At 46.8% G+C, this 230,686-nt stretch carries 199 protein-coding genes, 3 pseudogenes, 3 riboswitches and 3 other annotated features; of the genes and pseudogenes, 147 read left to right on the plus strand and 55 right to left on the minus strand.

The window, feature by feature from the left end; genetic code table 11:
• Window positions 1–203 (plus strand): hypothetical protein (locus HQN88_RS37305; protein WP_216855680.1); only part of this gene is annotated, 203 nt, incomplete at its 5' end.
• On the opposite strand, the gene HQN88_RS09690 is transcribed toward HQN88_RS37305, so the two are convergent.
• The gene (locus tag HQN88_RS09690; protein WP_173110518.1) at window positions 195–803 is read right to left on the minus strand and encodes a DUF2087 domain-containing protein; all 609 of its coding nucleotides are present in this window, start codon (window positions 801–803) and stop codon (window positions 195–197) included. The genes HQN88_RS37305 and HQN88_RS09690 overlap by 9 nt on opposite strands.
• A gap of 161 nt (window positions 804–964) precedes the next feature.
• On the opposite strand from HQN88_RS09690, the gene HQN88_RS09695 reads away from it, so the two are divergent.
• The 8 genes from HQN88_RS09695 to HQN88_RS09730 all read left to right on the plus strand — a co-directional run bounded on the left by HQN88_RS09695 (window position 965) and on the right by HQN88_RS09730 (window position 12,356).
• Window positions 965–1,606: a futalosine hydrolase gene (locus HQN88_RS09695; RefSeq protein WP_216855681.1), complete on the plus strand. Its 642-nt coding sequence runs from the start codon at window positions 965–967 to the stop codon at window positions 1,604–1,606.
• A 2-nt stretch (window positions 1,607–1,608) separates the two neighbouring features.
• The gene (locus HQN88_RS09700) at window positions 1,609–2,451 is read left to right on the plus strand and encodes a 1,4-dihydroxy-6-naphtoate synthase (RefSeq protein WP_173110520.1); all 843 of its coding nucleotides are present in this window, start codon (window positions 1,609–1,611) and stop codon (window positions 2,449–2,451) included.
• 216 nt (window positions 2,452–2,667) lie between these two features.
• Window positions 2,668–4,425, plus strand: a complete 1,758-nt coding sequence (locus HQN88_RS09705; protein ID WP_173110522.1) for a sensor histidine kinase — start codon at window positions 2,668–2,670, stop codon at window positions 4,423–4,425.
• A gap of 3 nt (window positions 4,426–4,428) precedes the next feature.
• Window positions 4,429–5,169 carry a response regulator transcription factor gene (locus HQN88_RS09710; protein WP_173110524.1) on the plus strand — a complete coding sequence of 247 codons (741 nt, stop codon included), beginning with the start codon at window positions 4,429–4,431 and terminating at the stop codon, window positions 5,167–5,169.
• 160 nt (window positions 5,170–5,329) lie between these two features.
• Entirely contained in the window at window positions 5,330–6,649 is a 1,320-nt protein-coding gene (locus HQN88_RS09715) for an ABC transporter substrate-binding protein (protein WP_173110526.1), read from the plus strand.
• A gap of 180 nt (window positions 6,650–6,829) precedes the next feature.
• The gene (locus tag HQN88_RS09720) at window positions 6,830–7,786 is read left to right on the plus strand and encodes a carbohydrate ABC transporter permease (RefSeq protein WP_173110528.1); all 957 of its coding nucleotides are present in this window, start codon (window positions 6,830–6,832) and stop codon (window positions 7,784–7,786) included.
• Window positions 7,776–8,618, plus strand: a complete 843-nt coding sequence (locus tag HQN88_RS09725) for a carbohydrate ABC transporter permease (protein ID WP_173110530.1) — start codon at window positions 7,776–7,778, stop codon at window positions 8,616–8,618. Before HQN88_RS09720 ends, HQN88_RS09725 begins: the two co-directional genes overlap by 11 nt.
• A 39-nt stretch (window positions 8,619–8,657) precedes the next feature.
• Window positions 8,658–12,356 carry an Ig-like domain-containing protein gene (locus HQN88_RS09730; protein WP_173110532.1) on the plus strand — a complete coding sequence of 1,233 codons (3,699 nt, stop codon included), beginning with the start codon at window positions 8,658–8,660 and terminating at the stop codon, window positions 12,354–12,356.
• Between the two features lie 74 nt (window positions 12,357–12,430).
• Here the strand turns inward: HQN88_RS09730 and HQN88_RS09735 are convergent, their stop codons facing one another.
• The 3 genes from HQN88_RS09735 to HQN88_RS09745 form a co-directional block, all read right to left on the minus strand.
• A complete protein-coding gene (locus HQN88_RS09735) occupies window positions 12,431–13,387 on the minus strand; it encodes a D-2-hydroxyacid dehydrogenase (protein WP_173110535.1) in 957 nt (318 codons plus the stop codon).
• 42 nt (window positions 13,388–13,429) lie between these two features.
• A complete protein-coding gene (locus tag HQN88_RS09740; protein WP_173110537.1) occupies window positions 13,430–14,440 on the minus strand; it encodes an RluA family pseudouridine synthase in 1,011 nt (336 codons plus the stop codon).
• Between the two features lie 90 nt (window positions 14,441–14,530).
• Window positions 14,531–15,556, minus strand: coding sequence for a LacI family DNA-binding transcriptional regulator (locus tag HQN88_RS09745; protein ID WP_173110539.1), 1,026 nt, complete (start codon window positions 15,554–15,556; stop codon window positions 14,531–14,533).
• Window positions 15,557–15,714: 158 nt separating this feature from the next.
• Here HQN88_RS09745 and HQN88_RS09750 point away from each other — a divergent pair, with 158 nt between their 5' ends.
• From HQN88_RS09750 to HQN88_RS09770, 5 genes are all read left to right on the plus strand, one after another.
• Window positions 15,715–17,058, plus strand: a complete 1,344-nt coding sequence (locus tag HQN88_RS09750; RefSeq protein ID WP_173110541.1) for an FAD-dependent oxidoreductase — start codon at window positions 15,715–15,717, stop codon at window positions 17,056–17,058.
• A gap of 323 nt (window positions 17,059–17,381) precedes the next feature.
• On the plus strand, window positions 17,382–17,606 hold the full coding sequence (locus HQN88_RS09755) for a hypothetical protein (RefSeq protein ID WP_173110543.1): 225 nt from the start codon (window positions 17,382–17,384) through the stop codon (window positions 17,604–17,606).
• 166 nt (window positions 17,607–17,772) lie between these two features.
• The gene (locus HQN88_RS09760; RefSeq protein WP_173110545.1) at window positions 17,773–19,536 is read left to right on the plus strand and encodes a B12-binding domain-containing radical SAM protein; all 1,764 of its coding nucleotides are present in this window, start codon (window positions 17,773–17,775) and stop codon (window positions 19,534–19,536) included.
• Window positions 19,537–19,656: 120 nt separating this feature from the next.
• Complete coding sequence (locus HQN88_RS09765) at window positions 19,657–20,082, plus strand: pyridoxamine 5'-phosphate oxidase family protein (protein WP_173110547.1); 426 nt, start codon at window positions 19,657–19,659, stop codon at window positions 20,080–20,082.
• A gap of 153 nt (window positions 20,083–20,235) precedes the next feature.
• On the plus strand, window positions 20,236–21,738 hold the full coding sequence (locus HQN88_RS09770; protein WP_173110549.1) for an IMP dehydrogenase: 1,503 nt from the start codon (window positions 20,236–20,238) through the stop codon (window positions 21,736–21,738).
• An 84-nt stretch (window positions 21,739–21,822) separates the two neighbouring features.
• Here the strand turns inward: HQN88_RS09770 and HQN88_RS09775 are convergent, their stop codons facing one another.
• From HQN88_RS09775 to mnmL, 3 genes are all read right to left on the minus strand, one after another.
• The gene (locus tag HQN88_RS09775; protein ID WP_246320152.1) at window positions 21,823–22,788 is read right to left on the minus strand and encodes a type I phosphomannose isomerase catalytic subunit; all 966 of its coding nucleotides are present in this window, start codon (window positions 22,786–22,788) and stop codon (window positions 21,823–21,825) included.
• A gap of 72 nt (window positions 22,789–22,860) precedes the next feature.
• A complete protein-coding gene (gene mnmM / locus HQN88_RS09780) occupies window positions 22,861–23,433 on the minus strand; it encodes a tRNA 5-(aminomethyl)-2-thiouridylate-methyltransferase MnmM (RefSeq protein ID WP_173110551.1) in 573 nt (190 codons plus the stop codon).
• Window positions 23,434–23,620: 187 nt separating this feature from the next.
• Entirely contained in the window at window positions 23,621–24,580 is a 960-nt protein-coding gene (gene mnmL, locus HQN88_RS09785; RefSeq protein ID WP_173110553.1) for a tRNA modification radical SAM protein MnmL/YtqA, read from the minus strand.
• A 216-nt stretch (window positions 24,581–24,796) separates the two neighbouring features.
• On the opposite strand from mnmL, the gene HQN88_RS09790 reads away from it, so the two are divergent.
• The gene (locus HQN88_RS09790; protein ID WP_173110555.1) at window positions 24,797–25,429 is read left to right on the plus strand and encodes a WGxxGxxG family protein; all 633 of its coding nucleotides are present in this window, start codon (window positions 24,797–24,799) and stop codon (window positions 25,427–25,429) included.
• Window positions 25,430–25,577: 148 nt separating this feature from the next.
• Window positions 25,578–26,342: a tRNA (guanosine(46)-N7)-methyltransferase TrmB gene (trmB, locus tag HQN88_RS09795; protein WP_173110557.1), complete on the plus strand. Its 765-nt coding sequence runs from the start codon at window positions 25,578–25,580 to the stop codon at window positions 26,340–26,342.
• 62 nt (window positions 26,343–26,404) lie between these two features.
• Here the strand turns inward: trmB and HQN88_RS09800 are convergent, their stop codons facing one another.
• On the minus strand, window positions 26,405–27,520 hold the full coding sequence (locus HQN88_RS09800) for an MGDG synthase family glycosyltransferase (protein ID WP_420794135.1): 1,116 nt from the start codon (window positions 27,518–27,520) through the stop codon (window positions 26,405–26,407).
• A gap of 15 nt (window positions 27,521–27,535) precedes the next feature.
• Complete coding sequence (locus HQN88_RS09805) at window positions 27,536–28,069, minus strand: phosphatase PAP2 family protein (protein ID WP_173110561.1); 534 nt, start codon at window positions 28,067–28,069, stop codon at window positions 27,536–27,538.
• A gap of 688 nt (window positions 28,070–28,757) precedes the next feature.
• Here HQN88_RS09805 and HQN88_RS09810 point away from each other — a divergent pair.
• The 4 genes from HQN88_RS09810 to rplT all read left to right on the plus strand — a co-directional run bounded on the left by HQN88_RS09810 (window position 28,758) and on the right by rplT (window position 31,370).
• Window positions 28,758–29,993, plus strand: a complete 1,236-nt coding sequence (locus tag HQN88_RS09810; protein WP_173110563.1) for a glycosyltransferase family 2 protein — start codon at window positions 28,758–28,760, stop codon at window positions 29,991–29,993.
• Between the two features lie 29 nt (window positions 29,994–30,022).
• Window positions 30,023–30,166, plus strand: a sequence feature (ribosomal protein L20 leader region).
• 52 nt (window positions 30,167–30,218) lie between these two features.
• Window positions 30,219–30,719 (plus strand): translation initiation factor IF-3, encoded by a 501-nt coding sequence (gene infC / locus HQN88_RS09815; protein ID WP_056609101.1) that lies wholly within the window; start codon window positions 30,219–30,221, stop codon window positions 30,717–30,719.
• A 31-nt stretch (window positions 30,720–30,750) separates the two neighbouring features.
• Entirely contained in the window at window positions 30,751–30,954 is a 204-nt protein-coding gene (gene rpmI, locus HQN88_RS09820) for a 50S ribosomal protein L35 (RefSeq protein WP_028553997.1), read from the plus strand.
• Between the two features lie 56 nt (window positions 30,955–31,010).
• Window positions 31,011–31,370: a 50S ribosomal protein L20 gene (gene rplT, locus HQN88_RS09825; protein WP_028553998.1), complete on the plus strand. Its 360-nt coding sequence runs from the start codon at window positions 31,011–31,013 to the stop codon at window positions 31,368–31,370.
• 73 nt (window positions 31,371–31,443) lie between these two features.
• Here rplT and HQN88_RS09830 read toward each other — a convergent pair whose 3' ends face one another.
• From HQN88_RS09830 to HQN88_RS09840, 3 genes are read right to left on the minus strand one after another with little or no spacing between them, the layout of a single operon-like run.
• Window positions 31,444–32,547: a GerAB/ArcD/ProY family transporter gene (locus tag HQN88_RS09830; RefSeq protein ID WP_173110565.1), complete on the minus strand. Its 1,104-nt coding sequence runs from the start codon at window positions 32,545–32,547 to the stop codon at window positions 31,444–31,446.
• Window positions 32,548–32,577: 30 nt separating this feature from the next.
• A complete protein-coding gene (locus HQN88_RS09835; protein WP_173110567.1) occupies window positions 32,578–33,810 on the minus strand; it encodes a Ger(x)C family spore germination protein in 1,233 nt (410 codons plus the stop codon).
• A gap of 24 nt (window positions 33,811–33,834) precedes the next feature.
• Window positions 33,835–35,364: a spore germination protein gene (locus HQN88_RS09840; protein ID WP_173110569.1), complete on the minus strand. Its 1,530-nt coding sequence runs from the start codon at window positions 35,362–35,364 to the stop codon at window positions 33,835–33,837.
• Between the two features lie 521 nt (window positions 35,365–35,885).
• Here HQN88_RS09840 and ilvB point away from each other — a divergent pair.
• The 5 genes from ilvB (at window position 35,886) to HQN88_RS09865 (ending at window position 42,245) form a co-directional block, all read left to right on the plus strand.
• The gene (gene ilvB, locus HQN88_RS09845; protein WP_173110571.1) at window positions 35,886–37,631 is read left to right on the plus strand and encodes a biosynthetic-type acetolactate synthase large subunit; all 1,746 of its coding nucleotides are present in this window, start codon (window positions 35,886–35,888) and stop codon (window positions 37,629–37,631) included.
• Window positions 37,628–38,116 (plus strand): acetolactate synthase small subunit, encoded by a 489-nt coding sequence (ilvN, locus tag HQN88_RS09850; protein ID WP_173110574.1) that lies wholly within the window; start codon window positions 37,628–37,630, stop codon window positions 38,114–38,116. The genes ilvB and ilvN overlap by 4 nt, the downstream gene beginning before the upstream one ends.
• A gap of 137 nt (window positions 38,117–38,253) precedes the next feature.
• Window positions 38,254–39,246, plus strand: coding sequence for a ketol-acid reductoisomerase (gene ilvC, locus HQN88_RS09855; protein ID WP_173110576.1), 993 nt, complete (start codon window positions 38,254–38,256; stop codon window positions 39,244–39,246).
• 162 nt (window positions 39,247–39,408) lie between these two features.
• On the plus strand, window positions 39,409–40,956 hold the full coding sequence (locus tag HQN88_RS09860) for a 2-isopropylmalate synthase (protein WP_173111546.1): 1,548 nt from the start codon (window positions 39,409–39,411) through the stop codon (window positions 40,954–40,956).
• A 92-nt stretch (window positions 40,957–41,048) separates the two neighbouring features.
• The gene (locus HQN88_RS09865) at window positions 41,049–42,245 is read left to right on the plus strand and encodes an aminotransferase-like domain-containing protein (protein ID WP_173110578.1); all 1,197 of its coding nucleotides are present in this window, start codon (window positions 41,049–41,051) and stop codon (window positions 42,243–42,245) included.
• 476 nt (window positions 42,246–42,721) lie between these two features.
• Here the strand turns inward: HQN88_RS09865 and HQN88_RS09870 are convergent, their stop codons facing one another.
• The gene (locus HQN88_RS09870; RefSeq protein ID WP_246320153.1) at window positions 42,722–43,339 is read right to left on the minus strand and encodes a DUF559 domain-containing protein; all 618 of its coding nucleotides are present in this window, start codon (window positions 43,337–43,339) and stop codon (window positions 42,722–42,724) included.
• Window positions 43,340–43,624: 285 nt separating this feature from the next.
• On the opposite strand from HQN88_RS09870, the gene HQN88_RS09875 reads away from it, so the two are divergent.
• Both HQN88_RS09875 and leuB read left to right on the plus strand, forming a co-directional pair.
• Window positions 43,625–44,455, plus strand: coding sequence for a VanW family protein (locus HQN88_RS09875; protein ID WP_246320154.1), 831 nt, complete (start codon window positions 43,625–43,627; stop codon window positions 44,453–44,455).
• Window positions 44,456–44,721: 266 nt separating this feature from the next.
• Window positions 44,722–45,801 carry a 3-isopropylmalate dehydrogenase gene (leuB, locus tag HQN88_RS09880; RefSeq protein ID WP_028554011.1) on the plus strand — a complete coding sequence of 360 codons (1,080 nt, stop codon included), beginning with the start codon at window positions 44,722–44,724 and terminating at the stop codon, window positions 45,799–45,801.
• A gap of 85 nt (window positions 45,802–45,886) precedes the next feature.
• Here the strand turns inward: leuB and HQN88_RS09885 are convergent, their stop codons facing one another.
• Window positions 45,887–46,621, minus strand: a complete 735-nt coding sequence (locus HQN88_RS09885; protein ID WP_173110582.1) for an SDR family oxidoreductase — start codon at window positions 46,619–46,621, stop codon at window positions 45,887–45,889.
• A 62-nt stretch (window positions 46,622–46,683) separates the two neighbouring features.
• Complete coding sequence (locus HQN88_RS09890; RefSeq protein ID WP_173110584.1) at window positions 46,684–47,298, minus strand: Crp/Fnr family transcriptional regulator; 615 nt, start codon at window positions 47,296–47,298, stop codon at window positions 46,684–46,686.
• Between the two features lie 135 nt (window positions 47,299–47,433).
• Between HQN88_RS09890 and HQN88_RS09895 the strand changes: the two genes are divergently transcribed.
• Complete coding sequence (locus HQN88_RS09895; RefSeq protein ID WP_173110586.1) at window positions 47,434–47,982, plus strand: peroxiredoxin; 549 nt, start codon at window positions 47,434–47,436, stop codon at window positions 47,980–47,982.
• 79 nt (window positions 47,983–48,061) lie between these two features.
• Window positions 48,062–48,370 (plus strand): glycine cleavage system protein H, encoded by a 309-nt coding sequence (locus HQN88_RS09900; RefSeq protein ID WP_173110588.1) that lies wholly within the window; start codon window positions 48,062–48,064, stop codon window positions 48,368–48,370.
• Here the strand turns inward: HQN88_RS09900 and HQN88_RS09905 are convergent, their stop codons facing one another.
• The 6 genes and pseudogenes from HQN88_RS09905 to HQN88_RS09925 all read right to left on the minus strand — a co-directional run bounded on the left by HQN88_RS09905 (window position 48,371) and on the right by HQN88_RS09925 (window position 54,918).
• Entirely contained in the window at window positions 48,371–48,673 is a 303-nt protein-coding gene (locus HQN88_RS09905) for a hypothetical protein (protein WP_173110516.1), read from the minus strand.
• Between the two features lie 132 nt (window positions 48,674–48,805).
• The gene (locus HQN88_RS09910; protein WP_173110590.1) at window positions 48,806–50,767 is read right to left on the minus strand and encodes a glycoside hydrolase family 15 protein; all 1,962 of its coding nucleotides are present in this window, start codon (window positions 50,765–50,767) and stop codon (window positions 48,806–48,808) included.
• Between the two features lie 179 nt (window positions 50,768–50,946).
• Window positions 50,947–53,103 (minus strand): 1,4-alpha-glucan branching protein domain-containing protein, encoded by a 2,157-nt coding sequence (locus HQN88_RS09915; protein ID WP_337995157.1) that lies wholly within the window; start codon window positions 53,101–53,103, stop codon window positions 50,947–50,949.
• A gap of 75 nt (window positions 53,104–53,178) precedes the next feature.
• Window positions 53,179–53,967 (minus strand): annotated as a pseudogene (locus tag HQN88_RS38605) (1,4-alpha-glucan branching protein domain-containing protein); the annotation flags it as partial.
• On the minus strand, window positions 53,964–54,530 hold the full coding sequence (locus HQN88_RS09920; RefSeq protein WP_173110594.1) for a DUF4912 domain-containing protein: 567 nt from the start codon (window positions 54,528–54,530) through the stop codon (window positions 53,964–53,966). The gene HQN88_RS09920 and the pseudogene HQN88_RS38605, both read right to left, overlap by 4 nt.
• A 175-nt stretch (window positions 54,531–54,705) precedes the next feature.
• On the minus strand, window positions 54,706–54,918 hold the full coding sequence (locus HQN88_RS09925) for a KTSC domain-containing protein (protein ID WP_056609144.1): 213 nt from the start codon (window positions 54,916–54,918) through the stop codon (window positions 54,706–54,708).
• Between the two features lie 193 nt (window positions 54,919–55,111).
• Here HQN88_RS09925 and HQN88_RS09930 point away from each other — a divergent pair, with 193 nt between their 5' ends.
• Complete coding sequence (locus tag HQN88_RS09930; protein WP_068666390.1) at window positions 55,112–55,534, plus strand: hypothetical protein; 423 nt, start codon at window positions 55,112–55,114, stop codon at window positions 55,532–55,534.
• Window positions 55,535–55,615: 81 nt separating this feature from the next.
• Here the strand turns inward: HQN88_RS09930 and HQN88_RS09935 are convergent, their stop codons facing one another.
• Window positions 55,616–56,389, minus strand: coding sequence for a LytR/AlgR family response regulator transcription factor (locus HQN88_RS09935; protein ID WP_173110596.1), 774 nt, complete (start codon window positions 56,387–56,389; stop codon window positions 55,616–55,618).
• A gap of 578 nt (window positions 56,390–56,967) precedes the next feature.
• Between HQN88_RS09935 and HQN88_RS09940 the strand changes: the two genes are divergently transcribed.
• Window positions 56,968–57,207 (plus strand): hypothetical protein, encoded by a 240-nt coding sequence (locus HQN88_RS09940; protein ID WP_173110598.1) that lies wholly within the window; start codon window positions 56,968–56,970, stop codon window positions 57,205–57,207.
• Here the strand turns inward: HQN88_RS09940 and HQN88_RS09945 are convergent.
• Complete coding sequence (locus HQN88_RS09945) at window positions 57,178–57,819, minus strand: helix-turn-helix domain-containing protein (protein ID WP_173110600.1); 642 nt, start codon at window positions 57,817–57,819, stop codon at window positions 57,178–57,180. The two genes, HQN88_RS09940 and HQN88_RS09945, sit on opposite strands and share 30 nt — an antisense overlap.
• 253 nt (window positions 57,820–58,072) lie before the next feature.
• Between HQN88_RS09945 and sigI the strand changes: the two genes are divergently transcribed.
• From sigI to HQN88_RS09965, 4 genes are all read left to right on the plus strand, one after another.
• On the plus strand, window positions 58,073–58,861 hold the full coding sequence (sigI, locus tag HQN88_RS09950) for an RNA polymerase sigma factor SigI (RefSeq protein WP_173110603.1): 789 nt from the start codon (window positions 58,073–58,075) through the stop codon (window positions 58,859–58,861).
• 19 nt (window positions 58,862–58,880) lie between these two features.
• Complete coding sequence (locus tag HQN88_RS09955; protein WP_173110605.1) at window positions 58,881–60,278, plus strand: anti-sigma-I factor RsgI family protein; 1,398 nt, start codon at window positions 58,881–58,883, stop codon at window positions 60,276–60,278.
• Between the two features lie 187 nt (window positions 60,279–60,465).
• Window positions 60,466–61,479, plus strand: coding sequence for an aldo/keto reductase (locus HQN88_RS09960; protein WP_173110607.1), 1,014 nt, complete (start codon window positions 60,466–60,468; stop codon window positions 61,477–61,479).
• A gap of 407 nt (window positions 61,480–61,886) precedes the next feature.
• Window positions 61,887–63,395 (plus strand): leucyl aminopeptidase, encoded by a 1,509-nt coding sequence (locus HQN88_RS09965; protein WP_173110610.1) that lies wholly within the window; start codon window positions 61,887–61,889, stop codon window positions 63,393–63,395.
• Between the two features lie 101 nt (window positions 63,396–63,496).
• On the opposite strand, the gene HQN88_RS09970 is transcribed toward HQN88_RS09965, so the two are convergent.
• Window positions 63,497–64,051 carry a hypothetical protein gene (locus HQN88_RS09970; protein WP_173110612.1) on the minus strand — a complete coding sequence of 185 codons (555 nt, stop codon included), beginning with the start codon at window positions 64,049–64,051 and terminating at the stop codon, window positions 63,497–63,499.
• 128 nt (window positions 64,052–64,179) lie between these two features.
• Here HQN88_RS09970 and HQN88_RS09975 point away from each other — a divergent pair, with 128 nt between their 5' ends.
• On the plus strand, window positions 64,180–65,457 hold the full coding sequence (locus tag HQN88_RS09975) for an MFS transporter (RefSeq protein ID WP_173110614.1): 1,278 nt from the start codon (window positions 64,180–64,182) through the stop codon (window positions 65,455–65,457).
• Between the two features lies 1 nt (window position 65,458).
• On the plus strand, window positions 65,459–66,382 hold the full coding sequence (locus tag HQN88_RS09980; protein WP_173110616.1) for a Gfo/Idh/MocA family protein: 924 nt from the start codon (window positions 65,459–65,461) through the stop codon (window positions 66,380–66,382).
• A gap of 392 nt (window positions 66,383–66,774) precedes the next feature.
• On the opposite strand, the gene gcvPB is transcribed toward HQN88_RS09980, so the two are convergent.
• The 3 genes from gcvPB to gcvT are packed head-to-tail and all read right to left on the minus strand — an operon-like array spanning window position 66,775 to window position 70,714.
• Complete coding sequence (gene gcvPB / locus HQN88_RS09985) at window positions 66,775–68,232, minus strand: aminomethyl-transferring glycine dehydrogenase subunit GcvPB (protein ID WP_173110618.1); 1,458 nt, start codon at window positions 68,230–68,232, stop codon at window positions 66,775–66,777.
• Window positions 68,229–69,584 (minus strand): aminomethyl-transferring glycine dehydrogenase subunit GcvPA, encoded by a 1,356-nt coding sequence (gcvPA, locus tag HQN88_RS09990; RefSeq protein WP_173110621.1) that lies wholly within the window; start codon window positions 69,582–69,584, stop codon window positions 68,229–68,231. Before gcvPA ends, gcvPB begins: the two co-directional genes overlap by 4 nt.
• 35 nt (window positions 69,585–69,619) lie before the next feature.
• Window positions 69,620–70,714: a glycine cleavage system aminomethyltransferase GcvT gene (gene gcvT, locus HQN88_RS09995; RefSeq protein ID WP_173111552.1), complete on the minus strand. Its 1,095-nt coding sequence runs from the start codon at window positions 70,712–70,714 to the stop codon at window positions 69,620–69,622.
• Between the two features lie 211 nt (window positions 70,715–70,925).
• Window positions 70,926–71,021, minus strand: a riboswitch (glycine riboswitch).
• Between the two features lie 198 nt (window positions 71,022–71,219).
• Between gcvT and gcvH the strand changes: the two genes are divergently transcribed.
• Together gcvH and HQN88_RS10005 are read left to right on the plus strand one after the other, a co-directional pair.
• A complete protein-coding gene (gene gcvH / locus HQN88_RS10000) occupies window positions 71,220–71,609 on the plus strand; it encodes a glycine cleavage system protein GcvH (RefSeq protein WP_173110623.1) in 390 nt (129 codons plus the stop codon).
• A gap of 44 nt (window positions 71,610–71,653) precedes the next feature.
• Window positions 71,654–72,250 (plus strand): sulfite oxidase-like oxidoreductase, encoded by a 597-nt coding sequence (locus HQN88_RS10005; protein ID WP_173110625.1) that lies wholly within the window; start codon window positions 71,654–71,656, stop codon window positions 72,248–72,250.
• 490 nt (window positions 72,251–72,740) lie between these two features.
• Here HQN88_RS10005 and HQN88_RS10010 read toward each other — a convergent pair whose 3' ends face one another.
• Window positions 72,741–73,571 (minus strand): helix-turn-helix domain-containing protein, encoded by an 831-nt coding sequence (locus tag HQN88_RS10010; protein WP_173110627.1) that lies wholly within the window; start codon window positions 73,569–73,571, stop codon window positions 72,741–72,743.
• A 113-nt stretch (window positions 73,572–73,684) separates the two neighbouring features.
• Here HQN88_RS10010 and HQN88_RS10015 point away from each other — a divergent pair, with 113 nt between their 5' ends.
• From HQN88_RS10015 to HQN88_RS10030, 4 genes are read left to right on the plus strand one after another with little or no spacing between them, the layout of a single operon-like run.
• On the plus strand, window positions 73,685–74,608 hold the full coding sequence (locus HQN88_RS10015) for an aldo/keto reductase (RefSeq protein WP_173110630.1): 924 nt from the start codon (window positions 73,685–73,687) through the stop codon (window positions 74,606–74,608).
• A complete protein-coding gene (locus tag HQN88_RS10020; protein WP_173110632.1) occupies window positions 74,605–76,557 on the plus strand; it encodes a DUF8034 domain-containing protein in 1,953 nt (650 codons plus the stop codon). The genes HQN88_RS10015 and HQN88_RS10020 overlap by 4 nt, the downstream gene beginning before the upstream one ends.
• The gene (locus HQN88_RS10025) at window positions 76,548–77,381 is read left to right on the plus strand and encodes an amidohydrolase family protein (protein ID WP_173110634.1); all 834 of its coding nucleotides are present in this window, start codon (window positions 76,548–76,550) and stop codon (window positions 77,379–77,381) included. Before HQN88_RS10020 ends, HQN88_RS10025 begins: the two co-directional genes overlap by 10 nt.
• 41 nt (window positions 77,382–77,422) lie before the next feature.
• Window positions 77,423–78,022: a hypothetical protein gene (locus tag HQN88_RS10030; protein ID WP_173110636.1), complete on the plus strand. Its 600-nt coding sequence runs from the start codon at window positions 77,423–77,425 to the stop codon at window positions 78,020–78,022.
• A 428-nt stretch (window positions 78,023–78,450) separates the two neighbouring features.
• Here the strand turns inward: HQN88_RS10030 and HQN88_RS10035 are convergent, their stop codons facing one another.
• Window positions 78,451–80,778, minus strand: coding sequence for a helix-turn-helix domain-containing protein (locus tag HQN88_RS10035; RefSeq protein ID WP_173110639.1), 2,328 nt, complete (start codon window positions 80,776–80,778; stop codon window positions 78,451–78,453).
• 303 nt (window positions 80,779–81,081) lie between these two features.
• Here HQN88_RS10035 and HQN88_RS10040 point away from each other — a divergent pair, with 303 nt between their 5' ends.
• The 14 genes from HQN88_RS10040 (at window position 81,082) to HQN88_RS10105 (ending at window position 101,349) form a co-directional block, all read left to right on the plus strand.
• The gene (locus tag HQN88_RS10040; RefSeq protein WP_173110641.1) at window positions 81,082–82,641 is read left to right on the plus strand and encodes an extracellular solute-binding protein; all 1,560 of its coding nucleotides are present in this window, start codon (window positions 81,082–81,084) and stop codon (window positions 82,639–82,641) included.
• A 92-nt stretch (window positions 82,642–82,733) separates the two neighbouring features.
• The gene (locus tag HQN88_RS10045) at window positions 82,734–83,633 is read left to right on the plus strand and encodes an ABC transporter permease (RefSeq protein WP_173110643.1); all 900 of its coding nucleotides are present in this window, start codon (window positions 82,734–82,736) and stop codon (window positions 83,631–83,633) included.
• Window positions 83,634–83,646: 13 nt separating this feature from the next.
• Entirely contained in the window at window positions 83,647–84,516 is an 870-nt protein-coding gene (locus tag HQN88_RS10050) for a carbohydrate ABC transporter permease (RefSeq protein WP_173110645.1), read from the plus strand.
• A gap of 63 nt (window positions 84,517–84,579) precedes the next feature.
• Complete coding sequence (locus HQN88_RS10055) at window positions 84,580–89,217, plus strand: Ig-like domain-containing protein (protein WP_173110647.1); 4,638 nt, start codon at window positions 84,580–84,582, stop codon at window positions 89,215–89,217.
• Window positions 89,111–90,958, plus strand: coding sequence for a heparinase II/III family protein (locus HQN88_RS10060; protein ID WP_173110649.1), 1,848 nt, complete (start codon window positions 89,111–89,113; stop codon window positions 90,956–90,958). The genes HQN88_RS10055 and HQN88_RS10060 overlap by 107 nt, the downstream gene beginning before the upstream one ends.
• 186 nt (window positions 90,959–91,144) lie before the next feature.
• Entirely contained in the window at window positions 91,145–91,372 is a 228-nt protein-coding gene (locus HQN88_RS10065) for a spore germination protein (protein ID WP_173110651.1), read from the plus strand.
• A gap of 119 nt (window positions 91,373–91,491) precedes the next feature.
• Window positions 91,492–91,737 carry a hypothetical protein gene (locus tag HQN88_RS10070; protein WP_173110653.1) on the plus strand — a complete coding sequence of 82 codons (246 nt, stop codon included), beginning with the start codon at window positions 91,492–91,494 and terminating at the stop codon, window positions 91,735–91,737.
• A 168-nt stretch (window positions 91,738–91,905) separates the two neighbouring features.
• The gene (locus HQN88_RS10075) at window positions 91,906–93,744 is read left to right on the plus strand and encodes a sensor histidine kinase (RefSeq protein ID WP_173110655.1); all 1,839 of its coding nucleotides are present in this window, start codon (window positions 91,906–91,908) and stop codon (window positions 93,742–93,744) included.
• Window positions 93,722–95,290 (plus strand): response regulator transcription factor, encoded by a 1,569-nt coding sequence (locus HQN88_RS10080; protein WP_173110657.1) that lies wholly within the window; start codon window positions 93,722–93,724, stop codon window positions 95,288–95,290. Before HQN88_RS10075 ends, HQN88_RS10080 begins: the two co-directional genes overlap by 23 nt.
• Before the next feature lie 198 nt (window positions 95,291–95,488).
• On the plus strand, window positions 95,489–97,183 hold the full coding sequence (locus HQN88_RS10085; RefSeq protein WP_173110660.1) for an extracellular solute-binding protein: 1,695 nt from the start codon (window positions 95,489–95,491) through the stop codon (window positions 97,181–97,183).
• 40 nt (window positions 97,184–97,223) lie between these two features.
• Entirely contained in the window at window positions 97,224–98,156 is a 933-nt protein-coding gene (locus tag HQN88_RS10090; protein ID WP_173110662.1) for an ABC transporter permease, read from the plus strand.
• Between the two features lie 15 nt (window positions 98,157–98,171).
• Complete coding sequence (locus HQN88_RS37570) at window positions 98,172–99,044, plus strand: carbohydrate ABC transporter permease (RefSeq protein WP_216855684.1); 873 nt, start codon at window positions 98,172–98,174, stop codon at window positions 99,042–99,044.
• Between the two features lie 84 nt (window positions 99,045–99,128).
• Entirely contained in the window at window positions 99,129–100,724 is a 1,596-nt protein-coding gene (locus tag HQN88_RS10100; protein ID WP_173110664.1) for an extracellular solute-binding protein, read from the plus strand.
• A gap of 106 nt (window positions 100,725–100,830) precedes the next feature.
• Window positions 100,831–101,349 (plus strand): DinB family protein, encoded by a 519-nt coding sequence (locus tag HQN88_RS10105; protein ID WP_173110666.1) that lies wholly within the window; start codon window positions 100,831–100,833, stop codon window positions 101,347–101,349.
• A 589-nt stretch (window positions 101,350–101,938) separates the two neighbouring features.
• Here the strand turns inward: HQN88_RS10105 and HQN88_RS10110 are convergent.
• Complete coding sequence (locus HQN88_RS10110) at window positions 101,939–102,370, minus strand: VOC family protein (RefSeq protein ID WP_173110668.1); 432 nt, start codon at window positions 102,368–102,370, stop codon at window positions 101,939–101,941.
• 230 nt (window positions 102,371–102,600) lie between these two features.
• On the opposite strand from HQN88_RS10110, the gene HQN88_RS10115 reads away from it, so the two are divergent.
• The 7 genes from HQN88_RS10115 (at window position 102,601) to HQN88_RS10145 (ending at window position 114,637) form a co-directional block, all read left to right on the plus strand.
• Window positions 102,601–104,424, plus strand: a complete 1,824-nt coding sequence (locus tag HQN88_RS10115; RefSeq protein WP_246320155.1) for a cache domain-containing sensor histidine kinase — start codon at window positions 102,601–102,603, stop codon at window positions 104,422–104,424.
• Complete coding sequence (locus tag HQN88_RS10120) at window positions 104,408–106,030, plus strand: response regulator (RefSeq protein WP_173110672.1); 1,623 nt, start codon at window positions 104,408–104,410, stop codon at window positions 106,028–106,030. Before HQN88_RS10115 ends, HQN88_RS10120 begins: the two co-directional genes overlap by 17 nt.
• Before the next feature lie 139 nt (window positions 106,031–106,169).
• Window positions 106,170–107,564, plus strand: a complete 1,395-nt coding sequence (locus HQN88_RS10125) for an ABC transporter substrate-binding protein (protein WP_173110674.1) — start codon at window positions 106,170–106,172, stop codon at window positions 107,562–107,564.
• An 82-nt stretch (window positions 107,565–107,646) separates the two neighbouring features.
• Window positions 107,647–108,543, plus strand: coding sequence for a carbohydrate ABC transporter permease (locus HQN88_RS10130; RefSeq protein ID WP_173110676.1), 897 nt, complete (start codon window positions 107,647–107,649; stop codon window positions 108,541–108,543).
• Between the two features lie 18 nt (window positions 108,544–108,561).
• Window positions 108,562–109,452 (plus strand): carbohydrate ABC transporter permease, encoded by an 891-nt coding sequence (locus tag HQN88_RS10135; RefSeq protein WP_173110678.1) that lies wholly within the window; start codon window positions 108,562–108,564, stop codon window positions 109,450–109,452.
• 14 nt (window positions 109,453–109,466) lie between these two features.
• Complete coding sequence (locus HQN88_RS10140; RefSeq protein WP_173110680.1) at window positions 109,467–111,572, plus strand: heparinase II/III domain-containing protein; 2,106 nt, start codon at window positions 109,467–109,469, stop codon at window positions 111,570–111,572.
• A gap of 155 nt (window positions 111,573–111,727) precedes the next feature.
• Window positions 111,728–114,637: a discoidin domain-containing protein gene (locus tag HQN88_RS10145; RefSeq protein ID WP_246320181.1), complete on the plus strand. Its 2,910-nt coding sequence runs from the start codon at window positions 111,728–111,730 to the stop codon at window positions 114,635–114,637.
• Window positions 114,638–114,687: 50 nt separating this feature from the next.
• On the opposite strand, the gene HQN88_RS10150 is transcribed toward HQN88_RS10145, so the two are convergent.
• Window positions 114,688–115,536: an AraC family transcriptional regulator gene (locus tag HQN88_RS10150; RefSeq protein WP_173110684.1), complete on the minus strand. Its 849-nt coding sequence runs from the start codon at window positions 115,534–115,536 to the stop codon at window positions 114,688–114,690.
• Window positions 115,537–115,950: 414 nt separating this feature from the next.
• Between HQN88_RS10150 and HQN88_RS10155 the strand changes: the two genes are divergently transcribed.
• The 6 genes from HQN88_RS10155 to sdaAA all read left to right on the plus strand — a co-directional run bounded on the left by HQN88_RS10155 (window position 115,951) and on the right by sdaAA (window position 121,210).
• Window positions 115,951–116,934, plus strand: a complete 984-nt coding sequence (locus tag HQN88_RS10155) for an aldo/keto reductase (RefSeq protein ID WP_173110686.1) — start codon at window positions 115,951–115,953, stop codon at window positions 116,932–116,934.
• A gap of 43 nt (window positions 116,935–116,977) precedes the next feature.
• Complete coding sequence (locus HQN88_RS10160) at window positions 116,978–117,709, plus strand: SDR family NAD(P)-dependent oxidoreductase (RefSeq protein WP_173110688.1); 732 nt, start codon at window positions 116,978–116,980, stop codon at window positions 117,707–117,709.
• A 36-nt stretch (window positions 117,710–117,745) separates the two neighbouring features.
• Complete coding sequence (locus HQN88_RS10165) at window positions 117,746–118,387, plus strand: ThuA domain-containing protein (protein WP_173110690.1); 642 nt, start codon at window positions 117,746–117,748, stop codon at window positions 118,385–118,387.
• Between the two features lie 902 nt (window positions 118,388–119,289).
• Window positions 119,290–119,430: a hypothetical protein gene (locus tag HQN88_RS10170; protein WP_173110693.1), complete on the plus strand. Its 141-nt coding sequence runs from the start codon at window positions 119,290–119,292 to the stop codon at window positions 119,428–119,430.
• Between the two features lie 218 nt (window positions 119,431–119,648).
• Window positions 119,649–120,329, plus strand: a complete 681-nt coding sequence (gene sdaAB, locus HQN88_RS10175) for an L-serine ammonia-lyase, iron-sulfur-dependent subunit beta (RefSeq protein WP_173110695.1) — start codon at window positions 119,649–119,651, stop codon at window positions 120,327–120,329.
• Window positions 120,326–121,210, plus strand: a complete 885-nt coding sequence (sdaAA, locus tag HQN88_RS10180; RefSeq protein WP_173110697.1) for an L-serine ammonia-lyase, iron-sulfur-dependent, subunit alpha — start codon at window positions 120,326–120,328, stop codon at window positions 121,208–121,210. The genes sdaAB and sdaAA overlap by 4 nt, the downstream gene beginning before the upstream one ends.
• A 59-nt stretch (window positions 121,211–121,269) precedes the next feature.
• Here the strand turns inward: sdaAA and HQN88_RS10185 are convergent, their stop codons facing one another.
• The 5 genes and pseudogenes from HQN88_RS10185 to HQN88_RS38610 all read right to left on the minus strand — a co-directional run bounded on the left by HQN88_RS10185 (window position 121,270) and on the right by HQN88_RS38610 (window position 126,364).
• Complete coding sequence (locus HQN88_RS10185; RefSeq protein ID WP_173110699.1) at window positions 121,270–122,184, minus strand: TauD/TfdA dioxygenase family protein; 915 nt, start codon at window positions 122,182–122,184, stop codon at window positions 121,270–121,272.
• Window positions 122,185–122,209: 25 nt separating this feature from the next.
• Window positions 122,210–123,553 carry an LLM class flavin-dependent oxidoreductase gene (locus HQN88_RS10190; protein ID WP_173110701.1) on the minus strand — a complete coding sequence of 448 codons (1,344 nt, stop codon included), beginning with the start codon at window positions 123,551–123,553 and terminating at the stop codon, window positions 122,210–122,212.
• Window positions 123,554–123,577: 24 nt separating this feature from the next.
• Window positions 123,578–124,414, minus strand: a complete 837-nt coding sequence (locus HQN88_RS10195; RefSeq protein ID WP_173110703.1) for an ABC transporter permease — start codon at window positions 124,412–124,414, stop codon at window positions 123,578–123,580.
• Window positions 124,407–125,285 (minus strand): ABC transporter ATP-binding protein, encoded by an 879-nt coding sequence (locus HQN88_RS10200; RefSeq protein ID WP_056609282.1) that lies wholly within the window; start codon window positions 125,283–125,285, stop codon window positions 124,407–124,409. Before HQN88_RS10200 ends, HQN88_RS10195 begins: the two co-directional genes overlap by 8 nt.
• A 35-nt stretch (window positions 125,286–125,320) precedes the next feature.
• Window positions 125,321–126,364: pseudogene (locus HQN88_RS38610) on the minus strand (ABC transporter substrate-binding protein).
• Between the two features lie 140 nt (window positions 126,365–126,504).
• Between HQN88_RS38610 and HQN88_RS10210 the strand changes: the two are divergent.
• From HQN88_RS10210 to HQN88_RS10230, 5 genes are all read left to right on the plus strand, one after another.
• Window positions 126,505–127,758 (plus strand): helix-turn-helix domain-containing protein, encoded by a 1,254-nt coding sequence (locus HQN88_RS10210; protein ID WP_173110705.1) that lies wholly within the window; start codon window positions 126,505–126,507, stop codon window positions 127,756–127,758.
• An 80-nt stretch (window positions 127,759–127,838) separates the two neighbouring features.
• Entirely contained in the window at window positions 127,839–129,902 is a 2,064-nt protein-coding gene (locus HQN88_RS10215; protein ID WP_246320156.1) for a molybdopterin oxidoreductase family protein, read from the plus strand.
• Window positions 129,903–129,949: 47 nt separating this feature from the next.
• Window positions 129,950–130,183 (plus strand): hypothetical protein, encoded by a 234-nt coding sequence (locus HQN88_RS10220; protein ID WP_173110707.1) that lies wholly within the window; start codon window positions 129,950–129,952, stop codon window positions 130,181–130,183.
• 264 nt (window positions 130,184–130,447) lie between these two features.
• A complete protein-coding gene (locus tag HQN88_RS10225) occupies window positions 130,448–130,846 on the plus strand; it encodes a hypothetical protein (protein WP_173110709.1) in 399 nt (132 codons plus the stop codon).
• A 130-nt stretch (window positions 130,847–130,976) separates the two neighbouring features.
• On the plus strand, window positions 130,977–135,590 hold the full coding sequence (locus HQN88_RS10230; RefSeq protein WP_173110711.1) for an S-layer homology domain-containing protein: 4,614 nt from the start codon (window positions 130,977–130,979) through the stop codon (window positions 135,588–135,590).
• Between the two features lie 78 nt (window positions 135,591–135,668).
• On the opposite strand, the gene queF is transcribed toward HQN88_RS10230, so the two are convergent.
• The 3 genes from queF to HQN88_RS10245 form a co-directional block, all read right to left on the minus strand.
• A complete protein-coding gene (gene queF, locus HQN88_RS10235) occupies window positions 135,669–136,166 on the minus strand; it encodes a preQ(1) synthase (RefSeq protein ID WP_173110713.1) in 498 nt (165 codons plus the stop codon).
• Between the two features lie 11 nt (window positions 136,167–136,177).
• A riboswitch (PreQ1 riboswitch) is annotated at window positions 136,178–136,221 on the minus strand.
• 133 nt (window positions 136,222–136,354) lie between these two features.
• Window positions 136,355–137,341, minus strand: coding sequence for a Gfo/Idh/MocA family protein (locus HQN88_RS10240; protein WP_173110715.1), 987 nt, complete (start codon window positions 137,339–137,341; stop codon window positions 136,355–136,357).
• Window positions 137,338–138,348, minus strand: coding sequence for a Gfo/Idh/MocA family protein (locus HQN88_RS10245; protein ID WP_173110718.1), 1,011 nt, complete (start codon window positions 138,346–138,348; stop codon window positions 137,338–137,340). Before HQN88_RS10245 ends, HQN88_RS10240 begins: the two co-directional genes overlap by 4 nt.
• A 140-nt stretch (window positions 138,349–138,488) precedes the next feature.
• Here HQN88_RS10245 and HQN88_RS10250 point away from each other — a divergent pair, with 140 nt between their 5' ends.
• The 15 genes from HQN88_RS10250 to HQN88_RS10320 all read left to right on the plus strand — a co-directional run bounded on the left by HQN88_RS10250 (window position 138,489) and on the right by HQN88_RS10320 (window position 158,008).
• Window positions 138,489–139,376 (plus strand): helix-turn-helix domain-containing protein, encoded by an 888-nt coding sequence (locus tag HQN88_RS10250; protein WP_173110720.1) that lies wholly within the window; start codon window positions 138,489–138,491, stop codon window positions 139,374–139,376.
• 179 nt (window positions 139,377–139,555) lie between these two features.
• A complete protein-coding gene (locus tag HQN88_RS10255) occupies window positions 139,556–140,701 on the plus strand; it encodes a GNAT family N-acetyltransferase (RefSeq protein ID WP_173110722.1) in 1,146 nt (381 codons plus the stop codon).
• 48 nt (window positions 140,702–140,749) lie between these two features.
• On the plus strand, window positions 140,750–142,867 hold the full coding sequence (locus tag HQN88_RS10260; protein WP_216855685.1) for a hypothetical protein: 2,118 nt from the start codon (window positions 140,750–140,752) through the stop codon (window positions 142,865–142,867).
• Between the two features lie 248 nt (window positions 142,868–143,115).
• Window positions 143,116–144,141 carry a zinc-dependent alcohol dehydrogenase gene (locus HQN88_RS10265; protein ID WP_173110724.1) on the plus strand — a complete coding sequence of 342 codons (1,026 nt, stop codon included), beginning with the start codon at window positions 143,116–143,118 and terminating at the stop codon, window positions 144,139–144,141.
• An 18-nt stretch (window positions 144,142–144,159) separates the two neighbouring features.
• Entirely contained in the window at window positions 144,160–145,119 is a 960-nt protein-coding gene (locus tag HQN88_RS10270) for an ABC transporter permease (protein ID WP_173110726.1), read from the plus strand.
• A gap of 13 nt (window positions 145,120–145,132) precedes the next feature.
• The gene (locus HQN88_RS10275) at window positions 145,133–146,020 is read left to right on the plus strand and encodes a carbohydrate ABC transporter permease (protein ID WP_173110729.1); all 888 of its coding nucleotides are present in this window, start codon (window positions 145,133–145,135) and stop codon (window positions 146,018–146,020) included.
• A 193-nt stretch (window positions 146,021–146,213) separates the two neighbouring features.
• A complete protein-coding gene (locus tag HQN88_RS10280) occupies window positions 146,214–147,818 on the plus strand; it encodes a type 2 periplasmic-binding domain-containing protein (protein WP_173110731.1) in 1,605 nt (534 codons plus the stop codon).
• 108 nt (window positions 147,819–147,926) lie between these two features.
• Complete coding sequence (locus tag HQN88_RS10285; RefSeq protein WP_173110734.1) at window positions 147,927–148,709, plus strand: SDR family NAD(P)-dependent oxidoreductase; 783 nt, start codon at window positions 147,927–147,929, stop codon at window positions 148,707–148,709.
• A 48-nt stretch (window positions 148,710–148,757) separates the two neighbouring features.
• On the plus strand, window positions 148,758–150,485 hold the full coding sequence (locus tag HQN88_RS10290) for an IlvD/Edd family dehydratase (RefSeq protein ID WP_173110736.1): 1,728 nt from the start codon (window positions 148,758–148,760) through the stop codon (window positions 150,483–150,485).
• 56 nt (window positions 150,486–150,541) lie between these two features.
• The gene (locus HQN88_RS10295; RefSeq protein WP_173110738.1) at window positions 150,542–152,983 is read left to right on the plus strand and encodes a peptidase C14; all 2,442 of its coding nucleotides are present in this window, start codon (window positions 150,542–150,544) and stop codon (window positions 152,981–152,983) included.
• 139 nt (window positions 152,984–153,122) lie between these two features.
• Entirely contained in the window at window positions 153,123–154,502 is a 1,380-nt protein-coding gene (locus HQN88_RS10300) for an extracellular solute-binding protein (RefSeq protein ID WP_173110740.1), read from the plus strand.
• 84 nt (window positions 154,503–154,586) lie between these two features.
• On the plus strand, window positions 154,587–154,772 hold the full coding sequence (locus HQN88_RS10305; protein WP_173111564.1) for a twin-arginine translocase TatA/TatE family subunit: 186 nt from the start codon (window positions 154,587–154,589) through the stop codon (window positions 154,770–154,772).
• Between the two features lie 144 nt (window positions 154,773–154,916).
• Window positions 154,917–155,768 (plus strand): amidohydrolase family protein, encoded by an 852-nt coding sequence (locus HQN88_RS10310; RefSeq protein ID WP_173110742.1) that lies wholly within the window; start codon window positions 154,917–154,919, stop codon window positions 155,766–155,768.
• A 23-nt stretch (window positions 155,769–155,791) separates the two neighbouring features.
• Window positions 155,792–157,081 (plus strand): aspartate aminotransferase family protein, encoded by a 1,290-nt coding sequence (locus HQN88_RS10315; RefSeq protein WP_173110744.1) that lies wholly within the window; start codon window positions 155,792–155,794, stop codon window positions 157,079–157,081.
• A gap of 24 nt (window positions 157,082–157,105) precedes the next feature.
• Complete coding sequence (locus HQN88_RS10320) at window positions 157,106–158,008, plus strand: fumarylacetoacetate hydrolase family protein (protein WP_173110747.1); 903 nt, start codon at window positions 157,106–157,108, stop codon at window positions 158,006–158,008.
• Window positions 158,009–158,094: 86 nt separating this feature from the next.
• Here the strand turns inward: HQN88_RS10320 and HQN88_RS10325 are convergent, their stop codons facing one another.
• Entirely contained in the window at window positions 158,095–158,652 is a 558-nt protein-coding gene (locus HQN88_RS10325) for a DJ-1/PfpI family protein (RefSeq protein WP_173110749.1), read from the minus strand.
• Window positions 158,653–158,845: 193 nt separating this feature from the next.
• On the opposite strand from HQN88_RS10325, the gene thyA reads away from it, so the two are divergent.
• The 4 genes from thyA (at window position 158,846) to HQN88_RS10345 (ending at window position 162,197) form a co-directional block, all read left to right on the plus strand.
• A complete protein-coding gene (gene thyA, locus HQN88_RS10330; protein ID WP_173110751.1) occupies window positions 158,846–159,640 on the plus strand; it encodes a thymidylate synthase in 795 nt (264 codons plus the stop codon).
• Window positions 159,641–159,673: 33 nt separating this feature from the next.
• Window positions 159,674–160,153: a dihydrofolate reductase gene (locus HQN88_RS10335; RefSeq protein ID WP_173110753.1), complete on the plus strand. Its 480-nt coding sequence runs from the start codon at window positions 159,674–159,676 to the stop codon at window positions 160,151–160,153.
• Window positions 160,154–160,564: 411 nt separating this feature from the next.
• Entirely contained in the window at window positions 160,565–161,491 is a 927-nt protein-coding gene (locus HQN88_RS10340; protein WP_173110755.1) for an S-layer homology domain-containing protein, read from the plus strand.
• Window positions 161,492–161,633: 142 nt separating this feature from the next.
• The gene (locus tag HQN88_RS10345) at window positions 161,634–162,197 is read left to right on the plus strand and encodes a guanylate kinase (protein WP_173110757.1); all 564 of its coding nucleotides are present in this window, start codon (window positions 161,634–161,636) and stop codon (window positions 162,195–162,197) included.
• A gap of 23 nt (window positions 162,198–162,220) precedes the next feature.
• Here HQN88_RS10345 and HQN88_RS38615 read toward each other — a convergent pair whose 3' ends face one another.
• The 4 genes from HQN88_RS38615 to HQN88_RS10365 all read right to left on the minus strand — a co-directional run bounded on the left by HQN88_RS38615 (window position 162,221) and on the right by HQN88_RS10365 (window position 165,372).
• The gene (locus HQN88_RS38615; RefSeq protein ID WP_173111567.1) at window positions 162,221–162,631 is read right to left on the minus strand and encodes a transposase; all 411 of its coding nucleotides are present in this window, start codon (window positions 162,629–162,631) and stop codon (window positions 162,221–162,223) included.
• A gap of 56 nt (window positions 162,632–162,687) precedes the next feature.
• Entirely contained in the window at window positions 162,688–163,317 is a 630-nt protein-coding gene (locus HQN88_RS10355; RefSeq protein ID WP_173110759.1) for a YcnI family copper-binding membrane protein, read from the minus strand.
• Window positions 163,318–163,897: 580 nt separating this feature from the next.
• Window positions 163,898–164,560 (minus strand): response regulator, encoded by a 663-nt coding sequence (locus tag HQN88_RS10360; protein WP_246320157.1) that lies wholly within the window; start codon window positions 164,558–164,560, stop codon window positions 163,898–163,900.
• Window positions 164,560–165,372 (minus strand): sensor histidine kinase, encoded by an 813-nt coding sequence (locus tag HQN88_RS10365; protein WP_173110761.1) that lies wholly within the window; start codon window positions 165,370–165,372, stop codon window positions 164,560–164,562. The genes HQN88_RS10360 and HQN88_RS10365 overlap by 1 nt, the downstream gene beginning before the upstream one ends.
• Window positions 165,373–165,577: 205 nt before the next feature.
• Here HQN88_RS10365 and HQN88_RS10370 point away from each other — a divergent pair, with 205 nt between their 5' ends.
• From HQN88_RS10370 to phnE (HQN88_RS38745), 4 genes and pseudogenes are all read left to right on the plus strand, one after another.
• Window positions 165,578–166,609 carry a HoxN/HupN/NixA family nickel/cobalt transporter gene (locus tag HQN88_RS10370; RefSeq protein WP_173110763.1) on the plus strand — a complete coding sequence of 344 codons (1,032 nt, stop codon included), beginning with the start codon at window positions 165,578–165,580 and terminating at the stop codon, window positions 166,607–166,609.
• Window positions 166,610–166,773: 164 nt separating this feature from the next.
• Window positions 166,774–167,547, plus strand: a complete 774-nt coding sequence (phnC, locus tag HQN88_RS10375; RefSeq protein ID WP_173110765.1) for a phosphonate ABC transporter ATP-binding protein — start codon at window positions 166,774–166,776, stop codon at window positions 167,545–167,547.
• Window positions 167,544–168,305 (plus strand): annotated as a pseudogene (phnE, locus tag HQN88_RS38740) (phosphonate ABC transporter, permease protein PhnE); the annotation flags it as partial. The gene phnC and the pseudogene phnE (HQN88_RS38740), both read left to right, overlap by 4 nt.
• A 9-nt stretch (window positions 168,306–168,314) precedes the next feature.
• Window positions 168,315–169,118, plus strand: coding sequence for a phosphonate ABC transporter, permease protein PhnE (gene phnE / locus HQN88_RS38745; RefSeq protein ID WP_173111574.1), 804 nt, complete (start codon window positions 168,315–168,317; stop codon window positions 169,116–169,118).
• Window positions 169,119–169,192: 74 nt separating this feature from the next.
• Here phnE (HQN88_RS38745) and HQN88_RS10385 read toward each other — a convergent pair whose 3' ends face one another.
• A complete protein-coding gene (locus HQN88_RS10385) occupies window positions 169,193–169,444 on the minus strand; it encodes a hypothetical protein (protein ID WP_173110766.1) in 252 nt (83 codons plus the stop codon).
• A gap of 227 nt (window positions 169,445–169,671) precedes the next feature.
• Window positions 169,672–170,655: a phosphate/phosphite/phosphonate ABC transporter substrate-binding protein gene (locus HQN88_RS10390; protein ID WP_173110768.1), complete on the minus strand. Its 984-nt coding sequence runs from the start codon at window positions 170,653–170,655 to the stop codon at window positions 169,672–169,674.
• Between the two features lie 140 nt (window positions 170,656–170,795).
• Here HQN88_RS10390 and HQN88_RS10395 point away from each other — a divergent pair, with 140 nt between their 5' ends.
• A complete protein-coding gene (locus tag HQN88_RS10395; protein ID WP_420794131.1) occupies window positions 170,796–172,400 on the plus strand; it encodes a bifunctional metallophosphatase/5'-nucleotidase in 1,605 nt (534 codons plus the stop codon).
• An 83-nt stretch (window positions 172,401–172,483) separates the two neighbouring features.
• Here HQN88_RS10395 and HQN88_RS10400 read toward each other — a convergent pair whose 3' ends face one another.
• Together HQN88_RS10400 and HQN88_RS10405 are read right to left on the minus strand one after the other, a co-directional pair.
• Window positions 172,484–172,729 carry an HD family phosphohydrolase gene (locus HQN88_RS10400; protein WP_173110772.1) on the minus strand — a complete coding sequence of 82 codons (246 nt, stop codon included), beginning with the start codon at window positions 172,727–172,729 and terminating at the stop codon, window positions 172,484–172,486.
• Window positions 172,726–173,046: a YbjQ family protein gene (locus HQN88_RS10405; protein WP_173110774.1), complete on the minus strand. Its 321-nt coding sequence runs from the start codon at window positions 173,044–173,046 to the stop codon at window positions 172,726–172,728. The genes HQN88_RS10400 and HQN88_RS10405 overlap by 4 nt, the downstream gene beginning before the upstream one ends.
• Window positions 173,047–173,144: 98 nt before the next feature.
• Between HQN88_RS10405 and HQN88_RS10410 the strand changes: the two genes are divergently transcribed.
• From HQN88_RS10410 to HQN88_RS10420, 3 genes are read left to right on the plus strand one after another with little or no spacing between them, the layout of a single operon-like run.
• Entirely contained in the window at window positions 173,145–173,948 is an 804-nt protein-coding gene (locus HQN88_RS10410) for an alpha/beta hydrolase (protein ID WP_216855686.1), read from the plus strand.
• A complete protein-coding gene (gene pxpB, locus HQN88_RS10415; protein WP_173110776.1) occupies window positions 173,945–174,724 on the plus strand; it encodes a 5-oxoprolinase subunit PxpB in 780 nt (259 codons plus the stop codon). The genes HQN88_RS10410 and pxpB overlap by 4 nt, the downstream gene beginning before the upstream one ends.
• On the plus strand, window positions 174,721–175,713 hold the full coding sequence (locus HQN88_RS10420) for a 5-oxoprolinase subunit C family protein (protein WP_173110778.1): 993 nt from the start codon (window positions 174,721–174,723) through the stop codon (window positions 175,711–175,713). Before pxpB ends, HQN88_RS10420 begins: the two co-directional genes overlap by 4 nt.
• 264 nt (window positions 175,714–175,977) lie before the next feature.
• Here the strand turns inward: HQN88_RS10420 and HQN88_RS10425 are convergent, their stop codons facing one another.
• On the minus strand, window positions 175,978–176,259 hold the full coding sequence (locus HQN88_RS10425; RefSeq protein WP_173110780.1) for a hypothetical protein: 282 nt from the start codon (window positions 176,257–176,259) through the stop codon (window positions 175,978–175,980).
• 520 nt (window positions 176,260–176,779) lie between these two features.
• Here HQN88_RS10425 and HQN88_RS10430 point away from each other — a divergent pair.
• The 9 genes from HQN88_RS10430 (at window position 176,780) to HQN88_RS10470 (ending at window position 184,788) form a co-directional block, all read left to right on the plus strand.
• Complete coding sequence (locus HQN88_RS10430) at window positions 176,780–177,541, plus strand: LamB/YcsF family protein (protein ID WP_173110782.1); 762 nt, start codon at window positions 176,780–176,782, stop codon at window positions 177,539–177,541.
• 1,156 nt (window positions 177,542–178,697) lie between these two features.
• On the plus strand, window positions 178,698–178,985 hold the full coding sequence (locus HQN88_RS10435; protein WP_028556449.1) for a CD3324 family protein: 288 nt from the start codon (window positions 178,698–178,700) through the stop codon (window positions 178,983–178,985).
• A gap of 103 nt (window positions 178,986–179,088) precedes the next feature.
• Window positions 179,089–179,472, plus strand: coding sequence for a gamma-glutamylcyclotransferase family protein (locus HQN88_RS10440; protein WP_173110784.1), 384 nt, complete (start codon window positions 179,089–179,091; stop codon window positions 179,470–179,472).
• A gap of 90 nt (window positions 179,473–179,562) precedes the next feature.
• Window positions 179,563–179,946: a response regulator gene (locus HQN88_RS10445; RefSeq protein ID WP_173110786.1), complete on the plus strand. Its 384-nt coding sequence runs from the start codon at window positions 179,563–179,565 to the stop codon at window positions 179,944–179,946.
• Between the two features lie 48 nt (window positions 179,947–179,994).
• Entirely contained in the window at window positions 179,995–181,758 is a 1,764-nt protein-coding gene (locus tag HQN88_RS10450) for a response regulator (protein WP_173110788.1), read from the plus strand.
• Between the two features lie 192 nt (window positions 181,759–181,950).
• A complete protein-coding gene (gene nikR / locus HQN88_RS10455; protein ID WP_173110790.1) occupies window positions 181,951–182,439 on the plus strand; it encodes a nickel-responsive transcriptional regulator NikR in 489 nt (162 codons plus the stop codon).
• Window positions 182,440–182,494: 55 nt separating this feature from the next.
• Entirely contained in the window at window positions 182,495–182,899 is a 405-nt protein-coding gene (locus HQN88_RS10460) for a DUF2203 domain-containing protein (RefSeq protein ID WP_173110792.1), read from the plus strand.
• 10 nt (window positions 182,900–182,909) lie between these two features.
• Window positions 182,910–184,565 (plus strand): copper resistance CopC/CopD family protein, encoded by a 1,656-nt coding sequence (locus tag HQN88_RS10465; RefSeq protein ID WP_173110794.1) that lies wholly within the window; start codon window positions 182,910–182,912, stop codon window positions 184,563–184,565.
• 37 nt (window positions 184,566–184,602) lie between these two features.
• On the plus strand, window positions 184,603–184,788 hold the full coding sequence (locus tag HQN88_RS10470; protein WP_173110796.1) for a hypothetical protein: 186 nt from the start codon (window positions 184,603–184,605) through the stop codon (window positions 184,786–184,788).
• Between the two features lie 86 nt (window positions 184,789–184,874).
• Here HQN88_RS10470 and glsA read toward each other — a convergent pair whose 3' ends face one another.
• Window positions 184,875–185,828: a glutaminase A gene (glsA, locus tag HQN88_RS10475; RefSeq protein ID WP_173110798.1), complete on the minus strand. Its 954-nt coding sequence runs from the start codon at window positions 185,826–185,828 to the stop codon at window positions 184,875–184,877.
• A 24-nt stretch (window positions 185,829–185,852) separates the two neighbouring features.
• Window positions 185,853–186,773 (minus strand): aldo/keto reductase, encoded by a 921-nt coding sequence (locus HQN88_RS10480; protein ID WP_173110800.1) that lies wholly within the window; start codon window positions 186,771–186,773, stop codon window positions 185,853–185,855.
• A 296-nt stretch (window positions 186,774–187,069) separates the two neighbouring features.
• On the opposite strand from HQN88_RS10480, the gene lepB reads away from it, so the two are divergent.
• The gene (gene lepB, locus HQN88_RS10485) at window positions 187,070–187,600 is read left to right on the plus strand and encodes a signal peptidase I (protein ID WP_246320158.1); all 531 of its coding nucleotides are present in this window, start codon (window positions 187,070–187,072) and stop codon (window positions 187,598–187,600) included.
• Between the two features lie 45 nt (window positions 187,601–187,645).
• Here lepB and HQN88_RS10490 read toward each other — a convergent pair whose 3' ends face one another.
• Both HQN88_RS10490 and HQN88_RS10495 read right to left on the minus strand, forming a co-directional pair.
• Window positions 187,646–189,292 (minus strand): MDR family MFS transporter, encoded by a 1,647-nt coding sequence (locus tag HQN88_RS10490; RefSeq protein WP_173110804.1) that lies wholly within the window; start codon window positions 189,290–189,292, stop codon window positions 187,646–187,648.
• A gap of 27 nt (window positions 189,293–189,319) precedes the next feature.
• Window positions 189,320–189,748 carry a MarR family winged helix-turn-helix transcriptional regulator gene (locus tag HQN88_RS10495; protein WP_173110806.1) on the minus strand — a complete coding sequence of 143 codons (429 nt, stop codon included), beginning with the start codon at window positions 189,746–189,748 and terminating at the stop codon, window positions 189,320–189,322.
• Between the two features lie 206 nt (window positions 189,749–189,954).
• Window positions 189,955–190,209 (plus strand) — a binding site (T-box leader).
• A 70-nt stretch (window positions 190,210–190,279) separates the two neighbouring features.
• On the opposite strand from HQN88_RS10495, the gene pheS reads away from it, so the two are divergent.
• The 5 genes from pheS to HQN88_RS10520 all read left to right on the plus strand — a co-directional run bounded on the left by pheS (window position 190,280) and on the right by HQN88_RS10520 (window position 198,130).
• Complete coding sequence (gene pheS / locus HQN88_RS10500) at window positions 190,280–191,314, plus strand: phenylalanine--tRNA ligase subunit alpha (protein WP_068666178.1); 1,035 nt, start codon at window positions 190,280–190,282, stop codon at window positions 191,312–191,314.
• Window positions 191,315–191,340: 26 nt separating this feature from the next.
• On the plus strand, window positions 191,341–193,833 hold the full coding sequence (gene pheT, locus HQN88_RS10505; RefSeq protein ID WP_173110808.1) for a phenylalanine--tRNA ligase subunit beta: 2,493 nt from the start codon (window positions 191,341–191,343) through the stop codon (window positions 193,831–193,833).
• 94 nt (window positions 193,834–193,927) lie between these two features.
• Window positions 193,928–196,222 (plus strand): cell division protein ZapA, encoded by a 2,295-nt coding sequence (zapA, locus tag HQN88_RS10510; protein ID WP_173110810.1) that lies wholly within the window; start codon window positions 193,928–193,930, stop codon window positions 196,220–196,222.
• A gap of 6 nt (window positions 196,223–196,228) precedes the next feature.
• Entirely contained in the window at window positions 196,229–196,783 is a 555-nt protein-coding gene (locus HQN88_RS10515) for a CvpA family protein (RefSeq protein ID WP_274318752.1), read from the plus strand.
• 239 nt (window positions 196,784–197,022) lie between these two features.
• Window positions 197,023–197,265: a sequence feature (16S ribosomal RNA rRNA prediction is too short), on the plus strand.
• 250 nt (window positions 197,266–197,515) lie between these two features.
• Window positions 197,516–198,130 carry a transposase gene (locus HQN88_RS10520; protein WP_173110812.1) on the plus strand — a complete coding sequence of 205 codons (615 nt, stop codon included), beginning with the start codon at window positions 197,516–197,518 and terminating at the stop codon, window positions 198,128–198,130.
• Window positions 198,131–198,192: 62 nt separating this feature from the next.
• On the opposite strand, the gene HQN88_RS10525 is transcribed toward HQN88_RS10520, so the two are convergent.
• Both HQN88_RS10525 and HQN88_RS10530 read right to left on the minus strand, forming a co-directional pair.
• On the minus strand, window positions 198,193–198,618 hold the full coding sequence (locus HQN88_RS10525) for a cupredoxin domain-containing protein (protein WP_173110814.1): 426 nt from the start codon (window positions 198,616–198,618) through the stop codon (window positions 198,193–198,195).
• Between the two features lie 176 nt (window positions 198,619–198,794).
• Entirely contained in the window at window positions 198,795–199,163 is a 369-nt protein-coding gene (locus HQN88_RS10530) for a phage holin family protein (RefSeq protein WP_173110816.1), read from the minus strand.
• Window positions 199,164–199,403: 240 nt separating this feature from the next.
• On the opposite strand from HQN88_RS10530, the gene HQN88_RS10535 reads away from it, so the two are divergent.
• From HQN88_RS10535 to ssuE, 30 genes are all read left to right on the plus strand, one after another.
• Window positions 199,404–201,764 (plus strand): endonuclease MutS2, encoded by a 2,361-nt coding sequence (locus HQN88_RS10535; protein WP_173110818.1) that lies wholly within the window; start codon window positions 199,404–199,406, stop codon window positions 201,762–201,764.
• Between the two features lie 92 nt (window positions 201,765–201,856).
• Window positions 201,857–202,537 carry a PspA/IM30 family protein gene (locus HQN88_RS10540; protein ID WP_173110820.1) on the plus strand — a complete coding sequence of 227 codons (681 nt, stop codon included), beginning with the start codon at window positions 201,857–201,859 and terminating at the stop codon, window positions 202,535–202,537.
• A gap of 119 nt (window positions 202,538–202,656) precedes the next feature.
• Window positions 202,657–203,076 carry a DUF350 domain-containing protein gene (locus HQN88_RS10545; protein WP_173110822.1) on the plus strand — a complete coding sequence of 140 codons (420 nt, stop codon included), beginning with the start codon at window positions 202,657–202,659 and terminating at the stop codon, window positions 203,074–203,076.
• 138 nt (window positions 203,077–203,214) lie between these two features.
• The gene (locus tag HQN88_RS10550; RefSeq protein ID WP_173110824.1) at window positions 203,215–203,715 is read left to right on the plus strand and encodes a hypothetical protein; all 501 of its coding nucleotides are present in this window, start codon (window positions 203,215–203,217) and stop codon (window positions 203,713–203,715) included.
• A gap of 124 nt (window positions 203,716–203,839) precedes the next feature.
• Window positions 203,840–205,066 (plus strand): MFS transporter, encoded by a 1,227-nt coding sequence (locus HQN88_RS10555; RefSeq protein WP_173110826.1) that lies wholly within the window; start codon window positions 203,840–203,842, stop codon window positions 205,064–205,066.
• A 62-nt stretch (window positions 205,067–205,128) separates the two neighbouring features.
• The gene (cysK, locus tag HQN88_RS10560; RefSeq protein ID WP_173110828.1) at window positions 205,129–206,049 is read left to right on the plus strand and encodes a cysteine synthase A; all 921 of its coding nucleotides are present in this window, start codon (window positions 205,129–205,131) and stop codon (window positions 206,047–206,049) included.
• 199 nt (window positions 206,050–206,248) lie between these two features.
• Window positions 206,249–206,740, plus strand: a complete 492-nt coding sequence (locus HQN88_RS10565; RefSeq protein WP_056609404.1) for an Lrp/AsnC family transcriptional regulator — start codon at window positions 206,249–206,251, stop codon at window positions 206,738–206,740.
• A 15-nt stretch (window positions 206,741–206,755) separates the two neighbouring features.
• Entirely contained in the window at window positions 206,756–207,958 is a 1,203-nt protein-coding gene (locus HQN88_RS10570; protein ID WP_173110830.1) for an aminotransferase class I/II-fold pyridoxal phosphate-dependent enzyme, read from the plus strand.
• A 68-nt stretch (window positions 207,959–208,026) separates the two neighbouring features.
• Window positions 208,027–208,293: an aspartyl-phosphate phosphatase Spo0E family protein gene (locus HQN88_RS10575; protein WP_173110832.1), complete on the plus strand. Its 267-nt coding sequence runs from the start codon at window positions 208,027–208,029 to the stop codon at window positions 208,291–208,293.
• A 63-nt stretch (window positions 208,294–208,356) separates the two neighbouring features.
• Window positions 208,357–208,884: a hypothetical protein gene (locus HQN88_RS10580; protein WP_173110834.1), complete on the plus strand. Its 528-nt coding sequence runs from the start codon at window positions 208,357–208,359 to the stop codon at window positions 208,882–208,884.
• Between the two features lie 24 nt (window positions 208,885–208,908).
• Window positions 208,909–209,061: riboswitch (cobalamin riboswitch) on the plus strand.
• Between the two features lie 155 nt (window positions 209,062–209,216).
• Window positions 209,217–210,227 (plus strand): ABC transporter substrate-binding protein, encoded by a 1,011-nt coding sequence (locus tag HQN88_RS10585; RefSeq protein ID WP_173110836.1) that lies wholly within the window; start codon window positions 209,217–209,219, stop codon window positions 210,225–210,227.
• Window positions 210,227–211,264 carry a FecCD family ABC transporter permease gene (locus tag HQN88_RS10590; RefSeq protein WP_173110838.1) on the plus strand — a complete coding sequence of 346 codons (1,038 nt, stop codon included), beginning with the start codon at window positions 210,227–210,229 and terminating at the stop codon, window positions 211,262–211,264. Before HQN88_RS10585 ends, HQN88_RS10590 begins: the two co-directional genes overlap by 1 nt.
• A 5-nt stretch (window positions 211,265–211,269) precedes the next feature.
• A complete protein-coding gene (locus tag HQN88_RS10595) occupies window positions 211,270–212,046 on the plus strand; it encodes a heme ABC transporter ATP-binding protein (RefSeq protein ID WP_173110840.1) in 777 nt (258 codons plus the stop codon).
• A gap of 23 nt (window positions 212,047–212,069) precedes the next feature.
• The gene (locus HQN88_RS10600) at window positions 212,070–213,248 is read left to right on the plus strand and encodes a nicotinate-nucleotide--dimethylbenzimidazole phosphoribosyltransferase (RefSeq protein WP_173110842.1); all 1,179 of its coding nucleotides are present in this window, start codon (window positions 212,070–212,072) and stop codon (window positions 213,246–213,248) included.
• Between the two features lie 26 nt (window positions 213,249–213,274).
• Window positions 213,275–213,829: a bifunctional adenosylcobinamide kinase/adenosylcobinamide-phosphate guanylyltransferase gene (cobU, locus tag HQN88_RS10605; RefSeq protein ID WP_173110844.1), complete on the plus strand. Its 555-nt coding sequence runs from the start codon at window positions 213,275–213,277 to the stop codon at window positions 213,827–213,829.
• A gap of 617 nt (window positions 213,830–214,446) precedes the next feature.
• Window positions 214,447–215,445 carry an adenosylcobinamide-phosphate synthase CbiB gene (gene cbiB / locus HQN88_RS10610; protein WP_173110846.1) on the plus strand — a complete coding sequence of 333 codons (999 nt, stop codon included), beginning with the start codon at window positions 214,447–214,449 and terminating at the stop codon, window positions 215,443–215,445.
• On the plus strand, window positions 215,424–216,245 hold the full coding sequence (gene cobS / locus HQN88_RS10615) for an adenosylcobinamide-GDP ribazoletransferase (protein WP_337995159.1): 822 nt from the start codon (window positions 215,424–215,426) through the stop codon (window positions 216,243–216,245). The genes cbiB and cobS overlap by 22 nt, the downstream gene beginning before the upstream one ends.
• A 32-nt stretch (window positions 216,246–216,277) precedes the next feature.
• Window positions 216,278–217,384 (plus strand): threonine-phosphate decarboxylase CobD, encoded by a 1,107-nt coding sequence (cobD, locus tag HQN88_RS10620; RefSeq protein ID WP_173110848.1) that lies wholly within the window; start codon window positions 216,278–216,280, stop codon window positions 217,382–217,384.
• Window positions 217,377–218,969 (plus strand): cobyric acid synthase, encoded by a 1,593-nt coding sequence (locus HQN88_RS10625; protein ID WP_173110850.1) that lies wholly within the window; start codon window positions 217,377–217,379, stop codon window positions 218,967–218,969. The genes cobD and HQN88_RS10625 overlap by 8 nt, the downstream gene beginning before the upstream one ends.
• Window position 218,970: 1 nt before the next feature.
• Window positions 218,971–219,540: a cob(I)yrinic acid a,c-diamide adenosyltransferase gene (locus HQN88_RS10630; RefSeq protein ID WP_173110852.1), complete on the plus strand. Its 570-nt coding sequence runs from the start codon at window positions 218,971–218,973 to the stop codon at window positions 219,538–219,540.
• Entirely contained in the window at window positions 219,537–220,478 is a 942-nt protein-coding gene (locus tag HQN88_RS10635) for an RluA family pseudouridine synthase (protein WP_173110854.1), read from the plus strand. Before HQN88_RS10630 ends, HQN88_RS10635 begins: the two co-directional genes overlap by 4 nt.
• 127 nt (window positions 220,479–220,605) lie before the next feature.
• Window positions 220,606–220,971 (plus strand): arsenate reductase family protein, encoded by a 366-nt coding sequence (locus HQN88_RS10640; RefSeq protein WP_173110856.1) that lies wholly within the window; start codon window positions 220,606–220,608, stop codon window positions 220,969–220,971.
• A gap of 7 nt (window positions 220,972–220,978) precedes the next feature.
• A complete protein-coding gene (locus HQN88_RS10645; protein WP_173110858.1) occupies window positions 220,979–222,079 on the plus strand; it encodes a site-2 protease family protein in 1,101 nt (366 codons plus the stop codon).
• A 31-nt stretch (window positions 222,080–222,110) separates the two neighbouring features.
• Window positions 222,111–223,286 carry an aminotransferase class I/II-fold pyridoxal phosphate-dependent enzyme gene (locus tag HQN88_RS10650; protein WP_173110860.1) on the plus strand — a complete coding sequence of 392 codons (1,176 nt, stop codon included), beginning with the start codon at window positions 222,111–222,113 and terminating at the stop codon, window positions 223,284–223,286.
• Window positions 223,287–223,374: 88 nt separating this feature from the next.
• Complete coding sequence (locus HQN88_RS10655; protein ID WP_056609438.1) at window positions 223,375–224,541, plus strand: DNA sulfur modification protein DndB; 1,167 nt, start codon at window positions 223,375–223,377, stop codon at window positions 224,539–224,541.
• Complete coding sequence (locus tag HQN88_RS10660) at window positions 224,541–225,716, plus strand: DNA sulfur modification protein DndB (RefSeq protein ID WP_173110862.1); 1,176 nt, start codon at window positions 224,541–224,543, stop codon at window positions 225,714–225,716. The genes HQN88_RS10655 and HQN88_RS10660 overlap by 1 nt, the downstream gene beginning before the upstream one ends.
• Window positions 225,717–225,900: 184 nt before the next feature.
• A complete protein-coding gene (locus HQN88_RS10665; RefSeq protein ID WP_173110864.1) occupies window positions 225,901–226,092 on the plus strand; it encodes a hypothetical protein in 192 nt (63 codons plus the stop codon).
• Window positions 226,093–226,267: 175 nt separating this feature from the next.
• On the plus strand, window positions 226,268–226,495 hold the full coding sequence (locus tag HQN88_RS10670) for a DUF7667 family protein (RefSeq protein WP_057315431.1): 228 nt from the start codon (window positions 226,268–226,270) through the stop codon (window positions 226,493–226,495).
• Between the two features lie 81 nt (window positions 226,496–226,576).
• Entirely contained in the window at window positions 226,577–229,819 is a 3,243-nt protein-coding gene (locus HQN88_RS10675; protein ID WP_246320159.1) for a glycosyltransferase family 39 protein, read from the plus strand.
• A 165-nt stretch (window positions 229,820–229,984) separates the two neighbouring features.
• Window positions 229,985–230,527 (plus strand): NADPH-dependent FMN reductase, encoded by a 543-nt coding sequence (gene ssuE / locus HQN88_RS10680; RefSeq protein WP_173110866.1) that lies wholly within the window; start codon window positions 229,985–229,987, stop codon window positions 230,525–230,527.
• Window positions 230,528–230,686 lie beyond the last annotated feature (159 nt).

A 230,686-nucleotide genomic window follows, 5' to 3' on the forward strand; every position in this document is an offset into this window, starting at 1 on the left:
TGACAAGAGTGACAAGAGTGACAAGAGTGACAAGAGTGACAAGAGTGACAAGAGTGACAAGAGTGACAAGAGTGACAAGAGTGACAAGAGTGACAAGAGTGACAAGAGTGACAAGAGTGACGAGACCGGCAAGACTGACAAGAGTGACAAGACCGGCAAGACTGACAAAAGTGACAAGACTGAAGTACCACGTATTACGATAAGGTTTCCCACTTCGCCCACATTTCCCTAGGGTTCAACTCGTAAACCTCACTCTCCCGAAACATGAACTGGTGCATAATCAACTCACGGCGCAAGGTTGCGAAATCCGGATGGTAGTTTTTGAGGTAGAGGTTAAGCTCTTTTTCGGCGTAGGAGCGGCCCTTTTCAAGTTCAACAACTAGATGCTCTAGGACAATTAGTTTTTTCTTGAGCTGGGCGGGGATATGTTTGAGCTTACCATCGAGCGTAAAAAAGTTCCGTAAAACAGACTTCTGAAGATTTGAATTTTTGTTGTCTTCCGTTTCCATGGATGAGGGTGCCTCCTTTTTGTTTTTGAAAATCAGGTCAGCGGTCGTCTGACCGTAGCTGCGAATGGAAGCGTCATTCAAGGTGAAATAAATCGTGTTTTTGTCACGACGCTCATGAATCAAGTTGGCTTCGCGAAGTTTTGAGGCATGGTGGGTAACGGTCGCGGGAGTTACGCTCAGCTTCTCAGCGAGTGTTTGGCCATTGGATTCGCCGTCCGCTAACAAAATAAGCATGCGAATACGCGTAGCATCGGACATCGCTTTGTGATAGGTGAGGATTTTATCCAATTGCATATAAGAACAACTCCTAAGAATCTAATTTAATGATAATCAAATTTTATTTATGTCTAATTAGATGATAATTAAATTAGATGATCGTGTCAAGCGCGAAAGTTTCCTTCTGGACAGGTGTCATGTAAAATACGAGTATAGAAGTCAAAGCTTAAAGGGGAAGAATGATGCGAATACTTGTCATGACAGCAGTCGCTCCCGAACGAGATGCTATACAGCGCGGTCTTGGTCAGGATAGCAGATTTGAATATGCTTTAGCTGGTGTAGGGCTTGCTGCTGCAGCAGTGAACGGTGCCCTTGTGCTTGCCAAGGTCGATTATGACTTACTGATTATCGCCGGTATTGCAGGCGGTTTCGTAGGTCAAGCGGACGTTGGGTCGCTTGTTGTTGCGAGCGAAATCATCGCCGCCGATCTTGGCGTTGAGCTGCTGGACGGCTTCAGCAGCTTGGACGAGCTGGGCTTCGGCACAACGCGCATCAGCGCGAACGCCGAACTGGCCCAGCGCGTGACGGCGGCGTTGCAAGCCGCCGGCCTGCAGGCGCAATCGGCGCCGGTGCTGACGGTGGCCACGGCCACCGGAACAGCGGCAACCGCCGCTGCGTTGGCAGCGCGCGTGCCTGGCGCTGCCGCCGAAGCCATGGAAGGCTTCGGCATAGCGACAGCTGCGCAGCAGCGCGGGGTACCCGTGCTGGAGATCCGCGCGATCTCCAACGCGGTCGGCCCGCGAGACCGAGACGCCTGGCGGATCGGCGATGCCTTGAAAGCTTTAGAAGCAGCAGGTTCAGTCTTAGCGGAGGTGCTTTAATAATGAAAATAGCGTTCTCACCTTGTCCAAACGATACTTTTGTTTTCCATGCCTGGGCGCATGGCTTAATCCCGGGCGCACCAGAGCTCGATGTCCTCTACGCGGACATCGATATTACGAACCGTCTGGCCGCCGAAGGCACCGGCCCCGACGTGCTCAAAATCTCCTACGCAGCACTCCCTTGGGTGCTGCAGGATTACGCCCTGCTGCCCTGCGGCGGCGCCTTGGGCAGAGGCTGCGGCCCGCTTGTGCTGACGCAGCCAAGCGGCAATGCCACCCCGGACCCGGCTGCCCTTAGCGGCCGCCGAGTTGCCGTGCCAAGCGAACGCTCGACGGCGTACTTACTGTTCCGCCTCTGGGCCGAACAGAACGTGCCTGGCGGCGTTGGCGAAATCGTGGTCATGCCGTTTCACGAGATCATGCCCGCTGTGCGGGACGGCCTCATCGATGCCGGCCTCGTCATTCATGAAGCGCGGTTCACGTACCCGTCGTACGGGTTAGCGCTTCTAACAGATTTGGGCAGCTGGTGGGAGCAAGACACCGGGCTGCCAATCCCACTGGGCGCCATCATTGCTCGGCGCACCATGGATGTGAAGGCGCTCGCGGGCTGGGCTCGCGCCTCCGTCGAATACGCGTGGGCGCATCCGGAAGCTTCGCGTGACTATGTCATGCAGCACGCGCAGGAGATGGACCCGCAGGTCGCACAGCAGCACATCGACCTGTACGTCAACGAGTTCACCGCCGATCTAGGCGATAGCGGATATGGCGCTGTATTAACCTTGCTCCAGCGTGCAGCGGAGACAGGTCTTGTGCCGCAGATGGATTATGCGGCTTTACTGAAATAGCACGGGTATAGAACAAGGCTGTCTTCCTCGTAGTTGAATCTACTTGGAAAGACAGCCTTTTTGTGTTTTTACCATCGCGTAGCCCCACACAACACTCCTAATCACCCTTCATTTACACACTCAAATATAAAGTAAAGTTAAAGTAGATTTGTCCCCATGGAGCAATCATAATTGGCGTAAGCAAGAATACTTGGGTTATGAGGTGGATGATTCAGAATGCCAACGAAGCTATTTCTATCCTTACGGGGCAAGTTCATTATTTTATTTGCTTTGCTCATTACGGTTCCCTTCTTTATCAGCGGATGGATTACCTACTATCAATATATCTCGAATGTTGAAGAGGATTCCCGCAAATATACGCGCCAAATTATTGAACAGGTCCAGATTAATCTGGATCGATATATGAAGGACATGGATCGCATTACGATGGCGCCCTATTATAACCAAAACGTAATGAATATTCTGAGAAAACACCCAAGGCAAAGTAACCCCGTATTTGTGACTTCCGATGAATACAGCAAGATGAATTTAATGATTTCTTCACTCACCTTTGATCGAAGTGAGATAAGGAGTATTTTAATTTTTGCGCTTGATGGGAACTTGTTTAGCAACCTGGAGACTACCGTTGATCGATACTGGGAAGCTTTAAGCAATCCGTGGATGGCAGATGTTCAGAAGGGGGACGGTTCAATTGTCATATTGCCGCCTCACGACGCAGGCTACTATTTGGATGGCACAGAAAAGGTTATTTCCATTGCACGTGTTGTTAGAGAAATTTCCACTAATGAATATTTGGGGATCGTGAAGGTTGATCTAACTGAGATGGGTTTCAAAAGCTTGTTAGATTCCACGAATTATAACGGCAAAAGTCAAATCTATATTTCAGATCGTAATGGTGATGTGATCTACCCGATTGATGGGGGGGATATGGATAGTTCATTGAGCTGGAAGGAAATTAACAACAGCAAAGAACAAATTTCAGCAAAGGTAAGCTCTGAATTTTCGGGTATGCAAGTGACGGGCTTTATTCCAAAGAGTGAGGTAACCGCGGGAGCTCGCAAGCTAGTGAGGTCTACGATGATCGTTTCGGTTATTTCGATGCTAGTTGCTTATCTCCTAGCCGTTGTAGCATCAAGCCGTTTAGTGAAGCCGATTCGACATCTTCAGAAGAAAATGAAAAAGGTGCAGATGGGTGATTTTGGGGAACGAGCTGAAGTTGCTTCTCACGATGAAATTGGCCATTTGACAGGCGGCTTTAACATGATGGTAACAGAAATCGAGCGCCTGATTAAAGAAGTGTATGAAAGCAAGCTTCGTGAGAAGGATGCCCAGCTATCGACGCTCGAGAGTCAAATTAATCCCCATTTCATCTACAATACGCTGGAATCGATCAACCTGATGGCTCTGGAATCGAATCATCCTAAGCTATCCAGTGTTGTCGTCAGTTTAGGCAGGCTGCTGCGATTTACGGTAGATAAGGATGAGCGCCTTGTCTATCTGAAGGACGAGCTGTTATTCGTGGAATCCTATATTCAGATTCAGTCGTATCGATTAGGTGGACAGCTTCAGATGGAGCTTGATGTTGACATGGGGCACGAGGAGTATCTCGTTCCCAAATTAATACTGCAGCCTTTGATCGAAAATGTCATTGAGCATGCGATGGAAGAGGACCCTGTCATCGTTCGAATCGCAACATATCTAGAAGAGGATCACTTTGTCATCACCGTTTCAGACGATGGTAAGGGAATTAGCGAGGAAAGAATGAGGGAGGTAGAAGCTCATATCTACAAGGAAAGCAATGAGCACGGCGCAAGGGATGGCTTCGGTTTCAAGAAGAAAGGCTTCGCACTGCGAAATGTTCACTGGCGAATCCGACTCTTGTTCGGACCGGAATATGGGCTGTTTTTGGATAAAACCGATAGGCAAGGTACTCATTTTATTGTGAAAATTCCATTGCAATGGGAAGGGGAATGACCAATGCTTCGCATTTTGTTAGTTGAGGATGAGATTAATCTTCGGAATGGTTTTCGTCATTTACTTGAGCATATCATAGGCGGCGTTCAGGTGGTGGGGGGAATGTCCAATGGTGTGGAAGCGATTGAATGGCTGAAAACAAATACGACAGATGCCGTCATTACGGATATTCGGATGAAGGAAATGAACGGGATTGAGATGATGCGGAGGCTTAGTGACCAATACCCTGATCTGCCAGTTGTCATCGTTAGCGGGTACAGCGATTTTGAATATGCACGGGATGCATTAAGGTATCATGCTGCGGATTATTTATTGAAGCCTGTAGACAAGGCTGAACTAGCCATAGTTATAGATCGATTAAAGAAGGAACTCCTCAAAAATAATCCTTTGCAAGCCGAAATGGCCTTTTCTGCCAAGGAAGGGCAAGAGGAGCGGCAAATCATAAGGAAGGTTAAGGAGCTTATCGACAGTCATCTAGATCAGAACATCTCACTGCAATACTTGGCGGATCAGGTTTTCTTAAACCATAGATATTTGTCCGCATTGTTCAAGTCGGAAACGGGACAGAACTTATCGGAATACTTGACTCAGCGCCGTATAGAGAAGGCCAAGCAGCTATTAAAAACGACACATATGAAGGTTCAAGACATTGGCAGAATGTCGGGATATCCCAATGGCAAGTATTTCATGTCTTTATTTAAGCAAGTTGTTGGGTTGACGCCATCCGAGTTTCGAGACCAATAGGAGTACGAATATGCATGCAGATTTTAAAACCAATATCGATACAATTCGAACCTATTCTGAACTTTAGGCCATAAAAGAGCGGGATTGTTTTCTTTATAATAAAGTTTGTAAACGTTTCACTGAAGCGGTTACATAATACAAATTAAAGGGGAACCCGAATATGAATAAAAAGTTTAGCTTACTTATGGGCACGCTGCTAGTCACAACGTCAGTCGTAACTGCCTGCGGTACCAAAACAGATGCGCCGGCAGCGACCGGAGCTGCAACAGCGCCAAGTTCATCAACAGAGGTGAAAGCTCAGAAGCCTGTCACCCTGAAATTCAGCATATGGGGCAACGACACCCACAAGAAAATGTATGAGGATATGATTGCCAAATATAAAGAGAGTAACCCGAACATCAGCGTGGAGATTACGATCATTCCTTTTGCTGACTACCAGCAGAAGCTATCCATCATGCAAGCATCGAATTCAGCTCCAGACGTCGCATGGCTCGCAGAACGTATGATTCCTCAATTCATTCAGGGCGGACAGCTTCTTGATGTTACTTCTTTGAAAGCGGATACGGCGTATAAATTTGATGAGGTGTATCCAACCACACTCGACTTGTTAACCAAAGACAGTAAAATCTACGGCATTCCATTCTCTACACCTACATCGATGATCTACTACAACAAAACGATGTTCAAAGCAAAAGGACTGGCAACGCCAACTGAGCTGTATAAACAAGGAAAATGGAACTATGAGGAGTTCCTCAAAGCGGCTAAGACATTAGCTGACCCTGGAAAGGGTGTGTATGGAACTAATTTTGTACGCAATGGTTGGACCAACTGGCCGGATGCCCTGCAAACGGTATTTAATTCATACGGCGCCGAACTGTTAAGTAAAGATGGTGCGAAGTTTACTTTGAACTCCAAAGAGGGCGAGCAGGCGCTTCAGTTGTATTCGGACATGATCTTCAAAGATAAAGTGCATCCGAAACCAGGGGATCAAACGACGTTCGACACGGGTAAAATTGCCATGCAAAAGGAATTGTTCAGCTATATGGGCAAAGCTAAGGCGATCAAAGACTTCGAATGGGATATCGCTCCATTGCCTCAAGGGCCTAAAGGTGCAGGCACTACAATGGGATATGCTGGCGTTGTCGTTATGAAGGACAGTAAATTCCCGAAAGAAGCAACGGACTTCTTAAAATATATTACGAATAATGAGAATATGAACATTACGAGCCAATATTTCGTGCCAAGCCGCAAGTCGATTTTGGAATCGGAGTCATTCCTGAAGCAAGGGCCATCACCTGAGAGTGTGAAGCTTGCCGTCATCGATCAAATGGTAGGCGCTACAACGTTGCCAGCTCACAAAAATTGGCAGCAAATTGATACGAAGATGCAAACGATTCTTGATTTGCTCTATGCGCAGTCGGGCACGGTGAAGGATGTATTGACCAAAGCCGAAAGTGAAGTAAGCCCGCTGCTTAAATAAAGAAACGCCACGGTAGTGGAGAAGTTTAGAGGAGAAGAAGGGTCTGACCGCGAGTGATGACCGGATTCTGACTAGATGCCTGAGCATGAGTCAGATCCCTTTTACTCGAAGCTTCTTGCACTGCTATGGATTTCGTGTGCTTTTTGATCGAATAACTTACAGAGAACGGAGAGAAACAACATGAATTCCGCAGGTGCGAAATTGACCCCATCCCTGCAGACAGGGCAACCCGTTTCCGTTCGGAAACGTGCCAAGAGCCGCCTTGCTTCAAGTGGGGCATGGTATGCATACTTATTTATTTCTCCGATGGTACTCGGATATATCATCTTCTTATTAGTTCCAATCGTGGCTGCATTCGGCATGAGCTTCACCAACTACTCTCTCCTTCACGATACAGCGTATGTAGGGTTGGATAACTACGAGAAAGCATTTCTGAACGACCCTTTATTTTGGAAGACGGTATGGAATACATTGTACTTTTCGGCGGGGCTCATTCCCTTAAATTTGATGCTCGCGCTTGGTTTAGCACTTCTGTTAAATAGAAAAATACCAGGAATCTCCCTGTTTCGAACTGCTATATTCACGCCGGTTGTGACTTCGATTGTCGTATGGGCGATTGTGTGGAAATACATTTTTGCGACGGATGCTGGCTTGGTCAATCAAATCCTGCAATTGTTTAACATTCAGGGACCCGCGTGGCTTTACAATTTTGGCTTGGCGATGCCAGTCGTTATCGTAGTCAGCGTATTGAAGAATGTAGGTCTGAATATGGTGATTTTCCTTGCTGCATTGCAGGAGGTTCCCAAAATGTACTACGAAGCTGCCAAGATTGACGGAGCCTCGCGCATGAGAACTTTCTGGAGCATCACTTTCCCGATGATCTCGCCAGCGTTTTTCCTGGCGCTTATCCTAACCTTAATCGGTTCATTGAAGGTATTCTCCCAAATCCAAGTCATGACGGATGGTGGTCCGGGGACTAGCACCTATGTGCTTGTGTACTATATTTATCAGCAGGCATTTAAGCAATTTGAATTCGGTTATGCATCTTCAATCGCTTTCATCTTGTTTTTCCTAGTACTGGTCTTGACCATCGTGCAATGGAATATGAGAAAAAGGTGGGTGCATCATGAACAATAACCAACGGGGCATACTTCGAAACCTGCCTATTTATACAGCGCTTTCCCTTATATCACTCGTTATCTTGTTTCCATTCCTGTGGATGATCACGACTTCACTTAAGGATCCGACTAAAATATTTCTGTTTCCGCCGCAATGGATTCCTGATCCTATTTCTTGGTCCAATTTTAAACAGGTTTTCGTTAAACAGCCTGAGTTTCCTCTTTACTTCTTCAATAGCGCTTATATAGCCATCGTGGTTACCATAGCGACTTGCTTGTTTGCGGCACTGGCTGGGTATGCGTTTGGCAAGATGAATTTTCGTTTCAAGAATATCATCTTCCTCATCCTGTTGACCGGCATGATGATTCCGACGGAAGTAACGGCAATTCCGATGTTCGTGTGGATGTCTAAGCTGCATCTGACCGACACACACTTCCCGTTAATTGTTCCTTCCGTATTAGGTGCAGGCGGCATATTCGGCGTATTTTTACTTCGCCAATTTTTCATCATGGTACCTGATGAGCTGGAGGAAGCGGCGAAAATTGATGGCTGCACACCATGGACAACATTCTGGCGTATCATGCTGCCGCTTTCTACGCCGGCGTTATCCACGCTCGCTATTTTTACATTTCTTCACAGCTGGGATAACTATTTCGATCCATTGATCTACATTAGCGATAATAAATTATTTACTTTACCTGTTGGACTCAAGTTATTTACGGATACGGCAGGGACAGATTGGCACTTATTGATGGCAGCCTCCGTAATGGCGACTGTTCCCCTATTGCTTGTGTTCTTTATCGCCCAGAAGCGATTTATCGAAGGTGTAGCTTTGACTGGTTTGAAATAAGTAGAGAAGACAATCTACCATTAAAAAGGAGCAAGACTGATGCTAAAAAAAGCGATAGCCAGTTTGATATGTTTTATCATGGTGCTGAGCATTGTAGTCGTTGTTAAACCTAAACCTGCGTCCGCTTTAGCGGGTTTTCCAATTTTCAAATATCAGGGGCAGGTCTTGGATCCACTGAAATTAAAGTATAATCCTACAGACGAGATTATATTTCCACAGGTTATTAACGCGAGGGAACATATCGCGAATCCGTTAGGCAATTATTATTTGTACTATGCTCCTCACGATGCGCCAGGAGGAATTAATCTGGCTTATTCCGATTCTTTGGACGGTCCCTGGACGGAATACGAGGCTAACCCGTTAATCGCCAATGTTTGGTCTCCTCATTACAGTGTGTCACATGTGTCCTCACCGTATATGATATGGAACGATGCAGCTCAGAAATTTTACATGTACTACCATGGGGAAAATACGACGACAAGGGTTGCCTCAACCTTAGACGGCATCAACTTTACGTATGAACAAAAAGCACTTGGCACTAGTGATTTTGTTGGCTTAATGGAAACCTCCTATGCCAAAGTGTTCAAGTATACGATTCCCTCCAAAAATAATACTTACATCATGCTGCTGATGGGGAATACCACAGCGAATAAAAGAAATATATATCTAGCATGGTCAAATGATGGTCTCAGCTGGACAACCCAAAAGAATCCATTGATTACCTCCAATGCATCTGAAGGAACAAACCTGTCCGGTCCTACTTATTTTCCATGGAATGGAAAGCATTATGTAGCTTACCATGCGTCTTCGGGCAATGTGCATATCACCGAGGTTGGTGCTAATTTTGACCTGGAGAACCATCTGGGCATACTGCATGACTCTGATGATGTGATTGACCGGGGACGAACGGCCTCGGCTAACTTTGTATATGACGGTGAAGATTTATACATGTTCTATGAGCAGGGCGACCGATTAGGCGGTGTGCTGGCCTATGCCAAGATGGATCCGAATGCAGTTGAGCCTATTGACGAGATACCCCCACTGCCGCCAGGCCCATTCAAATCTTTTAACGACGATATGAATAAGTATTCACGAGGCTGGTCCAAATTGGTCAATGGGCCTGGTTCCGTAACGCAAGATAGCGGGAATGTGAAAATTATAGACTCGAGCACCGCTTTTTCAACCTTTTTACTAAAAACCGATTTCACGCCTTTGGTGGGAGCCTTCACCGTAGAGTATAGAGCTAAGGTAAATACGGCAAACACCTTAAATGAATTTACAATCCGAAGCGGTAATTATCAGATCGGACTTTATTTAAAGTATGGCACACAAGGTACGGCGCAGAATAAAGCTAGCAGCCCAGTCAAGACTGCTACTTTGGATACAACCGTGTATCACGATTACAGAGTCGTTGTTCACGCTAATTATACGTATGACTTATACATTGACGGTCAACTGGCCTGGGCTGGAGCAGCTAGTTTAGGTACCGGCGGAAATGTGATGAAAATTGGTGGAGACACGTCTCCTATCGCTGATATTACATTGGACCATGTCAAAATGGGCAGTGGTGAAATCATTCCAGGAACAGCGGTTATTAATACGGTATCACCAGTTGACGTGAATACGTATGTCAACGTTGCTCCAACATTGCCTTCAACTGTGTCTGTTACGTATAGTGACGAGTCGGTTGAAACGCTGCCGGTTACGTGGGACAGCCTATCACCTGTTCAATATGCGGCAGAAGGTACCTTTACTATACAAGGAACTGTAGCGGGGACAGCCATACGAGCGGAGGCGCATATCACTGTAGGAGCTAGTCCGGCTGCTATCGTCAGCTTCGAGCCCAAGTTGGTTACGACCGCTGTAGGAGCAGCGCCAGTATTGCCTTCACATGTGACTGCTGTGTACGACGATCAGTCGCAAAAATCACACCCTGTCATCTGGGATACTGTGGCACCATCGCAATATGCGCAGGCAGGAAGCTTTGTTGTGTATGGTTCAGTAGAGGGGACAGATGTGAGAGCGGAGGCTCAAGTCACTGTCAATCCTAACCCGGCGATTGTTAGTATCAATCCGATTGGCGTGTTAACAAGTAAAGGTATAGCGCCAGTGCTTCCTACCGTAGTAACAGCCGTGTATGATGATCAATCGACTTCATCGCAGTCCGTTACATGGGATCTCGTGGATGCTTCTCAGTATGCTGCGGCAGGTTCGTTTGTGGTCCAAGGAGATGTTGCAGGCACAAGCATTCGCGCAGTAGCGAATATTACGGTAACGGAAATTCCAGCTGTTATTCTATCGATTGAGCCTGTAGCCGTAAGCACGACAACAGGGGTAGCGCCGATATTACCGACGGTTGTAACAGCCGTATATGATAATCAGCTAACCTCCCAGCTTCAGGTTGTTTGGGACAACATCGCTCCAACGCTTTATGCCCAAGCAGGTACCTTTGCCGTTCATGGATCAGTAGCCGGAACTGCGCTGCAAGCGACTGCGAATGTAACAGTGACAGCTAGTCCTAACCATGGAGAGGACCCGGATGATACGACGGACGATACGTCTAACGGATCGGGCAGCGGCGGCGGTGTCATCACTGTACCTGTTAAAGAAGAGCCCAAGGATCCGAATACATCCACAGTAATAATTCAAGATCTAGACATGGTTAAAGCCATTGAGGGAGCTGTTAACGGAACGATAAGCTTAAGTGTTTCAGCAGAGTCGACAACGAAGAAGCTTGTCATACAAGTTCCTGTTGCGTTGCTGAACAAAGCGGATGCGAACCAAGTGAAACAGATTGCATTCCATGCAGGCGACTCTAAGGTCATCCTACCTCTTCAAGCATTGAAGCAACAGGTGGGGACTGATGCGAAGAATATTCAGGTTGTCGTAACGAACGTTGAACAAGGAGCACTTTCCGAGCAGGTAAGACAATCCATTGGGAGCGGCAGTGTATTCCAATTTGACTTGCAAGTGGATGGAAAGTCGACGAAGAACTTGAGTACCGAGGGTGTCCGCATAGCCGTCAACTATACGCTGAAACCAGGAGAATCTCCAGAGAAAGTCATCGTAAGCTATGTGAACGCATCAGGGAAGTTAGAGGTAGTTGTGAACGGGGCTTACAATACAGCTACAGGACAAGTGGAGTTCACTACTGCAGAGCTTGGCAACTATGCTGTATTCTACAAGGATGTTACCTTCCAAGACATCAGTGATGTATCTTGGGCGCAAGCAAGTATTGACGCTTTGGCAGCGAGAGAAATAATCCGTGGCGTGAGTGAAGCGAGTTTTGCACCGAATAGCCCGGTTACAAGAGCAGAATTCGTGACACTGCTGATGAGAGCCTTCGGCTTCGATCAAGAACAAGCTACGTCAAACACCTTCTCAGACATTGATCAGAAAGATTGGTACTATAGCTCAACTGCGATAGCTAGGCAGCTTGGTATCATAAGTGGCCGAGAAGACGGAAGCTTTGGTGCAGGGGATGAGATATCTAGACAAGATATGGCGGTTATGGCTTATCGCACTTTACTGGCGCTAAAAGCAAGCATCCAGACGAATGCTGGCTCCAAGGAATTTAACGATGCGGCTGACATCTCGGATTATGCGGCAGAAGCAGTCAGCACCATGCAAAAAGCAGGTATCCTTGAAGGAAGCGACGGCAGCTTTATGCCAAGCGACAGCACGACAAGAGCGCAAGCGGCTGTAATCATATACCGTTTATTGAATAAGTTAAAATAATAGAACGATCGACAACTAAAAAGGACTGCCGCCAAAGCTTCGAATTCACGAACCTTGGCGGCAGTCCTTTATTGCTATCCGATCACATTCACCGGCAGACCCTCTACAAAACTCCGCGCATTACTGCTCGCAACGGCCATCAACCTAGCTCTCGCTTCTTTCGTTGCCCATGCGATATGCGGGGTAATAATCACGTTCTGCGCATGCAGCAAGGGATTATCCGTCTTTGGCGGTTCAACCGTCAGCACGTCAAGCCCCGCACCAGCGAGGCGGCCTTCGTTCAAAGCTTGCGCCACATCCGCTTCGTTAAGCAATCCACCTCTGGCTGTATTAATCAGAATGGCCGACGGTTTCATCCTAGCAATCCGTTCTGCATTGATCAGCTCATTCGTAGCTGGGGTCAGCGGACAATGCAAGCTTACAACATCAGCACGCTGCAGCAACTCCTCCAGCGATACCCATTCTATGCCTTCCACCGGTTGTGGCACACTTCGTCCGCTATTTGTCGCAATGACCTTCATGCCCATCGCCCCAGCAATGAGCGCCGTTTGTTTGCCAATTTGGCCAAGACCGATCAGTCCCATCGTTTGGCCACTTAGCTCAACAAGAGGGGAGACACTGTAGCTGAAATTAATCGATCCAGCCCAATCTCCTTGAAGCACACTGTCACTATGGCGCTGCACCCGATGGCAGAATTCTAATAGGAGTGCAAAAACCAACTGAGCAACCGAATGCGTACTATATGCGGGCACATTAGTAACAATAACCCCCTGAGCCTTCGCGGCTTGGATATCCACAATATTGTAGCCAGTCGCCAAAACACCGACATATCTTAGTTTAGGCAGTTGTCTCAGAGTGCCAGCGGAGAGAGGCGTTTTGTTCGTTAACACGATGTCAGCATGTACGGCGCGTTCTACAATCTCGGACTCAGATGTACGTTCATAGACCGTCAACTCGCCTAACGCTTGGAAACCACTCCAGTCCAGATCGCCTGGATTTAACGTATAGCCATCAAGTACAACAATGTTCATCACTTTGCTCCTTTTGTTGGTTTACCCAATCCTTTACAAACTTTACTTCTTAACACCAGGCTCTTTAAAAGGGTTCAAAAACACCTTCGGAATATGCGTCTCAAAACGCATTAACGTGCCTGTCGTCGGGTGCAAAAAGGCGAGCACACGCGCATGCAGACCCAGTCGATTGATCTCTTTTGATTTGGATCCGTACTTTTTATCCCCAGCAACGGGGTGCCCGATATCCTGCATATGAACGCGGATCTGGTTTTTGCGGCCGGTCTCCAAATTCACCTCAAGCAGAGAGAAGCTCTTGTTCGCTTGCAGCGTTTTGTAATGCGTGACCGCATGCTGTCCGTCGTTCGGATACGGTGTGGAGAACATTTTGAGCGATTTGGCGTGCTCCTTGAGCCAGGAAGAAATCGTTCCTTCAGGCTTACGCACCATGCCTTCCACTAGAGCAACATATGTCCGCTCCTTGACACTCTCTTGCCATGTGTTCTGTAGGTGCTGCTGTGCCTGTTCGTTTTTGGCAAACATCATCACACCTGATGTGTCCCGATCTAGGCGATGAACGACAAAAATCCGTGCCTTCGGGTCATGATTCCGCACATGCGCCGTAAGTTGGCGATAGGCCGTAATTTGATTTTCCTGCGTATCCGTTGCAATGGATAGAAGGCCAGCATCCTTTTGAATGACAATAACATCGTGATCTTCATGTAAAATCGTCATCCCGGCTAGCGGGATATCTTCCACAACTTTGTCTTTGTTGATCGTGACTATCATTTCCGGTTGCAAAGGGTGATTATAAGCCGTTACTGCTTTGCCATTCACGGCGACTTGTCCACGAGCGAGGATAGCTTTAACCGCATTTCGCCCTAGACTTGATAGCTTTTCCAACAAAAAGGGCAGAAGCTCAGTAGGTTCCTTCACTGTATACTGGCGAGTGCTCGACTCCTGACCACCTTTAGCAGTACCTGCTTGTGTTGATTGGATTTGTGCTTTATTCGTTCCAAATTTCGGTTTATGGCTGGGGCTTCCTTTTGGACGTGAACCTTGTTTCTTTTGCATATTAAAAATTCCTCCTAGTACGATGGCTTACCTTCCGGTCAGATCATTCGACCTCCAATATACCACGTTCATAAAAGCAAATGAAATGATCTACAGCTTCTGAATCGTACTCCCCGTGAAAAAATCCCCCTGCAGCCGCACATGCTCAAAAGGTAAATGCGGATTCGCAATCCGCCATAGCATGCGATCGGCTGCGCGATAACCGGTCTCACGAATCGGCAGCTGAGGGCGAGAACAGAGCGGCAGCGTATCGCTTTGCTCATTCAACAGCGCAACCAGCGAGCACTGCTGTGGCACGTTCACGCCTAATCGACGAAGTGTATGGTACACAGGCGCAGCTTCCTCATCGATGCCGCAAATCACAGCCGTTGGCTGACGCAGCTCATATTTCTGCTGGAAATCCTGCAACCACCCCTCCGACCCATCTCGCTCTATCGCGTGTTCACTAGGATCCACCATCACACCAGCCTCTTTCATCGCTTCGGTGAAAGCCTGCCACCGGATAACGAATCCGCGTTGATCCTTCGTATCACCTACATAAAGAATGTTCCTGTGGCCCATTCGAACTAACCTTCGCACCGCCTGATAAACCGCCTCGTACACATCCCAAATTACACTATCGACCTTGGACTCCGGCGGCGGAAAATTCAACAAAATCCGCGGGAGCTGCACCTCTAACAGTTTTTGCTCCAAGAGATCCCAATTCATCCGCGGTGCGATAAACACCCCCTCCGCATATAACAAACCTTCGTCCTCAGCCCAGTCTTCAAATTGTGATGGCTTTAATTTAGGCGGAATGAGAAGTGGTTGTACCGTGTGGCCAAACTCCATGAAACGTTCATGCAAGCCTTGCAGCAGCAAGCGGTTGAAGTTCAAAGATTGTTTATTCTGGACGAGCACGAACCTGCGCTGCACGACGGGATATGGTGAAATGAGATCTTGCTGAAGTGTTTGTTTCTGATCTTTGGTCATGTAGCCAAGCTCGCGCGCGAGCTTGAAGACTTCACTTCGTGTCTGCTCTGACATACCAGGCAGTCCGCGCAGCGCCTTGGACACCGTTTGTATCGTTAAACCGAGCTGAGCGGCTAAATCGTGGAGTGTAATTCTTTTTCGCATACGTCTGAGATGCCCCTTTTCTGACTGCCTTCTGTACCTCTAATTTTAAACTAAAGTTAAACTAAAAAGAAGGTTAATTTTAAACTACACTAAGAGAGAAGCAAGCAACTGAGAGACAAGTAAACTTACCAACAATGAAGCTAAGGGAGCGAAATCAGATGATCAAACAGATAGAAGCAGATGTGGTAGTAGTAGGTGGAGGTCCAGCGGGTGTCAATGCGGCGATTGCAGCAGGGAGAAGTGGGGCCAAAACCGTTTTGATCGAGAAATACGGCTTTATTGGCGGCATGTCGACGGCAGCGCTTGTGTATCCTTGGATGACGTTTCATACAACAGATGGCAAACAAGTCATTGCGGGGCTCGCGCAAGAAATTATTGACCGCCTTATGGCGATGAACGCATCCCCGGGACATCTTCGGGATACCGTTGGGTTCGTGAATACGATCACACCTTATCACCCTGAAATATACAAAGTTCTTGCTGTCGATATGCTCAAAGAAGCGGGTGTTAAGCTGCTTTTCCATAGTTTTGTCGATCATGTGGAGACCGTGGACAATCGCATTCAATCCGTTCAGTTGACATCCAAATCCGGCCGAATTGATGTAAGAGGCAAAGTATTCATCGACACAACAGGTGATGCTGATCTCGCGTATCTGTCTGGTGCGCCATGCCTCAAAGGGCGTGATGGGGATAAAGCCACACAGCCAATGACGATGAAATTCAGAATGCGCGGTGTGAATTTGCCTGCAGTGAAACAATACATGATTGACCATCCAGACGAGTTTTATAAAAAGACGCCTTTCTCCGAGCTCGCTGATCTCCCTCTTTCTGGAGTACTCGGCTATTTTAAACACTGGAAGGAAGCGAACCTTCCGATTAATCGTGATCAAGTACTGTTCTTCACAGGTCCTGAGGATGACGAAGTACTGGTCAATACTACGCGTGTGCAGGGGCTGGATGGCACCAATGTGGAGGATTTGACAGAGGCCGAGGAGCTTGGGCGCAAACAGGTGTTGATGGTTGCTGAATTTATGCGCAATAACTTGCCAGGCTTCGAAAAAGCCTCCATCTCCAACGTTGGCGCGCAAATTGGTATCCGTGAAACGCGCCGGATCGATGGCCAGTATGCGCTGCAAGTGGAGGATGTCGTGCAGGGGCGTCATTTTGATGACGTTATCGCACGCAGCGGCTATCCGATCGACATCCACGATCCGTCTGGCAAAGGCGTAACGGCAGCTTGGGTCGAAGGGGACGGTGCCTACGACATCCCGTACCGCTGCCTGCTGCCGCAAAAAATCGAAAACCTGCTCACCGCAGGTCGCTGCATCTCGACTACGCATGAAGCGCTCGCAACGACGCGCCTCACGCCTAGCTGCATGGCTACGGGCCAAGCTGCAGGCTCCGCTGCTGGACTCGCTGTGAAGCACGGCGTGCTGCCAGCTGAGATTAACGTCGCCGAGCTGCAAGCCGTCCTCGAGAAGGACGGAGCTTTGTTGAAGTAAGCATTGCTTGCGTGCTTTGACGCTCTAGCCCGTTCAAATTAGCATGAAAACATACAGTTAAACTCCTGCATTTTTGCCACATAATCATATTATATGGAAAACCTCCAGCTATTTTTCGGGTTCCTAGCGCTTTTGCGTAAAATCCCCGAAATTAACGGGAGTTTTTCCATTTATTTTCCATTCTCAAGCGAGAAATGTGAATTTAGCTGTAGATTTTCCAGTTAATCCAGTGTCAGGACGGTACGGAGGTTGGGCACTCGCATACACCCACGCAAATCAGGGAACACTAGCACGTACATATCCAACGTGAGAGGTGGTTTCCTATGCTTTTATACCAATTAACGCAATGGTTCGAAGAACGTACCACTCTACAACAAGCGCTGCAACGTGAACCGGCAGAATCCGCTGGCGAAATCAGCCAGAGAATCCAAGAAGTCGAGCAGCAACTTTATTCCCACGCCGAACGCTGGAAAAATGCCATTGAAGAAGCATCCTACCTGCAATTCCCGTATGAAGTCCCGCATTTGGACGACGACATGGTTCTTTAACAGTCTGTTATTTGTATAAATGCCACTAAAGTCGTCCCGCATGGGAGGGCTTTCCTTTGTATTTCAACCGTTTTCGTGTAGAATTAGTGGAGGTAGTTCAAAAAGTCCATTTTTGAACACGAATTAGAAGGCACGATAACCCAGAATAGAACGAGGTTTTTTTCATATGAACGTACTTTTATCCACACTGAACGCCAAATTCATTCATACCTCCTTGGCCTTACGCTATCTCAAAGCGTTCTGCGAGAAGGATTTTGATGTTGAAATAACCGAATATACAATTAAAGATCCCGTTATGAATGTGGTCTCTGACATTTATCAGAAGGCGCCAGACGTGCTGGGCTTTTCCTGCTACATATGGAACATCGAAGAGACGATCAACATTATCAAAATGATCAAAAAAATCCGTCCCGAGCTCATCATCGTCCTTGGTGGACCTGAGGTTTCTTACGACACGGACTACTGGATGGAGCGCATCCCTGAGGTTGATTTCATCGTCATGGGCGAAGGGGAAGAGACCTTCCACCAATTGCTGACAGAGATCTCGACAACACGCAAATACCACTTCGTCTACGGCGTTGCCTACCGCAAAGAGCAAGAAGTGATTCTGATGCCGGGCAGGCCGAAGCTGAAGCTGGATGATATCCCGTCACCGCATCGCTTCAAGGAAGATCTTCCGAGCCTAGCGAACCGTGTGGTCTACTTCGAGACGAGCCGCGGCTGTCCGTTCTCTTGCCAATTCTGCCTGTCGAGCATCGAGGTGGGTGTGCGGTATTTTGACATGGAGCGAACTAAGTCAGACCTGCTTTACCTTATCGACTCAGGAGCAAAGCTGATCAAATTCGTAGATCGTACGTTTAATATTAAACGGGATTATGCGATGGAAATCTTTGAATTCCTTATTCAAAATCACCGTGGCACCGTGTTCCAGTTCGAGATTACGGCGGACATTATGCGTCCTGAAGTGCTTGATTATTTGGCTGAAAATGCTCCTCCGGGTACGTTCCGTTTCGAGATCGGCGTGCAATCGACGAATGATACGACGAATGACCTCGTGCAGCGGAGACAGAACTTCTTCAAGCTGAGCCGCACCGTGTCTAAGGTGAAAAACAGTCTCAAAATCGATCAGCATCTCGATCTGATTGCCGGGTTGCCGGAAGAGGATTATAACTCGTTCCGTAAGACGTTTAATGACGTTTTCGAGCTAGGGCCGGAAGAGCTGCAACTTGGCTTCCTCAAAATGCTGCGCGGAACAGGCATGCGAAAAGATGCCGATAAATTCGGCTATATTTATATGGATCACGCCCCTTACGAGATTCTCGGCAACGACATCCTGCCGTTCACTGACTTGATTCGCATCAAGCGCGTGGAGGATGTGCTCGAGAAATATTGGAACGCTCACCGGATGGATCATACGGTGAAGCACTTGATCGCCAATGAATTCGCGTCGGCGTTCGACTTCTTCCAAGAGTTCGGCGACTTCTGGGAAGGCCGCGGCTGGCAGAAGATCGGGCATCAGCTCGAGGATTTGTTCACTCGCTTACGCGAGTTCCTGCTGCATCGCGGAACTACGAACATGCACATCATCGAAGGCTTGATGAAGCTAGACTACTTCCTCGGCCATAAATATAAGCCGCGCAAAATCTGGTGGGACTTCACCTTGGAGAAGTCCGAACAGAATGCGTACCTCAAGCTGGTTGCGGAGCAGCCTGAGCTCGTCAGCGGAGACTTCCAGAGCCTCCGTATCAATGAGAAAGACCTGCACAAGCATGCTATGCTTGAGGTCTTGCCGTTCGCTTTGCAGACGTACCTGCAAAGCGGCCACATCGACGAAAGCAGCAAGGAGCTGCTTGTCGTGCACTTCCCGCCGGACGCGCAGAAGCCGGCGTCCTACTATACGATGCCGCTGCAGCAGCTGGCAACGATCTAACCCCAAATCCCTTTCACGCCTAGCGTGAAGGGGATTTTTTCGCATGTACCGATTGAACACGCGCCCATATGGGTAATCTAGGGTAGGTCAAGCAGTTTGATACTGAGAGGAGAGCTAACTATGATCGAAACCCAAAAGACACAACTCGAAGAACAAATCATTGGCGTGCTGAACGCTAACCAGGTGTGCTCCTTTGCAACGATTGACGGTAACAAGCCTAAGGTGCGCTACATGGCCTTGTTTCACGAAGGGTTGGAAATCTATTTAACGACGAGTAAGAAAACAGATAAGGTTGAGGAACTCCAAGAAAATCCCCATGTGCACATTCTTGTGGGGTATGACGGCAAGTCTACGCCGAACATTTTGCAAATCCAAGCTACGGCTAAGATCTCTTCGGATAATGCCCTTCGCGAGAAGTTATGGAATGATGATATGAAAGAGTGGTTTGACGGGCCGCACGATCCTAACTATGTGGTTATGGACATTTCTCCGTCCTATATTGAATATTCGAGTAAGGGTTCTGAACCCCAAATTTGGAAGAAATAACGCCGTATCGTAGTCGACTGAACATTTCCCTAAAAAATCCATTGACCACAGGTAAGGTTCAGTGATAAGATTATAAAAATTTACCTATGGATCAATTAAAGGAGAGGCTTTGAGCTACACTCAAAGATCCCTATATTAGGAGGAAAATGTAAAGTGGCTACGTATTATATGGAACCATCGCGTACGTTTAGTGAGTTTCTGTTGATTCCTAATCTAACGACGAAGGATTGTACACCGGCAAATGTTAAGCTGAAGACCCCGCTAGTCAAGTTTAATAAGGGTGAGGAGCCAGCAATCTCCCTGAATATCCCGTTTTCTTCTGCTGTCATGCAAGCCGTATCCGATGATGGAATGGCTATTGCACTGGCGCGTAGTGGCGGGATTTCCTTTATTTTCGGCTCTCAGTCGATCGAAGAGCAAGCACAGATGGTGCGCAAGGTAAAAGGGTACAAGGCTGGTTTCGTCGTAAGCCGCTCCAACCTGAAACCTGAGCAGTCCCTTAGTGATGTGCTAGCTTTGAAAGAAGAAACAGGGCACTCTACTGTTGCGATCACCGATGATGGCACAGCGAACGGAAAATTGCTAGGGATCGTGACAGGCCGTGACTATCGCAGAAGCCGCGATCCGTTAGAGCGTACAATTTCGGAGTTCATGACACCTTTCGAGAAATTAATTTATGGTAAATCGGGTATTTCGCTTTCGGAAGCTAACAACCTAATCTGGGATCATAAGCTGAACTGCTTGCCAATTGTGGATGACAATGGGAATTTGGATACGCTCGTTTTCCGCAAAGATTACGATGAGCACAAAGAGAACCCGATGGAACTGCTTGATAAGAATAAGAGTTACATTGTCGGCGCTGGGATCAACACGAAGGATTATACGGAGAGAGTTCCTGCGCTTGTTGAGGCCGGCGTTGACATTCTCGTGATCGATTCCTCTGACGGTTACAGTGAATGGCAGCATGAGACAGTACAGTATGTGAAACAGAATTTTGATGTGAAAATTGGTGCAGGTAACGTTGTTGATCGCGAAGGTTTCCGCTACCTTGTTGAGTCGGGTGCTGACTTTATTAAAGTAGGGATCGGCGGCGGTTCCATCTGTATCACACGGGAACAAAAGGGTATTGGCCGCGGTCAAGCTTCCTCCGTGATGGAGGTTGTTGAAGCGAGAGATGAGTACTTCAGAGAAACGGGTACGTATATTCCGATCTGTTCCGATGGTGGTATCGTACACGACTACCATGTGACCCTTGCTTTGGCGATGGGTGCTGACTTCGTGATGTTGGGCAGATATTTTGCTCGTTTCGATGAGAGCCCAACTAGAAAGCTTAAAGTCGGTAACAATTTCGTGAAAGAATATTGGGGCGAAGGCTCGAACCGTGCCCGCAACTGGCAGCGTTATGACACTGGCGGCAAAAGCAAGCTTCTATTCGAAGAAGGCGTTGATTCCTACGTTCCTTATGCGGGAAGTTTGCAAGAAAACTTGGACAAGACGCTGGGTAAAATCAAATCCACGATGTGTAATTGTGGTTCATTGACCCTCGACGAGTTGAAACAGAATGCAAGAATTGCACTCGTATCCGCAACAAGCTTGGTCGAAGGCGGAGCGCATGACGTAATTCTTAAAGAAAGCAGCCTTTCGGAAGAAGGATAGCAGCGATAAATAAAAAGCTCTCTGACAGTGCCCATCAACCGCGGCTGCTATCAGAGAGCTTTTTTTATTATAATTAGTTTCTTCCTATGGCAAATAACTGCGAATCACTGTCATATTGCCCTCGAGTGAGTAGCTGCCCAAATCAGCTGGAAGCAAGAAACAGTCCCCTGGCTTCGTCGCGATTTGACCGTCAGCCCATTGCAGCGTCCCGTTGCCGTCTGCGATCACAAGGATCACGAAGCTATCCGGGGTAGTCGTAAGCTCCCATTGCGGCCCTACAAGACCCTTTTCAACGGTGAAAAAAGGAGAGGATGCGAGCGTCAGCCATGTGCCTGCTTCTGCTAAGTCTGTTTTCATGCGCGTGGATCCTGAACCTTCGTACGCAATCACATTGAGGGAATCCTCGATGTGCAATTCACGCAGTTTTCCGTCCAAACCTGGGCGGTTGTAATCATATAAACGATACGTTGTATCTGAGTTTTGTTGAATTTCTGCTACAAGTACACCCGCGCCAAGCGCGTGAACCGTACCTGCAGGTATGTAGAAAGAATCTCCGGCTTCGACAGGAACTTCTTGTAAGCAATCCATAATGCGGTTATCCGCAATCGCTTCTGCAAGGCTTTCCCGTGTTACGCCTTCTTTCATGCCGTATATAATTTTGGCGCCAGGCTTCGCATCAAGAATGTACCACATTTCTGTTTTGCCAAGTTCACCAGCCGCGAGGTTTTCATAGTGATCGTTAGGATGAACCTGAACAGATAGATCGTCTTCGCAATCTAGCAATTTTATTAAGAGTGGAAAACGGCCGTTTTTCTCGGAAAATCCTTTGGTACCGAACAATGTTTTGCCGTATTTCTCACGAATTTCGTCTAGTCCTAAGCCAGCTAATTCGCCGTTAATGACTTTCGTTGTTCCGTTCGGGTGATCGCCGATCATCCAGCCTTCACCGATTGCACCTTCCGGCAGCTCAAAGCCGAAACGTTCGAGGGTTCTGCCTCCCCAAACGCGTTCTTTCATTTCAGGTTGAAATTGTAACGGGTATGATTTCAAAACAATCCCTACTTTCCCCTAGTCTATTCTATCATTCTGTCTTTTATACCACTCTAGCATTATATCATGCGGCTATCTTTTTTCTAGAGCCAAGAGATACGGCGCGGAGGCGCTCCGATTGGCAAATTGATACCGCAGCACTTGAAACGCTGCGAGTGGCAAGCTCTCCGCCCAGCGTTCCACCGCTGCGGCTTCTTCGGAGCCACCATCGTGGCCGCTGTACAGCACGATGGTCACGATTCCGCCTTTGCGCAGCAGGCGGAGGGCGGCTTCAAGAGCAGGAATCGTCGATGCCTGCTCGGTAATTATGGTTGTATCGGCTCCTGGCAGGTAGCCGAGATTGAAAGTGACCGCTGCGACCTTGCCGTGGCGGTCTTGCGGCACAGCCGCTTCCATGAGCGCATGGCTGCATAAGCTCATGTGAACTTGGGCGTCTGGCAGCTCTTTCGCCAGACGCAGGCCGGTTTGATCCAGCGCCGCCTGCTGGATATCGAAGCCGTAGACGCAGCCGCGAGCGCCTACGAGCTTCGCCATGAACAAGGCGTCCACGCCTGTGCCGAGCGTAGCATCGATAACGGTATCGCCAGGCCCGACGCGTTGTCCGATGAGCTGGTGTACATAACTCAGAACTGAAACAAATCCCATGTGTAGAGTGCCTCCCATGATTGCTTGCTAATCCATTTCTCGACAATTTCCCAGGAAATATGGAATGAAACATGGAACGAGAGGACGTCATTTGTATAGAATCTTGGCTGATGCGAAAGGATTATTTAGCAGCAAGTAGCGGATCCATGTTCCATATCACTCGCTCTAGCCCCCGCCATAGCGTTTATTAGCTTTCTTTCCCCGCCCAATACTTCCCTTGCCATGTATTTCGCTCCGTCAGCAATTTATCAAAAGCGTTCAACACTTCCCATTTCTTGAGGCTCCACATTGGTCCGATTAGTAGATCCCGCGGGGCATCTCCAGTGAGTCGGTGAACGATCATCTCAGGTGGCAGTATCTCCAAAGTATCCACGATCAACTTGACGTACTCATCTTTCTCCAAGAACTGCAACAAACCAGCTTCATACTGTTTCACCATCGGCGTTTTGCGCATGAGATGAAGCAAATGAATTTTGATGCCTTGCACATCCATCTGTGCGACAGCTTTCCCTGTATCTAGCATCATCTCGTGCGTTTCTCCAGGTAAGCCATAAATAATGTGCGCACACACGCGAATATTATGTTTGCGCAACTTTGCTACTGCATCCAAATAACATTGCGTATCATGAGCACGATTGATCAGCACGGAAGTGGATTCATGCACGGTTTGCAGACCCATTTCCACCCATAAATAGGTACGCTGATTTAATTCAGCTAGATATTCAATGACATCATCTGGCAAGCAGTCTGGCCGCGTAGCGATAGATAAGCCGACCACGCCAGGCTGTTTTAAAATCTCTTCATAATACTCTCGCAGTTCTTCTACTGGCGCATAGGTGTTCGTGTATGCCTGAAAATAGCCAATGTAATTGGCTTCGGGCCATTTTTGATGCTGAAGATCGCGGATCTTATTAAATTGTGTGACAAGATCGTCGCGGCGACTTCCAGCGAAATCTCCTGATCCACGTGCACTGCAGAAGGTACATCCGCCTGTTGCAATCTTGCCGTCGCGATTAGGACATGTGAAACCAGCATCCAGCATGACTTTGAATACTTTACCGCCTAGATTCTCGCGCATTTCATAATTCCATGTATGGAAACGTTTATCTCCCCAAAGCTGAGGTGATTCCTGAATCATTGTAGACATAGGACATGTATCCTTTCTTTCTGTTGCTTCTCCATAAACACTGTGAGAAGTCCTTGGAAACCGTGTTGTCGATTATTTTGTTTCAACCTATATTGTAGCGAAATTTACTCATGAAAGCGACCCCTGCCTTTCCAACAAGTCCCCCAATAAAACCTCTCCTAAGCGAGCATGATAACCTTGCACCACAATTACGAGCTGAGAGGGGAAATGGACTACATGAAAAAGTTTCGTACGATAACTTTGGCGGTAGCACTGACAACAGCTTTAAGTATGGGGGCAGCAGGGGTTCAGGCAACGCATATGGATACAGGAAATGCGGGCGGAACGGGATCGGGATCACCAATTGGGACATTGGGGACTACGACATCAACGGGCTATACGGGAAGCAACTATGATGCTACTTCACCAGGAATGGGGCTTGGGACAGGCATCAGCTCACAAAATTTTAGTGGAAATGGAACGAACGGTATTTATAATGGGAATTTAACCACTCCCAATACGTATTCTGGTTATGGGACACCTGGGAGAGGCACTGGCGTAATGGACCATATGAACGGTTATGGGACGACGCCGGTTGAAAAAGGGGCTAACGCGCTTGAGAGAGGCGTAGAACGCGGAGCTAATGCGGTTGAACGAGGTGTCGATCGCAGTGCAAACATGGTGGATAGAATGAGTACGAAAAGCCTATCTACTACTTCACCAAGCACTAATGGTAATTCATATCGCGCTTATGCAACAACGGATACTAATAATAATGGCAGTAATTGGGGCTGGTTGGGTCTAGTAGGATTATTGGGCTTAGCGGGACTACGAAGCAATAATAGTAAAAGAGACGAAAGCTACAAATAAATATCTTCTAAGAGCGAAGCACCTTCCATTATGGAGGGTGTTTTCTTTCATTCTTCCATTCATCTACTAGAGGAAAGTTTTGATTTTTTTTATAGAATCGTCTATGATTTGTATTCGAAAGCATGTACGTGTAGGAGGCAAATGAATAATGCGTTTACGGGGCAGAAAAGGTATTAGAGAAGATATAGAACGTCAAAAAGAACTCGTTGTATTAAATGCCAAGGATTATAAGGGCAAATGGTCCGAGTTGTTCGGAAACAATAACCCGATTCATGCCGAGTTAGGGATGGGCAAAGGGCGCTTTATTAGTGAAATGAGCAAGAAATATCCGAACATCAACTTTATCGGTGTGGATATGTATGATGAATTGATTCGTAAGGCAAGTGAGAAAGCTAAGGTTGCACACGAAATTACCGTGGAGAATGAAGAAGATGCGGTGCTTAGTATTTCGAACTTAAGGTTGATGTTGTTCAATATCGAGCATATTGAAGAGGCGTTTGCTGAAGGTGAGCTAGAGCGCGTGTATTTGAATTTTAGTGATCCATGGCCGAAGAAGAAACATGCGCGTAGACGTCTAACGCATCCAGGTTTTGTTGCCAAATATCAACAAATTCTGAACGCCAAGGGTGAAATCCATTTAAAAACCGATTCGCAATCTTTATTCGAATTTTCATTGAATTCCTTTGCAGATATGGGTCTAAGAATGCGTAATATTTCGCTGAACCTTCACGTGGACGGCATTCATCCAGATCATGTGATGACAGAATACGAAACAAAATTCGCAGGACAAGGGATGAATATTCACCGTCTTGAAGTTGTAATTGGACAAGAAGCGCTGTCCACACATCAAGAGCAGTTGAAGCAAGCTGCTGCAACCGCATTAGCCGCTGAATCAAAAGAATCAGCCGAATAAGCTTCTAACAAAAACAGACTAATCCATGTTGCCAAATGAGCAGCAAGGATAGTCTGTTTTTTTTATCCTAACAGTTGGAGAATGACTTCTGAACCATCACCCGCAGGTAGGTGAGTTTTCTTATGCTGATTAGAAGCACGCTTGGCCTGCACATCTGCATAGCGGCTAGCCAGCATGGACAACCAATGAGAGATCGTGTCCGCGGACTGGATCGACTCTCCGAAACCATGTCTAGTAAAATAATGCACGTTTTCTTCCTCTTGGCCTGGAATGGGATCATAGAATAACATGGGAATCGATTTGGCCAGTCCTTCTGAACACGTCATTCCCCCAGGCTTCGTAACGAGCAGGTCGGAGACTTCCATCAACTTCCCAATCTCTTGTGTAAATCCGAGCAGGTGAATATGGGGATGCTGATATCGCGGATCTGCCGCCAGCTTCGAAATCGCCTTGTGGTTATGCCCTAAACAGAAAATAAACTGAATGCGGTCTCTCCACGTCAGTAAATGCTCGCTCAATGAATCGCCGCCGATGAGCCCCCAACCTCCCCCCATAACCAATACAGTAGGCCGCGAAGAGAGATTGAATTGCTGTCGAATCAAGGTCCGATCATGGACTTCTCTGAAGCTCGGATGTACGGGGATTCCCGTGATTTCGACATGCGCGGCCGCGATGCCATGTACGATGAGTTTATGTTTCACATCCTCGGAAGACACCATGTATTTATTCACCTCATGGCTGACCCATGTCCCATGAACATCGTAGTCAGTGATGACGGTGCATAGGGGAATATGCAGACCTGCCCTTTTCAGTCGAGAAACAACGACGCTGGGAAAAGGATGCGTACATACGATGGCTTGTGGTGCCCAATGGCTGATCATAGCTGCCGTTTGTGCATAGAAAATGCGATGAAGGGCCAGCTGCGTCAACGGATTCAGCGATTTCTGATATTGAGCACGGTACAAGCGGCCATACAATTTAGGCTGAACAGCAATGGTTTTCTTGTAAGCGCCGAGAATCCAGGGGGCTAACGTGGGGTGAAGGAAGGAACCGAGCTCCACAACACGGGTTTCAATTGTAGAGCAGCGCTGTTCTAAGCTGCTGGCCAGTGCAAATGCAGCTTGCGTATGGCCAGCGCCGAAGCCCTCCGATAGGATGAGCACTCTTCTTTTTCGCAATACATGTTCCATGATTTACCCCCAGAATGCGATTGTCACTACCGATACCGTCGTTCCAATCAAGCAACCAACGATACAATCCGATGGATAATGAAGTCCCAAGTAAATCCGCGACATACCGACAACAAAGGCAAGAGGGAGTAGTAGGAGTCCTAGCATGGGTAAAGCATACACGCAAGGAACGATAACCGAGAAAATAGCCGTAGTATGTCCAGAGGGGAAGGAGTGATCCGTCAGAGGGTTTTTATGTGTAATCGTTTGAGGATGAACAAGATAAGGACGAAGTCTAGGGTATCTCTTTTTCATAATGGCAACAGGAATATGGCTGATGGTTAAAGCCAGCAGTGCTTGAAGTCCAGCTACACGCAGCGAGCCTTGCCCAAAACAGGCCAAACATAATGAGACCATAATAGATGCTGTGGCACCGCCTAAATGGGTGATCTTCGTAAAAAATTGATCAAGGAAATGATGTTGGATCCGTTGATTGACGAAGTGGAATAGACGTGTTTCATGATCTTGAAGCCAATGGACAACTTTGCTGTTGCTCATGAGTAACCGCCTCCTTCTAACTTGGAAATGCTCTTTATCTTTATTGTACGGAAGGTTTATTAGTGGAGGATTAACTGGATGATAAATATTCATAAATTCCTTTTAATGTTGCACTAATCTGGCGTTAACATTTGTATGGTAGGATGGCAATTATCTGCGATCTGACTCAGGCTGGTTCATCGTATGTCTTGCTAGTGTTTCCGAATTTTGGAGCGGGTAACCTGCCGCAGCTATGGTTGATGATATGTCCTAATTGTGAACGACGGACTTTTACGGACTTTGTTATGCGAATGTTGTTATGGTGGTTAAAGCTATCCATTAACAGGGGATTTAAGCAAAAGTTGTCAGCGAATAGCTGGGTCCTTTATAATAAGGACGTCACCACATAGAAAAGGTAGTGTTCGTCTAAATGGTGAACTTTTGGTACACAATATATGAAAAACGATGAAAACAAGACATTTTCGACCCGATTTCAAGCGCATGCTCTATTCGGTGTGTGCGAACCTCCCAAATATCAAAGAACTGACGCTTTTTCGAAGTTTGCAGACTTTGACAAACAGGGGGAAAGAGAGGAAAATCAGAAACGATTGTTTCACCGTTAGTCTGTTAACATGAATGACCTGTACATAAAAGCACTAGGCATACAAAAAGATAGCTGACGTGCACACAAAAAGGGGGACTTTGCTTCATGCTAGACAAGATTATGCTTTCCGTTCAGGTCTTTTTGGCTTTGATCGGTGCGTATCAGTTGTTTTTAACGTTTTTTGGTTGGTATCGTCCCAAAAACAAAAAGATGTTTGCTCCACAGAAATCGTTTGCTGTATTGGTTGCTGCTCATAATGAGGAACAAGTTGTTGGGGCTTTGATCGAGAATCTAAAGACGTTAGATTATCCGAAAGAGCTCTATGATATCTTCGTAATTTGTGACAACTGTACAGATAATACGGCTGACATTGCCCGTCACCACGGGGTGTATGCGATGGAACGCCACAACCCGAACCTTAGAGGAAAAGGGTATGCGATCGAATGGATGCTCAAAGAGTTATGGAAGCGCGAGCGTCAGTACGATGGTATCGTGATGTTTGATGCGGATAACCTGGTTAGCCCAGATTATTTGATTCACATGAATAATGATCTGTGTTCAGGTTCCCGCGTGATCCAAGCTTATCTAGATACGAAAAATCCGAATGATTCATGGATCACAGGTTCGTTTGCGATCTCGTTCTTCTATGCGAACCGTTTTGTCCAAACGCCGCGTTCCAATTTAGGGCTTGCCAATTACCTTGGTGGGACGGGCATGTGCTTCGACTCCGCTTTGTTAAAGCAAGTAGGCTGGCGGGCAACAAGCTTGGTTGAGGATCTTGAGTTCTCCATGATGTGTGTGCAAATGGGGATTAAACCTACGTATAACTACGATACGCGTGTCTATGATGAAAAACCGTTAACGTTCAGTGCTTCTGCTAAGCAGCGTCTGCGTTGGATGCAAGGTCACTTTGAAGTGGCGAAGCGTTTCTTCTTCCCATTACTATGGCAAGGTATTAAGACAGGTAGCTGGGTGAAAATTGACGCGGCCATCTATTCGGCGAATGTATACAATTTCTTCTTCGGTGCCATTCTAACGGTTATGCTGTGGATTCAATCCATGACTTCTCACGGCACAGCTGATTCAGCACTGGTTCATGTCAACCCTGTGCTTATCAATTCAATCAGCTTGGCGATCTATGTGCTTCTTCCGATGGCGATGTTAGTTGAAAAGGCAAACAAGAAGACTTATAAGTACTTGCTGCTTTACCCGATTTTCATGCTGTCATGGTGGCCAATTACGTTCTATGCGTTCTTCACGCAAAACAACAAACAATGGAGTCACACAGAGCATACGCGTGTTATTCGGTTGGACGAAATGAAAAGTAAACAAGTGAGTTGACTTTTCTAGAATGAGATGATAATATGTTTCAAGTAAAGCAGAAGCGCCCGCTTCTCACCTGACTAACAAACGTTGGCTGGTTTGAATGAATCATCATGTATATTCAATAGGTTTGTCTTAAACCTGTTATTGATGAAGATGTGGGCCCACTGTGCCCGCATCTTTTTTATATTTGGAAGAGAGTTACATACTTTATGGAGGTGGAACACGATTAGCAAAGACCATATGATTAATGACGAGATTCGTGTGAAGGAAGTACGCCTTATTGGGGCGGATGGAGAACAACTTGGCATAACGCCAATTCGCGAAGCTCTTCAAATTGCACTTGACGCGAACCTTGATTTAGTAAACGTTGCACCGACGGCGAAGCCGCCTGTCTGCCGCATTATGGATTACGGCAAGTTCCGTTATGAAACGCAGAAGAAAGAAAAAGAAGCACGTAAGAATCAGAAGATTGTGGATATCAAAGAAATTCGCCTGAGTGCGACGATCGATGAACATGACTTCCAAACGAAGCTTCGTAATGCAGTTAAGTTTCTTGGTGAAGGCGATAAAGTCAAAGCTAGCGTTCGTTTCCGTGGTCGTGAAATTGCGCACTCGGAGATTGGTCGCAAAGTGCTTGAGCGCCTTGCTACAGAAACTGCTGAAATCTCCTCACAGGAGCGTGCTCCAAAGCTTGAGGGAAGAAGCATGATCATGATCTTAACGCCAAAAGCGACAACTTAGGCGAGTATACTAAATTAGGAGGAACAACAACATGCCGAAAATGAAAACACACAGCAGCCTGAAAGGCCGTTTCAAAATCACTGGCACAGGCAAAGTGATGAGATACAAACAAGGTAAGAACCACTTGCTTTCTGGTAAATCATCTAAGCAAAAACGCGTATTGTCCACGAACCCAACAATGGCTCCTGGCGATGTACGTCGTTTGCAACAACAACTGTCCCTTATCAAAGGTTAATTGTAACGTAGCATAATATTCGAACATCATTTATATATCCCAGGAGGTAGTTCACAATGGCAAGAGTCAAGGGCGGATTTATTCGCGCTCACCGTCGTAAGAAAATTTTGAAATTAGCAAAAGGTTATTTCGGTTCCAAACACCGTTTATTTAAAACAGCTAAAGAGCAAGTAATGAAGTCATTGGTATATGCATACCGTGACCGTCGTCAAACAAAACGTAACTTCCGTAGACTTTGGATTACTCGTATCAATGCAGGCGCTCGCCAAAACGGCTTGAGCTACAGCAAATTGATGCACGGCCTTAAATTGGCTGGTATCGAAGTTAACCGTAAAATCTTGGCTGACCTAGCTGTGAATGATTCCAAAGCGTTTAACGATTTGGCAACAGCTGCAAAAGCGAAAGTAAACGCGTAAGCGATGCACTTAAGAGCTTGTCCCCATCAGGGGGCAGGCTCTTTTTTCATCTTATGGAGAGTTTCGGCAGAACTCAGATTTCTGATGTTGTCTGTGGAGCTGGAAGCTTCCGAAAGCGAATTACGATAAACATAAGTAGAGGAATGATCACTTGAAAAAGCGGGTAAAGTTTCACACTAAACTTAAGCCCTAGCCAAACGTGTACCGTATAGTTGGGTTCAAAGAATGAAGAAATGAAGATAAGGCTGCCGACGATAACAAGCCAAGTAGCTTTTCGCAACGAGGGAAAGATGTGGGCGAAGGCATAAACAGCTCCCCAGAAGAAGGTTGTCATTTTGACAAACAGGCCAAGAAAGAGCAGTAGCGTGACGAGAACATCAAGGCGTTCAAATATATCGCCAACCTCAATGAGCTGGACAGTTTGCAGGAAGGGTAAGGTGCTGTTGGTAGCTAGTGTAGTGCCAAGTACGGCAATGTTGATGCTATTCATCACAATTAAGAAGAGGGAGACGATGGTGTAAGCCGTAAGACTTAGCTTTTTTACCTTCTTCTGTTCGGGCAGCATATGCCAAATCATAAAGAAAATAATGGTTTGCCCGAAAGGGAAAGAGACCATGTCTGGAAAGGCTGCAAGAAGAACGGGTTTAAAGCCATTTTCTAGGATGGGCAGCAAATTATCGAAATGAATTAAATGAGCGATGCTAATGAGGAAAATAAGCAGGCCGTAACTGATAGCGATGATAGGAAGCAGCGCTTCTGTCACCCGAAATAGGGTATCTACCCCCATCATGATAGCGTACGAGGCTAACAAGAGAATGATGAACATGGTGATGTATTTAGGCGTCGTGTTCAGTAACGTTAAATTCGAGATTTCTCCGAAGTCACGGACGTTTCTCATGGACTCATAAGCAAAATAGATCGCAAAGAAAACCCCAAGGACGCTTCCGGTGACTTTGCCGAAACAGATCCGAAGGAGTCCGATAATATCCTGTTCAGGAGCTCGTCGTTGAATGGATACAAACATGAGCAATAAGAAGAATCCGGCTGCTGCTGCAGCCAACATGGCAAGCCAAGAGTCCTGTTTCGCACTCCCTCCTAGCGCAAATAGCGGGGTGCTCCCGATTTCGAATAGAATGATCATAACAACGAGTTGAAAGTTCGTAATGCGATCTTCCATGTGTCCCTCGGACCCTCCTCCTATAACGGATTACTCCGCTGAATCTTTGGTCATTTCCGTGAAGGATTTGCCGCTCATGCCGATTCTTGCGATTTTCACCTTGACGTGAGATTCGAATTGAAGGTTTGCAAAGTGCTCATCCCAATCAGGTTTCACCTGTTTCCAGTACTTGGGATTATGCTTATGAACCGCGTCTGCGAAATGAAATACGTCTAGATTTTTCTTCACAGCTGCCTGAAAGGATTCGGTCATAAGGCGTGTGATTTCTGCGCTTGCGACTTGCTCGAAAGCCTGCAAATCCTTCGGTTGTGTGAGGTCATTCTGACAGGCATTTTCGTTGATGGTACCAACAGTTTCTACGTCGATATGCATAATCAAGTGCCCATCGCTAGTTAGAATAGGCTTCATTTTGCTTGTGTTATGATCGACCCTCAGGGCTGCTTTGACGTCTAAACTGCCTGGTGTACAGCCAAAATACAAAGTTGTTCGTTTGATTGTATTCCGAATCCAGCTGATCCCATATTCTTCATGGGGGGTAAACCATCCGGCTAGTTTATCTTTTTTGAAGACAGCACTTCTGCCCAGTCTAAGCTTATTGCTAAAGGAAGTTTTTTTGAGGTTGGTAATGGTATTGTTTTCGCCTTCGCCTGAGATGACAATTTCGGGCACTAACGTGTAGGGTGCATCACTAGCGATCCCCGTCATCAGTTGATAAATGGGAACTTGCTTGAAATTCGATCCATTCTTATCCTCGTTCTGGATCATGTTTTTAATGGCAGCACCTGGCACTTTCTCTAAAGGAACAATTTGCTCTAGAATTTTGCGTCCTTCACCGCTCGTAATCAATAAACCAACAGTCTCCCGGGAATCTGAATTGCGCAGATAGACATCTAAGAGCTGGGATATGCCTTCTTTAGCGGCGTTTTCTCCGATTACAATCACACGATTGTGGGCAAAAAAAAGAGATCTTGGCATCTCTAAGCTCGATTGCTGGACAGCTCCTCTGATCGAACCTCCGCTTGTAGAGAAAACCATGACGGGCGCTTGCGCCCCAGGGCTTCCACCTGTATTCGGATTGGCGATGGATTGGGGGATAACAACCTGATAAGACACAGTCCACACTTTCCCGTCCCAATCGATGGCTGTCGCAGAGGTAATCGCAAGTTGGTTCAGTTCTTTCCGATCCCAACAGCCTGTTAGCAGCAAACAGCATAAACTGAGGATCATCAGACATTGTGCGTAACGGTTGAATTTCTGATTCACGTCGATATCCTCCGAAAGCATGTCTTAGAAGCGATCTCTTCTAGGCGGAGATGGCTTATCGTAAGGTTTATTTCTGGTTGTGTTCGAGCGCGTAAACGGACGCAAGCCTACTAACCAACGCGGAACCCGGAACAAAGTATCCTTGAATGAACTAACTGCGAGTGGTGCGACGGGCGTTAAATACGGAACACCGAAGGAACGCAGCGAAGCCAGATGAATTAAGATGGCCATACACCCGGTCAAGATGCCGAATAAGCCAAAGGTGCCCGCCAGCAGCATCAGCCCGAAGCGAATTAATCTGGCGGCAACAGCCATATTCAGTGCGGGTGTCACGAAGTTGGAAATAGCCGTAAAGGAAACGATAATGACCATGGCGGCAGAAACTAATCCAGCTTGAACCGACGCCTGCCCAAGGACAAGCGCTCCAACGATCGAAATGGCGGATCCTATGACGCGTGGCATGCGTACACCAGCCTCGCGGAGTACCTCGAAGGTGACTTCCATGAGAAGCGCTTCAAGCAAGGCTGGGAAGGGGACGCCTTCACGTTGCGCGGCCAAAGAGATGAGCAAGGTCGTCGGCAGCATTTCTTGATGAAACGTCGTGATCGCGATATAGAAGGACGGAAGCAGCATCGAGATGAAAAAGGAAATATAGCGAATTGCTCGTATGAACGTTGCAATGTCAAAACGCTGATAGTAATCCTCACTCGATTTTAAAAAGCTAAAAAACGTGACAGGCGCTTGCAAAACGAAAGGCGTGCCGTCGACAAGGATCGCAATCTGGCCTTCGAGGATACCTGCGGCTATCGCATCAGGTCGTTCAGAATTCATGATCGTAGGAAACGGGGAGTAGGTGACATCCTCGATATATTCCTCAATAAATCCACTTTCTAGAATACTGTCGGTATCAATTCGCTCTAATCGCGATGTGGCTTCTGTGACGACCCGCTCATCGGCAATGCCCTCCAAGTAACAAATAATGACCTCTGTTTGGGTATACCGGCCAATGCGCAAGGAGATAAAACGAAGATCAGGGGATCTAATTTTTCTCCGTATTAAAGAGGTGTTCGTGCGAATATCCTCCGTAAAGCTTTCCTTTGGGCCACGGACTACGGTTTGTGTTTGAGGTTCTTCAATTGCTCTCTTGTCCCAGCCTGAGGTACCAGCGATGATCACTTCATCGTAGCCATCCGCAATAAGAATGGTGTTTCCACCTAGAAGGGCTGCGAGGACAGCGGTTCCTTCCTTACTCAAGTTTAGTTCACTGATCGTGATCGACTGGCACAACAAATCGTGGAAGCAAATATCCTGCTGCCAATAGGAGGCATTCTCATGAGCGGTGAGGAGAGGCTTTGTAACATGTTCATTTAAAATATCATTTTGGACAAGTCCATCGATGTAAAATAAAGCAACGCTATTCGTTTCGGGATATGCGCCGATTTCTAATTGCCGATAGTAGACATCGGAGCTTTTGCCTAATTGATCTTGAAGCCATTTGACATTGTCCTGTAGCGATGTTGTCATAGGGAAAGGGACTTGCAGAGACGTTTTCATTGTAAGCCTCCTCAGAACTTTCCAATAGAATTGGTATTATCTTCTCTCACTTCCCATTGTTTTATTCGATCTACCTATTGACTATTGGCTTTCAGATGCATATAATAATCTTTAATCATATTTGATATGGTGAAGCATACGAATGAATCGCTATGAAGAGGAAGAAGTAATAAGGGCACTTATGCGCAGAGAGCGTTGGACTTGCTGAAACCATCGCCTTAATCCCTTAGGTACGAAGTCACCTCGGAGCTGTTTTCCTGAAACATGTGGATCATCCGCACGTAGTAGGGAGAACCGGAAGAGCACACGTTATCGTGCTGAAGGCAATGTTCGTTCATGAACATTCCTGCTAAGGTTATGTGCTGTGAGGCATATAGCAAATTTGGGTGGTACCACGGAAGCTTAAACCCCTTTCGTCCCGTTGAACACGTTTTGTGCGTGTCCGGGATGATAGGGGTTTTTCTTATTTTCATGGCATGGAAGACGATAACACGAATTGACTTTTCGAGAGGAGGATCACAATGAATGTTCAAACTGAACCAAAACGCTCTAAAGAAGAACTAATTGAGAAGCTGACGCAGCCAGACCTGATTACAGGCTCCGAGATTTTGCTAAGAAGCTTATTGCTGGAGGGTGTGGACTGCGTCTTTGGATACCCAGGCGGCGCTGTATTGTACATCTATGATGCGATGCATGATTTTGATGATTTCAATCACTTATTGACTAGACATGAGCAAGGCGCTATTCACGCAGCTGACGGCTACGCTCGTTCAACTGGCAAAGTTGGCGTATGTATCGCAACTTCCGGACCGGGGGCTACGAATCTAGTCACAGGTATTGCTACAGCATATATGGATTCTGTTCCTCTAGTTGTTATTACAGGTAACGTTGCGACGAATTTCATCGGTACGGATGCTTTCCAAGAGGCTGACATTACAGGTATTACAATGCCGATTACGAAGCACAGCTACTTAGTAAGAGACGTAAATGACCTACCGCGTATCATTCACGAAGCATTCCATATTGCGAACTCAGGACGTAAGGGCCCGGTTCTCATTGACATACCAAAGGATGTCTCCGCTCATAAAACGATATTTAAACCTGCAAAGGATGTAAGCATTCGTGGTTACAACCCTACGGTACAACCGAATAAGCTGCAAGTTGATAAGCTGATCAAAGCCATCGAAGAGGCTGAACGTCCAGTAATCATTGCAGGGGGCGGCGTTGTTTATGCGGATGCTTCCAATGAATTGATCGAATTTGTTAATAAAACACAGATCCCAGTAGCCACGACTTTGCTTGGCTTAAGCGGCTTCCCAAGTGCACACGAGCTATGGCTCGGTATGCCGGGGATGCACGGAACGTTTACAGCGAATACAGCGATCCAGAATGCAGATCTATTGATTTCTATCGGTTCCCGATTCGATGATCGGGTGACGATGAATTTGAATGGTTTTGCTCCAAAGGTAAAAGTAATCGCTCATATCGACGTAGATCCAGCTGAAATCGGCAAAAACGTGAAGACGGATATCCCATGCGTTGGTGATGTGAAAGCCGTTCTGGAGTATGCGAATACGAAAGCGAAGCCTGCGAATAACGCAGCATGGATCGCTGAACTGCAAGAAAGCAAAGAGAAGTTCCCGTTGAAATACGGCGAAACCGAAACTGAACTTAAACCGCAATACGTTATTGAAATGATCAGCGAAACAACCAAAGGTGAAGCTATCATTACAACTGACGTTGGTCAGCATCAAATGTGGGCTGCGCAGTTCTATAAATTCAAAAACCCTCGTTCCCTGGTAACATCAGGTGGACTTGGCACGATGGGCTTCGGATTCCCTTCGGCAATCGGTGCTCAAATGGGGAACCCGGATAAACTGGTTGTTTCCATTAATGGAGACGGCGGCGTTCAGATGTGTGCGCAAGAGCTTGCGATCTGTGCGATCAACAACATTCCGGTTAAGGTTGTTATTATCAACAACCAAGTGCTTGGCATGGTTCGCCAATGGCAAGAAATCATTTATGATAATCGTTATAGTCACATTGACTTGGCAGGAAGCCCTGATTTCGTGAAGCTTGCAGAAGCTTACGGCGTGAAAGGCTTACGCGCGACGACGAAAGAAGAAGCGAGAAGAGTATGGCAGGAAGCCCTCGATACACCGGGGCCTGTCGTTATTGATTTCGTCGTACCGAAGGGCGAGAACGTGTTCCCGATGGTTAAAGCGGGCGATACAATTAGTGACATGTTAATGGGGGATTCGGAATGACAACTAAACATACAGTTTCCGTACTCGTAAACAATCAGCCTGGTGTCCTGCAACGTGTTTCTGGTTTGTTCGGACGCCGCGGCTTTAACATTGAGAGCATCACTGTAGGAGAGTCCGAGGAAAACGGACTTTCCCGGATGGTTATCGTAACCACAGGTGACGACAATACGTTGGAGCAAATCTCCAAACAATTGTACAAGTTGATTGACGTTATCAAAGTTATTGATTTGAGCTCCAATCCTATGGTAGCTAGAGAACTCGCACTTATTAAAGTAAATGCTGAACCGATTATGCGTCCAGAAATTCTTGGTATCGTTGAAACGTTCCGCGCGGCCGTTGTCGATATCGGTCCTGCTTCATTGATCGTGCAAGTTGTTGGAGATTCAGATAAAATAGATGCTATGGTCGAATTGCTTCGTCCTTATGGCATTCGTGAGCTTTCCCGTACGGGCGTTACTGCGATGATTCGCGGTTCGGTTAAATAAAGAGAAACACCTAGTTCCAAAGAGATGTAAACTCTCTTTGAGTGGGTGTTTCAGCGAAGTACCACGGTAAATCGTTGAAACACCCACTCAAGGGGTAGACAAAACGGATTCATTATATCAAAGGAGGATTTATTCGAATGGCAGTTACTACTTACTATGAAAAAGATGCAGACTTAGCGGTACTTAAAGGTAAAACGATTGCGGTTGTTGGTTATGGTTCCCAAGGGCACGCACAAGCACAAAACTTGCGTGACAGCGGGTTGAACGTTATTATCGGACTTCGTGAAGGCCGTTCATGGAACGCAGCTAAAAACGATGGTTTTGAAGTTGTATCTGTAGAAGAAGCAGCACGTCGCGCTGATGTTATCCAAATTTTGATGCCGGATGAAACACAAGCTCGCGTATACAAAGAGTCCATTCTACCGAACATGAAACAAGGCGCAGCTATCATGTTCTCCCACGGATTTAACATCCATTTCGGACAAATCGTTGCTCCTGAAGGTACAGATGTATTCTTGGTAGCTCCTAAATCCCCTGGTCACATGGTACGTCGTACGTACGTTGAAGGCTTTGGTGTACCTGGCTTGATCGCAATCGAGAAAGATGCGACTGGCAATGCAAAAGCAATCGGTCTTGCTTATGCAAAAGGTATCGGCTGTACACGTGCAGGCGTTATCGAGACTTCTTTCCGTGAAGAAACAGAAACTGATTTGTTCGGTGAGCAAGCTGTTCTTTGTGGTGGTGCTTCTGAGCTAGTTAAAGCTGGTTTCGAAACATTGGTTGAAGCTGGTTATGCACCAGAAATGGCTTACTTCGAGTGTTTGCACGAATTGAAATTGATCGTTGATATGATGTACGAAGGTGGACTTGCTTCCATGCGTAGTTCCATCTCCAACACAGCTGAGTACGGTGACTATGTAACTGGTCCTCGTATCATCACAGCTGAAACGAAAAAAGCGATGAAAGAAGTTCTTTCCGACATCCAACAAGGTAAATTCGCTCGCGACTTCATCTTGGAAAACCAATCCAACTTCGCATTCATGAACGCAACGCGTCGTAACGAAGCTCAACACCCAATCGAGGTTGTTGGTGGACAATTGCGCGAAATGATGCACTGGATCAAAAAATAATCTGCGTAATTATTGAATCTTATAGGCTGTACATTCCACAGGGAGTGATTGAGGAGAATTTCCCAATTGCTCCCTGTGAATACTATAACGACATGGAAAAAATATCTTTAGCAAGAGCTTACGAAGTAGGTTTTCTAAAGAAAACTCTTAGGAGGTGACATGGTGCGTAAAATTTACATTTTTGATACAACCCTTCGTGATGGCGAGCAGTCACCAGGTGTGAACTTGAACACACAAGAGAAGGTTGAGATTGCCTTGCAGCTGGAGAAGCTTGGTGTAGATCGTATGGAGGCTGGTTTTCCTGCGGCATCCCCAGGGGACTTGGCTGGTGTGAATGCGGTCGCTAGAGCGATTAAGAACGCTTCTGTTATCGGCTTGTCCCGTGCGAGAGAGAATGATATCGAGGCTGTGCGTGAAGCCCTTCAAGGTGCACAAGATCCATGCATCCATCTCTTCCTTGCTACGTCTCCAATTCACCGTCAGCATAAGCTGCGGATGGAGAAGCACCAAGTGCTGGAAACGGCTGAAGCAGCGATTAAATATGCGAAGAAGTATTTCAGCAAAATTGAGTTCTCACTCGAGGATGCTGGACGTACGGAGCTGGACTTTATCGCTGAAGTAACAAGCATGGCGATTCGCGCTGGCGCTTCTGTCGTGAATATTCCAGATACGGTCGGATATATGACACCATATGACTATGGTAATATTTTCAAAATGCTGAAAGAAACTGTTCCAGGCATTGAGAAAATTCAATTGAGCGCGCACTGTCATGACGACTTAGGCATGGCAACTGCGAACGCGCTCGCTGCTGTTCTGAACGGTGCCGATCAAATCGAAGGCACGATCAATGGGATTGGCGAGCGAGCAGGGAACACCTCGATCGAGGAAGTCGTCATGGCGCTGGAAACACGCCAAGACTTCTACCAAGCGAAAACATCGCTTGTGTTGAACGAGATCTACCGCACCAGCCGACTAGTCAGCAAGCTGACGGGCATGGTGGTTCCAGGCAACAAGGCGATTGTTGGCGCTAACGCCTTCGCGCATGAGTCCGGCATCCATCAGGATGGCATGCTCAAAGAGAAAACGACCTACGAGATTATGTCTCCTGAAACTATCGGCGTGAAGGAAAGTAAGCTCGTGATGGGCAAACATTCCGGACGCCATGCGTTCCGTGAGAAGCTCATTGATCTAGGCTACGAGCTCGGCGACGAGCAAGTGAACGTGGCTTTTGCCAAGTTCAAGGATTTGGCAGATCGCAAGAAGCAGGTAGAAGATGAAGATATTCGTGCTTTGATCGAAGAAAAATTGATCGAGACGCCGGAAATTTTCGCTTTAGGCACGCTTCAAGTAGCTTACGGCAACCAAATGACACCAACCGCAACCGTTCATGTTCGCTTCCAAGATGGCAGCGAAGTGGCTGAAAGCGCGGTAGGAAACGGTTCGGTTGACGCAATTTACAACGCGATCGATAAAGCGACGAAGGAAAACGTGGAGCTTGACGACTATTCCATCAAATCCGTTTCTCACGGGAAAGATGCGCTTGGTGAAGTTCACGTGGTTCTGAAACAAGACACCATTTCCGTTCAAGGGCGCGGTATTTCGACGGATATTCTGGAAGCTAGCGCGAAGGCTTACCTAGACGCTGTGAACAGACTGATTGAGAAACGCAAAAACCCAACAAGTAACAGAAGCAACGTTACGTTAATATAATCTCTTAGCTTACATGGCAACCCGGATAAGCACCTCACCTCCACGATTCGAGGAGGGGTGCTTTCTACAAATGCGAAAGGATGCGTCCCTGTATGAAATATCGATTTTCTAAATCGTTGGAAGGCTTCTCATCGTCAGCTGTAAGAGAAATTCTTAAGCTAACTCAAGGGAGCTCGATTATTTCCTTTGCTGGCGGATTGCCTGCTGAAGAGTTTTTCCCATTAGACGCGGTTAGCGAAGCGTTCACAAGAGTTGTTGGTGGCGGGAAGTCTGCGTTGCAATACGGGTTAACAGAGGGCTACAAGCCTTTGCGAGAGTCCTTGTGTAAGCGAATGGCAGCGAAGAACATGCTGGTTACACCAGACGAGATGCTGTTGACGACAGGGTCGCAGCAAGCGATTGACCTTTTGACACGTGTATATATTGATGAAGGCGATGTCATTCTCGTTGAAAGTCCGACATATTTGGCTGCGATTCAAGTGTTCCAAGCCAAAGGCGCGAAGATCTATTCCGTTGACAGCGATAGCGATGGCATGATTCTTGATGATTTGTCGGCCAAAATTGCGAAGCATAATCCGAAAATGGTTTACGTCATTCCAACCTTCTCGAACCCTGCAGGGCGTGCATGGAGCTTGGAACGTCGTCAAGGCTTGCTGGATATTTGCCGCGGTGCCGACGTGTTGATTCTGGAAGATGACCCGTATGGGGAAATCCAGTTTGACGAGAGCGAAAGCTACCCAACTGTTTACTCGCTTGGTGGCAAAGCTGAGGGTGGTAACGTCGTTTACACGAGCACCTTCTCCAAAACCGTAGCTCCTGCATTCCGTACAGGTTGGGTGATGGGGGACGAGTCGTTGATTCGTCAAGTTGCACGCTTCAAGCAATCCGCGGATCTGCATTCCAGCACGATTGATCAGCAAACGCTGTATCATTTGCTTGAGCATTTTGATCTGGACGCGCATATTTCTTTGATCCGTGAACAGTATTTGGATCGGATGAAGTTCATGTCAGGACTGCTCAAAGAGTTGAACTGGCCTGGTCTGAAATGGGAAGAACCAAAGGGCGGTATGTTCATTTGGGTTGAGCTTCCTGAGCAAATTAACGCAGCGGATTTGTTGAAAATCGCGGTCAAAGAAGGCGTTGCCTTTGTTCCCGGTGCTACGTTCTACGCGGAGAGTCCACAGTACAACACCATGCGCCTGAACTACACGCACACCGATAAAGAAACTACTGTTCTGGGCATGAAAAAGCTCGCAAAGGCAATGGAATCATATTTGCAAAATGCATAAAAGAGGTACAGCACCCAAAGCCGTTGGCTTTGGGTGTTTTTTTGTGGCGCGCAGCACAGCGGCTGCGGCGCCGATGGGCGCGGATAAGGCCAGAATTGAGCCTTAAAGTACAGCGCTCCGGTTACGCCGGGAGGGAAAGGAGGCAATAGCGCCTTTTTTGGGCGCTATTGCAGTGACTGCGGCGCCGATGGGCGCGGATAAGGCCCGAAATGGGCCTTAAAGTACAGCGCTCCTGTTACGCCGGGAGGGAAAGGAGGCAATAGCGCCTTTTTTGGGCGCTATTGCAGCGGCTGCGGCGCCGATGGGCGCGGATAAGGCCCGAAATGGGCCTTGAAGTATAGCACGCCGGATACGCCGGGAGGTAAAGGAGGCAATAGCGCCTTTTTTGGGCGCAATTGCAGTGACTGCGGCGCCGATTGGCGCGGATAAGGCCCGAAATGGGCCTTAAATTATAGCACGCCGGGTACAGTCACTACTCACCTAACCATCTGAGTAGCAACACTCGGATGCAATCGATAGCCTCTTATCCGTTGCTGTCCTTCAACCGAGGGGATGAGAAGCTGTTTCTCTTTCATCTGGTGGAGGAGGTTCCTTGACTTTTTAATTCCGAATTTAAAATGTTCAGATACATGACGAGGAGTGATCGCTTTTCCATGTGAGAGGGCAAGTAGACAAATTGTTTGTTCAATGATACGTAGCTCTCCGTAGTGTTTTTGTTCCCCGTGTTGTTCGCTGAAATATTTTCCAATAAATTGCAGGATAATTTGCTCGCACATACGAGGGCGATTCTTCACATCATCATAGGAAAAGCGCAAAACTTTCCATCCATCGATCATTAAATGGTTTTGACGGATAAGCCCATCCGAGAATTGTGTGCGGCTGATCTCGCCGGCATGTGTGGCGTACCCATCAATTTCGATAGCAAGTTTCAGCCCTTGTCGAATGTAGGCAAAATCGATATAACGAGTGCCATCGCGGAAATCCTTGACCTCAAACTCTGGATGCAAATGTAGAAATTCGCCTAATGCTCTCCACCATACTTGTTTGAGGAATAATCGCTCGGCATGCCCATGCCCATCTAGTAATCTTCGCAAGCGTTCCCCCTTACGTTTCCTAGCATGTTCCTGCATGAATGCTTCATATGATGTATCGAAAACTGACAAAATCCAATCTCGCCCCTTTTTCAGAAAATAAACAAGCCGCTCCCTAGCATCAGCAAAGGCTGAACTAGAAAAGCGGCGTGTGCTTCACTACCATTTTTTAACACTTTAACACAGGTACATCGGAGTGATCAAGCTACAGAAGGATTTTGGGTCCGTTGACTTGGAATTATTTTGAAATTAAGATGGAAATAGGTTGTGAGAATGGAGGCTTACCGTATGAGTAAACCCTTAAAACCGATCCACCGCAGTCGCGCTAGGATTTATCTAGGGATCAAGGCGTATCGTTTGAAACGATACTGTGCCTGGTTATTTGATGGCAAAAGATATGCCTCCCATAAACAGAGTGACAGGCTCCCTCAACTGGCTTTCACGCACCGTACACCGCTTCTAAGACAGTTGAAAGATGTGGATATGTGGCTTCAGCATAACAAAGTGATTAATTTGAATATGGCTGCAAAGCAGTTGAATGGCGTGATTATCCAGCCTGGTGAGACTTTTTCCTATTGGCGTTTAATTGGCAGCACAACCCGTAGAAAAGGGTATGTTGATGGCATGGTGCTTTTTCACGGAAAGGTGAAGACGGGGGTTGGAGGCGGTTTGTGCCAGCTTTCGAATTTGATCTATTGGATGACGCTGCATACACCGCTTACGGTAACGGAAAGGTATCGTCACAGCTATGATGTATTTCCAGATGCGGGGAGATCTCAGCCATTTGGGAGCGGGGCAACGTGTTATTATAATTATTTGGATTTGCAAATTCGGAACGAGACACTAGAACCGTATCAGTTGACGATCCATGTTTCGGATACCCATTTAGTTGGTGAATGGCGTGCGAGTAGTCCCAATTTACATAGCTACGAAATTTATGAGAAGAGCCACAGAATCACACGAGAATACTGGGGTGGTTATGTGCGGCATAATGAAATTCACCGAAGGGTGAAGAATCGAGAAGGTCAGCTCATAAGGGATGAATGGGTGACGGATAACCATGCGATTATGATGTACGAACCTTTGCTGACAGCTGGAGATAACAATAGCAATGGATGAAATTACATAAGATTTATGGTATGCGGCGATCTACGGTAGGTGTCATTGTATTCATTTTCATGCTCATCAAACCAAGCTAAAACGTGAATCCTTTTTTGTCAAAAACGAGGGGGGAGATTTTTCATGCATGTTTATAGGAATAAACTATCAAAGCGATAGCTTTTATATCTAAAGTAGCGTGTTATCTTATGGTACAATGAGGTCAGGATATAACGATAGGAATGCTAACAAACTAGGTTTGCTAAAATAAGGAGTGAATGATTGTCATGGCTGATGTTAAAAAAATTGCGGTAATCGCTGGGGACGGTATTGGTCCAGAAGTCGTTGCAGAAGCAGAAAAAGTATTGAAACGTACCGAAGAATTATTCGGCTATCAATTTGAAACGGAACACGCGCTTTTCGGCGGTATTGCAATCGATGAGAAAGGTACACCACTTCCGGAAGAAACATTGAAAGTTTGTCAATCCGCAGATGCTGTACTTCTTGGAGCAGTTGGTGGTCCGAAATGGGACAACAACTCCAAAGAACTTCGCCCTGAAACAGGTCTTCTAGGTATTCGTAAAGCGCTTGGCTTGTTCTCCAACATCCGCCCTGCATTCATTTTCGATTGCTTGAAAGAAGCTTCCACATTGAAACCAGAAGTTCTTGAAGGCACAGATTTGATCGTTGTTCGTGAGTTGACTGGCGGTATTTACTTCGGTGAGAAATTCCGTCGTGAAACAGCTAACGGTCAAGAAGCGGTTGACACTTGTGCATATAACGTTACTGAAATCGAGCGTATCGCGCGTCAAGCGTTTGAAATTGCGCAAACACGTCGTAAGAAGCTTGCTTCCGTTGACAAAGCAAACGTTCTTGAAACATCCCGCCTATGGCGTGAAACGGTTAACCGCATCGCGGCTGACTACCCAGATGTTGAGCTTGAGCACGTATTGGTTGATAACTGTGCGATGCAATTGCTTCGCCGTCCGTCCTCCTTCGATGTTATCGTAACAGAGAATATGTTCGGCGACATCTTGAGCGACGAAGCAGCAATGCTTACAGGCTCTATCGGGATGCTAGCATCCGCTTCCCTTGGCGAAGGCGCATTCGGTTTGTACGAGCCGGTACACGGTTCTGCACCTGATATCGCAGGTCAAGGTATCTCCAACCCAATCGCAACAATCCTTTCCGTTGCCTTGATGTTCCGTTTGACTTTCGGTTACCACGAAGCAGCGGATTCCATCGAGCGCGCAGTGAAAGAAGTCTTAGACGCTGGTCACCGTACAGGCGACATCGCAGTGGATAAGAGCACAGCGATCGGTACGCTGGCAATGGGTCAATTGATTGTTGACGCAATGCGCAAATAATCATACAAATAAGCTCGCACTTTCGAAGCAGATTGGCTTCGGGAATGCGGGCTTTTTTCATAGCAAGATGAGTGGGGATAATCAATTAACTATGCTTCAGAAGTTTATCTGCTAGGGATGGGGAGATCCGCTGGATCATGCGCAGCAGCTTTATTTTGCCAATCAGAATCTCGTAGCGGTCACGCTCAAAGCCCTGTACGAATTCGTGGGCGAGCTGTTCAGGTGAAATTTTACCTTTGCCCCGCCCTGCCGTCATTTCGGTGCTAACGAGTGGTGGAATAATTTCGAATACCTTAACATTCGTTGATTCCAATTGATAGCGCAGCCCCTTCGTGAAGAGATGGACAGCAGCTTTGGTCGCACAGTATACGGGGGCCGATTTCTTGGGAACAAGGCCAAGTCCAGAGGACACATTGACGATAGCGGCATTGGGCTTCGTGGTAAGGTGCGCTAAAAGATTGCTGCATAACTGAATCATAGACGTCAGATTAATCTGGATTTCACGATTGATTTTGCTCGAGGTATCGGGATCTTGAAGGAAATTATAGTTGAATTGAATACCGGCGTTGTTGATGAGAATATTCAGATCTGGGTGTGCAAGCAAAATTGTCCGCGTAAATTCATTGATCTCCGCTGGATTTTCCAAATTACAAGGATAGGCAATAAGTGCAGGGCAAGCTTGCAAGGCTTGGTCTAAGCGATTGACGTTGCTGCTGGCAATAATTACTTTATTGCCCTTTTCCACGAGGCGTTTGGCGAGCGAGAAGCCGATACCTGCAGAACCTCCTGTAATGAGTATACAATGACCGGTTAGTTTCATTTGAGCTACGTCCTTTCGAATGAAGATATCATTCAGCATAAAGGAGTCTGTAGCGAATCTCATTAACTTAGGTTAATCGAATCTGAACTTGGTCGTATATTACGCCACTGTGCGCGTATCCGACTAAGAGCGACTGGAGTAATGCCTAGATAGGAAGCGATATAGTACTGGGGAATATCCTTGTCCAATGTACCAAACTCCTCTAAGAAGCAGCGATAGCGATCCTCTGCGGATAAGGTGAGCAGCTGCATCTCGCGTCTTTCCTTTTTCATGTACAAACCTTCAACCATCCGTCTCGTTAAACGTTCCCAAATCGGATCTTCGGCGGTAAGAGCTAATAGATCAAGGTAGGAAAGTCGTAGCAGCTTGGCGGGCTGTAGCGCTTGAATAGAGAACTGGGCAGGTTCGCCTGTCAGCAAGGCGGTATAGGAAGTGATGAAGTCATTGGCTGCGCAAAAGGACTTGATGCGTTCCTTACCATCATAGGTACTGTAATAAAGGCGAAAACAGCCTGATAGGCAGAAATATAAATAAGAAAGTGAATCGCCAGCTCGAAGCAAATGTTCGCCTTTGGTTAGCGTCGTGGCCGTAAATAAGCTAGAGAAACGCATCTTTTGGTCCTCTGTGAGAGGGAGCAAAAGATCTAAAAACGTATGTAAAGGAATGAATGCGTTCACAACCGTTAAGCCTCCATGAATTAAAATAATTATTATCTAGTATACGATCTAATTATTGACTTTCAGGTAGGGGGATGATACCATTTTATACGGATAATATAGAATTTAGATAGATTTTGAGGAGGAATTATACCCATGGCAGAACGTTTAGTTGGTAAACAAGCTCCTGATTTTACAATGGAGACAGCTACAGGTGACGGTACAGGATTTGGTAAAGCATCTTTGTCTGATTACAAAGGAAAATGGTTAGTTCTTTTCTTCTACCCATTGGATTTCACATTCGTATGCCCAACAGAAATCACAGCAATTAGCTATGCTGCTGATCAATTCAAAGCATTGGACACTGAAATTCTTGGTGTTTCCATCGACAGCATCCACACGCACAAAGCATGGATCAACACACCGATTAACGATAATGGTCTTGGCAAATTGGCATTCCCACTTGCTGCTGACATTACAAAATCCGTAGCACGTGACTACGGCGTTCTAATCGAAGAAGAAGGTATCGCACTTCGCGGTCTATTCATCATCGATCCAGAAGGCGAATTGAAATACGAAGTTGTTAACCACAACGACGTAGGTCGCAGCGTAGATGAAACACTTCGTGTGCTTCAAGCGCTTCAATCCGGCGGATTGTGCCCAATGAACTGGAAACCAGGCGACAAAAACTTGGTTGTTAAATAAGTTTTAACTACATAGGAAGGCCCCTCGGTTAGCATGCGAATGCGGGCGGAGGGGTCTTTCTTTCTAAGGAGATCGTGTCATGGATGTTATAACAGAAGAGTTGTTTTGGATACGTCAAGAAGGCAATGAGGCGGTAATCGGGCTTACCGAGCATGCATTAGAAAAATGGGGCATGATTCTGTACGTCGAACTACCGGAAAAAGGTGTGCAATTAACGAAAGGTGCATTCATGAGTTCCCTCGAAACAGCGGTAGATGAGCACGATTTATTTGCTCCTGTAACGGGTGAAGTGATCGCTGTGAACATACTAATCGAGCGAGCAACGGGAATGCTTTATGAGTCACCGTATGAGAAAGGCTGGTTATTCCGAGTCCTATTGGGTGACTGATTAGTCGCCACCCCCACCCCCATCGCCACCGCCAGAATCTCCTCCGCCGCTATCCCCGCCGCTATCATGGGAATCGCCATGATTACCATGGTCATTATGCCCACCGTGATGGTGGTGGTTATGGTGATTATGATGACCCTTGTGAGAAGAGAAGTCCATGGTATCATAGGCGGCGTATCCACTAGAGTCGGAATTATCATGTCGGCCTTTGCGGCGATTTTTTTTGCGAGAACCGGGAAGTATACCAAGCACAATGAACAGAATAACAGGAGCAAATACGATAAGCGCGACAATACTACCCATGAATATACCTCCTACAGAAGATGAATGCGTCCAGACTACTTGTCTACAAACTATCGTACCATAAAATATTCCAATAAGAATAGACATCATCTAACGAAAAAACCGTCCTCCAAGGAGAACGGTTTGACTTGCCTATTTCGCGAGTTGCTTATATTTGTTGAGATACTTAACAACAGTGAGCACGTAGGTCGCATGCGACCAAGTAAGTGGAGCAACAGACACCGGCTCGCCAGAGAAAGGATCCAATTGCTCGGACAACACGCCGCTTTCCATGGCATGTTTGACGACCCACTCGAGCGTTTTGCGCGGAGCCTCAAGGTCGGCAACCGTTTTGGCATACTCGATTTCCCATTCTGCGATCCAGAGGGTACAAATGATCCAAGGATTGCCCGGCACTTTCTCAATATCGGTGGAGCGTTGGAAGTAATAATCATGATGATAACGGGCGGAGCCACCGACTTCGGTTTTGATCATGAGACCTTCTTTGTTAGCTAACATCGTACTTACGACACGTGGGTCGTCAGCAGGCAGTACGCCAAATTCAAAGATACCGTACACGGAGCTTTCCAACGTCATATCCTTAACCCACTGGCCGTCTTCCATATACAAACCGCGAACGAATCGTTGCTCACCTTCGTCCCACAGATGCTTCAGGATACCGGATTTAATTTTCTCTGCGGTATGCTTGTAGCGATTGCTGCGCTCCTCATCTCCAAACAAGTTGCTGAAGTTCGAAGCAGCAATCAATCCCCCGTACACAGCAGATGCCGTGAAGGTATAGATCCCGTAGCGTTCTTCCCATAGATCGTAGCTTGGCTTCGGTAGGTTCAGTTCTTGATCAATGTAAGTGGACATGAATCTCGCCGCTCTGCGAATGAGATTGCGGTACAAAGATTGAGCAAATTCCAAGCTTCCATTTTTCTGGAAATCCTGCCAAAGAGCAAATAAGACAAGCGCCGTTTCGTCTTCCTGAATTGGAAGCTGTACGCGCCCGGAATGAATGTAGGGATGCCAGCTGGAGCCTACAGTACCGTCCGGATTGTACTTGTGATGCAAGTAACCTTCTGGTGACAGCACATTCGCACAGAAATTAAAGAACGGAATAATCATGCCTTGGTAGCCAGCCATGGACATGGAATAAGCGATTAACGCACCATCACGCGGCCACATGTAGCTGTAATGATCTCGGTTGCTCTGCATGATGTCAGAATCATTCGCGGCAATAATTGCCCCGTTCACATCGGTTTGTGTGCGGACGAGCAACAGGCTTTGTTTGAAGAGGCGTTGCACTTCGGGTGTGAGATCGAAGTAGTCGCGATCGATTTTGTTCGCCCAACGCTGCCAGTACACCGTCACACGGTCCAGCAGCTTGCCTGGGTGGCTGTCTTTGACATAGGAGTCAAGCTTCTTAACTTCCTCCAGATTCTTGCCTGCGCCCATCCAGTAGTAGAGCGTTTGATTTCCGTTAGGTGGGACGAACAGTCGGAAAGAGATCGTACTATCGACTGACCCTTGGGCAATGGCATTGCCCATCAGATGGCCGTCTTCAGCATCCCGCCATGTGCCTTCGGCGTTATAGAACCTTTTGACACCGGTCGAATATTGAAATATTCCTTCCGTGCCCGTACTTCCGTTAAACATGAAGTAACGATCCTTTTTATAATGAAAGACGGTATTCGTAGAAGGATAGTAAGCGGCTGTATCGCCAACCTCTGTCTCATTAATGAGCAGATCTTGGTTGAAGAACATGCGTACTTCACGAACCGTATTCGTGTGATTGGTAATATGAATTCGTTTCAAATAAATATCCTCACGCTGGTGAACACCGTCATTCATAAGCAGAGTAACACCGAGGCCGGGATGTGTAGCTGTCACTTCTGTGACGAGGGAATCCTCCACATACGCAAGCTTGAATTGCCACTCAGGAGCATTCAGCCATGCGAAGTCGCCATCTACCCATACACCAACACGGCACTGATAACCGCCAATATGGTTAAGCTGGCCTACGAAAGGATAGTACAGATCTCGCATGTAGGAATGCTGATCGAGGTTAATAAGGAATTTTCCATTTCCGATGACCAGATGTCTTGGCAATACAATCACTTCCCCACTCTTTTGTTTGATCGCGCATTCAGATCAGGCCACGAGGACTGAACGATGGAGCACAAGTCTTGCCAATAGGTTACCTAATTCTGACAAAGGAATCAATGATTCTTTGAAAAAATTCTGAAAATTCTTACTGGTCACGCTTTCATTTGGTACGGATATCCAAATTACTTGATTATTTCCTTTTGATGCGGGGAATGACTGGTTGAAGCAGCTAGATTCGAAATCACTGCCTCGTAAACGTGAGTTGTCAAAGATCCAATTTTCTTCGAGTTATATTCACTGTGAACGGTACGTAAGGCGGTAGCAGCAAGCTTAGATGCATACTGCGGTTGTTCCATAAGTTGAATGATTCGTGCGGCTAACGCATCTCTGTCGCCTGGAGGACATGTACTTCCGTTAACCCCGTGGTTGACGATCTCGGCAAGGCCTCCCGTATCTGAAACGATGAGTGGCGTTCCGCTGGCCATCGCTTCCAATGCGACTAAACCGAAGGGTTCGTAGAGGCTTGGGAAAATACAAATTTCTGCTCTTTGTAAAAGCAATCGTTTGTCAGCCTCGTCGAGAAAGCCAGTGAAGCTTACTCGATCTCCAAGGCTATGAGCAAGTTCCTCTAAGCTATCTCGCTCAGGACCTGTTCCGGCGATGACGAGTTTGGCGTCAGGGAATTCAGTGAGTACTTGCGGCATCGCGGCCAAAAGAATGTCTACGCCTTTTTCATAAACAAGACGGCCTAGGAAAGCCAGAACACGCTGCGGCACATCGTTAGGAGAGATGGCGTTAGCAAGCAGTGGATTCATCGTGAATAACGCTGGATCCGGCTTACGAAAGGAAGACACACTGTTTGGAATTACGGTTATTTGGTGAATAGGAATATGAAAGAGCGCCTTAATTTCCTGCCCCATAGATAGACTGCAAACGATGAGATGATCGGCTGCTTCTGTTAATTTACCTTCTATGGTATGAATCCGCTTTTGAAGCGGTGACTCGAGCTTTCCAAGATTACGTCCTGTTTCCGTAGCGTGAATTGTTACTAGAAGCGGGAGGCGCACTTGATGCTTGGCAACATGTGCTGTGTAGTAAACAAGCCAGTCATGCGCATGCACCAGATCGAATACGAGGCCCTGCCGGATAATGCCCAACATGAGATCGGTAAATGCCATATTCATTTGGAATACCCGGTCTAGGAAGTGTAAGGAGTCTGTTGTAGGGATGACTTCCGCTCTATGAATATGGACCCCCTCTGAAACTTCATAAGGAAGACACCCTGGAGATTGACAGGTGATGACATGAACGGAATGTCCATCGGCAGCAAGCCCTCTGGATAAATCGCAAACTGCTCTCGCCAGACCGCCAATGACATGTGGCGGGTATTCCCAAGCGAGCATAAGGATGCGCAGCTTGGACGGATGGCTCTGTTGGGTAGCCTCCTTGTTCGAGGCAACGGCAACTTCGTTTAACGGTATGACGGTATCTACACGGGATGATGCGCGTAGAAGGGCATGTTTAGAGGAAGATGGCTGAAAAAGTCGATAATGAAGCTCGGGTAAGAAAGGGCTCTTTCGTTCCAAAGCGTGAACCAGCGTGGCTAGCTCTTTGTCAGATTCGGTCTTGTCTAATGTATTCATAAGGTTATGGAATTGGGATAAATGCGTTTCGATGCGCTTCGTCGCGTAGGCGGTGACCGTATCCGCATCTAGAATAAACGTCCAGTCACTGCTCTGCGCGAGCATCAGCTCCCGCGCGGCTTGATTCAGCGCCCGCAGTTGCACGCTGCTAAGCGCTGCCGGGTCCTGGTGCTTCTGCGCAGCCAGCACCATGCGATCCTCCGCCGCATGCAGCCGCGGCGTAACCCACTGGCTGCGCGGCTGCAGCCAGACCTCGGCGTAGCCGCCACGGCCCCAGCTCGACACGGGCAGCTCTGCTACCGTGGTCGGCGCATGGGCGGCGGCGTAGCCGCCAAGCGTAGTCGTCTGCACGACTACGCTTTCAACACTGCGCGCGGCAAGGCCGCGCAGGACGGCTTCAAGCCACTGGTGGCCTTCGTACCACCAGTGCCCAAGCAGTTCGGCATCGTAGGGGCATACGATGACATAGGGCTCTTGAGGCGCAGACGCAGCCTCTGCGCCTGTAACAGTGCGCCGCTCCGCGAGACGGTGCACCTGCGCCACCCGGCTAGCGATGAAATGCTCAGCATGGAGCTGAGCTTTCTGAGCGGCACGCGCCGGGTCGTAGGGCACTTTGGCGTCACCATCGCCGGTGACGCTGTAGTACTTGAAGCCCGTGTTGATGCGTGCGCCGTCCGGCAGCACATAGGGCTTCAAGTAGGCCCACTCGGCACCGCCCTCGTGGCCGAGGTCATGCCCGATATCGCAATAATATTCGCGATAGTCGGGGTCGCCGGGGTACCCAACCTCGGCGCTCCAGACATGAGCTCCGGCCTCGGGATCCCGGGCGAAAGCACAAGCGCCGCCTGGCGTGCGCAGCGGCAGACCTGCAATGTCCGTGTCAGAAGCGCCATCGCGGCGGGCTAAGGTGTGCGCATGGGTATCTACGATGAAGTAACGTAGATCTAACGCTTGCAGGTGTGGCTCAAGCGCAGGCGAATAGCCGCACTCTGGCAGCCAGATGCCTGCAGGCGCGACTCCGAAATGCCGGCGAAATTCCTGGACCGCCGACTCGAGCTGCGCGCGCAGCGTGCCATCGTTCTTTACCAGAGGTAAAAACGCATGTGTTGCTGCGCAAGTAATTAATTCTAAGCAGCCTGTGGAGCTGAGGCTGCGGAACTTGGCAATGAGATCGCCATGGAGGCGATCGTATAAGAGGCTGAGCCGGTGATACCGATCCGCGTACAGCTTAGCTAGCGGGCCGAAGGCTTCATCACCCCACAGACGAATGACTTCACGCTGCCCCAACTCACAAAGCGAGGAGAGGTGCTTGCGAAGTCGCAGATGCATGCGGGAATCTTCTAGCATGGCAAGCAGGGGCGGAGACAACGACAGCGTAAGGCGGAACGGCACTTTATCTTCCATAAGCTTTTCCATCATGTCAATGAGAGGCAGATACGTATCGACAACCGCTTCGAAAAACCAGCGCTCTTCTAATGTAATTTCAGATGCATTGTGGCGAACATAAGGGATATGGGCATGCAAGAGCAAAGCAACATAGCCTTGTACGTTAGTGCTCAATCAGTATCGCCTCCAGATTCCATATCTACAAGGTAAGTGTTCTTCGGGACATACACCGAATAGGCCGAGAAATACGAATGTTCATCGGGCGTTACTTGCGGTAACAGAAGAGACTTTGGCTGGTAAATGAAAGGATGAACAGTTTCGACTGGATGATGATCGCTAAGCAGGCTTATCGCTGGGATTTGAATGATATTGGAATGCAGAAGCGGAAGGAAATATCCTTGCTCATTCCGGATACCAAGTCTTGCGCAATACGATTGGCCGGAGGCTAACCCGCTGAGAAAGCAGGAGTCACCAGGAGGGAGCAAAAGCTCTAAGACCCGATCTGCGGGTTGCTGTAGCTTGCTGAAAGACGTGCTGGGAGATGGATCGACTACTTCGTGAAACCGTAGTGTAGGAGTTAAAGAGCGCCAGTCCTTCTCGAAATACGCTTGAAGGAGCATCTGCTTACTACATGAAAGCTGCCAATAAATAAACTGGACGGTAGGAGATTGTGCCAGTAAATAAAGTGTATCGTGATCAAGGGCAAAGGGGCGTGCTTGAGTAGAGATCAGACTCACCTTTTCTGCTTGCTTATGTTGTAAGAAGGAACAAATGTGTTAATCCTATGTTTTATTGTAGCATATGCGCCATATAAACCAAAAATCTCCACCCCATAAGAAAGGGGGGAGATTGCTTGTTTACCACTTACGGTTGCTCATCATGATTGGCCGAGGGTAAAGGTAATCTTGTGACTTACTTGGTAGAAATGTTTTCTTCCATGTACCTACTCTCCGTAAGTCTCATGAGAGAATCATATCGGTTCGCCGACGTGAAAATCAAGAGATACTCATCTTGTTTTACATTGGTGTAGGAGGCTCTGAATCCGGTATGATATTGAACTGTCATGCTGGAGGATTGATCGTCATACTGCACAAAGGCTATCTGTCTGGAAACACTCGGAATCATGTTCACGCCGCTCTCCCCTTCATCTTAAGAATTCGGAAAACACGTAATGGATCGATCATTACTATAATTATGCTTATTCAAACACATTTAGAATGATTTGACATAAGCTAGCTCTCTTATGAAAAAGGAATTTCACACATTTGTAACGAATATATTAAAGAAATCCGGGTTCGACGATTAGGAGGGAATTCCCATGAGTTTTTGCTGTGGAGCCAGTATGATTGGAACAAAAGGTACTTTGAAGCACATTCGTACACAAATTCACAATGTGCCCATCCTCTTCTGCCCGGTATGTCACCATATTGAGGTTCACTATTTGGTGGAGAACGAATATGAAATTCTCGCCGAATATGCCCATGGAGATGGCGCTGCTGAAGTCGATTTTATTGAATACGTAGATGGCAAAGATCATCTGTTACACGACAATTGTGTAAATCACGAAGGTGAGGAACCGCTCGATATTGTTCGCTGTCAAATTGATATGGCGTTAGATCTGCTAGGATTCGCCAAAACGATTGAGGATCAGGAATGGGAAGAGCAACTAATGAAGCGACTAAAAATGCTTAGCGCACGCCGCGACAAGCTGAAAAATAAAAAGACCTCTAAGAATTCTTAGAGGTGGGTCTGGAAAACCTCCCGTTAATTTTCTGGTTTTTGCTAATTTCGAAGCAAATGACAGAGAATAGCTGGAGGTTTTTTATTTGACTTCCTGCAGCAGCTTTGCAAATTCCTTTTGCAAATCACGGCTAAGGGGAATCTTAACGGAGGTGTGCCTCAAATGAATGACAAATCTCCGAGAAGTGGGGAACCCGCTTTCTTTCACGAACGAAACAACATGCCGCAGATTCACTAGATAGCCCTTGAAGGGACTGAACATATGGGGCGTGCTTTGAGCTAGAATGTCCGATAAATTCGAACTGGATTCCATTTGAGCACCGTTCACCAGATGAATTCTGGAGAGTCGCTTGTCTTCCTTTTCCACAAAGAGAATGGCATCTTCGGAGATAGGGAGCTGCGATTTTTGATTTTTAACGGTAATCCACGTTGCTGAACCAGGTTGTGGTTCTTCAGTGATTCGGCTTCGCTCCAATTGAATTTCTGCAATCGTTTTGCGAATGGCAGCTTGAAATTTCGGCAGCAAAACAGGTTTGGAAAGAAAGTAGACAGAATCAAGCTCATGAAAGGCGGTCAAGATATGTTCGGTATTCGTGGTTCCACTAACCATAACTACCTTCATTTGGTACCCTGAAAGGCGTAAGGCTTTCACAACGCTGATACCATCCATTTTACCTTCAAGCCCAATGTCCATGAGAAGTATATCAGGTTGCAGCTTATCGTAATCCCGTAGAAATTGTTCCCCGTCCGACACAATCGAAATGACCTGTAATCCACATTGCTGACAATAGTTTTCAAGTAATTGACCTACCCAGTAGTTATCTTCTACGATGGCGACTGTAAAGCCATGCTTCATGTACGGATCTCACTCCAATCCTCTCTAGACAAATGCTGAACTTTTGTCATCTTATACGCTATAACAGCCAACTTAGTCCACATTGAAGGCAAAAGTACGAATATCTTGTATACTTTTAATTGTAATCATAAAAATTGTCAAGTTGCTTATCGCATGATTTTGTCGCTTAGAAATGAGGGAAAGCGCAATTGTTCACATGGGTAAAATTGATACTAGCCATCATTCATTTTGTTCCCATGCTCTTATTCTCCTTGTTGCTATTTCGGATTCGAATAAAGCCATATTGGAAACAAATATCGCTCGCCGTGCTAGTAGGCTCACTGCTCTCATTAATTAATAATTCGCCTTTAATATCGGTTTGCATCATAAGTATCTTACTTATGTGTGTATGGAAATATCGGTTTGTACCTGCTTTACTTATAGCACTTTCGGGATACATTATGCCAGTTCTCATATCTACGACAGTCATAGTTTGCATCAGTTTAACCCAAGACGAAGTTTATAACGTGTTTAAAAATGATCTTACCCTTTTTTGTGTGACGCGATTCTTTATTTTGCTGGGGGTAATCGCATTTCTGATGACGTTACATAAGCGGAGATTAGGATTTACCTTTCTTTCGCATTATACGAGAATCCCGTTCAATCGAGAAAATGTCGGGGCTTATTTATACATGATCGTTGTTATTATTGGCATGATCTACCGTCATTCTCTAAGTGATAATGTATTCAGTGTCGTGATGCCTATTCAGCTATTGAGTATGGCAACGATTCTCTTCATCTATGTTATGCTAAGTAAAGAACTTGGCTTTCAACGATGAGGGACAGGGATTACCCATTGGATCCAAAGCGTGTCCATTATTAAATGCAACATAATCAAGAATAGTTTGATGATACTTCTTCTGTGGTATTGCTGCGGCAATGATGAAGGGTGCATTTTCATATGTATCAAAATAAAGTTTGCCTTCTGATGAGGCATACTTTTTTATTTTGTTTAGATTTACGAAAAGATGCATATCCATTTTCACAAAATGATGCTCTGTTAATGTTTCAATAAAATGCGTGAAGGCCACGAGAGATTCGACTTGTTCTTCCCGCATGCCGTCCTCTGAGTAGTAGATAATCGATTGGATACCGAATTCAACATACCAGATTGTATCCAGATTGGCTTGCCCTGGCTTCGACCATGTGGAAGTTTCCTCTAAATATCCTGCCTTTTTAAGTAAATCCGTATACGGGTATTGATAAGCTTGTGCCAACTTTCTCAAGGTTTCAGGAGAAGGTTTAATGACATCATTGGTCGTTCGATTACGACCCAGTTCCAAATCTCTAATATATGCATGAGATAGGCCGCTCTTATTAGCTGCTTTACGCAATGAAGCTTTGCCTCGTAACGTTTCAAGAAATTTACCGAAGTTATTGCTTGCTTCCATATGAGACACCTCCCCTGTCGTACCACCTCTATTCAACATTGCTCATCTGAGAGGGCATCGTGATAGAGGTTTTCTTAATATTATAAAGGATAGATAAAGCAATTGAAACCGTAATCAAGGGTTTATTTGCCAGTAGGTGCTCATTTAGAGATCTATGTTATAATGAATCAGCAAATTATTTATATATTTCATCCTACGTACCCCCCGAATTGTTATATATAAGGACGAAACTACTATACTGTGAGGTGGAAAGGTGCTACTGGTACTATTCAAAAAGTTTCTGGGAAAGAATGAGTCCCATGGAAAAAATGAACCGCAAGCCTCTTCACTCGAGGTAACTATACATCAGATTCAAGAGGGAGACCTACGACTAAGGAATCAATTTATTGCAGATTATCAGCCCTATATTGCGAAAGTAACGAGCAGGTTTTGCAAGAGATTCATTGATCCAGCAAGAGATGATGAATTTAGCATTGCCTTAGCAGCTTTTAATGAAGCTATTAATCAATACTCTTCGGTTATGGGAAGATCATTTCTTGGTTTCGCAGAGACAGTTATTAGGCGAAGGCTCATTGATTTTATTCGTAAAGAGCAACGCTTCAAAGGGCAAATCCCTTATAGCTCGTTTGATCAAGAAGATGATGAAGATAACTTAATGAATCCAATTGAGGTTCATCAAGCCATCGAAGCCTATGAGAAGCAGAAGGGTTTAGAAGAAAGGCGAAGTGAAATTATTGATTTTAATCGCTGCTTAAGTGATTTTGACATTAATTTCTCGGAATTAACGGATGCCTCCCCCAAGCATGACGACTCAAGGCAGATGCTGTTCGGTATCGGCCGCACACTTGCACAGGATTCAGAGCTTATGCGCACTCTGTTGACGAAACGACAGCTGCCAATTAAAGAGCTGCTCGAGCAAGTTCAAGTATCTAGAAAGACCTTGGAACGAAATCGTAAGTACATCATTGCCATTGCACTTATTTTTAACGGTCCATATCCATATTTACGGGATTACTTACATATTCGTGATGAAGAAAGTTGAATGAAAGGAAGAACAGCGCATGAACAAGGGGATCGTAATGGAATTAAGCGAGGGCTCCATTATTGTAATGAATTCAGAGGGGCGTTTTGATAAGTTACCAAGGGGGACGCGCAGCTGTGAGTTAGGTGAAGAGATTCTCTACTCACCCGTGAAGCGTCGGTTACAAGTACCGCAAATGGCGGTCGTTTCAGCATTAGCTGCTGCGATTGTTGTATGTTTCGTTCTGGTCTCAACCTTGTCTGGCGGCGTGCCAGGCAATAGCGTTGTTGCGTACGTAACGATTGATATTAATCCAAGTGTTGAGATTGGTATCGATAATAATGAGATTGTTCGTGACCTGCATGGACTGAATACCGACGGTGAGGATTTAATTCAAGCTTTAGTTTTTGAAGGTAAATCCTTAGAGGTTGTAACGTCTGATATTCTCGATAAAGCCGAACAAGGGGCATTGGCCAAAGGCGAAGGAGATATTATCATTTCCTCAACGGTTGTAGGAGCCAAAACAACGGTCAGCGACGAAGCCATTGCGACGAAGCTGAAAGCTCAGGTCAATAAACATATCGAAGACAGTCATCCAGATCAAGTAAAGAATTATGAAGTGCAAGCCTTCGCTGCGCCACAAGAAGTAAGGCAGGAAGCGAAAGCAAGTGGTGTATCCGCAGGTAAATATGCGATCTATCTCAATGCCATTGATAATGGTGCGAAAGTATCGCTGGATGACATCAAAACGACTTCCATTCATCAACTTGCGAAGGACAACGGTGGTATTCAAACATTTGTTAAACCGGATAAGCCGATTGATAAGTCTTCTTTGCAAAGATTACTTGCTGATGAGAAGTCAGGAAAGCTCAGTGAACGAGCAGGGCAAACTTCCGTTGCCAAATCCGGTGCAGGTAATTCACCTAATAAAGATGATAAAGACAGTAAAAATAACAACGGCAAGGGTAACAACGCAGGGAGTAATACCCCAGGCAAAGTGACTAAGAAACCGACGCCGACACCAACATCGAAGAATGATAGAGACAAGAATGACAATAACGGTAGAAATAATAACAACGATAATAATAACAATGGTAAGAACAACGGTAATGACAAGAACAACGGAAACGATAAGAACAATAACGATAATAAAGATGATCACAAACCAACCCCAAAGCCGGGTCGCAAGGATGATGACGACGATGGGAAGAAACCAACGGTAACGAAGAAACCTACAGCTACACCACAGGCAACGCCAACACCAAAAGCAACATCAACACCAAAGGCAACATCGACACCTAAGGTAACTGCGAAGCCTACAGTGAAACCAACAAGTTCAAGTAAACCCACGATAAACCCAAAATTCCCAGGTATTAATTGGGACTGGGGAAACAATGACCGGGACGACAATGGTAATCAAAATGAGGGAAGACGTTAAAGAAAGAGCACCTGAGGCATTTGTCTCAGGTGTTTTTGCATGTAAGCAACCTAGTGAACAGCATGGAAAGTAGAACTGACTTGTATTACAATATTGAAGTGAAGAAGGAAAGCTCTTGCGGGAGAGCATGAGGAAGAAGAGCAAGTTAATCTGGTAGTGAACCAGCAAACCTGAGGGGGAATAGGGCTTGAAATATTCAACATTTGGGAAGTCAGGTTATAAAGTGTCGTCATTAGGGTTTGGCGCCATGAATTTGCCTAGCGTACCCTTGGAACAAGCGAGAGAAGCGCTTAATTATGCTTTGGATCATGGCATTAATTACATAGATACTGCGGCAGCTTATAGGAATAGTGAAGAAATTATCGGAGAGTGTATCTCGCATCGAAGACAGGAATATTTCCTGGCAACGAAAACGGGGGCACGCGATTACGCTACTGCGAAAGCGGAAATTGAGCGAAGCTTGGTACGCATGAAGACCGATCATGTTGATTTATTACAAATTCACTATGTGAATAATGTAACGGAATACAAGAAAGCGATGGAAGTCGGTGGAGCCTACGAGGCTGCGTTAGAAGCTCAGCGAGAGGGTAAAGTGCGTTTTATCGGCATTTCGGGACATCGTCCAGATCTACTTGTTAAATGGATCGCGAATGAGCAATTCTCGCAAATATTATTTCATCTTAACTTGGCACAGCCTTTCGCCTTGGATGAGCTAATTCCCAAAGCGGCAGAGATGGACTTGATGCGGGTAGCGATGAAACCCTTGTCAGGTGGATTCATTCAACCCGTGGATCGGGCAATCCGCTATCCGTATAGCCAAGATGTGCATGTGACGATTTCTGGGATGGTCAGCGTTAAGGAAGTACAAGAGAATTTGGACGCGCAACAAAGGGAAGTAGGCCCAGAGGAGCGCCGTGAGCTAGAACAGCTTGCACTTGAATTAGGTGAGCACGATTGCAGACGGTGTAATTATTGCTCTTGTCCTTTGGAAATACCGATCCCTGACGTGATGATCGCGAGTAAGTTCAGGGAGAAATTCGGCTTGTTGCCGAAGGGGGATGGATTTTTCAAGCGGCATCAGGAAAAAATAACAAGCTGTGCAGACCATGATCCTTGTAAAGTGGTCCCACTATGTGAAGCGAAGTGTCCGTACCAACTTCCGATGTCGTCGGTGGTGCAGAAGGCTGCTTCGTTTTATTAGGGGAGAGGCTGCCAAAAAAGTAGGGACCGTTACTGTATGATGGGTTCGTGCACGGACAGGCGGGTCCAGTTAGTTGGTCAGTTTAGACGAATAACTGGAAAAAATACATCTAATTTTGACTAAAAACAGAGGTTTAGAGGAATAGATGGATTTTATGTAGTTAATATGGCTAGATTGGCTTGGAATCAGCAGATAGGCGGAGAATAACTGGAGGTTTTCCAGTTAAATGGAATTTTCGGCGTGAAGGGAAGAAATTAACTGGAGTTTTTCCAGTTAGTTGGTGGGGCAATCGGAGAGGGAAGCAAGACAGGGAAGCAATACAGGAAATAGGTATCGCCTTGAGTGACGAATAGTGGGAAGACCACAAGTAAGAATTGAAATACGGACGAGGGTAGGGATCATTTCCTATGTTTACAAAAATAACGAATGTTACAACAGAGGTTTACACCTCGTTGCTAGATAACACAATAGGGGCAGACGCGATTCTCGTCTGCCTCACGGAAGCGGAGCTGCGCCAGGACGGCGTCCTCGGCCAGCCGCAGCTCGACCAGGCCCTTGAGCGCTTGCGCGCAAAGGGCCTATTCACGGGCGCCTCAGGCGAGCTCGAGGCGCTGCCGACCCACGGGCTGCTGCCGTACGCGTACGTGCTGATTGCGGGGCTCGGCCCCGCAATCACGCGCGATACGCTGCGCGCAGCCGCGGTCTTTGCAGCGCGCAAGATGCTCGCGCTGCAGTTCGAACGCTTGGCGCTGAAGCTGCCAAGCGGGTTCGACACCCGGTCAGCCGCCTCGGCGCTGACCGAAGGGCTGCTCCTCGGTACGTACCGCATCGCGGCGTACCGCAAGAACGAGCCTGCGCGCGCAGAGCTGCGCCAGGCGGTGTTGCTCACAGAAGCGGCTGCGGATGCAGCGCTTCTGAAGCAAGCGATCGCAGCCGCTGAGGCGGTTGCGGAGGGCACGAACTATGCCCGGGATCTCACGAACCTCCCGGGCAACAAGCTTGTGCCGGCTTCCCTCGCAGAGGAATCCATCAAACTCGCCCAGCACTATGGCTTCGCCATAGAAGTGCTGGATGAGCACGAAATCGCCGCCCGCGGGATGGGCGGCCTCACGGCGGTGGGCGCGGGCAGCGTCCACCCGCCCCGCATGATCACCCTGCGTTACACGGGTGATCCGGGCAATGCCGACGTGCTGGGCCTCGTCGGCAAGGGCGTGACCTTCGATACCGGCGGTATCTCGATGAAAAAGCCCGACGGCATGGAAGAAATGATCAGTGATATGGGCGGAGCCGCCACTCTGCTCGGTGCTCTGCACGTCGTCGGTCAATTGAAGCCGAAGGTGAATCTGGTTGTGGTTATTCCCGCAGCGGAGAATATGACGTCAGGTACGGCATACCGTCCTGGTGACATCGTCACGATGCTCAGCGGGCATTCCGTGGAGGTGCTGAATACCGACGCGGAGGGTCGTATTATTTTGGCAGAGGGAATCACCTACGCGAAAGCGCAAGGGGCGAACCGCCTGATCGACGTAGCGACATTAACGGGCGCAATTTTGATCTCGTTTGCTGATATCGCAACAGGGGCTGTTACGAATGACGATGAATTCATAAAGCCATTTCTGCAAGCAGCAGGGGCTGCTGGTGAGAAAGTATGGCAGCTTCCGAACTATCCAGAATACCGTGCGATGTTGAAAAGTGACGTAGCGGATATCAAAAACGCGACCTCCTCTGACCGTTGGGCAGGCGCAATTACAGCGGGGCTGTTCATTGGATACTTCGCGGAAGAAACGCCGTGGATCCATCTGGATACCGGTGGCACAGCTTGGCTATGGTCGGCCAAAGGCATCGAGCCCAAAGGGGCAACCGGTGTTATGGTTCGTACGTTAGCGGCGTATTTGTGCGGGGAGCTCCTCACTTAATCTTTTCAAAAAAAATCACCCACGCTTGAAACCTCTCTGACCTACTTGTTATGTGTAGGCAGAGATCTCAAGCGTTGGGTGATTTTTATATTATGCGGCTATTAGGCCCCAACCTGTTGGCCCACTGAGGCGGCTTGTTTAAAGTTGGTTTGCAGCAATTCTTCAATATCCGAAGTACGAATAATTAGGCGATTTACTTCATTGGTTGTATAAGAGAGCTGTTCAGTGCGCTGCTCGAGCTGGGATAAGGAAATGCCGATCCAGTGTTTCTTGCGACGATGCTTGAACAGATCGTATTTGAGTACGGTAAGCGTTGCCGCAAATGGATCTGGCTTGACATACACATCTTTCATGTTATCTGCCAAATTGAAGAAAAGCTTGCCGCCATTCCATTTGACATAACCTGGTTCAAAAAGAATCACGAGAAAATCAGTATCTCCGCCGTCCTTGTTTTCCATCGAAATAAGGCGTACAGCGCCATTCCCTTTGGGCTTAATATATTGATTCACGCGGATATCAGGTAAAAAAGGCACGACAAGAATCGGGCAAACACTAGCGATATACAAATAAGTAGTTGACTCAAATTTCATAGAGAGTACAATGAAAATCAAAAAGAGCAACAATGTTGCCAGCAAACCCCAATATTTAGGTTTCATAAGTTTACGATGATCCCGCCTGACATGATAGATTAGGTAGTCTCTCCTATTTTAACATATGCAACCCATAGGTTGTAAACTATTAGATCCTGCAACCTTGCTAGACAGACAAAAGGAGTTTTATGCCTATGAAACTATTTGATCCAAACGCGCGCAAACCGAAGAAAAAAATGTCCACCTACCGTAAAAGTTTGCTCGTCGCGACATTTGAGGGCTTTCCTGCTGTTATTATTTTTCAACTGCTTGGCGGACCGTTCCTAACCGGTTACTTGATTTACTTGGGCGCAAGCTCCACCGAGATAGGACTTATTCTAGCGATCACGACAGTCGTGAATATCGTGCAAATTGCGATGGCGGTCGTCATGCAGAAATTCCGAAATCGGAAGCGCATGTTGATTATTTTTGGATCTACCCATCGTGTATTATGGGCTTGTGTAGGTTTAATTCCTTTTGTCTTACCGCAAGAGTATTGGGTGGTCACTTATATGATTCTGTACACTGCTGCGCATCTAGGGAATGCGGCTGGGGGAATTGTGTGGACCTCACTGATTAGTGATGCGGTACCTGGACCGATACGTGGACGTTATTTTGGACTACGCAATACGATTCTGGGTGGCGTGAGCTCGCTGGCGCTATTCGTGGGCGGTCAGATTCTCGATAAGTATCCAGGAGAGACGGGTTTCAATTACATTTTCATGATCGTAAGTGTCTGTGTGGTTCTTAACGTAATTGCTTACTTTTTATACCCGAATCCGCCTTTCGAGCCTTCAACAGCATCCAACCCAGTGGGTATGCTCCAGAAGCCATTAATGGATCGTGCATTTCTTAAAGCGATTATTTTTCTAGCTGCCTTCCTCTTCGTACAAGGATTGACCGTGCCTCTTTTCTCCTACGTCATGCTGAAGTTGATGAACATTTCCTATGGAACTGTTTCCTATATTACAGTGGTACATACCTTAGTCATGATGGCTAGCTATTATGTTTGGGGAAATTTGAATGCTCGATTCTCGGCGCAAACTTTGCTATTATGGTCGTTACCGATCATTGCGTTAGCTTGTTTACTATGGGGAGCTATCGCCTTCATTCCAGCTGTTGTCGTGCTGTTCTTGGTTCATATCGTGCTCGGCATTGGCTTGGGAGGCTTCAATCAAATGGTTTTTGCTTTTACAATTGGGGATACGCCAAAGAGTGAGCGTCCGATGTATATTGCCACCTACTCGGCGATTACAGGCTTTGCGGCTTTCTTGGGACCTGTTGCAGGCGGGAAGATTTACGCACTAATTGTGGATCAACCTGAGTGGGTGCAGGTGTATGGCGTATCCACGATAGTTGGCGCTATCTTGCTCATACTTGGCTTGTGGGTAGGACGTTATGTATTACGAACAGAGATAAGGAGTGGCGTTTAGCATGTCCAAAAAAAGGATTGGCCTCATCGGCCTAGGCGATATTGCGCAAAAAGTATACTTACCGCTGCTTTCCGTCAATGAACGGGTGGACCTTGTTGGCATTATGAGCTCTACGGCTGCGACCGTTGAACGTATGAAAATAAAGTATAGAGTACCTTTCGGAACGACACAATTGGATGAATTATTAGCGCTTGGGTTGGATGCTGTTTTCGTACATAGTCCGACGTCAACGCATTATGATATTGCTATGAAATGTATGTTGCATGGCGTTGCCGTATATGTAGATAAACCGCTTTCGTATACTTGGGCAGAATCGGTGGAGATGGCTTCCTATGCGGAGCGCAAAGGTGTGCTGCTAGCTGCGGGTTTTAACCGTCGCTATGCTCCTCTTTACATGGAGGCCAAGGCATGGTTACAGGAAGCGGGCGGATTTGATGTGGCTTCAGCCGTCAAACATCGTACCAAGCTGCAAGGACATAGCGCCAAAGAAACGTTGTATGATGATCTGATCCACATGCTGGACACGTTACTTTGGTTAGGAGAAAGCTCCTACGAAGTGAGGGCCTCCCATCAACAAATAGATGATAGCGGCAAGCTGCTGCATGCCTCTGGCACGCTAGGTTTTGGTTCGGCGACAGGTTCCTATAGTATGGTTAGACTCGCTGGCGTTGATTTGGAAAAGGTGGAGCTGCATGGCAGCGGAAGATCTGTCGAGGTGACGAATTTGGAGTCAGCGGTCTTTTATGATAGGAATGCCGCTCCGCGCCTGCGCACCTTCGGCAGCTGGGACACGGTGCTGGAGCGTAGAGGATTCGCTGGTGTCGTCCAGCATTTCTTGGATTCACTGGATAATCCGAATGCTTGCGGCATTCGGGGGGATCGGGTGCTGGCTTCGCATGAGCTGGTGGAGAAGCTGTCGGTGTAAGAGAGACTAACCCTACATCCAACCGACTGTGGACAATCTCTCATCCAACCTACTGACGACAGTTGTTGTGAGATTGTGGAAGTCGATTAGTTCGAATTTTCCTGCTTAAATAGGAGATTTGGAAGAGATTAGCAGCAGTAGTCCGATTTGGCCTACTTAAAATGCCCGATACCGGCGGTCACCTCGGAAATTGGTGAAATAGTTCGGTAAAATCGAACTAATCGATCATCGGGTGGGACTGGATGCCATTTAGTTCGATTATTTCGGACTAATGATTGCAAATGAGTGCAAATAGCCCGACGGACATAAAAAGGCTGATTCCAAAAGTAGCTATCTACTTCTGGAATCAGCCTTTTCACGCATTACGTGATTCAGATGTATGTGGTTTGTGATTACCCGCACGTACAGTTCAGAACTGGCTTCCGAGCGGCCAATGCCTCATCCATCCGACTGACGACCGTCGTGTAAGGGGCATTTTTAACCAACTCTGGCGTCTCTTCTGCTTCTTTGGCGATGGCGATCATCGTATCGATGAAGCTATCCAAGGTTTGCTTGCTTTCTGTTTCCGTTGGCTCGATCATAATACATTCTTCCACGCTGAGCGGGAAGTAGATCGTTGGCGGGTGGTAGCCGAAGTCGAGCAGTCTTTTGGCAATATCGAGTGTACGTACGCCCAGCTTCTTCTGGCGATTCCCAGATAGCACGAATTCGTGCTTGCAGAAGCGGGGATGCGGAACATCGAAATACGGCGTTAACCGAGCTAGCATATAGTTGGCGTTCAACACAGCGTATTCGGATACTTTGCGCAAGCCTTCCGGACCGAGCGTACGAATGTAGGTATAGGCACGCACGAGGATGCCGAAGTTGCCGTAGTAGCCTTTGACGCGACCGATGGACTGTGGATAGTTGTAGTCGAAATAGAAGCTGTTATCCTCCCGTTTGGCGACAAGTGGTGTTGGCAAAAAGGGAATTAGCCGCTCTTTGACGCCGACAGGGCCAGCGCCAGGGCCGCCGCCACCGTGCGGTGTGCTCATGGTTTTGTGCAGGTTGAGATGGACGACATCGAAGCCCATGTCCCCTGGTCGCGTGATGCCCATAATGGCATTCGCGTTCGCGCCATCATAGTAGAGCAGTCCGCCTGCGGCATGCACGATTTCGGCGATCTCGACGATTTGTTCTTCGAACAAACCGAGGGTGTTCGGGTTCGTCAACATGAGAGCGGCTGTATCGGAACCGACGGCACGGCGCAACTCGTCGAGATTCACGAGGCCGCGCTCATCAGATTTAATCGTCACCGTTTGGAATCCAGCAACTGTTGCACTGGCTGGATTCGTGCCATGCGCGGAATCCGGACAGATAACCTTGGTACGATGCTCGCCGCGGCTTTCGTGATAAGAGCGGATCATCATGAGTCCCGTCCATTCACCATGAGCCCCAGCCGCAGGCTGCAAGGTTACGCGATCCATTCCCGTGATCGCTTCGAGATCATGCTGGAGATTGTACAGCAGCTCCATGGCACCTTGTATCGATTCCTCTGGCTGATACGGGTGAATATGGGCGAAGCCGGGGAAGCGGGCGACGTCTTCGTTGATTTTGGGATTATATTTCATCGTACATGAGCCTAACGGATAGAAACCATTATCCACACCGAAGTTGCGACGAGAAAGCGCCGTGTAGTGGCGGATGACATCGACTTCATATACTTCGGGCAGGTCAGGTTCTAGCTGCCGGCGAAATTTGGCAGGAAGAAGTTCATCGATGTTCATGTCGGGAACATCCGATTCGGGTAAGGAATAGGCGACGCGTCCAGGATGGCTCATTTCGAAAATAAGTGCTTTTTCGTTGTTCATACGAGTTCCTCCAATGCGGCTGCGAAGGCATCAATGTCTTCGCGTGTTCGTTGCTCGGTGACGGCGATTAACATATGGCCGGCTAGCTCTGGATAGTCGCGGCCGAGATCGTAGCCGCCGATCATATTGCGCTGGAGGAGCTGGCGATTCAGCTCCTCGATATTCGTGCCGTCCGGCAGCTTGACGGCAAATTCATTAAAGTAGCTGCCTGCGAAGGGCAGCTCCAGCTTGGATGACGCGGTTAGGCGATTCGCCGCGTAATGGGCTTTGCGGACGTTAAGCGTGCCAACGTCCTGAATGCCTTGTTTGCCCATCGTGGACAAGTACACGGATGCGCAAAGCGCGAGAAGCGCTTGGTTGGAGCAGATATTCGACGTGGCTTTCTCACGTCGTATATGCTGCTCCCGCGCTTGCAGCGTAAGCACGAAACCGCGCTTGCCATCGCGGTCCACGGTTTGGCCCACGATGCGCCCCGGCATGCGGCGCATCCAGCTCTCCGCGACGGCGAAGTAGCCGCAGCTCGGTCCTCCCAGCGCAGCTGGGATGCCGAGCGGCTGGCAATCGCCGACGACGATGTCAGCGCCGAGCTTGCCCGGCGCTTCGAGCAGCCCGAGCGTGAGCGGATTCGCGCTCACGACGAGCAGTGCGCCCGCGCCGTGCGCGAGCGGCTCCACAGCCGCGAGATCCTCCAAGCAGCCGAAGAAATTCGGCGATTGGAGGATGACGGCGGCAGCGTCGCTCTCGAGCTTGGACGCGAGATCGTCCAGATCGGTTACACCTTCGGATGTAACCGCGATCTCGACGACGTCCAAGTTCAGCCCGCGGGCGGACGTGCGCAACACGGCGCGCGCTTCCGGGTGCACCGCGCGCGACACGAGCAGACGGCTGCGCTTCGTCGCGCCGCTGGCTAGTGCGCCAGCTTCGGCCAGCGCTGTGGCGCCATCGTACATCGAGGCGTTCGCCACGGCCATGCCGGTGAGCTCACAGATGTACGACTGAAACTCAAAAATAGCCTGCAATTCCCCCTGGCTAATTTCTGGTTGATAAGGCGTGTACGCTGTGTAGAATTCTGAGCGTGAGATGACATGATTGATCACCACCGGAAGGTGATGATCGTAGATGCCAGCGCCGAGAAAGCTGGCGTAGCGCTGGAAATCCGCATTGCGCCCCGCCAACTCGCGCATATATCGAAGTAATCCCTGCTCACTGAGGGCATTCCCCACTTGCAGTTCACCCTGAAACCGCACCCCCTGCGGGATATCGCTAAACATCTCTTCCATGGAGGAGATGCCGATGGTCTTTAGCATTTCCTTTTGATCCTGTTCCGTAATAGGCAAATAACGATGTTTCATAACCGAAGATGCTCCTTCCGACCCGGATTCGGGGATTATTTCTTTTTGTGAAAAGGGGTAGAGACGACTGAAGCTTTCACTTGCGTGCCTCTAATCTCTACAAACACTTCCGCACCTAGGGTGCTATACGCGGCATCAATCAGAGCTAAGCCGACATTCGTTTTGTACGTTGGAGATTGCGTCCCTGTTGTTACTTCACCGATCTGTTTACCTTCAGCGTAAACGGCATAATGAGGACGCGGAATGCCGCGTTCTTGCATTTCAATACCGACAAGCTTGCGGGGGATGCCGTTTGTTTTTTGCTCCAATAGGGCATCACGTCCGATGAAATCACCTTTACCCAGCTTTACAAAAAAGGAAAGCCCCGCCTCAAGCGGCGAAATCTCGGAGGATAGCTCCTGTCCGTAAAGGGGGAGTCGCGCTTCAAAGCGAAGCGTATCTCGAGCGCCTAAACCTGTTGGAAGGAGTCCATGCTCCTCGCCTGCTTCAAGCAGTTTCCGCCATAAGGGGATGGCATCCTTTTGATCGACATAAAGCTCGAAACCATCTTCACCTGTATACCCAGTACGGGAAAGCAGCACTTTCACATCTCCAACTTTTACATCAGGAAGGAAATGAAAGGTCTTTAAAGTCTGAAGTGGTGCGTCTGTCAATTTCGCTAAAATGGTAATTGCCTGAGGACCTTGTAGAGCCAGCAAGGCAGTATCATCAGAAATGTTGCTCAGCTCGACCTGACCTGTCAGGTGCTGCTGCAGCCAAGCGATGTCTTTCTCGATATTAGAGGCATTGATAACGAGCATGTAATCATTGTCACTGAACTTGTAAACGAGCAGATCATCAACTACACCACCACTCGGGTAGCATAGGAGGCTGTACTGGCACTGTCCTTCTACCAGTTTGGACACATCATTCGTCGTGACGTGTTGTACAAATGCGAAAGCATCCGGGCCTTGAACGCGTACTTCGCCCATATGCGACACATCAAAAAGGCCCGCCTGCCCCCTGACAGCATCATGCTCTTTTTGAATGCCAGTGAATTGTACGGGCAGCTCCCAGCCGCCAAAATCAATGATTCGCGCGCCATATTCTGCGTAAATCGGGAAGAGCGGTGTTCGTTTCAGCATGCAAATAACCTCACTTTTATTCGACTTATTTACCGTTGGTTATATTTCGAAAACACAAATAGGAGCAAAAAGTATGCAACACAAACATACCTTTTGCCCCTGTCCTTTATACCTGAGAGTTGCCTAGAACGGGAGAATCTATGCATCTCACCGTTAAGTTTCCCCTTGGGTGTCCGATTTCCCGTGATTAACGAGTGTTCGAAGCTCTCCAGAGTCGCGTCCGATACAGGTCCTTTTGCCTGAGAGATTCACCGCTCTGGGCTTACTCCTTCGGCGCTGCAACGTGCTCAGCAGTCTCTCCCTGTATCCTCATTCGCCAATATTTAATTAGCCTATTTAACTTTATTATGTGTCTAAATTGGTGTGAATTGTCAACAATAACTTTTGATTTGGATGGTCAGTGGAGGTTATACCCGTTCCTTTCACAGCTTCTAGGACAGCCGTCTTGACTTTGATGTTCACAGTAGATTAAGCTAAAAGCAAAATTTGTAAGTAAGTGAGGCGTGGACTGATGAGCAACGTACAAGCCAATTTGTTATACACCAAAGAGCACGAGTGGGTAGAGAAGCTATCGGATACGGTGGTTCGCATAGGGATTACCGATTTTGCACAAGATCAATTGGGTGATATTGTATTCGTAGAGCTCCCGAAAGTGGGCGCTTCTGTAACAGCGAATGAGAGTATTGGGAGTGTGGAGTCGGTCAAAACGGTTTCGGATATTTTCTGCCCGGTATCAGGCAAAGTAACGGCTGTGAACAGTACATTGGAAGGCTCGCCAGAACTGGTAAATACAGCATCTTTCGGTGAAGGCTGGATGGTTGAGGTAGAAATCTCAGGACCTGAAGCCTTGGAAGGCTTATTGAGCGCTGCGGAATACGGTTCTTATATCGGTAACGACTAAGTTTGTTTGATTTCGATGAAAGTAGAACGGATGGAGGTTTTTCCATGCAATTTGGGCAAAAGCTGCCGCAGGATCCGAACGATCGTGTTCCTCCTGGGCAAACGCTGACACAAGGCTGGCCTGTGCTGCACTATGGGTCCGTGCCCTACTACAACGACATGAGCAAATGGGATTTGCGTTTGTTCGGCTTGGTGGAAGAAGAGTTCACCATTTCGTATAAGGATTTTATGGCACTGCCACGCAAGGAATTTAAGAATGACATTCACTGTGTGACTACATGGTCCAAGTTGGACAATGTGTGGGAAGGTATTGCTGTGTCCGAGCTGATAAGCAAAGTGAAGCTGAAGCCAGAAGCAACGCATGTGATGCTGCATGCTGAGCATGGGTGGACGACAAATCTTCCACTGGAAGATTTCCTTTTGGAGACGTCTTTTCTAGGCATCCGCCATAATGGCGTGCTGCTAACACCTGACCACGGAGCACCTGTACGTATGGTGGTTCCGCATCTCTATTTCTGGAAAAGCGCCAAATGGCTGCGTGGTATTGAGTTTATGGCGAAGGATAAGCCAGGATTTTGGGAGCGGAATGGTTACCATATGTACGGAAATCCTTGGAACGAGGAACGCTACGATTTTGATTGACGAGACAAGCCCACTAAAGCGAATGTGCTGTAGTGGGCTTTTTTTTGCATTTTGCTGATGTGTGGCATGCTGGTTGCGAGTCGAGCTATTAGGGTGAAAGGAGAGAAGTAGAAGTATGTTTTCCTGAGTCATTAAAGTGAATCTATCGGATGGGAGTTTCGTAATTCTCCTGTGTGCCAAATAAATAGATGGATTTTCTGTAGTTAAATATTGCGATTTTCGAAACTAATGCAGGATAGATGGAAAATATGTAGGTAATTTCGACCATTTTACCCAATTTGATCAACAAAGGCTTTTATAACTACATGTTTTACAGTTAAATCAAATTTTCGAGGAAATTTCTCACAGATAGCTGTATATATTCCAGTTAATCAAATTAGTGAATCACGAGCCCCTCTCAATTGACAAACGCCACCAACAACGTCTCCGCGGCGAAATCCCGTGTCCACGTCTCGATCATTCATACCGAGCCCTCACGTCGTTTTCTCATTCAATAAATCTCAGTTCCACTCTCCAATTTCGCCTTCTCCCTGTAAGCTGTCGGCGAAATACCAATTGTTCGTTTAAACATGCGTGAGAACATGAGGGGGTCTTGGTAGCCCACGGATAGGGCAATTTCGGCGATGCTGAGAAGCTGCCTGCGGAGTAGACGGCAAGCTTTTCTCATCCGAACATCGGTCAAATATCGGTAAGGGGACATGGAAAGGCGCTGCTGGAAGAGACGGCACAAGTATTTGGTGTCTAGCCCTACATGCTCAGCGATTTCGTTTAGACTGATGCGATCGGCATAGCGGGTGTTCATATACGAAACGGCATTACGTACGTGGTGTCCGACATCAGCTCTAAGTGGTGGCGCATCGTCCGGTATGGCTAGCGTACCGAATATTTGGTACAGCAGAGCGGTCAGAAGGAGCTCTTTAGCAGGTTCCTTACGCAGCCTCATTAAATTGCCAAAAAGAGATTCAATAGGCAATGACGAGTCAGCTGTTCGGACAGGAGACAGGACAGTGAATCCGGCTAGTTCGACCAGACGGGGGGCAAACGTCCCGACAAAGCCGAACCAAGAGTAGCTCCAGGGCTCATGAGGATCGGCACAATACGAGTGGACGGTGTCTGGCATAACGAGGAACAATTCGCCAGGACCAATGGGTTCTGTTCGACCGCCCGTCGAGTAAGTTCCATACCCGCTGTGAATGTAATGAAGAATGTACATATCTCTTACGCTGGGCCCAAATGTCATGTCAGGTAGACAACTTTGCGTGCCGACCTCGAGCACAGCCAGATCAGTCAAACCGATCGGTTCGGTATAAATAAATTCCACGTGTTGCCCTCGCCTCTTCCTCAAATAGAGAAGATATGCCATAAGATGGGGAACTCTGGCTATTTTGATTATAAAGGATGAACACTACAATTTACAGTAGGAGGGATACAGAAATGGAGTATACTACATTCGGCCGAACAGGACTTCGCGTATCGAAACTCGGGCTCGGCGGCGCACCCCTTGGAGGGGTTTTTGGACCTGCGGATGAACAAGGCGTCGAGAAGATGATCCATGAGGCGTTGGATAGCGGCATCAATTTTATTGACACGGCACCGAGCTATGGCAGAGGGGAATCGGAGCGTCGAATTGGCAGGGCGCTGAACGGCGGCAGAAGAAACGAGGTCGTGTTAGCATCAAAGGCAGTAGGTCCGGGCGAATCGTTTGATTATGCGACGACGATTCGCTCCGTTGAGGATAGTTTGGAGCGGCTCCAAACCGAGTGGATCGATCTGCTTCAAATTCATGATGTGGAGCAGGTTCCTTATGAAACGATTATGAACGAGACGTTGCCGGCCCTGGAGAAGCTGCGGGATGATGGCAAGATTCGCTATATCGGGGTTTCGACAAGAATATTGTCACTTCTGGAGCGTTATGTTCGGCTAAATCGGTTTGACAGTATCCAGTTCTATACGCGATATATGCTGATTGATCATACGGCGAAAGACGAAGTGCTCCCGCTCGCAGCAGAGAAGGAGATTGGCGTTATTAACGGCAGTGTGCTCGGACTGGGTCTGCTTGCCGATACGCCGGCACCGTTTTTGAGGCCTAACCTTGTGTACGAAGCAACGAAGCGGATGGAGCAGCTCACGTTTTTGCGTAAAACAGAGCCATATGGTCTTGTCGAGCCAGCCATGCGCTTCAGTCTTTCGCATCCTGCCATTCACGTGACCTTGACTGGGGCTGCCACACCGGAAGTGCTGCGCACGAACTTAGCATTTTGCGATGGCCAGGGACTAGATCCAGAGGAACTGGCAAGTGTATACGCCTTATTTCAGGGCAAAAGTTTATTTCCGGCGGAGAAGGAGGAATCGAAGTGAATACACAAGGAAACACGCTGCCAAGGATTGTAGCGGAAGAACGAATGGCTCCACCAGAGTGGGCCCTGCAGGAACAGTGGTTATTTGCTACGCTGAATCAGGCGGCGAAGGAGTTTGTAGAGCGCTACACACAGCCGGATGGGAGTCTGATTTGGCAGAAGGAATGGCCAGGTATGGACGGTTCGGATGACCCCTATGAAGGGTTCATGAATCTAGCTTTGCTCTATGTATTAGGGGGCAGTCGCGAGCTTCATGAGGTATCCCGTAAGATTTGGGAAGGGATTACTTGGCAATGGACCGAGTATGGACAAATTTCCCGAGAATTCGATGCTTACTATGATTGGATGCATCATGGTGAAGGTTATTTATTTTTGTACTTTCTGGGACTTGCTGGTCCCGTTACAAACAAGGACAGGCAGAGAGCAGTACGATTTGCCAACATGTATACGGGAGACGACCCGGATGCTCCCAATTATGATAAAGAGCAGAAGCTTATCCGATCTCCCTTGAACGGAAGTAAAGGTCCGCGGTTCAAGGTGTCGGAAGAGGATTGGGTCACGCATCGCAGCATTCTCGACCACTATCCGGCACCGTATGAAGATATTCCTGGCGTCGATTTTGCGAGCGGCAAATGCCCTTGGTCCAACGATGAAGTCTATCAGAAGATGATTGCAATGATGAATGAGCGAATGAACCGGGGAGACGTTCCACTGAATTTGAATGCAACCGGATTGATTGCGCACGCCTTCATGCATACTGGAGACGCAACCCTCAGCGATTGGGTGGTGGATTATCTTGCAGCATGGGAAGAACGTACCCGTACTAACGGAGGAATTATTCCCGATAATGTCGGGTTGTCAGGTTTAATCGGCGAGTACAACGGGGGCAAATGGTGGGGAGGCTACTACGGATGGAGATGGCCACATGGCTTTATGACCATCATTGAGCCGCTGACGAATGCGTGTATGAACGCCGTTTTACTTACTGGAGATATGAACCAGCTTGAGTTAGCTCGTTCCCAGCTTGATGCCAATTGGGCGCTGCGGCGGGAAGAGAACGGCCAGGTACTCGTGCCGAATAAACACGGGGATAATGGCTGGTACGATTGGCGGAAGGCGCTGCCGAAATACCCAGTCTACTTGTGGACGATGTCCATGGCAGACGAGGATTTAGAGCGTCTAGAACGGATTCCAAAGGATCACGATTGGAATGAAATTACTGTGCCTGTTGTATCAGGAAGAGACAGCCGGACAGGAAGGGAAACGAAGCACTATATCGGCAACACAGAGCCTTGGTTCCAGTACATTCGGGGGTTCAACCCAGACTATCCGAAACGGATACTGGCCGCTAATATGGAGTTGGTCGGTCGGCAGTTGGAGAAAATGCGATCGGACCAAGGCGACCCGCATGGGTGGAAAAGCGATTTTGCTGACGGAGACTTTTCTAACATTCATATCTGGCAAGAAATGTGCCCGCTATATTTTGAGTCGCTTGTACAGCTGACAATGGGGGGACCGATGCATATTTCGCACGGCGGTCTGCAGCATGCCAGGGTACGCTACTTTGATTCCCAGGAGAGGCGGCCAGGTCTTCCCCAAGGCGTATCTGCGCTTGTGGAGGCGCTTACAACAGACAGCGTGACGCTGCAGCTCTGCAATACGAGCATGTTTGATGAACGCGAGGTCGTCATTCAAGCAGGAGGCTTTGGAGAACACGAATTCACCAGTGCTCAGCGAATCGACGCAAACGGGTGTCCGCAAGGCTCGCATATGGAGCTCCAAGGTAAATGGCTGGCGGTAAATCTTAAGCGAGGTTCCGGCATTAGGCTTAAGCTTGGCATGAACCGTTACGTCAACTCGCCGAATTATGATATGCCGTGGCCGAACCCTTATGCCGCTGATCTATTGGTTGGGCGTAGAGGAGAGGAAGGGGAAGCGGAATGTACATAGATTGCCACGTTCATTTTTGGAAGCCATCGCGTGGTGATTATGGTTGGTTGAAGCCTGAGAATGAGCTGCTCTTTAAAGACTACCTGCCAGAGCAGCTGCTTCCTGAGCTGGGCGCTTTCGGTGTTAATGGGCTTGTAGCCGTACAGGCTGCCGTTAGTGCGGAGGAGGCGGTATTCCTGCTGGAGCTAGCTCAGACCTGGCCGGTGATATCCGGTGTGTGCGGAGGGCTTGATCCGTTCGGGGATCTTTTTCACGAGCAGCTTGAGTTATTAAAAGCCAATCCGCGCTTTACCGGCATTCGATTAAGCGGCAGCGCATTTCGTTCTGAACGGTCCGAGGCCGAGCGGAACAAGCTGCGGTCGGCGTTCGCTGCGCTGATGCAGGCTGATCTCACGCTGGATCTGCTCGTACAGCCCGGAGACCTTTCAGCTGTAGCATCGTATTTGGAGGAGATGCCGCAGCTCAAGTCGGTAGTAAACCATCTGGGTTGTCCGGACATTCGGGAGCAGCGTCAGGAAACGTGGCTAATAGGTATGAAGCGGTTAGCCCAGCTTCCAGGCGTGGCGGTTAAGCTGTCCGGAATGATCACAATGGCAGGCGGATTTCATCCTGAGAGGCTTCGGCCTTACATCGATCCATTGGTTCAGTTGTTCGGCAGCGATCGACTGCTGTTTGGCAGTGATTGGCCTGTGGCCTTGCAGGCAGGAGGCTATAGGGACGTCATTGATCTGTTCGAGGCGGTGTTTCCTGATGACCTTGCAGAGGAGGAGAAGGGAAAGATTCGTGCGGGCAACGCTAGTCGATTCTACCCGATACTATCATGATGAGAAGGATGTATAGGGCTCAGGTGAAGGAAGGCTGCGAAGTGGACTTCACGTTCGCTTTAGCCGAAGCAGCAGCAAGCTGGCAGCACGAACTTCGGGGGCAGGGTATCGTGAGCTGCTCGATTTTTGCGAGGGGGAGCGGTGTATTTCTTTATTTTGAAATGACGAGCGAAAGCTGCGAATGGGAATGGCCAATGGCGTGCAAGCAGTTGCTGGAGACATGGCCGGGCGGTTTTGAAGGCGTGCAGCGGTATGCCGTTTCGATGATCGATATCTACCACGATGGTGAACCGGAGATGAGGGAAGATCGACTACATTCCGGCCGTGAGCGAGTCGGTATGCTTGCGCAATTGAAACCGTCGAAGTACAGCAGCTATATCTTCTATCATTACGCTATGCAGGAGGAGAAACCGAGCTGCTTTAATCCAACTTATCTCATCGGAGCACATGAGGAACTGATCTTCTCCTATCATGAACGTCCAGCGCCATCGTTCGAACATGGGGTGACGCGAATGACATGGCCAGCATCGATTACGCCAGAGAACTGGCACACGATCATGGAGCCGCATTTTATCCCCTGGTCGGAGAGCGAGCAGGGACCTGTCCTGTGGGATAATATGGACACGCTCCTGAGCTTTTAATCATGTATGGTTAAAATGAAGTGCCACCCTTTCCATCATTGATCGAATGGTCAATAACTTTGGATACAAGGGGAACCTAGATGTCTTATTCAGCTCAAATCAGCTGTAATCGAATCTGGGGGAACGTAGATGCGCTAACTGGCTTATTTTCGTAATTTATCGTGCTTTTCGGCGAAATAGGAAATTGTCGTTCCCCTCCGATGATAATTTCGCTTATGTATCCGTAATTAAGACATCCTCGTTCCCTCTCGAAGGAGGACGTAAGAGACAGCAAGGGCTGTCCGCTGAAGCCGCAGTGTACGAAAGCACTAGGAAATCGTCAGATTAAAGTTAGAATAATTGAGTCGGAGTCCGTTTTTGGTGATAGGAAGAACAACCGAGGTGTCCCAAAGGTTACTTTTGGGACAGCCTCTTCTTTGCATTGTCTCTCACTGTTCTTCCAGACCTCCCGCAGGAATCTGGTCCACCGTCTGCAGTAAGCGGTACTGTCCCGGCGTAGTCCCCATGCGGGATTTGAACAGTTTACTGAAGTAGCTGACGTTGGCATAGCCGATTTCACGGCAGATGTCCTCCAGCGAATATTTGGGCTGCCGCAGCAACTCACAAGCCCGTTTGATTCGAAGATGAATCAAATGGTCGTTAATCGTTGTACCTGTTGTTTCCTTGAAAATACGGCTCAAAAAGGACGTGCTACGCTGTACGTGCCCGGCAACCGTCTCAATCGTGATGTTGTTATTATAGTTCTTCTCCATAAATTCGGTAGCATGCTGCAGAGTTAGATCATTCAGCTTCAACCGCTTCTCCCGATTGTGCATAATGATTTGAGTGCACATCTCCATCAAACGTGCCTCCATATCGCGAAGTGTCTGGATACCAGACAGCACGAACGGCCGATCACCGAGTACGGTGGTCATATCTCCTCCGGTTTGCACCAGTGATTTTACAATCTCCCCACTTAGTTGAAAGAAGAGTTGCTGCACGTTGGCCTTTCCCAGTCGGCGGTTGGTCACTTCTCTCGTAATACGGCTGATTGTCTCCGCACACTCCTCCTCATTCAACTGGAGCAGCGCCTGAAGCAGCTTGGTCTCTAGCTCATAGGGGTAATAATACGTCTCTTCATCCTGCTTCCAGGAGCTGACGATGGCATAGGGCACGATTTCACCTTTGCCGACATACATTTTCAGGCTGAGCGCTTCGACCGATTCTTCATAGGCGGTTTGAGCCGAATGCACACCCGAGTGGATGCGGCTAAGGCCAATCGTGGCAGTGATCCTATAGCGGCTCTCCATATTACGTTGTAGTTTTCTGGCTAGTTCAATTGGAAAATCGTCTTGATTGGCTGGGACAGCAAGAATGATGATGATGCGTTCATCGTCCCTCGCGAAGATTTCGCCGTCGATTTCGGGTCCAAGCTCTTCAATTAAGCCATATTGAAATAGATGATAATGGAGATTGCCGGTCGAGTCATTCAGCAGTGATTGTTCCTCCAACTCAATCGTCAAGATGGCAAATCGGTCAAAATTCAACTTTAATCCCAAAAGCTCCGCTGCATCCTTCTCCTGCCCACTGCTTTGCTGTGAAATCACTCTCCCCTTAATAAGGTCGCTCAAATACTTTTCTTTAATAGCTGAACGGTTGTCGCCAAGCAACGTTTCTACCCGTTCCTTCTCGCTAAGGATCGTTTCCCGGCTATGACGAAGCCGTTCGAAAGCCTGCTGAATGAAGCTAGCTTCGTCGGCGGCAGGCAGGGGGGCTTCAGGGTTAGCTCTTTCACTGCCGCTAATATAGGCGAGAACGCTTTTGAGCGGCCGGTATAGTCTCTGTGAGATGTAGAACAGCAGCAAAATGGCAATAGTGACGTAAAGAGCAGAAACGGCGGCTACGATCAGTTTAATGCGGCCTAAGCCCTCAAGCAGGACAGATCGTTTGGTTAAATTGACGAACTTCCAGCCTGTCACACTAGAAGTGGTGTAGGTCACGATCCACCTTCGATCATCGACGTAGGAGCCGCTTCCCGGGGCGGATAGCACGCTAGAATCAAACTTCCCGATAAGGGCTGCTGCTTCTTCCGTTTCACTGTAGAGCGCTTCGCCTTGGGGCCCGAGGACAAGCGTCAGCCCTTTTTTATTATGATAATGACTCAAATATTCTTTAAAGAGCAGATCAAGCTTCAAATTGATGACAATGGCTCCATCTACCGGACCAATGAGCGGCATTTTCTGCATTAAACTGGTCGCAAGAAGTCCTTTGACCGCACTGCCAGGACGATTGGTAAGCCATACCGTTCGATTCGCGGTTTCTTCATTCATGACCGTCAGCCAAGAACGATCGGTGAAGGAAGATAACGGGGACATTTTCATATCGGAACGGGAGGTCAGTACGAGATCGAGTTTATTGTATACAAGATAAATGGAGTCAATATAAGGATTCAGTTTCTGCTGCTCCTCCAGAAATCGTGTCAAGTCAATGAGGGAAGACACACTCAGTTTATCGTTGATTTTATGATACAAGTAGGATTGGGTCATGACCATGCTCGAGGCGATATTCTGTATCGCAAGAAGTTCTTTATGAATCAGTTCTCGCTGCTGCTCCATAATGGATTGATTATATTCAATTGAATTCTGAATGCTGGTGTCGGCAGAAATCGTATAGGTAACCGAAGAAATAAGGATGACGGTAACAATGATGATCGCTGTCATAGATAACAGCAGCTTAACGAAGAGCGACCGGTTGCGAATCACTTGAAGACTAGGCATCCTGACCCTCCTTTCGTAGTGTTAGCGTTTTCAAGATGAGATGGATGACGTATTCGGCACGAAGAAAATTATAGCACAGAATGAAGTAGGAGGAAGCCAAGAGGCGAAAAACATACGAAAAATCGGATAACATAAAGCGATAAAAACAGCTTCAGAAAGGAAAAACATAATGAAAATCGAATGAGATCATTGTGTAGTTGTGTGCCACGGGATATCGTAAAGGATGTAACCGTTCCCAATTCCCGGCCGGGGTAGAACGCGTTAAGGAACGGAAATCATGATGTGAAGCAGGGGGAGATTATTGTGCCTATCTATAAAATGAAACCAGTCGCACTCACCGTATTAGCAGCTAGTATGGCCGCAAGTGTACTTAGCGGATGTTCCGCAGAAAAGAAAACAACTACCGCATCGAGTCAACCGAGTAGTACTGCTGCGGCAAAACCAATCGAAATTACGTGGGGCATTCAATTCCAAGCGCCGGCTGTCGTGGCCGATACGCCAGTACAGAAGTGGCTTGAACAGAAATTCAATATCAAAATCAAGCCAGTTAAAGTAACCGATGCTAGTATCGCTTCAGGTGACGTACCGGATGTGTTCATGTTGGGAGATCCATCCAATGTATCTGCCTACCAAGCGCAAGGTGTTCTAATGGACTTAGATCCTAATATGGTGAAAGACAAAATGCCAGAATACTATCAAGATGTGATGCAGTCGAAGGCGCTGTTCCAGACGGTAACGTTTAGCGACAAGCTCTGGGCAGTCCCGATGTTTATCGATTTGAAACCGTATGACCTTTCAATGTTATGGCGCAAAGACTGGCTTGACAAAGTAGGTATCACGAAGCTTCCAGAGACATTAGATGAATTCGAACAGGCGGCTTATGCGTTTGCGAAGAAAGACCCAGACGGCAACGGCAAGAACGATACCTACGGTTTGACCGGTACGGCGACGTCAACGTGGTCAACGGGCTTCTACTCGATATTTGGCGCATTTGGCGTACAACCAACCATGTGGCACGAGAAACAAGGACAGATTATGAACGGTTCCATTATGCCAGAGGCCAAGGCTGCTCTTGAGAAACTGCGCAAATGGTACGCAGACGGCGTGATCGATCCTGAATATATTACGGATACACAAGATTCGTACCGCAAGAAGCTGTATAACAGTCGGATCGGTGTGATTGAGGAACAAGTCGGCAAAGCAGCACTGGCTGATGGAGCGACAAATATAGCGATGAAAGACATCAATCCGAATGCCAAGCTTCAATTGGGTAAAAATCCGAAGGGACCTGGCGGCAGCGGCAGCTGGGATTGGGGAGTGAAAAGTAATTACATCGTGCTTGGCAACAAGGTGAAGAATGATCCAGCTAAGCTAAATAAAATTTTCGAAATATTGCGCGCAGAGAGCAGTGACGAAGAAACGATCAATATGACGACCTTGGGCGTTAAAGGGACGCAATGGGATTTTGCAGCGAGCGGAGCGACTTCGGGTGCAACGAAAATCTTAACGGGCTTCGAAAAGCAGGAACAACGTGATGCAGTTGGTATCCGGTTGTTCTCCCTTGGCAATATTACGACTCGGGCTTACCGGGATAAATATTCTAACCCGCAATTGAACGAAGCGGTTCGTACCTATTCTTCCGCACCCAATCAGACAGATGCGTTATTATTCGCTGCGCTTCCATCCGATGGCAAGTACAAGAAGGATTTGACAGCGCTGACGCAAAAATATTTCGCACAAATCATCAGTGGAGAAGTGCCGCTTAGCGATTTCGATAAGTATGTGGCGGAGTGGAAAGCCAAGGGTGGAGACGAACTGACTAAGGAAGCTAATGAGATGTACCAGAAACAGTTCAAAAAATAATCAGCTTGAGAAGCGAATCCATATCCTCGGCAGCAAGTCCTTAACTGCTGCCGAGGAGGCGTCGCAACTGGCCCTGAGGAAGTGCACAAGACATGAAGACGATAATGAAAAATAGGGAGCTGTTTGCGCTCTATTTGTTTGCCTTTGCCTTTTTTCTCGTATTCAAATATGGCCCGATCTACGGTGTACTGATCGCTTTCAAAGATTTTCGCGTCATCGATGGCATATGGGGCAGCCCATGGGTGGGCTTTAAGCATTTTGAGGCGCTCTTTCATTCATCAGATTTCTACCGATTACTGAGTAATACGCTGCTGCTAAATCTCTATTTGCTGCTGTTCGCCTTTCCCGCACCGATCGTACTGGCGCTTCTGCTTAATGAAATCAGATCCCGTTTTTTTCAACGCTTCGTACAGATGACGATGTATCTGCCGCATTTCGTTTCGTGGGTCATTATGTCAGGCCTTGTCATCTATTTCCTGTCGCCGACCACGGGCATTGTGGCTGAGATCGTGGGCTGGTTCGGTGGGAAACCGGTATTTTACATGGGCCATAAGGAATATTTTCGCTCCATTGTGGTGGGTTCGGCCATTTTGAAGGATATCGGCTGGGGCTCCATTATTTACTTTGCTGCACTGTCGGGCATTAATCCGGAACTGCATGAATCAGCAACTATGGATGGTGCAAATCGCTGGCAGCGTTTGTTTCATATTAATATTCCGTCAATTATGCCGACCATTGCAATTATGTTCATTCTGAGCCTAGGCGGCTTCTTGAGCGCAAACTTTGAACAAATTATCAACTTGCTCAATCCTGTCACCTTTGATACGGGAGATGTCATTGACACTTACGTCTATCGCGTTGGACTACAGCAATTTCAATACAGTTATACGGCTGCGATTGGCTTGTTCAAGTCTTTAGTAGGATTGCTGCTGATTCTGGGAGCTAACTTCACGGTGCGTAGACTAAGCAAGGGAGAGAGCGGCTTATGGTAGGAGGATTCGCAACATGAGAACTGGAAACTGGCAAGATCGATTAAGCGTTAGCCTCATTTATATTGTACTTGGCGTACTTGCCATTATTGTCGTCTACCCTTTTATTCACGTGTTGTCGGTATCGCTAAGTGGAAGGGGAGAGGCGCTCCGCAGCGGTTTTCACTGGATTCCGAAGGATCTGACCTTGACACCTTACAAGGAATTACTGACCTATCCGTTCATCTGGAAAGGGTACGGCAATACGTTGTTTCGGATGGTTGTTGGCACAGCACTTACGTTGATCGTTACCGTATGCGCAGCGTATCCGCTGTCTCGCAATGAAATGCCATGGAAGCGGGTATTGGTAATGCTCCTGCTCTTTACCATGATCTTTGATGGTGGAATCGTGCCGAACTATTTGCTAATCAAGGAGCTGCATCTGTTGAATACGCGGTGGGTCTACGTGCTGCCGCATGCGGCGAACGCGTTTCAAGTGCTAGTCATGATCTCGTTCTTCCGTTCGATTCCTGATGCGTTAATTGAAGCAGCACGGATTGACGGAGCACGTGATCTGCGAATTCTCATTCGCATTATTTTGCCGCTGTCTGTCCCCGTTTTAGTGACAATCGGACTATGGTCGCTTGTGTATCACATTAATGCATTTATGGACAATTTGCTGTATGTGACCGATCAATCCAAGTTCGTGCTGCAGCAGATCGTTCGGCAAATTCTGATCGAGAACAGGCTCGATCCGTTTACGACGGCTGTGAATGAGGTTCCGCCTGCGCCTGAGAGCTTGAAGATGGCAGCGGTCATTGTATCCGCCCTTCCTGTGCTGGTCATGTATCCATTCCTGCTTCGTTATTTCGAGAAAGGTACTATGATTGGTTCGGTGAAGGGGTAACGCAGTCCTGATCACTTCTCACTAGTGTCAAGTGAAATTTTATTTGCGAAGGGATGTAGAGATATGCTTAGAAAAAAAGCAATTATTCTCGCGATCACTGCAATTTTGTTGAACCTGTTTGTTTTACCAGCAATTCAGGCCGAATCCGGTTTACCGGAAACGGTCTTCTATGTGGCAACGAATGGAAGCGATTCCAATGCTGGCGGGATCGACGAGCCTTTTCAAACGATAGAAAAGGCTCGTGATGCAGTTCGTCAGTTGAAGAGCACTTCCGGCTTGCCAGCTGGAGGTGTAACCGTATATTTGCGTGGCGGCACATATAATCGAACAGCCAGCTTCCAGATCGAGCAGCAGGATTCTGGTACGGCTGATAGTCCGATCACGTACAAAGCCTATCCTAACGAGAGTGTAAGACTTTCCGGCGGCCAATCGCTTGACAAGAATTGGTTCACGCCAGTCACCGACCAGGCGATCCTGCAGCGGATCATTAGTGTCGATGCCCGTACCAAGGTGCTGAAGGTTGATCTGCGTAGTCACGGTATTTCAGATTACGGGGTGATGAGCCGACATGGTTACTACAAGGCCAATGATGTTAGTCAGGTTCCGCCTATGGAGCTGTATGTGGCAGGCGAGGGAATGACGCTTGCACGCTGGCCGAATAACGGCACGGTGCAAATGGGCGACATCATCGATCCTGGTCCGATTCGCAAGGATACGGATTTGCAGGATCGAGGAGGTACGTTTAGTTACACGTATGACCGGCCGCAATACTGGACGAATGCCGACGACATTTGGCTGGATGGGATTTTCGGATATAGCTGGGAATGGTCATACAACAAAGTAGCATCGATTGATACCCTGAATAAGCGAATAACATTGCGCTACGGCGAAATGAGCGGCTTGTTCAAGAACTGGTATCCGGATTTCCATTTCGCGCAAAATTTGCTCGAGGAGATCGATATGCCCGGCGAATATTACATTGACCGTGCACAGGGCGTCTTGTATTTCATGCCAACAGCATCGTTTGAAGTGCAGCATCCTGAGATTACCGTGACGATGTTGAAAACGCCGATGATTAATTCGGTCGGAGCTTCCTATGTTACATTCGAGGATCTCACTTTGGAGAATGGGCGCGATTCGGCTGTAGTCATTATGGGTGGCGATCATGTGCTGCTATCTCACTGCGAAATCCGCAACTTTACGAACGGCGGCGTGCAGATCAATACGCAGAGCCGGTGGTTATATAATGATTTTGCGACAGCAATGGGGGTGAATCACGGAATAACAAGCAGTCATATCCATCATATCGGTGGGACTGCGGTCACTTTAAATGGAGGAAGCCGTGTCACGCTTGCGCCTGGTAACAACTATGTGGAAAACTCTCATATTCACGATTTTGCTTATTATCACAAGGCGTACAATCCGAGCGTCATTTTGACAGGTGTGGGCAACAGGGTGTCTCACAACGAAATTCACGATGCGCCACATCCCGGTATTCTGATCTTCGGCAACGACCACTCCGTGGAATACAACAACATTTATGATGTATGTAAAATGTTCTCCGACCTCGGGGCCATCTATATGAACGCAGGCGAAACACCGCAGCAACGGGGGACCGTTATTAAGGGTAATTATTTCCATAACATTGGTGAATCCAAAGCTGGGGTAGAAGGCGTTTATCCAGATAATTTCACGATGGGGCTGACAATTGAAGATAATATTTTTTACAAAATGGGCAATTCCGCAGTTAAAAATAACGGTGGAGCACACATCAAAACTCGGAATAATCTGTTTATCGATAGTGAAGTACCTTATGATTATGCCGACATCTATCTAGGTGACGCACCAGATAAGCAGATCCCGAAGAACTACATGCCGAAATGGCAGACGTTGTTTGCTCAAAATAATAATTTTGTAGGGACGCCATATTTGGTCAAATATCCGGAGCTCGCGGACTTCTTTACGGAAAATCGGTATTATCCAACCACGAATACCTTAGAGAATAATGTGATCTATAACCCTACCAGGGCTCGCAGCAGCATCACTAACGCGCAAGGGGCATACGATAAGTTTAATTTGCTGCAGTATGCGAATAACTGGGTGACGAATAGTGATCCTGGCTTTGTGAATCTGGCGGCAGGTGATCTCAATCTGAAAAGCGACGCCGCTGTGTTCCAACAAATTCCCGGATTCCATCCGATTCCATTTAATGAAATGGGAATTATCGGGAAAGCAGGGCCGTATCTGGCACCAGATACCATTCCAGTGCAAGGTGTTCGAGCCTACGATACAAACGTAACGATTGGCATTGGCAAGGTATATGAGCTGCATACGGCTGTGTTACCGTGGGACGCGACGAATTCAAAGCTGCTATTTACGTCCAGCGATCCAAGTGTGGTCAAAGTGGACAGCAAAGGAACGCTTAAGGGGGCGGGCATCGGGCAAGCCGTCATCACAGTCACATCAGCAGAAAATCCGCTGCTTCAAGACGAAGTCTTGATTGACGTCGAGATCGGAGACGGTATTTACGAATATACCGATTTCGAGACAGGGCGGAATAGCTGGCCGGTGGATCCGAATCGGTCCGTCGTAGATATGAATGGCAATCATATGTATAAAGTACTGAAGGGAGCGACGGCGGTTTCACCGAATGAATATGCCAACTACGAACTAACATTCAAGATGAAGACTCCACCAACCATGCCGAGTCTAGGCACGATCTATTTCTTCGACAGGCTAGGTTCTAGCGGAGGGGGCCGTATTGGATACCGCAAGCTGGAAGACGGCACGTCCAAATGGCTTCTCTATAATAAGGCCTGGGGAACTGTTAAGGAAGTGAACTTGCCATACTCGGATTTGGCGCCAGATACCGAGTACAGCGTCAAGCTGCTTGTAAAAGGGGCTGACATCAGCCTCTACGTAGGTGGCGTGCTGAAGCTGAAGGCGACGGATGCGACGTACAATCCGTCCGGTACGGTCGGCTTTTATGCAGGCGGCTTCGACTACCTGCTGTTCGATGACATCAAGCTGTCGGTACCAACCACGAAGGTTGCCGGGCTGCTGTTGGATCGAACCAGCGCGAATATCGGGAATGATGAGCAGCTGAAGCTGCAGGTGAGCTTTGACCCTTCGGACAGTGTCAATCATGCTGTTTATTGGACATCGAGCAATCCGGGCGCAGCCGTTGTTGATGGAACCGGCTTGGTTACCGCCGTCGGCTCAGGTGAGACGGACATCACCGTGACATCGATCGAGACGCCCGAAGCGTCAGCGACTAGCCATATCATCGTGTCGGACGTTCTGCTGAAGACGGATTTTGAATCTGGCGGGGGTGGCTGGCCTGTAGATCCGAATCGGAGCATTATCACGGCGAACGGCAACCATGCGTATCGGCTTTTGAAAGGGGCGTCAGCCACATCTCCGCGTTCGTTCACGAATTATGATTTAACGTTCAAAATGAAGACACCGGCCACCATTCCGAGCGCAGCAACATTATATATCTTTGATCGCTTAGTTTCCGGCAGCGGAGACAGAATCGGGTACCGAAAGACGGTGGACGGAGCGTCACAATGGATTCTTTATAACGGTTCCTGGGCAACAGTGAAACAGGCTAGCCTGAACTATGAGGACTTGGTTCCGAATACGGAGTATACCTTTGAGCTGATCGTGAACGGCGCGGATATCTCCCTATTCGTCAATGGGGTGCTCAAGTTAAAAGCTTCCGATCCTGCGCACAATCTGACCGGAACGATTGGGTTCTATGCAGGCGGTTTCGATAATCTGCTCTTTGACGACATCGTGGTTACGCAGCTTCGTGAGCCGATAACGCAAGCATCCATTACACCTGCCCAGCCGGATGGAGCAAATAACTGGTACGTGCATCCAATTACAATTCAGTTAGGTAAGGGCGAACATTCTTCCACGTTGGCACAAACAAATTATAGGTTGGATGACGGGGCGACTTGGCAGCCTTATGTAACGCCGATTGTGATAGAGACAGACGGCATCCACACGGTTTCTTATCGATCTACGGATTATGTAGGGAAAGTGGAAGCCGTGCAAACGAAAACTGTTCAGCTCGATAGGACGGGGCCAAGTGTAACGATTTCCACGCCAAGCGTGAATCAGGCGTTGAAGAACAGCGAAGTGCTTACGCCCCAATTCATATTGGCGGATTTCTTGTCCGGCGTAGATCCGTCGAAGACGAAGGTATGGCTTGATGAGCAGCCAATCGTTGAGGGTGATCCGATTCCACTCTACACCCTCCCTCTCGGGATGCATGAGCTGATCGTGACGGGGGTTGATGCAGTGGGGAACCAAGGAAGTCACACGGTTACATTCCAAACTTATGCGGACACCGACTCGCTGCAAACGCTCATTAGTCAATTTACGGCGATGTCATGGATTACGAATAAGGGAATCGCCAACAGTCTGGTTGTCAAGCTGCAGCATAACAACTTGGAGGCCTTTCTTCATGAAGTGGAAGCACAAAAGGGTAAACATATCACATCCGCTGCTGCTCAGATACTCCTGAGGGATGCGAACAACTTGCAGATGACGATGAACCTGACGATGAACCAAAAAGGAGAATTCCATGATTCCGTTTCATCAATTAAGAGAGGCGATCATAGCCGTTCAACAAAGGCCGACAACCCTGACTTCCGGAGCTTTGACCCCGGCGCGAAGAAGGGCTCATCTTGAGGCGCCGCATCTCGCCCATTTAATGAAGGAAATACGAGAGGAAGCGGAGAGGGCCAGGCGTGAGCCTGTTCCTCTCCTGTCATTCTCGGATTTCCAGACATTTCATTCGTTAGGCACGCGTAAGGAATTCGAAAAGCCCTATTTTGAACGTAGAGGACGCTTACTTGCCCTTGCCTTGACGATGATACTAGATGATAGCAATGCTTATAAGGAGACGCTGGAGAATCTTATTTGGGAAATATGTAATGAGTATGCCTGGGCGGTACCGGCGCATCTGCCAGATTCGATAGACCAAGTTTTGACGGCGAATGTCCCTCCTAATCGCCATGTGGATTTGTTCGCCGCTGAAACGGCACATGCGTTGGCCGAAGTGCTGGATCTCGTAGGGAACCGTTTGAATGACTGGGTTACGCACCGGGTGAAGCAAGAAATCGAGCAACGTGTGTTTCAGCCTGTGTTCGAAAGTGCTCATCATTTCATGTGGACGTCAAAGATAAATAATTGGTCGGCCGTATGTGGTGGTGCCGTTGGGATGGCGGCGTTGTTGCTCATTGATGATCGGGAACGGCTGGCAGGCATGCAAGACCGGGTTGTCAGTGCGATGGATAGCTTTCTTGCTGGATATGGAGAGGATGGCTGCTGTCCTGAGGGCCTTGCATATTGGAGGTACGGTTTTGGGTATTTTGTTTATTGGGCTGAGATGCTTTACGAGTTTACCAGCGGATCGATCGATTTGTTAAAGCAGGACAAAATTAAGAGGATTGCCGAATTCCCGGCAGCCGTTGCACTCAGCGATTCCGCTTGCATCAATTACTCGGATTGTAGGCACACCTTTAGGCACGCTACTGGACTGATCAGCCGTTTGTGCAGCAGACTAAACATTGCTCCGCCGACAATGACAAGTGTACCTTCGTTTCATGAAGATCATTGTTACCGCTGGCCATTCGTCTTCCGCAACATCCTATGGACAGAACCCAAATGGTTGCATACGCAAGGCGCAGAGGGTACATTCTACTTCCACAGTACGGATTGGTTGGTGGATAAACGCGAAACTTCCACAGGTTTGCTTGCCTTTTCAGCTAAAGGAGGACACAACAACGAGCCTCACAATCATAACGACCTCGGACATTTTATTCTTCATATCGAGGGAGATACGTTGTTGGCGGATCTCGGGATGGGTGTATACACCCGCGAATATTTCGGGAAAGAACGCTATGACCACCTGCATGCATCATCTGGAGGGCACTCGGTTCCTATTATCAATGGTGAGCATCAGGCAGCCGGTGAAGCACACAGGGCAATCGTCACAAGATACGAAACGGATCAAGGCGCTGTCAGGTTTGAACTGGATTTGACGCATGCCTACAGACCAGAGGCGCGAATTCGCTCCTTCCGACGGTCCTTCGAGTGGAAAGTCCGCCAAGAGGAAGCGAGCTCGGAGCTCACGTTGACGGATCATTTCATTTTTGATGAGGAAATGATGGAGACAGAGCGTAACTTAACGGAGCATTTCATCAGTTTCCATAAACCAGTTCTCAGCGATGGCGAGGTAACTTGGTCGGGTGAGAAGGGAAATGTCCATTTACGATTTGAACCGTCTATGTTGTCGGCGTATGTAGAACCAGTAGTGATACCTAGTCGTGATCCCCAGCCATTGACAGTATACCGACTACATCTTCACGCCAAGCGGTTGGCTCAAACCTATACGTGCGGGTTAGTCATGACATGCTGTATACACTAAACCCGTTATGCAAGCTGGAATGTCAATAGATGGTTATCGTCGTCGATTCGGGATGAAACACGATAAGGGGAACAGGTTCATTCGAACCTGTTCTTCTTCATGTTCATACGGCTATCCTTCCAACAAGTGACCAATAGGCACCTGAACACATACAATGGTTAAGAGTTGGAAGGGAGTGGCCGGAGCATGCCTGCAATTATTAACGGTGGAATCAAAATCCTTAATGTCGCCCAGGGCTCCAATGTCCAGATTGGCGATACCTTGGCAATCAACCTTACTAGCAGCTCCAAAATTTTTGCGGGAGCCAACTCGTTTTCGCCGGGGGATAGCTTTGGAAGTGTGCAGAATGTGCTGAATGGGAGCGCAAATACGGTCGATCCCGATATCGTGGATACGCCGAATACTACGATATAATTGCCGTTTATTAATTTCCATAAATTGGACGAATTTTACGCCGTGGTTGACGGTCCTAAAGGGATAGGGTGCTGCGAAGGATATACGGAACGCGAATCCATTTTAGGGGATAGAGAAGCTTGTTAAAACGAAAAGTGATTCGGATATATATTGGAAATCTCATGTGGTTTCTTCCAGTCCTCATTTTGATCATGGGGGTCAATCCTTCTGTCGCAAGCAGTTTCTGGTGGAAGGCACTAGGTTTTCTACTCTTTGCTGGTATTGTTGTCGTATGCATCAGTTCCTGGCTTCAGGCACACCGTGAACAACGCGAACTTGATAAAAAGCGACTCGATTATGAATCTGTTGTATACCGTCAATTCTAATAAGACTGACTGACCGTCGATGCGATACGCATGGGCGGTTTTTCGTACACCTAAAGATCGTATCCGTTTTTCGATAATAAATAGATGTCAGCAGGTAAGGGGATGTATTACACTAGTAGGTATCATTAGAACGGTAAGATTTGGCACAATTCAGGAGGCCATTTGTAGATGAAGCATCGGCAAGTGCTACAGTACATTAATCAGCATTTTAAAGTGAAATTAATTATGACACTGTCGATTATCATCATTCTTTGTTCCCTCATTACTGGGTACGTTTCGTATCGTATTTATTTGAATTTGTTTGAGAGTGAGATCAGTAAGCAGTATTTAACGAGCAGTGAACAGACGATCGAGCAGATTGGTTTTAAAATTCAAGATATGTATCGGATTACCGATTTTATTATTTTTCATCCACGGGTTGAGCAAATTGTGCAAGGGATTCGTGCGGAGCCGCCAGAGGGCGAGACCAAAGCCTATCGCAGATTTATTTTGGAACGAGAAATGTCGGAAATTTTGTTGCCATTGAAAAATGAAACACCGCAAATACGTGCATTATATATCGTCGATTTGGAAGGGAATAATTACTATTTCAGTCATACGAACCCGTCTATGCAGATTACGTTTCCTGACTTTTACAATAAGGTGAGGACAGGTGCGAACCAGACTTCAGCGGAGATCGTATGGCAGCGAGTAAGCATTCCGGATTCCTCCGATCCTTCCGGGGAGAAAAGCAATCTGGTCGCAACCCGCCTGCTCAAATCGACGAAACAACAAACTGTTTACGGCACACTGGTTATGATTATTGATGAGTCTTTTCTGACAAGTCCCCTAGACAAGCTGATGGCTGGAAGGACGACGGGGGCGTATATTTTCGACCAATATAATAAATTGCTGTATAGTCGAGTGCCGCAGGGCCGGGCCGGAATTATTCCTGCATGGGAAAATCAGGAGCGGTCATTTATCGAGCGGAATGAAAATGAGGATTATTTGTTTGTGAAAAGCGCCTATGAAGCCCGATCTTTCAAGCTGGTTAGTGGGATTTCCTTAGCGGATATCGAGGAAAAAGGCAGGATGGTATATCAGGTTGCCGTCATTTCAGGGCTCGTCAGTGTTCTGCTGATGGCGGTCTGTGTCTCCATTTTCAGTGGCAGGATGTTGAAGCCTTTACACGGACTAGTGTCCGCCATGCATCAATTGCGCAGAGGTAATCTGGAGGTTGAAATTCCCAAAACGTCGAACGATGAGTTTGCTTTTCTGGCGGAAAGTTTCAATCGGATGGTCGAGAACATTCAATCGTTGATCAAAGAAGTGTACGTCAGTAAGCTGAGTGAACAGGAAGCTGAGCTTAAGGCACTGCAGGCGCAGTTAAATCCGCATTTTTTATACAACGCACTGAACTCGATATATTGGAAAATCATGCTCTTGTACGACGATGTGGAGACGGCTTCCTTGGTGACAAGTTTATCTGATTTATTGCGATATTCATTGGAATCGGTATCTACGCCAAGTACTTTGCAAGATGAGCTTACGCAAATTCGCAATTATATGACGATCCAAGAGGCACGGCACGGGGAAGGGCTGCATGTTTCCATTGAAGCAGAGGAAGATTTGTTGGCTTGTGGCATGCAGAGGCTGATCCTACAGCCGTTAGTTGAGAATGTCTTCGTTCACGCGTTTCGTGATCAGCCGGACAACAAGCGGTTATGGATTCGAGCTTTCCGCCAAGATACTGATTTACAGATTGAAATCGAGGATAATGGGAGCGGCATTGATGAGGAGACATTTGTTGGTCTGACGGAAGATCTTTCGGTATATGACCATCAGAGAGAACGGGAAAGTATTGGTGTACGCAATGTTGTCCGTCGTATTTACTTGGTCTATGGCGATCCCTATCGCTTAGAAATCGAACGCTTGCCACAGGGCACGCGGATGCGTTTGATTTTGCCGTGTGAACAGATGAAGTCATTCGAAGGGGGAATGGTACATGAACCACATCTTATTAGTTGAGGATGAGCCGTTATTTCGCAAAGGGCTTGCCAAAATGATAACCGGCTCTGAGACCAACTGGCATGTCTGCGGTGAAGCTGAGAACGGACAGGAGGCAGAGATCCTCATAGCTGAGAGACTGCCGGACCTCGTCATAACGGACATTCGGATGCCCTTGATGGATGGTTTAGAGCTGCTGAAACGGAGTAAGCTCAAGTTCCCGCATATTGAGTTCATCGTCATAACGGGATTTCAGGATTTCCAATATGCGCAAGCCGCATTGCGGTACGGGGCCATGGATTTGCTAATCAAACCATGCGGTAAGCAGGAGATTTATGATGCGTTAGATAAAGCTGAGGTTCGGGTATTGGAAAAGCAAGCGAATTTGCGCAAAACAGAAACGGAGCATGCCTTATTACTAGAGAACACGCTAAGAGGGCTCTTGTTGCGATTCCCCTATCGTACAGAATTAGCAGCAGAGTTAGAGATGAGTTTAGCTGACTGCAAACTGATCTTATTTCAGATCACGGACTTCATGCCGTCACACAAACAGTATACAAAGAGGGATATGCCTTTACTGCAGTTTGCGGTGTTAAATATGATCAGTGAATTGCTTGATATATATCACATGGATGGAAAGCTGTTACTGATCGAAAATGGGCAGATTGCCTTGCTTTGTCAGGATGCTTTTGAGGAGAAGCTTGTTTGTGAAGCGGCTTGTGAAACGGTGGAACGTTTACTTGGCTTACAGATGTCTTCTTATTGTGCTGGGGCAGCAACCGGGGCACAGGAAATTGCCGATCTATACGAGACGGGGCGCAAGATGTTGGGCACCACAATGGTTGAGGCACAGAACAAAAACGATGCACAGGTTGATAAACAGTTATCGACGAATCGTGCACAGCAGCAGCTCATTAGTATGCAGACCATTGCGTTTATTTTAGCTGGACAAATCGAGTCGATGAAGCTTTATCTAGCTCAATTGATGAAAGACATCTATGGATTGTCGGTGGAAAATGGGAAAGTGGAGGCTTTGTCGTTCGGCTTTGCTTTACAGGATACAGCGCGCAAGCAGTTTGAGATGACATATGACCCGCTGTTATTGACTGAGCGCATTGCGTTGCTGCACGCCTGTGGCACGAATGATGAGGTGTCCCATTGGACGGGCATAGAATTGGATCGTTTCATGAGCAGCTTTACGGCGTGGCAGGAGAAATATAGCGAGAATGTTGTGTGGAAGGCAGCGCGATACATGGAGGAGCATTATGCGGAGCAGCTGCCGCTTCAATTGGTGGCCTCGCAGGTGCATTTGAATGCAACGTACTTCAGTCATCTGTTCAAAAAAGAAACAGGACGCAGCTTTGTTGATTACTTAATTGAGCTGCGGATGGAGAAAGCCAAGAGCCTCCTGGCTAACACGGATATGAAAATCACCGAGGTGTCGGGTGTCGTCGGGTACGATTTGCCGAACTATTTTGCTAAACTATTCAAGCAAACCACGGGCCTTTCGCCGAAGGACTACCGCAAGATGGTTCGCCCTGAGCCCATTAGCAACCTGAGGAATTGAAGAATTTTCTGTTGTATACCGTCCCCTATTGTCTATCTGAGACGCTGGGGGATTTTTTGTGCGCGCTTAGACAAGTGGCGTATGGAAAGCTGCATTTCCAGTTAGAATCTAAAAATCGTATCTATTTTCCCATAAATCGTAGATGTTGCATGTGCCCAATTTTCTTACAATTAACTACATAATGGTATGATAAACACAATGACAACGAGAGGGGGAAGTACGCTGCGTAATTCATTCCAACGAGCTTGCCTTCCAAAACTGATGACCACTGTGGCGATCATATCCATTATGACGGGCTGCTCTACCCATACTAAGAATACACAAGAAACCAACGCGCAGAAGTCTGAGAAACGGGGCAAGATTACAGTCGCGATTTATGATCGTGGCAACATCCCTTCCGGCCAGGGAACGATTGAAAACAATCTGATGACGAAGTGGATTAACCAAGCGGGTCCTGTAGATGTCACCTTCATTCCTGTGCCACGGACACAGTCCGAGCAGAAGCTGAACACCTTATTCGCAGGTGGAGGCGCACCTGATTTAATTCTGGAGTATGCGCCGCAAATTAAGAATCCGTTGATCGATCAGGGACAGCTTCGTCCCATCGACGATATGATTGAGAGTTACAGCACGACGTACAAGGCACTCTTGGCGAAATTTCCAGCATTGCGCAAAGCAGGGAGGGGTAGGGATGGTAAGCTGTACCAATTTGGCCGCATTAACGAAACGATTCCTCAGCGCGGCGTTTTTATTCGCAAGGATTGGCTGGAGAAGCTGCATCTGAACATTCCACAAACGACCGAGGAGATGTATCAGGTTGCCAAAGCATTCACCGAGCAGGATCCCGATGGGAATGGGAAAAAGGATACCTATGGCCTCGCCCTAGCCTATAGCTCTGTCGCTATACTGAACGAAATGTTCGGTGTTACCTATCCGAATTTCGTTGTTCAGGGCAACGAGCTCATTCATGGATGGGACAATATCCAGGCCGTAACAGCTTTCAAGAAAAGACTGTACAATGAGGGATTGGTTGACAAGGAATTTTATATCGACAAGTACGGGGCTAAGGCCAAGCGAGATTTCTTAAATGGGAAAATCGGCATTTATATGGAGCAGTTCAATGTCCCGATCACCTTTTACAATGACTTTTATTTGGGTCTGAAAAAGAGTGTACCTGATGCCGAGCTGGCTATTATGCCCTATCCGACAACCCCTGTGGGACGGTTTAATCCAATTTTCGTGAATCCAGTTCAAATGACGGGTGTCGTAAATGCCGAAACGAAGGATCCTGAAGCGGTTATGAAATATGTGGATTTCGCAGCTTCGGAGACGTTTATGAAAACGATGTACTACGGATTCGAAGGTGTGCACAGTAATACACTTCCAGGTCAATGCCCGCAGGTGACGGACTTGAGTAAATGGCAGAAGGAATTCAACTATGCGTCTGGCGATTTCGGGATGTTAGCCTCACCAACACTTGCCGGTAAATGCTACTTCGGTGTGGAGAAAATGGATACGAAAGACCCCTTGCAGCAGGAAGTTAAGAAGATGTTTGAAGCGAACTCTGCCTTTATCGATTTTAATTTGCAGATGGCAGGACCCACGCATTCCGAGCAAATGCCGCAGCTGTCGAAAGATCTTCAGCAGATTCTCACAGACACGATGAAGCAAGTGGATGTAGGCGAAGGCGACATTTGGATGAAGGCCATTCTGACACCGAATTATTCGCCAGAGCAAGCGAAGAAGGATGCTATTGCGGTTTGGGAGAAGGCGGGAGGCGCACAAGTGGATGCTTGGTACAAAGCATTTTATGAGAAGGACAAGGATACCATTATTTTGAGCAAAGATATTTATGATATTTTCAAGCAACAACGTGCGCTTCAGAACAAATAAGAGGCGTACCTGACACTCAGTTAGGTGGTGACGAATCGGTATGGCATCCGAGATTGCTAGGAGTAAGACGCAGCTTGCATTGCGTTACATCAATAAGAAGAAATATTTGTACATCCTTTTGATTCCCGCTGTTGTGTACTTTCTCATTTTCAATTATGTGCCGATGTACGGCATTATCATTGCGTTTAAGGATTTTAATTTCGCCAAAGGGATTGTCGGAAGTCCCTGGATTGGCTTCGAGAACTTCCGATACATGTTTGGGCTCAGTGACTTCTACACGGTTTTTTGGAACTCGTTGTACTTAAGTTTTCTACGACTGGTGTTTGGGTTTCCATTCCCGATTCTACTGGCATTGCTGCTCAATGAGATGCGTAACCGTACCTATCAACGTATTACGCAAACGATTATCTATCTGCCGCATTTTATTTCTTGGGTGGTCATTGGGGGTATTCTGGTCAACTTCTTATCCCCGTCATGGGGCGTCGTGAATATTTTCTTGAAGCAGTTTGGCTTCGAGCCTGTGTTCTTCCTAGCGGATACGAATTACTTCCGACCTTTGGTGATCCTCAGCAGTATGTGGAAGGAATCGGGTTGGGAAAGCATCTTGTACTTAGCCGCAATGGTAGGGATCAATACCGAACTGTACGAGGCCGCTAGTATCGATGGCGCGAACCGCTTCCAAAGAATCCTATACGTCACGCTGCCAGGGATCAAATCGACGATTATTATCCTGCTGATTCTAAGGCTGGGTCATATTATGGGTAATGGTTTTGAACAGATTTTTGTCTTGCAGAATCCGTTGAACCTCAGTGTTTCCGAAGTGTTTGAGACCTATGTGTACCGCGTCGGTTTGATTGGCGGAAGGTTCTCTTTCGGTACAACTGTTGGGCTGTTCACCTCTGTGATTGGGTTAATATTCCTGCTAGCGAGCAATCAGATCGCAAAGTGGATGAAAGAAGATGGGATTTGGTAAGAGGAGGTTACAGTTGTGGGTATTCGATCGTTTGGCGATAAAGTTTTTGATGGTTTGAATTATGGCATTGTGACGCTGTTTGCAATCGTTTGCTTATTTCCATTCTTCTATGTGGCTGCATTCTCGATTACACCGTACTCCGAGTATTTGGCGAATCCCTTGAAGCTCATTCCTTATCACATTGAGCTGGCGGCGTATAAGCAGATTTTGCAGATGCCGCTCATGTGGACAGGGTATAAGAATACGCTGCTCATCACGATTATAGGTGTAGTTCTCAATATTTTCCTGCTCCTGATCTCAGCTTATCCGCTATCCAAAACGGACTTAAAGGGTAGAAATATCATTATGATTCTCATTACCTTCACGATGTTCTTCAATGGTGGCTTGATTCCTAACTTTTACTTAATCAAAACGTTGCATTTATACAACACTTTGTGGGCAATGATCTTACCGGGCGTCTTGGGCGCCTACAATTTGATCTTAATGAAGAACTTTGTAAGCGCTATACCGGCGAGCTTGGAGGAATCGGCTTTTATCGATGGGGCGAATGAAATCAAGGTTTTATATAAAATCATCGTGCCGCTTTCTAAACCGGCTATTGCGACCTTCGTTATTTTCCATGCGGTGACGCAGTGGAACACGTTCTTCTCGGCGATTATTTACACCTCCAAGCGAAGTTTGTGGCCATTGATGTTGATTCTGCGGGACATGGTCGTTGATGATGGCGGCATTGCCAAAGATGCCATGGATATGAACAACAGCGGTATTACGGTATTCACGATTAAAATGGCGATCATCATTTTTGCGACACTCCCGATTCTGCTCGTGTATCCTTTCCTACAAAAGTATTTCATGAAGGGTGTACTGGTTGGTTCGATTAAAGGGTAATTTCATCATTTCGTAAGGGTAAGCCTCGATTAAATCTGCCATTTCGCAGTTTAATAATAGCGATACATAAAGGAGATGTTGGTATTGAAAGGGTCAGTCAAAAGCATCGCAAGCAGTCTCATTTGCATCGGGTTATTGTCTTCCATCGTTATGGCTTGTAGTTCTACCACGGATACACCGGCTAGCACAACAGCTGCATCGGCGGCACCAGGTGCAAGCACAGCGACAGCAGCACCAGCCAAATCAGCGCCTGTCAGTATCAAAATGTTTAACCGGGTCAATGCGAACGTGGTCATTGATAACAATCCTGTCATTGCTGAGGCTGAAAAGCTGGCCAATGTGAAGCTATCTGTTGAGGCACCTCCAATTAACAATTATGTCGAGAAACTTCAGGTACTTATGGCATCCGGTGATCTGCCAGATCTCGTGTATAACTGGGGCGGGGCAGACGCGAATCTGGAGAAATGGTCCAAAGACGGTCTACTGACGCCGCTTGATGACAAGATTGCGAAATATCCGAATTTGACGAAAAACATTACGAAAGAAATGTGGGACGCTGTTAAATCCATCAACGATGGGAAAACGTACATTATTCCTAGAACGAATGTTGTGAATCACTGGGGGTACATGGTCAACCAGCAATGGCTGAATAAGTTGAATTTAAAAGCGCCTACAACGCTGGATGAGTTTACGAATGTGTGTAAAGCTTTTACCAATAATGACCCAGATGGCAATGGTAAAGCCGATACCTACTGTCTGAGCTTGTCCAATCCTAGCCTTGGCAGCAACACAGTGTGGAATTCAACCTTCTTCTTGGCCTCTGCCTTTAATCTTCCGATCATCAATGGCGTCAAAGATACCGATGGTGCTTATAAAATCAGAGAGAAAATGTCCGGCTATATTCCTTTCTTGACGTATTTGAAAGGCCTAAATGAACAAAAACTCATCGATCCTGAGTACCTGATTAACAAGATTTATGTGGATCAAGAGAAGCTGAATCAGAATCGCGTCGGTATCATTTATTCTCATCAGTACGCGGTTATGGCTAACTTAGCCAAGGATAAGGAATCTGACAAAAAGTACGCGTATCAACCAGTATTAAAAGATAGCAAGGGTGTAGCCATGGATCTCGTTACGCCGGCAGTGTGGGGCGGCTGGATGATTCCGAAATCGTCCAAAAATGTGGATGGCGTGTTGAAATTCCTAGATTGGGGCAATACAACGGAAGCGAACACATTGTTCCAATTAGGTACGAAAGGGTTAACGTTTGAAAGCTATGATCCTGCCACGAAAAATATTTCTCGTACAGCCGACCAAGCAACCAAACTTGCTTCCACAACGAGCACGTATATGACGCTTGCGAACGCGATTGATGGCAACCCAGCTATTATTGAGGGTGCAGATACGGTAGACAGACTGAATACGTACAAAGCGCAATTGGATGCGGCATTGAAGCAAATGACTTTAGTCAACGTACCTGCCGTTCGCTCCCCTAAAATCTTGAACCTGAATACAGCCATTCCGGATCTAGTGAAGAAAAAAGACGATCAAGAATTGAAATACTTGATGGGTACGCTGACTCTTCAACAGTTTAAGGATTTCTTGGAGAAAGAATGGTATCCAGCTACAGCGGATGCAGAGAAGGAATACGTGGATTACATGAATAAGCAAGGAAAATGAGAAAACGCGAAATAAGTACCCTGACAGACAGTTGTCAGGGTATTCCCTTTATAATAAGGGTATAACTGGAAATAGCAATTAAACCAATTGAAGGAGTGTATGTTGAATGACACAAACGGCTGAACGGATGTATGACTATCATGTATGGGCGAATCAAACGCTGATAAACAGGTTGAAGGAGCTTCCACAGGAGGTGTACCGACAAGAGATTCAGAGTGTATTTCCGACAATTTCGAAAGTGATTGCTCATATCTATCTGACAGATCGCACTTGGTTAGACATACTTGGAGGTAGGAGTATGAAGGCAGCTATGGAAGCTTCTTGGCCGATAACTGAAGCAACAGAGCGCAAAAGCTTGGAGGAACTAGAGGTCATGTATACCGAGTTATCACTGCGATTTAAGGCATTTCTGAAGGAACAGCCTGATTTGGAAAAGAAGATCACGGTCGATAACCCCTATGCAGGCATAAGGGAGACTAGTTTGGCTGAAATGGTTCTACAAGTTGTGAATCACGCAACGTATCATCGGGGAAATGTCACGGCTATGCTGCGCCAAATGGGTCATGCTTCCGTCATGACGGAATACGCGTTGTTCTGGTATGCAGGTGCTGAGCAGACTATTTAAACACGTTGAAGCTAAGGATTTGTTGCGCGGTTACTTGCTCCCGCGTTGTAACCAATTCAGGAGGCTTTAAAAACTTGCCTCACCTTCCAGAACTGTACAGCCATCGAAAGTTTGCTCCACCTTCCAGAACTGTACAGCCATTTAAAACTGGCCCCACTTTCCTGGACTGCTCAACCATCGAAAACTTGCCCCAGCTACGGGCACATCCCAGCGCCATTCGCATAATAGATGGATTTTATGATGTTAATTTGAGCGAAATCAGCTGAAAAATTGGATTAGATGGATTATATGTAGCTAATTTTGAGGATATCCGATGAGTTGGCGAAAATCGGGGATATTAACTGTAGTAAATCCATCTAAACAGCACATTTGCGCAAAATGTGCCGAAATAGATGGATTTTTTCCATTTAATCGCTTCGGTGACCAGTCGGTGAGTCGGCCGTGTGGCCAAAGCACCAGCCAGTCAGTCTGTCTGTCTGTCAGTGAGCGGTCGTGTGATCAGCAAGCGTTCTGTCACTCAGTTGGCTGCCAGCCCAACTCCAAACAAAACGGCCCTGTCGCAGTCATGCGAACAGGGCCATTGTCACGTTTAATTCATCGCTTCGCCTTCGGTGAACACCTGGAAGGTCACGCCGAACTTATCCTTCACTTGTCCGTAGGCTGGGCTGAAGAATGCTTCATGAAGGTCCATAATGACGGTGCCGCCTTCTTTGAGACCTTCGAAAAATTGCTTCGATTTGCTTGCATCCTTCGTTGTAATACAAATCGTCACCTGATCTCCCTGTTGAACGGGTTTACCTGGGTCGGAGTCCGAAAACATCAGTTGACTTTCGCCGATTTGAAGCATGGCATGGGAAATAAGTCCTTTTTGTTCATCAGCAAGCGGGTAATCTGGGCTGGCAGGCATTTCACCAAAGGTCTGTTTAAATAGGACTTGCGCATCCAGCGCTTTTTCATAAAAGGCAATAGCTTCGCCAGCAGTACCAGGTAAAACTAGATACGGAGTTAAACGAACGGACATCACTAAACAGCTCCTTAGATTTGAAGTAGTTGAAGAGGAAAAAGTCTACCTCTTATTATTACCACATTTACTAGGAAAAATAAAGAACATATGTTCTTTTTAATTTTCTGTATAACGAAATAACTGCCCTCGATCTCGAATTTCCCTCATGCCCTCGGAGAGTGACCTATACTATAATATAGTAGATAAAGACTATCTTCTTACATCCTAGAAAGGTGCTAATGTCGCCTATGAATAAGCTTGCTCTCTGGTCGTGGCTGTCTCGCCTGTTCCATTCCTTCTCACTCAAACAACGTATATGGTTTACTTTTGTCATATTAATTACCGCAGGTCTGGTGGCAACAGGGAGCATCGCCTACCTCATCGCGTCCAAAGAAATTCAGCGCAATGCGATGCAGTCGAGTCAGGATACCGTGAATCAATCTGCACAAATCGTGAATGAAAGACTGAAAAATATCGGGACCGCTGTGCGGGCACTCATGTTCAGCGATGCTTTCAAGCAGTTGATGAAAGATGTTCAGAACAAGGATAGCACGAGCTACTATAAGTCATTGACGGCTTTGCAGTACGTTTTCTCACAAGTAAAATTCAACGATTCCATGATCGAGAGTATACTCATTGCCACGCCGATTGGGGATTTTTATCCGACCTCAAGTGTACGTAATATTTCGAACTCGTTTTATGAATCGGACATGTTTAAGCAATTTAAGCTTTTGAAGCGCGGATTTTGGAGCACTGGGCATGTGGATCCGTTCTTTACGGGGAAACAGAGGGTCATCTCGCTTGTCGCAGAGGGTGTAAGTGAAGATTCGATCATGCTTAACGAACCAACCAATGTGTACGTAGTCATCAATGTGAAGGAAGATGATTTACGTGAACTATTTATGGATAATTTGTCGGACCCTAATAAGCAATACTACTTCGTAGATTCGCAAGGTGAAGATATTAACTACGCCGATCGTATTCAGGATAAAGCCTTCATTCAACGCCCCGATTTTGTGCATCAACTTAGCAATGATAGTAAAGGATCATTCTTTTTTAAGGATAAGGACAGGAATAACTACCTCGTTAACTATGCGCGTCTAGACGTCAAGGACGATTGGATGATTGTCAGTGTCCAAGCCAAAGATAAATTGTTAGCCAAATTGAATGGCATCAAACAAGCCACAACATATGTGACAATCGGCTTCATTCTGGTTTCTCTGTTTATCACAAACAATCTAACGCTCTTGCTGCTCAAGCCGCTGTTTCGACTGCAAAAACTGATGAAACGCGTAGAAGAGAATGATCTGGAAGTACGATTTGAAAGTGAATATAAGGATGAAGTTTCTCAGGTTGGATTCCGCTTCAACCGGATGTTGGACGAGATAAAACAGCTTATTGCGGATGTCACCAATCGGGAACGCGATAAACGAAGGGCAGAGATTAAGGCGTTGACGGCGCAAATGGATCCGCATTTTTTCTATAACACGCTCAATACGATCTACTGCAAATCAGTCCTGGGTGAAAACGAAGACGTGAATGAAATGATTTTGGCCTTATCGAATATGTTCCAATTGAGCTTAAGTGGGGGCAGGGATTTGATTCCTCTCGCAGATGAGCTCGATCATGTTCGTCAATATTTGGCGATTCAGCAAAGGTCGTATGAGAATTTATTCGTCTTCCAAATGGAGGTCGAGCCAGAGTTGCAAACTTGCCTTGTACCTAAAATTATCATTCAGCCATTGATTGAAAATAGCATTTTGCACGGCTTCAAGGATATGACCTCCGGTGGTGAAATTCAGCTCCGAGCTCGAGCCGAAGATGAGTGGCTGCATATCACGGTGGAGGATAACGGACATGGTCTCGTTCCCGAACGCCTTCTCCAAAGCATGATGCACAAGGTGGCCTCGAAACATGGCTATGCCCTGCGCAATATTTATACGCGTCTACAGCTGTACTATGGGAATGATCAACGGATGGAGATCGGGGCGAATGCATGTGGCGGAGCTCAAATCGACTTGTGGCTGCCACGTTATGAGAATGAGGAGGATTTCCATGGACCGACTAATTAAGCTATGCGTGGTGGATGATATTCGAAGTGTCGTGGATATGATTACGAAGAAAATTCCATGGGAAGATCATGGGATTGAAGTCGTTGGAAGTGGGACCAATGGCGAGGAAGGTTTTGCGGTAATTCGTGAAACACGGCCAGACCTGATTCTAACCGACATTCGTATGCCCAAAATGGATGGTCTAGAAATGACACGCAATATTATGGAGATCCTGCCTACGAGTAAAGTTATTATTTTAAGCGCGTATACCGACTTCGATTATGCCCAAAAAGCGATCCAATACGGCGCATTAGATTATGTGAAGAAGCCTTTTTCCATTGAACAGATTGTGAAAGCGGTCGTAAAAGCGAAGGAAGTTTGGGAGCAGGAGAACCTGAGCCGTACGCAATTGATCAGCCTTCAACAGAAAATTAAAGAAAGCATGCCAGCCCTCAGACAAGAGTATTTGTCGCTGTTGGTTTACCATCAGACGAATGAAGCGGAATTGGCGCGATTATCAGATTTTTTGGACATTAATGAGCTGAAGGCGCCGTTCGCGGTAATGACGATCCAAATTGATCAGTTTACCGATAAATATGGGGAAGTGCCGGTTAAAGAGTTAGAGCTAGTTCGTTTTTCCTTGCAAAATATTGTGGAAGAAACGATTGCCTTAGGCGGGCCAGCGTTTGTGTTCCGGGAGGGTTTCAATCGCTATATTTGTATTCTCCATGTGGCGAATCATGAAATGCCGATTGCAATTGCAGATCAATGCTGCGCGAACATTGCACGACATACGAAATTTACGATCTCCATTGGCATTGGAAATCGTGTGGAGACCGTGGAAGAGCTGCCGAAGAGTTATCAGCAGTCGCTTAGCGCGTTATCGTATCATTTTTATACGGGTGGGAATGGTGCATTTAGCTTTAATTCGGATGCCAAAGCGGTTCCAGTGGAGTGGATTTACACGGAGGATAGCGAGAATGAGTTTCTGTTCGCTTTTCGCTCGGGGAATCGAGATGCCTGCGTCGAATGGGCGACGACGATTTTCACGGAGATGGGAAAAGTGGCCGTTCTCCCTGAGCCTGGTGTCGTTGAGCGACTGCTGCAAGGCCTTGTCCTTCGCATGCTGCGGGTGCTGATGGAGAAATTCCCTCGCCATAGCTTAGCTGAATTTGAAGCGAAAAACGAGGAGATTAGAGATAGCGGTGCGGCTCTCCTAGAATATCGGGCTTGGTTCATTGAGCTGTGCGAATTAGGCTGTCGACTGATCCATCAAGAACGGGCGAGCGAGTCGCAGAAAATCATCCTTCGTTCAGCGGAGTACATCAAAGCGAATCTGGACATTGATTTGACCTTGGAGCACTGTGCAAAGCAGGTTAACTTAAGTTGGGGCTACTATTCAAATTTGTTCAAAAAAGTGACCGGTTCGACCTTCCAACAATTCGTTACGCAAGCCAAAATGGAGCGGGCGAAGTCGATGCTAATCGAGGATTATCAGGTGCAAGAAATCGCGCAACAACTGGGTTACGAGCATCGGCGTTATTTCAGCGAGGTATTTAAAAAGCAGACCGGCCTCACGCCGACGGAATTCAAAGAAATGTCGCTGGGCAAGCCCTCTAAGCCGTGAGGGCTTGCTTGTTTTATGAGCAGGCGGTGGGCAATATATAGAAATACCTGCCCTCATTCAAGAGTTGACCTCATTATCAGGACATCGTAATTCTTTTACTATTAGAAGTGTAAACAACAGATTTAAGGGAGGCTTACACATGATTAAGAAACTAGGGACGGTCACATTAACAGTCGCACTCGCAGGCAGCTTAGCAGCTTGCAGCTCCACCAAAACCGATACAGCAGCAAGCCCAGCGGCATCGGCGAAAGCGTCAACTGCGCCAGCGAGCGCGGCACCTGCCAAAGCCAAAACGAAGCTTTCTTATTGGACGGGTGACCGTCATGATATGGACTATATTAAGAGTGTTGTACAGAAATTTAACGAAACGAATGGCGAAAACATTGAAGTTGAAATGGTTGTAAAGACGGAAGACTTCAACCAAGCGATTGATTTGGCTTTTGCTTCCGGACAGGCGCCTGACATCATTCGTGTCAAAGAAAATACAATCCAGCCTTTTGCAGCGAAAGGGTATCTGAAACCGATTGATTCTTATGTAACGGATGCGATTAAGAAGAAATTCCCAGTCATTGATGATTTCAACCGCATTGGTGGCAAAATGTACAGCCTTCCAAACTACGGATCGACGATTCGTCTCGTTTATAACAAAGAGCTTTTCGCTAAAGCTGGCATCGCGGCACCTCCGAAAACATTGAAAGAAATGGTTGAGGATGCGAAGAAAATTACCGCAGTTGGTAAAGCGAATGGTTCCTACGGCTTCGCGCAGAACTTCAAGAGCCCAGACAGTGCCCTTGGTCGTTCAGCAAGAGTCATTGCAGAAGCTAGCGGCTACGGCGGCTTTGGGTATGATTTCAAAACAGCGAAGTTTGATTTCGCAGGGTACAAAGATATCATTCAATCCTTCAAGCAAATGGTGGACGATGGCAGCACATTACCAGGTATGGAATCCTTGGATATTGATCCGCTTCGTGCACAATTCGCGGAAGGGAAAATCGGTATGTACATCTCCTTCTCTTCGGAGCCAGGCGTCTACGCGAACCAATTCCCAGCCAAGATTGAATGGGCTGCAGCGCCTGTTCCAACCATTGATGGCACGATCAAAGGCGCAAGTTCATTCCTTGGCGGCCAATGGCTATCTATCAGCAACACAACCAAAAATGCCGATCAAGCTTGGAAGTTCATGCAATTCATGTATGAAGATGAAGTCTTGAAAACGTATCACGAAAAAGGCTTTGGCTTGTCGATGGTACCATCTGTATCCTCTGTTGCCAAAAAACCAGAGATCAAAGGTATTGAAGGCTTCTTACCTAGTGGAAATGACGGCACATGGCCGCTTCAACCAACCGTTACGGTTGAAGGTATGAAATTCAATGATGCTTTCTTCAAATATATGATCAGCGGAGGTAACTTGGATCAGATTATTCAAGATTTGAGCAAACGTTATAACGATGCGTTGGATAAAGCAGTCGCCAAAGGCGATGTCAAAGTAGCGCCGAATCCAAGCTTCGATCCAATGAAATTAATGATGAAATAGAGCTAACTGAAGAGGCATACAGCGAGGGTGGAGGTTAAACTCCACTCTCGCTCTCTACTTAGCGTGAAGGAGGAAGGAATGGATGAACAGAACACGCCAGATCGGGTTTTCCTACTTATTTTTGTTTCCAAGCTTTCTACTGACCATGGTGCTGGGCGTCTATCCGATTGCTTGGGCAATTCGATACATGTTTTATGAGTACAAAGGCTACGCGGCTCCTACGTTTATTGGATGGGATAACTTCAGTCGACTCTTCCGGGATACGGAGTACTGGCATTCTGTAGTAAATACATTCGTCTATGCAGGTGGGAAGCTCATTATAACTCTTCCGTTATGCTTATTACTTGCCGTTATATTGAACTCTAAACTGCGCGGACGCAACTGGTTAAGAGCCATCTATTTCATGCCTACGATCATTAGCTCAGCTGTCATGGCTGTCGTATTCTTTATCATTTTCAACTCGTACAACGGTATTCTTAATCAGTATTTATTAAAGTTTCATATCATCTCTGAAAGAATCGATTGGCTCGGACCCAAGCATGCGATGCTGACAACGATCCTCATTGCGGTGTGGGGGGCGGTAGGGAACTACATGCTGTTGTTTCTAGCTGGTCTTCAAAATATCCCGAATGATGTGTACGAAAGCTCATCCTTGGACGGCGCGAATAAATGGCAGCAGTTCTGGTATTTAACGATTCCAATGTTAGGTCCCGTGCTGCAAATTGTGATCATGCTCGCGATCATCAACTCTCTCAAAGGGTATGAGAGCATTATGGTTCTTACCGAAGGCGGACCGGTAGGGAAGACGGAAGTCATGTATCTTTACGTTTACAAGCTCTTTTTCCCAACACCATCAGGGGCTCTGACAGATCAACAATTTGGTTACGGCAGCGCTGTTGGCTTCATGACTGCTGTCATAGTCGGCATCATTACCCTTGTATATCATGGGATGTCGAAGCGTCTAAACAAACTTCAATAGGAAGGAGACCCCAGAATCATGGAAGTGACAAAATCGATACCTACTGTTCATATAAAGAAACCAACACAGTCGTTTTCAGTGGGGAAATGGGGCGGAAGAGCGCTGCTCTGGTTATTTTTACTGTTAACCGCCTTGCTCATCGTTTTCCCGGTCGTTGTGACTTTTTTAGGCTCCTTTATGTCAAATTTGGAGATTACTAAGGGGGGCAAGATATTCCCGTCTTCCTGGCATATTGAGAATTATAAGGAAGCCTGGGTACAGGCCAACTTTGCGAGATTTACATGGAATAGCTTGTTCTTGAGTGGAGCAACGACGATCGGCGTACTGACCGTAGCTTCCATGGCAGCTTATGTGGTTGACCGTATTAAATTTCCAGGAAAAACGATCTATGTGGCGATACAAGCGTCCACCATGTTTATCTCCATTGGCGCAGTCGTCATTCGACCGCAGTTTGAGCTGATGGTGAAGTTACACTTGAATACGAGTTTATGGGGCGTTGTTCTCATTCTAGTTAGCGGTCACGCGTATATCTTCTTTATTCTACTAAGCTTTCTGCAGGGTATTTCCCGGGAATTAGACGAAGCCGCGCGAATAGACGGCTGTTCCAATGCAGGCATTTTCTGGCGAATTATTTTGCCTTTGATGCGACCAGGACTCGGGGTTGGCGCCTTGTTTACCTTTTGCGGGGCGTGGAACGAGTACTTGCGTCCGTTAGTGTTCACGATGACGAATCCAAAGTTGCAAACGTTGACCGTTGGATTATCCTACCTGCGTTATGGCTCATCGGCAGCCGTTCAAACGCATTATATGCTGGCGGGAGCGTGCTTATCGATTCTTCCGTTGTTGTTGGTTTATATGATTGCGAATCGTTCATTTATGCAAATGACGGCGGGTTCATTGAAAGGCTAGGAGGACTTACGACCATGGACATGAAGCGTTTAGAGAGACTGCGTGGAAATGCAGATAAGCCAGAATTTCAAGCGGCGATGGCGCTATTACGACGGGATGCGGAAGAAGCGGCGAAGATTACCTTCGCCATTCGCTCCCATGAGCAAGGCGAATGGATGCACTATTATTATTGCGATGAAGATGGGACTCGGCTCACTTTCCAGTGGGACGAGCCCTTTCTTCATCTCTGTTCAACCTGTGGCAAGGAGAGGCGAAATGAACAGCTTGATAGGGGCTGGACGTCCATCGCTCATAGCCAGATTGGTCGAGCTGTCTATCACATTGCATTGTTGTATACGATAGAACCAGATGCAGGACGATTGGAATTTGTTAAATCCTATCTGATGGCGTATGCCAACCACTATGAAACGTACGCGATCCATGGTGATATTCCTTATAATGGGCCTGGGAAATTATTTGCTCAAACCTTGGATGAGGCGCATTGGATCACAGATCTGGCGCTTGGTTTTGACGTGATACAAGTGCATCTAACTCGAGATGAAATCACACATATACGCCATGGTTTGCTTGAGCCGTGTGTACGTTTCCTTATTGCACATAAGGAAGAACAGATCCATAATCATTCGGTGCTGATTACGTCTGCAATTGCCGCCCTGGGACTTTTACTCCATGATAGAGAAATTATAGATGCTGGCTTAGCAGGGGAATATGGCTTGCATGACCAGTTGCAGCGTGGAATCTTCGAAGATGGCCTGTGGTACGAAGGGAATGTACAGTACCACTTCTATGCGTTCCAATCTTTGCTGCACTATGCATTGATTGCTGAAGGAACAGAGTGGGACGTCTGGCAGAAGAAGGCGCTGAAAGCGATGTTTGATTTTCCTTTGCAGTTGATTTTGCCTAATGGCGTGATGCCGACGCTCAATGATGCAGGGCTTGGCCATCATATCGGCACGTATGCGCCATATTACGAGATTGCTTACGATATTTATGGGGAAGCCAAATATTGTTCGCTGTTGCAGACTGCCTATGGTATGGATGAGGCTGATCCGAGCATGCAAGGCGTGAACGTACCGAAACGAGATTCGGTCTATGCGTTGATGTTCGGGGGAGATTTGGCGGGCCAGCTTGTTGCGGCATCGGACTCCCTTGGGGTGGAGGTACGGCGAACACGCTCCTTGCCAGAGAGCGGGTTGACCAAATTAGTTAATAAAGACGGCTGGCATGTGATCGTGAAGCACAGTCGGTTCGGCGGCGAGCATGATCATATGGACCGACTTGGCTTGTCCATTATGCACGGCGATATTCCAGTGCTTGTTGATCCAGGCACCACGGCATACGGGATTCCAGTTCATTATGGATGGTTTAAGCATACGTATTCACATAATACAGTGAGTATCGATGGGGCAGACCAGCCTCCACAGGATGGGCGATGGATTCAGATGCGCGAAGAACCTTGGGGTGTATGGCTGGAAACGGCAGTGGATTGGCTGGATGAGGATTATGCGATGAAGAACCGCATTATTATGCCTGCTGAACTTAATCCATGGGATGCAGATGCCTACGAAGGTGTTCAAATTCGGAGAATTAACCTTCTTGCAGAGGATCATCTGTTAGATATCGTTCACGTCATCGTCCCAGTCCCCCGGGTGGTCCATGTGACCAATCATTTTAGCGGCAGGCTGCAAGGCAAGGAGGATGCTGCCAAATGGTCTGAGTCAGAAGACCAACTAAGCCGACTGGATCAGCAATGGTTCAACGAGAAACGGAAGCTGGTGCAGGACATGTCGGCTTTCGAATACCAAATGAAAGAAGGCACGCTGGAACAACACGTCTGGTGTTCACAGCCAACAACGACTTATACGGCACTAACCCCTGACAATCCGCCGAGCGGGCAACGAACGTCATTCATTACGACCGCTGCTGTGGAACAATGTGCGACTTTTGTGCAATTGCTGCATATTGATGGTAGCAGGGAAGCGAAGGCACAGGGTCATCTTGAGATTGTTGCGTTGCCGAATACCAGCCTGCAAGTCGTATGGAATCAACTAGAATCGCAGATTACATATGATGTGCAATTAAACGGTGAGAAAGCAGATTTGAGCAGGAGACATAGCTGAGATTGTTATGACAGGCAAATCCAATAGAAAGCTGCCCTTGATATGGAAGTTCCCGCATTACGGGGAGGAGGGCAGATTTTATATCATTATAATGTAAGCGCTTTACTATCTCGCAATAGCGAGAACATCTGAAGGAGGGAATTTATTTGCGCAAAATGAAGGTTTGGCTGATCGGATTATTTTCATTTATTTTTATTCTTGGGAGTCTAGGTGCTGTGCCAGTTCAAGTTCATGCGGCGACGATCTCGTCCTACGCATTACCTTCGATCTACACCGCATCCACGGTGTATGGCCTCAAGGTAGATGCTACAACGATTCCAGTAGTTAGTTACACAGGTGATTACGATTATGCCCATTTCTCCATGTCGGGCGCAGCAACCATTGAGATTACGGCATTAGGGCAAGCGAGCATTACGTCCTATTCGATCTCCCCGAAGAAGCTTAATTTGACAGGAACAACGAGTGGCAACAAGCTGACTTTTACAGTCAGTGGCGACGAATATCTGATAGTCAAAATCAACGGACAACGCGCGCTGGTCATCGCAGCCGACCCGGCGGAGACAAACAAACCCGCCTCTTCAGGGACGGGGATTTATAATGTGAAATCCTCACCATACAACGCGGATAGCACAGGTGCAGGAATGGCGACGACCGCCATTCAGAATGCCATTAATGATGCGGCCAACTATACAGGTGGACAAGGAATTGTCTATGTACCTGCGGGGATCTACAAGGCGGGGAACTTACAGCTGAAAAGCGACGTTGCTTTATATTTAGAAGGCGGAGCTGTGCTTCGTTTTACTGGGGTAGCGAGCGATTATACCGTGAATTGGCACAAGGATTCTCAGAATCGTGACGTTACTTGGTGGTTGTACACACCGACCGGCGCAGACAATGTGAAGATATACGGTCGAGGTACCATCGATGGCAATGGTAAATACGCGACAACAACGAACAATTTTGCCAGTAATATTATTGTGCCGATCGGAACTACCAATTTCACCTTCGATGGACCGCTGATTCGCGATTCCGGGTCGTGGGCTGTAACGCCAGCAAGGTCGAATGATCTTACATTCAAAAATATGAAGATTTTTAACCGTTTTGATATGGGAGAGAATGACGGCATTGATGTGAATGAATCCCAAAATGTACTCGTTCAACATGGTATCGGCATTGGCCTGGATGATCCTTACACGACGAAATCATGGGATCAAACGGTGGATATTAGTCTAAGCTGGCCGGGGAGTCCCGAACCTGTCAGTAATGTGGTGTTTGATGATCTCATTTCCTGGACGGTTTGCTTCGGCTATAAAGTAGGTCAAGGGATGAGACAAAATCAAAGTGATGTGACGTTCAAAAATAGTGTAGTTTATGATGCCTCTGTCGGTATCGGAGTCGATCATAAATACGGTGTGGGCGCGCTCACGAATATTACTTTTGATAATATCGATATTGAGCGAATAACGTATACGAACGATAGCACGCGTACTTGGGCCTTCTTTATCATTCGGAACGCAGATAGTTTTGGTGGTGGCACAATCAATACCTTGAATGTCACAAACATTCTAGTCCGCGATGCAGGAACGACTTTAGGAACATTGAAAGGCTACAGCAGCACGAAAGACATTAGCAATATTACGTTTAATAACATTGTTATGCCGGGCAGTGCGACCCCTGCGCAAAATCTAGCGCAAATGAACATCCTCAATCGAGCTTATCATACGCCAGTGACTATCTTGCCAACGCAAATTGCAGAACCTGTGCAACGACCAAATTTAGCTTTGAATAAACCAGCTACAGCCTCATCTTCTGCTGCTGCTCCGAGTCTTTCTTTTGATGGCAACTTTGGTACGAGATGGGGTTCCAGCTATACAGATGCCGAGTGGATCTATGTGGATCTAGGTTCCCCTGTGAATGTTGATGCCGTAAAGCTTTACTGGGAAGCTGCTTATGGCAAAAGCTATCAAATTCAAGTATCGAATGATGCGGTCAACTGGACAAATGTATTTAGCACGACGACTGGAGATGGCGGTGTCGATGAAATAAGCTTTACGCCTACTGTGGCTCGTTATGTGAAAATGAATGGCACCTTGCGAGGCTCCTCATACGGCTACTCCCTCTGGGAGTTTGAAGTGAACGGAACGGTAGGCAACTTAGCAATAAGAGCGAGTGTGTCGGCCACCAGCTCAGTTGAGAATACGAATTTCTCCACTGCGAAAATCAATGATGGGCAGCGCAATGCCGTAACAGGTTCTATGGGATGGACCAGTAACAACAGCTTAACAACGAATCATACAGAGTCAGTGACGCTTGATATGGGGGCTAGTAAGACCATTTCGAAGGTCGATTTGTATCCACGAAATGATACAGGGAATATCGGTCAGAACTTTCCGATTGATTTCACGATTAAGACATCTACCGATAATATGAATTGGTCGACGGTGGTTACACGTACGGGCTATGCGCAGCCGGGGAATGCTGTTCAAAGCTTTGCGTTCTCTGCGGTATCTGCAAGATATGTGAAAATCGAAGGGACGAATCTGCGACCGAACCCAAGCGATGCGAATCGGTATCGGATGGCTTTTCCAGAGGTAGAAATCTATGCGGCTAATTACGCAACTGGGGCCATCGTGTCAGCAAGCAGCTCATTAGAAAACAGCAATTACTCCACGAACAAAGTGAATGACGGCGGGCGTAATTCCATAACGGGTTCGATGGGTTGGACCAGCAATAATAGCTTAACTGCGAATCACACCGAATCCATAACTCTGGATATGGGGGCCAATCGCACTGTGACGAAGGTTGATCTATATCCGCGCAATGATACGGGAAATATCGGTCAGAATTTCCCGATTGATTTCACGATTCAGACGTCTACCGATAATGTGAATTGGTCGACGGCAGTAACACGTACGGGCTACGCGCAGCCGGGGAATGCTGTTCAGAGTTTTGCGTTTTCTGTGGTATCTGCAAGATATGTGAAAATGGAGGGGACGAATCTGCGCGCGAACCCGAGCGATGCAAATCGGTACCGGATGGCGTTTGCTGAGGTTGAGGTGTACTAATATGCATGGAGATAACCACATTAGCCTTGGGGCTGATGTGGTTGTTTTTCTCAGTAATGGCTTGTTGGCAATTGGATGCCATCCCGATATTGACTGGGTGAGATGCCATACATCTTCTTGAACATCCGACTAAGATGCAACTGATCCGTATACCCCACAGAGTATGCGATCTCCTTTATTGAAAGGGACGTACTCGTCAGCAACTCACATGCTTTGCTCAGCCGTATCTCGCCTAAGTAGTGCTGAGGAGGTGTACCGATGGCAGCTTTGAAAAGGCTTGTGATGTATTTACGGCTAAGCCCCAGCGTTTGCGCCATTTCCTCGATTGTAATCGATCGGGCATAGTTGTTTTTCATAAAAGAAATCGCCTGCGCCACGTACAAGTCTTTCATGGTTTTCTGCTGCAAGAACGGGGACTCATGTTGAGAGGACTCCAGCAATAAGGCTAGAAAGGCATATAGTGCCGAAGTCAGCTGCAACGGTTTGCTGTAATACTGCTGGTTCGCATCAAACAGTTTGTTGAAGCACTGCCTAATTTCTAACTCCCTATCGCATGAAATGACGGGATTGTCTGGGGTAAAGCCAGCTTGCCGCAAATAATCTTGGACAATGCCACCGCCGAAAGCGACCCACGAAAAGTTCCATGGTTGCTTCTCGTCCGCCTGAAAAAAGGAAACGACATAGGGAGATATCAGAAAAACATGTCCTTGAGATAAGTGATACGTCTCATCGCCGACACGATAAATACCTTTGCCACTGTGAATATAAAAGATTTTATAACTCTGTTTAATCGCAGGTCCCCAAGATTGGCCAGCGACACATTGTTCCGTGCCCGTGTAGTAGAATTGAATATCCTGTTGGGCTTCAATCGCGTACTGTGCAATTTTATGGTCGGCCATCCGTTGCTGCCCCCTATAAGAATTGAAAAAAAATATGTCTTTATGCTATATAGTACTTCCATTTTATTATAGCAGTGACTTCCAATATGGACTAGAATGAACTCAATTCACAACAATTTATTGTAAAGTGAGGCAAACCAACGTGACGAATATCGAACTATTCTCAAAAAATACGTCGGTTCTATCGATGCTCACTGAACAATCTCTTTGGGAGGGTACAGTCAAAAGATCTTAGAATCTCTCGAAGCAGATTTGTATGGAACTGCAGATGCCGTCATTTTGCTATAAACAATTGGTGAACTACCGTCCGTTGGGAGCAGCGAGTATGAAGGCTTAGTGAAGACTTTGCAAGGCTTACAACAGCCCGTAGACGGACTATTGTAATAAAATTGACCAAAAGAGGCGATCACGCACATGGAATATAATTATTTAGGCAGGTCTGGGCTTCGTGTAAGCAAACTTTGTTTGGGTACGATGAATTTTGGCGTCGATACGGAGCAGGCTGAAGCGTTCCGCATAATGGATGCCGCGTTGGATGCGGGCATTCAGTTCTTTGATACGGCTGATATTTACGGCTGGGGAGAAAACTCTGGTACCACAGAGACGATTATCGGTAACTGGTTCGCACAAGGTGGCAATCGCCGAGAACGTGTTGTTTTAGCGACCAAAGTATACGAGAAACTTCACAAGCCTCTATATGGACCCAACGATGAGAGAGGCTTGTCCTTATATAAAATCCGTCGCCATTTCGAAGATTCGCTTCGTCGTCTGCAAACGGATCATGTGGAGCTTTACCAGATGCATCACATAGATCGCCGCACGCCATGGGAGGAGATTTGGGGTGCATTTGAGGGACTGGTTAATCAGGGTAAAGTCGATTATATCGGCTCCAGTAATTTTGCAGGCTGGCACTTGATGAAGGCACAGGCAGCAGCCAAAGAGCGCCATTTCCTGGGGCTTGTGAGCGAGCAGCATAAATATCATTTGTTGAACCGCCTGCCAGAGTTGGAAGTGTTGCCGGCCGCTCAAGATTTGGGATTAGGTGTCGTTGTGTGGAGCCCGTTGGCGGGCGGATTGCTTGGCGGTAATGCGCTTTCTGCGGACAAAGGTACACGGAGAAGCAGACAAAGCGAAGCGCTTGTAGCTAAGCACCGCAATCAATTGGAAGCCTTTGCAAGTTTGTGCAGCGAGCTAGGTGAAAAACCCGCGAACGTGGCGCTAGCTTGGCTGCTCGCCAACCCGACCGTAACAGCACCAATTATTGGTCCGCGTACGGTAGAGCAGTTACTGGACACGCTCCGAGCAGTAGAAATTAAGCTGGATGAAGCGACATTAAAGGAGCTGGATCGCATTTTCCCAGGACCAGGTGGAGCTGCTCCTGAGGCATATGCTTGGTAAAGTAACCACTTCTTCTTACAAGTAAATGAAAGGAGCTGCGTCTATGAAGAACAATCGCTGGGCTTTAGTCACTGGAGCTGACCGAGGGCTAGGCCTTGCCTTGGCCAAAGGTCTGTTGGCACGAGGTTATGACGTATGGGCCGGGCAGTATGGGGAGGAATGTCAGGCGTTGCAAGAGTTGGAAGCAGCCTATGACAAACGGTTACGTCCTATTCGTTTGGACATCAGCGATGCGAAGAGCGTGGCGAAAGCTCTGCGTACGGTGGCTGCTGAAACGGAGAAGCTTGATCTGCTTATTAATAATGGTGCCATCCTGGGGAACATTTCTTCCACCATTCAGGATGAGCTGGATTTTGAAGATATCGAGCAGGTGTTCCGCGTCAACACACTTGGCGCTTTGCGTATGACGAATGGATTTATTGATCTTATTTTAAAAAGCACCGACAAGATCATCATGAACATCTCATCCGAAGCAGGCAGCGTTGGAGCCTGTAAGCGAACAGCTTGGTATGCTTACTGTATGTCTAAATCTGCGCTCAACATGCAATCTCAGCTCGTTCATAACCAAATTTCTCCGCAAGGCGGCAAAGTGTTCGTTGTGCATCCCGGGCATGTTCAGTCCTACATGAAGGGTGAGCTTGATGCCACTGCCAAGCTTTCGCCAGAGCAATCTGCTCAGCACATACTCGGCCTCCTCGAGCATCGACTCGGACCTGATTGGCCGGATCAGGAGTTGGCACTGACCGATTACCAAGGGGGACAATGGCCGTGGTAAGACATGGCGACATGAAATAAAAGGAGATGAAATCATATGACACGTATTCCTACCTTGCTTCTAGGCAATAACGACGACGCCCCGTACCATACGTTGCGTGCGGTACAGGATCTTATTATTGATAATCTAGGAGCCCCTTTTCAAGTGACAGCGGTAGAAGGGACCTCTCATCTGAAATTGGATGTCCTTCAGCCCTATCCATTGGTTGTTTCCTACTTAGATATTTGGGGGAAAGTACCTGAGGTTGAAGAAACAGCGGGCCTCCTCCAGTATGTTGCTGGTGGCGGGGGATTGCTCGTCATCCATAATGGTATCTCGATCCAGGGCAGCCCAGAGCTAAGTCAGTTAATTGGAGCTCGATTCACGGGGCACCCGGCTTACACCACACTCCCTTTCACGAAAATGGAGAGTAATCATCCGTTGACGAATGGGCTCGAGCCGTTCGAGATGGACGAAGAGCCATACCGCTTCGAACTAGACCCGTTAGCTCAGATCGAGCTTCTTCTGACGTATACACATGAAGGCAAAGAATGGCCAGCAGCTTGGACGCGCACATACGGGTTGGGCAGGGTTGTTTACCTGATGCCTGGCCATCATTTGCCATCCTTCCAATCGGCCGCCTATGGAAAATGGATCCGCTCTGCCGGGTTCTGGGCAGCTGGCTTGCCACTAACCTAAGCTGGCAATTGGCTCCATCTAGTTGAAGATGAACCAGCGTCTGTATTGGCGCTGGTTCATCTTCAATTCATTATGTTCGCACCAGACTTCGTCCCCGTATCCGCACTGAGCTTCAACCCGAGTCCGACCGCGAAGCTGATCCCAACCCAAAGCCGACCGTGAAGCTGACCCGACCCGAACTCGAAGCTGCCCCGACCCCGAACCCGAACCCGAACCCGAACCCGAACCCGAACCCAGATCCCGATCCCTCAAGCCGAATGTTGCGAGGTTAGGTTAGTGGGTGGCATTCCGGATGAGCTACTGCTGACGTGGAGGCGAGCAGGGGTTACAAGTTTTCCACTCCCATTACTCCGTCTACGCCAATTCTTCCATCTCCCCTTGCTCAAAAATGCAAAAATACAACCTTTCTTACTAATTTATGGTCGAAATTGACAAATGCGTGCAAAAAGGCAACAATTTCAGCGTATTTCATGAGAATCTTCTGAAATTGCTCCAAATTGATGCCTATTTGCATCAATTTCCAATAACGGTGGGGAAACCATTTGGAAAAGTGCTTTTTTGCACTTTTGACAGGGGGATAGGACTTGAGGAATTAGACTGAGGACTTGAGAGTTCTCAGAAGATCAACAACCATACTTGATCGGCATTACATTTATTGTCTTCATTCATTTGCTCCCTTGCTACATTACTCCACGGGCTCCTACTCCTCCACATTACTCCACTGTTCTCCATTCTTCTCATTAACCTCACTGCTTTCGCCTACACTTTTTGTCCTTACTACTCATAGTGGGAGTCGGGTCCTTGCACGACGTCCACAGGTACCCTCCAGCTAACGGACACAGGAGATGGTATTGTGAGTAATGGAGGTTAAACACTTCAAACGGACAGAGGGGATGTTATTTGTGAGTAATGGAAATTTTGGCACTTTTAACGGACACAGGAGTCTCTATTCGCCAGAAACCAGCCATCAAACAGCACTCTATGCCACATTAACGCCTGTGGTGTCCGTTAGCTCACCAAAAGAGGAACTCATCAAGGATTAACGTCCATGGTGTCCTTTAGCATAGCAATCCTTCGACTGGTGCCCCCAAAATGCCGCAGAATGGCGAACCAATGTCCAACATTAGGCGACTTAACGAAGGCCACATTTAAATACATAAATTTCTTTATATAGTCAATTTAAAGACTTGTCTTTTATATGTCCCCTTTCATACAATAGGAGAAGATAGTAAGTAACACCTTAGGATTGGAGCGCTGTGTGATGCGTTTTAAAGATGTGTTTTCCATCATCGGTCCCTCGATGATCGGTCCCTCCTCCTCGCATACCGCGGGTGCGATTCGTTTGGGACGCGTCGCCAGACAACTGCTAGGTGAGTTGCCGCTCAAAGCAGAGATCACGTTATACGGATCCTTCGCGGACACGTATCGGGGGCATGGCACGGATCTCGCGCTGGTTGGCGGGATTTTGGATTTTGAGACGGATGATCCACGTATTCCTCAAGCGGCAGATGAGGCAGAAGCGTTAGGCGTCGCTGTAGCTTTTCATATTAGTAAAGATAAGGCCGACCATCCGAACACGGTGGGGATCGTACTTACCTCAGAATCGCGGAAAGTCAGCATGAGAGGGGCCTCGATCGGTGGAGGTAATGTAGAAATAATTAACGTTGATCAATTTGACGTGAAATTCACAGCGAATTATCCCACATTGGTCATTTCACATCATGATCGGCCAGGAATGATTGCAGACATTACGACGCTCCTAGGCAGCAATTTAATCAATATTGGTTTTATGGATTTGGATCGAAAAGGGCGGAACCGAGAGGCGATGACGGTCATTGAGACGGATGCGTCGATTCCAGCTACTTTAGTCGAACAAATACTAAGCTTGAAAATGATCACCGACGTTAGAAAAGTGGACCTTGCAGAAAGGGGCGACGCATGAGATTCCGGACATTAAAGCAACTTGCTGAGGTATGCGCAGCGGAAGGCTTGACGATAGCAGAAGTGATGCTGGCTGATCAAAGTCAAGAATCAGGAAAACCGCCCGAATATGTGTTTGAGAAGATGCGAGCGTACTATCAAATTATGAAAGAGGCTGTGACCAAAGGCCTTACCGAGGATACGACCTCGCGAAGCGGGCTAACAGGGAAGGATGCGCAGCGTGTCGCCTCCTATCTTACGACAACGGAGGCATCGCTCGGCGAAGAGGCTTGCAAGGCGATGGCTTATGCTCTCGCCGTTTCGGAGGTTAATGCATCCATGGGCCGAATTATTGCGACGCCAACAGCGGGCTCATGCGGAATTATTCCAGGGGTATTTATCAGTTCTCAGCAGCGTTTTGGCTGGGATGATGATCACTTGGTCAAAGGGTTGCTCTGTGCGGGTGCAATTGGCTATGTGATCGCCAATAATTCGTTCGTTTCTGGCGCAGAAGGCGGATGCCAGGCCGAAGTTGGCTCGGCGATCGGGATGGCGGCTGGCGCACTCGTTGAGTTGCGCGGCGGAACGCCAGAACAAGCAATGCATGCGGTAGGGCTTGCGCTCAAGAATACACTCGGACTGATCTGCGATCCTGTCGGTGGACTGGTGGAAATCCCTTGCATCGTCCGCAACGGTTTTGGCGCGGTTAACGCCATGGCAGCAGCCGATATGGCTTTGGCCGGTGTCAGATCAGTGATCCCTTCCGATGAGGTTGTCCAAGTCATGTACGAAGTGGGCACAGCCATGCCGGAGAAACATCGCGAAACGGCCAAAGGCGGCCTAGCTCAGACACCGACTGGGCGGAAGATTATGAAGGAACTGAACCTAAATAGGAAACAATAGCAGGCGTACAAATAACCGCCCCCTCATGGCATTCCATACCTAGAGGGGGCGGTTATTATTTAAGAGGCATTGGGCTGCTTTTTGCGTGTAACGCTTTGTCGACCATCAATGCTAACAGGGATATCTCCATCTACAGTAACGCGGCGCACAATCCGATGCTGATCGCCATAATCATTAATCGCATAATGCTGCGTTGCCCGATTATCCCAAATTACGACATCGCCAGGGGACCAGCGCCACCGAACGGTATTTTCCAGCTTCGTGATATGGGATTGAAGCAGCGCAAGTAATTGCGCAGAATCAGCAGAGGAAAGGCCAATAATTTTTTTTGCAAAATGCCCAAGTACCAAGGTGCGCTCACCCGTTTCTGGATGCACACGAACGAGAGGATGTTCCGTTTCATACACGGTGGAGGCAAATACGTCCCGATGATGCTGCTTGGCGGAGTCTGATACTTGCGGACGATGTGCAGCATAGTCGTAATCATTACTATGCACTGCCCAGAGCCGATCAACCAGGTTGCGTAGCTCGGCAGGCAGGTGCTCATACGCAGCGGCCGTATTCGCCCAGACGGTATCTCCGCCTGAGAGCGGCACAACGACGGCACGGAGGACGGATGCTTGTGGATAAGCATCCACGAAGGTTACGTCTGTGTGCCAGGAATCAGCTCTTCCCCCATGATTGGAATCTAGCTCTAGCACATAGTCGGTACCCTGTTTAATAGGAACCGTAGGATGAGCGACAGGAGCACCTAACAAGCGGGCGAATGCTTCTTGTCCAGCATCATCCAGCTGGTGCTGTCCACGAAAGAAAAGCACTTTATGCTGCAATAAGGCTTCTCGGATCGCTGAAACTGATTGAGTCTCCAGTTCTGCATGAAGACTTACTCCTTTAATTTCCGCGCCAATTCTTCCTGCAATCGGCAATACCTCAATGTCCCCAGTTGTTTGCTTAACTTGCTCATTTGTGCTCATCGTCTTGGCCTCCAATATTATAGTTTTATGCGCCTTCTACGGCAACAGTCGCATACTGGTTAAGGGGTCTTGCGAGTCCCAAATGCCCCCGAAGCGTGGATCCGGAATACTCCGTTCGGAACAAACCTCTACGCTGTAGTTCCGGAATGACAAACTCGGCGAATTCTTCGATACCTGCTGGTAAATACGGCGGCATCACATTAAAGCCGTCACTGCCCCCATGTAAGAACCATTCTTCGAGTTGATCGGCGATTTGGATAGGGGTACCAGCGAATGTGCGATGCCCACGACCGCCAGCTAGGCGGTGAAGCAAGGCACGGATGGTTAAATTCTCGCGCCCTGCGAGGTCAACGACAAGCTGAAAGCGGCTTTTATTGCCGTTGATGTCGGACAAGCTAGGAAGCTCGGGTAACGGACCATCCAAGGGATAGGAGTGCAAATCGACGCCTAGCATATTTGACAGTTGATTGAGTCCATATTCAGGAACGGTTAATTCGTTTAATTGTTGCTCTTTCTCTTTGGCCTCAGATTCGGTCCTACCGATGATGGGGCAGATGCCAGGCAATATTTTTAACTGTTCAGGAGAGCGGCCATACTTCACTAATCTAGCTTTGACATCGGAGTAAAATTGCTGGGCTTCGACTAGGGTTTGCTGTGCGGTAAATATCGCCTCGGCGTACTGGGCAGCGAATTCTTTGCCATCCTCGGAAGAGCCAGCTTGAACGAGCACGGGATACCCCTGCGGAGATCTAGGAATATTCAAGGGACCACGAACTTTGAACGTGTCGCCGACATGATTGATCTCTCGGACTTTACTCCGATCTGCGAAGGTGCCAGACTCCCGGTCGATGATGAGAGCTTCATCTTCCCAGCTATCCCACAAGCTGGTTGTGACTTCTAAGAATTCTTTTGCCCGTTCATAGCGCTTGCTGTGCTCTAAATGGGTATCTTTGCTGAAATTGCTGGCTTCAAAGGAGCTGCCAGACGTAACAATATTCCAACCAGCGCGACCTTTGCTGATATGGTCCAGCGAAGCGAATTTACGGGCAACATGAAAAGGTTCGTTGTACGTCGTCGAGACGGTGCCAATCAGTCCAATATGCTCTGTAACAGCGGCTAATGCCGACAGTAAAGTAAACGGTTCGAGGCCGACAAACGCGCCATGCTTAATATTTTGACTTACGGCCAACCCATCAGCGAGAAAGAGAGAGTCGAACTTGGCTTTCTCGGCAATTTGAGCGATTCGTTGAAAATACCGAATATCGGTAATGTTCTCAGGTTCCGTATTCTGATGTCTCCATGAAGCCTCGTGATGTCCCGTGTTCATGAGAAAAACATTTAAATGCAGTTGTCTTTTGGATTGACTCATCGTCATTCACGCCACCTTTTTCGTTTATTCACTGTATGTTTGCTTCCAGCCGGTCAATCTTTTCTCAAGCGTAACAAGCAGAAAATTAATAATGACACCAATTACAGAAATCGAAATAATACCTGCGTACATGTTCGTAATCTGGAAGCTGAATTGCGTGTATTGAATTAAGTAACCCAGGCCAGATTTGGCTCCGACCATTTCAGCGGCGACAAGTACGAGAATTGAGCTTGCACCTGCCTGCCGAATGCCTACAAAAATCGTGGGAATTGCAGCAGGGATGATAACCTTGCGAAAGAGTTGGATCGAAGACAAGCCCATGGAACGAGCCGATTTAATTAAAAGGGGTTCCACATTTTTCACACCACTAATGGTGTTCAGTAGAAGTGGGAAAGCGCACGCATAGAGCACGATGGCGACTTTGGAGGTTTCACCTAGCCCTAATAAGAGGATGAATACAGGTAAAATAGCCAGTGCTGCGGTATTCCGAAGCAATTCAAGCAAAGGGTTGAGATACTCGGAGACGGGCTTCCACCAGCCTATCGCAAGTCCGAGGGGAATACTGAGCAATATGGCTAAGGCGAAACCGCCGAGAGAGCGCGATAAGCTTGCAGTCGTATTCTCAGCAAGATCACCGGAGAGCAGCAGTTGCCACCAGGCCGTAGCAATTTCGGAGATCGGTGGGAAGAAAGTGGCGTCGACGAGGCCGAGGCGCGGGGCAAATTCCCATAAGAGCAGCAAGGCAAGAATTACAATGGAGTTTTTAAAAGCTTTCCGCAGCTTTGTTACGATCCAACCGATGGCATCAAAGCTTTCCTTTCTACCTAAGACCAAGGCTTTACCTGCATTCACACTAGCCATTGATAACGCCTCCTTTAATCACTGATTTACTTGGCTCAAAGCTATCCAAGGTTTTACTTTTCTCTTGTTCTTGCGCTCTGCTTACTTCATCTTTGAGTAAATCCCATACTTCATGCCGCAGCTTGACGAAATCTGGGTTGGACCTCAAATCCTCTTCACTCCTCCTCGATTCAAAAGGAATATCAAGCACTGTCTTGATTCGTCCAGGACGCGAGGTCATGACAGCCACTCGTTGCCCCAAATAAACCGCTTCTTCGATACCGTGCGTGATAAAAATAATCGTTTTCTTCGTGGCTTCCCAGATGCGCAATAGCTCGCTTTGCAGTGTTTCTCGTGTTTGTGCATCAAGCGCTGCGAAAGGCTCATCCATCAGCAGCACTTCAGGGTCATAAGCTAAGCTTCTTGCAATTGCAACGCGCTGCTTCATGCCGCCGGAAATTTCGTGGGGGTATCTATTTTCGAAACCGGATAAGCCCACTAACTGAATGAACTCTAAGGCGATTTTACGTCGTTCCTTACGAGGCACGCCCTTGGCCTCCAAACCAAATTCCACATTGGCAAGTGTTGTTTTCCAAGGGAACAAGGCATACTGCTGGAACACAATCCCCCGATCAAGATTAGGCCCAGTGATGGGCTTCCCATCTAGTAGAATTTGCCCGCTGCTAGGCTTCGTTAACCCTGCGAGGAGGTCCAACAGTGTTGATTTACCGCAACCGCTGGGCCCAACAATGACCATGAATTCTCCCTGTTTGACGTCCAAATTAATATCCTGTAAGGCGGAGATGGGCTGAGAATCTTCTTTCAGGTGCCCCAAGTTTCGTTGAATACGAAATGATTTTTGCACATGCTGAATGCTAATTTTAGCTGTCATAGATTTGCCTCCTTCACGTTTTCTTCAGATGGTGTTTACTTTTTCTCATTGACAAAAGGGTTAAATTCATTCGTATATAAGCCTTTGACTTTTAACTGTCCCTCTTTGATCACGCCTTCGTCGACAAGCCAATGGATCCAGGTGTCGAATTCTTTGTCAGAAATGAGCCCCCCTTTTCCTGCGATGCCCGTACTTTTCCAGAACTTAACGGTAGAGGTGTCTTCTTTGCGATCGCGTGCGTTGATGATTTTCTCATAACGTGCCACAACTTCGCTCTGAGGTGTTGTACGCGCCCATTCAATGGCTTTGGCCGTCGCTTCAACGAATTTTTGAGAAGCATTGGGATTGTTCTTGATAAATTTGTCAGTCAGCACATAGCTTCCAGCACTAAAATTGCCAAATAAATCTTTATCTTTGAATAATGGCTGAATGCCGCCGCGTTCCAGCGCTTTATCACGAAGGGTGCCGCCAAGTGCGGCTACATCAATTTGTGCAGCACGCAATGTTTGCTCTGATGTCACTGGTGGAACGACAACCAAGGTGACTTGCTTAATTTCTTCAGATGTGAGACCGGCTCTGTGCAAATATTCTTTAATGACGAATTCGTGATGTGCACCTAACGTATTTACCGCAATTTTTTTGCCGATAAGATCCTTTGCTGTTTTAATCGGACTGCCATCTAGGACCTAATATCCAGTCCACGTATTATCATCGACACCATAGTAAGAAATAACGGGCTTAATCGGTGCCTTCGCAGCGATCAGTTTCACGATGGCACCATTGAAGGCACCCCCGAAATCTGTATCACCGGTTACAACGGCTTGAATATCTTGCGGGCCGGAGATGGTATTGCCGATAAATTTCAGCTTCAAGGGGGCGAGGTAGCCTAAATCTTCAGCCAATTCGGGGTAAGTAACAGAACCGACGCTGCCTTGATAGCGAAGCTCAGAAACTTCTGGCGTCTGGCCTTTCGCTGTAACGGTTTGATCTTTGTTACCACACGCGGATACGACTAGGGATGAGGCAAGGACGAAAGATAAGGCAGTCACATAACTTCTTTTCAATGGTATGGTCAACATAGTCCAATTCCCCCTTACGATAATTTCTGATTTTAAACTTATAATTCCTATAGACTTACTCTGTATTAGTTTCTATAATGAAATATACGATTGCACCCATTTTCTGTCAATAAATTGGCGACACATGAACAGGAATGACGATGAATGACCATTATGAACCAATCGAGGTGACTTTGATGCCCATGCAGCGATTCAATCTGATACCCTTGCAGGAAGCGATTGATTTACTCGGTGTTAGCCGTTCGACCTTTGACCGGTGGCGTAAATTAAAGCAACTTCCTTTTGTGAAAATTGGCAAAGAGATCTTAATTGATAAGATAGAATTAGAGCAATGGGTTCGTCTCCATGCGGTTAGTCTACAGAATCCTGTATTTACAGCAGGCGCATCATCTACCGTATCTACGCAAGAAAGCCCAACGTTAACGGTTGGTTATCAGAGTGGAACAGCTCATATGTGGACATCTCTCATCATGAAGGAGCTAGGTTGGTTGGAAGAAGAGCTTGCCGCAGCCAATCCAAGTCGTGTGGTTCAGGTGAAATGGTTCGACGGTGCTAACGGTGCGGTGCTTCTGCAAGGGATGATAGGCGGGAGCATTCAGATTGCGTCGTTGGGAGACTATCCGATTGTCCTTGGTGCTTCGCTGCGTCAGACGTTCCCCGCTTTTAATCCTGTTCTTATCGCTTTTGATGGCAAAACGTCCGGTGGACAAGGGATATCGCTCATTTTGCGCAAAGGACTGGAGCCTAGTGATATTTCTGAAATTTGCAGTTGGTCACTGACATCGGCCGCACAATCGAGTGCAGGTAGACGGTTATCCAAGCTGCTCCAATCATTAGGAGGCAACGAAAATCACATTATTCACAAAGAGATGGATGAGAGTATGGCGGGGATTGTAAAACGGAAGATCGCAGGATGTGCGATGTGGGAGCCTTATATCTCGTTGGTGAACTATCACGGAGTCGGCAGCGTGCTTTTTCAAGAAGGGATTGGGGAAGATTACCTGACGGGCGTCGTCGCAGACGAGAGGTGGGTTCATCATCATGAAGGAGATACCATCGCTTATTTGAAAGCACATCTCCGCGTACACGAATTTATTCGCAAGGATCCCGATGCAGCGGCAGAGCTGATTACCCGAATTAAAGGAATCCCGGTGGAGATTGCCGTTGCCATTATGACCAAAGTCAGATGGGACGCCTCATTTTATACCAAAGATATGAATTCGCTCGTACAGCTACATCAAGAGAATGATGCTGTTCACACGTCCACATTGTCCAAAATACAGGACATTCGTTGGAATGGCGACTATTTACAGCAAGCGATTAAGGCTTTAAAGCTACCTCAATTGGATTGTCATCCGTTAGAGGGAGATTGGTCAGCTGAACAATTGTACTAAAAGTGTTCGGTTTCACTTCCAATCCTTTTCGGTATATAGTAAAGAAATGATGGATGTGGAAGGGAGCTACGAAGAAGATCATGCGCATGACAATGACGACCACTATGACCGAAGAACAACAAGGTATCTTTCCAGCCGTCTGCCCTCTGGACTGTCCAGATCAGTGCGGTTTACTGCTTCATAAACAAGATGGGAAGATTGTTAAAATAGAAGGAGATCCCGATCACCCCGTGACACAGGGAGCTATTTGTAATAAAGTTCGCAACATGACGGCACGTATTTACGATGATAAAAGGCTGCAGTATCCCATGAAACGTGTCGGCCCCAAGGGGGAAGAGGCCTCTTTCCAGCGGATTACCTGGGATGAGGCATTGGACACCATCACGAGTCGCTGGAAAGAATTGATTGCCTCGGAAGGTCCAGAGTCCATATTGCCTTATAGTTTCTATGGCAATATGGGACGGATAGGGACAGAAGGCATGGATCGTCGCTTCTTCCATCGGATGGGAGCCAGCCGCCTGCTGTATTCGATTTGCGAATCAGCTGGCACCGAGGGTTATAAATATACGATGGGCGGCAGCTATGGGACGGATCCTGAGGATACGGTGCACGCGAAGCTGATCATCATGTGGGGCATCAATGCGGTCAGCACGAATATGCATCAGGTGATGCTGGCAGAGAAAGCTCGCAAAAACGGTGCGCAAATCATCGTCATTGATGCGCATAAGAACCAAACAGGCCGCTGGGCGGACTGGTTCATTCCTATTTTGCCGGGAACGGACGCGGCTCTGGCACTTGGCATGATGCACATTCTGTTCGCTGAGGGGATGACGGATGAGGCATTCCTGCGAGAGTACACGCTAGGGTATGAGGAGCTTAGAGCACACGTGCAGCAGTATGATCCGGCCAGCGTTTCTGAGATTACAGGTGTACCAGTAGAGGATATTTATCGTCTTGCTCGTTTATATGGTGAGACATCTCCTTCCTTTATTCGTATAGGAAATGGGATTCAGCACCACGATAACGGTGGCATGTGCGTACGGACGATTGCTTGCTTGCCAGCACTAACCGGACAGTGGCTGCATCAAGGCGGCGGCGCTATTAAAGGAAATGGCGCTTATTTGGAGCATAATTTACCGGCCTTGCAGCGACCGGATTTACGTACGAAGGAAGCACGCCAAATCAATATGAACCTGCTTGGCAGTGCCTTGCTCGAGCTAGATCCGCCCATCCATGCGCTGTATGTTTATAATTCCAACCCAGCGTTGGTCGCACCCCATGCAAATAAAGTGAAGGAAGGACTGGAGCGAGAGGATTTATTCACCGTCGTGCATGATCTGTTCCTAACGGAAACAGCTAAGTATGCGGATATTGTGCTGCCAGCGACGTCCTCTTTTGAAAATACAGACTTCTATCGCTCCTATTGGCATCACTATGTGCATCTTCAGCTGCCAGTGATTGCGCCTTATGGCGAGAGCAAAGCGAATGTAGACGTGTTCCGACTTCTTGCTTCGATGATGGGCTACGAGGATGAAGCGCTGCGGGACAGCGACGAGGACATGGTTCGTCAGGCTTTGAATCACCCTGGCAATCCAGCTTTAGCTGACATATCGTTCGATGCTTTGTTGGAGGGGGGATTCATGAAAGCAGCGACCATACCCTTATTTCCTGGAAAGCTTCGGACACCTAGTGGCAAAATCGAACTATACTCCGCCGACATGGCGAGTAATGGGTTCCCAGCGCTTCCAACGTATGTGCCGCTTGCTGAGACTAGTGATTTGCCATTTATGTTCATTCCGGCGCCGAATCATAACTTCTTGAATTCAACTTTTGCCCATAATGAGAAGCATGTCCGCATGGAGAAAATACCGAAGTTGCATATGCATGAAGACGATGCATCGGCTTTGGGCTTGTCCAGCGGGGATCTCGCACGGGTGTGGAACGAGCGCGGCGAGTGCGAGTTGGTCGTTATGGCTGGTCGCGATGTGCAGCGGGGGGTAGTTGTCAGTCAAGGGCTATGGGCTGATACGCCCGGCAGCAAAACGCGCGTGAATGTCCTGACACCAGATCGCGTGGCGGATATGGGCGGTGGAGCGACCTTTTTCTCGGGAAGGGTAGGCGTGGAAAAACGGAGTGGAGCTTGAACGTTTGGGCGCTTGGGGGCATACGCTACATCAGGAGATGATGACTTATGCCTATTCAACAAAAAGCTTATGCCTTAATCGGGAGGCCTGTTGGTATTTCCCTGATGGATGGTACCGGGGTATCCGGCATTCTGTGCAGTGTACAAGGCGGCTCGATCTACGTCATTGAGTATTTATACCATACGCAATTCGCGACGAAGCATTATACGTTTAATCAGGTGAGAGATATTTTGCCGTACCCGCAATGTCCGCAGCCGTATACGCCACAGCCTTTGTACTAAGTGGTAGAGAATATAACTGGACTTGAACACCTAACCGATCCTTTTGGATCGGTTTTTTTGTGCGCAAGGGCATTCCGCCGCCGGCGGTCGTACGCTAGCGCACAAAAATTGTGCGCAAGGGCAGTCCCGCCGCTGGCGGTCGCACGCTAGCGCACAAGAATTGTGCGCAAGGGCAATCCGCCGCCGGCAGCGGCACGCTAGCGCACAAAAATTGTGCGCAAGAGCAGTCCCGCGGCGGCGGTCGCACGCTAGCGCACAAAAATTGTGCGCAAGAGCAGTCCCGCGCCTGGCGGCCGCACGCTAGCGCACAATAATTGTGCGCAAGGGCAATCCACCGCTGGCGGTCGCACGCTAGCGCACAAAAATTGTGCGCAAGAGCAGTTCGCCGCTGGCAGCGGCACGCTAGCGCACAAAAATTGTGCGCAAGAGCAATCCACCGCCGGCAGTCGCACGCTAGCGCACAAAAATTGTGCGCAAGAGCAATCCGCCGCCGGTAGCGGCACGCTAGCGCACAATAATTGTGCGCAAGGGCAATCCACCCGCTGGCGGTCGTACGCTAGCGCACAAAAAATGTGCGCAAGAGCAATCCGCCGCCGGCAGTCGCACGCTAGCGCACAAAAATTGTGCGCAAGAGCAATCCACCGCTGGCAATCGCCTCGATAGAGGTTTTTTCCTGCGAAATCCTAATTTATCCACTCCCTCACCTAAATAAATGACAATTCAATTGTGGAGAAAGCGAGTATGATCAAATTTGTATACGCTTTCAATATGACGGATAAGGAGTTTTGCTGGAATGAAATTTCATCTTTTCAAAAGTAAGATAGCCATTATGTTGATTTTTTCAATGCTATTCTCAATGATATTGCTTCCTACGGCTGGTATGGCAGCTGTGGATCCTGAAGTGGTTGTGAGCACGTTGCCTCCTTCAGCAGATGGTGCGATCCATTGGAAGACACCGGATATCGAGGTGCCATCTGTATTAAATACGGTCTATGATAAAAAAAATGGATCAACAGATGGGCTATTCAGTGTCTCAACCAGCAGTACGCAAAAGAAACAAATGTACTTTAAGTTTGATGTATCGAATGCAGCAGATCTCAGCTATAAATACATCCTGCAGGTTTCTGCTAAATTAGGAAGCGGCCTGACCACAGCGGATTTGCAAGTCTTCGGATTAACCGATAATTCATGGCAGGAGAGCACGTTCACATGGAATAATGCGACAGCTCTACAAAAGGATCTATCACTAATGGAGCAGGTAGGTCAATTTACGATAACGACTCTTAATGGGGTTAAACCTATTTATCATGATATTGACGTCTCTGATTACGTAAGACGACATTTAGCGGATGGAGTGGTAAGTTTTGTAGTCGCAGATGCCTTGGTAACAGGCAAATCCGTTAATCTGTATTCCAAAGATAATACTTCAGTCTCTAATCCGGAAACGCAGCTTCTTGTGAAACGTGTTGTACAAAGCGACACCACCCCACCGCAATGGCCTAATGGGGCTGTCTTGAATTCGATCAATCTAGGGACAGACTTCGTCCAACTAGCTTGGCCAGCGGCAACAGATGATAGCGCAGTTTCGAATTATAAGATTTATCAAAACGACATGTTACTTCAAACCGTTGTTGGCAGTACCTACTACACAGCGCAAGGCTTAAGCCCTTCAACAAATGTTACCTATGCTGTCTACGCGGGAGATGTTGCTGGGAACTATACCACGCTGCCTCTAACCTACAGCACGACAACGTTAGCTGCTCCTGTGACTCCAATTCCTGTAGTCGAAGTGAATGCTAGCAGCAGTGATGGGAATGTGGAGAGCAACACATTAGATAACAACTTATACAGTCGCTGGTCAGCATCAGGTGATGGTCAGTATATTATGTTTGATTTAGGTCAATCCAAACGAATTGGCTATGTAGGTATCGCTTTTTATAAAGGTGATTTACGTTCTACACGGCTTGATATTGAGACCTCTAATGATGCATTAACATGGACAAATGTATTTAGTGGAAACAGTCGTATGATCACAGCGAATATGCAGGCTTTTGATATACCAGATACGGATGCTCGTTTCGTTCGAATTATTGGGCATGGAAACTCAGATGGCAGCACGTTTACCAGCTTAACAGATGTGATGATCTATGCACCCTATGTGACTGGTGATACACCGGTTGCTATCGTTCCGAATATTACACCTACTGCACCTCCAGGTGCGGTTCCTTTCACCAAAGCCGGTTTAACGAACCCAGATGGCACGGAACACGTGCTGCATACACCGAATCCTGTCACAGGTGCAACAATTAATGTAACTAGTTATGGGGCAGATCCTGCAGATAATGGGAATGATGATCGTGTTGCGATTCAAAATGCTATCAATGCTGCTTCCCCAGGGGACGAAGTTTACCTGCCAAACGGTGTGTATAACCTAATCACTTCGCCTGATGGATTTGTGAATTTGAAGCTGAAGTCCGGCGTGAATTTACGGGGACAAAGTGAAGAAGAAACCATACTGAAATCGAGTATCGATGATATTAAAAATAGTTCGGTTGTGAAGTCGTCAAGTCAACACGACATTTTGGTTTCTAACTTGACGATCTCTTCAACGTGGAATCGCTCGTTTTCACTTGAGCATGCTACAAATAACCCAGAGGCTGGGGGGCCGGATAGCAGCATTGCTATTGCCAACTACGGAGATACACCGTCCTATAACGTGACGATTGATCATGTTACTGTTGAGCGTTTTAGACGAATGGCTATCCGTATTGAGAACAGTCATGATGTTGTTGTTCGCCACAGCACCTTCCGTAATGCAACGGATCTAGGCGGAGGCGGAGCGGGGTACGGAACTTCCATACAAGGTATGCCGAAGGTGGATCGACTTGGTTTTGACAATGATACGTATTGGAATGTGGTTGAGGATTCTACTTTTGAAGGCCCTTATTTGCGACATGGTTCTCTGATTCAAAATGTTGCACACAACAATACGCTACGTAACAATCGTTACATCAGAACCAAACTAGATGCTATAGACCTTCACGGTGAGTTGGAGTACTTGAACGAAGTATATGGAAATACCATCGAGGATATTTGGACTGGCGGTGGAGTTGGCCTTGGGAATACAGGGGGAACGGCACCTACGAATCACAGCAAATCCGGCCCTAAGAATCATATCCATGACAACATCATTCGCAATTCGCGGGAAGGCATTGTTGTCACCATGGGCACACCAGAAACATTAATTGAGAACAATGTGATTGAAAATACGACATCCGTAGTGAATGCGGCAGGCATTAATATTCTGAATGGGCCGGGCACACGCATTATCAATAACACGATTCGCAATAATACGGCGACAGACTACTGGGGCATTTTGCTTGAACACGATAATGGTGACCTGAACGCTAATTATGTGGGAGCTGGAGACCCTCAGAACGTAGAAATTGTAGGGAATATCATTACTGGAAATTCAAATGGGATTCGATTGCAGGCAGGGACTAACATTCATGTGAGTAAAAATATCTTGAACAATCTGGGGACGAATTATGATAAGGCTGTTGGCGTAACGGCAACGGAAGTATGGCCTTCAACGGACAATACGTTAAGTGGCTTGGGAATCAGCGCAGGAACATTAAGTCCAACATTTGATGCGGCTACAACAGCTTATACATCAATTTTGCCAGATGGTATAAGTGAGATTCTTATTACGCCAACAACGAATAACAGCGGAGCTAAAGTGACTGTGAATGGGGCGACTATCGTAAGTGGCTCGACTTCCAATGCGATTCAACTTCAAGCAGGTGACAATGTTATTGAGATTGTAGTTGCCGCAGAAGATTTATCGACGAAAACCTATCAATTGACAGTTACACGTGTTTTATCAACAAATAATAATTTAAGCAACCTAGCCCTCAGCGCAGGAACATTAAGTCCCACATTCGATGCTGAGACAACGGAGTATACATCGAATGTATCAAACGGGGTAACTGAAATTCAAGTAACACCGACGGTAGCGAACAGTGCGACAGTGAGCGTGAATGGAAACGAGGTCGTAAGTGGCTCGGCTTCCACTGCGATTCAACTACAAGTAGGTGACAATGTCATTGCAATTGTAGTTACCTCAGAAAATCTTTTGACGAAGACATATCGTCTGAAAGTAACTAGAGATCATAGTTCATCAAGTTCATCATCAGCTGGCAGTAATCCGCCAAGTAACGCTTCAGATAGCCTGAAAGCCAAGACCACAGAGGTTGATGGCAAAACCGTGGCAACAGCAACATTAGATGAAAAGACGCTGGATACTATTTTAAAAGCACAAGGGGAAGGTTCGATTACGATTGTGGTGGATTCGCCAAGCGATGTAGGGCAGGTACAGCTAACGTTGAGTCATCAAGCTCTGCAAAAGCTGAGCGGCATCCCATCCGCGACGATTGAAACGGAAATTGGAAGCGTGAAACTCCCACTCAACCAATTGAATGTGTCTCAATTTGCTTCACAGCTAGGGGATAAACCAGAAAACGTTCAGATCCAAGTCAATATTAGTAAGAACGAGAACGCTTCGGCGCAGGCAAATGCTGCAGGATTCAAAGTCGTGTACGCGATCGATTTTAGCATGAAGGCAGTCGTAGGAGGTGGGAAATCAGCAACGATTTCCAGTTTCAGCTCCTATGTACCGTATACCGTACAGGTAGATCCAACAATCAAAGAACGCAATCTTGCAGCCGTTATAGTAGTCAAAGATGAGCAAGGGAATACGACCTATGAACCTGTGCCACTTACGATGAAATCCGGAGAGGTGACTCTGTATAGTCATTCGAATGAAACGTTCCTGTTGATTGAAAATAATATTTCGTTTAAGGATACGAATAAGCATTGGGCAAAAGATGGCATTGAGCGAATGGCGAATAAATGGCTCGTTCAAGGTGTTTCCAAAGAGGAATTCCGTCCAGATCAACCGATCACACGTGCAGAGCTGGCGACACTTCTTACGCGGACACTGGGCATTAAGTCATCGAATGGAACAACGACTTTTAAAGATTTGAGCCATAAGGATTGGTTTAATGATTTCGTCCACGCTGCAGTTGAGGGTGGCATCATCACGGGCTATGAAGATGGTACTTTCCGACCTAATCAGACGATTACACGTGAGGAAATGGCTGTCATGATCGATCGGGCGCTGCAGGCTGCTGGGTATGATGATCAACAAGCAACAGGCAATTTGCCTGCATTTACGGATCAGAAGCAAATTAAATCATGGTCGGCTGACGCGGTTCGACGTTTAGTTCAACTGCAGTTGATGCAGGGCATGAGCCCCACTTCGTTTGATCCAGAAAAAGAAGCAACGCGAGCACAAAGTGCAGTGCTGCTGCAACGCTTGTTGCAAATCCTGACGTTTACTAAGTAGGCTAAATGTGAAAAAAAGCTTGATCAAGCCCAGTTCATTACTGGGAATTGATCAAGCTTTTCTATTTCCGACGGTATCTTAGCGGTTATCAATTTTCTCTGGATATAAATCATGATTCATCATGCGATGGTCAGCCATGGCTTCGTACTTCGTACCTGGTTGCCCCCAGTTGCAGTAAGGATCGATGGAGATGCCGCCGCGAGGCGTGAACTTGCCCCATACCTCGATATAACGCGGATTCATCAATTCGATGAGATCATTCATAATAATATTGACACAATCCTCATGGAAATCACCGTGATTGCGGAAGCTGAATAGATAAAGTTTCAGGGACTTGCTCTCCACCATTTTGATCGTAGGAATGTACGAAATGTAGAGGGTAGCAAAATCCGGTTGTCCAGTTACAGGACAAAGGCTAGTGAACTCCGGGAAGTTAAATTTGACGAAATAAGCCCGATCCGGGTGTTTGTTATCAAATGCTTCTAAGAGTGTAGGGTCATAATTGAACACATACTTCGTGCCTTGATTGCCCAGAAGGGTAATCTCTTTTAAGTCTTCATTACTTCTTCCTGCCATGGGTAAATCCTCATTTCATAGTTTTTTAGAGAGGGAGTTTGCGAACCTCTTCTATAAGCAGATAGGTCAGTAGGTCCGCTCATAGAGGTGACTTCCTATTTCATGAAATGTATCATATTTTGCAGGAAAAAGCATCTTTCAACCGAGTGGCAATTATTACAGACTTGTGTAGATCGTCTAGCTCATGCCTACAGCAAAACCGGTTGTCCCAGTGCCACAGATTGGTAACCCGCTATGGCGACAACGGTTGAACGTAATCCATCTTCCCCCGTGATCGGCACTTGTTCGCCATTCAGCAGCGCTTGAACAAATGCTTTCACTAAGTAAGCATCCATGGAGTCACCCCAGAAATTCCATTGGCCTTTCCCATTTTCTAAGCTATATAGCTCGTTTTTTTGAGCAAAAGCATCGATGGATAGCGTTCCTTTCGTACCCACAATCGTCATCGTCACATCTCCCCAAGTTGGGAAAGCGGCATTCCGCGACCAGCTTGTGTCTAAGACGCCGACGACGCCATTCGCGAATTTAACATGGATCATCCCTGCATCATCGATTGCTAACTCTTCATTAAATAACGTTGCAGCATACGCGTAAACCTCTTTCACTTCGGATTGCGTCATCCAATTCATCAAATCCATGACGTGTACGGTATGGTCTAATAGGGCACCGCCGCCGGATAGCTCGGATTGGAGGAACCAGCCGGAAGGAAGTGAGCCGCGATTGGTTCCCTTGATGGCTACGATCTCCCCGATTTCGCCCTGCTCGATAGCCTCTTTGGCTTTAACCACCGAGGCCAAATAGCGGCATGGGAATGCCGTCATCAACTGAACGCCATTTTCTTTACACGCGGCAATCATCGCTTCCATTTCTGAGAGCGAAACGCCAAGCGGCTTTTCGCAAAGCACGTGCTTGCCAGCTTTTGCTGCTGCGATCGTAATTTCTGCATGATGCACGTTCTCGGAACAAATAACGACAGCATCCAAATCCGTGGCAAGTAAATCCTGATAATGTTCATAGTAGGGTAATTCATACTTAGCGATTACTTTTTCCACACGTCTGTGATTGTCATCTGCAATGCCCGTGACCTCCACCTGCGAGATCGCTCGCAGTGAATCCAAATAAGAGTGTGCATGGCCGTGCGCAAAGCTGATCATACCTACTTTTAATTTTTTCATACTGTTTCCTCCCCAGACGTTGAGCTTGGCTTCAAAAGGACAGATTTCCCTGTGCGAACCGATTCCAAGGCAGCCATCGTAATTTCTAGTGCTTGATAAGCATCGTTTGCCGTAACGATGGGCTCACTTCCATCTCGGATGCACTGAATGAAATGGGCAATCTCCAAATCATAGGGACTGGCGTATCCCGGACTTTGGGGAACTTCTGCGAAACGTCTGCCTTCTGAATCGGAAGGAGCTTTGCAGATGTGCAGGGAACTGCTTTTTTGGCTATCGCTGCGGACAATGCCTCTGCTGCCTGCAATTTCCACGGCTGTTTGGAACGGCCCTTGGTACCCCCAGAAGGCTTCCACGTTGGCAACGGCTCCATTTTCAAAAAGAAGGGTAACTAGCGCATAATCAATGTCATTGACGCGTTGGTTCAAGCCATACACGGACTTCACTTCCCCGACAGCCCAACGTAGAAAATCAATATCGTGAATCATGAGATCGGTAATGACGCCACCGCTTTTCTCGGAATCTTTGAACCATGGTCTGACATCACCGGGGTGTGAACCGATTCGTTTGGCATGAACGACGCCGACTCGTCCTAACTTGCCTTCATCGATGGCTTGCTTCATTTGTACATATTCGGGGAAGAAACGAACCACATGTCCGACAAACAAACGGACGCCGTAATGTTCGCAACCTTGGATCATAGCTGCTGCGTCTTCTAAGTTAAGAGCAAGTGGTTTTTCGCATATGACATGTTTGCCGGCTTGCGCGGCTTTTAACGTGTATTCCTTATGTAAGAAACTGGGCAGTGTCACACTGATGACATCGAAATCTGCCTCGTTCAGCATGGTTTCAAAAGATGTAAAAGCGGGCGCCCCTGTGGTAAGGGATAGTGCTTGTGCTAGCTCGAGATCCAGATCACATACGCCTGTTATCTCTATATCAGGCATGTTTGCATAGCTAAGGGCGTGCACGTTCCCCATTCCCCCGCAACCAACGATAGCAACTTTCATGCAAATTCACTCCTCACTTTATCGTATGAAAAATAGTAACTAAGTAATATGATATAGGTATTGCCCGATAGCGTATATGCGGACATTTATTCAGTTTATATCCAAATTTGTCATTAGTGGAAGCGTGGTGTTTGAAAGACATGGATATTTATAAAGAACCAATTCCCTACCAAAACCCATCATTATGCATGAAAGTATGGCGTTTCGCCCAATCGGGGGCAGAAGGTGAATATAATAATACCTGGCATTATCATAAAGAAATTGAATTCATTTTAGTTGAGCAGGGTATCCACGAAATTCAGACACCGAATCATATTTATACAATCAAAGCAGGAGATGTGCTGCTAATTGGCTCCTCCCAACTGCATAGAGGACGCAAAATAAGCGATAAGGACCTTGTCTATATCGTACTTCATATTGACCTCGAACCTTATTTCGATCGGGCTATGGTGAGGTATTACCGAGATTTTCTGGAGATATTTCATCCGTTAGAAGCGCTAAATTACATTTTTCAAGAAAACGAACATGTAAAGAAAGAAATTGCCAGGATTATTACGGATACCCATGATGAAGTGATGGGAACTGGGAAGGGTTATGAAATTGCAGTCAGCATGCATATCAAGCATCTGCTCTTAATGCTGCTTCGCCATGACAATCGGGGTTTGTTAACGACACATGGCAATGTGGATGGGGATGCGGATATCATTCGGTCACTTGTTGCGTATGTGGACGAGCATTTGACGGAGAAGATCGATATGGGGGCCGTTAGTCGAATTGCCGGCATGAGTTACTCGTATTTTTCGAAATATTTTAAGAAAAAGATGGGAGCCTCATTTATCGACTATGTTAACCAGAAACGTATTTCAAAAGCGGAGCGGCTGCTCGTTACCGAAAAACGCAGTGTGAACGAAATTGCAGAGACTGTTGGTATAGGGAATATGGCGCATTTCTATGAGTTGTTCAAACGATTCAATGGCTGTACACCTAAGCAATACCTGCACAAAATGAATGTAAGTAATAACAAATAGGCGTAGGATGATGCTTAAAAAAAGATTGACAATGGACTGGAATTAATCAATTATGGATTTGAAAACAAATCTGAAACAAACCAGAAGAGACTAAATTTAAGAGATTTGATTTCAAAATCAACTAGATAAAAATCAGTGCGGATAAGGATTGTGATTCCGTAAGCCGGGGAGGAGATTTCATGACCGAAATTCGTCGTGTGCGTGCAAACGAAATGGAGCAGGCGGTTCGTCTCTCGGATGAGACTTTTCGCGATGCAAGCCAGAAATCGATGTTGAAAGCGTTTCCTAATGCGTTTGATTCTCGCCTTAATCAGTCATTTGGCGCATTTGAAAATGGGGAACTTGTCGCTTTCATGGGACTTGTCCCTGCTGTTGTACATGTCTCGGCTGCTAAACTCAATGTACTGTCTCTAGGCTCTGTATGCACCCACCCGAACTATCGGGGACAGAAGATCGCTTCTAACATGCTACAAGTCGTACATACGCACGCCGAAAGTGTTGGTGCGAGTATGCTCCTGGTTTCGGGGGATGGTCCGCTATATATGCGAAGCGGTTGCCATTACTTTGGGCGGGTCACACGCTTCGAAATAACGAATGACCAGGAGACCTATCAACGATTCATTGCCAATCCCGGTATTGAGATCCGACGTGTTCATTCAGAGGATTGGTTTCGACTTCATGCTGCGGCTGAAAGCCGTGAAGTTCGCTATGCACAAGGAGTTAATGAGCTCCCGATTTTGATGGATAGCGAGGCTATCGCAAGCTGCTATCATATGCATCATGCAGTATACGCAGCGTTCGAATCTGACCGAGTCGCGGCGTATGCCATCGTCGCCATACCTACGCAGGGTAGAGTGGCGGAAGAGGAGGCTCCTTTTGTTGTAGAGTGGGGCGGCAGCTCGGAAGCGCTGGCGGCTATTCTACAGTTTGCGTTGCAAGAACAGGAGTTGGACGTATTAGAAATTCCAGTGATGTGGAATGAAACCAGGCTGCTCCAGGTGCTCTCGCATTTCCCTTCTAAGAGGATGCGGAACCATGGCACAGTGCATATCGTTAATCCGGAACGGCTGTTCAATGAGCTACTGCCCTATTTGTCGGAGAAAGCGCCTGCCGCAGCTTCTAGATTGCTGATTCGCCAAGCCTCTGAAGATGGGGCTGTTTTGTTATTGGATGGTATCGCAATGGCAAGCTTGACTGCGCAAGAGGTTGTTGATGTATGGTTTGATCCGGAAGCTGAGTTGAACGTTCCCAAACCACTGAAAGATGTGCTGAATCAACTGTTTCCCGTTCCGTTCCCGCATGCGGGAGGGTTAAATTTTGTTTGAGTTTGACACTGGCTTGGAAGGCAAAGTGAAGTAAACGGAGGCCATATCATGATCCAACTATCGAATCTGGAAGAGTTATTAGCGTTTCAAGTAGATACAATTAAAGATGGGCAGCTTGTCTATGTCGATGGGTATTATCAAAAGGGAGACGGTGGTTCCAAAGTTGTTCGTTGGATGAATGGGAGCGATCAAGCCGACAATGGCGGTACGATTCATGATCCCGGACATGGCGGGAGTGGCCGATGGAAGACTGTGCATAATGGGGTTGGCGATTATCGCTGGTTCGGCATTCTAGACTCATCAAGAAATGCAGATGACGCCTTGGATGCGATGGTGAACGATCCCTCTATTCATCGGATAGAATCGCATACAGATCTTAACTTTGTCAGACGTCATAAATATGACCGAAGTCATATCGAACTCGATTTTGGAGGGAACCGCGTCACAACGTTCGGGATCGAGCTAAATGCGAAGAGCAATCCTTTTGGCGCTGTTATTTTTTTTCAGGGGAAAGCAACGGGCGAAATACAGACACTTACACTCTCTACTGAGCTTCCGGAGCAATCCGATGTGTTGGAGGTGCTGGATACGAAGTCTTTTGAGGTGGAAGACTGGTGGGTCGTTAGAATTCAGAACCACCCTGAAGGCTATGCGCAGCGCGAGCTGGATTATATGTTACAAGTTACAGAAATCATGGATGATCGCCATATTCGTGTGAATTATAAGCTCGGATGGACGCTTGCTGCGGGTAGGGAAATCACGTTTAAGAAGATGCATCCTGTCTTACACAGCCACATTAGGAATATGAATTTCATTGGTGTTTCTGTGCCTGACAATGGATCGACGAGCGCAAAGCCATCTGAGGATTGGGATCAAATAGGATCACATCCCATTGCCTATGAATTCGCTGTAGCATGCAACGTTAGTGACATCACAGCCACCAAAGTTTTCTGGCCGGTCATCGAGCGGCGCTACTGCACTCATTTTGTGACGGAGCGTTGCAAGCTAATGAACCCAGAAGAAGTGATCTGGGGAGGAACCGGATACCTGACGCAGCAACTCAACGTGTTGTACGGTCATGTCCGAGATTGCCATACAAGCAACGCCCGTCACTTAAACGATTTCACATGTGGAGCCTACTGCATGGTGGAGAACTGCCATGGTGATGGTGATGAACATGGTTCTTTTGTCACACACGGTCAATACGAGCATGATCTCACGTTTATCGGGAATTCGGGTTTGTTGTCATTTGCCAATAGTGGCACAACTTGGGGGGATAGTGCGAAACGGATCACCGTGAAGAAACACGTTGCCTCGCGCGTTGTTGCGCACAAGCGAATTACGGATTTGACCCTGGAGGATGTCCATGCTGTCTGGAAAGAAGGATTGGTAGATTCCGGTACGATTTGGGCTAACGCCGATGGGCTGCAAATGCGAGGCTGTACGGCGGATACGATGCTTACACTTTCGCAGAGCTCATCACGTTCAAAGCGGAGTAATCTGGCAGACGGTTGTTCCTTTGGCTTGTCCAAGGGGGCTGAAATCGCTCGTAAACCCGGTAATACCCAAGTAGGTTTTCGCCCAGTTATGACGGATTTCACGATGCAGAACTGCCAATTTCACAACGTTGATGGTAATTCCTTTGGCAGTATTAACAAACTGGTTCTGATAAATACCTGGTTTAGAGGAGCTTCTCCAGAAGCAAAACCCCTTCAAGTTTGGTGTTCGGAAGTGGTCATGCAAGGTGGTGGTTGTGAGAACAGTGGCATGATAGTGATGGGCGCATTTGATGCAGATGTGACGAGGGTAAGTGATCAGTCCATCACGGTTGATGGCGGCGCTATGTTCAGTGGAATGAATGCCGAGAAGTCCTATTTTAAGCGTGAATTCATGTCAGGGACCATGACGTGGGTATTTGGTGATTACAATAGCAAGTCAATGGACGCCGAGACGTCGCATTTCAGCATACATACCGGCCCTAATAAAATGAGAGTGATAGGTTCTCGTTTCTATGGCGGTAAGTATGAAATTAAAGAGAATGCATTCAACCATGGCTCCTACTTGCTCATGATGGCATGTGTAGAAGAAGGAGTCGATAGATCATCTCTGCCAGTTGAATCGGATAGAGTGAAACATAAAGAGGGAAATATGATCATATTTGAATAATTGATGGAGCCTGTCTTTCCATAGGTAGGCTCTTTTTGTGTCATATTTATGTTACGTATAGACGAAAATGTTGTAATTAATGTCATATTAACTAACATTGTAAGCGATTCCAAATTAAAAAGTTGTTGACAACACATATGTTAGCTCCTTATAATAAAAAAAAACATCAGAAACAAACCACAATCAATAAAAATAGTTGTTGTGGTGTACTTTACAAATTAGAAATAAACCAGAAAAGAGGTAGGGTTATGAAAGCAGTAAAGGGCATCAATGGGTCAGCACAAGTGTTGGAGCTTCCGAACCCGGAAATGATTCCTCAATTTGTCAAAGTGAAAACGGAATATTCAGTCGTTAGCGTAGGCACCGAGCTGATGATGATAACCAATAATGGGGATGCCAATTTAGGTTATAGTGCTAGTGGCATTGTTATGGAGATAGGGGAAGGTGTTACACACGTCATCCCTGGACAACGAGTGGCTTGTTATGGGGTACCTGCCCATAGGGAACTCCTGCTTGTTCCCAAGCATTTGGTTGTACCCGTGCCAGAGGCTGTGACTCAGGAGGAAGCGGCATTTGTTGGCATTGGTGCGATTGCGATTCATGCCTTGCGTCAAGCCAAACTAAGCTTCGGGGAAACGATTATCGTCGCGGGGCTTGGCATACTTGGGCAAGTCATTGCCCGTATTGCGCATGCAGCGTCTTATAAAGTCATTGGTTTAGAGTTAATGGAGGAACGCTGCCAAACGCTTGAGGCTATTGGCGCAATTGCATGCCGCACTAAGGATGAGCTTCAGAAGGCTGTGGAATCTGATCCAGGATGTAAAGGTGCAGATGCGGTCATGCTTTGTGCGAGCAACCGGAAGTTTAGTATGATAGATGATGCAATTGGTTGGCTGCGCGACCGCGGTCGCGTTGTGATCGTCGGGGATACTGGAACGGAATTTGATCGGGATCTGCTTTTCATGAAAGAAGCGAGTGTTCATATTTCACGTGCGGGTGGTCCTGGTCGCTATGAAGAAACCTATGAGCAGCAAGGGGTCGATTACCCAATAGGCTATGTTCGTTGGACGGAAGGCAGGAATATGGGGGAGTTTTTACGTTTGATCGCACAGAAAAAGATTGATATTCAATCGCTGATTACCAATGAGTGCGCACTCGAAGAGTTACCCGCCATGTATCAAAACTGCTTTGAAAAGCCGCAGAAATCGATGGGTATTGTCGTGCGCTATGAACAACCCAATCCCGCCGGAGTAGCAGATTCCTTTAACAATTAATAAAGGAGGTGATGGGGTATGCGAGCAAGTGTGAAGTCGATTTCTGGTGAACCCGTAGGAAGAAGACGAATGACCACGCATATTTGGAAAACCTTTCTCCGATATAAGTGGTTGTACTTACTTATGGTTCCGGGGATTGCGTATTACATTATTTATCACTATGTACCGATGTTCGGACTCGTAATCGCGTTTAAGAAGTATAACCTCATGAAGGGGTTATGGGGCAGTGAATGGGTTGGCTTCGATAATTTTCGGACCATTTTCGCTTCGCCGGAGTTTCCTAGTCTAGTCCGAAATACGCTTCTGATCAGTGTGTATCGTATTTTGTTTAACATGCTTCCGGACGTCATGTTGGCACTTATTTTAAATGAAATTCGTGCTCCTTGGTTTAAAAGAATTGTACAAACGATCACCTATGGGCCTCATTTTTTATCATGGATAATTGTGTACGGTCTTGTGTTTTCATTCTTTGCGCCTGGTGCGGGGCTAGTTACGACGTTCTTTCGAGATATGGGTTGGGGAGAACTTGATGTGTTGACCAACTCAGACTATTTCCGTTCGTTATTAGTTACGTCAGATATTTGGAAGAGCACTGGTTTCGGAGCCATCATCTATTTGGCAGCACTGGCCTCGATCAACCATGAATTATATGAAGCAGCCGTAGTTGATGGCGCTGGTCGTTGGCGGCAATTGTGGCATATTACACTCCCAGGTATTCGTGAAGTGTTCATACTACTGTTGATCTTGCGAATCGGACATATTATGGATGCTGGTTTCGAACAAGTATACATATTCTTGAACGCACGCGTTTACGATGTGGGAGATATTCTTGACACCTGGATCTTCCGCCGAGGTATTGAACAAATGGAATTCAGTGTCCCAGCGGCTATGGGCGTATTCAAATCAGTAATCGGTCTAGTGCTCGTTATTGGAGCGAATAAACTGGCCAAAAAAGTCGGCGGGTCCGGCATCTGGTAAAGGAGGCATCGTCATGCCATTCATACTTAAGAAAACCAAATCAGACCGCATTGTAGATGCCGTTCTTTACACCGTACTCGGACTTTTCTGTTTAGCAACGCTGTTTCCCATCTACTTTGTCTTCATTATGTCCATCACACCCTATACGGAAGTGCTCAAGAACGGCGGGTTTGTCATCGTACCGCATGCAATCACATTCGAAGCATTCACAACGATTTTTTCAAGCAACACAGTACCCAAAGCTCTGCAAGTATCGATCTTCGTTACGGTCGTTGGAACAGCGTGTAATCTAGCCATTACGACGATGCTGGCCTATCCGTTATCGAAGAAATTTTTACCGGGGCGCAATATCGTTCTGATGGGCATCGTGTTTACCATGTTGTTCTCAGGTGGGATCATCCCTATGTACTTGACGGTGAAAGCCACGGGCTTGATGGATTCATTATGGGCACTTATCATTCCAGGTCTGGTATCGTCCTTTAATATTCTGATCATGAAGACCTTTTTCGAAGGCCTCCCTTATGAAATTGAAGAGGCGGCGAAAGTGGATGGCTGCAGCGATATTGGTACACTTATGCGAATTGTGCTGCCGCTCTCGATGCCGATTATGGCAACGCTTGGTTTGTTCTATGGTGTGAATCACTGGAATGCGTACTTCGGCGGGGTCATGTATTTGAATGATCGCAGTCTATATCCGATACAGGTTGTGCTGCGGAATATGATTGTGTCACCGGCCATTAGTCAGGAGCTTGCCATTTCTCAATCTTCCTTAAATACCATGCCGCCGGAAACCATTAAGATGGCAACTGTTGTGGTGGCAATCATACCCGTTCTTATCGTGTATCCGTTTCTACAAAAATATTTCGTCAAAGGCATGCTGTTAGGCGCTGTCAAAGGATAAGTCTAACAGCAGCTTTACTGCAATTGGCTGTAAGCCAGTTACGTATTAAGTACGAGGAGGTGGCAACGCGGAGTAGATCTGCAGTGGTTATTTCGCAAACGATTCGTATCCATGGATTTGACGGAAGTAAATGGCTTGAAAGTAGTTTCATACGCGTTCTTATTCTTCTAAAACGAACAGGGGGGTCTTTCATTTGAAAACGTTATCAAAAGTAACTACTGTATTGTTAGCATCTTCGCTCGTCCTTGCCGCATGCTCGAGTTCGAAAGAGGAGGCTTCTAGTTCCCCAGCCAACACGGCGACGACAACGTCGTCGAGCTCAGATGCCAAGAAGGAAAAACTAGACCTGAGTTGGATGGTTATTGCAGATGCAAGCGCCCAACTTCCTTCGGCCGATAAAGACTTCGTGAAGAAAGCGATTGAAGAGAAATTCAATGTCTCACTGAAAATGACCTACTTGCCATTTGGCCAGGACTATACCAATAAATTGAATACGATGATCGCTTCTGGTGACATTCCCGATGTTTTCTACGCGGACGGCGTACCTTCCAATAACTACATCCGAGATGGTGTTGCAAGAGATTTGACAGGGATTGTTACACCGGCTAAAATGCCAAACTACTTCAAAAATTGGGTGTCGGAAGCAACTTTGAAGTCGTATCAGGTACAAGGTGCGTTCAAGCGTGCACCCGTGCCATATGAAACAAGTTACTACCGTACCTTCTATATTCGGAAAGATTGGCTCGACAAGCTTAACTTGAAAATGCCGACGAACTACGATGAGCTTGTCAGTGTCATGAAAGCTTTTACCTTCAATGATCCAGACGGTAATGGCAAGAACGATACGTATGGTTTTACAGCGGCAGGCGGCGGTGCAAGCATATCGATGGACTTCCCAGAATTCCTGAAAAACGGCTTTGCGGGTGACACATATGTAGAAAATGATCAGTTCATTGACGTTCGTACCGATATCCGCATGCAAAATGTGCTTACTGACATCAAAGCACTACTGGACATGAAAGTTGTCGATCCGGACTGGTTTCTGAATAAATACGGTCAGCATTTTGATAAAGCTGCACAAGGTAAAGCAGGTATCGTGATCGGTCAAGGCAGAGACCTTGCCTTCGATAACAATCCGGCTGGATTGCAAATGAAAGCGAAGGCAGCAGGTCAAACAACAGCAGATTGGGAGCCGTTCCATCCGTGGGAAAAAACCGGTACTTGGGTTGAAACGATTCCACAAAATCCGTTCTTGCTCAGCTCCAAAAGCTCAGATGCCAAAGTACAGCGCTCCATTGAAATTCTGGATTGGCTGGCTGGAGAAGAAGGCTTCTTGCTGACACGTTACGGGAAAGAAAACGTGGATTACAAACGCAATGGGAAAGACATTGAAGTCAATCAAGACGCCTATAAAAAAGATGTTATCGACAATAACAACTTTATTGAAGTGTATGGTTGGTTTACACCACGTAAACCGGAAGTGTTCGGATTGAATATCATTGATCCTAAAGTAACCGAGCGAGATAAGAAAATCGTTGAAAAAATCAACTCTTACAAGATTCTTCCGTCGGTGGGTACGGCTCTTACTGTCAAAGAAGGCATGGATATCGGAGCTATGCGCAAACGTATGAATGAACTGCATGTTCAAATCTTGTATAAAGAGAAGGATGCTGCTAACTGGCCGCAATATCGCCAAGAAGTGATGACGAAATTCGGTGGCAAAGCGATCTTTGATAACTATGCTGAGCTTACTTCCACAGCGAAAGGCAAGACAATCAAGTTCAAATCGGATAACTAAATAGCAATTTGTATGAGGCTGATACCACTCAGACTGGCGGATGCACCTCCGTTTCGTCAGTCTGACTCAAGTGGTGTTCCTGCGATCTATAGAATGGAGGTTTTCCACGTGCGCTTGCAAGGGAAACGGGCATTGATTACAGGTAGTGCCAGAGGCATCGGTCAAGGCATTGCAGATAAATTCGTGCAAGAAGGAGCACATGTCGTATTGCTTGATTACAGGGCGGATCAGCTTGAAGCATCTGCTGACATAATTCGGAAGCAAGCGATAGAGAGGGGACAAACGGCTCATGTTGTAACCGTCGTCTGCGACTTGAGTGTGCCAGAGCAAGTGGACAAGGCTGCTGAACAAGCGTGGGCTTACTGGGATGGCATCGACATTTTGGTCAATAACGCTGGTATTGCAACACGCGAGTCTTTCATCGACATTCCTCTTTCTCGTTGGCAGCAGGTGATCAACATTAATTTGAATGCTGTGTTCCAATTGAGTCAATGGGTGGCGAAGGGGATGATCGCGAGTGGGATTCACGGTTCGATCGTCAACATGGCCTCGAAGAATGGCTTAGCTGGGAGTGCAGTTTTGGCTCATTACAATGCATCCAAAGGTGGGATTGTCTTGCTAACCCAGTCCATGGCTGTTGATTTGGCCAAGAATAACATTCGTGTCAATAGCGTTGCACCTGGCTTCATCGATACTCCGCTTGATCGCGAACTGAAAGAGAAGTCCGAAGTAACACTGACATTGACGGAACGAACCCCGATGCGCAGGCTCGGTACCATTGAGGAAGTGGCGAATGCATTTCTATTCTTGGCATCAGACGAAGCGTCCTATATAACGGGCACGACACTGGTTGTGGACGGAGGTCATCTCGCCAATGCTTGTGATTTGTAAACTTTTGTAACCATACATCAGGATTGCGTGCAAGGAGGACAGACTAACATGGCAGATGAGGACAACAAGCATGGGGTAATTGAGGAAGATAAACGTCGTGGTGAAAAATATTTTAACGACACGGGGCTTTGGGGGTTTATCCATCGTTCATTTACAAAATCCATGGGCTACACGGATGACGATTTGAAAAAGCCGGTCATCGGTATTTGCAACACATTCAGCGAGTTGAATAAATGCCACTCTCACTTTAGAGAATTGACGGACTATGTGAAGCGTGGTGTATGGCAAGCTGGTGGTCTGCCGATGGAATTTCCGACTATTTCTATAGGTGAACCATATGTTAAACCGACAACGATGCTGCTTCGGAATCTCATGGCGATGGACACGGAAGAAATGGTCAAAGCGCACCCGATTGACGGTGTCGTGCTCCTTGGCGGCTGTGATAAGACAGTGCCTGCGCAGCTGATGGCAGCTGTGAGTGCGAATATTCCAGCGATTGTCCTAACCGGCGGACCGATGCTGAACGGTAAATTAAACGGCCAGACGCTTGGCGCCTGCACCGATTGTTATCAGTTTACGCTTGAGCACAAAGCGGGCAACATCTCTGACGAGCAGCTCACCATCGCCGAGAATGCCATTTGCCGCAGCGATGGTCACTGCATGGTGATGGGGACGGCCAGTACAATGGCGGCAATCGCTGAGGGGCTAGGAATGGCACTTCCTGGTTGTGCAGCAATTCCTGCTCCAGACTCTAGGCGTCGGCACATGTCGGAGCAGACCGGGAAGCAAATCGTGGAACTCGTTCATCGAAACATCCGACCACGTGACATTATTACCCCAGAGTCACTGGACAATGCGATTCGAGTTACAATGGCATGCGCAGGATCAACCAACGCAATTATCCATTTGGTAGCGATTGCTGGACGACTTGGCTACCGGTTACCGCTTGAAAGGTTCGACGAAATTAGCGCGACGACGCCATTTATCTTGAACGTTCGCCCATCTGGCAAATATCAGATGGAAGAATTCTTTGAAGCAGGCGGCGTACCTGCACTGATGAAGGAAATTGAACCGCTGCTGAATGGCCATTGTTTGACCGTTACGGGTCAAACTGTTAGCGAGAACCTGCGAGGCGTGAAGGTAACTGACCGCGAGTTGATCTATCCGCTTGAACAGCCAATTGCTCCGCAAGGCGGTATTGCGGTGCTGCGCGGAAATCTCTCTCCGAACGGGGCGCTGATCAAGCAAACGGCGGTTTCAGCACATCTCAAAAAGCACCGTGGACGCGCTGTCGTCTTCGAATCGCCGGACGATCTGAATGCACGGATTGATGATCCAGATTTGGATGTCGATGAGAACAGTGTTCTCGTGTTGAAGAATGCTGGACCGAAAGGCGCACCAGCGATGCCGGAAATCGGGCAAATTCCGATTCCGAAGAAGCTGCTGCTGCAAGGCGTACGGGATATGGTACGAATTTCGGATGCTCGGATCAGCGGTACTTCATACGGTACGTTGATTGTGCACGTTGCTCCTGAAGCGGCCATTGGCGGACCTCTGGGTCTGGTGCAGGACGGCGATGAGATCGAGCTCGACATCGACATGCGCAAGCTGGAGTTGCATGTAGATGAAGAAACACTTCGTGAGCGTAAAGCGAAGTGGCAGGCACCTCCCCCAGCCTATGATCGCGGGTATGGCCTTCTGTTCCTAGAACGAGTACTGCAAGCGGATGAAGGCTGTGATTTCGACTTCCTACTGCCGCCAGAGCTTCGCAAGTAGCGAGTACAAGTACGTGTTTGTCTTACTATCCCCTTATGAAGAGGAGTTGTTCAACGATGTTCTTCCTGGATGGCAAAAAGGGAAAATCGAATGCGACAGACGTAAGCAACGAGGAGAATCCTACGAACGGTAAGTCGAATGAGGCTATCAGTAGACGTAAAGTTTTGGCAACGATAGGGCTTGGCGGCGTCATGTTGGCTGGAAGTGTCTTAGCCCCTCGACTCGCCTCGGCGGATAACGAGTCGTCGAATGACAAAGGTGGCAAAGACAGCAAAGACAATAAGGATGGGGATCGCGTACAGCAAGTCAACAATGTGGCTGAACTAAAGTCTCTCCCGCCAGGTCAGTTGAAGGATGGCCAGCATGTGTTTGTTGGCGGTTACAACAAGAGCGGTGACGGCGGTGGTAAGCTGGTTCGCTTTGTAGCGAATAGTACCAAAGTTGAAAATGGCGGTACCGTGCATAGGCCGATCAATGGTGGTAATGGACGCGAGTCGAACGATGCAGGCAAGGGAAACAAGCCGCCCAAAGGAGAAGGTTGCTTTGAAGTCGTACATCATGGTGTGGGCGATTTCCGGTGGTTTGGTATTTTCGATACGAGTCAAAATGCGGATAATGCGCTGGATGCGTTGGTTAACGATCTTTCAATCCACCGTGTCGAAGCGCACTCAGACCTTAATTTTGTGAAGCGCCATGTGTATCACCGCAGTGACATCGAAATTGATTTTCACGGCCACACCGTCACGACCGAGGGAATCGAACTGAACACGTTAGACAACCCGTTCGGAGCGGTCATGTTTTTCCAAGGCGTCGTAACTGGCGTGTCGCAAACGGTTACGCTGACGGAAGATATATCTGAATATTCAGATATATTAGAAGTGGCTGATTCATCCATCTTTGAGGTGGATAGCTGGTGGCACGCACAGATTAAGAATAATGCGGCTGGCGGTGCCCAGCGCGAGCTCGATTACCTCATCAAAGTAACGGAAGTATTCGATGCAACTCACGTCAGATTCAACTATAAGCTAGGCTGGCTCTTGGCCAAGGGACGTCCGATTACTTACAAAAAAATCAACCCAGCTTTCCGCTGCCATGTGCGCAATATGAGTTTTATCGGCATACCAGTGCCGCCTAACGGTACTAGTCTCAGACCATTTCCGACATGGGATCAGATTGGATCGAATCCGGTTGCTTATGAATTTGCTGTTGAATGCGATGCGTCGGGCATCAAAGCTAGCAAAGTGTTCTGGCCAGTTGTCATGCGGAGATACAATACGCATTATGTGACAGAACGCTGTCAATTGATGAATCCAGAAGAACGCGATTGGGGCGGCACTGGCTATTTGACGCAGCAGATCAACGTGTTGTACGGGCATGTCCGAGATTGCAATACGAGCAATGCACGTCACTTGAATGATTTTACCTGCGCAGCGTATTGTATGGTTGAGAATTGTCATGGTGATGGCGATGAGTACGGTCCGTTCGTCACGCACGGTCAATATGAACATGATCTGACTTACATCAACAACTCAGGTCTGTTATCTTTTGCAAACAGCGGTACGACTTGGGGGGATAGTGCGAAGCGTGTGACCGTCAAGAAGCATATTGCATCGCGGATTGTCGCGAGCAAGCGGTTAACTGACTTAACACTTGAGGATTGCCATGCCGTCGTTACTTACACCAAACCTGGCGTGAAAATGGCTAATTCAGGTTCATTCTGGGTAAATATGGACGGCTTGCAGATGAGAGGATGTACAGCGCAAGAGATGGTGACGATATCCAAAGGCTCCTCGCGTGCCAAAAGGAAAAACATCATTGATAGCTGCTCCTTCGGCATGCTGAAGGGCTACGAAATCGCTCGTCCGATCCGCAGTGGGACGACCCAAGTAGGGTACACGCCGAGCAATGGGGAACTGACGATCCTCAATAGCGAATTCTACAACATTGAAGAGGTCACGCTCGGAAGTATTAATAAACTTACACTCATTAATACGTGGTTCAAAGGCCTTCCTCAGGTAGGAGGAACTGTGAAGGTGGGTACGCGTGAAATCATCATGCAAGGTGGCGGTCTGGTGGATTGCTGTTTCTTGCTCACGGGTGCTTGGGATAAAGTAGGGGACGTCAACAATCCGAAGAATAAGCCTGATCAATGGATCACCATTGACGGCAGCGCGATGCTTAGTGGAGTAAATGGGGAGAAGGCGTTTCTGAAGAGCTTAGATTCAACGAATGTGGTTACTTGGAATTTTGGAAACTGTACGAGTGTTGCCTCGGATGCTAGTACAGCACATTTCTCCATTCAAGGTGGGATGAATAAATTGAAGGCGATCGGCTCCCAATTTATTGGAGGGAAGTATGACGCATCGGCTAACGCATTTGGCAGCGGTACCTACCTCATTATGACATCTTGTGTGGAAGAAGGCGTGAATCGGACTGCACTTCCAGCAGAAAGTGATACAGTGAAACATAGCGCAGGAAATTTTACCATTTTTTACTAATTGGCAATAGTCGTTGAAACCTTATGTACATTGACATGTGATGGTGGGTCGTTGCTATAATACTAATAACAATGCGGATACAGGAAGTGCCCATGTTTCCTGATCTTGTCAGTGTATCGGATGGAAATGAGGTTTATAGATGGAAAAACGGACAACTCGCAGCTCCTCTCGCTCGCGCCTAAGCGAACTCGTCAACACATTGAGAGAAGATATTTTGACAGGAAAGCGGTCGGTGGGGGAATATTTACCTTCCGAGAAGACGTTCGCCGCGGAATACAATTTAAGCAATCAATCGGTTCGTAAAGGGCTGGACATTCTTGTTGCCGAGGAATTAATCGAGAAAATCCCTCGTGTTGGTACCAAGGTTGTTGGTGCACCTGAAGGCGCTTTCGTAACAGTGAAGCTTGGCTTTCATAGTTCCGTTACCGATGAGGCGGATATTCACAGGTTGCTATCCAGTTTTCAAAAAGAAAACCCGCATATTCGGGTACAAGCTGTTCCTACCTCAAGCAATAATTACAGTTATATCAGCGAGTACTTATCCAGTGGGCTTCTCGACGTGGTCATGATGAACTTTAAGGATTTTCAGGAGTGCGTGGAAACTGGCGAAGAAGGAATGCTGGAGCCGACGGAACGGAATCCAGAGTTGTATTCATTTTTATCAGATGCCTTTGTGGCAGATGGTCGCCAACTCGTGCAGCCGTTTATTTTTTCCCCACTTATTCTATGTTACAACCGCGAACATTTCCATGAGGCGAACTTGCCTGAACCAGATAGCAGCTGGCAGTGGAAGGATCTGATCACGTATTCGTCAAAGCTGGCGATTCCGAATGAACGCCTCGGTTTTCACTGTGACTTGTATTCACCCAATCGATGGCCGCTGCTACTGTTGCAAACAGGCGGGAAGTTCGAGCGTCATGAAGATGGCAGACTTAAGCTTGCTGGTACAGCTATGATGGATGCGCTTCGCTATTGTGGCGAGATGAAGCATAGTATTCCTTCTTTGTCAGAAGGGATTACAACTGGTGAATCAGAGTTGCTCCTGGCCAAAGGCAAAGCCTCGATCATTATGACCAGTTACTTCTACTTAAATTACTTGCTGGGTGAGCGGCTGTCCTTTGACATCGCCCCTGTACCGCATTTTGGTACGCCAATGACGATGCTGCTTAACACGGGACTTGCTGTCAATCGGAAGTCACAGGTGAAGGACGCGGCAGTCAAGTTAGTCGAATATCTAACTAGCTATAAGGCACAACTTTTCGTTCGTCAGCATACATACAGTCTGCCCGCCAGAAAATCTGCCGCAGAGTGGGTAGGGGAAGAAAAACGCTATCTGCCGTCCCGATTTTCACTATTCCGTGAAACGATACCTGGTTTTCGCTATTTCACGGATTTAGCCATAAGTGCGAGAGAGCTGTCTGAAATAAACCAAGAACTCAAAATGTATTGGGCAGGCTTGGAAACGGAAGAGGTATTGTGTTCGCATATCGAAGAGCGTCTTACTGTTAGCTCGGTGTGAGCTTCCAATCAAGATCGATGTAGGTCAAAAGTCGTCTAACCAGAAGGAGTGAGTTATGTGCCGCATTTTAGTGCTTCAACTATTATGTTACTAATTATAACTGCGCTGGTATTGTTCGGTCCCAAGAAGCTGCCTGAATTAGGTCGTGCGTTTGGTAAGACCTTGAGGGAGTTTAAGAAGGGAACGAAGGGCTTCATGGAGGAAGAGGACTCATCCCCTTCACTGCAGTCACGTAAAGATGCTCACATGGATGAGGCCAATAAACGATAAATGATTCTCTGTAACATATAGCAATGAAACAGATCGACTCGATAGGGCTATTGCCGGATGGAGTACGGTCTCTTTCCGATGCCATAAAAACGCCATTAAACGCTTTCTGAAAGACTACTTTTTAGCTAAAAGGCGGTGCAATAGATGATCTTTGATTGTCATACGCATTTATTTCTTCCCGGTCAAACCAACGGCCCCTTCCTAGCTGCGGTCAAGCGCAGTTGGGGAGAGGATATGGATATCATCGCTACGCCAGAGATGCATGAAGAAAATATACGTGCTTTTGATGGAGCTATCGTGCTTGCTTTTGACGCTCCTGCTACCGGCATCCAAGTACCCAATCAGGTTGTTGCTGAGTATGTAGCTAAGCATCGTGGACGATTATTCGGCTTTGCAAGCATCGATCCGAACAGGCCGTCTGCGGCTCGATTACTTGAGGAGGCTATCAAAGAATATGGCCTTAGCGGACTTAAGCTAGGTCCGATCTATCAGAATTTTTATCCTGGAGAACAACGTCATTTTGAGTTGTATGCCAAAGCAGATGAATTGGGATTGCCCATTATGTGGCATCAAGGCACTTCCTTCGTACCCGAAGGTTACCTGGATGCTTCCAGGCCAGCAGCATTAGATCCGATAGCCCGTGCATTTCCTTCTCTGAAAATGGTTATTGCGCATATGGGGCACCCTTGGGTGGATGAGTGTATTGCCGTTGTTCGCAAAAATGCCAATATGTATATGGATTTGTCGGCATTAGGTTCACGACCGTGGCAGTTCTATAACGCACTCGTTTCCGCCATGGAGTATGGGGTCACGCATAAGATTTTATTCGGCTCCGATTATCCTTTCTTCTCCACACAACAAACCATCGACTCTTTACGAAATATTAACCACTTGGTTGAAGGTACGAAGATGCCGCACATTCCGGAGAAGATTATCGAAGACATCATTCACCGCAACACGCCAGAGATACTTGGTCTGAACGCATCCCTTTACTAAATCATTTTCAGGAGGTATGAGATATGTCAAAGAATATTGAGCTGCATGAAGAATCGAAATTGTACTCGCCAGGCGGGGTACATACGTCCATTCGTAATGTGAATCCCATGAAGGTTTTTACGAAAGGTGAGGGCGCTTATATTTACGATGCGGATGGCAAGAAGTACATCGACTATCAAGGAGCATTCGGGCCGATCATCTTGGGTCATAGCCACCATTATGTCAACCGCAAAGTGATTGAGGCCATTGAGCGAACCGATTTGTATGGCGTCGGATGTACGGATCTGGAAGTGGAATTGTCGCGCAAAATTTGTACACACGTCCCATCTTCGGAGCAGGTGCTCTTTTGCAATTCAGGATCTGAAGCCACCTATCATGCGATTCGCCTAACCCGTGCGATTACAGGTCGCAACAAGCTGATTAAATTTCAAGGCTGCTATCACGGCTGGCACGATTATGTCGCTCGCAATATGCTTAGTTCTTGGGACATGATTGGCAAAAGGGATCCGGGATCTGCCGGCATGTTAGATGAAGCGATCGACAATACCTTGGTCTGTACCTTCAACGATCTCGATGATGTGGAGAGAACCTTCCGTGAAAATAAAGGGCAAATCGCATCGTTGATTGTCGAACCGATTCCCCATAATATAGGGTGCGTGATGCCGCAGCCTGGCTTCTTGGAAGGGCTTCGTGAGCTTTGCACGGCACATGGTGCACTGCTTATCTTTGATGAAGTGATTACAGGCTTCCGCCATGATATTGGCGGTTATCAGAAGGTTGCAGGCGTTACTCCCGATTTGACAACGATGGGGAAAGCGATGGCGAACGGCTATCCGATTGCAGCTGTAGCGGGTAAGCGTGAATATATGCAGCGTTTCAATACGTACCCAGGCGGAGATGTGTGGTTTGCAGGCACCTATAATGGTCATTCTGTAGGCACGGCTGCCTCGATAGCAACACTTGAACTGATGGAGAACGAACCGGTACATGAGCATATTTTCCGTTTGGGGGAGAAGATGCGTTCCGGCATTCGTGGCATTCATGAACGACTTGGTATCGAGGCGTATGTGGCAGGCTTCGGTTCCGTATGGACAACATACTTCATGAATAGCGAACCGAAGAACTACTCGGATTTGCAGCAAAATGATGCAGAGCTTTACGTAGCCTATCGTAAGAAGCTGATCGAGAATGGAATTTTCAAAATGCCAATGAATATTAAACGCAATCATATTAGTTACTCTCATACCGACGAGGACGTTGACACAACACTTACAATCATCGAGTCCGTCTTGAAGGAACTTGTAAATAAATAATCTAAAGATAGGAGGATACGGCACATGAAATTTGTTTCGTTTCTTCATAAAGACAACTACCGATTAGGTGTCAAAATAGAGCAAGGTGTGGTCGATGTTGTGGCGGCACTCTCCGCAGTAACGGATGAGAACGCGATTCCGACAACCATCCATGAGGTTATTGAAGGTGGTGCCGAGGTTTTAAATCATCTTCTTTCATTTATAGAACGAGTTCTTGTTGCGGATACTGATCAAACCGCTTATCTATTGGATGAATCTACATTAACCCTTGGACCATGCGTCACGCATCCGAATAAAATCATATGCGTGGGCCTTAATTATCGCAGACATGCGGAGGAAACGAATGCAGGGATCCCGCAATTTCCTATTTTGTTCAACAAGTTCAATAACGCATTAGCCGGTCATGGCGAAGAGATTTCGTTACCCAAGGTTTCAGTGAAAGTTGATTATGAAGCGGAATTAGCCATTGTTATTGGTAAAAAAGCGAAATACATTTCGAAGGAACAAGCGCTTTCTCATGTCTTCGGGTACTGTAATGCCAATGATTTATCAGCCCGCGATTTACAAGTGAGGACCCCCCAATGGTTGTTGGGAAAATCGTGTGATCAATTTGCCCCTATCGGTCCTTATGTTGTGACGGCAGATGAAGTAGGCAACCCGAATGATCTTGCGATTACAACGATTGTAAATGGAGAGGTAAGGCAGCATTCGAATACATCGGATATGATATTCCATTGCGATGAAATCGTCAGCTACATTTCACAGCATATGACCTTATTGCCGGGAGATATTATTTTGACAGGGACACCTGAGGGTGTTGTGTTAGGATATCCGCCAGATAAGCAGGTATATCTGCAAGATGGGGATACCGTGACGATTGAGATTGAGAAGCTCGGAGCGTTAACCAATCGGTTGATTGCGGAGTAAAAGAGGATTTGAAAATAACGGGACTGTCCCACAAGTAGAGTAGCTACTTATGAGACGGCCCCGTTTCTTTTTGTCATGTATGTAGATTAGGCCAGTAATTTCAAGAACTCACGCATAAAACCAGGTAAATCCGGCCATGCATGACCGCTGACGAGTTTCCCATCGACATGAAGCGTATTTGTTGTATAGGTTGCGCCAAGCGCTTCTACATCTAAGCGACATGCGTTATATGCCGTTAACGTGCGACCCTCAAAGAGGGATCTGTCTTTCAGCGCGGCGAATACTTGTGCACCATGACAGATGGCGCCAATAGGCTTATCCGCTTCAAGGAAATGACGAAGGATGCGTGGCACATCTTCACTCGAACGAATGTATTCTGGAGCTCTGCCGCCAGGAATGATAAGCCCATCGAACTGGCTGGGATCGACATCGGCGAAAGCGACGTGGGAGGGGAGAAGATGTCCTGGTTTTTCGGTGTACGTTTCCCAATCTTCTACGAAATCGTGAACGACGGTACGAAGCACTTTCTTCACGGGAGATGCGATCACAGCCTCATATCCCTCCTCTAATACACGGTAATAGGGATAGTATACTTCCAATACTTCTACAGCATCACCAGTTAGAAATAAGATCCTTTTGGACATAAAATCACTCCTTGGCAATAGTTGGTAATCCATATTTAATTATGAACAAACCTGGTTTTCTTGTATACGGGTGGAATTTGAGAAAAATTGTCGAATGGGATATTCAATAATGATGTTCATTGCCCAGGATAATGTTTATAATAGATAAATAAATTATGATGAGAAGCTAATCTATGAGGTGAATAGTTGAATTATGAAAGCTTATTTAGAACTGCTTAAGGATGTCTTAGATCAAGGTGCTGAAAAGGGAGATCGCACAGGAACAGGAACGATTTCTGTTTTTGGGCGTCAGATGCGTATCAACTTGAGCGAAGGGTTCCCTCTTTTAACAACGAAGAAGCTGCACATCAAATCCATTGTTCATGAACTGCTGTGGTTCATAAGCGGCAGCACGAATGTCCAATATTTGCGCGAAAATGGTGTTTCGATCTGGGATGAGTGGGCGGATGAAGATGGAAATCTTGGCCGCGTATACGGTGCACAGTGGCGTACATGGCTAGCGCCAAATGGGCAAATTATCGATCAAATTGAGAAGCTGATTCACCAAATCAAGACGAATCCGGATTCGCGCAGACACTTGGTTAGCGCTTGGAACCCTGCGGAAGTGGATCACATGGCGTTACCGCCTTGCCACTATGCGTTTCAATTTTATGTAGCGAACGGTCGTTTATCGTGCATGTTCCAAATGAGGTCCGTCGACACGTTCTTAGGCCTGCCTTTTAACCTGGCGTCGTATGCGCTGTTAACCCATATGATTGCTCAGCAATGTGATCTCGAAGTAGGGGATCTGATCTGGAACGGCGGGGATGTACACATCTATCAGAATCATGTTGAACAAGTGAATAAACAACTAACGAGAGAGCCGCAAGAGCTGCCAACGCTTCATATCAAAAGAAAGCCAGCTTCCATCTTCGAATACCAATTCGATGATTTTGAATTTCTGAACTACACACCGCTGCCGGGCATCAAGGCGCCGATTGCGATCTAAGGAAGTAGTTGTAAGGAAAGGAGTGTTCGCTGTATGAGTATTTCATTTATTTTTGCTATGGATCGTAACCGAGCCATTGGCGTCAATAATAAGCTGCCTTGGCATCTGCCAGGCGATCTGAAATTTTTCAAAAACGTGACGATGGGGCATCCTATCCTGATGGGGCGCAAAACATACGAGTCCATCGGCAAGCCGCTTCCCGGAAGACGGAACGTCATTCTCACGCAAAATACGGCCTATCAAGCCGAGGGCTGCGAAGTTATTCACGCGGTAGACGAAGCGATTGATGCATTTCGTGACCAGGAGCTGTTTGTCATCGGCGGAGCAGAGATTTTCAAACTATTTGCCTCCCAGGTGAATCGGATGTACATCACTTACATCGAGGATGAGTTCGAAGCGGACACGTATATGTCGGACCTCAATTTGTCCACTTGGACGCTAGTATCGTCTGAGCAAGGTGAGCGTAATGAGAAGAATCCGTATGAGTATTATTTCCGGATTTACGAGAGATGACTTCTGGGGACTAGTCCCTAGGGGCAGTTGGACGAAGAGCTGAATGCGCTGTTAGATGGAAAAAGTACAGTTATTTTCAGCTGTTTCCTCGATTGGAGCCTACTAACTGGAAAACATACAGCTAATTCTAGGGAAATCAGCCTTTGAGGCGGATTTGATCGGAATTAACATCATATTTTCCATCTGTTTGGAATAATTTGTGTGAATGAGCTAGATTAGATGTACTTTTTACAGCTAAATTTGATAAGGTGCTGCGGCGCACGCGCAGTAGGAGCCGTGTGCATCATGTGCCGCCCCCAATCAAAGGGGCTGTCCAATAAGTCCCCAAAACAAAAAGGATGGGCGAGAAACCGTAAGGTTTTCCGTCCATCCTTTTTGTGTACCTGCTTTTGCAGGAGTGCAACGAGGCGGATGCCTTATTTCAGATACGAAAGACGAAGTATCCGAACTTTACAAGGTAATAAAGAAGCAACGGTGGTCGGTCGTCCGATGACCATTGAAACTAACATGCAGAACCGCCATGTCAAATTAATTATGCCTTTGAAAGACGTAGTTTTAACTCCGAATGAAATGAAAGATTTAGGCATCTATATCGAGCATAGCGACGGAACGAAAGAGTTGCTTCAAGGTGTTCTTGTACCTTATAACAATAAAGGTGAAATGGGACTTGAATTTACGGTTAACAAATTCAGTACATTTACACTCGTTCACATCGAGGGATTGGGCGAATTGAAACAGCATACAGCGTATATGAATGGTTATGAAGACAATACATTCAAGTCGGAGAATATGATCACTCGTGCTGAAATAGCAGCAATATTATCAAGAGTTATAACAAGAGCTACCGCAAAAGCGGACATTGGGTACAGTGATGTTGCATCCGCGCATTGGGCAAAGGACGCGATTTCGAATGTAACGAAAATGGGCTTGATGCAAGGTTATTCAGACGGTTCGTTTGCTCCGGAGAAATCCATTTCACGTGCTGAAATGGCAAGTCTTGCTTCCGCTTTACTAGGAGACACGCAACAATTAGGCACTGGCTTTACAGATATTACGAGCCACTGGGCTCAAGCCTATATCATAAAATCACAAGGCACGGGAATCATTAGTGGGTATGCTGATGGCACATTTAAACCAGAAAATTCACTGACACGCGCCGAAGCAGTTACTATCCTTAACAAGGTGCTAGGTAGAAGCACGCTTAATGGAGTTGCACAATCTTCGTGGAAAGACGTGTCGAATACACACTGGGCCCTTCGTGATATCGAAGAAGCTTCCGTAGACCACACTTTTAAGAAAACGACTGATGGTGGAGAACAATGGGTTCAAAAACCTTAACGAACTGAATGATTAGTCAACTTTTTCGGCATGAGTCTGGTAATCTACCAGGCCATGCCTTTTCATTAACTTTAATGGCGTTTTCCTCACATTTCCACTATTTTTAGTCGATATATATAATAGGACAAAGGAGGCGATGAACATGACAAAACCGGATATTTTCGTATTTACAGGGACGGCTGGTTCTGGCAGGAAAACGATGGCTCATCGATTAGGCATTGAGATCAATCTAATGCACGTTGTGTCTTGTACAACTCGTCTGCCTCGTGGTAAAGAAAGGCTAGATTTGGACTATCACTATATATCCAGAGATGAATTTGAAGAAATGCAGCGCAATGGCCACTTTGTTCAGTCCGTGGAAATTGACAACGAAAAGTATGGGATACGTACTCGGGACTTAGAGAATGCTTTACTAAGCGACAAGGCTGTATATTTGATTTTGAACCGTGAAGGTGCTTCGGTCATTAAACAATTATACGGAGATCGGGTTATCCGTCTATTCCTTTATGTAGATAAACCAACTGTCAGGGAACGGCTTGAAAGTAAGGGCACCGAACCAGAACTGATTGATCATATTTTGAATCATTACACTGAAGAAGTAGGTTACCGTAAATTGTGTGAGCACATCTTTCAGAATCTGGACATTGCCGAGACACGTAATCAAATTAAAGAAGTTATCCGTACGTATCGACCTGAAATATGCTAAGATGCAACGTTTCAACCCTTAATCTATCTTACATTCTTTGTACTCCCTCCAATACTGCACCAGCAATAACATTTCAAATAAACAAAGGGACTGTCCAATAAGTCCCCAAAATAAAAAGGATGGGCGAAAAACCGTAAGGTTTTCCGTCCATCCTTTTTGTGTACCTGCTTTTGCAGCAATGCAGCGAGGCGTAAGCCTGCTACTTTTAATAGGTTGTGGGCCAAAGCCACAATCCCAAACTCCATATGAATCTTGCCCAGCCCTCGCAAGGAAAAGTGACGGAAAGAACGATTGCCCTTGATGTGACCGAACACGCTCTCGACTTCGATTTTGCGCCGAGCATAGATCGCGGATTTCTCGTCATCCTCAAGGGTTTTTTTGGCCTTGCTTTTAGTTCTTCCCAGATTCGATTCAACAAAAAACGGGGCCTCCAGTAGTCAGTTTTCACTGACTTTCTGGACAGCCCCCTTTGAAACCATGGAAATTGTTCTTATTTACGTTTTCTAACTAACGATACGATCAACGCTAACGCACCAAGCACTACAGCAGCAATGGAAAGGTACAGCGATGTGTTCGACTCGGCATTATCCCCAGCAGCAGCTGCGCCAGCCGTTACATTTCCGTGACTATCCGTTGTCGCACCAGCGGCAGCTTTCGCTTTAACGGTAGTGACAGAAGCGGGTTTGTCGGAGCCATTCGCCCCAACCCATTCCACGACAGAGCCGTCCTTGTAAGTTTGGTAGGCTTTCCAGATGATTTGAGTAGCGGCATCAGCCACTTTACCTTGCATGCTGAAATCACCGAACTCAGTTGCTCCTAGACCATCGCCCGTTGCAGTCCAAGTAACGCCAGTGATTTTGCCAGCAGCATCCTTGGCAATGTCATATTTCCAACCTGCTTTAGGTTCAAAACGAGAAACAGCTACGGAATCAAGCGGGAATTTGACTTCTACTTTAACTGTCGCACTCTCCTTCTCAGAAGGTACACGTACGGTGAAAACTTCATAGCTGCCTTGCGTAGCTTCTTTCGGATATACAACGACATGAGCACTGGCGATCCCCACGAGAAGCATGGACGCGATCATCATCGAGCTTGCGGTTAACATGAACTTTTTAAACATGGAATATATTTCCCCTCTCAATATCAACTCTTACCATGTTGTCCATCTTACCTGATCGACAAGCATAAGAGTATGACTCGACTGGGCTATTTTTTCGACTAGTTTTGTCTAAATCGTAGCATTTAGGTGTTTCATGTCATAAGCGTGTGTATTGTTGGTGAATGGCGTGCTGTTGCGGGGCATGCTGGTTGCAGGTAGAAAAAGGAGTAGGAGTAGTGTGGCCAGTTGAGTAGCTGGATTTCCAAATAAATGTAAAAGGTACAGTTAATTCAGTCTATTCTCACGATATTGAGTAAATAGGTGGAAAAAATCCATCTAATTTTGAGAGGAAAAGGTAGTTTGGTGAATATTGAAAGAAATTAACTGTAGAAAATCCATCTATTGCTCACAAATAGAGAGAATCAACAAAAATAACAACATAAAATCCATTAAATTTGTTTGTGGCGAAGGAGGAAGGTTTGGCGGTAGGAGTAGAAGTAGAAGTAAAGCTGTGTAGAGCGCTAGCCCTCACGGATGGCGATTGGAAACAGCAGTAAAAAACCAGTTAGCATCCGCAAAATCGAATGTTAACTGGTTGATTTCATTTTCGTGTCAGCCCATGCTTAATGGCGAAAGCTGTGAGCTGTACGCGATTCTCTAAGGATAGCTTTACGAGTATATTTTTCATGTGATTTTTCACGGTATGCTCGGAGATGAGCAGTTTCTCGGCAATGACCCGATTATTATCCCCTTGTGCGACATAAGCCGTGATTTCTTGCTCACGCGATGTTAGCATGTGAGGGCTTGGGCCTTCCGTGTGTGCGCCAACCGGTGAACGGAAACGTCCGAATAGCTTGTCCGCCATGCCGCGCGCCACCTCTGAATTATCGTCAAGCAGGGCACGCAGATAGCTGAGCCATTCATCGGGATCCATGTTTTTGAGCAAATACCCTTGTGCGCCGAATTGCAAAGCTGTGAAAAGATCAGCAACATCATCTGAAACGGTGAGCATAACGATGCGTATCCCGCCATAGGCTTGTTTAATGTGCCGTGTAGCCTGTAATCCGTCCATAGGGGACATATGAATGTCCATTAATACAACATCTGGAGCAAGCTCACCGCAAAGTCGGATGGCATCTTCTCCTGTACTGGCTTCTCCAACGATGAAGAAATCTGTACAGGGTTCCAGCATGCTTCGTATCGCTTTGCGTGCTAAGGGATGATCATCAACAATAAGAACGCGAAAGGGCATTTGTTCCGTCATCAGCTGTTCACCGTTCTTTCGGCTTGCACGATCAGTTCCGTGCCAGCGTCTTTCTCACTCCGTATCTCAAGCGTAGCCCCGAGCTCGGAAGCTCGTTTTTGCATGAGATCAATGCCGTAAGTCGTGCTCTTAGCATTAGCTTTCGGATCGGGCTGTAGTCCGCATCCATTATCCGTGATGTGCATTCTCCAGTGATTGTTATCAGCTTCTAAATGGAAAGTAGCATCGGTTGCCATCGAATGCTTGCGGATGTTGGTGAAAGCCTCCTGCATAATGCCGAAAAGAAGGATTTCCTCATTCGGTGAGAAGCTGTTTTCAGTGATTTTCACGGTCTCGTGGAGTTCAATGCCAGTAACTAACCGCCAATTGTCTAGGTAGGTATGAATGCGTTGCCCAAAGGAAGTACCTTCCTCTGGCGGTGTTCTAAGATTGAAAATCGCCTGACGAAGTGAATTGTCGATCTCGGAAACAGCGGCTTTCGCTTCCTCGATGTCGCCTTGACGCAGCTTCACGTTCAAGAAGAAGAGGGTCTGCGCCAAATCGTCATGCAGCTCCCGAGCCAGACGTTCACGCTCTTCGAAGACCGCTCTACGGGCTTCACTGAGCAGGATTTTCTCGTTGCTGCGTTCCATGCTGGTAAACATCCAGGAAGCGAAAAGATACGATAGGAGCAACGTAATGACTGTAATCGTGAAATTGCCGGCTTCCATCGTCAAATAACGCAATAGGAATTCATGACGAATATATTCAAAGCCGCCAATAATAAAGACGGGGACTAGCACTGTAAAAAGCTTGTATTTACGCATAGACATGCAGAGGATCAGCTCCTTTTTAAAATAAAAGTATGAATATGTTCCCTGAGATAAAATAGCCGTAGGATTGGAACGGTTTCTATTATATCAGATCTGATTTAGATTTCTTCACAAAAAATAGATGCAGTACTTCTCAATTCCCGCACGCTTGTGCTACATTATTAGTAAATCGTAACACGGATGGGAAAGGTGTGGTTGAATTACTATGTGGAAATCTTTACTGCAGGAGAGGAAAAGCTGGGCTGGATACGTTGGCTTTATTATCCTCCTTCATGTAGTGGGGCTGATCGGTTTATACACCGTTGCCCAATCATCTCCTGCGTTCTGGGGGATTGGACTACTGGCTTACACGTTAGGAATGCGACATGCGTTCGATGTTGACCATATTGCGGCCATCGACAATACGGTGCGAAAGCTAGTACAACAGAAGAAAAATCCACTTGGCGTCGGTTTTTACTTTTCATTAGGGCATTCATCCGTCGTGTTTGTCATGGCGATTGTAACGGCCTTTTCCGTGCAATGGGCAGCTCGTGAGCTCCCGTGGATGCAGCGTTTTGGCGGCGTGATCGGCGCTTCTGTCTCTGGACTATTTCTCGTCATCATAGGTGTCATCAATCTGTTAATCCTTATTAGTCTTTATAAAATGTTTCTGAAGTTTCGCGGCGGCAAATACGATGACAACGAGTTTGAAGAGCTGTTAGAATCACGTGGGTTCATTGCGCGACTCATTAAACCGCTATTTTCGTTCATCACCAAAAGCTGGCATGTGTATCCGTTGGGCTTCCTTTTCGGTTTAGGATTTGATACGGCAAGTGAAATCGCCTTACTGGCTATATCCGCGCACGCTGCAAAGGATGCTATTCCGTTCATCGGTGTCATTTCGCTGCCGCTCTTGTTCGCAGCTGGGATGAGCCTATTCGATACGGCAGACGGTATGTTTATGACCAAAGCGTACAAATGGGCTTTTCATACGCCAGTGCGGAAGCTTTATTACAATTTGACTGTTACCGCACTTGCGGTTGTAGCCGCGTTAATTATTGGCGTGATCGAGCTCGGACAGGTGCTTTCCGAAGAATTTAGCATGGAAGGTATGTTCTGGACGTGGCTGCAAGAGATTGATTTCGGTACGTTAGGCTTTATTCTGGTTGGGATGTTCGTCATCGCGTGGATCGTTTCGATTGCCGTATGGAGAGGCATGAAGATTGAGGAGCGCTGGGGTGCAAAGTACAATCCATAGTAAAAGGGCCTCTGTGTTAGCCAAAGAGGCCCTTTTTTTGTGATGGTGAACAATGGAATATGAATTTTTTCTAAAGGTAATGATAGAAAAAAGGATTTTTCAATTATTCGTTGAAAGTAGTCTGTCTAGCACTTGAAATTGTGTAAAAGAAAGTAGGACGAATCATGATTGAGTTTAAACATCTTTCAAAAGTATATCCAAATGGTACTGTTGGCCTAAATGACATTAACCTTACCATACACCCAGGGGAGTTCGTTGTAATTGTAGGTTTATCAGGCGCTGGTAAATCCACGCTGCTTCGTTCGATTAATCGTCTGCATGAGACGACAAGCGGTGAGATTCTCATCGATGGGAAATCGATTACCAAAGCGAATGGCGCGCAGCTGCGTCGGATGCGTAGAGATATCGGGATGATTTTCCAAACCTTTAATCTAGTCAAAAGATCCACAGTCATTCGTAACGTTTTGTCCGGTCGCGTGGGCTACCATTCCACTCTTCGTACGATGTTTGGATTGTTCCCCAAAGCGGACCTTGAGCTTTCTCTCAAAGCACTGGAACGCGTTAATATTCGGGAAAAAGCTTATTCGCGCGCCGATGAATTGTCCGGCGGTCAACAGCAGCGTGTTTCCATTGCTAGAGCGCTCGCTCAGGAAGCGAAGATCATCTTGGCGGACGAGCCCGTTGCGTCACTAGATCCGCTCACGACACGTCAGGTTATGGATGACTTGAAAAGGATCAACAAGGACCTCGGCATTACAACCGTCGTCAACCTTCACTTTATCGATTTGGCTCGCGAGTACGCGACACGCATTATCGGACTTCGTGCAGGGAAGGTCGTGTACGATGGACCTGTAGCTGATGCGACGGATGATGTGTTCTCCGAGATCTACGGCCGCGCCATCAAGAAAGATGAGCTGCTGGGGGTGCAGGAGGAATGAGTGTAGCAACCGTCAAAAAGCCTCCGCGCACTAAGTTTTATATGATTATCGCGATCATGGTGCTATTCCTGATCGGCAGTATCTATCAGACAGATGCAACGCTAACAAGATTAGCTACAGGTACACCGGAGATTTTGAAATTCATCGCAGAAATGTTCCCGCCAGACTGGCTATTCTTCGCTGATATTTGGAAGCCGATGGCACAAACGATACAAATGTCCATCCTGGGCACGATTGTTGGAGCGCTATTCGCATTCCCAATGGCGTTGTTAGCTGCTCGTAACGTAACATCGTCGCCATGGTTGTCCTATCCTGCACGATTTATTATGAATTTCGTTCGTACCATTCCTGATTTGCTCTATGCAGCCTTATTTGCCGTATTAGTAGGCTTCGGGCCAACAGCAGGTACGTTAGCGCTAATCTTCTTTACCTTTGGTATTATTTCCAAGCTTTCTTATGAGTCAACGGAAGCCATCGACCCGGGTCCGCTTGAAGCGATGACAGCAGTTGGAGCTAATAAATTGAAGTTGATCCGCTTCGGGGTTCTGCCACAAGTTGCTCCTACCTACTTGGCGCATTTCCTGTACACGTTTGAAGTGAGCATTCGTGCATCTGCGATCCTCGGTCTTGTTGGCGCAGGAGGGATCGGTTTATTACTCAAAAACACACTTGATCTGTTCCGTTATGATCAGTCTTGTGCCATTGTTATTTATACATTGCTGATCGTCGTCATCATTGATTTGGTGAGCACACGATTCCGTACGTATCTGTTAAAAGGCAGTGCTAAACCATTATCGGAGACACGAGCTAATACGTATAAAATTATTGGCATAGTGGCGGTGATCGGACTTCTTATTTGGGCGCTAACGGGCTTGGAGTTAACAGGCTTCCAACCAACCACTTGGGTTCTTACAAAAGCGATGATCAGTGGGTTGTTCCACCCAGACTGGGCTTATGTCTACATCCCAGAAGGCGAAGATTTACTTCGTTCCTTGCTTGAAACGTTATCGATTTCCTATTTGGGTAACTTCGTATCGGCGATTGTTTGTCTTCCTTTTGCTTTCTGGGCCGCGGCGAACATGAGCAAATACCGTGCTGTTTCTGGTACAGGGAAACTATTCCTAAGCATCGTTCGTACAATTCCGGAAATCATTATGGCTTTGATCTTTATTAAAGCAGTTGGACCAAACGCCTACGCGGGCGTAATGGCTCTTGGCTTGCATTCTGTCGGGATGTTGGGCAAACTGTATGCCGAGGCCATTGAGAACATGGATATGGGGCCTACAGAGGCCATGACGGCTGTTGGAGCGAATTTCTGGCAGCGGATGTCATTCGCCGTCATTCCACAGGTCATACCGGATTTCATTTCGTATACCCTTTACCGTTTTGAAATTAATGTTCGTTCGGCGACCTTACTTGGCGTCATTGGTGCTGGAGGTATCGGAACACCGCTGATCTTCGCATTGAATGCAAGGCAGTGGCCGCGTGTAGGTATTATCTTGATTGGGATTATCGTCACTGTATCGATCATTGACTATATCTCGGGAACACTGCGAAAACGAATCGTATAAATGTTCGAACAAAAAAGGCAGTTCCTGAAGGTTATAACCTTCAAGGACTGCCTTTTTACTTCAAGAGCCATTTTTTACTTACTGCTGACCCCACCTTGCGCAACCAAGTGGAGGATACGAGGCTCACGTAGCCGATGTGAGGCTTGCGTGAGGGGTTCATCCGGCCCTATAATTTCAATTTGATCAATTAAGGTGATGGGGATCATAATGTTGTTTATTTTTAAAAGCTGGAATTCTGGGTAATACTGCGCAATAACGCCTCGAACTTCATCGGTGCCGCACCGAATAATAACTTCCGTTTTACGCATGATCAGCATTTCGTACATCCCTTTTTTCACCCCACAATGAGTTATGACACGACCGACTTAGTAAACGTTTGATAGATGAAAGTAAACGATGAGCTTGGACGGGCGTGCCACATTCATAATATGCAAGGAAAGTCTGGTATAGAATGTAAATTTTAGAAGCGAAAAACCACCGCGTCATGGATGTTAGACACATGCTGCGGTGGTTTGTTGTGTAGTGTGTAATTTGATTTTAAAGCATTTTGAAATTATTTCAAGCCCATTGCTTTGTTAGCTTCACGAACGATGTTGAATTTATCATCAGTCGTAGCAACATAACCTTGGTGCGTGTATACATCGATGATCACTTTTTTACCTTCTGGATCGTTACCGATCGCGATGAAAGCATCTTGAATTTTTTTCTTCCAAGCTGCATCCATATCGGAACGAACAGCGATTGTATCATTTGGAATTTTATCGGAGAAAGCAAGAACTTTCGTTTGTTTGAAAATATCTGGGTAATCTTTAATCATGTTAGTACGGATATCTTGGAACACGCCTACTGCATCAACTTGGCCGTTAAGAAGTGCGATAATCGCTTTATCGTGTCCTTGGAATTGAACGCCTGTTACATCTTTAACCGGATCTACACCAGCGGTTTTCAAAACAAGACCAGGGTAAATGTAACCAGCTGCGGAAGTAACACCTTGCCAGCCCATTTTCTTGCCTTTCAAATCAGCTACGGATTTAATTGGGGAATCGGCTTTGACAACAATCATCGATTTGTAGAAATCTACAAGATCTTTCGTTGGTTGACCCGTTGTATCATCAACACCAAAGCGTTGTGCTTGTACAAGAAGATCAGCAGCTTTACGGTTATCGTGAGCAACAACATAGTTACTTGGCGGCAAGAAACCAACATCTACTTGTTTGGAGGACATAGCTTCGATAACAACGTTGTAATCTGTGGAAACGGAAACTTTAACTGGGATTCCTAATTTATCTCCAAGCAATTTTTCAAGCGGCTTAGCTTTTGCTTCAAGTGTCTCTGCATTTTGGGAAGGTACGAATTGTACTTTCAATTCTTTCGGTACGAACCCTGCAGCTGCTGGAGTAGCTGTTGCTGCCGTTGTTGCTGCAGCAGTTGCTTTAGCAGTTGATGAAGCATCTGGAGTCTCGTCTTTTTTCGCGCAGCCTACAAGAGCACCTGCAGCTACAATCATGGACAAACTAAGTACGACTAATTTTTTCATGTTTTTTTGACCTCCGTTTAAATATTTACTTTTTATCTATGTTGTACTATAACATTATCATAAGAGATATGGAAGATAGTGTGAAGTATTTGTTAAACTGACAAATGATATGTAAAACTTTACAATAATTATGAACTGGAGTGAATCGCTTGACGCAGATTGGACAAGCACGAACAAGCCATATTACGATTTTAGAAACGAGCGACCTCCATGGGAATATGTTTCCCATTCATTATGCAAATAATCATCCCAATGATGTGGGATTGTCGAAAATTGCGACCCTAATCGCACAGGAACGCGCCAGGGAAGCACATGTCATCGTGTTGGATAATGGAGACCTAATTCAAGGTACGCCACTCGCCTATCACCATGCACGTTTGGATAATGAACCGATGAATCCCATGGTGTTAGGTCTGAACTATTTGAAATATGATGGAGCAGTACTTGGGAATCATGAATTCAATTATGGTACGAACGTGCTTCAGAAAGCAGTGCGGGAATCTAATTTCCCTTGGTTGTGTGCCAATATTGTGAATGAGGAAACGGGCGAGCCTTTCTTTGGTAAACCGTATCTTGTTAAGCAATTTGAGGATGGTGTGCGTGTAGGGATTCTTGGCTTAACAACTCCCTATATTCCGAACTGGGAAGACCCGAAGCATATTGTCGGGTTGCGCTTTGAAGATCCGATTGCTGCAGCTCGCACATGGATACAATTCCTCAAAGAGCAGGAACAGGTAGATGTCGTTGTTGTTTCCTACCACGGCGGTTTTGAAAGAGATATCGCAACTGGTGAGCCTACGGAACCGCTGACAGGCGAGAATCAAGGGTATCAACTGTGCATGGAAGTAGAAGGGATAGACGTTCTGCTCACAGGTCATCAGCATAGAAGCATTGCTGGGGTCCAAATTAACGGTGTAACCATCGTTCAACCTGGAACAGCGGGTGTAACACTTGGGAAGGTGAATATCGTGCTAGAACAGGTAGAAGGGAAATGGCGCATTTCTTCTAAACAATCGGAGCTTCTATCTGTTGCGAATGTGGAGCCAGACGCGGTGCTGCTCGAGCAGATCAGTTCTTACGAGGCGAAGACACAGCTATGGTTGGATCAACCCATCGGGAAGCTTACAGGGGACATGCTCGTGAAAGATCCTATGAAGATTCGTACAGAGGACAATGCGCTGATTGAGTTTATTAATAAGGTCCAAATGGAACTGTCAGGTGCCCCGATTTCAAACACGGCATTATTCGATAACGTTTCACCTGGATTCCCGTCGGATATTACCATGCGGGATATCGTTTCCAACTACATTTACCCGAACACGCTGAAGGTCATTCGAATCTCTGGTCAAGATATTAAGGATGCTTTGGAGCAGTCTGCGGAGTATTTTGAAATAGCGGAAAATGGGGAGCTGCAAGTAAGTAAGTCTTTCATGGAACCGAAGCCTGCCCATTACAACTACGATATGTGGGAGGGCATTTCTTATACGATTAATGCTTCTCGTCCAGTCGGAGACCGAGTTGTTCAGCTGGATTATGAAGGGGAACCGATCGGGCTCGACGCCTCATTCGACGTGGTCATGAACAATTACCGCGCCGCTGGCGGGGGCAACTATGCCATGTTTCAGAATAAGCCAGTTGTGAAAGACATTCCAACGGATGTAGCAGAGCTTCTGGCAGGTTACATTATGGAACGAGGTACCATCGAGGCGAGTGTAAACCATAACTGGAAAGTGATTTGGAAATAGTTCGTGCTGCATATCAAAAGCCTGACAAGAGCGTGAGAATCGTAAGATCCTCGGCTTTTGCCAGGCTTTTCGTTTCTGAGAAGTTACTTTTCACGAATATAAGCACGATCTCCCGTTCGAGGATTGTAGTAAACCCGATAGGTGAATCCGTCTTTTGGATCTATGAAAACCTCAGGTGTAGAAAGAAAGCCGTTTGGAGGCGATTGTGGTGTCGCGGCACCGTTTGTTTTGTAGCGTTTGTCGTAAACGAGATAACCTAGAAGAAGTAGAATAAGGAAGCCAACAATCCATAAGCCGTATATGAGCAAAATAGTGATATTTCCGCTCATAGCCTTCGCGTCCGAACGGCAGTGCCATACGCGACGATTTCGCTCATATTTTGACCAATATCCCCGCTGTCGAAACGCATCATGACAATTGCATCACCGCCCATGGCTGTTGCATTCTTGACCAGTCTATCCATGGCTTGCCTGCGGCCGTCTTCCACCATTTGCGTATACTGTGTGACTTCTCCTCCGATTAATCCTTTCAAAGAGGCCATAATATCTCCGCCAATGCCTCTAGCCCTTACTACGACACCAAAGGTACTGCCCAGAACTTCTGTAACCTCATAACCGGGAATGTTTTCTGTTGTAACTACAAGCATATCGAATCGCTCCTTTAGCGTTGAAATAGATGCTTTTCTACTTGGTACAGATTGGCTATTATTAACGTAGTACGTTAATCACATGAGGGGGTTTCACATTGAACACAGGGACAACGATTGAATTATGGCCAGGAGCTACACTAGATAGTCAAGGTGAGGAGAACCAAGGCTGCCCAAGCTTAACCTTATATCCAGCAGAGGGAGATGGCTTGCGTGGAGCAGTTATTGTATGCCCAGGTGGTGGTTACGGTAGACGTGCCCCTCATGAAGGCGAGCCTATTGCCAAGTGGCTGAATGGGTTAGGCATATCTGCTTACGTGTTGAACTATCGCGTAGCACCATATAAACATCCTATTCCTTTGCAAGATGCACAGCGGGCCATTCGAACCGTGAGACATCATGCCGAGGCATGGGGAGTCGATGCGAACCGCATTGGTATTCTTGGTTTTTCTGCAGGCGGACATTTGGCAGCAACAGCGGGTACGCACTACGATGCGGGAGATCAAACTTCCGTGGATCCAATTGAACATCATAGCTCTCGTCCCGATCTCATGGTCCTGTGTTACCCGGTTATTTCATTTGGGGTGGATGCACACCAAGGTTCACGAATTAATTTGATAGGCGCAGATGCTAGTGAAGAGTTAGTACAGAATTTAAGCAATGAACTTCAAGTAACGACAGATACGCCGCCAACTTTCTTGTGGCACACAGCAGATGATGCAGCGGTTCCGGTTGAAAATAGCTTGTTGTTTGCTAGTGCCCTTAGCCGCAATAAAATTCCATTTGACCTGCATGTCTTCGAGTCAGGACGTCACGGTATTGGAATTGCAGACGATCATCCAGAAGCGTATGTCTGGCCTAATGTTTGCGCGAATTGGTTGAAAAAGCAGCATTTCGCATGACCAAGCTTGCCTACGAATGCCATCCTCTTGGAGACTCAGCGATTGTGATTCGCTTAGGTGAGGACATATCGGTAACGAATCTACATAAGGTCAGGCAGGTAGTGAATTATTTAGAAAATAACTGGCGGGATGGCTTTATTGAGCTAGTCGCCGCTTATACAACCATTACAATTTATTATGATGCATTCCGCATTTATAACTATTCTTCTGACGTTGTGTTAAAAAGTGGGCGAATTTCTGGGAATGCTGATTGGCTTCCATATGACGACGTCCTGCAAAGCATTGAGCAGCTATTAGATGCTTATTTGTTGGAAGATCGTGAGGGATTAGCTGCGGAGTTAGGAGCTATCAGGGAGATTCCAGTCTGCTATGAGGCGGCATTTGGACCTGATCTGGCAGATGTAGCGAGTTATCATCACGTGAGCACGGAAGAAATCGTGTCTTGGCATACATCACGTGTGTATCCCGTTTATATGATTGGATTCGCACCTGGTTTTCCCTATCTGGGCGGGATGGATGAACGGCTTGCTACACCGCGTAAATCAGTGCCGCGCACACAGATTCCAGCAGGTTCTGTGGGGATCGGCGGAACACAGACGGGTATCTACCCTTTTGAAACACCTGGAGGCTGGCAGCTTATTGGTCGAACTCCAATCCGATTGTTTCGTCCGGACATCATTCCCCCATCCTTACTCCAGGTCGGTGACCAAGTGAGATTTGTGGCGATCACATCAGAGCAGTTTCATGCGTTAGAGGAAGGGAATGCGAAGTCATGAGCTTTGAGGTCATTAAACCTGGCCTATTGTCCGCCATTCAGGATGAGGGCCGCTATGGTTATCGAAAACATGGTGTCATTGTGTCTGGACCGATGGATCACTTTGCACACCGAGCAGCCAACCTGTTGGTTGGTAATGGCTCTGAAGCAGCTACCTTGGAAATGACCCTTCAGGGGCCAATTCTAATTGCACAGAGCGATATGCTCGTTGCCATTTGTGGAGCAGACATGGGGGCAAAAGTGGATGGAGACTCAGCGCCCATGTGGCAACCTTTCGTCCTTCATGCAGGAAGCGAGTTGTCTGTTGGATACGCTGTAGAGGGATGTAGATCATATTTGGCTGCGCATGGCGGATTCAAGTCTGATTACATACTCGGAAGTCGCAGCACCTATCAGAGAGCGGCTATTGGTGGATATGAGGGACGAACACTTCGTATCGGGGATGTATTGGAAGTAGAGAAGGGTGGACTGGCTTCTGACGTTGTGAATGAGGTTGAACTGCAGAGCAAGTTCGTGAGTTCAAAGATTCGCCCTGACTATCATGACAATCCGACAATCCGGATCGTGAGGGGGAGGGAAGCCTCCATATTTACACCTAACAGCTGGTCGAGATTGCTTTCTCAAAGCTTTTTTGTAACCTCACAATCGGATCGAATGGGCTATCGGTTAGCAAGTGAGTCTAAGCTTGAGCTCGAAGCTGGCTTATCCTACGAAATGATCTCAGAAGCCGTCGTTGCAGGCACGATCCAGGTCCCCTCTAGTGGACAACCCATTCTCCTGATGGCCGATTGCCAAACAACAGGTGGATATCCCCGCATTGGTCACGTAATCACAGCAGATTTACCGCTGGTGGCACAGGTGAAGCCAGGTGGGCAGCTGCGTTTTCAGGAAGTTACGCACCTTGAAGCACAGGAGCAGTTGTTGCTTCAGGCCATGGATCTTAATCTGCTGGGGGCGGGGGTAAGGGCTTGGTTAAGGGGTTTGGGATGAGTGGGATGTTGGGAAATAATATGATTTGACGAACAGAGGAACCTGAAGGACCAGAAGAACCTGATGGCCAGACGAACAGAGGAACTGAAGGACCAGAGGAACCTGATGGCCAGACGAACCGAACTGAACTAACTAGATGGAGCAGAGGAACCTAATGGCCAGACGAACAGAGGAACCTGAAGGACCAGAGGAACCTGAAGGACCAGAGGAACCTGATGGCCCAGACGAACAGAGGAACCTGAAGGACCAGACGAACTGAACTAACTAGATGAACCTGATGGACTGACAAATCAGACAAATGAGACGAACCAGACTAACTAAATGAACCTGATGAATTATACAAATGAGACGAACCAGACGAACTAGACGAACCAGACGAACTAGACGAGCTAGACGAACTAGACGAACTAGACGAGCTAGACGAACTAGACGAACTAGACGAGCTAGACGAACTAGACGAGCTAGACGAACTAGACGAACTAGACGAACTAGACGAACTAGACGAACTAGACTAATCCGGCTAACCCGACTAGCTTTAAGAGCCATGTGAAGTTTGACGAGCCCTAACTGCCTCCCCTCAGCAACTTAACTGGAAAAACTCCAGCTATTTTTGGCACTTTGGAATGTTTTTGGCATTTAAATGGAAAAACTCCAGTTAATTTCCCTTAAATCGCCCAATGGGAAGGAAATGGCTAAAATTAACTGGAGAAAATACAGTTAGATCGAAAATTTGCCCAAATGCTCTTTGAATAGATGGAGAAAATACAGTTATTTCGTAATTTTACTCAGATGATCTTCAATTATCTGAATGACTCCCGTGACATCTGCCGATATTACCCCCACGCGTTCTCCACTCCCACACTTCGAAGCATGAAAATAATGCACTTTGCAGTGGGTTGAGTAGGAAATGTGCTGAATGGGAGTGGGAAGAGTGGAGAATGAGTTGTGTGGGAGTAAGTTGAGTTAAGAATGCAATGAGTAATGAAAGAAATAAGTAATGAAAGAAATAAGTAATGAATGAACGATGATGAAATGGTATTCATCTTGAGTGGGGAGTGAAATCGTCATGCTGCGGATTGACTTGAATTGTGACATGGGCGAAGGCTTCGGCGCGTATCGCCTCGGCCGCGATGCGGAGCTGCTCGACTACGTCAGCTCCGCCAACATCGCCTGCGGGTTCCACGCAGGCGACCCCGCAACCATGCGCAGCACAGTTCAGCTGTGCCTGCGTAAGGGCGTTGCGATCGGGGCCCATCCGGGCCTCCCCGATCTGCAGGGCTTCGGCCGGCGCGAGATCGCGATCACGCCGGCAGAGGCTTACGAGCTGACGTTGTATCAGCTCGGGGCGCTGCAGGCTTTCGTCCACGCCGAAGGCGGACGCCTGCAGCACGTTAAGCCGCATGGCGCGCTCTACCACATGGCCGCGAAGCGCCATGAGTTAGCCGCCGCGATTGCGGCTGCAACGGCCAGCGTCAGCGCGGAGCTGACGCTGTATGGCCCGCCCGGCAGCGAGCTGCTGCGGGCGGGCGCCGCCGCGGGACTGCGGACCGCGAGCGAGGCTTTCGCGGACCGCAGCTACCAGCGGGACGGCTCTTTGACGCCCCGCGATCAAGCCGGGGCACTGCTTGAGAGCGCCGCCGAGGCTGCGGCGCAGGTGGAACGGCTTGTCCGCGAAGGGAAGGTTCTCTCCATCACGGGAGAGGACCTGAGTATGCTCGCGGACACGATCTGTATCCACGGCGATGGGTTGCACGCCGTGGAGTTCGCGCGCGATATCCGCGCGCTATTAGAGAGAGGCGGCATCGCAGTGATGCCGCTGGGGACCTAGTGAATTCGCTAGGTCTTTTTTTATTTATCCCCATAACTTTCCTCATCAACACAAGTAACTCGCCAAAGCAACTTTCCCTGTCAAGTCAATACATATCTACCAAAAATTCAAACTCCGCTATCAGTCAGTACTAATTACTTGTGCTAAGCCTGCCACTTTCGACGGCTCAGACAGAGTTTAGTACTGATAAGCTGCTGAGACAGCAATAATCGACGTCTCAAGAGTGAATCGTCTCATTACAGACTAGTTTGACTGCTAAGACTGCCACTTTCAACGGCTCAGAGTGAATTTGATGATGATAAGCTGCTGAGCCAGCAAAAATAGACGTCTCAAGAGGGGAATCGCGTCATTTTGACTAGTTTATTATCTGGGACTGCTAGTATCGATGTCTCACAGTGAAACTGGTACTGATGGCTACTGAGAATGCATTTATTCCCGTCTCAGTTGCGCGTTCGTCATTTAAACTAATTAGGATTGCTGAGCCTGCTACTATCGACGTCTCAAGAAAGAATCGCAACCATACACGCGGTGCTCGTTCCGTTGACACAGGGTTTCTCACTGGCCTTATCACTGCGCCACTCCCCTAAGATTAAAAGGGGACCTCCCCCCTCACAAGGAAAGAATCCCTATAACCATTCTTTCACTTGAGAACTGCTCGACAATATGAGTTAATAGGTATGTAGCCGGCCAGCTAATTCCTATGGAAAGGAGTGATCAAGGTGATTACAACGCAAACAGAGGTGATCTCTGCGTAAGCAGAGATCACTGTTCCAAGCGGGGGCCACTAGGCCCTCGCATAACTTTTACGAACGAGTAGACAGCGAGACGCTTTTTACATATAATGAGAAATGTGAACACGAAGTGAACACAACAATAAACTACGGTGAAGGGAGTGCTTTTTAATGAACACAATGACAATGACAGTAGCGATGAATGTTGCGGCCGCCGCAGAGGTACTCGTCTCCTAACTGAATATCATTCGTGGAATAACCGTTCACCTGAATTGTATAATTGCATATACAACCGACAGGCACGATTATGATCGTGTTTTTTTTATTCCATTTTTGAGAATGGTAGGAGGTTAAGGGGCGATGAAGATACTCTCTGCAAATCAGTCAAAGTTAAGCTTTGCGACAATTTGAGGAGGTTTTCATCCATGAGTTACAAGAACGGGAAAGATGTTCTTCCCCCTAACCTATTAAAACAATTACAAGAATATATCCAAGGCGAAATCGTCTATATCCCTAAGAAAGAGCAGAAACGCGCTGGCTGGGGAGAAAATAATGGCACTCGCATCATCATTGAGCGGAGAAATCGTGAGATTTTCCGTTTGTATCAAACGGGTTCGACGGTGTTGGAGCTAATCAAGGTGTTTCATTTGTCCGAAGACAGCATCCGCAAAATTATCGTCAAAACACGTGAATTAACAGCCAATCAGGCATAGCAGCAGCATCCATCGTGATGCTGCTTTTTTTTTGTAGGAAATGCTAGTTACCATGCCGAAATCATTCATATAACGGATGTGAATGTTTAGGAGGAATAGAGAAATGATATCTGTATTTGTGTATGGCACGTTACTGGTTGGAGAAAGCAATCATCATGTTGTCTCTCCGTATTTGTTGGAAGTGCAACCTGGCGCGATATTTGGACGTTTATATGATGTAGGACCTTACCCTGCGTTAGTACTTACAGACAATGAACATAAGGTTGAAGGGGAATGGATTGAGGTTACCGAAGAGGGACTGGCTGCTATGGACATTTTGGAAACGTATTACAGTCCAGGTCATGCTGACAATGAATACGAACGAATTTGGGTAAAAGATGCCATTTTGGAGAAGCAAGGTTGGGTGTATTGTTATCCAAATCCACGTGGACTTCCAGCTATTTCTGGCTCCTCTTGGAAATCTCACCTGCACAATAAGAAGGCGTGACTTTATTCGATGTATTCCGACATTTTCCTATCTTGGCCTCAGATATGATGCTATAATTAGTACTAATTTATGGACTCGAGGAGAGAGAACATGTCAGCTTACAAAATTTTGCTAGCCGATGATGAATTGGCACTTCGCTTTCTGCTGACGGAGACGTTGTCGGATGAAGGATACGTCATCACCGAGGTTGAGGATGGTCAACAAGCGATTGAGCAGCTGGGCAAGGAAGCCTATGATTTAATCATTCTAGACTACATGATGCCGGAACGCACGGGGGTAGAGGTTTGCTCCTGGTTGAGACAAAGTGATAATGTGAATAAAGACTTGCCAGTGATTCTGCTGACAGCCAAAGCGTTGGAGAAAGATAAAGAGAAAGCGAAAGCAGCGGGTGTCACCACGTACATTGTAAAGCCTTTCAGTCCACTTCAATTATTAGATACCATCGGGCAGCTATTACAGCGAGAGGTTGGATGAGGACTTTAGGATCAGTTCGATTAAGCTTATAAAGGGTGATGGTCATCTATGAGCCATAGAAATATAGAGAGATCCAAAGATTCAGCTTCTGAATCCGATCGTGATGCAAGAATTCTTAAACAAGGAAGAAAGCTGTTTATTCGTGAATATGACAAGCAGCTGCAGCAGTTGCAGTCCTTGCTGACAACGGTTCAGATGAAGCCAATCCTTGCGGATTTGCAACAGTGCTATCGGATTGCGCATACACTCAAAGGTAGTGCGCCAGTCTTTGGTTATTTGAGGATTGGTAAACTGGCAGAAGACTTGGTGCGGAAATGGGAATGGGCCCTAGCCATGGAGAAGCAGGATCATGAGTTGCTTCTTTCGACGAGCCCTGTAAATGAAAGCATTGAACGTACGGTTGAATTATTGCTTGAATTAAAAATGGAGCTCGATATCGGCTTAACGGAAATTCAGATGGATGAGGAGAAAGATCCTAATACAGGTTCCATGCTTCGAACTCTCAAAAGTCGCATTTTACTCGTTGATGATGACGATGCGCTTCGCTCTTATTTGACTAGACGATTGCAACTCGATGATTGTATTGTTGATGAAGCCGCTGATGTGGAGTCAGCCAAAAAATTACTGCGTGAGCATACCTATGATCTTGTTACGCTAGATCTGATGATGCACCCGCAGTCAGGCTATGAGCTATTTGATTTTCTCAAAGAAGATCCTACTCTGAAATGGCTGCCGCTTATCGTGTTATCCGGTCGTGATGATATCAGTGACAAAGTTCGTTGTTTCCACTTAGGGGCGGATGATTATGTGACGAAGCCATTCCAATATGAGGAATTGGCGGCGCGCATCTATGGACTCCTCAAGCGAACTCGGAATTTTGAACAGTTGGCTTTCCGCGACCCGCTGACAGGTGTGTTTAATCGCCGTTATTTTGATTTGCAGATTGGGTTAGAGTTGCAGCGTATCGAGCGCTACCCAGCGCCAATTTCCCTCGTGTTTATCGATATTGACAGTTTCAAAAACGTCAATGATACGTATGGACATCACGTAGGTGATTTGGTGCTCCAAGGCTTGGCTCACCTTATGCAGGTCAATTTGCGTTCGACCGATTTATTGGCTCGTTTTGGCGGTGAGGAGTTCGTCATCGCACTTCCGAATACGACGGTGGATCAAGCTAGGTCGATCATGCAAGATGTTTTAGATAAAGTTCGTGTGAAGCCTGTAGCGCAGAATGAAGGTCAAACGTTCTCGATTACGTTCTCAGCTGGCGTAGCCGAATGGCAAGTAGGGATGACGATTGCGGAGTGGGTAGCGAAAGCAGACGATGCGATGTATCAAGCGAAGCAGCAAGGCAAAAATCGCATCGTGCTGGCCGATTTAGAAGATGAGGGTGCACAATTCACGAAGTTGGTTGCTCATGCCAATGCCCAACTGCAGAAGAAAAAGCTCTTGATCGTTGACGATGATCCGATTCTCAGAGCGATACTGATTTCGCAGTTGGAGCACTTGCCGATTGTGATTACACAGGTTTCTGATGGTGAAGCGGCATGGCAGTTATTGAGTGATCAAGTTTTCGACGCTTGTATTTTGGATGGCATCTTGCCTGGGCTTGATGGTTTTACGATCTTAGAGAAAATCAAGACAGATACGCAAGCGCGCTCCAAGGATCTGAAGGTACTGATGCTTTCTGGTAAGAAGAAGGAAGCCGATGTGGCGAAAGGCCTGCAAATGGGAGCCGATGATTATATGACGAAGCCATTCTCACTCGTGGAGCTGGAGAATCGCGTCAAACAACTGATGAATCTTACTTAGGAAAGGAGGGGCGATGTCCTCTCCTTTTTTGTGTTTTTGCCATAAGAATTTTGTGGATGGCCCCAATAAATTTGCTTTTTCGCCATAAGATCGTTATCTATGGTTCAATTTCCCTTGACGGAGGTTTGCGACTCCAACACTTTCTGATACAGTAGAATGATAGATGAAGATACAGATGAAGGAGCAAGATGCATGTCGGATAAAGACAATCTGGTACGTTTTGGAATTTCGATGCCACAATCTCTAATCGAGCAATTCGACCGATTGATTGCCTTACAAGGGTATGATAATCGCTCGGAGGCGATTCGTGATCTGGCGCGCAAAGCGCTTTTGACCTCGAGCAGTATGCAGCCAACAGAAATGGTTGCGGGTACCATTGTCATGGTATATGACCATGATAGTCGTGATTTGCCGATCACCCTCATGGATCTTCAGCATGATTACCATCATGCCATCATTTCTACGATGCATATCCATTTAAACCATCAGCAATGCTTGGAAATACTCGTCGTTCGCGGTGAGGTGCAGAAACTTCGAGAGCTGCAGCAACGCATACAAGTGTTAAAAGGTGTTGCCTATGCGGAGCTGTCTGTTACACATGTGGACGAGCATAGTCAAGGTCATGGACACAGCCACCATCATGGGCATCATCACGTTCACGATAAGGCTGAAACAGAGTAGTGGAATTCGTAGTTCGTCTGTTTTTTTGCTAAAATAACGGATATGGAGGTGCGTTATGCCGGAAAAGAAATGGTTCTCTTTGGAAGAGGCTAATCATTTATTGCCATTTGTTGATCAGGAATTGAAGAAGATGCAAGCCTTGAAACGTGAATTTGAGGACAAATATATGGAGTTACGTCATAAGAAGAATGAATTTGCAGAGAAGCCTAGCTCGGAAAAGGATCCCTTTTTCGTTATGGAAGCTGCGCTTGAATTTCTTCAAATTGAAGCGCGCGGACTCATTCAAAGCTTTCAAAAGACGGGCATTGAGCTAAAGGATATCGATACGGGACTTGTTGATTTCCCTGCGGTCATGAACGGACAAGAAGTGTTGCTGTGTTGGAAGCAAGGAGAGGATGGGATTCGTTATTATCACGGGGAGCAAGATGGATTTGCTGGCCGTAGACCAATAACGGATTAGAGGGATACTTATGACGGGATTATTACAACAACGCACCAAAATGTGGTTCCTGCGACTGCCAGTAGGCTTGATTGCTCTGTTAGCGATCATGCTTATGAGTGCTGTCCTTGCGCCCCAATCAGTCTCTGCGCATGCTTCATTGGTTGAAGCGACACCAGAATCGGGAGCGAAGCTTGAGAGCTCACCAGCTGTAGTGTCCGTCACGTTCAATGAACAATTAGATAGCGGACTCTTTTATATTAAGGTTTATGATCATAGCGGTGCCGAAGTGACGAATCGCAAAGCGGTGATGAATAAGGATCAGATGGGTATCAAGCTGGATGTGCCGAAACTGGCAGAAGGCGTGTATTTGATTAGCTATCACGTCATCTCAGCAGATGGTCACCCTGTGGGGGGGAGCTATCCAATCACGGTCGGGAATCCGCCGCAGGAGGACTTGCTCGATGTGCCATCCGCGCATACGGGACATGATCACAGCGCAGGGCCGCTTACGACTAAAGGGTTGCTGCAATACGCCTCCCGCGGCTTATGGTTTCTAATGCTGTTGGCTTTGACAGGTTGGGCATTCTGGTTACGATTGGTGAAAACCCAAGGAGAAGAAGCGCAGAAATCGCTCGCTGCCTGGTCGCTCAATCTGCAACGCGGACACATTGTTGCTCTATTGCTGCTTATTTTCACTCATATTGAGGATCTGTTGGGCGGCGGCGGTGTAGATGAAATATGGCAGCTGCTAAGCGCGACCAATATCGGGATTTCTTGGGTGCTGCTTCTTGTGTTATCCTTCTTAGGCTTTGTATTGCTGGGTAGGGTGGCATGGTTGGATGTGTGTTGGGCCCTGGCTCTTCTTGCGGTTAAAAGCTTCAGCGGCCACGCAGCGTCCTTCTCGCCTCTGTGGGCGACGATTGGGCTCGATTTTATTCATCTCGTTGCTGCGGCTTGTTGGGTTGGCGGATTAATTCTGCTGTATGTGAAATGGCGCCATAACAAGACGGGGCTAGGCAGTTATATGCAGAAGTTTTCCAAATTTGCACTGATTTCGATTCTTGTTTTAACTGTTTCAGGGATTCTATCTGTTTTGTTATTCTTACCGAATCTGCGATACTTGACATACACAACGTGGGGAATTCTCCTGCTTGTGAAGGTAGGCGTGGTCGTGCTTGTCGCCGTGCTGGGATTCGTGATTCGACTCTTCCTTCGCAAAAAGCAAGTCAATCAATCAATTGTATGGGTAAAGCTAGATCTATCCCTTATGGTTATCATTGTAGTGCTTGTCGGACTGATTACCTATATGGCACCAATACCTGCTAATGCGCCTCTTCAGTGGCATCAGATGGGAGAGAAGGTCCATGCTTCGGTCGATATTACGCCCAAAATTCCAGGCAATAACAGCTTCGTCGCCAAAGTATGGCTGCCTGAAAAGTCAGGTCAACCTAAGCAGGTTCTCTTGATTTTGCATAATAAGGATGATGAAGAGATTGCACCGATTTCTATCCCTTTAACGATCTATACAGATAATAAGGAAGAGGAGTCCTACGGTTTTGCTAAATTTAGTTACAAATCGGAAGGGCCGTACCTACCGTTTAGAGGCAATTGGGAACTAGAAATGCGCGTCATGGATACCGAAGATAATGAGACGGTGTATACCAAAGACTTCATTGTGTATTAAGCCTGAAAAGGCGAAATGAATCGTGAGGAGGCTTTCCATGGCTTGGATTCAAATACTAGATAAAGACCATCTATCCGTTAAATTTGATGATAAAGATGATTCCGCTCTTCTTGAAGTCAATGACGGCGGTATTTCACCTAATTATGTGACGATTCGATTGAATGAGCATGAAGTGGATGAATTGATAGAAGCCCTCCAACGCATCAAACAGTCCATGCAATAAGGGTATACGCATAGGAAAGAACCTTCCCCAAGACTGAACGAAGTCAATAAGGAAGGTTCTTTTTTGTTAGCATGGAGGTAGTTGCGTTAAAACATGCTCCAGTCGAACTCCTTCGACAGAATACCAAGCAAGTGTACACCTGCTGTGCTGTTGCCTTTACGGTTCAGTGCCGGTCCGACGATGCCGATGCCGTATTGTCCCGGCACCATCGTCAGAATGCTGCCGGACACGCCGCTCTTCGCAGGCAGCCCGACATTCATGGCGAATTCGCCAGAAGCATTGTACATTCCACAGGTGAACATGAAAGTCTTAGCAATTTGCACGAAGCGCCGCGGGATGAGACGTTGCTTGCGGATCGGATCTACGCCGTTATGCGCGAGAACGAGCGCCATTCTGGCTAGATCCGTGCAATTCACCTCGATGGAGCAGTGACTGAAGTAGACACGAAGGACATCATCAACTTCCTTGTCTAAGACACCGTTATCCTTGAGGAAATAGGCTAAAGAACGATTGCGGTGAGCGGTATCTGACTCAGATTTGAACACATTTTGATTAATGGCGAGCGAAGGATTATCCGCAATATCCCTGAAGAAATGCAGGATACGATCGACCTGTTCATCTGTGTTATTTCCAGCGATTAGCGAAGAGATTGCAATCGCTCCGGCATTAATAAGCGGATTGAATGGGATGCCTGGCTCGATAAGCTCAAGCTTCAACATCGAGTTGAAGTCATCGCCAGTCGGCTCCATCCCCACTTTGGAGAATACAACGTCTTCGCCATTATCCATGAGTGCAAGAATGAGTGAAAAAACTTTCGAAATACTTTGCAAGGTGAAACGAAAGTCAGCATCTCCGGATAAGATGGTTTTCCCTTCGCTATCCATTAGACATATTCCAAGTAAATCCCCAGAAGCGTTAGCTAGCTCAGGGATGTAGGAAGCGACATGCCCCTCTGACGTATGCGTTTTGCTAACAGCAACCCATTCGTCGATGTGAGTGTGAAGTGCCTTCCAAGTTTCATCGTGCTGTTGGTGAGACATGGTGAAGTCAGTCCTTCCTCTTCTCTAGGCTTTCCAAGCTTGCGGATGATTGTCGCTGATCAGCTCTGTTGCTGCGGCATTCGCAATCACTTGCTCTGGGTTTTTGCAGCCTGGAATAACGGAAGTAACTGCATCATGCTTCAAGCACCAAGCCAATGCCCACTTGGCCATATCCATGCCTTCTGGGACTTCGTTTTGCTGGATGCGTTGAACTTCTTCGAGCTTCTGCTTAACGCTTTCTGCATCGTGACGATGACGAACGTCCGTGTTACTGAATACAGCACCTGGCTTGTATTTACCGCTTAGATAGCCACTGGCCAATGGTACACGTGCAAGTACGCCGAGGTCTTGATCGATACAAGATTGGAAAACTTGATCTTCCGGCGCACGATCCAGACGGTTGTAGACAACTTGAATCGCTTTGGAATTCACCTTCGTAGAAGCGGCAGTCTGATGAATATTGGCATTGCTGCCGATCGACGTGCCTAGGTGACGGATTTTGCCAGCCTGTACTTGTTTATCAAGGGTTGTCCATAGATCGTCATTATCGAATAAAGCATCAGGTCCGGAATGGAATTGGTATAAGTCAATATAATCCGTATGTAAAGCCTGTAAGGAAGCATCAAGCTGCTTGACAACAGATTCAGCACTAAATTCATCAGTTCGTGTAAATAAATCATGGAAATGATGACCGAATTTCGTCGCGACAACCCACTTATCACGATCGCGGTGGGATAAATAATTACCGATGAATGACTCGGAAAGGTGATCACCATAGCATTCTGCCGTATCAATTAAGTTGATACCAAGCTCAGCCGCTTGATCCAAAATCGCGTCAGCTTCCCCTTGGGTATAGTTTAATCCCCACTCACCGCCAAATTGCCAAGTGCCAACACCAACGATGGAAACTTTCAGATCTGTTTTACCAAGTCTACGATATTTCATGTGTAACACTCTCCTTATTTAAGGTATCCATATTCATTATACAACAACATTTTATTTTTCCACATTTTCGGTTTCCGAAAACGTCTTGCTAATTGGCGATATAAACAACCTCTCCCGGGGTCCCCGCAAAGTAATAGGACTTTGCTTCGAAGATTATCTTCACTTTGTGGGGTAGAATAGCGGTCGCTCATCCTCGAATGACTTCGGTACAAGTTTATCTCAATTTAATGTAAGCTTTTCAGAAATGGGTTACTGTGTAAATAAGAATAAGTGAAGGCGAAAGGATGTTGTTTCCATTGATCAAAAAATATGTGCTAAGCCTATTGAAAGAATGGGTGCCTACTATAGCATTTGCTATTATTATCGCACTTGTCGTCAATACGTATGTTGCGCAAGCAATGACGGTTCCAACAGGTTCCATGCTGCCGACTATTCAATTACAAGATGAGTTGATTGTTGAGAAAATGAAGCCATTAACCAACTTTGAATTTGGTGATATCGTTGTGTTTTGGCCGCCAATTGAGGGGAATGAGGATCGCTATGTGAAGCGTCTGATTGGCCTTCCTGGTGATACGATTGAGGTCAAGGATGGTGCTTTATACAGGAATGGAGCGAAGGTAGACGAGCCCTATATCCAAGCGCCTATGGCGTATACTTTTCATCAAGTGACTGTGCCGGAAGGGAAATATTTCTTCTTAGGCGATAATCGCAACGATAGCTATGATTCACATTTGTGGCCGGCACCCCCTTTTGTAGCTGAAAAGGATATTATCGGCAAAGCCGTATTTCGCATTTTTCCTCTCAGTCAAATAGGGACCATTGATTAATAGGAAAGAAGCTCCCAACCTCATGTAGAGGAAGGGAGCTTTTTTTTAGTGAGCAAGATGAGGGGAAACTTGGTTATCATCTTTTCCGTCTTCTTTTTTCTTCGATTTACGGTCAGAAAGCTTAATGTTCCCAACGAATAGCGTAAGGATCGCGCCGAGTAGTACGAATACCAATCCGTAGATAAACACTTGGTGAAGAGAGGAAACAAGCGCATCTTTAATGATGGGCAATCTCTCTACTAATTCTTTTGGCAATTTAGCCAACGCCTCTGGACTTAAGAGGGAGGAATAGAGAGTTTGTGGGTTCTTATGAATCATGTCAATTAACGGAGTGCCTACTTCCGCGGGGAACTGTTTCACTACTGGCTCTAAATTTTGTTCAAGCAAAATTGTTGATTTGTGATTCATAATAGTGCCGAGTATTGTCATCCCGAAGGTACCACCGATTTGACGGAAAAATTGGCTGGAAGACGTTACAACGCCTAGCTCTGATTTCGGGAAGCTTTCTTGTAAAGCGAGCGTTAGGATCGGCATGACGAGACCCATTCCTAAACCAAGCATAACCATGTAGCTGGATGCGATCAACTTCGTAGTAGAAATCCCCATTGTGCTAAGGAAAACAAAGCCAACAGCCATGACGATCATACCGATGAACATTTGTCTTCGAACACCAATTTTATCAATCAATTGGCCAGAAACGACGCTGGCTGCAATCATTGTAATCATGAGCGGCGTCATGACAGTTCCAGAAGCTGACGCGCTAATACCGACAATGCCTTGCATGAAAAGAGGAACGAACATAATAGCACCGAACATCCCAACCGCCATCAGGAAGCCTACTCCGTTAATGGTGGAGAAAGTTCTATTTTTAAACAAACGAACAGGAAGGATGGGCTCATCTGCTTTACTTTCAATGAATACGAAGGCAACTAAAGACACAACAGCTAGTGCGAACAGACCTATAATCTGCCAAGAGCCCCAAGCATACTCACTTCCGCCAAACGTAAGAGCAAGAAGTAAACTCACTACACCGACAATCATCGTGACGATACCCGGGACATCGAATTTAACTTTCCCTGTTGATTTATGCTTCGGTAAGGCAATTGAGATCAGAATAACAGCTAGAATACCAACAGGCAGGTTGATGTAAAACACCCAACGCCAGTCCCAAGCATCTACGATCCAGCCGCCAACTTGCGGCCCGATAACAGAGGATAAACCAAAGATCGCTCCGAAAACACCTTGCCATTTAGCACGCTGTTTACCAGTGAATAAATCCCCGATAATGATAATGGCCATTGGCATCATGATACCACCGCCAAGACCTTGCAGACCGCGGAACAAAATGAGTTCCGTCATGTTCTGGGACATTCCGCAAAGCGCTGAAGCAACGATGAAGATGATGAGTCCAGTTACATAAATGACGCGGCGGCCTATTAAGTCGGCCAGTTTACCCGCGATGGGTACGATAACCGTTGAAGTCAGCATATAAGCTGTCGTTAACCAAGTCATCAGTCCGAGCCCGCCGAATTCACCGACGATACGCGGCATTGCTGTTCCTACGATTGTACCGTCCAAAGCTCCGAAGAGCATGGCAATGATTAAGCCAGTGAGGAGAAGTCCCCTATTTTTGAGCTCTGGTGCAGCTTCTTCCGAGAGATCCTTTGGAGCTGCTTTTTGAATATTTGCCATCTGTATCACTCCTTTGATGTAATAAAATTAGTAAAATGAAGTAAATTTTTCGAATGCATTTACGAAAATATGAAGTTCCTCAGGAGAAAGCTGCGATAATCCGCGTGCAATTACTTTCTTTTGAATTTCAGTGGCCTCAGCAAGGATGGCGTCTCCTTTTGCTGTATTCTCAACGAGTACAATGCGGCGATCAGTCTCATGATGCATACGAATAACATGCCCACTTTGAACAAGACGATCTATCATGACCGTGATTGCACTTGGCTTTACGCCTAATTTCTCAGCAAGCTGAGATTGTTTCGGAGATTTCTCTTTAGATATCATCGCTAACATAAATAAATGCCGCGGGGTTATCTCGGAGTCTATTTCGGTAATTACTTCATGAGCTAATTTGCGATGCGCCATCTCAAATGCTGTACGGAAGCGATTGGTATAGTCAGTCAATTCATCTTCCAAGTCATAACCTCCTAATAAATTGTTAGAATTATCTAATAATTAAATTATATAATAATTAAATTAAATAATATTTAAATTGTTTAAGTGAAATATAAACCTGTCGAGGAATGAAGTCAATAGGTTATTTCTGAAAATTTCAGAAAACGTAGGCGTGATATACTTGCATATCCTTTCTATCTTGCATATAATAACTGGTACATATACGTGGAAATGCTTTGACGGAGAAGAGTATGCAGTGCTTCTTGACAGGGAGGGAAAGCCGATGATTGAGAGCTGGCCCCGAGAATCAGGCTGCGGAAGTTCGCTCCCGAGCAGTCCTTTGAACAGAAGCCGTAATCAGCTTCTCAGTAGAGGGAACCGGACACATCGTCCGTTATCTGGAATGAAGTGAGACTCGTTTATTTATTATTTGTACATAGACGAATCTAATTAGGGTGGTACCACGGCTTTTCGTCCCTTGCGAGGGAGCGGAAAGTCTTTTTTGTGTTTTCATAAAGGGCGATTCAGAGGCCTAATTCAGGAGGGATTTCAATGAAAGAGCGGTTAGAGGCTTTGAAGCAAGAAGCGCTGCAAGAGCTAAGCGGCGTAGGAAGTCAGCAGGAACTGAACGATTTAAGAGTTAAATATTTGGGCAAAAAAGGACCGTTAACTGAGGTGCTTCGCGGCATGGGCGCATTAAGTGCAGAAGAAAGACCGGTTATCGGGCAAGTAGCGAATGATGTTCGCGCAGCAATTGAGTCCGTTATTGAGGAGAAACAAGCCGCATACACGAAGCAAGAGACAGAAAACAGACTTCGTGCTGAGATGATCGACGTTACGTTGCCGGGACGTCCTTCACAGCAAGGTGCTGTGCATCCTTTGAGTAAAGTTATTCAAGAAATTGAAGACATTTTCATCGGGATGGGTTACACCGTAGCTGAAGGTCCAGAAGTTGAACAAGATTATTACAACTTCGAAGCGTTGAACCTGCCGAAGGATCACCCAGCTCGTGATATGCAGGATTCCTTCTATGTAACAGAAGAAATTTTGATGCGCACACAGACATCCCCTGTTCAAGTAAGAACAATGGAGAAGCGCAAAGGTGAAGTTCCGATCAAAATCATCTGTCCGGGGAAAGTATACCGCCGCGATGACGACGATGCGACTCACTCTCACATGTTCCAACAAATTGAAGGCCTCGTCATTGACCGCAATGTGCGGATGAGTGATCTCAAAGGGACGTTGCTTCAATTCGTACAAGAAATGTATGGCCCAGCGACCAAAATTCGCATGCGTCCAAGTTTCTTCCCGTTCACAGAGCCGAGCGTTGAAGTCGATGTGAGCTGCGCAATGTGTGGCGGCGAAGGCTGCCGTACGTGTAAGCAAACAGGTTGGTTGGAAATTCTCGGAGCGGGCATGGTTCATCCGCGAGTTCTTGAAATGGGTGGCTATGATCCGAAGGAATACACAGGCTTCGCATTCGGCATGGGTGTTGAGCGTATCGCTATGTTGAAATATGGTATCGAAGATATTCGCCATTTCTATACGAACGATTTGCGTTTCTTAAAGCAATTTTTACATGTGTAAGCATTAGGAAAAGGAGGGTATAAAGCATGAAAGTTTCTTATCAATGGTTATCGGAATATGTTGACGTAACAGGCTTCACAGCCGAAGAATTAGCTGAAAAATTAACCCGCAGCGGTATCGAAGTGGATATCGTCGAGGATCGTAATAAAGGTGTATCTAACGTTGTTGTTGGGTTCGTAAAATCCCGAGAAAAGCATCCTGATGCCGACAAACTAAGCGTTTGCGTGATCGATGCAGGGCAAGGGGAAGACTTGCAAATCGTGTGTGGTGCCAAAAACATTGATGCTGGACAAAAAGTTCCTGTCGCGATGATTGGCGCTGTTCTTCCGGGCGGACTGGAAATCAAACGCGCTAAGCTGCGCGGCGTGGAATCACAAGGCATGATCTGTTCTGCGAAAGAGCTAGGGCTTAACGACAAATTGCTTCCAAAAGAAATTCAAGAAGGTATCTTGGTATTGCCTGAGGATACGGAAATTGGCCAGTCCATTCTAGATGTATTGGCAATTAGCGATAAAGTCATGGATCTCGACTTGACACCGAACCGCTCCGATTGCTTGAGCATGCTCGGAGCTGCTTACGAGATCGCGGCGATCCTTGGCCGCGAGGTTAAGCTGCCTGATGCGGAAGCTGCTCTTCAAGCGGCAGGAACTGCCGGCGTGAAAGCTGCGGACCGCATCAGCGTAAAGATCACAGCGACTGAGCAGTGCACGCACTACGCGGCCCGCCTGATCGAAGGCGTGCGCGTGGGCACTTCTCCGCTGTGGATCCAGAACCGTTTGATGGCTGCGGGCATCCGCCCCATCAACAACATCGTCGACATCACGAACTTCGTGATGTTAGAGTACGGCCAGCCGCTTCACGCGTTTGACGCTGAGCAGCTGAATAACGGACACATCGACGTACGACTCGCTGAGGCTGGCGAGAAGCTCGTTACACTCGACGAAGTGGAACGTACTCTAGAGCCGCACATGCTTCTCGTGACGGACGGCACGAAGCCTGTGGCGATCGCTGGAGTTATGGGCGGCGCCAACTCCGAAGTGACCGATGGAACTTCGCGGATCCTGTTGGAATCCGCAAAGTTCGCTGGCAGCTCCGTGCGCCGTACATCGCGCCAGTTAGGTCTTCGCTCCGAAGCGAGCCTTCGCTTCGAGAAAGAAGTGAACCCGGAATCGGTGATTCCGGCGTTGAACCGTGCTGCTGCGCTGATTGCGCAATACGCAGGTGGTAAAGTCGCTGACGGCATCGTAGAAGCCGCTAGCGGAACGCACAAGTCCGTCAGCATCGAGCTTGGGGCTGACCGTGTGAACAACTATCTCGGCACAGCGCTTTCTCTGACCGAGATGGGGCAAATCCTGTCGCGCTTGCATTTCACATTCGAGCAAGCTGGCGAAGGCAAGCTGCTCGTGCATGTCCCGAGCCGCCGCGGAGACATTACGCGTGATGTCGATTTGATCGAAGAAGTAGCACGTCTCTTCGGCTACGATAACATCCCGACAACCTTGATGACCGGCGTTACGACGCCAGGGTCACTATCCAAAGAGCAATCCATCCGCCGGATTACACGGAATATTTTGACGCAAAGTGGATTGAATGAAGTGATTACGTATTCCTTCACAAACCCGCGTACACACGCTAGCGCAGGTACTGAAGCGAATCCACAAGCACAAGTAGATGCTATTCCTGGTCTATATCGGGCAGCGAAGCCAATTTCACTAGCGATGCCAATGAGCGAAGACCGCAGTCAGCTGCGCACTAGCCTAGTACCTCATTTGCTTGATGTTGTTAGCTATAATCGCAATCGTACAATGGATGATGTCGCCATTTTCGAAATTGGCAAAGCCTTCATTACGGACGAAGAGGCTCTTACGACTCTGCCGCAAGAAAAGCTGTTACTGTCTATCGTACTGACAGGCAAGCGACGCCAAGCTCACTGGGCACAGAAGTCAGAAGCTGTTGATTTTTACGATATCAAGGGGATTTTCGATCGTTTAGTTGAGTACCTTGGAATTAAGGGTCTGACATATACGTCAGCAGCGCCAGAAGGTTTTCACCCAGGTCGTACAGCTGAGATCTTACTTGCATCCGCTGAAGGTCCAAAAGTCATTGGTCGTGTAGGCCAACTGCATCCGACTGCACAACAACAGCGTGATCTGGACGACACGTATGTGCTTGAAGTTGAATTAGCACCTATCTTAGAAGCTGCGGGTGAGGAGATAGTTTATAAGCTGTTACCTCGTTATCCGTCTATCGGTCGTGATATTGCAGTCGTGGTGAATACAAGCGTTCCAGTTGGACTTATGGAGCAAGCAATTTCAGATGTTGCAGGGGAATTGTTGGAGTCAATCCAAGTGTTTGATATCTATACAGGAGAGCGCCTTGGTGCTAATCGTAAGAGCGTAGCAATCGCACTTGTATACCGTCATGCGGACAGAACTTTGCTGGATGAAGAAGTAACTGAACTCCATGCCAAAGTTGTGGCAACACTTGAACAACAATTTGAGGCAGAGTTAAGAAAATAGTGTAACTTTCCTTATAGGTTGCAGGAATATAGGCTGGTCTTATCGAAATTATTCTCGATAGGGCCAGCCTTTCATCTTAAGGGAGGATTTTAATTTGACTACTGAAGATAAAACAAGAATTACTGTTGATATATATGGACACCAATACAAGCTCAAAGCAGATACAAGCACGAACCATATGAAGGCCGTTGCAGAATATGTGAATGACCAAATGTTCCGTATTGCCAAAGGTTACCCCCGTTTGGATTCGCAGCGGATCGCTGTCTTGGCTGCAGTAAACATGGCTGATGAGTGCTTCCGCATGAATGTAATTTTAGAAGAGTTAAGCAAAGTACAGAAAGAGCAAGAAGCGACGAAGATCGCCTACGAGAAGCTTACAACACGGCATCACGAATTAAAGCAAGAAGATGACAAGAACCAAGCCTTACTCTCTGAGCTTAATGAGAAGTTGGGACAAATCCCAGAACTTGAAAAGCAACACAAGCAAGAAATAATAAAGATAAGACAAGAACAAGAACAATCGAATCAGCAAATGCTGCAAATGAAACAGAAGTATGAACTTAGTAATCAACAGTTAGACCAAGCCAAGCAACAACTTGAACAAGCGAAGCAACAGCAGGTTCAAGCCAAACAACAGATTGATCAAACGAAACAACAGCTAGACCAAGCCAAACAACAGATTGATCAAACGAAACAACAGCTAGACCAAGCCAAACAACAGAATGAACAAGCGAAACAACAGCTAGACCAAGTTAAACAACAAAATGATCAAGCAAAACAACAAATCGAACAAGCGAAACAACAGAATGATCAAGTGAAACAACAGAATGATCAAGTGAAACTACAACAAGAGCAAGTTAATAAACAAATTGATCAAATCAAGCAACAGCTTGATCAAGAGAAGCGCCAAAGCCTACAAGTCAAGCAGCAGCTTGATCAAGAAAAACAGCAGCACCAACAAAGCAAAAAGCAGCTTGAACAAGCGCAACAGCAAAAATCGCAACAGCTTGTGAAGTTAGCTGAACAGCATAAACTTGAGTTGGCTGCCATTGAAGACGCGCATCGCAAAGAAAATGAAAGTCTGAACCAACAGCTTCAAGAAGAGAAACAATCACTTATCCAGCTACATCTGCAAGACAAAGAAAACGCAGAACTTCAGCACCAAGAAGCATTGGAATTACTATCCAAGCAAAGCGGTTCTGATATCGACGTCATCCATAAGCAGTACCAAGCACAAATTAAATCTATAAGTGTGCAACATCAGGAAGTACAAGCTTCCATGGCTCGAGAACATCAATCCCAACTAGCGTCTTTGAGACAAGAACATCAGTCCGCTATCGGGACAATTACAGACGGGCATCAAGCTGCAATAGCGCTTTTGGCAGAGGAACATCAAATTGCAATCGCGATCTTGACTGAAGAACAGCAGGAAGCAATCGCAATTCTGACTGAAGAACAACAAGTGACAATCGCATCCATGACTGAAGAGCATCAAGCAGAATTAGTAGCTATTTCAGATAGTCACCTTAATGAAATTGAAACAATTTCAGAAGAATACCAATCGGAGTTAACCGCAATTACGGATAAGCTCCAAAGTGAATTAGCAACTCAAATTGATGAACACCATTTTGAGATTGCTTCTTTGACAGAAAATCATCAAAATGAAATTGCTTCTCTCACCAATCAACACCAAAATGAAATGAGTGCAATTTCTGAGAACCATCAAAATGAACTGCAGGCAATTTCGGAAATGCACCAATCGGAGTTGAGTTCAATTTCAGAAAAACATCACAATGAATTGGAATCGCTCTCTAAGCAGCACCGAGATGAATTAACTCTAAACAATACGAAAAATCATAACGAAATAGCAGCCATCGTGCGTGGTCACCATGCTGAGATTCATGTGATTAAACAGAAACATCAAGCTGAGCTAGAAGTAGCAGCAAGCGCTCATGAAGAGGACATCGACTCACTCGCGTTGTTATATCAGGAAGAAGAAGAGGCAAAAGCACAACGGTTTGAAGAGGCAAAGGGTGATTTGGAAGGTCACTATCAGAAACAACAAGCATTGTTCCAACAACAGCTTGAGGAACAGAAGGCAACGATCATTCAGCATTATCAAGGGAAAATTGAAGAATTACTTGCACAAATGCAGATAGAACGAGATACACGAGCTCAAGAATTTGAAGAACAGAAAGAACTTATTTGGAGTCAAGCTCAGCAGGAAAAAGAAGAACTTCTACAACTGAGTATGAACGACGAAGCTCAACAAGAAGAACTTCATGCAGTCAAAGAGGAATACCGGAAATTGCGTGAAGAGTATGCTAAGCTTCAAATTGAATATAACGAATGGATTGAGCTTGTAGAAGCTGATAGTCCAATTGGGTAGCCCTAAGTGACAGTGAACACATTGGATTACGTCTTAATGTCGGTCATTGCCTTAGGACTGTTGATTGGCTACTTTAGAGGATTTATCTCTCAAATCGTTTCTATTTCGGGTATGATTCTCGCTTATCTAGTTGCGTTTTATTTTTACAAGGATCTTGCTCCGTTCCTCAAGAGTGCGATCTCGTTACCAACCTATCAAAATTATCAAAAATATGAATTCATCGTAAAAGGACTCAATCTAGATACTTATATTCTAAATGCCATAGCCTTTGCGCTCCTGTTTTTTGGGGTTAAACTTGCACTTATGGTCATTGGCAGAGCCTTGAACGTTCTTGCCAAAACCCCAGGTCTAAGCACGATTAACCGCTGGAGCGGCGCATTACTGGGCTTAGCGGAAGCGCTGCTGATCATTGTAATTGCTGTAAATGTCATGACCATCATTCCGTCAGACGTCCCTCAGAAGCTTCTAGCAAGCTCATCTATAGCTCCTTATTTAATTAACGAGCTCCCACAAGTAGCGGGTAAACTCCATGACCTGTGGAAACAAGGAATCTCCCTATAGAAACTACTGCCTTTTTTTAAAAAAAGCGGTAGTTTCTATTTATTTTGCGGGGAGACACCTTATAATGCGAGAGGGATGAGGGATGAGAGCGAGGAGTTAAGTGGGTCTGCCAGGCGAAGAACTACCTCGCAAAACATTTTTTCTGAAGTATCTACAACTACAAAATTAGTCATATTCCGCAATGGGTAACACCTTCGCATTCTACTCAAATGACTCTAAAAACGTTGGATCTAATTTCAGAACACAATACACCCTCCAAGTAGGGCTCCCATCGCTGCCTGTCCCGAAATGATTCCTCTCACGCACAAATCAGATGAACAAATGAGTGTACCTAGTTGGTGAAGTAACGGCTCACCGAGGCGACGATGCGTAGCCGATCTGAGAGGGTGAACGGCCACACGGGGACTGAGACACGGCCCAGACTCCTACGGGAGGCAGCAGTAGGGAATCTTCTGCATTGGACGCAAGTCTGACGGAGTCACGCCCACTTCGTTCTTCCAGGGAGGATCTACCTCAATTCTAAGCTACTACAGTACTCCTCCCCTATATGAGCCACTCGAGTGTTGTAATGAAACATGTTTTTAATTGTGATTATATTGTATTGTAGGTACTTCAGAAAAGTTGGAAATCGGAAATGCTCCCGCGAAAAAACATTATTTTCTTTACATGGAAACAAATGTTCGATATAATAAATATAGGAACATAAGTTCTGTTGGAGGAGTGAATCTGATAATGGAAATGCATCTAATAGATTCGATGAATAATGCTTTCCAATCAGAGGAAGAGTGTGAGCAGTTCTTAATGAAAAGTCGCTGGGCGAATGGGTTTTCTTGTCCAAGATGTGATCATAATTCATTTTATAAAGTAAAGACACGCAGTTTACTCGAATGTAAGGAGTGCCGGACTCAAATATCTATTACTGCTGGTACTGTCATGCATAAATCGAAGTTACCTTTATTACTCTGGTTCAAAGCCATTCGAATATTGATCCAAGATGAGTTGACATACTCAATTCCAGCGTTTGCAAATTTACTTAGTGTGAACTATCGGACTGCTAAGTTGATACTTGAAAAAATTCAATTAGCCTTACACAAGCAATATGGCCGTATGGGGAAGCCTAAGACAGAAAGGCTAACTGAAGAGTCCATAGCAGGCAATAATGAGCAACCAAAGGGTGAAGAAAAAAGTAACAGAGTTCGCAAGAATACGAGTATTGTAGCAAGGTTCCTTTTTAGGACGTCTAGAAACGTTAAATATGCAGAAGAAGATCTGTTTAAAAAATGGATGCATGCGTGTTTATCTGTGTTTTTGTATCCGCATTTTTTAAGATATTTTCAAGGTAGATGAAAACAAAAAACCTCTTCACAGAATCGTGAAAAGGTTTATTAATAGACCAAGAAAACTAGTGATTATTCAACGATAAGAGTTGTTTTCATACTCGCATGGCCAGATCCGCACATGATGGAGCAAGTAATCGGGAATGAACCTGCTTTATCTGGTGTGAAAGTAACGGTTTTATTACCATTGTTGAGGTTGATGTTAAACTCTTTAATCGATGCTCCGTGAACACCTTGAGAATTGTCTAGTGTGATTGTGACAGACTCGCCTTTTTTGATGCGATATTCGGTTTTATCAAATTGAAAATTTGTAGCTTTTAATACAACTTCTTGTCCACCTGCTGCAGCTTTAGTAGTAGCGGCTGGTGAACCTGTGGCTGCCGTTGTTGCAGCTGGTGTTGTTGAAGATTCTGTTGCTGTTTTGGAGTCTTTGTTTCCACATGCTGTGATGGCAATAATTACTGCTAGTCCCATCATAAGAATTGTAAGTTTTTTCATGGGTACCCCTCCGTATACATATAATGATATCCCCATTATTGTACACGACCTATTTCCAAATTACAGTGACAAACTGGTGAAACCACAAAGAAAAGATCGGCCCGGCGAGTGAGAACGCTGCAGGCCGATCTTTTTTTTGGCTTTACTTTAGCTATCAGTTATGGAAACTGACAAGTTTATCGACGATCTTCTCTGCCTGTGAGCCCTTGCTCGAAAGGGGTTTTTACAGGAATGAATAGGTCGATGATCCCAATGACTAAAGCAGCTAAAATGGCACCTATCATGCTCGTAGACACATTGGTCACAATAAATTGAGCGGCCCAAATGACTAATGCGCTCACTATAAAACCTACGATACCTCTGCCAAAGGGAGTGATTTGTTTGCCGAAGATTCCTTCAATGATCCAAGCCGCGATTGCGATAACGAGCGCCAAGAAAAATGCACTCCAAAACCCGCCGACTGAAAATCCTGGAACTAACCAGCTTACAAACATTAAAACCAAAGCCGAAACAATAAACCTTACCAGATGTCCAAGAAGATGCATGTCGTGAACCTCCTTCTTTCTGTCATGGAATGTCACCATTGACAAGAAGCGATTTTTTGAGCAAAATGCTTTGATCGTGATGATTTGCATTCCTTTTGGCAGAGGATTAGATGCGTGGGCTTAGTGTAACCAATTCTGTAATAATTATGGCGGGCAGTATCTTCCATATAATCATTGTCTCCGTAGCTAATCAGGATCTATTTGGTTTATAATATAGGGTAGAGAAAAGAGGTTGGAACATTGAATCCGAAAATAATAAAAACATTAGAATATCAGAAGATTTTACATAAAGTAGCTCATCATGCTTCGACATCATTAGGCAAAGAGACAGCGGAGAAACTCGAGCCTAAGGGGGATTTCGAACTTGTAAAACTTCGCTTACAAGCTACTGATGAGGCTGTAAATGTAGAGAGGTTAAAAGGCAATGCACCTTTCGGAGGTATCCGAGATATTCGTGCGCCTCTGCATAGAGCTAGGATTGGCGGGATGCTAAATCCAACAGAGTTGTTGGAAATCTCAACTACGATGTTTGGATCGCGCAGATTGAAGCGATTTGTACTTGCTGCTCATGAGGAATATGCGATCCCAATGTTAAAGGCGCAAGTGGAGTTGCTGACAGAAAATAAACAACTAGAAGATAAAATCAATAGCTGCATCGATGAAAATGCGGTAGTTGTTGACGGGGCTAGCCCTGAATTAGGGCGAGTTCGAAGTGAGCTTCGCACAGGTGAAGGTAGAGTGCGCGAAAGATTGGAACAAATGATTCGTAATTCTTCTGTCCAGAAGATGCTTCAGGATGTGCTTATAACGATTCGGAATGACCGTTTCGTTATTCCAGTGAAATCAGAGTATCGTTCCAGTTTTGGGGGAATGATTCACGATCAGTCAGCTTCAGGTGCAACGCTATATATTGAACCAGATGCTATTGTGCAATTAAATAATAAAATTCGTGAACTTAAATTTAAAGAAGAAGCTGAGATCGAGAAAATTCTGCGGGCATTAACTGAGCTAGTTGCTGAACAAGTGGAAGTGCTTGTTTTGGATGTGGATCAGCTGGCAGAGCTTGATTTTACTTTTGCCAAAGCAGGCTTAGCTAGAGAATTAAAGGCTACCATGCCAAGATTGAATGATAGAGGTTTTATTAAGATTAAGAGAGGAAGACACCCGTTGATCGCGGCGGATGCGGTTGTGCCACTTGATCTGGAGTTGGGCAACGATTACTCACAAATTATCGTCACAGGCCCGAATACAGGCGGTAAGACGGTTTCTCTTAAAACCGTTGGACTTCTGAGTCTGATGGCGATGTCTGGACTGTTTGTACCTGCCGAAGAAGGCACGCAACTCTGCGTATTCGATGCCATTTATGCGGATATTGGGGATGAACAAAGTATTGAGCAAAATCTAAGTACATTTTCCAGTCATATGACGAATATTATAAGCATTTTACGTGACATGACACCGAAAAGCTTAGTATTGCTGGATGAGCTTGGCGCGGGTACTGACCCTGCTGAAGGATCCGCACTAGCGATTTCAATTTTGGACTATATTCATCAAATTGGCTGCCGTATCATTGCAACGACACATTATTCGGAATTGAAGGCGTATGCGTATCAAAAACAAGGTACAATTAACGCAAGCATGGAATTTGATATCCAAACGCTTAGTCCGACATATCGCTTGTTAGTGGGAGTTCCTGGTCGAAGTAATGCTTTTGCTATTGCTGAGCGACTTGGATTGTCTCGTCGCATTATTGAACATGCTCGCACACAAGTAGGAGAGGAAGATCAGCGCGTGGAGTCGATGATTGCGTCCCTCGAGGAGAATCGCCTGATCGCAGAATCTGAGCGTTATGCTGCGGAAGAGTTGCGTAAAGAAGCTGAAGCGATGCGCAAATCGCTGGAGGCTCAGCAGCTCAAATTCGATGAGCAACGTGATAAGTTGCTCGAAAAAGCGGAGCGCGATGCGCGCGAAGCCGTTATCAAAGCTCGCCGCGAAGCCGACGAGGTTATTGCGGACCTGCGTCGTATGGCAATGGAAGAAGCCGGTGGGGTCAAGGACCACAAGCTAGTTGAGGCGAAGAGACGTCTGGATCAAGCGACACCTGAACTACGTAGCAAACAAGTGCGTGCTTTGAAGAAGCGCCCTGAAACAATTGAAGCAGGGGATGAAGTCCGGGTCATTTCATTAGGACAAAAAGGGCACGTTGTAGAGCTTGTGGGAACAACCGAAGCCAATGTTCAATTGGGTATTATGAAAATGAAAGTTCAGCTATCTAACCTTGAGAAAACGGGCAACGCGCCTCAGTCGAAGCAACCGCAGAAGGTGGCAACCACACTAAAGCGAACTCGCGATGATAATGTCAAAATGGAATTAGATATGCGCGGTATGAATATGGAAGAAGCTTTGATTGAAGCAGACCGCTTCCTAGATGAATCTTTCTTGAGTAATTTTGGTCAAGTGTATTTGATTCATGGTAAAGGTACAGGTGTGCTTAGAACAGGGATGCAAGAATATTTGCGTCGACATCGTCATGTGAAAAGCTACCGGATGGGTAATTACAATGAAGGCGGAGCCGGTGTTACAGTTGTCGAATTGAAATAACTAATAAATTTTTGATCCTTTTTGAAACTCATTCTTCGGCAATGCGTATGAAATAGATATAAAAGAGTATTAAACCTTAGGAGGAATTTTAGATGGGAATTTTCAAAAGACTTCGCGATATGACAATGGCTTCAGTTAATGATTTATTGGATAAGGCAGAAGATCCTGTCAAAATGTTAAATCAGTTTTTACGCGATATGGAAGAAGATATTTTGGAAGCAGAAACTGCAGTTGCGAAACAAATTGCTATTGAAAAGAAATTTAAACTGCAATTTGAAGAGTCCGAAGAGATGGTTACGAAACGTACAGAGCAGGCTATGAAAGCCCTGGAAGCAGGGAATGAAGATTTGGCCCGCCGCGCACTGGAAGATAAGAAAGAGCACCAAGGTCGTTACGATGAATTGAAACGTCAATACGATCTAGCCAAAACAAATGCGGATCAGCTTCGTGGGCAGTTAGCGGAGATGAAAGATGAGTTTAACAAAATGAAAAACAAAAAAGATTTGTTAATTGCTCGCGCGGAAACAGCGAAAGCACAAAAACAAATCAACCAAGCAATGTCTGGGTTCGGTACAGACAATGCGGCTAAAGGCTTCGATCGTATGAGCGAAAAGGTTCTGCAAATGGAAGCTGAAGCACAAGCAAGCGGAGAACTTCGCTCCAAAAACCGCAGCTTAGATGATGAGTTTGCTGGTTTGGGTGGAAGCAGCAGTGAAATCAATGATGAATTAGCTGCAATGAAAGCTAAGCTTGCTGAAAAAAAACAATCCTAATGATATACTAGTTGTACCTGCGAGAGACTGAGTCATACTCAGTCTCTACTACCATATATAGGGAATAAGGGATTTCGTTAAAAGTCTCTCTACTTGTGTAAAGGAAGGCAGGAGATGATATGAACGAAGAGGTGGATATCTTGTTAAGTAACCCGTATTTAGCAACGCTTGCTTTTTTTGCTGTAGCAGTGGTCGCGCTTGTTGTTTTCCTTACCATCTTCGAAATGGTTACGAAGTATGATGATTGGGCTGAAATTAAAAAAGGCAATCTATCGGTCGCCATGGCTACTGGTGGGAAAATTTTTGGGATTTGCAACTTGTTCCGTTTCGCCATTTTAAACAATGACACCATGATACACTCTCTCGTTTGGGCCGGATATGGCTTCGTGCTTCTGTTGGTTGCCTACTTTATCTTTGAATTCCTAACGCCATATTTTAAAATTGATGAGGAAATAAAGAAGGATAACCGTGCGGTAGGTTTCTTATCCTTAACGTTATCAGTGTCCTTATCCTATGTGGTCGGAGCATGTGTAACCTAGTATCATACATAGTCTTGGAGGCTTGAACAATGAAATACCTGTGGGGAACCTTGTTTGCTATTGCGCTTGTATTTGTAGCGGCAGGGGTTTATTATGTATGGAAATATGCATAGATGCAATTAGCTGGAGGATTTCGCAATGAGTAGTAACGAAGAAGTCGTATGTCCATGGTGCCAAACGGAGATCGTCTGGGATCCCGAGATTGGGCCAGAGGAAGAGTGTCCACATTGTTTTAATGAATTGAATGATTACCGCAGCATTGATCTGAAGGTTAAGCAGACAGGGCAGAAGCTTCGTTTCAATGAGCAAGAATATGCCGAATCCGATGAGGATTTATCGTTGGCTTGGGATGATTCCGATGAGCCACTTGATAAGTACGGCGAGAAGGTCCAACAATTAACGGATGAGCAGGAAGAAGCACCAGAGTGCTCTAGTTGTCATGAATTCTTGCTACTAGCTGGAACTGAAGTGACAAGCGGAGCTTCTTTCACACCTAGCATTCCCAAAACGTTGGGGAGTGCGTTCTTAACAGGTCCTTTCACGACGGATGTTTATGTGTGTCCGTCCTGTTTCCGAGTTGAGAAAGTGCTTTCAGATACGGACCGATTACTGATGGTTGAACGCATCAAATCGGAATAAGATCGTTGGAAATGGAACCGAGTCCTCGTGGATTCGGTTTTTTTGCATGCATATGCCTCATATTTTCACTCCAAAGGGGAAGGTTAACAAAAGCCTATAATCGGTCTCAATTAGGAGGAGGAGTATGCAAAAGAATCAAACGAATGTGAAAAGTAAAGGGAAGCTGGATGCTCAAGCGATCCTTTTGCTCGTTGTTCATGCACTATTCGGCGGAGCCAATGCATTATCGGGTACTTTCGTCGGTGTTTATTTATGGAAAGCCAAAAATGACTTTACGTTAATCGGTTGGTTCACCTTAACGACCCATTTGACAATGGCTATAACCTTTTGGTTAGCCGGAAAGTGGGTGAAAGAACATAATAAAATGAATTGCTTGCGTATTGGTGTATCCATTTCAGCGTGTTTTTACATGCTGGTGCTCTGGATGGGGACTAGCAGTGTCCACTACTTCGTTTGGTTAGGTATGGTCCAAGGGATCTCTGTTGGCTTGTTTTGGATTGCCTTCAACGTTGTTTACTTTGAAGTGACTGATCCAGATAATCGAGATCGATTCAATGGTTGGGTCGGCCTTTTGGGTGCTGGGGCAGGGATTATCGCTCCGTGGATTTCCGGTTTACTCATTGTGACGTTAGGCGATGGAGCGGGGTATCGTCTTATCTTTTCCATCTCGTTAGGCATCTTCCTATTAGGCGTTGTGATCAGTTTTTTTCTGAAGAAGAGGAAATTGAGCGGCACGTACGAATGGTTCCTGCCGCTGCGAATCCTTAGGCAACCCAAAACGCCTTGGAAGCGCGTGAGTCTGGCTTTACTTTTTCAAGGTGTGCGTGAGGGTGTATTTGGATTTATGATTGGATTGCTCGTGTACATATCGACTTCAAGTGAAGCAAGTTTAGGTAATTTTGCTCTAATTACATCATCCGTCGCGTTAGTTAGCTTCTGGGCAGCAGGGCGCTTCATTCGTCCTTCTTTTCGTAAAATGAGTATGTTCATTGGCTCGGTGATGGTTGTTCTCGTAATTCTTCCATTTTTTTGGAAAATGTCATTCAGCACCTTGCTGATATTTGGGATTGGTTCTGCACTCTTTTTTCCCATGTACTCCATTCCGATGGTGTCCGTTGTGTTTGATTTAATTGGCTCGGATGATGAAAGTGCCAAACAAAGGGAAGAGTACATCGTCCTGCGTGAGTTATCGCTGAATGTGGGGCGCGTATGTGGCGTTCTTTTATTTATATGTGTCATTTCTTGGAGTAAGGAGCCACTGGTCATCAATGTGCTGTTACTTGTCATCGGAAGCTCAACATTCTTCTCATGGGTATTCATTAGAAACCAATTACCGGCAGCTAAATCTTGACAGCGGTAGGTTTCCGCATGAAAATGTGAGTAGCATGAGTAAGGGATGAGGAGGGGGCACCAATGCCGCCAAAAATGGTGAATAGCATCACAGAGCTGATCGGAGATACCCCCGCGGTGCGCGTAAATCGCTTATTGGAACCGGAAGCTGCTGAGTTGTATGTGAAATTGGAGTATTTCAATCCTAGCGGAAGCGTGAAGGACCGTGCTGCTTGGAATCTCATTGATCAGGCTGAAAAGTCAGGGCAGCTTCAGCCAGGTGCGACGATTATTGAGCCTACTAGTGGAAATACGGGGATCGGACTCGCGATGAACGCGGCGGCCAAGGGCTATAAGGCCATCTTGATTATGCCGGATAATATGAGCAAGGAACGCATTAATATCCTGAAAGCCTACGGCGCCGAAGTTGTTCTAACGCCAGCCGCCTTACGGATGCCAGGTGCAATTGCGAAAGCTGTGGAGTTGCGGGATCAAATCCCCGGCAGCTTCATTCCACAGCAGTTTGAGAATCCAGCGAATCCAAGTATTCATCGAGTAACGACTGCACCAGAAATTCTGCAGCAAATGGAGGGTAGGCTGGATGCTTTCGTTGCTACCTCAGGAACTGGAGGTACGATTACGGGGACTGGTGAAGTACTTCGAGAGCATTTGCCGAATATCCAGATATATGTGGTAGAGCCGAAGGGGTCGCCTGTACTTTCTGGTGGAAGCCCTGGGCCACATAAGCTGGTGGGGACAAGTCCTGGCTTTGTGCCAGCCATTTTGAATACAAGCGTCTATGATGAGATTGTGCAAGTAACAGATGAGGATGCCATCCAAACGATGAAGGATTTGGCGAGTAAGGAAGGCATTCTTGTCGGTCCTTCGGCTGGAGCCTCGGTATGGACGGGGATGCAGGTTGCAAGAAAGCTCGGGGCAGGAAAGCGAGTGCTTTGTATTGCACCAGATACAGGTGAGCGATATTTAAGCATGGATCTCTTTTAACCTTGTACGAGGTGAATTTGGCAGTATAGAGCCACTTGGATAGTTATCCAGTGGCTTTTTATATTGCCATTCAAAGTGGAATTTTCAAATATATATAAATATTCTGCCTTTCTTCCGCGATCAACAATTGAATTAGGACAGCAATTCATTGTAAGATGAATGGATGAACGAAACATATCTCAGAAAGGTAGGTTTAACCATGGATACTTTGAAGCTTAAAATTCTCGATTTACTAAAGGAAGACGCCCGCAGGAGCGCGGATCTGATCGCCACCATGTTAGGAACGGCGGAGGCCGAAGTTGCGCGAGCGATAAGCGAGATGGAAGCGGATAAGGTCATCGTCAAATACGCGACAGTCGTGAACTGGAGCAAAGTAGATGACGAAAAGGTTACCGCCCTAATTGAAGTGCAAATTACGCCGGAGCGCGGGCGCGGGTTTGATGCGATTGCGGAACGGATCTATTTATATCCGGAAGTCAAATCGGTTTATCTGATGTCTGGCGCGTATGATTTGCTCGTTGAAATTGAGGGGAGCTCGCTCAAACAGGTGGCTTCATTCGTTTCCAACAAGTTGTCGCCAATCGACCGTGTGCTTTCTACGAAAACGAATTTTATTTTGAAAAAATACAAACAAGACGGCATTATTTTCGAAGATCAGGAAGATGATCACCGAATGCTTGTTTCGCCGTAAGGGAGAGGTAGCGCTATGATCAAGGATGAGACTACGATTCAAACTAGCAAAAAATCAATGAAGGACTACCTCGCTCCTGCGGTACGTGAAATGAAGCCTTCTGGGATTCGGAAGTTTTTTGATCTTGTAAGCAATAGCAAAGAAGACATCATCTCACTGGGTGTGGGCGAACCTGACTTTTCAACACCTTGGCACGTTCGTGAAGCAGCTGTACATTCCTTGGAGCGCGGCAGAACGAAATATACGCCAAACTCCGGTATTCCTGAGCTCCGCGAAGCGATTGCGAACTATTTGTATACCTCTTTTAAAGTGAAATATGAGCCTTCGAATGAGGTGCTTGTAACGGTAGGCGGCAGTGAAGCTATTGATCTAGCACTGCGCTCCCTAATCACACCTGGGGATGAGATTCTGATTCCTGAGCCTTGTTATATTTCATACTCGCCAATCACTGCCATAAGTGGTGGTGTGCCAGTAGGTATCGAAACTTTTGCAAAGGACCAGTTTAAATTGACGGAAAAGGCGCTTCGCGATGCGATTACGCCCAAATCCAAAATATTAATTCTCTGCTATCCTAGTAATCCAACTGGCGGCATTATGACGTATGAAGATTGGCTGCCGATTGCCAAAGTTGTTGAAGAGCATGATTTGATTGTCATTTCCGATGAAATCTATGCGGAATTGACGTATGGCCAGAAACATGTGAGCTTCGCAGCAGTTCCAGGCATGCAGGATCGGACGATTCTCGTTAGCGGCTTCTCCAAGGCTTTCGCAATGACAGGCTGGCGGATGGGCTATGCTTGTGGTCACAGAGAGCTAATCTCGGCTATGACCAAGATTCACCAGTATACGGTCATGTGTGCACCTGTCATGGGGCAAGTAGCGGCTCATGAAGCGTTGACGAATGGATTAGAAGAGAAAGATCGTATGATTGAATCCTATAATCAACGTAGACGCTTGGTGGTCAAAGGCTTCCGTGAAGTCGGACTCCAGTGTCACGAACCACAGGGTGCATTCTATGCGTTCCCAAGCATTGTAGCAACTGGATTAACCTCGGACGAATTTGCACAACGGCTTTTGTATGAGTCTAAGGTGGCTGCAGTACCAGGTGATGTGTTTGGATTAGGAGGAGAAGGTTTTCTGCGATGCTCTTATGCCTATAGTGTTTCCCAACTGAATGAAGCGTTAGAGAGAATCGGTAATTTCTTGAGGAAATTATAATATTCTTTATAAATTCATATGTTCATAGGAGACGAAAACTGGTATTCTAAGAGTAAGGAGGGATGAGCATGGCTTTTATGGAATATCAGCTTACTAACTTTCAGAAGCAATTTCAAATTCGCGAGCAAGAGTTCGGACAGCGCTGGCTGACCAAAAATGCCAAGAAGCAAAATTCCCTAGTTTTACTTGAAGAAGAGATCAATACGTTGAGACGTAAAATGGAACAGATGGTCATGGAAGGTCGAGAAATGACATCTGATGCAGTTGTTGAATTAAGTACGATGCTGGATCAAAAAATAAATGAATATATGACATCTGGAAAGAAAAGTCGGTGAAAACCGACTTTTCTGGCGATTATCGATAAAGAGAGAGTAATTGACGGAGGGAATTACATACACATGAAAGCAAAATGGTTATTCGTTGTCATGCTAGGAATGATGTTAATGCTTACAGCTTGTGGTGGACCGAAGGCAGATGTATCGGTGTTTATGATGGGACCTAACGGGTTTCCAAGTGAAGCGGCGGAGAAGTTGGAAGTATCTTTGAAATCCAAGGTAGGCGAAATTCCTACTGTGAAGCTGAATACATCACCTATTTTTTCATTGGAAAAAATGATTGTTGAGCTAGCTGCTGGTGGTAACGGGATTTTCATCTTGGGGGAAGAGCAGTTCAAAGGCTTGAGCAACCAAGCGGGATTCGTTTCATTGGATAACATAATCAACCCTAAGGATTATCCAGATGGGGTTATCGAGATCAAAGAAGAAGGTAAGGCCGCGGAGAAGCATCTGTACGGCATACCACTTACTGGTAACAAATGGATGAAAGAGCAGGGCTTTGAAGGTAAAGGGTTATATGCGTTCATTCCTCAGAATGCTCCGAAAATGGACGAGGCGTTGAAAGTCATCCAAATTATTGCGCAAAAATAAGAGAACGTCTATAATCGACAAATAGCTTAATTTGCAACTATAGGTACTGGTAATGCTCCAAATGGAACATTATTAGTTAAGGGGAAGCCGGTTTGAATCCGGCACGGTCCCGCCACTGTAATTCAGGCTTGTGTAAGTCTGGAGAGTCAGGATACCTGCCTATGGTGCCGATACAACATCCTTCGAGGAAAAGGATCGCGTTAAATCAGGAAGCAGCGTACGTAAGTTCGTTGCCATATACCGCGATTTATCGTCTCCTTCGTTCCTAGTGAACAAGGGGACTTTTTCATGTTTGCCTATGGATTGAATATAAGGAAAAGAGGGTTTAAGTGATGAAACAGAGGAATTTCAAAAAGGGTCTTATTCTTACCTTAGCGGTTGCGACCGCGATCTCGTTAGCAGCTTGTGCGAAGAAGGAAACAGAAATTACAGATCCATCGAAACTAGGCGGTGCAGGGACGAAGGCGCCAATTTCTTCGGCAACTCCTGCCGTTACGAAGAAAACGTCGTATCCCTTGATAGTAAAAGATGCGACAGGTAAAGAATTTACGTTCGACAAAGCACCAGATCGAATCGCGTCCGTGTCGCCATCAGAGACAGAATCACTGTTTGCGATTGGATTAGAAGCGAATATTGTCGGTGTCTCGGATTTCGACGATTATCCGGATGCGGCAAAAGCGAAGCCGAAACTAGGCAGCATTACGAAGCCTAACATGGAGGCTGTTATTGCTACGAATGCGAATGTTGTTTTCACTGGTGTTTCCATGGATACGGCATCCGTTGAGAATCTGCGTAAGGTGAACATAAACGTATTTAAAGTAGATCCCAAAACGTTAGATGATGCCATGAACAATATTCTAACATTTGGACAAATTACCGATCATCAAGAACAAGCGGAGAAAGTTGTCTCCAAAATGAAAGCAGATCGTCAGAAGGTCGTCGATGCTGTAAAAGATGTGAAGCAAGAAAACAAGAAAAAAGTGTACATGGAGTTTGCTCCGGGCTGGACCGTAGGAAGCGGTGTGTTCATGGATGAGTTAATAAAAATTGCTGGTGGAATTAACGTAGCTGGAGACAAAGCAGGCTGGTATGAGATTAGTGAAGAGAAGATCATTCAGCAAAATCCGAACGTTATTTTATTTGCAAATGGGATCGTCGATTTCAAGAGCAAGAAGCCATTAGAAGAAATTATTCGTACGCGCGGTGGGTGGGATGCCATTGATGCCGTGAAAAATAAACGTGTGGTAGGTCTTGACCAGAACTCTGTGAGTCGCCCAGGTCCGAGATTGACGGATGGATTACTGGAAATGGCGAAAGGGATCTATCCTGAATTGGTGAAATAATGAAAAGAAAATTGATGCTTGGAGGAGGAGTAGGCGTTATACTCCTTCTTCTTTCTATTGTGGTGAGTTTATCCATTGGGTCGGCTCAACTGCCTCTTACACATATCGTGGGGATTCTAGCGAAGCACTTGCCTTGGATAGGAAGTCACATTGAGGTGAACTGGCCACAATCATCGGAACAAATTATTAATAAAGTAAGAGTCCCTCGCGTGTTATTGGGGATTCTTGTAGGGGCTGTGCTTTCCATCGCCGGTGCAGGTTTCCAAGGCGTTCTGCGCAATCCGCTCGCTGACCCTTACTCCCTTGGCGTATCTTCAGGAGCTTCTGTAGGGGCTGCTTTTCTTATTTATTTCGGACTGCAATTCGCCTTGTTTGGTCAATGGTCGATCCCAATTGTGGCTTTCCTAACAGGGCTAATTTCCCTGTTCTTGGTCTTGAAACTGGCCATGATTGAAGGAAAGCTAAAGATGGAGACGCTGATTTTGTCAGGCGTCGTCATGCAAGCATTTCTTGGCGCGTTTGTGTCTTTCTTGGTTGCCATTTCGAATCAAACAATTAATGAAATTATTTTCTGGCTCATGGGCAGTCTAGCGATGCGCGGATGGTCATATACGTATATGATCTTACCTTATCTACTAATCGGTCTGGTGATTCTGCTTAGCTATGCGAGATCATTAAATCTGCTGGCATTAGGTGAGCGTCAGGCTGCACATCTCGGTGTTCATGTTGAGCGTACGAAACTGATCGTACTGATCGCGTCCACGTTGATTACGGCAGCTGCTGTGTCTGTAGCAGGGGTGATTGGCTTTGTAGGGCTGATTGTACCGCACTTGGTGCGACTATTGGTTGGTCCGGATTATCGACTAATCATTCCTTTATCCGCGATCGGCGGTGGGATTTATGTGTTATGGGCAGACACCTTGGCTCGAACATTGCTTAGTCCTACGGAAATCCCGCTTGGGGTAATTACAGCGTTTTTGGGTGCACCGTTCTTTGCCTATCTGCTTCATAAAGATAAGAAAACGTTAAGAGGTTGATCACGATGATTCAAGTGGAGGGGCTCTTTCAGAGCTTTCGAGAACAACAAGTGTTGGATAATATGAGCTTTGAAGTCGGGCAAGGGGAGTTTTTTGGGATCATTGGACCCAACGGCAGCGGGAAATCTACCCTGCTTCGACTTCTATCGGGCATGGATCCGGTCATGCATGGCAATGTGCTTTTGAAAGGGAAAAAGGTATCATCGTATTCACGCAAAGAATTAGCCAAATGGCTAGCTGTTCTTCAGCAAGATGCTTTGCCTCCAGTGGGCTTCACAGTTCGTGAAGTTGTGGAGATGGGACGCTACCCTTTCCAGAATTGGCTAGGGGAAGATACGACTGAATCGGATGGACTCATTGACGCCATTATCACAAAGCTTGAGCTGGTAGGGCTAGTAGATCGCACGATTGAACGTCTGAGCGGTGGAGAGCGGCAGCGCGTTGCCTTAGCGAAAGTGATGGCCCAGCAGCCAAGCTTGCTCATGCTTGATGAGCCGACAACCTTTCTTGATATCGGTTATCAAATTCAGATGATGGATTATATTCGTTCTTGGCAGAAAGAGTCGGAACTAACGGTTATAGCTGTTCTGCATGATTTGAATTTGGCAGCGCAATATTGCACAAGATTGATGATCGTACATGAGGGGCGAGTAATCGCGACAGGAACGCCTGCAGAAATTATTACAAGTACGCAAATAGCTGAAGTATACGGAACAGAGCCAATTGTACTTAAGCATCCTGTTAGTGAAGTACCGCAGATTTTATTACAACCTGGGAAATAATGAAAGTCCGGAGGAAGACAATAATGAATCATTTACATAACTTGATTAACGCGATTGAACCTGTTCATCATGAGGTGGCTCATCAAGCCAATGACCATTTAAATCAATTGACGAAGCCGCAAGGAAGCTTGGGAAAACTGGAGGATATCGCACGCCAAGTTGCAGGGATAACAGGCGAAGTGATGCCGACTTTCGAGAAAAAAGCCGTTATCGTAATGGCGGGTGATCATGGTGTTTGTGAGGAAGGCATCAGCGCCTTCCCAGCGGCAGTGACGCCGCAAATGGTGCTCAATTTCCTGTATGGCGGGGCTGCTGTGAATGTCCTTGCTAGACATGCTGGGGCTGATGTGGTTTGTGTGGATATGGGGGTCAATGCGGATTTGGAGCATCCTAATTTGGTCTCTCGCAAAGTTAGAAAAGGCACGCGTAACATGGCGAAGGAAGCGGCTCTTACCCTAGATGAGACAATTGAAGCAATTGTAGCAGGTAGTGAGATCGTGGATGATTTGGTGGCAAAAGGCTACCGACTTTTCGCTACCGGTGAAATGGGGATTGGCAATACGACGGCGAGTGCGGCGATTTTGTGTGCGTTGACGGGCGTCGATACTGGCCTCGCCGTCGGTCGTGGAACGGGCATTGATGATGCGACTTGGCTGCATAAACAGTCGGTTGTGAATAGGGCGTTGCGCGTTAATGGGCTGCACGGGCGTGGGAAAGATGCGGCTACGGGTGTAGGTGAGAGTGCAAGTGCAAGTGCAAGTGCGAGTGCAAGTGCGAGTGCAAGTGCGAGTGCAAGTGCAAGTGCAAATGCAAGTGCAGGAGCAGGCTCAAGCGATGAGTATGCGCTTGAGGTGTTGAGCAAGGTCGGCGGATTGGAGATCGCCGGACTCGTTGGGGTGATCCTGGGCGCAGCGAAGCATCGCTGCCCGGTGGTTGTCGACGGCTTCATCTCGTCGACCGCAGCGCTCGTGGCGAGCCGATTAGCTCCGCTAAGCGCGTCCTACATGCTCGCCTCGCACTTATCTCAGGAGCAGGGACATAAGAAGGTGCTCGAGTCGGTTGGCCTCGCAGCGATGCTGCAAATGGATATGCGACTGGGCGAAGGCACAGGCGCAGTGCTCGTGTTCAACTTGATCGATGCCGCAGGTAAGATCATGAAGGAAATGGCGACCTTCGAAAGCGCAGGCGTTTCGAGGGAGTAACCAGCAGAGAGAAGGAGGCGAACACGATGGCGGTTCTGGTAACGGGCGGCGCGCGCAGCGGCAAGAGTTCCTTTGCGGAGAAGCTGGCGATGCAACGCTGCCAGCATGGAATTTACATTGCGACCTCCCACATCTACGATGAGGAAATGAGGGAGCGGGTAAGTCTGCACCAGCAGCAGAGGCTTCAGTCGGGTTTCCCTTGGGAAACCCGGGAGGAGCCGTATGCGCTGGGGGCTTGTCTTGAGCAGCTGCACGAGCGCAGCGAGGGTGCTGTGGTACTAGTGGACTGCCTGACACTGTGGCTGACGAACTGGCTGCTCTACTATGAGCAGGAGAGCGATGCAGTTCAACTCGTATCCAATCAAATTGACGAGCTTGTGAATGTCGTGTCCTCCTACAGTGGACAACTTATTTTAGTTACGAATGAAGTAGGCGACGGAATTGTGCCGGAATACCCGCTTGGCCGCCAATTTAGAGATTTGGCAGGGCGGATGAATCAGCGTGTGGCCGAAGTTTGTCAGCAGGTTTTTCTGGTTACGGTTGGTATCCCTATCGAATTAAAAAGTAGAGCTTATATGTAAAGGATTTATATGCTACACATAATAAGTTGGCAATATTTCTCTATATGATCTTCCGTCCTTGAAGGACGAGTAGCCGTTTATTTTGACATCTAAATTATAAGCTTGTGTGGTTCGGGATAAGTGGAAAGAAAGTAGTTGTAGGAGTAGACATAGAGGGATGGCATTGCTGAATCACATGAAAGAGGTTGTAGCTGGAAGTATCGTAAATATACGGTGGGCCAGAGGCAAATAGATGGATTTTATACAGTTATATTTGGGGATTTTTCGAGCGTATTATGAATAAATGGAAAAACGGCAGTTAATTTTCTACATTTACCCTATATGAACGAAAAAAGGTGAATTTAACGACACCTTTTACAGTTAAATCGAGTTTTCGAAGAAATTTCGCCTAAATAGCTGTATATTATCCATTTAATACAAATGTGCAGCCTATGCGACCCTCAAATCTATAAACAACACGAATACCGGCTGAAATTGTTAGGAGTCTTTGTGGAAAAATAAGGTGTGCGTTTCATGTGATTAGGCGGCTATATGTCCTTATAAACAATTTGAGACGTTTAAGAGGGCAGCGTAGCCGTTATTTTGTAGACAAGTAAGTACGGAATGGTGAAGCCCTTATGTGGATATATACTTGGCAGGAGCTCGTCTGGATGACGGTTGCTGCAATAGCGTTAGATTGGCTGATTGGTGATCCGAAGTGGCCTACGCATCCCGTCATCATTATTGGACGTTGGATTCGCTGGGTGGAGGACAGGCTGCATCCTAAAAAAGTGGTGATAACGACTATTCCGGTAGATCGGCATTCAAAGTGGCTGCACATGAAGGGCGTCCTGCTCACACTTTCGACAATCACACTGAGCTTTGCTGTGGTACTTGTGCTCGTCCATTTCGCAAACGATATTCATCCGTGGCTAGGGTATGCCGTGTCAACTTGGCTCATCTCCACGACGGTGGCGATCAAAGGCTTAAAAGATGCTGCGTATCTGGTCTACAATCCGCTGCGCACAGGCAATCTCGCGGATGCTCGCAAGTACACCGGCTACATCGTTGGCCGGGATACGGATGCACTCCACGAGGAAGAGCTTACGCGAGCCGTCGTGGAGACGGTCGCGGAGAACATCGTGGACGCGGTCATCGCGCCCTTGTTCTATGCGCTCATCGGCGGTGCGCCGCTGGCGATGCTCTACCGTGCATCGAATACGCTGGATTCGATGGTCGGTTACCGAAATGACAGATACCGTCATTTCGGCACCGCGTCGGCCCGCTGGGACGACGCCCTGAACTGGATCCCGGCGAGGCTCACCGGGATCCTGCTGATCCTCGTGGCCCTGGCGAAGCCGGGCCTCTCAGCTCCACGCGCGGCGGCGGCGATTCGCCGCTTCGCGCAGCTACACCCCAGCCCGAACAGCGGGATCCCGGAGTCGGCGGTGGCCGGTGCACTCGGGATCGAGCTCGGCGGGCTGAACGTCTATGGCGGCGCGGCGAGTGAGCGCGCCCGCCTGGGCTGGCCGCTGCGTCCGCGAACGCAGCGGGATATCGTGAACGCCGTGAGCATGCTGTACGGCGTCAGTTATCTAGTGATGGGAGGACTTCTGTGCGTCGTACTCATTTTTTAATGGACTGGCTGCGAGCCTGTGTAGCCGCTTTTCAATTCCTAACGCGTCTGCCGATTCCGGTGCAGATTGATTATACCGAGCGCGTGTTTCAGCGCAGCACTATTTTTTACCCGCTTGTGGGCTGCGTAATCGGACTGCTTCTCATGGTGTCAGGAGTTGGGCTTTCCTACATACTGCCAACGATGCCGGCAGCTGTCTTGCTCCTGGCGATCTGGGTCGTTCTCACAGGCGGACTGCATTTGGATGGCCTAATGGATACCGCAGATGGGATCCTCAGTCACCGTCCCCGCGAGCAAATGCTCGAGATTATGAAGGATAGTCGTGTCGGCGCGATGGGCGTTATAGTGTGTGTCTTACACCTATTACTAAAATTTTCCTTACTCTACACGATACTGGATGCTAATGAGGCAGGGGAACGAGGAAGCCTGCTTATCCTACTGGCCATCGTCCCGATCTGGAGTCGTTGGTTCATGGTTGCAGCCATTCGGATGTGGCCTTACGCAAGGCCGAATTCAGGGTTAGGCAGTCTGTTTCGTGGTGTTAACTGCAAGCATGTCACGGTATCTCTTTTAGTAGCCCTATTAACTACTACGCTATATATGTACACCAGCTATACAACTTCGTTACCGAGCTGGAGCGTCGTTCTAAGCTTTATGGCCGTCACCACGTTAGTTGGAAGCGGGATTGCAGCTTATATTAGCTCCAAGCTTGGCGGACTTACCGGAGATACGTATGGCGCTTTAAATGAGCTGCTGGAGAGTGTGCTTTTGTTAGCCGTCATCAGTATCCTTGGCATGTAGGACAGCATCTTTTCGTGAAAGGAATGACCATTATGTTAGAGCGTTATGGACACGGAGGTGATCTGTGGACTGCGGAGGAAGCATGGAATCTGCCTAGGGAACAGTTTCTGGATTACAGCTCAAATATGAACCCTCTTGGGCCTCCTGAGGTGGTCAAGGAGATTCTAGCAGCGAGTTGGCGCGATATCGTCAAATATCCAGATCCAGCGGTGCGTGAACTTCGCCGAAAGCTAGCTCAGAAATATGAGATTGATCCGGAGAGTATTTTGGTTGGAAATGGTGCCGCAGAGCTAATCGATTTGATCATCCGGGTGTTGAAGCCAAGCACGACAGGGCTTGCTAGGCCGTCTTTTAGCGAATATGAGGAAGCCGTTCACAAAATGGGTGGCCAGCTAACCAACATCCCCATATTCCCTGAGCATCAATTCGAACTACAATGGCGGGATGTGGAAGCAGCGTTGCCAGCTCTTGACTTGTTTTTCCTCGGTCATCCCAATAATCCGACAGGCAAGCTGATTCCTCGCAACGTGATAAGTAATCTGCTTCAAAGTGGGCGTAAGCTTGTGCTGGACGAGGCTTTTATGGATTTTGTTCCACAGGAGTCGGAGCATTCGCTGCTGAAACTTGCCTCAACAAGCCAAGACCTGATTGTGATCCGTTCGATGACGAAATTTTATTCGATCCCAGGCATTCGGTTAGGTTTTATGGTAGCCCACCCCGATCTTATCCAGCAGCTGCGACAGCAGCAGGTACAATGGAGTGTGAATTATCTTGCTCAACAGATGGGGGTTGCGGTGCTGGAAGATGAAGCATTTGAACAGTCCACGAGACAGTGGCTGAGCGTCGAGAAGCCTTGGCTTATCGAGCAGTTGCGCCATATCGGCTTGGAAGTAGTGCCAAGTGATGTGAATTTCTTGTTGTTTTCGTTTCCGGTGTCGAGCGGGATTAACGTAAAACAGGCTCAACAGCATATGGGACGCCAAGGGGTTTTGATTCGGGATGCTTCGTTATTCGAAGGGTTAAATGATCGTTACTGTCGCGTAGCCATTCGTCTTCGTGAGGATAATGAGCGTTTACTCCAAGCCTTGCGCAGGATGATGAACGATTTAACAAGGAGTGGAGGTACAGGTCATGCGTGAATCAAAGTCAGCGGTTCTCATGATTCAAGGCACAGCTTCCGATGTTGGCAAAAGTATTCTTACGGCTGCCTTATGCCGTATTTTTGTAGAGGATGGCTGGCAGACAGCGCCTTTTAAATCGCAAAATATGTCTCTCAACTCTTACATCACATTCGATGGCAAAGAAATAGGCAGAGCGCAAGGCGTGCAAGCAGATGCTTGCCGAATTGTCGCTACGACGGATATGAACCCGATTCTGCTCAAGCCTAAGCAAGATATGGTCGCTCAAGTTGTTGTTCATGGGAAGCCATATGCAGATTTGGAGGCAAGGGCGTATAGGGAGTCCTATTTGCCCAAAGCGGAAATTATCGTGAAAGATGCTTTAGAACGCTTGCGCAGCGAATATGACATTGTCGTTCTAGAAGGGGCGGGAAGTCCGGCGGAGGTCAATCTAAAAGACCGTGACATCGTCAATATGCGTCTAGCTGGTTGGGCAGATTCACCGGTGCTGCTGGTTGCTGATATTGATCGTGGCGGGGTGTTTGCTTCGATTGTGGGTACGCTTGAAATCTTGACTCCAGAAGAACGAGATCGGGTGAAAGGCTTTATTATTAATAAATTTCGCGGGGATGTCAGCTTGCTGAAGCCGGGCTTGGATTGGCTGGAAGAGCGAACAGGGAAGCCGGTGCTTGGTGTTATTCCTTATTTACAACAACTTGGCATTGAGGACGAAGACTCAGCATCACTCGATTCCAAACGTTCTCTAAGCAGAAGGTCTCCGAATCATGAAGGAAAAAAATCAGATCAATTGGACGTTGCTGTCATTCGTTTGCCACGTCTTTCGAACTTTACGGATTTTGATCCGCTGCAAGAAGAAACAGACATTCATTTCCGATATATCGATTCGTTAGCGGAGTGGGGAGAGCCGGACGTCGTTTTACTTCCAGGAAGCAAGAATACGATGGAAGACTTGCAGTATCTGAAGCAGTCGGGTCTGGCTGCGCGATTAATTTCTTTTGCACATGAGGAAAAAGGCTGGATCGTTGGTATTTGTGCGGGTTATCAGATGCTGGGTGTCACACTTTCGGATCCTGGCAGGTACGAGTCGGAGCATGCTGAGCTTGAAGGCTTAGGGCTGCTTGCAACAGAAACGGTGTTCACGCCGGATAAACGAACTGTAAGGGTGCAGGGTGTCAGCACGCTTTTCGCATCGAATTTTGTGATCGATGGCTATGAAATTCATATGGGACGAACGAAATATGTAGATGAAATCGAGCCTCCGTTCCAAATAACTCCTCAACTAAGCACGGGTTCTTCTGAACCATTTGGAACCTCCTTACATCATGATGGAGCAGCCTCACTAGATGGTCGTGTGTGGGGAACCTACATCCATGGTATTTTGCACAATGATGATTTCCGTAGAGCTTGGTTAAACCAGATTCGATTGCATAAGGGGTTATCCCCAATCTTACAAGGACTACGTTATAAAGAACGCCGAGAAGCTGCGTTCGATCGATTAGCTGACCATGTACGAGCTCACTTGGATATGAAGCGAGTTTATGAGATGATGGAAGTAACACATCCTACGAGGGCGGGAGGGTTCTAAGATGAAAATTTATACGCGTACGGGAGATGCTGGCCAAACCGGTGTGATTGGTGGTCGTGTGGACAAAGATGATGATCGCGTCGAGGCCTATGGAACGACGGATGAACTGAATAGCTTTCTAGGTCAAGCGATGAGCTTCATGGATCCGCAGAAATACCCGGATTTATTGCCTGATTTGCTTCAGGTTCAGCATGAGCTGTTTGATTGCGGTTCAGATCTTGCGCTGCTAAAGCAGGATTTGCGCCCCTATAAAGTAACGGCCGACATGGTGGATGCGTTAGAAGCTTGGATTGATAAATATGATGCTGAGACGCCAGATATCACTCGTTTTATTTTGCCTGGTGGCGGGACTGTATCCTCTACCTTGCATGTTTGTCGTACAGTTTGCCGCAGAGCCGAACGGCTTGTCGTTACCTTAGCCCGCACACAGGAAATTAATCCCGAGGTGCGCCGATATTTGAACCGATTGTCGGACTTTTTCTTCACGATTGCTCGCACAGCGAACTTCCGTGAGGGGATTGCAGATGTGGAATATATACGCAGTGCTGAGGTGTTTAAACGAAAATCATGAGCTATTATGAACCATTAGTATACGTTGTTCCGCCAGAGGAAGAAGGCTTCATTCTCAAAACGGTGCTGCAAAAAAGATTGATGGTCTCACGGAAATTGTTATCCCGCATCAAGCTTACCGAGCGTGGGATAACGGTTAACGGGGAAAGGCAATACATCAATATTAAAGTGAAGGCTGGCGACCGTGTAGAAATTCGGATGGAAGAAGAACAATCCGAGGATATTCTGCCTCAAGATCTTCCGCTGCACATTCTACATGAAGATGAGCATCTGTTAATTCTTGCGAAGGATGCTGGTATCATCGTCCATCCAACGCATGGTCATTATGTGAATACAATTGCCAATGGGGTTGTGTACCATTGGCAGCAAGCGGGGATTACGTGCCGTTTCCGCCCGGTGCATCGATTGGATCAAGAAACTTCGGGTGTCCTAGCCATTGCGAAAACACCGTATGTCCATCAGCAAATTTCCGAGCAAATGATTCAGCATCTCGTGAAAAAAGAGTACCTCGCATTCGTTTGGGGCACGGTAGCTTTACCTTCAGGGACGATTAACGAGCCTATTGATCGTGATCCAGAGCAGCCTCATGTACGGATCGTGCGGCCCGATGGCTACCATGCGGTAACGCATTATGAGGTCGTGAAACAATTCGAGAAGGCTGCACTCGTGCGGATATGGCTCGAAACGGGACGTACGCATCAAATTCGTGTGCATATGCGCTACTTAGGACATCCGCTGTTGGGGGATAAGATGTATACGCTGGAACATTACGGGGACGATGCAGCTGATCTTGAAGCCACTGATCGGTTACATCGTCAGGCACTGCATGCTTTTAAACTAGGCTTTGTGCACCCAGGTACAAGGGTATGGACCGAATTTAACGCGCCATTACCTGCCGATTTATCCGAACTTGAGCAATGGTTAGCCGATAAAAGGTAAAAAATCGAAAACCATGCCAATTTCTGGATGGTTTTTCTTTGCAATTACTTGACTTTCCTTGGCAATTAGCCCAAAATTTTAAGTAGTTCTATTTGATCATCATACGGCATAAAGGAGTTATTACAACGTGGGAGTTAAAGTGTATGGTTACGATAAATGTGGGACGTGCAGGAGTACTGTAAAGTGGCTGAAAGCACACGAAATTGACATTACAGATCAGGTAGCTTTATTTGAGACGCCGCCTTCAGCGAAGGAACTAGCGAATTTGCTTCAGCTAAGTGGTTTGGAGATCAAGAAGTTTTTCAATACATCGGGTGACGTTTACAAAGAGATGAATTTGAAAGACAAACTGCCAGGTATGTCGCAAGAACAAATGCTTGATTTGTTAGCTTCGAACGGGCGCTTAATTAAGCGGCCAATTGTAACGGATGGGCATAAAGTGACCGTAGGCTTCAAAGAAGATGTGTTTGAGGATGTTTGGGCGAAAGGATGATAAGAACGTGGGAGACAATCAGAAACCAACACGTAAGAAGTCACCACTAGCCATTGGCGGATTCATCGCTGTCCTCTTATCACAAGGCAAGCTGCTGCTTGCCGCTTTGAAGTTTGGGAAAGTTGGCGGCGCTATCATCTCGATGTTTATCACGATCTGGGCTTACGCTTACTTGGCCCCATTGCCATTTGCGATTGGTCTCGTACTTATGATTCTTATCCATGAGTTAGGTCATGTTCTTGCAGCGAAGATGAAGGGGTTACCCGTGTCGGCACCCGTCTTCATCCCATTCCTCGGTGCGTTGATCACGATGAAAAAGAATCCAACTGATGCTGCAACAGAAGCCTTTATAGGTATTGGAGGTCCTGTTCTGGGGACTCTCGGAGGCGTAGCCGCTTTTGGGGTAGGTGTTTATTTTGATTCAGCAGTGATTGTTTCCGTAGCTTACGCTGCTTTTTATTTGAATCTGATCAACTTGCTGCCTATACATCCCCTGGACGGCGGACGAATCTCAACAGCCGTAACACGCTGGCTATGGCTAGTTGGTTTAGTTGGCGGGCTCATTCTCATTGTGTATCTCGATAGCTACTTTTCGAGTAAGATTATTTTCTTGATCATCTGGGCAATGTTTGCATGGGATTTATACAAGAAATATGTGCGGTATCGCCATAAAGAAGAGCGCGTAACTGTCGCAACTCGATTCGAATTTCCAGCCAATCATCTGCTGCAACAAGGCTATATGATCCCGGGTGAGAGCCATACGCGTGATTTGGACTATATCACCTATTCGGAACTACAGGGGCCAGGCGCCGGCCGCCAAACTTTGAACATGTCATGGCATGCGATAGGCTTCGAAGGGCACGCATATTTGCCTGTACAAGCGATTGTTAAGCGAGTGCAATTAGTCAAAGCAGAACGTATGAATAAAGAGGATGGCTTGCACCTTGGTCTCCAGGTTCAAGTGGAATACTCCCCACTAGGGATGCAAGAAAGCTATTATGAAGTACCGGCTAAGACGCGTTGGAAGTTTGGTATCTCGTATTTGGTATTAATCTTGTTTTTGCTCTATATGATAAGACTTGTTCATCAGGTCGGCATCATTTCCTAACATCACATTTCACATAATGAGGAAGCTATCCATGACATTTAAAGGATCCAAACGGCTGCAGCAGCTAGGCTCGGCTATTTTTTCGGAAGTAGCTGAATGGAAGAGAGAGGTTATGAACCAAGGGGTAGACGTCATAGATTTAGGTATAGGAAGTCCTGACCAGCCTCCTTCCCATCGCATTTTGGCAGCAATGGCAGAGGCAGTTCGTAATCCTTCCTATTACGGTTACCCAACATCGGAAGGAAGTTTGGCCTTTCGCGAAGCAGTAGCCAAATGGTATAATTATCGATTCGGCGTCCAGCTCGATGCTGAAACGGAGATCTTAACTTTAATGGGCTCACAAGATGGGCTTGCTCACTTAGCGCTTTCTCTCTGTGATCCTGGGGATATGGCTATTGTCCCTGATCCAGGTTATCCCATATATTCGGCAAGTCTTGTCTTGGCAGGGGTTGAACCCTATTTATTACCGCTGCGTGCAGCAAATCAATTTTTACCCCAACTAGAGGACATTCCAGATGACGTGGCTGCTAAGGCGAAATTCATCTTGCTTAACTATCCAAGCAATCCGTTATCTGCTGTTGCAGATCGTGCCTTCTTTGAGCATTTGATTTCATATGCGAAGAATCATGATTTGCTTATAGTACATGATCTTGCCTATTCCGAAATGGCTTTTGATGGCTACAAGCCCATGAGTATTTTGGAGATTGAAGGTGCTAAGGAGGTTGCTATTGAATTCCATTCTTTATCGAAAAGCTTCAATATGGCAGGCTGTCGCATCGCTTTTCTAACCGGTCATGGGGATGCAGTTAAGGCGCTCAAGACACTGAAGTCGAATATTGATTACGGGGTATTTGGGGCTATTCAAGCAGCAGGTATTGCAGCATTAGAAGAAGACATGGAAAGCGATCATTCTGTCTCAAGTATGTATGAGAATAGACGAAATTCATTTATTTCGGCATTAAATGATGCGGGTTGGATCATTCCACCACCGAAAGCAACGATGTTTATTTGGGCCCCGATCCCCAAGGGTTGGACATCTCGACAAATTTCCCGGGAAATGTTGTTTCAGACAGGCGTTGTTGTCATTCCTGGCGATGCATTTGGCGCTGAAGGAGAAGGATTTGTCCGTATTGCTTTAGTGCAAGAAGAAGCTCGATTACTTGAGGCAGCAAGGCGAATAGGAGATTGGCTTCGGTCCTTAGAATGAAAGTTAGAGATTTTGGTAAAAATAGGAGAATGAGAGACATATTTAGGTATAAGATTGAGAAAATTTATACGTTGAAAGGGGTAAGTATATGGATGCCATTTCTTCACTATCAGAGCTGTTAGCTGAACAGAAGCCGTCATCGTACGTAGAGATTCCCGGAATTTTAGGACAGACGTTCGGTCAAGCGACAATCGCTGCTACATTACCTATTAGCAAACTATTTTCTATTTTTGAGGTGGATTTAGAAGTACAACGTGCGATCATTCCGCGGAACCTCTCTAAATTAATTGACTATGTGAATTTATATTTGGAAGATCGCCAGCCAATCTATTTCCCTGGCATCATTTTCTCAGCAAGAGGCGCTGGACATTATGATGAGGACCATCAAGCTCTTCGGTTACAGCCAATTGAGAAATTATATGTCGTAGATGGTCAGCATCGCTTGGCAGCTTTCCAACGGATTATGGAAACATTGCAAAGTCAGATGGCACGAGCGAAAGATCGTCGTGAGTATGACAAAATGGATGAGATTACGGAAAAGCTGCGCCGTTTATATGCGTTCCCAATCTCAACAATGACGTATCTAGACATTAATGCGCGTCAGGAACGTCAATTGTTCTCCGATATTAACAAGCTTCCGCGTAAACTTGGAGGCAACTTGGCTGTCCTTCGTGATCAACGCCGGTTCTATCATGTAGCAGCTACGGAGCTAGCAGCAAAAGCCCCTGCGATGCAGAAGCTAACGGTTGATATGTTCTCAGAGCGTGGCAAATCGCCGGAGTATTTATTCTCCTACCATTTGTTGATTGAAATTCTAGTGGGATTGTTTGAAGGGCGAATGAAATCGGCGGCTCGTAATAACAACTACCAATATGCGGATAAAGATCTACAGGAGCTTATTTCGTTAGCAGGCGGCTACTTTAACGGATTATTGACGCACCTGCCTTCACCAACCAAAGGTGAAATCGTATGGTCTGAGAATATCCAGATTGCGTTAGCCCTCTTCATGCATGAAGAAGCGACGAAAACAGGCAGCTTTAATCGTTATGCACTTGAGCATGCTTTGAAAATATTGCCGCATGTCAACTGGAATAGTATTTATGCTGGAGAAGAGAAGGATCGTCTACCAAGACGTACCCGTATTATGAAAGCATACAACCATATTAAGAGCTTCTATCAAGATCAGAATGCATTCCTAATCAGTGATGCAGAAGACTATAAAGCTAGTTTTGCGAATAAGGAGGACGTGAGCTAATGGAAGGATTACGCCTGAAAATGACTATCCATCCTTTCTGCGAAAGGTTCGGTCTCTCGACTGTGGCCTTGCGCGTTCAGGATCTGCTGAACTATACGATGATCGATCCCATGGTTCAACGGAAGCTGAGTAATATGCAGCGCCGGAAGATTTCGACTTATTTGCAAGAACGCGAATTGGATCATGTGTTCTTCGGTCCTGTAACCTTGTCGCTTCGCGAAGTGAACCAGCTCTCCAAGGGTGCGAAGGAATTCCTCTTGCGACATGGTTCTAAGCTTTCCATCCTTGATGGTCAGCATCGGATTCTAGCACTTGGGTATGTGAATGATCAGATGCAGAAAGAAGTACGTCGCTACGAGAAGAAGCTGGCTCTGCTCAAGATTAAGCAACGGAAGTTTAGTGACGATGCGGAGATAAAGCAAGAAGTTGAGGAAACAGAAGGTACAATCAATCAACTTGAGGGTAGACGTTTGGATCTGATGGAAACACAGCTTGCTGTGCAAATTTACATCGGTTTAACGGAAGAAGAAGAGCAGCAGTTATTTGGTGACATCAACTCCAAAGTGCAGTTGGTTAGTAAAGAACTCGGTCATTCCTTTGACTCCATTGATCCGCTTAATTTGGTTATTCAGCAGGTCGTCGACCACAATGTTTATTTGAAGGCAGCGGGTGTAGAGAGACGCAGTAACTTGACCTCATTTAACCGTAACTTTACATGCTTCAGCTGGTTGTATGCAACGGCGACGATGCTATTCTCAGGTAGAATGCAGCCTTCTTATGAACTGCAACGTAAAATTCGTCATGATCCATCAACGTATGTTGAAATCTTGCATCAATTCTTCAATACGATTCTACCGATGATGCCAGAACAGCCAGGTTTGGCTCAATATACGTCCGCAAACCGTGTGATTCAGGAAAGTATTGCTCTGTATGCGAATCGTTTCTTATTCCCAAATGGCGAATACAACGATGAGTGGACGCAGTCCTTACAATTGCTAGAGGGATTCGATTGGTCACATGACAATGAAGAGTTAATCTATGTATTTGGCTCGTTGGATAATGGCAAAATCAACCTCATTCACGAGAAATCGTTGAAAAAACATGCGAAGCTCGTACAATTCTTCCTCGAAGGCACAGATTCTGCTAGTGATTCCGAAGAAGTATCCTCTGCATAATTGGAAGCCTAAGAACCCTTTCGATCTCAATGGAAATTGAGATTGAAGGGGTTCTTTTTTTGTTCATATTCCCTTTGCTAGCATACTTATCTCAAAATATACGAATCCTAGTATTCATTTGTCTATACCAAAAATGAAGAACTAGCATACGATATCATATAAAGTTTGAAGGGAGGAAAACACAATGAGTTGCTCCGTATATGCTACTTTGGCTCATGTTGGACTTGGTACAGTTATTACTATTCATGCAGGTACTACACCTAATCATCAAGGCAGATTTCTTGGTATCCAAAATGGTAATGTTGTCATTGCAAATAATGCTGGTACTGTATTCTATTTCCCAATTGATAAAATTGCTGTCGTTCATATTCCTTAATGTTCGTACCCAATTGAAGGCAATAAAGAGCAAGAGAGTGGACGAGCTCTCTTGCTTTCTTCCTTTTCACATAAATTGCAATGACAGACAAATAGAGTAGGATACTGTTTCGAGTCTCCTTACTTTGTCCATACTGGTAATGAAAGCGACTCCACCCGGCAGGAGGGGAAGAACGATGTTAGCCGTTCATCAGCGTATGGCGGAATTATGGACATTACGCAGAGCCCGAGAGCTAACTCGAGGCGAACAAGAGGAATTAATGCTATGCATGGAAGCGAACGCGACTTATGTATGGAATCGATTAAAACTAGAAAATTTATCGCTCTGCGCCTCCCTGACAGGGGACTATGAGTGGTTGCATGACATTTGTGAACGCATTGAAAAGATTGAACCCAAGCACTGACTAACCGTCGGTGCTTTTTTCCTTTTCTGCAAGAGTGTGGACAGGTATAATGAGGATAGTTCAAAGCTAAGGAGATGTCGCATGGTTAGCTGGTTCAAGCAACGGGGAGTAGCTCCCTATACATTTTTTCTTCTAGGATTCATGCTTCTGATTGCCCTCATACTCAGACTGGTTTTGGCCCCCACATGGGTAGGTTATGATACGGACGTGCGAACGTTCATGGCGTGGGCAGATCGCGCTTATACGGTAGGATTAAAGGACTTATATACGAATGCTAAAGACTATTTCCTTGATTATCCGCCTGGCTACATGTATGTCCTATACGTTGTGGGATTTGTCCATCATAAGCTATCTATTCCTTGGGAAAGTGGAAGCTCTTTACTCATCCTGAAGCTGCCTGCAATTCTTGCAGATCTTGGAACTGTTTATCTGTTATTTCGACTAGCGCTCAACAAGCACGAAGGTGCACGTACCTGGAAGCAGGCGCTCTGGATTGCTGCGCTTTTTGCCTTCAACCCAGCCATTTGGGCGAATTCCGCGGTATGGGGACAGGTAGATTCTTTTTTCATGCTGTTTATTGTTGCTACATTGTTAATGCAGATGAAAGGCAAACTGCCTCAGGCTGCTTTCTTTATCGCACTAGCTCTGTTACTTAAACCTCAAGCGCTCCTGTTCGGTATCTTTCTATTGATAGATGTAATAAGAGCACGCAAGTTGATGGTTTGGCTGCTTAGCGTGTTGACAGGCGTAGCCACGATGGCTGTTCTTTCACTTCCGTTTGCAGTGGGCAGAGGTTATGGCTGGATGATCGAATTGTATTCAGGCACGTTAGCTTCCTATCCATATGCATCGCTTAACGCGTTTAATCTATTCGCACTTCTTGGCGGGAACTTCATAGACATCAATAGTGGATTCTGGCATCTGTCCTATAAATGGATTGGAATCGTCTTCATGGTTCTATCCATCGTATATGTCTGTCTACTGTATTGGCTCGGTAAGAAACGGCGCGGTGCTGTATTGTACATATCTTTCTTATTTATCACGGCTATGTTTATGTGCATGACCAAAATGCATGAGCGCTATTTGCACTATGGCTTATTGTTAGCGTTAACGAGCTTCATTTACATGAAGGATCGCCGAATTCTATGGCTGTTTATCGGCTTTAGTATCACGCATTTTATTAATATTGGTGATGTACTCTTGCGGAGCTTTCATCAGGACTATCACATTCCGCGATTCAATCCTTTGATGCTGACGGTTTCGGCAATCAATGTTATGATGTTTGTCTATGCTTGTATATTGGGATGGAGGCTTTTCGTGAAATCAGATGGGGACGAAACTGTGGAGGAGACTATACCTCTGGTTGACAACAAGGTCGAAGTGCTTCCAATGGAAGATGACCTGCAAGAGAAAGCAACGAATTTAAGAGAAACCTCACTCTGGAAGGCGCTTTTTCATAGGGGAGAGGATCATATAGAAAGAGGGAAAAGCGGGCGCTTTTTCTCACGTAAAGATGCCCTATATTTAGGCGTTCTTATGGTGGTTTATACGATCATTGCGCTATTCCATCTCGGCGGACATAAGGATCCCACGACGTTCTGGCAGCCATCACGTGGAGGAGAGACGGTCATTGCTGATCTCGGCAGCCAGCATCAGATTACACGAATCAACAGTTTTGCTGGCGTTGGGGAAGGTGCTTACTCCTACTGGTTTTCGAATGATGGTGAACAGTGGCAGGATGCTATGGCGGTTAAATCTGACCACACGAAGGTGTTCACCTGGCATACGGTAGAAGCGAATAAAGAAGCTCGCTATGTAAAAATTGTGATCGATACGCAAGAGAGTGCGAAGCTGCATCTTCATGAGATCGGGATTTTCGGCGATGGGGGAACTACGCCATTACCGATAGTTAGTCTGAAGGAAGTAGATGTTGACGCCTCCGATAATGGGAAAACAGCTCATTTATTTGATGAGGCAAGTGTCGTCCCTTATACACCTACATACATGAATGGCACTTATTTTGATGAGATTTATCATGCAAGAACGGCTTATGAGCACCTTCACAAAATTGAGCCTTATGAAAGCACACATCCGCCGCTGGGCAAAATATTCATTTCCATCGGTATTTACGTGTTCGGTTTAAATCCATTCGGCTGGCGTATTATCGGTACACTGTTCGGAGTGGGCATGATTCCTATTATGTATGTGTTCGCAAAGCGGATGTTTGGCCGTTCCAACTATGCCCTTATTGCTGCCTTTTTACTTAGTTTTGATTTCATGCATTTTGCCCAAACAAGAATTTCCACGATAGATGTGTACGGTGTCTTTTTCATTATGCTGATGTTCTATTTCATGTATCGGTATACAACGTTGAGCTTCTTCCGCGAAAAGCTGTGGACGACGCTAATCCCGCTGGGACTTTCAGGTTTGTTCTTCGGGATCGGTGCTGCTTCCAAATGGATCGTCATTTATGGCGGTGCTGGGTTGGCCGTCCTATTATTCATCTCGCTATGGGAGCGGTACAGAGAGTACCAATTTGCTAAGCGAGTATTGAGGGAGAACAGCCGGGATGAACCCGAAGTGGGAGAGAGCGAAGGCGTTTATGACGAGCTTCTCTCTGTAGAGGAATCTACGAATCTCCTGCGTGTACAAAAGCTCTTCGTACGAAACACACTGCTTACGATCCTGTGGTGCGTACTCATGTTTGTTATAGTCCCGTTAGGCGTCTACACACTATCCTATATCCCTTTCATGATGGTACCAGGTCCTGGGCATCAGTTGAAGGATGTTGTGACCTATCAGGTTCATATGTACAAATACCACAAGGATCTCGTCGCTACGCATCCGTTCTCCTCACCATGGTGGGAATGGCCGATGATGATACGCCCGATCTGGTATTATCAAGCGAAGCTGATGCCGCAAGGCATGCTTTCGAGCATCGTTTCATTCGGTAATCCACTAGTATGGTGGCCAGGCTTTATTGCGGTGCTGATGTCGTTCTATCTCGCGTTCAAACGCAAGGATAAATTGCTGCGCATGTTGCTCATTGCGTACTGCTCGCAGTATTTGCCATGGATGTTGGTACCGCGATTAACGTTTATTTATCACTATTTTGCTATGGTACCTTTCCTAGTTCTGATTTTGACCTACTATATCAAGGACTATTTGGAACAAGATCCGCTGCACCGAAAAAGATGGGTCTATGGTTACTTAGCCGCCGTCTTCGTGCTATTCGCACTGTTCTATCCGATTCTATCGGGGATGATTATACCTGCGAAATACTCCTTCTTTTTACGATGGATGCCGGGCTGGAATTTCTTTTGAGTTGATGGATTGACGTCTCTTAGAAGCCATGGTAATATAATTCCAAGTGAATTACTATGAATTGAATTAAGTCGACCGAACAGCAGGAGACTCCCACTATGTACCCAAAAACATGGAGGCGAGTCTCTTTTTTCACCCACAAATTGCTAATGGAGCGTGAATCAAATGGCTAAAGTAGTAATTATTTCTGGAAGTCCAACCCCAACCTCCCGATTACATGGTGTCATTGAAGTAGCTAAGAGCGAGCTTTTGCAAGCAGGTTTGGAAGTAGACTGGATCAAGGTTCGCGACCTGCCCCCTGAGGATTTGTTATATGCGAAGTTCGATAGTGAAGCTATTGTGGATGCAAGTAAGCGAGTGGCTGAAGCAGACGCTGTCTTCGTAGCTACGCCTGTCTACAAAGCTTCCTACACTGGCGTGTTGAAAGCATTCTTGGATCTACTGCCGCAAAAAGGACTTGAGCGTAAAATCGTGCTTCCATTAGCTGTTGGAGGAACCTATGCGCACTTGCTCGCGATTGATTATGCACTTAAACCAGTATTGTCTGTCCTAGGCGCACAGAACATTCTACAAGGCGTGTATGTTCTTGATAAACAAGTGACATGGGGAGAACAAGGACAAGCGATTCTTGATGATGAAATCACTTCACGTTTGAAGGAATCCGTAACGGAATTCATTCAGGAAATTAAATGGCATACGAGCCGCTAATTGCATAAGCTTGGTTTAACGAAATAGGAGCTGTCCCAGAGGTCATCATGACCGTGGGGCACTCCTTTTTTTCTGTTTTAGTTGATATAAAACGAGCGAAGAACCAATAATCGCTATTTTGTTGATTTTCACCATTTTGGGAATAGGGGTTTACGAGTG

The sequence above is a fragment of the Paenibacillus qinlingensis genome (genome assembly GCF_013204845.1).
In the GTDB taxonomy this organism is placed as follows: domain Bacteria; phylum Bacillota; class Bacilli; order Paenibacillales; family NBRC-103111; genus Paenibacillus_E; species Paenibacillus_E qinlingensis.

Excerpts from the sequence above, each read along its gene's own strand:
- HQN88_RS10115 (WP_246320155.1), top strand. The coding sequence starts at position 102,601 with ATGAATAAGCTTGCTCTCTGGTCGTGGCTGTCTCGCCTGTTCCATTCC.
- HQN88_RS10650 (WP_173110860.1), top strand. The coding sequence starts at position 222,111 with ATGACATTTAAAGGATCCAAACGGCTGCAGCAGCTAGGCTCGGCTATT.
- HQN88_RS09715 (WP_173110526.1), top strand. The coding sequence starts at position 5,330 with ATGAATAAAAAGTTTAGCTTACTTATGGGCACGCTGCTAGTCACAACG.
- HQN88_RS10090 (WP_173110662.1), top strand. The coding sequence starts at position 97,224 with ATGGCATCCGAGATTGCTAGGAGTAAGACGCAGCTTGCATTGCGTTAC.
- gcvH (WP_173110623.1), top strand. The coding sequence starts at position 71,220 with ATGAGCAACGTACAAGCCAATTTGTTATACACCAAAGAGCACGAGTGG.
- HQN88_RS10265 (WP_173110724.1), top strand. The coding sequence starts at position 143,116 with ATGAAAGCAGTAAAGGGCATCAATGGGTCAGCACAAGTGTTGGAGCTT.
- HQN88_RS10080 (WP_173110657.1), top strand. The coding sequence starts at position 93,722 with ATGAACCACATCTTATTAGTTGAGGATGAGCCGTTATTTCGCAAAGGG.
- HQN88_RS09940 (WP_173110598.1), top strand. The coding sequence starts at position 56,968 with ATGACGTTACATAAGCGGAGATTAGGATTTACCTTTCTTTCGCATTAT.
- HQN88_RS10675 (WP_246320159.1), top strand. The coding sequence starts at position 226,577 with ATGGTTAGCTGGTTCAAGCAACGGGGAGTAGCTCCCTATACATTTTTT.
- HQN88_RS09695 (WP_216855681.1), top strand. The coding sequence starts at position 965 with ATGATGCGAATACTTGTCATGACAGCAGTCGCTCCCGAACGAGATGCT.
- HQN88_RS09720 (WP_173110528.1), top strand. The coding sequence starts at position 6,830 with ATGAATTCCGCAGGTGCGAAATTGACCCCATCCCTGCAGACAGGGCAA.
- HQN88_RS09700 (WP_173110520.1), top strand. The coding sequence starts at position 1,609 with ATGAAAATAGCGTTCTCACCTTGTCCAAACGATACTTTTGTTTTCCAT.
- HQN88_RS10465 (WP_173110794.1), top strand. The coding sequence starts at position 182,910 with ATGACGGGATTATTACAACAACGCACCAAAATGTGGTTCCTGCGACTG.
- queF (WP_173110713.1), bottom strand. The coding sequence starts at position 136,166 with ATGGCAGGAAGAAGTAATGAAGACTTAAAAGAGATTACCCTTCTGGGC.
- HQN88_RS10120 (WP_173110672.1), top strand. The coding sequence starts at position 104,408 with ATGGACCGACTAATTAAGCTATGCGTGGTGGATGATATTCGAAGTGTC.
- ilvB (WP_173110571.1), top strand. The coding sequence starts at position 35,886 with ATGAATGTTCAAACTGAACCAAAACGCTCTAAAGAAGAACTAATTGAG.
- HQN88_RS10160 (WP_173110688.1), top strand. The coding sequence starts at position 116,978 with ATGAAGAACAATCGCTGGGCTTTAGTCACTGGAGCTGACCGAGGGCTA.
- HQN88_RS10555 (WP_173110826.1), top strand. The coding sequence starts at position 203,840 with ATGCAAAAGAATCAAACGAATGTGAAAAGTAAAGGGAAGCTGGATGCT.
- HQN88_RS10540 (WP_173110820.1), top strand. The coding sequence starts at position 201,857 with ATGGGAATTTTCAAAAGACTTCGCGATATGACAATGGCTTCAGTTAAT.
- HQN88_RS10430 (WP_173110782.1), top strand. The coding sequence starts at position 176,780 with ATGCTGCGGATTGACTTGAATTGTGACATGGGCGAAGGCTTCGGCGCG.
- HQN88_RS10345 (WP_173110757.1), top strand. The coding sequence starts at position 161,634 with ATGACAAAACCGGATATTTTCGTATTTACAGGGACGGCTGGTTCTGGC.
- HQN88_RS10290 (WP_173110736.1), top strand. The coding sequence starts at position 148,758 with ATGGCAGATGAGGACAACAAGCATGGGGTAATTGAGGAAGATAAACGT.
- HQN88_RS10595 (WP_173110840.1), top strand. The coding sequence starts at position 211,270 with ATGATTCAAGTGGAGGGGCTCTTTCAGAGCTTTCGAGAACAACAAGTG.
- HQN88_RS10185 (WP_173110699.1), bottom strand. The coding sequence starts at position 122,184 with ATGAGCACAAATGAGCAAGTTAAGCAAACAACTGGGGACATTGAGGTA.
- HQN88_RS10385 (WP_173110766.1), bottom strand. The coding sequence starts at position 169,444 with ATGTACGAAATGCTGATCATGCGTAAAACGGAAGTTATTATTCGGTGC.
- HQN88_RS10480 (WP_173110800.1), bottom strand. The coding sequence starts at position 186,773 with ATGAAATATCGTAGACTTGGTAAAACAGATCTGAAAGTTTCCATCGTT.
- HQN88_RS10450 (WP_173110788.1), top strand. The coding sequence starts at position 179,995 with ATGAGCCATAGAAATATAGAGAGATCCAAAGATTCAGCTTCTGAATCC.
- HQN88_RS10145 (WP_246320181.1), top strand. The coding sequence starts at position 111,728 with ATGAAGGTTTGGCTGATCGGATTATTTTCATTTATTTTTATTCTTGGG.
- HQN88_RS10045 (WP_173110643.1), top strand. The coding sequence starts at position 82,734 with ATGAAGACGATAATGAAAAATAGGGAGCTGTTTGCGCTCTATTTGTTT.
- HQN88_RS10275 (WP_173110729.1), top strand. The coding sequence starts at position 145,133 with ATGCCATTCATACTTAAGAAAACCAAATCAGACCGCATTGTAGATGCC.
- HQN88_RS10220 (WP_173110707.1), top strand. The coding sequence starts at position 129,950 with ATGCCTATTCAACAAAAAGCTTATGCCTTAATCGGGAGGCCTGTTGGT.
- cobU (WP_173110844.1), top strand. The coding sequence starts at position 213,275 with ATGGCGGTTCTGGTAACGGGCGGCGCGCGCAGCGGCAAGAGTTCCTTT.
- phnC (WP_173110765.1), top strand. The coding sequence starts at position 166,774 with ATGATTGAGTTTAAACATCTTTCAAAAGTATATCCAAATGGTACTGTT.
- HQN88_RS10425 (WP_173110780.1), bottom strand. The coding sequence starts at position 176,259 with ATGGCTCTTAAAGCTAGTCGGGTTAGCCGGATTAGTCTAGTTCGTCTA.
- gcvPA (WP_173110621.1), bottom strand. The coding sequence starts at position 69,584 with ATGAAACATCGTTATTTGCCTATTACGGAACAGGATCAAAAGGAAATG.
- HQN88_RS10570 (WP_173110830.1), top strand. The coding sequence starts at position 206,756 with ATGATCAAGGATGAGACTACGATTCAAACTAGCAAAAAATCAATGAAG.
- HQN88_RS09755 (WP_173110543.1), top strand. The coding sequence starts at position 17,382 with ATGCTTTTATACCAATTAACGCAATGGTTCGAAGAACGTACCACTCTA.
- HQN88_RS09975 (WP_173110614.1), top strand. The coding sequence starts at position 64,180 with ATGAAACTATTTGATCCAAACGCGCGCAAACCGAAGAAAAAAATGTCC.
- HQN88_RS10490 (WP_173110804.1), bottom strand. The coding sequence starts at position 189,292 with ATGGCAAATATTCAAAAAGCAGCTCCAAAGGATCTCTCGGAAGAAGCT.
- HQN88_RS10025 (WP_173110634.1), top strand. The coding sequence starts at position 76,548 with ATGTACATAGATTGCCACGTTCATTTTTGGAAGCCATCGCGTGGTGAT.
- HQN88_RS09760 (WP_173110545.1), top strand. The coding sequence starts at position 17,773 with ATGAACGTACTTTTATCCACACTGAACGCCAAATTCATTCATACCTCC.
- HQN88_RS10575 (WP_173110832.1), top strand. The coding sequence starts at position 208,027 with ATGGCTTTTATGGAATATCAGCTTACTAACTTTCAGAAGCAATTTCAA.
- HQN88_RS09735 (WP_173110535.1), bottom strand. The coding sequence starts at position 13,387 with ATGAACATTGTTGTACTTGATGGCTATACGTTAAATCCAGGCGATCTG.
- HQN88_RS09745 (WP_173110539.1), bottom strand. The coding sequence starts at position 15,556 with ATGCGAAAAAGAATTACACTCCACGATTTAGCCGCTCAGCTCGGTTTA.
- HQN88_RS10155 (WP_173110686.1), top strand. The coding sequence starts at position 115,951 with ATGGAATATAATTATTTAGGCAGGTCTGGGCTTCGTGTAAGCAAACTT.
- HQN88_RS10550 (WP_173110824.1), top strand. The coding sequence starts at position 203,215 with ATGAGTAGTAACGAAGAAGTCGTATGTCCATGGTGCCAAACGGAGATC.
- HQN88_RS10065 (WP_173110651.1), top strand. The coding sequence starts at position 91,145 with ATGCCTGCAATTATTAACGGTGGAATCAAAATCCTTAATGTCGCCCAG.
- HQN88_RS10365 (WP_173110761.1), bottom strand. The coding sequence starts at position 165,372 with ATGTCTATGCGTAAATACAAGCTTTTTACAGTGCTAGTCCCCGTCTTT.
- HQN88_RS09965 (WP_173110610.1), top strand. The coding sequence starts at position 61,887 with ATGTTTACAAAAATAACGAATGTTACAACAGAGGTTTACACCTCGTTG.
- pheS (WP_068666178.1), top strand. The coding sequence starts at position 190,280 with ATGAAAGAGCGGTTAGAGGCTTTGAAGCAAGAAGCGCTGCAAGAGCTA.
- HQN88_RS10660 (WP_173110862.1), top strand. The coding sequence starts at position 224,541 with ATGGAAGGATTACGCCTGAAAATGACTATCCATCCTTTCTGCGAAAGG.
- HQN88_RS10005 (WP_173110625.1), top strand. The coding sequence starts at position 71,654 with ATGCAATTTGGGCAAAAGCTGCCGCAGGATCCGAACGATCGTGTTCCT.
- HQN88_RS10530 (WP_173110816.1), bottom strand. The coding sequence starts at position 199,163 with ATGCATCTTCTTGGACATCTGGTAAGGTTTATTGTTTCGGCTTTGGTT.
- glsA (WP_173110798.1), bottom strand. The coding sequence starts at position 185,828 with ATGTCTCACCAACAGCACGATGAAACTTGGAAGGCACTTCACACTCAC.
- HQN88_RS10525 (WP_173110814.1), bottom strand. The coding sequence starts at position 198,618 with ATGAAAAAACTTACAATTCTTATGATGGGACTAGCAGTAATTATTGCC.
- HQN88_RS09980 (WP_173110616.1), top strand. The coding sequence starts at position 65,459 with ATGTCCAAAAAAAGGATTGGCCTCATCGGCCTAGGCGATATTGCGCAA.
- HQN88_RS10335 (WP_173110753.1), top strand. The coding sequence starts at position 159,674 with ATGAGTATTTCATTTATTTTTGCTATGGATCGTAACCGAGCCATTGGC.
- HQN88_RS10130 (WP_173110676.1), top strand. The coding sequence starts at position 107,647 with ATGAACAGAACACGCCAGATCGGGTTTTCCTACTTATTTTTGTTTCCA.
- HQN88_RS09790 (WP_173110555.1), top strand. The coding sequence starts at position 24,797 with ATGAAAAAGTTTCGTACGATAACTTTGGCGGTAGCACTGACAACAGCT.
- HQN88_RS09740 (WP_173110537.1), bottom strand. The coding sequence starts at position 14,440 with ATGCAAAAGAAACAAGGTTCACGTCCAAAAGGAAGCCCCAGCCATAAA.
- HQN88_RS10370 (WP_173110763.1), top strand. The coding sequence starts at position 165,578 with ATGTGGAAATCTTTACTGCAGGAGAGGAAAAGCTGGGCTGGATACGTT.
- HQN88_RS10355 (WP_173110759.1), bottom strand. The coding sequence starts at position 163,317 with ATGTTTAAAAAGTTCATGTTAACCGCAAGCTCGATGATGATCGCGTCC.
- HQN88_RS10255 (WP_173110722.1), top strand. The coding sequence starts at position 139,556 with ATGACCGAAATTCGTCGTGTGCGTGCAAACGAAATGGAGCAGGCGGTT.
- cobD (WP_173110848.1), top strand. The coding sequence starts at position 216,278 with ATGTTAGAGCGTTATGGACACGGAGGTGATCTGTGGACTGCGGAGGAA.
- HQN88_RS10655 (WP_056609438.1), top strand. The coding sequence starts at position 223,375 with ATGGATGCCATTTCTTCACTATCAGAGCTGTTAGCTGAACAGAAGCCG.
- sdaAB (WP_173110695.1), top strand. The coding sequence starts at position 119,649 with ATGCGTTTTAAAGATGTGTTTTCCATCATCGGTCCCTCGATGATCGGT.
- HQN88_RS10125 (WP_173110674.1), top strand. The coding sequence starts at position 106,170 with ATGATTAAGAAACTAGGGACGGTCACATTAACAGTCGCACTCGCAGGC.
- HQN88_RS09930 (WP_068666390.1), top strand. The coding sequence starts at position 55,112 with ATGAGTTTTTGCTGTGGAGCCAGTATGATTGGAACAAAAGGTACTTTG.
- pxpB (WP_173110776.1), top strand. The coding sequence starts at position 173,945 with ATGACCAAGCTTGCCTACGAATGCCATCCTCTTGGAGACTCAGCGATT.
- HQN88_RS10585 (WP_173110836.1), top strand. The coding sequence starts at position 209,217 with ATGAAACAGAGGAATTTCAAAAAGGGTCTTATTCTTACCTTAGCGGTT.
- HQN88_RS10670 (WP_057315431.1), top strand. The coding sequence starts at position 226,268 with ATGTTAGCCGTTCATCAGCGTATGGCGGAATTATGGACATTACGCAGA.
- HQN88_RS10400 (WP_173110772.1), bottom strand. The coding sequence starts at position 172,729 with ATGAGCGGAAATATCACTATTTTGCTCATATACGGCTTATGGATTGTT.
- HQN88_RS10390 (WP_173110768.1), bottom strand. The coding sequence starts at position 170,655 with ATGAAAAAATTAGTCGTACTTAGTTTGTCCATGATTGTAGCTGCAGGT.
- HQN88_RS10625 (WP_173110850.1), top strand. The coding sequence starts at position 217,377 with ATGCGTGAATCAAAGTCAGCGGTTCTCATGATTCAAGGCACAGCTTCC.
- HQN88_RS09725 (WP_173110530.1), top strand. The coding sequence starts at position 7,776 with ATGAACAATAACCAACGGGGCATACTTCGAAACCTGCCTATTTATACA.
- HQN88_RS10320 (WP_173110747.1), top strand. The coding sequence starts at position 157,106 with ATGAAATTTGTTTCGTTTCTTCATAAAGACAACTACCGATTAGGTGTC.
- HQN88_RS10260 (WP_216855685.1), top strand. The coding sequence starts at position 140,750 with ATGATCCAACTATCGAATCTGGAAGAGTTATTAGCGTTTCAAGTAGAT.
- HQN88_RS10360 (WP_246320157.1), bottom strand. The coding sequence starts at position 164,560 with ATGACGGAACAAATGCCCTTTCGCGTTCTTATTGTTGATGATCATCCC.
- HQN88_RS10635 (WP_173110854.1), top strand. The coding sequence starts at position 219,537 with ATGAGCTATTATGAACCATTAGTATACGTTGTTCCGCCAGAGGAAGAA.
- infC (WP_056609101.1), top strand. The coding sequence starts at position 30,219 with ATGATTAATGACGAGATTCGTGTGAAGGAAGTACGCCTTATTGGGGCG.
- nikR (WP_173110790.1), top strand. The coding sequence starts at position 181,951 with ATGTCGGATAAAGACAATCTGGTACGTTTTGGAATTTCGATGCCACAA.
- HQN88_RS10250 (WP_173110720.1), top strand. The coding sequence starts at position 138,489 with ATGGATATTTATAAAGAACCAATTCCCTACCAAAACCCATCATTATGC.
- HQN88_RS10315 (WP_173110744.1), top strand. The coding sequence starts at position 155,792 with ATGTCAAAGAATATTGAGCTGCATGAAGAATCGAAATTGTACTCGCCA.
- HQN88_RS10580 (WP_173110834.1), top strand. The coding sequence starts at position 208,357 with ATGAAAGCAAAATGGTTATTCGTTGTCATGCTAGGAATGATGTTAATG.
- HQN88_RS10460 (WP_173110792.1), top strand. The coding sequence starts at position 182,495 with ATGCCGGAAAAGAAATGGTTCTCTTTGGAAGAGGCTAATCATTTATTG.
- ilvC (WP_173110576.1), top strand. The coding sequence starts at position 38,254 with ATGGCAGTTACTACTTACTATGAAAAAGATGCAGACTTAGCGGTACTT.
- HQN88_RS10215 (WP_246320156.1), top strand. The coding sequence starts at position 127,839 with ATGCGCATGACAATGACGACCACTATGACCGAAGAACAACAAGGTATC.
- HQN88_RS10270 (WP_173110726.1), top strand. The coding sequence starts at position 144,160 with ATGCGAGCAAGTGTGAAGTCGATTTCTGGTGAACCCGTAGGAAGAAGA.
- leuB (WP_028554011.1), top strand. The coding sequence starts at position 44,722 with ATGGCTGATGTTAAAAAAATTGCGGTAATCGCTGGGGACGGTATTGGT.
- ilvN (WP_173110574.1), top strand. The coding sequence starts at position 37,628 with ATGACAACTAAACATACAGTTTCCGTACTCGTAAACAATCAGCCTGGT.
- HQN88_RS10435 (WP_028556449.1), top strand. The coding sequence starts at position 178,698 with ATGAGTTACAAGAACGGGAAAGATGTTCTTCCCCCTAACCTATTAAAA.
- mnmL (WP_173110553.1), bottom strand. The coding sequence starts at position 24,580 with ATGTCTACAATGATTCAGGAATCACCTCAGCTTTGGGGAGATAAACGT.
- trmB (WP_173110557.1), top strand. The coding sequence starts at position 25,578 with ATGCGTTTACGGGGCAGAAAAGGTATTAGAGAAGATATAGAACGTCAA.
- HQN88_RS09885 (WP_173110582.1), bottom strand. The coding sequence starts at position 46,621 with ATGAAACTAACCGGTCATTGTATACTCATTACAGGAGGTTCTGCAGGT.
- HQN88_RS10190 (WP_173110701.1), bottom strand. The coding sequence starts at position 123,553 with ATGAGTCAATCCAAAAGACAACTGCATTTAAATGTTTTTCTCATGAAC.
- HQN88_RS09925 (WP_056609144.1), bottom strand. The coding sequence starts at position 54,918 with ATGATTCCGAGTGTTTCCAGACAGATAGCCTTTGTGCAGTATGACGAT.
- cysK (WP_173110828.1), top strand. The coding sequence starts at position 205,129 with ATGCCGCCAAAAATGGTGAATAGCATCACAGAGCTGATCGGAGATACC.
- HQN88_RS10420 (WP_173110778.1), top strand. The coding sequence starts at position 174,721 with ATGAGCTTTGAGGTCATTAAACCTGGCCTATTGTCCGCCATTCAGGAT.
- HQN88_RS09970 (WP_173110612.1), bottom strand. The coding sequence starts at position 64,051 with ATGAAACCTAAATATTGGGGTTTGCTGGCAACATTGTTGCTCTTTTTG.
- HQN88_RS09875 (WP_246320154.1), top strand. The coding sequence starts at position 43,625 with ATGAGTAAACCCTTAAAACCGATCCACCGCAGTCGCGCTAGGATTTAT.
- mnmM (WP_173110551.1), bottom strand. The coding sequence starts at position 23,433 with ATGGGATTTGTTTCAGTTCTGAGTTATGTACACCAGCTCATCGGACAA.
- HQN88_RS10035 (WP_173110639.1), bottom strand. The coding sequence starts at position 80,778 with ATGCCTAGTCTTCAAGTGATTCGCAACCGGTCGCTCTTCGTTAAGCTG.
- ssuE (WP_173110866.1), top strand. The coding sequence starts at position 229,985 with ATGGCTAAAGTAGTAATTATTTCTGGAAGTCCAACCCCAACCTCCCGA.
- HQN88_RS10135 (WP_173110678.1), top strand. The coding sequence starts at position 108,562 with ATGGAAGTGACAAAATCGATACCTACTGTTCATATAAAGAAACCAACA.
- thyA (WP_173110751.1), top strand. The coding sequence starts at position 158,846 with ATGAAAGCTTATTTAGAACTGCTTAAGGATGTCTTAGATCAAGGTGCT.
- HQN88_RS09840 (WP_173110569.1), bottom strand. The coding sequence starts at position 35,364 with ATGAAAACGTCTCTGCAAGTCCCTTTCCCTATGACAACATCGCTACAG.
- HQN88_RS10470 (WP_173110796.1), top strand. The coding sequence starts at position 184,603 with ATGGCTTGGATTCAAATACTAGATAAAGACCATCTATCCGTTAAATTT.
- HQN88_RS10310 (WP_173110742.1), top strand. The coding sequence starts at position 154,917 with ATGATCTTTGATTGTCATACGCATTTATTTCTTCCCGGTCAAACCAAC.
- HQN88_RS10015 (WP_173110630.1), top strand. The coding sequence starts at position 73,685 with ATGGAGTATACTACATTCGGCCGAACAGGACTTCGCGTATCGAAACTC.
- HQN88_RS09905 (WP_173110516.1), bottom strand. The coding sequence starts at position 48,673 with ATGGGTAGTATTGTCGCGCTTATCGTATTTGCTCCTGTTATTCTGTTC.
- HQN88_RS09955 (WP_173110605.1), top strand. The coding sequence starts at position 58,881 with ATGAACAAGGGGATCGTAATGGAATTAAGCGAGGGCTCCATTATTGTA.
- HQN88_RS09690 (WP_173110518.1), bottom strand. The coding sequence starts at position 803 with ATGCAATTGGATAAAATCCTCACCTATCACAAAGCGATGTCCGATGCT.
- HQN88_RS09945 (WP_173110600.1), bottom strand. The coding sequence starts at position 57,819 with ATGGAAGCAAGCAATAACTTCGGTAAATTTCTTGAAACGTTACGAGGC.
- gcvPB (WP_173110618.1), bottom strand. The coding sequence starts at position 68,232 with ATGAACAACGAAAAAGCACTTATTTTCGAAATGAGCCATCCTGGACGC.
- HQN88_RS10665 (WP_173110864.1), top strand. The coding sequence starts at position 225,901 with ATGAGTTGCTCCGTATATGCTACTTTGGCTCATGTTGGACTTGGTACA.
- HQN88_RS10545 (WP_173110822.1), top strand. The coding sequence starts at position 202,657 with ATGAACGAAGAGGTGGATATCTTGTTAAGTAACCCGTATTTAGCAACG.
- HQN88_RS09730 (WP_173110532.1), top strand. The coding sequence starts at position 8,658 with ATGCTAAAAAAAGCGATAGCCAGTTTGATATGTTTTATCATGGTGCTG.
- HQN88_RS10295 (WP_173110738.1), top strand. The coding sequence starts at position 150,542 with ATGTTCTTCCTGGATGGCAAAAAGGGAAAATCGAATGCGACAGACGTA.
- sdaAA (WP_173110697.1), top strand. The coding sequence starts at position 120,326 with ATGAGATTCCGGACATTAAAGCAACTTGCTGAGGTATGCGCAGCGGAA.
- HQN88_RS10340 (WP_173110755.1), top strand. The coding sequence starts at position 160,565 with ATGCCTTATTTCAGATACGAAAGACGAAGTATCCGAACTTTACAAGGT.
- HQN88_RS09830 (WP_173110565.1), bottom strand. The coding sequence starts at position 32,547 with ATGGAAGATCGCATTACGAACTTTCAACTCGTTGTTATGATCATTCTA.
- pheT (WP_173110808.1), top strand. The coding sequence starts at position 191,341 with ATGAAAGTTTCTTATCAATGGTTATCGGAATATGTTGACGTAACAGGC.
- HQN88_RS10060 (WP_173110649.1), top strand. The coding sequence starts at position 89,111 with ATGATTCCGTTTCATCAATTAAGAGAGGCGATCATAGCCGTTCAACAA.
- HQN88_RS10230 (WP_173110711.1), top strand. The coding sequence starts at position 130,977 with ATGAAATTTCATCTTTTCAAAAGTAAGATAGCCATTATGTTGATTTTT.
- HQN88_RS09900 (WP_173110588.1), top strand. The coding sequence starts at position 48,062 with ATGGATGTTATAACAGAAGAGTTGTTTTGGATACGTCAAGAAGGCAAT.
- HQN88_RS10565 (WP_056609404.1), top strand. The coding sequence starts at position 206,249 with ATGGATACTTTGAAGCTTAAAATTCTCGATTTACTAAAGGAAGACGCC.
- rplT (WP_028553998.1), top strand. The coding sequence starts at position 31,011 with ATGGCAAGAGTCAAGGGCGGATTTATTCGCGCTCACCGTCGTAAGAAA.
- HQN88_RS09750 (WP_173110541.1), top strand. The coding sequence starts at position 15,715 with ATGATCAAACAGATAGAAGCAGATGTGGTAGTAGTAGGTGGAGGTCCA.
- HQN88_RS10085 (WP_173110660.1), top strand. The coding sequence starts at position 95,489 with ATGACAACGAGAGGGGGAAGTACGCTGCGTAATTCATTCCAACGAGCT.
- HQN88_RS10075 (WP_173110655.1), top strand. The coding sequence starts at position 91,906 with ATGAAGCATCGGCAAGTGCTACAGTACATTAATCAGCATTTTAAAGTG.
- HQN88_RS10140 (WP_173110680.1), top strand. The coding sequence starts at position 109,467 with ATGGACATGAAGCGTTTAGAGAGACTGCGTGGAAATGCAGATAAGCCA.
- HQN88_RS10210 (WP_173110705.1), top strand. The coding sequence starts at position 126,505 with ATGAATGACCATTATGAACCAATCGAGGTGACTTTGATGCCCATGCAG.
- HQN88_RS09805 (WP_173110561.1), bottom strand. The coding sequence starts at position 28,069 with ATGAGCAACAGCAAAGTTGTCCATTGGCTTCAAGATCATGAAACACGT.
- HQN88_RS10200 (WP_056609282.1), bottom strand. The coding sequence starts at position 125,285 with ATGACAGCTAAAATTAGCATTCAGCATGTGCAAAAATCATTTCGTATT.
- HQN88_RS10520 (WP_173110812.1), top strand. The coding sequence starts at position 197,516 with ATGGAAATGCATCTAATAGATTCGATGAATAATGCTTTCCAATCAGAG.
- HQN88_RS10105 (WP_173110666.1), top strand. The coding sequence starts at position 100,831 with ATGACACAAACGGCTGAACGGATGTATGACTATCATGTATGGGCGAAT.
- HQN88_RS10240 (WP_173110715.1), bottom strand. The coding sequence starts at position 137,341 with ATGAAAAAATTAAAAGTAGGTATGATCAGCTTTGCGCACGGCCATGCA.
- HQN88_RS09865 (WP_173110578.1), top strand. The coding sequence starts at position 41,049 with ATGAAATATCGATTTTCTAAATCGTTGGAAGGCTTCTCATCGTCAGCT.
- HQN88_RS10600 (WP_173110842.1), top strand. The coding sequence starts at position 212,070 with ATGAATCATTTACATAACTTGATTAACGCGATTGAACCTGTTCATCAT.
- cbiB (WP_173110846.1), top strand. The coding sequence starts at position 214,447 with ATGTGGATATATACTTGGCAGGAGCTCGTCTGGATGACGGTTGCTGCA.
- HQN88_RS10590 (WP_173110838.1), top strand. The coding sequence starts at position 210,227 with ATGAAAAGAAAATTGATGCTTGGAGGAGGAGTAGGCGTTATACTCCTT.
- HQN88_RS10445 (WP_173110786.1), top strand. The coding sequence starts at position 179,563 with ATGTCAGCTTACAAAATTTTGCTAGCCGATGATGAATTGGCACTTCGC.
- HQN88_RS09810 (WP_173110563.1), top strand. The coding sequence starts at position 28,758 with ATGCTAGACAAGATTATGCTTTCCGTTCAGGTCTTTTTGGCTTTGATC.
- HQN88_RS10245 (WP_173110718.1), bottom strand. The coding sequence starts at position 138,348 with ATGAAAGTTGCTATCGTTGGTTGCGGGGGAATGGGGAACGTGCACGCC.
- HQN88_RS09935 (WP_173110596.1), bottom strand. The coding sequence starts at position 56,389 with ATGAAGCATGGCTTTACAGTCGCCATCGTAGAAGATAACTACTGGGTA.
- HQN88_RS10055 (WP_173110647.1), top strand. The coding sequence starts at position 84,580 with ATGCTTAGAAAAAAAGCAATTATTCTCGCGATCACTGCAATTTTGTTG.
- HQN88_RS09705 (WP_173110522.1), top strand. The coding sequence starts at position 2,668 with ATGCCAACGAAGCTATTTCTATCCTTACGGGGCAAGTTCATTATTTTA.
- rpmI (WP_028553997.1), top strand. The coding sequence starts at position 30,751 with ATGCCGAAAATGAAAACACACAGCAGCCTGAAAGGCCGTTTCAAAATC.
- HQN88_RS10150 (WP_173110684.1), bottom strand. The coding sequence starts at position 115,536 with ATGGCCGACCATAAAATTGCACAGTACGCGATTGAAGCCCAACAGGAT.
- HQN88_RS10195 (WP_173110703.1), bottom strand. The coding sequence starts at position 124,414 with ATGGCTAGTGTGAATGCAGGTAAAGCCTTGGTCTTAGGTAGAAAGGAA.
- HQN88_RS10440 (WP_173110784.1), top strand. The coding sequence starts at position 179,089 with ATGATATCTGTATTTGTGTATGGCACGTTACTGGTTGGAGAAAGCAAT.
- HQN88_RS10165 (WP_173110690.1), top strand. The coding sequence starts at position 117,746 with ATGACACGTATTCCTACCTTGCTTCTAGGCAATAACGACGACGCCCCG.
- HQN88_RS10325 (WP_173110749.1), bottom strand. The coding sequence starts at position 158,652 with ATGTCCAAAAGGATCTTATTTCTAACTGGTGATGCTGTAGAAGTATTG.
- HQN88_RS09765 (WP_173110547.1), top strand. The coding sequence starts at position 19,657 with ATGATCGAAACCCAAAAGACACAACTCGAAGAACAAATCATTGGCGTG.
- HQN88_RS10110 (WP_173110668.1), bottom strand. The coding sequence starts at position 102,370 with ATGTCCGTTCGTTTAACTCCGTATCTAGTTTTACCTGGTACTGCTGGC.
- HQN88_RS10305 (WP_173111564.1), top strand. The coding sequence starts at position 154,587 with ATGTTACTAATTATAACTGCGCTGGTATTGTTCGGTCCCAAGAAGCTG.
- HQN88_RS10405 (WP_173110774.1), bottom strand. The coding sequence starts at position 173,046 with ATGCTTGTAGTTACAACAGAAAACATTCCCGGTTATGAGGTTACAGAA.
- HQN88_RS09710 (WP_173110524.1), top strand. The coding sequence starts at position 4,429 with ATGCTTCGCATTTTGTTAGTTGAGGATGAGATTAATCTTCGGAATGGT.
- HQN88_RS09895 (WP_173110586.1), top strand. The coding sequence starts at position 47,434 with ATGGCAGAACGTTTAGTTGGTAAACAAGCTCCTGATTTTACAATGGAG.
- HQN88_RS10630 (WP_173110852.1), top strand. The coding sequence starts at position 218,971 with ATGAAAATTTATACGCGTACGGGAGATGCTGGCCAAACCGGTGTGATT.
- HQN88_RS10050 (WP_173110645.1), top strand. The coding sequence starts at position 83,647 with ATGAGAACTGGAAACTGGCAAGATCGATTAAGCGTTAGCCTCATTTAT.
- HQN88_RS10300 (WP_173110740.1), top strand. The coding sequence starts at position 153,123 with ATGGAAAAACGGACAACTCGCAGCTCCTCTCGCTCGCGCCTAAGCGAA.